This is a genomic window from Metabacillus sp. Hm71 (genome assembly GCF_051842955.2).
Lineage (GTDB): Bacteria > Bacillota > Bacilli > Bacillales > Bacillaceae > Metabacillus.
This window is the reverse complement of the sequence record NZ_CM200278.1, coordinates 457,672-688,357: the sequence shown is the minus strand read 5'-3', so window position 1 is coordinate 688,357 and position 230,686 is coordinate 457,672. Positions and strand designations below refer to the sequence as shown.

Sequence of the window (230,686 nt, the reverse complement as noted above, 5' to 3'; positions counted from 1 at the left end):
CACCGGATACTTTTCATCATTTAGAAAATAAACTGGCTTATTAAGCTTTAAAAAGCTCATCCCCACTTGATTGACTCCCGCTTCAGGCCGTGCATGCGGAATGGCCACTTCAGGACCAATCACAACATATGGACCCAAAGTCTTGATATTTTCAATCATCGCTTCAATATAGGAAGACTTGATGGCTCCTGTTGCCAGCAATGGATTTGCTGCTACTTTAACAGCCTCCTCCCAATCAGAAAGCTGTTCAACAATTTGAACAGTTTCTTCTTTTAAAAGCTCGTTTAACACTGGTTGTTTCCCCCTCTGAACAATTGCTTTTTTATGAAACGTTATTTGGCTTAATGCATTCCTTAAACCTTTTCCATCATAAACATTGGCGAATTTTTCAATCGTTTGGATAAGTTCATTTAATGAAATGTCATGGTATTGAATCCCAAAAAGACGCTGATACACTTGAGTCACTAAGTTATTCTTTTCATTCGGTGTCATGATCGTCTTAACATAAAAGCATGGAAGTGTTGTCTCCAGCTCCACTGTGGTAAAGAGGAGGTCATATGAATCTACACTTTCTTTTTGAAACTCCTGAATCGACAAGGTCTTCTCTACCGTAATCTCTGAAAAAAGCGATTCCAACTGATGTTTAACCATCAGTGAGGAGCTTATTCCACTTGGGCAAACGACAATCGCCCGTTTCTTTTTCGGCATTTCTTTCTTTGGTTTTTCTAACATTGCGCCAAAATGAATCGTGATAAACCCTATTTCCTCCTCAGGAATCGTGATGCTTAATAAGGAGCCAATCGGCAGAAGCAGTTCTTTTACAATCGTAAAAAGCTCTTTATGCTCACTCTTAATTTGCTTAAGCAGCGGATTGTTAATAGGAATGCGGTATTTCATCCGAAAATAAGCCGGCTTTACATGCTGATATAATGTGTGAATCACTTCGTCCTTTTTTTCAAACGCAATACAAGCTTTGGATTCAAAATCAAAGACAAGCTGTTCACATAATTTAAAAAGCAAGTCCCGGCCCATGTCTTGTATAGAACTTCTCCCTAAAGACAAACCAAGCAATTGGATCGTGAAGTAACAAAGCTCTGTTTCTTCTTCCTTAAATTGGAGCATCTGCATTAATGCTTTAGACACCTTCCATATCGGGTCTTTTTTTAATAAATCCATTTCATCAGAATGAAACTGAACCAGCTTTCCTTCTTTTTGACGAAAGAAATAGAATAGAAGAAAATAAGCAAACTGTTTAATCCGTTCCTCCACAAAATGCAGGTCAAACTGTGCTTCGATTTGTAGAAGAATACGGTGGATTTCATTAACACCCATGTACCCAGTTCGATCTTTTAACAAGTAATTCATCAGTTTTTCAAAGTATGGAACTTGCAAAAGCTGTGATAAGTAATACATGATAAGAATTCGTTTATCAAACTCTGTTCCTGCAAGATGATACCCTTTCTGTCTGGAATAACGAATTTCGACCAAGTAGGGCTGATTCATTTCATTCGCCTTTTTAACATCGGATATAACGGTGTTCTTGCTTACTTGTAAAAGCTGCGTCAAATGAACCGATGATATTGGCTCTTGCCGTATAAACAGATAGAGATTGATAAAAATCAATCGTTCCTCTTCCGTTAAAATAAAGCTGCCTTCTTGGCCATTGTTTTCCTTCTTCCGAAAATAATCCTCAACCTCTTTCGGGATCTCAAGATATTGAACACCCCTGTATGGAATAGCAGGTAGAGCTCTTTCTTTCAACCAATGATTGACTTTCTCCAGATCATAAGAAATTTGCCGTTTTGTTAATTGAGTATTTTCCATCACCTGATTCATCGTTGTATGTTTTACTTTTAAAAGGTAGTTCAGCAAAACTGCGGGACGTTTTTCAATCATCATTGCTTTACCTCCTGTCATCATCATATAATAAAACGCTTTCATTAAGATTATCGATTGGGAACAAAAGATGTTAGAGTGATCTGACAAAATTGTACTCATCCCTCTATTGGACTTATCCTTGTTCGATTATGGACAAGAGAGAATCGTTTCACTATAGTTAATAGAAAAAAGGAAAAGGGAGAAATACTATGTATTTAATGGATTTTCATCACCATACCAATCATTCCTTTGACTCCACTGCGATGATGGAAGAAGTATGTATCCAAGCAATCAAGAATCATATAAAAGAGATTTGCTTTACAGAGCATTTTTCTGTCAATCCGTTAGCACCTACCTATGGGCATATGGACTTTACAAAATATAAGAATGATATCCAATACTGCCAGGAAAAATACGGCCAGCACATTTCAATTAAGATGGGCATAGAACTTTGTGAGCCGCATCTTTTAAAGGATCAATATGAGCAAACGCTAAAATCACTAAACTTAGACTTTATTTTAGGATCCGTTCATAATCTAAACAACCAAAAGCTCAGACTGTCCCTCAAGAAGCACAACCTGCATGCCCATACCATATATTTCGAAGAACTTTATCAAATGGTGGCAACAGCGGATATCGACGTCATTGCCCATTTCGATTTAATAAAACGCTATGCCTATAAAGAATACGGGATCTATTCTTTTCATGATTATCAAGAAATCATTGAACAAATCATAAAAAAAGCGATTGATCGAAATATAGGAATGGAAATCAATACATCCGGACTGCGAACACAATTAAACCAAACCATGCCATCTCTAGATATTCTAAAGCTTTACAAAACACTTGGAGGCGAAATTCTAACGATTGGATCAGACTCACACAAAGCGGAATCAGTAGGAGCAAAACTGCGTGATGCCTATTCACTAGCCAAGGAATGCGGATTTGACTATATTTATAGTTTTGACAAGAGGAAGCCAATTCCTATAAAAATAAAATAATGTGAGCCACTATTGATTCGTTTTAATCAGTATGACTGAAAGCAGTACTTATCCTGACAGGTTAGGTATTTTTCATCTTCATATGATTTTTTTGCTCTCGAAGAAAAAGATTTACTCCGATTGAGGGTAAAGAGGATAAGGCATTTGCGATAAAGAAGGCATTACGGAGATTTAGGGAAACAAAAATAGACCCCGATGGATTTAATCGGGGCTTTTCATTTATTTGCTCATTTCAATAATGTCAGATTTCTTCTCCTTACGTGCTGCATCCAGAAGAATGAATACCGCCGATAAAATGTGCATAATCATTCCGACAAAAGGAATCCATCCGATCGCTGACGTGACAATTCCGAGAATATTCCCGTATGCTTTAACGCCAACTTTATTTGAAAGGACCAATACGACGATATGAAAAACAAGCATCACTAATAATGGAGTCCAACCCAAGCCGATAATAATACTTCCACCTATGATGGGTATACCTAGAAACGCTTCAATACCACCGGATATCCACTTTAACATTTTGACTGTTTGTCTGTTCATTCATAACCACCTTTTTTGTTTGGGGATGCTTTAGTTACTTCGTATTTAACATCCTTTTTATTTATGTTTCTTATTAATACGTATAAATATGATATAAGTTTCAAAATTAGATATTAATATTTGCAAAGATGTACCAAAAAAATTCAACTCTAATTAAACTCAGAAAGTAGAATAACTTCAACATAAAAAAGCGTTAATCCTTCTTGGATCAACGCACCTGTTAATGGAAAATAAGAAAGTATCCTATACTTCAGATTGAAAAACTTTCTTGGTGAATTCAATAAAATTGTGATGCACTTAGTACCATGAAATAAGGTACGATTGTTTGTTTCACTTGTTGATTTTGCATCTTATTTCTTCCGAACAGGTATCCAAACTTCACTATAAGCGTAATCTTTTTTATGTTCATTCATTTTAGTAAAAGAAAACGCAGGAGCATTGATTACTTCATAGCCGGAAGAAGGAAGCCATTCTGAATATGTTTTGGCCATCGTTTCTTGCAATGTAGTAGGGAATGGTCCCTCATTCGGAAATATCGCCCAAGTATAGGCATCAACTGGAACTTTGTCTAATTTATCACTTACTTGATTTTTAGTCGTTAAAACGCCTATCAAATGTGTTAACTCACCTTCTTCTTTTAGGAAATTAGCATCAGCCTCATAAGAAGCATTGACAATTTCACATGGCTCTATATTTTGAAGAGAATGCATTTCTTCTTTTTGCTCGTCTGTGATACTTTGTGCAAGCTTTACAATCTCGTTATTAACACCTTCAAATTGCATAGGAACACGTTTACTTACACCAACAATATTAAACGCTGGTTTGTCTTCAATTCTAAATTCCATAGGAATTCCTCCCTTGACGGTTATGGTGAATGAAAGTTTGGGAAATGATTTACTAATGCCTGTTTTTATTACATCTGATGGTAAAAATCCACTCCATTTTTTAAATGCTCTAGTAAAACCATCAATTGACTGATAACCATATTTAAAAGCGACATCCGTTACTGTTTCTCCTTGTAATAAATCCTTATTTGCTTCCGACAATTTTCTATTTTTGATATATTCACTAAGTGTCAATCCTGAAAGATAAAAAAATATCTTTCTAAAGTGATAATCAGAAACCCCAGCATATTCAGAAATTACTTCAAGAGATAGATTATTGGTTAAATGATCTTCAATATAGTCAATTACTTGATTTAATTCGTGCAGCATGATCTCCCTCCTTTCATATCTACATCATACATAAGCTGTTTTAACGATGCTCGACTTTTTTCACACAACATATATCGGATTCCATTATTGACAGCAAATATTCCCTTTTTCTCAAAAATAAAAAAGGCTATCTCCAATAGTAAGTACTTGGGACAGCCTCAAAGTAGCAGTATTAATTTTAAATGCCTTTTTATGAACACATTAATTATTTGGTGAATTTATTGAAAACAATATATCAAACATTCACTGATTTTTCCACATTGGTAATCCCATATTACCTAAACCAATAAATGCTATAATCATACTAATTCCCTGTCTATTAAATTAGTTAGTAAGGCAGCGTTGCATCACAAACCATTTCCCACTCGTGTATTTCAAAATCTCTTGCTTTATGAATGACATAAGGATCTTGTCTTACAATCTCCTCGACTTCTTCAATTGAAGAAACTCGATAAATTACTAGTCCTCCAGAATTGTCACTAAAACGACCATTTGCAAATATTTTCCCTTCCTCGCGCTTCTGTTGTAAGAAATCAAGATGCTGAGCGCGGTATTCTTGACTCTTCTCTAGATTCAACATTGGTAAAAAAACAGCAAAGTACTTCATTTGTCATTCAACCTTTCTGTTTTAAAGTTTAATATAAATAATCTATTGTAAATAAATTAAATACTCGGAGACACTTGACTGCTTCTTCCCTAGTCCATAACATAGGATAAGCTGCAATCAGAACCCTTTTTCTCCTCTAACCTCTTAAATTTAAGAGATTTAGAAAAATGTAAATTTTTTTATATGGTAAATACCATATACATTTAATGTCAACATTTATTTGGTAACGCTTTAATGAAGGAAATATTTAAAATATATTGTATTTATTAATGATGAACTCACTTCGATTTAATAATATATTAGCAAATATTAAACAAACTCTAATAGGGTTAAAAATTGCGTTTAGCCAAAAATAATAGTTTTTACATTTAATGATTGGTCCAGTGTGTAGACAAAGTATCACCACTAACCCTTCAGACTGATTGAAAACGTTTGTCTTTCGAGGCACGAAGCCTTCTTTTTATGGAAAAAGTCGAGGCCTGATCCCCGGCAATGTAACACTTAAATACACAGGGAGTCATAGCTCTGAGATTTTGATGAATGTTAAGCCTTCTCCATATAACCATTCCTTTTTACTCGCAGAATTTACAATGAGATATAAAATATTCCATATGGCGAAAGACGATTTAATAGAAAATAGTAAATGAATATGGTAGGTTTTATGATAAAGAAGGTAAGAAAATAAAAAAATGGAAAGGTTGGATTACGTGAAATATAACTTTGATGAAATTGTCAATCGGAGAGGGACCTTTTCGGTAAAATGGGATGGCGGAGAGTTCCTTAGAGAAATTGGTTTTACTAAAAGATATGATGAAGAGACCTTGCCATTATTTACGGCGGACATGGATTTACCCGTACCCCAAGCCTTGATTGATGCTTTACATAAAACCGTCGATCATAAAATTTTTGGCTATTCAATCTTTCCTAATGAGTACTATGAAGCGATTCAGCATTGGTTTAAAAAGAGACATGATTGGGAGATCAAGAAGGAAGAAATCATCTATAGTCCTGGAACGGTCCATGCATTGAATATTGCCGTAAGAGCTCTTACCAAACCAGGTGATGGAATCATTATCCAACGGCCAGTTTACCCGCCTTTTACTTCTGCGATAGAAGGTAATAGCAGAACAGTAAGGAATAATGCTCTTACATATGATGAGGGTGGGTATTATTCTATCGATTTTGAGGATTTCGAAGCAAAAGCAAAAGAAGAAAAGACGAAAATGTTTATTTTGTGTAACCCTCATAATCCTACAGGAAGAATTTTTAATGTGAATGAGCTCAAGAAATTATCTGATATTTGTGCGGAAAATGGAGTCCTTATCGTAGCGGACGAAATACACGGCGATTTAATTAGACGTGATCAAACCTTTATACCAATCGCAAAAGTTGTGGATAATGCTGATCATATTATCACGTTAACCGCTATTAACAAAACATTTAATGTAGCAGGTCTCCATTGTACAAATGCGGTTATCCCCAATCCAGAGCTAAGAGAAATATTCAGTAAAGAAATGGGCTTTCAATTAGCTTCGCCATTTACAATATCCGCTCTCATAGCAGTATACAATGAAGGGGAAGATTGGTTAGAGCAACTGAAAGAATACATTGACGGCACTATGGAATGGGCTGTCAATTTCTTAGCAGAAAAAATGCCGAAAGTGAAAGTGAGAATTCCAGAAGGAACGTATATCTTGTGGATGGATTTTAGCGAATATGGCATTTCACCAGAAGAAGTCCATGATCGCATCTATAACAAAGCGAATGTACTATTAGAAGATGGCAGTATGTTTGGAGAAGAAGGATTACAACATCAAAGAATTTGTATTCCATCGCCAAGGCCGATAATCAAAGAAGCATTTGAAAGAATCGCTAGAGAATTTGAGGATATCAATTAGTCATGTAGATGAAACCACATTTGGTCTCAATTGTTTTCTTCTTACATGGTAACGGGCTTTTAGACTGTAGACAAATCCAATGAAAAATGGATTTGCCTACAGTTTTTTTAAAGATAAGAAGTATAAAATTTTGTACTTAGTTTTAGTGTCTAGCTCCAGCGCCTAGCCCCTCTAGGGTCTAGCCACTCATGAATTGAAGGCAAAGAACGCCTTCTATTCATGAGCGTCTTATTTGCCCTAGGCTGATCAAGGCGCTTGCGCTTTTCTTATAATTCAGCAAAAGAAACGATCATAATATTTTGTTATATTTTGTTGACTTATAGTAAAATATTAGTATTTGCAATAGGAGGATCATTCTTATGAATATTTTGCTTTTAGGTGCAACTGGACGAGTTGGAAGTCATATCGTTACTTATGCCCTGTATGACAGACATCATGTTACTGTATTAGTTCGTACTCCAGAGAAGATTCAAATAAATCATGAAAATTTAACCATTATTCAAGGGAATGTTTTAAATAAAGATGATATCGTACGTGCCATGCATGGGAGTGATATAGTTATTAGCGCACTAAATACGGATGGCACAACCACTCTATCAGAAAGTATGCCACTTATTATCGAAGCAATGGAAAACGAAGGGATAAAACGAATCATAACGATAGGAACTGCAGGTATCCTGCAAAGTAGAACCACGCCAAATTCTCTGCGTTATCAATCAAGTGAATCAAAGCGAAAGTCAACCCGTGCAGCGAAAGAACATCATAAAGTTTACGATATGCTCAAACAATCAACCCTCGATTGGACGATTGTCTGTCCTACGTATTTGCCTGATGGAGAAAGGGTAGGCAAATATCGAATAGACCGAAATTTTTTGCCGGAGGGCGGAGTTGAAATATCCGTACCGGATACAGCAGAATTTACATTTAGACAGATTAAAACAAGCGATTATATAAAATCACGTGTAGGTATCGCCTACTAATAATAATCTTATACTACTTTCATATTGGATTAAATCGTTTGTTTAAACAGAAAATGAGATGCGGCTGATCGACGATAATAAAGTTGTTTAATTTCAATGCTATAAACTCGTATAACACCGTCCGTAAATGTGGACGGTGTTAAATAAAGTTGTTTAAATTTTATGTAAAACACTTTTTCTATACTAAAAATAAAACAATAAAGTCGTTTAAATCTAAAGGTTATACAACAATCGCGCCCGATTGCGGAATATCGTTATATAAGGTAATAGCACCTACATAAGTTACCCGTTACTTTAATAAGGGTATGGTATTTTTTGATTCATTTTTCTGGTTAGTCTCACATCCCTCTCACGATTGGTTCTGGCTGACCAATGAAATACCGTTCGATACTACATTGCTTGCTACAAGACTTTTATCCTCAAATGTCTTGGAGAGAACAATTAAGGGCGTTGAAAATCCGAATGCGTTACAAGAATCAAGGAATTTGGCTAGCGATTCGGTCGTTTCGGTCAATACCTTCATCAAATAATTATACTCCCCGCTGATTCTGTAAAGATCGACAATCTCAGAGGACGTTTCGCTGAAAGCAAGGAAATCCTTGCAATTATTGGTTTTAAACAAAACGAATGCGGTTGTATGCTTGCCAAGCTTATGTGGAGAAAGCTTGGCCCGATAGCCCGTTATAACCCCTTGCTCCTCCAGCTTCCGAAGTCTCTCAGTTACAGCCGGCTGCGACATCGCGATCATTCGGCTTATCTCGGAAATGGGAATCCGGGCATTATCGTGTAGCACCGACAAGATTTTATAATCAATTTGATCCATAATCATATCACCTCATTTTTTAAAGTTATTAACTTGAAACAAATAAATAATTAAGTTTTTCTCCCCAATACTCCTTAATAATCTTATTTAAATTGTATGTTATCTCTAATAAAATGTCACTAACAAACAGTAAAGGAGAATGAGAAATATGACAAAGACATTAAACGAAACTAGAGCGACTGATGGGTTAAACTTTTTCACGACCGGTGATGGAGTTCGGATTGCTTATCGAATCGATGGATCAGCCAGTAAGCCGGTATTGATGCTTGCGAACTCCATCGCCACCTCGATGAACATGTGGGATGGCCAGCTAGCTGAATTATCAAAGCATTTCCGCGTGCTTCGCTACGACTATCGGGGGCATGGCGACTCGGATACGCCCGCCGGTCCGTATTCGTTCGACAGACTAGGACGGGATGTAATCGAACTGCTTGACGCGCTTCACATCGACCGTGTGCATTTCCTCGGGCTATCACTAGGCGGTGTCATCGGACAGTGGCTCGGCATCTACGCTCCTGAGCGGATCGATCGGCTGATTCTGAGCAATACCTCCTCCTACCTGGGGCCGGCCGAGCAATGGGAGGGCCTAATCGCTTCTGTGCTGCAACCAGAGAACCTGACCGAACTCGCCGATATGTTCATGAAGAACTGGTTCCCTTCGCATATGCTAGAGTCGGAGAACGCGCTCGTCACGTCGTTTCGCAAGATGGTACTTGCTACTCGTGCTCAGGGAATTGCAGGAAGCTGGGCTGCGATCCGTGACATGGATATGCGCCGGACTGTCGCTCTTATCAGCAGTCCGACACTAGTTATTGCTGGCCAGTATGATACAGTGACGCTTCCCAGCCACGGCGAATTGATCGCCGAAACGGTGCCGAACGCGAAGCTCGTCATACTGCCCGCAGTTCACCTGTCGAATGTGGAGTATCAAGCCGAATTCCTGAGCGCCGTGCTCGAATTCCTGCAATCGAAATAAGTAAAAGTGTCCATGTGCGAATGAAATAAGTGGATTCTTCCAAATTGTCCAGTGAAATGAGGATGTCACTTTGACAGATAATTTGCGCATATTTTAAGTGTTATTTTGCACATCCAACTTTTAAAACCCAGCTACCTTCAAACGAGAAGATTAGCTGGGTTTCTTAATTATTTATATCTAGTCATTTATAGAACTATTCCGATCGATTTAGTAAAAAAGTCTGCTCATTATTCAGCAATCGCGCCCGTTTGCTTAAGATATTAATTTAATTGATGATAGCTACCTATTAGCTAGAGTGGAACCCTTATTTTAAATACCAAAAAAATTTTATCACCTTCGTAGCATGTTGTTTGTTAAGGACTATCATTTTGATAAAAGCAATTCTGTTTTATAAAAAGGTTAAAAATCTTTTATTCCAGAGATTCTCATGATGCTCAATGATCGTTTTAGCTCCTAGAAGCTCACTGTTAAGAGTGGTTGTTAAACCCTTTTTCATAAATAATTTATATCCTAATCCATGAGCCATTCTAATAGTTGTATCTACACAATATTCAGTTTGTGCACCACAAATTTCAAGTTTATTTATATTTAATTTGCCAAGTTGTTCATTCAAATCAGTCTTGTAAAATGAGTTTGCATGTGTTTTGTTGATATAGATATCTTTATCTTTAGCATCTAGTTCCGGAAACAGTTTCCATTCCGGAGAATTAAGAACCAAATCACTATCATTATGTTGAACAAAAATTATAGGATTGTTTTTTTCTCTAAATAAACTAATTCTTTGATTAACCCCATTTAATACATTTGTTAAGTTATAAAGTGGAACATTTTCAGGCTGAACACCAATTTGCAAGTCAATAATTACCAATGCGGTATTTTCCATAATTATTATTCTCCTCATACCTTTTGAAATAATTAATTTACTTTACAATATCATAAAAATTTCCCTTATATTCTTTTAGAAAAGATCCTCCACATAATGGCCCTTTTAAATGAATAACATGGCTTACGTTTTTAAACATCTTTATTGTAAATGTAACAATTTTATTTGTATTTAATCAACTTTATTGTCACTTAACAGCGGCAACAATCTCCGCTCTTCAACTAAAGCGTCCCATTCTGTTATATCTAAAATATGAATTAGAGTCTTAAAATCAAAAGGAATGATAAGCAAAGGAGATGTTGTAAAAATTAACATCTCTTTTTTTACTAACCTGTTTCGTTCGTATAAATATGTTTTAGATGGATTTTAAATTTATATAATTACCGATCCATCAGAATTTAAACCAATTTTTATAAGATATTATAGAAAAAAAGGATTAGAATTACCCACAGTACCAGAAACAAAGGTAATTAGTCTAACTAAAAAACAATATTATAAAGTGTAAAATACAATGGGGGTGAAGTCATGTCAGTTGTTAAGGCTACAAGTGCAGATATTAACCTTTTGGCAAGATTACTTAGGGCTGAAGCTGAAGGTGAAGGGATAAAAGGAATGTTACTCGTTGGGAATGTAGGAATTAATCGAGTAAGAGCAAATTGTTCCGACTTTAAAGGGATCCGTACTATCCGGGAAATGATCTTTCAACCACATGCATTTGAAGCCGTTACACATGGTTATTTCTATCAAGGGGCAAGGGAAAAGGAGAAGCGTTTAGCACGTCGAGTGATTAATGGTGAAAGATTTTGGCCTGCAAGATTTAGTTTATGGTATTTTAGACCCCCAGGTGATTGTCCTCCACAGTGGTACAATCAACCTTTTGTGGCTCGTTACAAACTTCACTGTTTTTATGAACCAACAGCTGAAACATGTCAAAATGTTTATAACACGTTTTAACACAATAAGAAGATAGAATTCATCGATCAAGATCGTTTTTTCATTGATTATTGAAACTAAACTTAGTAAACTTACTGATGCTTTCACAGTTGTCTTACATTAAGTCGGCTTTCCTCTGATAAAGGAATTCCGAATAAAAGAAAAATTCCTTTGGAGTATCTACCCACCATATAATTAGCTTGTTTACAGTTTAGTTAATGAAAAATAACAGTCCTTTTCACTATAATAAAACGTAATCGACAGAAGAAAATTAAGTTTAACCCGCCATGGAAAAATTACCTGTCATTGAAGCTTACTTTTTACCAATCCTATTAATGGAGGTGGTAAGCATGACAAATCAAAATCCTATTGAGTATACTAAGAAGGTTCTAGATCAACGAAATGACCTTACTGGGCCAAACGATTCAGGCAAGGCATTATATCCAAAACGACCCAAAGATGTATCGATACAGGAGCCTAAACGAAAATAGATCAGATTCTGCTCCCCAAACGGTGATGCATGTAATCTCCTTAATTGCTTCTAATACTCAATTGTTGGAGAAAAACAATACATAAAAGTTTTATTGTTTTTCTCCCTAATATCTTTTATTTCTACACTACACCTCTGACAAATAAATTTGTTCATGCGGATGGATCATTCAATTGAACCGCTTCTACTTCAATATCAGTTTGGTTAAAATACCCTGCTATTGCCGGAAAACTCTCAAATTCCTTCCTTAGGTCCCGAAACGAAATCACCTCATTTCCCCTTGCAAGTTCGAAATCAAGCAAATATTCGTGGCAATTCAATGGGGCTTGATAAAATGTTTCAGTGTAGAATTGGATGGCCTGTTGCTGGCTTCTAGCAAAAATAAAGACAAAATCATTCTTGTTCATCTTCAGCGAGTAAATGCCAACCTTATGAAAACTTAATACATTCTTTTCAATCAATTCCGCTACTTTCTGATGATCGGCTTGATCAAGGTCTATGCTGAATATACTGTCATCCAATGAAAGTTTCTGCTCTTCTAGTAAATGATAGATGTAATGGGCTAATGTGGATTCTTCTAAACGTATACATTCCAAGTAAAGATCTTTCACAATCACGTGATAACACCTCATTATCAATTTTATCGCCATTCCTCTTTTTTCATAAGTCTATTCAAGGACAAGACTCTATTCCTTTTTCTCTTCAATCTTTCCTGTATACTCGTTATAATTTACTGCGATGGTTCCGACTGGACCATTTCGGTTTTTCGAAACAATGATTTCTAGGGAACGATCCTGAGTTTCCTTGTCATAATAAGCTTCACGATACAAGAACAAAATGACATCGGCGTCCTGTTCCACACTGCCCGATTCCCGAATATCTGACATCATCGGCCGTTTATTGGCTCTTGATTCCACCGATCGATTTAGCTGTGCCAAGCATACGACTGGACAATTAAAATCCTTTGCCATCGTTTTGATCGATTTGGATATTTCCGTCACTTGTAAATGGGCATTCCCTCCGTAAGATTCACTAGAGCGGATAAGTGTTAAGTAATCGATAAAAATGATCGGTTTTTTGTATGGAAATTGATTGATCAATTTTCGCGTTTTTGCTCTCATCTCAGCGATCGTTTGTCCAGCACCATCAAAAATTTGCATATGAGTTTCATTGAGCTCACCAATTACATCTGACCATTTATTCTTTTGATTCTCAGATAGCATTCTTTTCGGATCCCGCATTTTTCTACGGTTGAAGCCCCCCGTTGAGGCAATTAATCGACTTGTTATTAGCTTTTCAGGCATTTCCAAGGAAAAGACAAGCGGCAAATACCCAGCCCACCCCGACATTTTAGCAAAATGAAGCATGACGTCGGTTTTTCCCATTGATGGTCTTGCCGCTACAATCGTCACTTCCCCATCTTGAAAGCCGCCTGTTACTTCGTCGAGCTTTTTAATACCCGTTGTTGCACTTTTCAAGATATTTTGATCTTCCCAAGGGGCCTCAAAGATATTTGTTAACGCTTGTTGTAGGGACGTGTGATCATCCATCTTCGTTTGGTTAATTTTATCCAATTCGGCAATGACCTTTGGAATCTCCCAATCATTATTGGTTGCAACTGTTAAAATGTTTCTCTTTTCCCGATTCTTCCAAAGATCAAGAATGAGCCTCTCGATTCCTTCAAATCTCTCAAGATCAGCAAACGATAACAACTCTGAAAGATAAGACATGCCGCCAAATGAATCAAGGTCGGGTAAAGTTGTCAATGTGATTAAATCAATATTCCTACCCGCACGGTTTAACTCAACCATTCTGCGCATTAATTCTTTATGCCGTGTACTTTCCAGATGTTCAGGTTGAATAACGGTATCCTTGAGCAGGTACTCCGCCTTCATCAAGCTTCCTAAGTACACTTTTTCGGCAATACTCATCACTCTTCACCTGCCGTTAGATCAAGTTCAAATTCACTTGGAATATCTCGTCCACCAGGAAACGATTTGGTTGATTGTTTATGTACACGGTTTTGCTCCTCCTGATAAGCATCAATTTCGTTGGCGGTCAGTAACGATTCATTTTCCCAATTTTTAAGAATGCCAACGACATAGTTCAGCCTTCGCTTGTTATTGGCACATGCAATTGCCATGGCTTTTAAGATCACGTCTTTAGGCTGCAAAAAGCTAGAATCATTCAACCAAGCTAACAGCTGCTCTTTCGCATTCATGTTAGAAAAACCAAATCCATTATTGTCCCAAAACTTAATAATTTCTTGAACGTCTTTCGTTTTTTGATTTTGTGATTGATCCTCGATGTCTGGATTATTCTCTATATTTGGGTTAAAAGCTTTTTCTTTTTGTTGTTGTTTTTGTTTTTCTTTTTCTTCTTCTTTTTCTTTTTGTGCCCGTATCGTATGACGAGACATGAAAGGATTGTCAACTTCATTACATTTCGTATCTGGATATGTATCATCTACAACTTGGTTGCTAACTTCCTTCTCAAGATCTGGTTTGCAAAAAGAATCATATAGGCTGCGAATTTCCTCTTTAAGAATGGTCTCGGACACATATGAAATAAGCGAAGTATCCTCGACTTCTTTTAATTCAGACAGGATACAATCCATGACCGGTTTTCCGCCTTTATGCAGGTTATCCTTCCCCCAGTTTTTAATCGCGAGTTCTCTTGTTTCAGGATTGTAACGAATCAACTTGAGATGCCTGGTGAATCGTTCCATTAACGAATGAACACTCTCAATCGAATAGCCCAAATCAAACGCCATTTGTTTTTTCGTAATTCTATAGATTCCTGTTTGAGTCGTATGTGGATTCGTAAGCAGATAGAGGTAAAAATACTTGTCCTCAGGAGTCATCTCTTCTGAAACAAGCGGATTCTTCCAAAAATCAGTACGCACGATTCGATATTTTGCCATCTTTAACCACTACCTTTCTTCTATGAATATTCTTTTCATAGTATATATAGGGAAAAGTGAAGAGAAGAGTAGCGTCAATTTGATGTTTTTCACAAAATTGTAATATTTTGCGAAAGTTTATTTTTGTGGTACTTAACTCCATTTCCATGCGCTTCAGCATGGATCTGTTGTCATTATAGAAATATGGTTTAATGGATTAAAAGTCGGACGTTATGGGAGGTCAAATATATGAATATAGGTTTTGAGAGGAATTTGATAATTGCAGAGAAAATGAAAAAGGGACTATACCATGCTTCTGATACAGTCCCTATTTTTTATTGGGTAAACCTGGTTTCATACACTGAAGATTTAAGGTTTAAACTGAATAAATAGTTTTTTACTAATAAAGCTTTAATAGAATCATATAATCCTTAACTATTTAACTTCTCACTTTCCGATAACTTATATCCCTTAGGCAACTTGAATCCCCGCTCCTCCATGACCTCACGTAGACGGTCTGGGTAGTCGGTGATGATTCCGTCGACTCCGTCGTCAATTACCTTATTCATTGTGGCCTTATCGTTGATTGTCCACGGAATAACCTTCATGCCGGCCTTATGCGCATCCTCTACCATTTCTCTAGTTACATAAGGGACGTAGTTCTCGTCAGTTATTTTACCGTTTTGCGGAAAGCCATGAACAGGTGAAATTGCGTCGGCGCCAAACGATTTAGCTGCTGCCACAAGATCTCCATCGAAGTCATCAATATCGATTCCACCCAGCCACGGTGAAGCTCCCGGTTGGCCTGGCTGTAAGAATTGCGGACCATTGGTTAGTGCAACGACAGGCAAACGCGGCTCTACCTCTTTCATACGCATGAGTGAGCCCCAGTCGAAGCTTTGAATGGATACGCGGTCAAGCATTCCTGCTTCTCGAACGTGACGAGCGACTATTTGCACGAACTCTTCACGTGGAGCTGTTTCCCACGGTGCTCCTGCCTCTACCTTTGTCTCGATGTTCATCCAAACCTTCTTGGCTTTGTAGCGATTCACAAGGTCGAAAACCTCGCTCAGCAACGGCATTTTAGCACCTGGACTCGATTGCTGTTCTGGGTACTCAGGCTTGGTAGTTGTGCCACAGTCCATCGTACGGATTTGAGCAAGAGTGAGGTCCTTTATGTACTTGCCAACGTAAGGGAACTCTGGATCGCCAGGAAATGCTGGGCTCGTATCCTTACAATTTCTACCTGATATTTTGCGATCATGTGTGACAACTGCCTGGTTGTCCTCTGTAATTTGCACATCAAGCTCAAGCGTGCTCACCCCCATTTCAAGCGCATGTGAGAACGATGCAATGGTAGACTCGACAGTGAGTCCCATTCCCCCGCGATGTGCCTGAAGGTCAAACGTACTCGGACCAAAGCTCCTATCCGACTCCTTATCAGCAGCCAAAGCAGGCTGTACCGAACACATCATAAGTGCAGCAATCGCTGCAGCTAAAATCTTTTTCTTTTTCACCTAATTCACTCCTTTTTGAATCTAGTACTTTATTAGAATAAATAGAAAATGTAAATCCTCATTAACGTAGGTGTTAAGTTAGAATAAAGAAAAAGAAAGGTAAAATTCAACTTTCATAGACAATGTTGGGAAACGAAACTATTTATAGGGAGAAGTTTAATTGTACTATTTAAACCAAATAATTTAATTCTTATTAAGAATAGATAAGTAAAATCATTTATTTGTACAATGAAGTGAAAAAAGGTTTGGATCAACTTGTGCCATAAAATCAAGGTCAATCCCAATTTATTTATTAAAATGATAAATCCTTTAATTGATTTTGAATTTAGGAGTTTCTATCCAATCATTTACCTCAGCAGAAATTTGTATAAGACCGATTTTGAAAAAGCGCAACTCATTGTGAAGAAGTGCTTGTACTAATATTTAATTTTTTAGCAATACCGATAGGTCTTATTTTTTTCAATGAGCACACTCCTATATTTAATAACTGTAACTATATGTAAAGTTTATCAAATTAGGCATTGTAAATTCAGTTGTTTTTACTAAAAACTTTAGAATTGGCTTTAATGTTGTAAGCTTGATTTGTAAGATAAAAAAATATGGAGGGATTCATATGACAACAGTAAATATTCAACCGCAGATGACCATCTATGAGTTAGGAGAAGTACTTTTCACTTATATAAAAGATCACTGGAAGGACGTACTGAACAGGAATATCAAAGAGCTTGAACAGCTATTTCCGGAATATGAAGATGCAACATACGGCATGTATTTAGATAAACTTCTTCCGCCAATTTGGAAACTAATAAAAGAAAATGGATTTCGTTCTACAGAAAAAACGAAAGAGGATGACTTTGTTATTGGAGAGTGTCTACACTTTAGAAATTCAATGGAAAAGGCTAAATGGGGCACACCTCATCATGAAAAGCGCGTGTTTTGGATTGTGATTGAAAATCAATATAAAGAAAAGATAGGAACTCTGCTGTTTGAGCTATCTCATTCACATATTGAGTTTAATTTGCCATCGCCGCCAAGGTTTCTTCCTTTAGAAGAAATGAAACGAGAAGAAATCATTAAAAAAATTATTCAACTAGAAGAGAACTTGTCATGATCAGAGTCTGATTTTCCGAATCCTAAGTTCCTGCCCCTCTTTTATTGTTGCCGGGCCGGAGGATGCCATTTGGTTCGCTGAAGAATGCAATAAGACAGGACTAATTTTATTTTAAAACCTGAAAGGAAGTAGATCTGTATGGAATCAAATAAGCAACATGGGCCAAATCCTAAAGCTAAATATCCGATTGAAGGAAATCATGTTGTGCAATTTATTAAAAATACAACTACTAGACCAAACATTATTGTGGGTGAATACTCATATTACGATGCAAGAAATGGTGAATCCTTTGAAGATCAAGTGTTATATCACTACGAGTTCTTCGGAGACAGACTGATTATAGGGAAATTTTGTGCCATAGCACCCGGTGTAACGTTTATTATGAATGGAGCTAATCATAGAATGGATGGTTTTTCAACCTACCCGTTCAATATTTTCGGACACGGTTGGGAGAAATATACGCCAACGTTAGATCAGTTGCCGTTTAAAGGTGATACCATAATTGGAAATGATGTATGGATTGGGATGGATACTGTCATTATGCCTGGAATAAAAATAGGGAACGGTGCAATTGTAGCAGCCAAATCCGTTATTACGCAAGATGTGGAACCTTACACGATCGTTGGGGGAAATCCTGCAAAGAAACTTAAACATCGTTTCTCAGAAGAAATTATTAACGAATTGCAAGAAATTAAATGGTGGGATTTAGATATTGATATGATTTCTGCTCATATTGATGTGATCGTAAATGGAGATATAGAGAATCTAAGGAATTTAAAAAATAAAATATGACATAGTAACAACTTCCGAGAATACTTTATTACCTGCCGTTATTTTGTTTTTAATGATTACCAAAGGTTTTCAATAAAGGAGGAAATACGAATGGCTCCATTTATCCTATTAATTGGATCATTCTTGATTTTTCGCTTGACCGGTTTTTTCGGACTTTCTTATTTTGATAGTTGGGAAACTTCTTTACGAATCGCTGTTGCTCTAATGTTTTTATTTACGGCATCGGCTCATTGGGGAAAGAGACGTCCAGATCTTATCAAAATGGTGCCTCCAGCTCTGCCAAAACCAGGTCTCATCGTGACCATTACTGGAATATTCGAAATCGCTGGCGCAATAGGTCTGTTGATTCCTATCACTTCAAGTTTTGCTTCAGTCGGTTTGGCATTCTTACTTGTTGTTATGTTCCCAGCTAACATTCGCGCTGCACGAAAAGGGATCACCATTGGCGGAAGACCAAGTACTCCTCTTTTCTCTCGAACGATTTTACAAATCATATTTTTTACAGCTGTTATTTTAGCTCGATAGCAGTTATAGACTATTGTGGACATAAGAGAAATTTGTAAGATGGAAGAATAAATTCCCAACCGCCTGGTTCCCGGCGGTCTTTTTTATGGAGCAGCATCCAATTATAGAATAAAAGGTTTAGATTTATTGAACTATGGTTTCCCGTTAGCAGATTTATTTTTGATGTATATGAAATAGAACATGTTTATTTAAAGGACTATCTTTCTTAACAATCACAAAAGAGCTACATAGTAATAGCTCTTTGTAATTTCCTGACTGATTAATTTTTAGATGTATAGATTACTTGAGTTCCTGCAATGAGATCATGTATAGATCGTTTATCTTTTCTTAATCCAATCATACATGCACTAATAATGAAGGCAATTCCAAGTGTTACAACATAAACAAGCGAAGCTAAAATGTAACGTTTCAATGTTGTATCAATTCCTACTTTTTTGCCATCTGTACGTACAATTTTAATCCCTACCACTCTTTTACCAACTGTAAAACCTGACCATATCACAGGGATAATCAGATAATATAAAAAATTAATGCTATTTACAAATATTTCTGTTGCAATGTCAGATACACCTAGTAACATACAAATAAGATAAAGTGGTATAAGTAATAATCCATCAATAATAATTGATCCTAACCGAATCCAAAATCCTGCTGCTTTGTGTTTCATGTTGTTTATTCAACCTTTCTAATAGTATTGTTCATATTTTAATGTTTTTCCTTAAAATTGCATACAGGAATAATATAACACCCACCTTTTTCATTGGAATTAAATAGGAATCTCTATATGAAATGACTCTATTCTTCTAAAGACCAAGTTCGAAAAGGAGACAACTTACTTAAGGAATACGCCCGATCGTTTAAGAAGTTACAATTACGATCGTGTATTTCCTAATGATATTTATTGTAGTTTATCTTTGAAGTGTGCAATATTATTAATTCCCATTCAAATGATAGATTAGTTGCACAACGCCAGAAGAGAACGTTCTTGTATTAACCATTTTTAAATTTAATCTCTGTTTTATATCGATAAACAACGGTTTTCCTTCTCCCAAAATAACAGGGTGAACAGATAATCTAAATTCATCAACAAGCCCTAATTTGATAAAAGTTGTAATAAGACTTGCTCCACCATATAGCCAGATGTCTTTTCCAGGCTTATTCTTTAATTTATTTACTTCTTCAAGAATATTATCATTTATGAATATTGCTTTATTATCAGTCCCTTTTTGCGTTCTGGAAAACACATATTTTTCTTTACTATGAACTAATTCCCAAATTTCTTTTTCTGTATCAGTATCTTCAATTTCTGGAGTAAATTGTCCCCATAAATCGTAGCTTTTTCTTCCATACAAAATAGTATCAATTTGATTCAAGAAATTAATAAACCCCATCTCAGAGTCCATGATGCACCAATCAACTTCCCCATTTTTCCCTTCAATAAAACCATCTAAAGTAACTGCTAAATCTAAAATTATTCTTCTTGGTCTTGCGTTATTGGACATAATTCTTCCTCCCTTTAATCATTTAGATATTGTTTCTCCCGTCAAGTTTTTTTATATTTTCATTATTTATCTTATTATTCTGTAAAAGAAAAGACCTTCCTTAAAAGCAGCTTGGTGCTAAATCCCCCCCTTATTTCATCATAACCATCTAATTAATACTTCGCACAATCACTAATTCCAGAATAAAAAAGAACGCCTTGTTCTACAAGTGCGCACTTTTCTTAAAGACTGGATATCAAGATAATATGCTTTTTCCTAAATAACCCATTAATAATTATTCCTATTAATTGTAGATAATAACAGAAAAAGAAAAGGATGTTGTAATGTGGAAAAATTAATGGTTAGAGGACTATTTGCATTATGTCTTTTAGGATTCCCCTTTGTAGTAAAAAAGCCAAAATTAAAAGAAATGCTAATTATCTTTTTCTCAAAAGGTATATTGTCTACTCTAATTGATGCATACGTAGTGAATACTAAGAGAATTAGCTATCCAGTTCGTCCATTTCCCAAAATTTTTAGTACAAATATTCTTTACGATATGTTATTTTTTCCTCTTTTAAGTGTTATATGGGTTAAGCAAACTTATAACGATAATATCCCAAAAATTTTATTGAAAAGCCTTACTTGGAGTGTACCAATGAGTATCTTTCAATGGTATTTTGAAAAAAACAGTAAATTATTTAATTGGAAGAAATGGTCAATCTTTCACACATTCGGCAGTATCAATTTTACATTATTTACAATTAGAGCTTTACATTGGTTAGTTAAAAAAATAGAAGAAAATTAAATAAACCAAAATTAAGGTTGATTACATGAAAAAAACAAATAAATTAGAAGCTATACTTTGGAGCATTGCTCTTCCCGGTTTTGGTCAACTTCTTAATGGTCACCTTTTTAAAGGTATTGTTTTTATATTTTTAGAATTACTTATAAACGTAATGAGTTCGTTTAACAAAGCTATCATGTATAGTTTTTTAGGAGAAATAAATGAAGCAACAAAAGTAATTGATTATCAATGGCTGATGTTCTATCCTTGTTTGGCGCTCCTGCCCAAAGAGCCGATAAGTGTCCTGAAACTACAATCGAAAGCCATGTTCCTCTCCGATTTGGTGGCGCAATATCTCCAATGATTACGTATATCATCGGAGTGATTGAAGCAACGGACAAACCAGCTAAAATACGGCTAACAATTAGCCATGAAAATGAAAGAGCAAAAGCAGTTAGTGTGTTAGAAATAGCGAACAATAATAAACCAAACGTAATAATTGTTCTCCGTCCCTTTTTATCTGACAGCCAACCAAAGAATGGCGCCGAAAAGGCATAGGTAACCGCAAAAACAGTTACCATCCATCCAGTCGTCTCTGGACTAACCTTATATGCTTCCGAAATGAACGGTAATAACGGAGACACCACAAATAAGTCAGTACCCATTAGAAATAAAGTGATCCAACCAACACTTAAATTTGCTCTCCCTTGTATCTCCATACATCCCCCATATAACATTATTTTTACATATATATTCACTAGGAGTCATAAAAAAGAAGCGATCTTAATAGAAATCGCCCGTTTCTGATATAAGAAAATTTCATTTATATTAATACCCGTTCTATTAGCTTATGCCCCATATAAAAACATAATTTACTGTTAGGTGTAACCATAGGAATAAAATGAATAAAAATATCTAATTCTAAAAAAAACTGTTCTGTATGGAAGGGTGATAGTGGCTAATGGAAAATCCCAACATCAAGTTATCATCTACAGAGATTGCGAGCTTGTGGAGTACATATATTTACGATAGTGCATCTATTTGTTTTTTTAAGCATTTTTTACAACATCTCAAAGATGAAGAAATCATTCCAATTGTAAATGAGGCTTTAAACTTTTCTCACACGCACATGGAAAAAATGAAAAATATATTTAAAAAAGAAAAGTTTCCGATCCCTCAGGGATTTTCGGACATCGATGTTAACTTTTCAGCACCTGCACTATTTGATGATTTGTATGCGTTAAGTTTTGTATATGGTATGAGCAGAATTGGCTTGTTAAATTACGGAATCCTTACTTCAAACGTTGCACGAGATGATGTACTTGAACTGTTTTCTCAAATTCTTCATTCATCGAATGAACTTTATACGAAGTCAGTACGCTGTATGTTATCAAAAGGTATTTATGACCGCCCCCCCAAAATCCCTTATCCTCAAAAAGTTGAATTTATCGAAAAACAATCTTTCTTGACAGGGTGGTTTGGTGAGCGTAGACCGATAAATTCTATGGAGCTTACCGAGGTTTTTTTTAATATTGAAAGAAATTATTTTGGAATACTCTTATTATATGGCTTAATTCAAGTGGTGGACGATAAAGAAATCAAACAGTACCTAAAAAGAGGAAAGGATTTAGCTAATAAGCAAATTAATTATTTGAACAACCTTTTGAAAGAAGAAGATTTGTTGGGGACGGTTCCTGTTGAAATGGAGGTGACAGACTCAAAGGTATCTCCATTTTCAGAAAAATTAATCATGTTTTTGATTACTACACTAAATGCTACGAGTTTTACGTATTTTGGACATGCTTTGTCTGTTTCAATGAGAAGAGATTTAACTGCTAATTATTCCAAAATCTTGACTGAAGTAATGGCATATGCGGAAGATGGATTTAACATAATGGTTGACAGAGGTTGGATGGAAAAACCCCCTGGAGCATTTCAAAGACCTTGAATTTCATTGACCCTAACTTAACAGCACTATAACAAAAACGCCAAAACCATTGATCAAGGGATTGGCGTTTGTTTATTTATTATCATTTATTCAGAGTATTCATCATCGCTTGTGAATCAGCGTTTTCTCTTTTTTCAGATTCTATTAGCTACATGATAATTGAGGTTTTATCCAATCACTTACTCAACAATATGGCCAGATCGTTGAACAAGATCCTATAATAACTAGTTCACACAAGCGATGAACAGATCGATCCTTTTAACTGTGCAAATTCTTTTATGGTTAGCTCGTTCTTACGTCGTGCCATATTTCTACGCCCCCTTTCGCTTTAAAGTGGACTCTGTACTATGCACACGATTCAGTACATTCTATTTTTTTCGTAATATCTTGTGTAATTAAACGTGAAAAAACGACCAGGCATAATCGCCAGATCGTTGATAAATCAGTATTTGCGCTTTAAATTCAGATACCAGTGGTCGGGGTCGAACCGACACTCCCGAAGGAACACGATTTTGAGTCGTGCTTGAAGGTCTGAACCCTTGAACCATTGGTATTATGCCATTTTTAACGTTTCTTAAAAAATACATCATACGACCTGTCAATTTATGTTCCTATTTTAACTTAGCTAGAAATCAATAGCAAGAAAAACACACGTTAAAATACTGTCAATTAACAACATCTTTTTCATTTTTACAGGGTACTGTTTTGTAACTCTGAATGCAGTAGCGGAAGAGCTATTAGATGATTCTATATATGTATTTTAATCTATGGTGATAAGCACCGCCGATACACTAAAAGACACCATTTTTTACGTGCTACAATGCTTTCTCATATTAGTTAGGACGTAATAACATAGACTAACACACCTTAGTTGGTGGTATTCAATCTCAAAGTCTCATTTCTTCATCATTTTTTATATTCGAACCTGTTTTTGCATTTCCACTAGCGTCTATACTATAAAAGCTAATTATTTTTTGGTATTTCTCACTAACCTTTTTAACTTCTTCATGGAATTTCTTTGAGTTATTATAAGTTGATCTTGAATAACAAATGAGAACAAAAATACCATACTCAATTTCTTGACTTATAAGATAAATTGGCAATTGATAATTAATACCTTCGACTATGTTTCTGTTACTATCTAACTTAAATTCAAGTAATGCTTGATACTCTCTCCCATGGGATAGGTGAAAATCAACTACCCCTCTTCCAGTATCTAACTCACGCTGTATAACTATATTGTAAGGTTTTAGAAATTCATTTGCATACATATGAAAAATCACTTGTACACCTTTTTCGTCCATCTCTCCAAGTTTATTATTTAATGCAGTGTTTAACTTATTATGAACGACATAATGATTAAATCGTTTAATAAGTTTATCAACTATTTCATAGAAGGTTTCTTTATCAATTATGCTTCCTTTAACTTTTTCAATTTCTGTATCTTCTTTTTGCACATCATTCTTAATGTTCTCATACTCCAGTAAAATGTCTTCTGGCATCAAATCTGTAAAATACTCTAAATCAATATGCAAAAAGTCATTTACAAGTTTAGGGTTAGTTTTATATAGTTCAAAAATTTCACCGATATCAAGAAAATCAATATCTTCAAAACATATTCCTTTTAAGTCGTTTGGGGTTCTAATTATGCATAATACTTTTAACTCGGCAAAATCCAGTTGTCCATCACCAATTTGTGAATAAAATAATTTAACTGATTCCTTTAAACAAAATCCATCCTCTGAGCTTTCATATACAAAATGTAATATTTGATACAAAACGTATTCCTCAAAAGGAGAAAGTTCATGAACAAAATTATCATTTATATCTCTATAAATTTTATTTAATACTTTCATCCCAAACTCTTCATTATCTTGTCTATGAGGAGGAAAGACAGAACCCAAAATTTCTTCGTATTCAAGGTTACTTCCAACCTCAAGGAAATGCTGGACAATTATGTCCAAAAGATTATGTATTATTTTAGTAAAACCTTTTGAACTCCCGCTACAAATCTTAAGCATACATATCCTCCCAACTGTCCTTTATTAATTTCTTAAAATATAGGTAATAATATCACTTCAGAGTTTGGGAGCGGTGGAACATTAGCATTTTTGATATCTAGAACGGATTGGATCTTGCCCATTTTACAACTGCTTTTTCAAGCGGATCTAACCTAGATTCTAGGGATTGATACCAATGCTTTCTCTCATCTGTTGGTAGGCAACTACCTCCAGCAATAATTGCTCGCCTTAACCAGGTATTAAAATCAAAAAGGTACCTCTTCTTTGAGCGAAACCAATGCTCTTGATTCGCCCTCCCTAGTGATAAAATAATCTTTCTCCGAGAATATGAGTCTTCAAATTTGTTATAAAGCTCAACAAATCTATCAATATTATTCCACTCAGTATCTTCGATAAATAAAGATAATACCCACTGTCTATGAAATTCTAAATGTGAAACTATTGAATCTGAAGATAATAGGTTTAACAACCTTTCACCTAAATTATGTCTATCGTCTTCTTCTAAATTATTTAATGAAGCTATATATTTAACAACATCCTTAAAAACAGGATAGAATTTGTCTACATTTTCTAAAATCATTTCAACAACATTATACTCAAGTTGTGCTAATCTTCTTAGTATAAACTTTGTTATAGGTATATCTAATTCATCGGATGAAATTTGCTCTTGTAGTATCTCCTCCAGGTTAAGATTGACAATTTCCTCTTGAACAGAAGGTTCCAAATCGTCAAAATCAATAGGATCATAAGGATTGTCAAGACCAATTTTGGAAATTATTTCATAAAATCGATTAGATAATGTATCAAGTTCATGATGTTCAACACCTCGTAAATAATGTTCATTGAATTGCTCTACAGTTATTATTTTTGTTTTACTTTGTTGTAATGTTAAACCATGATTTTCAAATAAGTCATGTGCTAGTAAAGCTAACGTTTCATGAGCGTCCCTGTAGGATGTACAAAAGATTCTAAAATCATCACTATAACGGACATAGGTTTTACCTTCAGAAAGTAGTATCCGATCAACATCATCAATCGCTATCTCTGAAAGTAAATTTGAAGCAGAAGGACCTATAGGTATACCATATGAAAAATGCTCATTCCACTGTGACATAATATTTATTAATGCTTTAGCGTGATTTGTTTTTGTTGTTGCACTCCTCAGAGCATTTTCTAGCCTATGGGAATATAGTTTGGCAAAGAAATCAGAAATATCAGCTATTATTACATAAGAAAATTGTTCTGTTTCTACATGTTCTCTTGCTGTACTCGTAAATGTCCCAAAATTTTTAGTTTCATCGAAAAACTTTCCATTTCTATCGGGGTTAAATCTATATGAATGAACAATGTTTCTTTCAGTAGATACTCGTCTATTTTCAATATCTGTACCAATCTCATAAACTAGAGCCGTATAAATCAGATAATCAATAGGATCTAATTGAGTAGAAATTCTAAAGCCGAATCGATTTTTAGGAGTTAAAGAACGACGGAATGGTCTAGTGGTCCATTCTAGTACATTAACATCCTGTAGCCAACTTATAATATTCTCCCAATCATGTTTAATAGCTTCAAATTCAAAAGGTACAGGAAAGATATCAGTATCTCCATATTCTAACGCATGATTTAATGCCCACTCTAAGCTTCTGGGTTGAAGTTTTAACATTATATACACCACCTATTTATTAAATAAATTTCCATAATGAAACAATTTTACCATAAGAATAGTACTTTTTATATTTTGAAATCATAAAAATAGGTCCTTTTCATTTTCCATAACAAAAACACACGTGAAAAATATGTCTATTGACCTGTTTTTTTGCTCTTTTCACACGTGAAATATATTTAACATGATTGTGTGGGTGTAACACAATTCGTACGCTTAAAACTTGTTTTTATAATAAAAAATCCCTCTATCATAAGACAGAGGGTTTAATCTTGTATTTATTTATGTTTGAAATGCTTGATTAGCGTTATATATGTTTTTTGTGTTTGTATATAAGGTTAATCAAAAATTTCAAAACCCTATAAATTCTTTTTGTTTTTATGTTTTTTAATTCGTTTAGTTAAAAGAGTAACCATAATGTTCTTGAAGCTTTTCATAAGCTTCTACATATAAACCTAGAAACATCAATTTCTTATTTTTAATCCATTCGGAATCATCAAAATTAATGACAACTTGCTTCTCTTTTCCGCCAAACTCATCTAAAAATTTGTTATTTTCCTTTAAAGCATTGTTCTGTCTACCCTTTGCTAATTCAACAACATATTTACCTCTTGCTTCATGAAACTGTTCACGATTTTTCAAATAATATTGCAGTTCATCACTGTTGTATAAGTCAATTGCTCCACGATTTTCCTTTTTCCATAACCAACGTTTAATAGGATTGTCACCTGCTTGTAAAAATAATGTATGTGCTTCAAATGTTCTTAATAATTTTAACTGGCAACTATATTCATCTGTAATTTCATATAGTAACTTATCATGTTCTATCCAATATTCTTTTACATCTGATTTATTGCGGTAACGATTAATTTCCTTTAAAGTTAAATGTTTAAATTCTGGTGACTGCTGTAATTTCCTTCTCATTTTTGCAACTTTATCAACAACATGTGTCGTTAACTCAATATATATAGAAACTCCATTTTCATCTACGAGTTCACCAATAGTATGTTTGTTATGTATTATTAACTTTGCATCTTCTAATTTTTTTATGTATCCCATAAAATGATTTGTTAATCTAGTAATCTCTTTATCAATATAATCATATACAACCGTTTGTGTGGTTATATCTATAACTCCTTTTTCCTTTAAAGTAGCAATTTCAATCTTCAAAAAATCTTGATTATATTTTGCTTTACTTGCAATATATAATTCATCTGGAATGAAACAAAAATCAAATAACAATTTTGTTGTGGTCGTTGGTACACTAACATTTGATTTAATTAAATATTCTAAAATCATAACAGGAAAACCTTGTTCATAATTCACTGGTAATTGCCCCTCCCCATTGAATTTTCTATTATCTTCACGTTCCGCTAATTCTTCACGCTGTCCATCTATTTTAATTTTTCTTTTCGACCCTCTACCTTCAACCTCTACAATTTCAAATTCTTGTTTTGCTGTTTTAATCATACTTTCCAATGTTCTTTTATTTACATTACCATTATTTTTTATAAATGATTGCTTTTGCCTTTCAGTGGCAAACCTATTGACAAATTCTTCAAAATTTAAAACTAGCATTTCTTCATACTCCTTAATTTCATTTTTTACTTAAATTGTGCCAAATCGGTTTATATATATTTAAAGATAAATATATAGGTCGATTTTGCACGATTTTATGCTTTTTAAAATAATTATGTACTTTGTCAATCTCTCTAAAAGTACCAAAACTGCTCATTTAAATCTATACTTCTTTTCACTCCCCTAACATCAATCTCTCTGTACGTTCTGGAAAACAAAAAAACACAAATAACCTCATCAATTAAAGAGGAAAATTTGCGTTTGGTTTGTTTATTTATTTTAATGTTTTTATTTAGTTTTATAATGTTATGTGTTTGTAGTTATAGTCACTCAAATCTGACTACATTAATATTATACCATAAATAATAAAAAAAGTCAAAAAATACGCTATATAACTATTGACATCAATATAAAAAAGTGTTATGTAGATTTCACCCGCTTCAGCCTATTTACTACATCCATTTTATGTGTAATAGCAGGGCGAAGCCCACCGAACGTAGTGAGGTCTATGCGGGGCAACGGAGTTGCAACCGCAAATATTTATAAATTCATTAACGGGCTTGTTCTTGATGCTGTTCGTATATACCAGCTGAAGTTAAGTATTTATCTAGTTAATTGTAGTATTGGTACATAGAAAACCGCTCTATTATTCTTTTTGACCTTCTCAATTGTTAGACCCAATCAAAATTATGTCATTAGAGCGGTTTCTGTTAGCGTTTTGATAAAATCACAATTTTATATACTTTAACCTATGCTATGTGCTTCAATCAACTTTTTTAGTATTTGCTATTAACTTAATGCACTTTTCATTTGTTTATTCAATATAAATACATCTCTATTTGAACAATAATAATGAACTTTCATTTAGGTCAAAGTCAATTCATCAATAAAAAAGGATGAACAAATAAGTTCATCCCCTTGTATTAATGAAATTGTTCGGCAACCCTTAAAATTTCATCTTTATATAAAAGAATATCGTTTACACTTTCTAATTTATGAGTAGTTTTTAATTCATCATTTAATTGAATATACTTATTACTTGTATTAAAACCTAATCTACAAATCCATTTACGTATGCTATCATCTAATAAAACGTTAAAATAACTTTTATTATCTCGATAGTAAATTCTACTTGCATCTATGCTTTCTTTAAGCATTAATTTAATTAAAACATAACCTTCTATTTCTTCTTCGGTTGTTACAATTATTGGTTCATCTACTACTTTTTCAAGTTCATCAATTAACTCGTTTTCTTTTGTTGGAGCTACTTCTTCATTAATTTTTTCAGCTAAATTTATTTCATTTCCATCAGTTGAACTTAAAGCCTTATGAAGCTTATCATTCACTTTTTCATTAACAAATTGATTTAGAGATTTTTTTACTATATCTCTAAAATTATCAATTACTTTCTTTGTCTTTACACCTTGATAAACATCACTTAAGACAAATTTAATAAACTCTTCATTTGGTTCGTCCCATTGTTGAGTTAAGAATTTTTTAATTTCATTAGTGTATTTTAATTCTGAAGCAGTAGTTAATACATTTTCCACATTAAAGAAATTCTTTCTAAATTTCGCTAATTCTAGAAAATGATTTTCTCTTATTTCAAGTAAATTAAATATAAAGAATGGTTTTTCGTCCATTTTATTAGGTTCTTCTAAATCTGTGAAGAACTTGTATTCAATGCCATTTGTCAAAATTGCAAACTTAGCTTTAGTAGTCCCAAAATACCTAAATAATTGTGAATCATGCTTATGTAGTTTCTCATGAACACTTTTTGCTTCAATTAAAATTACAGGGTACCCGTTCTCCATTATTGCATAATCAATTTTTTCACCTTTTTTAATACCAACGTCTGCTACGAACTCAGGTACTAATTCCTCAGGGTTAAAAATATCATATCCCAATGCTTGTATTAATGGCATTATTAAAGAGGTTTTAGTTGCTTCCTCTGTTTGAATGTTATCCTTAATTCTTTCTATTCTACTTGATAGCGTTTTAATTTGTTGAATAAAGGTTTCCATAGTAATACCCCCTATTTATAAAAAAATATTCTATAAAAATTATAACAAACAAAATTATACTAATCTGTAATTTTTTATTTAAAATTGGGTTCTCATTTCAATAACATTTAACAAATTAATGGTATAAGACCTATTAACTAACCAAGTTGTCTTTTCCACCCATTTCTACCTTTTTATCAACTTCAATAATATCCACTATTCCTTCATCTAGTACAAGTTTAGAAAACTGTTTATAATAAGTGTATTCTACTAACGCAGTGTTATAATCCACACCTAAAGGATGTTTAGGTTGATTATTTGCAATCTTCCTAAAACAGTACAGACGAAAATTCGAAAACAACGTTTTGAGTGATTCATCCATGTAACGTTTTTGAATTTTCCCATGTTCACCCCAAGCAACTACTATCTTATCTGCATCTTGTAAGGCATTCTGTAAGAAAATATGATTATGCTTGCCAACCATTTTGTTATAGTCTTTTACTTTCTTGAGATCTGTTGGGTCAGTAGCACGATGCAAACAGATTAACAATTTGGAGAGAACCATATCCCCATCTTTTTGCAAATTCAATACATACCTTAGTAGTTTGGTCATCACCTTCGTCGTCTGCCGTGCTTGGATTTAGTAAGACAAATACAACTCTTTTCGGATTTGATTCATCCCATTCTCTTAATAATGAATAACGATAATCCCCATCCATAACCGCTTCTCTCCTCATACTTTTCACTCCCTCTGTAGAATACTATCCATGTTTTCCCCTATATTATTTTGGGTTTATTTTACCATTAACACACATAGTTCTTTTGTCTTATCCTGTCGAGAGAATCCATTCATATTTATATTATTTCATTAACAAGAGAAAGAGTATTTGCAATTTGCTACATTCTAAAGTTTAAATTAATTAAAGGTGAAAATGTTTTATGCTTGTCCATTACATCATCACTAAACAAATTTACATACACTCTCACCATTTCCATAGAGGTATGCCCCAGAATTTGTTGTAGTTCGAAAATTCCTGCTCCATTCTTCACACTTAACTTTGCAAAAGTATGTCTAAATGTGTGGCAGGAACATCTAACACTATTCATATCTGCTTGCTTCCCATAATATGTTACTCTATTTTGAAATTGTCTTTTTGACATTGGTTCACCATCAAGAGTTACAAATAATGAATCAGTTTCCATTACTCCACGTATTTGAATGTATTTCTGTAATTGATTTTTCATTTTTAACTGTATAGGCACTAATCGTTCTTTATAAGTCTTTGTATTCCTAATATGGAGTTTTGACTCATTCCATAATATATCTTGAACACAAACTCCTTGTAATTCACTTACACGAACGCCCGTTTCAAGGAGTAAAAGCATGAAAGTATAATCCCTTACACCAACAAAAGAACGCAAATTAGGCTGATTAAATAGTTTTTGAAGTTGTTCCTTTGTAAAGGTTTCAACAACCTTTCTACGGTCTTTAAGTAATTTAATATCATTTAGAGGATTGTCTTTGATGTATTTTTCACGATGAAGAAAATTGAAGAATGCTCTAATGGCTCTTAAACGGGTGTTAATGGAAACAGTCTGCAATCCTTTCTCTTTCATGTATAGGATTACATTTCGTTTAATATGATCTTTAGCAATAGTATCCATCGAGAGAATTATGTCCTGTTCTTTAAGAATCTTGTAAAACACAGATAGTTCATTTTTGTAGTATTGAATTGTTTGAGGTCTAAGATTCCTTATTTCACAATCATCCACAAATAAAGAAAGAGCTGTTTTAAAATCAATCTCCTTAACAACTTTTGTTGTGTTGACTACCGATAATTCTTCAATAGTTAATTCATTTGTACGCCTTGCCATTTTAATTCCTCCTTATGTTAATGACAGGTACGCACACGATTTTATGTACACGATATTTTTGTAAGAATCGTATTTTAGACAAATAAAAAACGCTCCTTACAAATCGTAAGAAACGTTGATAAATAAGCATTATTAAGTAAATCAGATACCAGTGGTCGGGGTCGAACCGACACTCCCGAAGGAACACGATTTTGAGTCGTTAAAAGACTCCGTAGTATCCCCGTTAGGCACCCGTCCATTTATTCCGAACGTTTAGTCGATAGTATGGCGCACTATCGCTTTCCTTACGTTAATCATAAGCGAATAGGACGAAGATTTCAACGTTTTTCTATAGATTGCGATTTTTAGCGAATTAAACGGACAATCATACGTCTAACGAAAGTTAATTGCGTCAGAATGCGCCTCAGCGACACGCATCGTATAATATTTACATTTACGAATATACTACCGTCAAGACGGCGCTTATCCACTTAATACTCCTAAGAAATCGACTTCACCGGCGCCGTCCACTCGCTATTTTTTATGCGGTCCCGAATAATGATAACGCCCTTCCTTGATCTTCTCGCTATTTTCCCGTATATACTCCCGTAGACCGTCCGGAATCGGCTCGTTATCCAAGTTCTCGAAGTTAACGTGCCATAAACGAGCTCTTCGAAAATCCATCAGATGGACCATCGTACAAGTGTATCCGTGAATATCCGTTTTCTTTGTCGTAGTCATGATACCGCAATTTTCATTTTCCATAACGATTACCTCCTTACGTTATATTATACGAATATACGTTCGATTATCAAATATAAATTATTTACAAAAATTAAGAAACTTGGTCAATTCTTCCTACGTATGTAGTATTATTAAACTATAAACCTTTTAGGGGGTACATACTATGAGTGATATCCAAGAATTTAAAGGAAGTAATGGAACTGTAGTTGTTACACCTACGAAAGTTATTCTTAAGTACGGTAAGTTTCTCGGCTCTGGTAAAGGCGAAAAGGAAATTCGAATCAAAAGTATTACGAGTATCCAGTTAAAGAAACCAAAGTTAATGGCCGGATATATTCAATTTGCTTTTTCCGGTAGTTCTGATACAAAGGGCCGAAGTACATTTGACGCAGCCAAAGATGAAAATACAATCATGTGTAATAACGCTAAACAATTCGAAGGATTTGAAAAAGCTAAGGCACTTATCGAGGAATATCAAGACGCGCTCGAGTCCGGTAGTTCAACGCCATCAAGTACGGATGCGGACGAATTAAAGAAGTTCGCTGAATTACGAGATCAAGGTGTGATTACCGAAGAAGAGTTTAACGCTAAGAAAAAGCAAATACTCGGAATTTAATCAATAGGCCTCGGCGAAATGTCGAGGTTTTTATAATATATAGCGAGCCGAAGCCCGCCTTAATATTCAAATTTACATTGTTTCAAAGCTTCTGGAGAATGGACAAGAATTGGTTCTTTAATTTTTGTACCATCAATGTTTCTCCACAATAATCTATATTCTTTTTGATATGCATATTTTTTCTCTTTAACCAGTGCAGGGAAGTCCAAATAAAATTTATTACTTTTTTCTGAAAAAAAGCTTTTTCTATCTTTTTTATAAACACAACTTTTAGCTAACACTAACTCTTTACCTAGTTTAAACATTTTTCTATTTAAGTAGTTTAAGAAATTAGGAAAGTCCTCAATAATTAATGTTGCCCCACCAAACTCCTTTTTCACTTTTTCATCGTATTCGCGGCAAACACTATAATTATAAAAATATCTTCGAGTAAATTTTGTTATAAATGTACCTCCAGTAAAAGTTACACCATCTTCTACTATAAACGGAGTTAACTTTTTGAATGAGCTTTCAAAATTTGGATTAATTTTTGAGCCAAAAGTGTACGCCCCTAAATTTAGTTCTGAGTAGACAATTCCCTCATTATTATCCCCTCTTTCACTACCATGAATATCTTCATCGTAATTATTTAAATAATTGATATAAATATTCTGTGATTTCTCTAGTAACTCCAGATATTGGGGCTCCATAAATTTGTACACTTTTTTCGGTAAGTTATTTTCCATAATTACATCCTCTTCCCTTACATTGATAAGCTCATTTACTCAATTAAAAAAGAAATTTGGCGAATTCACAAAATAGTAACCCGCCAAACCATATATTTATATTATAACAGTTTACCATAAATATGAAAATTATCTAATTACTTGTAATTGATTCCTAAGCGTATGAACCTGGGTCCACTGAATTAAAAGTATCATATCCGATCCTATGGTTTGCAAATAATATTGTTACTTCATCTCGTACAGATTGAGCATCATATGCTACTTTTATCGTTGAATAATTACTCCCACTATCGTTTACTCCTGCTTTTAACGTTGCATGGTAATACCGTTGTACACCGTTAATAAGTTGATTTTCAAATCCGGTCCCTTTATTTACCGACAACTCTACATACCCTACAGCCGGGTCAGTCGATAATTTATATCTGAAAACAAAATCAACCCAAGCACCTTTTATAATAGGCATTGTCCATTGCGGAGTAGGATAACTGTCTATGTCGGGGAATAACGCGAAATTGTTTCCGAAAATACGGAGTGAATTAGGAGCTCCTCCGTTAAAAGGTGGTCCGTAAATTTCATGTAACATTACATCATTGTCCGGTCCGTCAATTACTTCAAAATCCTCCGGTATATAAACACCAAAACCAACATAAAATTCATCTCCAACCGCCAGAATAGAATTCGTAGCAAGTTGTACCCTCGGATATAAAACCTCGTTATCTATACTTCTCGTGTGAATTCTTGCTACTTGTCGGCTAGTTCCACGTACTGGATCTGATTGAATAAATACTCTTTCTGGAAGTATTGTATTAGGGTACATGCTTATTCCTCTGTATGCAAAAGAAGATTCAAACTTTATTCCACCGCGAGGCCCTACCGCAGTACCGATCCTTAAAGCTGAAAACTTGGAAATGGACGTTTGAATGTCTAAATTACCGCCGCTTGTTTGCCGGACTCGGATAGTGTAATAATCGCCTACATTTGCGACATCTGTTGCCGAAACTTGCGCCGTAACATTGGAGGATTGGTTAACTGTCATAGTTGTTCTTTCTAATGCAGCTCCATTTTTATATATCAAAACTTCCCTAATCCCTGCGTTTACCCCTGCCCAATTTATCGATGCTTCTAATCTGTAAATGCCTGCTTTTTTTATAGTCATTCTCGCAGAATCAGTTGTTGTGTTAACATGCATTCCATCGCTATCAATATCCTCGGCATTCCACAATACTTCTGTAGTTCCTCCAGCAGTTTGGTCCGGTATTGATTGAACCGATGTCCGTCTAGCTATGCATATAATTGGTGCTTCGTTGGACGATGCTGTAACCGCAAAGCCTCTAGCATCCTCATGAGCGCTAACAATCGCCTGAGCATTATCCGACACTTGTACGTCAATTCCGTTTAGCCGTTCATTTAAAACGGGCGCAGCACCTCTTGCCTGAATAACTTCCGCGTCACTTGTTCCACTCTCGATGACGATGTTGTTTAACTGCGTCTGTACGCTATCTACCTTCGTCTTCGCATCAGCCGATTCAGTTTTCGCCTTATTAGCCGTATCTATTGCGGTAGCCGCGTCTGTTTTCGCCTTCTCTGCTACTGTGTCAATTGTTTTAAAATTCTCGTTTGCGTCGTTCCTAAACTTCCGATCAAACGGAACTCCTAACGGTTTATAATTCGCCATCGTAATTCCCCCAATGTAAAAAGCGATGCCCCGAAGGACACCGCCGTTATTTCGTTTTACTGAACTTTTCTTAACTGTCTCATGCGCTCGATTTGCGCTTTCATCTCGTCGATATCAGTCGTATGTGTTTCGCGATGCTTTGTTCTATCCTCGACTTCTAATCGATCCGTTAGTAGTCCGACCGACTGTAGTACGAGTTTAGCAGCGTTAGCATTTTTATTTTTAATAGATGCTTCCATCATCGCCTCTAAAACTTCTGGAATACGGTCCATTGTATTACGGTTGATCTGACGTTTAATTTCGTCGCTAAACTCTATATCCTGTCTCCAGCGATATAACGTTTGTCTCGTTACTCCTACCGCCTCGGCCACTTCGTCTAACGTAAGGCCGCCGTTTTTGGGCTGAGCAAGGTACTTAATTGCCTCGTATTGTTCCGGCTTTAATTGTTTACTCATCGATACCACTCCTTATTAAAGTTTAATTCCGCTAATACGCGCTTGGCGCTGCAATTCGTTCGCTAATCCTTCGCTTACCGTACGTAAAAAAGTCTGAGCGTCGTTTTGATCGCCTGATCCTCCGTGATATTCGAGGTTAACGGTTACGTTTTGAGTCACGTTTTTAGACGATGCTGACGACGACCTATCCCGACTAACATTAACCGATTGAGGTTTAGGAACAGAAACCGCACCTAGAGCGATGTTTCCTGCTGCCTTTTTAACTCCTTTTAATCCGTTCATTAAACCGACTGCCATACCCTCAGCCGTAAAGCCACCGATTTCCATCATTACGCGTGACGGAGAATGCACCCCAAGTATTTGCTTCGCCCATTCTGGAATTAACGAAGCCATTGATTCGATTTTCCTTTGGATAGCTCCGCCCATTGATCCGATACCGTCGATTAAGCCTTGAAGGATATCTTTACCGATCTGATAAAGGTCGATATTTTCGAAGAAAGATTCGATATTTTGCCAGATATCAGACGCAATCCTTTTAATCGATTCCCAAGCGCCTTTCCAGTCGCCTTCTAACAGTTTCATACCGACTTCGATAAATCCGAGGATTAAATCAATTCCAGTATCAACGATAGTCTTAATTGCTTCCCATGCTACTTTTACCGCATTTTTAATGATTGGCCAAACGATTTGAAAGACACCTTTAATAAAGTCCATACTCGACTTAATATTGTCGCCGATGTAACTCATAAACTTTTTAACGAGCGCCATAACCTCATCGCCATGTTGAGCCCACCAAGCTTTGATCTTCGTTAACTGAATGAATATGAAGCCAACAACTGCGTTAAATACTTTCGTCACGACGTCCTTAATCGCGTTTAAAGCAGTAGTAAATGCTTGCTTAATCCAAGCCCAAGCAGCATCGACTGCATTTCTAAACCAATCGATTTTCTTATAAGCAATAACGAAAGCAGCGACAAACCCAACGATAGCAGCCGCGACTAATATAACGGTTCCCATCATCGCTCCAAGACCGGTAATGAGTGGTCCGATTACCATCCACGTTGCAGCAAACGCAGCCTTTAACCCGCCGAACAGCCCTATACCGATTGCAAGTGGCGCGAGTATTAACGTAAGCGCCGGTAATAGCATTAGAAAGGCTTGTAAGATCTTCGCAATTGTCGGATGCGCCTCGTTAAACTTAATCATCATTTTTCCTATCACCGTTATAAAATCGTAGACTTTCGTCATTACAGCCGCAAAAACTTCGACCATCGGTTGAAAGGCTTTACGCATCGTATCCTTCATTGTTTCGAAGGATTTCGTATAGCCAGGAATAGCCCCCGCTGCTTTGTGAAGTGCACCGTACAATACTATACTTGCGACTCCGGCAGCCATTGCGACCATAGGAAATCGCGTTAAACCTTGATTTATTAGCTTAACGTGATCGTTCAGTTGTTTAAGGCTAGCGTTAGGACCTAGCTGTTTAAGCGCAAGATATGCCGGTTGTCCTTTTTTCGCCGTCTCCTCTAACCCTTGCGTGATCTTTAAAAGCCCGTTATTCACTTTGTAAAGAGGGTTATTCATCCTATCGAAGTTTTGAGCGATCTTTTCCGATTGAGTAGAACGCGCAATAACGGAACCAATTGATTCGAAGAATGACATTTTAAAAGCATCGTTATTCGCGATCATTTGATCATTAATCGACTTCTGCTTCTTACCTAACGCTCCTATTGCGTTAATGAACTCACCCGTTTTACCAACATATTGATCGGAAGATTGCGCCAATTTTAAATAACCGTGTTGTACCTCGATTAAGTCGCCTTTAAACGAATTCATCGACTCTTTCGTGCTTGCAAACGCGTTTTTAAGTTCGTTCGCCATTGTCTGGTGCGTAGAAGAAAGTTGACTGATTCCTTTTACGGCATTGGTGCTCATCGATGTCATATCTTTTTTAAACTTATTCATCGTTTTCGAAAATGAATCTACAGCGCTAATGGTAAAACGAACGCCCTCCATCGTCATTTCGAATCACCTGCTTTTTTGAAGCCTTCGGTATATTCTGTCATCATGCTTTCAGCCTTTCTGATACGAAAGACCCCTTCATCAATACGGCCCTGATCGATAGCCCTGACAGCTTTGATTGCTTGGCGAAAAATCTCCTTCAACTGCTTAGGTCGAAGTAGTTTTCTTTCCCACCAGGCAAATTTTAATTTGTGGATTTTATTAAGCCCGTCTTTTAGACTCGTTTCGATATCTCGAACGTTTCTTAGGTCATCCGATTTCACTTCGCTTAACGGTTGGGTTAAATGCTGTAGTATGATATCTTGCAACCTCTGGCCATTGTCCTCCATTTTTAACATTCCCTTCGTTTCGTAGTTACTAGCTTCCACGAATTAATAGATAAATAAAAAGACGACAAGGACCGTGCCGTCCCTGCCGCCGTGCCGATTAGTTAACCGACAAGAAGAAAGCGTATTTCGTTGATAGGTTGACCAGACCCAGCGCAACGAAGTTAAATGTTATTCCTCTGATTTCTCTTTAGCTTCGAAGTAACTATCCGGATCGTTTACTTGCTCCGATATAGAACGTCCGAACGCCCCGTTTACGCTATCGATTACTGAAAAGTTAAATACTCGCGATCCCATCATATGGTCGACCGACTCGATAACCTCTTTTGCTTCGCGTTGCTCATCCGTTAAGAATCCGTCGCTTAGTTTTTCGTAAGTACCAGATAGAGCGTGCTTGATTTGCGCTGCTTCCGGTCCGCCTACGTTAGAAAGAATCGGAGTGATTACCGAAGCAAATTCGGTACGGAATTCATTAGCGAAATACGGATCGTTAATTCCCTTTACGAAGTCCTCGACTAGACCTTTCGCTGAATCTGGCTTTAACGAAAGCATAACCTTCGTTTTTAATTCTTCGACTTGTTGACGGTATTTAGCGATGGCCTTTTCGTCCGGCTTCTTAGTCGGATTGTCTAGCGCTTTTTCGGCTACAGCCTTCGCTTTAGATAATTCGCCCTGGTATTCTTTCTTAATCTGTTGAGAAAGCTTCATAAGATCCTCTTCGAAGTCCTTTTTAATCTCACGAATAATTACGTCCTTTCCGTGATCGGAGAACTTCTTATCGTCCTTTACTTTTTTGATCTCTTTTTCCATCTTGTCTAATAACTCGCGATAACGACCTGTAGATCCATTTAAAATTTCGTGTGCTTTAGTAATGTTGTTTTTCATTATAATTCCCCCTGTAATTTTTCTGTTATTGTGGTACGTCTTTCAATAGCATCGTTTGCTAATTCGAAACATTCAGCAAGCATATTTTTACGCTCGCAATTTCTAATCCGTATATTTTGAGGATTTAGATGTATTTCACGTCTGTATCCTCCGTTTACACGAATAACTGCAGTCTCATCACTTATTAACTTTGAAACATGTTCAATAGCTAAATTAACTGCATCGTTCCATCTCTCTCTATGCACGGTGTAAATAGATGCAATATAAACTGTCTCATTTCCGTCTGTTTCTATAATCCCAATACCCGTTCCATGTTCTCGTCTAAGGAATCCAACCCTAAACTTACGCCGACCCATCGACTCCACCTTCTTTCATCGCTTTAAATGGACTATCGATTGTTTTAATGTTATAGCCGGCGCCCTCCGCGAATTTAACCGCATCATCGAGCGCTGCTTCGGCTACGTCTACGAAATAGAACGAATGTCTTACAAATACGTCTTGCCCGTATATCTCACCCGTTTCGAGGCTGACAACGGATGTTTTTAATATGTCATTGCTTATATACTGATGAACGACAACTTCCACGTTAGATCGCCTTCTTTCGGCGACGTTTATCGTAAACTCGGTCCATATAGATAATTGGAATCTGATTCATTATCGTTTTCCGCGTTACGTCTGGACCAAACTGAATAAACTCGGTATGTTTATCGTCTTGCACTCGAGCAGTGATTCGTTTATCTCCGTATGGATAATCCTTACCTGGTACGCATAGCATCGTTTTTAATCCGTCTCTCATCGTAATCATCTCCCCCTCATAATAAAAAGCCCTACCTAACGGCAAGGCTCGAATAACGCAGCTATTAATCTTCCATCGTCTTTGTAAACTTCACAAACAACTCGGTAACGGTCGTTTTGCATATACTTATGAATTTCGTACTGTCTGTCGGTGTAGATCATCCCGTTTACCGCCTTTAACAATTATGTCTACTTTCGTGTTGAGTCCTTTTAATAACTCCTCGATCGCTAATAAATCGTCTCTCATAATAATTAATCCCTCCGTCATCTTTAATTAAGCGTTAATGTCGAGCTCTTCGTTAATCTGAGCCATTACGGCCTTAATTTCGTTTGTGCAGATGTGGCCAGCTACTTTTAACTGAGCTAGCACTTTCAAATAATCGATTAATTCCTCAACGCGTGATTTCATTCGTGTCATCCTCCTTCCGTCATAAAAAATAGCCCTCCGGTTATCGGAAAGGCTTTAGTCATTTATTCGGTCTTGATAAGAACATCGCAGCAAGCGAAGTGTCCGGTTTTCCTGATTGTCGATAAAAGATAAACGGATTTAACGTAATGTACTTAACCCGCGCATCCTCTACGAATTTAGTAGTCTCAGCAATGGCGCCAGATTTCTTTAACTCTCGTAATACCTCGATCGCTTTCTTTTCGTGCATCCCAATTACTTCGGCTATTTGCTTCGTTGTAAGGAATCGAATATCTGCCGGAACCTCTTCGAAAGGATTGGCGCAAATCATATTCGTTTCGTAGTGAACATACGGTAGTAACTTATATAGGACGCCAAGCTCAGCCGGTTTAAGTTTCAGTTGTTTTAGCGTTGTGAAAAACGTTTTAATCAGCATCGACTCATCCTCTTTGACTTTCTTCCGGAAATGGTATCGCTCATTCATACGGTAATAACCACTCTTATCGATAGAAAGAACATCATCCGTAATCAAATTCTCCACAACCTTTTTTATAGTTTTTGGCGTTACTTTTAAAGCTATCGCTAACTCTTTTTCGGTCATTGGCGATTCATCGGCGTTCATTAAAATAAGTACGTTCGTTTTAAATTGCAAATACGGTTGAAGCATTAAGATGTATCCGCATTGTTTATTCGTTAGATTGTCGGTCACTTCACGGATATTCATCATATGACTAAACGAAAAGTGACGTAGATCCTTCTTTTTATTGCGCTCCTTCTCGATCGCTTCGAGTTGTTCTTGCGACCTATACTGAAATATCTGGCCGGCTTCGTCTTTTCCGTATCCGTTATTCCCTATCGGAGTTATATTACCGACAGGCCTTCCGGTCATTGCCTTAGCTGCTTGCTTCATGTGATCCTTCATAATCATTGATCCCCCTAGTTTGTCTAAAAATAGGTAACCTTTTTTTCCAAAAAACCGCGAAATAGGTAACCTTTTTTTCCATCCCTTAAAAACGCCGCGATCCCTAGAGCCCCAACGCTTCTAGCCCTTTTTTTGTGTGTTTTTAACTAAATTACTTCTTATCTTCTATAACAAATACTAAACCCTTGCGTCCCATCCTCCGTTCCTTTCAGTCACTACGGATGGTCCGCCATGTATGTTTTTTCTTTATCGCTTCGCTCTTTAAGACCATCGAAAAGGTATAATACATTGCATGAGAACGTTCTTTGTTCGAAATGCCAGGCGAAGCCTGTTAGATACCGTTTATATCTCGCTTTAACTTTTCGTATTCTTCGGCTGCCTTGCGTATCTTATCGATAATATCGGCGTTCAAACCTAACTGATCGATTATTCTTCGTTCTACATTTATCGTTATCGGGCGATGCCCATTTTCGATCATAGCAACGTAAGATTGCGATAAGTTACAGATATCGGCGAGTCTATTAGTCGTTAGATTGTAGAAATCTCGGATAATCGGCAGATCATCGGCTTTTAACATCGTTTAACCTCCTTTGTAGTAGTTGTGATAAGTTATCACATTTAGCGAAAATAAAAACGAATAACCTCAAACCGTTAGGCATTCGGTTCGCGGCTATCCGCTGGCTACGTTTCAATATATAGACCGTAGTAAACGGTAAAAGTTGATGTCTTCATTAATACGGATAACTAACGGAATAAAATGCAAGTCTTCGCTATATAGACCGTACTGAACAGTGAAAGTCCACGTCTTCATAATACATAGATACAAAACAGATCGAAATACAAGTTCTCACCTTATAGACCGCCTGAGAGCGAAAAATATGGGTTCATAATACATAGATACAAAATAACGTGAAATAGAAGCCTTCTCTACTTAGTGCGTGAAAGGCGATAAAATATACGGTTCTCATAAAATAAGATACAAAACTTCGAAAAAGTTCGCTTCCTATACGTATAAACAACTAACGGTATAAAACGGTGTAGTCTCTTCGTATATACGGATAACTACGCCTCTAGATTAGAAGCCTTCACTATATAGACCGTCAGAGACGATAAAATGTAGGGTCTCTCACCTTATAGGTGCGTAAAAGTTATTATCGGTACCTATTACGTATAAACACAAAACGCCGATTATTATACGCTTCTCACTCTATAGACCGCCAAAGGACGTAAAAGTTCGTGTTTCTATAGAACATAGATACGAAACTTCGTTTTTTATACGCTTCTCATTACGTAAAGCCAACTGTCGATATGAAATACAAGTTCTCATTCATAACGTATGTACAACTAAAGGCGTAAAAGTTCACGTCTCCCTCCTATAGGTGCCGAGAGAGCGAAAAATCAGTATATTATTAAAAAATATTTTCATCTCACTATATAGGCCGTATTAACAAACAAAAAGCAAGGTCGCATTGCCGTACGACCTTCGATAATCGGTTGCCGCCGATCGATATTAAGCTTGCCGCCAGGCTTGGGTTACTAGCTAATTAACCGTTCGATTACTTCGACGAAGCTCATTTCCGCCAGCTGAGCTCCCGTAATCCTCTTCGCTATTTCTTCACCGTTACCGTTCAGGATTCCGAAGCATAGATATCGGTAAGGCTTTTCTTCGTAAATATGCGCCTCATCTCCGATTACTTCCGTTACCTCTCGAAAGATTAAATCTTCGCCAGAACGTTGGAATACGATTTTATCCGTTATTAAATGCGCCTCAGACCGTTCTACAAACGGTTTATCGTCTATATTGCCGTGATAGACTAGCGTTATTGGTCGACTCATGTTATACTCTCCTTAGGATATATTTGATCGGGGCGCTAGGAAGCTGCAACTTCTTAAGCGCTTTTTTATTTGCATAAAACAATTACGAACGCACTTTCAACGATAAAGAATAATGTATAAAACGCTAGATTAGTTCTCACGATGATGGCCGTTCGCTTTCGCTATTAATAAGAGCAGTTCAGCCGCCGACATGTGCTGAATTAAATTTAGATCGAGCCACTCTTTTTTGAATAATCCACCGCCACCGATTGCCGCGACAGTCTCCTGAATAACTCCGGTTGAATCAATCGTCTCTAAAACTATGCCTTCATGGTCATCGTATACCGATAAGACCAACGAATCACTAAGTTTCAACGAATGCTGGCGTTCTACGAATTCCGTTGCTGCCGAATCTGTATCCGTGAATACCACCTTCGTTTCGATAATTTCGAATTGTACCTCGTCGTTACTGATAATCTCTAATGCCATACAAATCATCCTCTCATTTTATTACCGATTACGCATATGTAATTCGTAACCTTGTCTTTATATTACACCTATGTAATTCGTAAGTCAACCCTCTATTGACAAAAAAATTACGAATTAGTAATATGTAATTAAGAAATAAGGTCGGAGGAGAAGAAAATGTATAAAGTAACTCCAAAAATTACAGAAATATTATCTGAACGGAACATTAGTCAAAAGCAACTAGCCGAAATGACTGGCTTAACTGAGGCGACGATTAGTCGATTTAAAAAGCAAGACCGATTCGATATCGCTACTCTTGTCGCAGTCAGTCGAGCTCTAAACTTATCAATAGAAGATTTATTTCATATTGAAGAAACGAAATAAGGAGCCCGCGAAGGCTCCCTTTTTATTACAGATTATATAAACGTGATCGCTTTCCTACGCGTTACCCTTCTTATTTCGACTATCTCCAGCATCAACTCTGGAAACGTCATATTCGCTAAAGTATCCAAGTCAATCCGAACATAAGGCGTTACTTTAAAGTCGGCCAGTAGCTGCGCACGATCTCCAATCTCAGGACCATACTCCGATTTATATACCTTATATAAGAAGATTCCGTCACTGCAGCTAAATATTACGTGATCTTCGTCGATTTGAAGCGCTCTATGCACACCTCTTATTACCGATCCGTCCTTATCGTAAGACATAAAATTTAACGTTATAACTTCCGGCTGATAGCCAGGCTCGACAATTATCATGCTAACCCTACCTCTCGATGTAGTGACGTCACCTGACGCCTTTATCTTAGTTGCAACTAAAGTTTTAATCTTAGGAGGCGCTACTAAAGTAATTAAGCCTCTAAACGGTAATAAATACGATAACTAAGGTTTTATTTATAACAAGGCAGGCCCCAACTTGCATATTCAGCTTCATATTCCTCACGTAGATGCTTTTTTATCGAAAATTTAACCATCTTATCCCATATTTGCTCCGACACCTTGCATCGCGAAATGGTTACGCCAGACAATCCGAATAAGGCCTCATAAACGAAATGATCGATTTCCAAGCTACCGTCGATTTGCTCACCGTGCTTATCGTATAGAAAAACAAGACAGTTCTCGTCGGCTCCTCCGTACGATATTAATACGTCTCTCATTTTTCGTCCTCCTTAAGACGTTTCTCTTCGTCTTCTTTTACTATCCGGACTAATCCCGGCTTAATTGCTTCGTAAAAAGCCTTAAGCGCTTCTTCTGACGGTTTTTTATTCATGCGACACCTCCTCGTTAAAAGAGTATCGCCAAAATAACGAATAATCCGATCACTCCGAGTATTTCCTTATCGGTATCGCTTAACCAAACGTCCCTTATTTCGTATTTACCGTAGCTTCCCTTTACTTTAACGACTTTGATCCGTCTTTCCTTATAACGAGAAACTAATTCCTCCTGCGTTTGTAATTCGTATTGGTTCGGTAGAAATCGGCCCTTGCTGTCTCGTCTTCGTTGCATTGACGTCCTTACCTCCTTCTTCCGGTTGATAGCGTTGATCCATCCAGTATCCATGCTGACGGATATTCCAAACAGGCGAGGGAAGAGAGACGCCAGGCTTCTTATAAATCGTTAAAAGATCCGCAAACTCCTTCGAATGAGCTGCCGCAAATAAGGCGCCTCTTATGATTTGGTTACGGTCCAAATGCGTTGCGTGAAATAGGCTATCGACATAATTTCGAAAAGCCTCATCGTAACGTACCGTCGGTCTGTACATCGTTATTCACCTCGTTAAGAATAGCCTCGATCATCTTACGACCTTCCTCCGTTAAGTAGATGACGTCCTTACCTTCGATAAGTGATAACGCTAATTCCTTAGTCATGATGATTCCTCCTTTGGTGTGACGCCTTTCCGACGTCCTTGATAAATGATATTAGGCGCTGCTTGTCCGTTATGTTACTTTTTTTCGTCAGGTTTAAAAAGTAACGAAATAGACGAGACTGTTTCTAAAAACGGAAGGTGATCGCAATGTTTGATTTCTTTAACGTTAAGAAGCCGCGGACAAAATTCGGTAAGTTTTTAGATCGGGAAGGAATAACGCAGATAGAGATCGAGGAGAAATCGAAGCTAAGTCGGAGAACAATATCGAGGTTATGCAACGATAAGGAGTACCGTCCTAAGTATGAAACGGTATTGAAAATAAGAAAGGCGCTAAGTAAATTCGGTAAAGACGTACCGGACGATTATTTCGGAATGTAAAATAGACTTCGATTAAACACCTTTAAAACGGTCAATCATATCGTTTAGAGGTGATTTTTTATGAACGGATATATTTCGATTGCAGGATTCGTCTTTATAACGGTAATACTTCCGCTTATCTTACTTTATCTACAATCTAAACGACCGAAGCCAGGTCAATTTGACTTTATCCTATATCAACGTAATAAATGTGAAAGCCCCATAGAACGTCGGTTATTTAACGCTCTAACCTTCCGAGGCTTTAACGTTAGAACTCAGGAACGCTGCGGACCATACCGGATAGACTTGGCGTTACCAACGTACAAGATAGCGATAGAGTGCGATGGAAAAGCGTATCATTCTTCGTCAGAACAAAAGAAACACGACAATCGTAAAAATAACTATCTTCGTAGGAATGGATGGAGCGTCCTCCGATTTACCGGCAGTGATATTAACGGGAATATAACGAAGGTAATACGTAGAATCGAACGGAAAGTAAATGAACGAAGTAATTTCGTATAGACCCGAAGTTTAAAAATATTGCGCGGATTTTAAAGGCGCCTGGCGAAGGGATCTCGCTGGACATACCCGCCCCCCGTATGAAAACGACGGGAAATACGATTGCATAACGTTGCATAAACACGACATTTCTAGTTTACATAATCGATCCTATAGGAAGTTAACGGTATTCATCGATAACCGCCAATCCCTTGCGGCAGTAGGCGTCATGACTTCGCTTGTGAAGTGCGCAATTTATACGCTTATGCACGCTTTCATACATCGTTGGTATGACGGGCTTATTGGCGCTTCACATACGCTTTAGTACGATGAAATAATGCATAAAGATGGCGCTATTTCCCATCGTCAGACCCCCGAAGTTTTCGACCACACACGCGTCAGGACCATGCGGCTGGTGAAATGAGAACAAATCGGAACCCCTAACATCGGTATATGTAACGTAATGTCAACGATATCTCATCTCCACCTAACGCCATATATCCGCATTCTTACGCTATTCCTCTACGTTTCTTTATCGTAGTAAAGCGTGTTACATCGATCTATTCCCATAGTTACGATTTCGGAATCCTTCGCTATCTTTATCATAACTCCGTAAAAATTCTCGTATCTCATCTTCGCTAATTCCGACTTCCAACGCTTCAATAATCAATGCGACCCACTCTTCGTACATCTTTTCTCCCTCATTCCCGTAAATTATTGCTTGACCTGTTTTTCGCTTTTTGGCTTGCTGAGATGACGATAGGAAACGGCTGGCAACGGATTTCACCCCTATACGCCGAGACTACGGAATGTAATCTAAGCGAATAGAAGCGAAGTCGTTAACGTTTTTACTTGCGTCGAAGTACGCCAGGTATCCGTATGTATAACCCCTCTATGACTTCCGACTTTCGCCGAATCGATCTTTCTACATATCAGACCGCCCCAATATGCGTTATAGTTAAACGAAGTTCTGATCAATTACCCTGGTACCGAAGCACCAACGGTCGTCCACTCCTTACCGTTAATGGCCGTAACCGCCTAGACCATCACGCAGTATAGAAGGCATACTGCTTAACGTGATGCGCTCATTTTATGCGTTGGCTGAGCTAACCGGTCAAGTTTCGATTATAGACGTGTTAGTAGGCTGTTCCACGTCTTAAAAAGCGCTGACACCTCGTACATACTTCGAAAAATGGCGCACTTAAATAAGACTTGCATAGCCGTCTTTTTTTCGATAATATGTAATTAGTGAAATGTAGCTTGGCGTATCGACTGTTCCCGCAGCCGTTGCGCTTTTTTTTATGCAATTTTTAGCGTTGTTTTATAAATTGTTTAATGGCGAAAACTCTTTGTGCCGATCATAAACGTCTGATGCGTAAAGATTGACATAGACCTTTACCATCTCCATCGTTGAATGGCCGAGAATCTTCTGTAATTCGAATACGCCAGCTCCGTTCATAACCGACATTTTCGCAAAAGTATGCCTCAACGTATGTGGCGAACACCTAACGCCTTTTATCTTCGCTTGCTTGCCGTATTTACCGACTAGCTTCTGTAGGGCGCCTCTTTGCATCTTTGTCCCATCGATCGTTACAAATAGATGCTCCGTTTCGCACGTACCTCGGATCTTTATATATCTCCGTAGTTGCTCCTTCATTTTCGCTTGAATCGGAACATATCGATGAAAGTGGTTCTTTGTTTCCCGAATAAATATCGTACCTTCGCTCAACTTAACATCCTCGACTAATATCCCCGTAGCTTCACTTAAACGGATTCCAGTTTCGAGCAATAGCAACATATACGTATAGTCACGTAGTCCAGTAAAAGTTCTTTTATCAGGAGCGTTAAGAAGCTGGCGCAATTGCTGCATCGTAAAAGTTTCGATATTTCCTTTCCGTTCTTTAAGTAGCGAATACTTTCTCATCGGATTTTCTTTTATGTATTTGCTTTCGTATAAGTAACCGAAGAAAGCTCGGATTGCTCTAAGGCGAGTATTGATCGTACCATTTTGCTTACCGTTATCTTTCAAATAATCGACGTAACTATCAATATCAGCGCGCACTACCTTCGAAATTAATTCCAATTTATCGTGCTGCGCTAACCAATTCCGAAAATGATTTATCTCGCGTTGATAATAAGTTATCGTAGCTTCACGTAAACTCTTCCTTCTTGCATCGGCTATAAATAGCGACATCGCTCCGTCAAATGACAGCGTATTGAATTCGACCGGCTCGACTGCGATATCTATTTCTCGAGCATTTAAACGATTATTTCGACGTGATGACATAAAAAAAGTCGCCCTCCTCCGTTGGTTTGAAGGAAAGCGACTAGGCACACGACCATTTATCGTAACGTTTAACGGTTATTAAACGCAAAAAAGCGACGATAAATCAGCGATTAATTACGCTGAAGACCGTCGCTATAACGTTCTTGAACATCGAATAAGTACCAGTGGTCGGGGTCGAACCGACACTCCCGAAGGAACACGATTTTGAGTCGTGCGCGTCTGCCAATTCCGCCACACTGGCATGTCAAAATCAATTATACATATGGTGCCGAGGACCGGAATCGAACCGGTACGGTAGTCACCTACCGCAGGATTTTAAGTCCTGTGCGTCTGCCAGTTCCGCCACCCCGGCAAGGGTGTTGTAAATGGAGGCGGCAACCGGATTTGAACCGGTGATAAAGGTTTTGCAGACCTCTGCCTTACCACTTGGCTATGCCGCCATTTAAAACTGGAGCGGAAGACGGGATTCGAACCCGCGACCCCCACCTTGGCAAGGTGGTGTTCTACCACTGAACTACTTCCGCAACTTAATATGATTAATCCGAATACTCTAGCCTATGCAAGAAGATCGGAAATGTTGATAAGAAAATGGCTGGGCTAGCTGGATTCGAACCAACGCATGACGGAGTCAAAGTCCGTTGCCTTACCGCTTGGCTATAGCCCATTGATTAAGCTGCATGTAATACTTTTCTAATAAAATGGGGCGGCTGATGGGAATCGAACCCACGAATGTCGGAACCACAATCCGATGCGTTAACCACTTCGCCACAACCGCCATTAATGTTTATTTGTTATTTGGCAGGGGCAGTAGGAATCGAACCCACACCAAAGGTTTTGGAGACCTCTATTCTACCGTTAAACTATGCCCCTATAATATAAATGGTGGAGGGGGGCAGATTCGAACTGCCGAACCCTAAGGAGCGGATTTACAGTCCGCCGCGTTTAGCCACTTCGCTACCCCTCCAGGATATTACCCAGTGCCGGCGAGAGGACTTGAACCCCCAACCTACTGATTACAAGTCAGTTGCTCTACCAATTGAGCTACACCGGCATTAATTAATAAGTTTATCTTAAATGGTGGCTCGGGACGGAATCGAACCGCCGACACATGGATTTTCAGTCCATTGCTCTACCAACTGAGCTACCGAGCCTAATAGTTTTCGGCTTCCGCTAAGCTTCAAATCTCTTCGTCAGCTCATTCATTCACATCCTCACGTATTGTCATACGCTCCGGTGTTCATTCAATCGCTTCCTCGACCTTTTCGCTTATCGAAACCCTTTTCCTTGAGAAAAGGAATTGAAAATAATAATTTTAAAAAAATGGCGGTCCGGACGGGACTCGAACCCGCGACCTCCTGCGTGACAGGCAGGCATTCTAACCAACTGAACTACCGGACCATTTTTGGTTGCGGAGGCAGGATTTGAACCTGCGACCTTCGGGTTATGAGCCCGACGAGCTACCAGACTGCTCCACCCCGCGATAATATATATGGTGGAGGATGACGGGATCGAACCGCCGACCCCCTGCTTGTAAGGCAGGTGCTCTCCCAGCTGAGCTAATCCTCCGACTTAAATTGGTGACCCGTACGGGATTCGAACCCGTGTTACCGCCGTGAAAGGGCGGTGTCTTAACCGCTTGACCAACGGGCCAATGTATGATAGTGGCGGAGAGCAAGGGATTTGAACCCTTGAGACAGCTTTCACCGCCTACACGATTTCCAATCGTGCTCCTTCGGCCACTCGGACAGCTCTCCAAAATGGCTCCGCAGGCAGGATTCGAACCTGCGACCGATCGGTTAACAGCCGATAGCTCTACCACTGAGCTACTGCGGAATAATAATTAGCCTGGCAACGTCCTACTCTCACAGGGGGAGTCCCCCAACTACCATCGGCGCTGAAGAGCTTAACTTCCGTGTTCGGCATGGGAACGGGTGTGACCTCTTCGCCATCGTCACCAGACAATTGTGACAAAAACTATTATACTATTTTGAAGGAATTTTTCAAGTGTTTTTGAAAAACTTTTATATTCCTTCAAAACTAGATAACGATTAAACAATTCACATACTGAGCTTACGCTTTGTAATAGGTTAAGTCCTCGATCGATTAGTATCAGTCAGCTCCACACGTCACCGCGCTTCCACCTCTGACCTATCAACCTGATCATCTTTCAGGGATCTTACGTTACAAAGTAACAGGGAAATCTCATCTTGAGGGGGGCTTCATGCTTAGATGCTTTCAGCACTTATCCCTTCCGCACATAGCTACCCAGCTATGCCTTTGGCAAGACAACTGGTACACCAGCGGTGCGTCCATCCCGGTCCTCTCGTACTAAGGACAGCTCCTCTCAAATTTCCTGCGCCCACGACGGATAGGGACCGAACTGTCTCACGACGTTCTGAACCCAGCTCGCGTACCGCTTTAATGGGCGAACAGCCCAACCCTTGGGACCGACTACAGCCCCAGGATGCGATGAGCCGACATCGAGGTGCCAAACCTCCCCGTCGATGTGGACTCTTGGGGGAGATAAGCCTGTTATCCCCGGGGTAGCTTTTATCCGTTGAGCGATGGCCCTTCCATGCGGAACCACCGGATCACTAAGCCCGACTTTCGTCCCTGCTCGACTTGTAGGTCTCGCAGTCAAGCTCCCTTGTGCCTTTACACTCTGCGAATGATTTCCAACCATTCTGAGGGAACCTTTGGGCGCCTCCGTTACATTTTAGGAGGCGACCGCCCCAGTCAAACTGCCCACCTGACACTGTCTCCCGGCCCGATAAGGGCCGCGGGTTAGAATTTCAATACAGCCAGGGTAGTATCCCACCGACGCCTCCACCGAAGCTGGCGCTCCGGCTTCTCAGGCTCCTACCTATCCTGTACAAGCTGTACCAAAATTCAATATCAGGCTACAGTAAAGCTCCACGGGGTCTTTCCGTCCTGTCGCGGGTAACCTGCATCTTCACAGGTACTATAATTTCACCGAGTCTCTCGTTGAGACAGTGCCCAGATCGTTACGCCTTTCGTGCGGGTCGGAACTTACCCGACAAGGAATTTCGCTACCTTAGGACCGTTATAGTTACGGCCGCCGTTTACTGGGGCTTCAGTTCAAAGCTTCGCTTGCGCTAACCTCTCCCCTTAACCTTCCAGCACCGGGCAGGCGTCAGCCCCTATACTTCGCCTTGCGGCTTCGCAGAGACCTGTGTTTTTGCTAAACAGTCGCCTGGGCCTATTCACTGCGGCTTTTCCGGGCTATTCACCCTAAAAAGCACCCCTTCTCCCGAAGTTACGGGGTCATTTTGCCGAGTTCCTTAACGAGAGTTCTCTCGCTCACCTTAGGATTCTCTCCTCGCCTACCTGTGTCGGTTTGCGGTACGGGCACCTCACACCTCGCTAGAGGCTTTTCTTGGCAGTGTGGAATCAGGAACTTCGGTACTATAGTTCCCTCGCCATCACAGCTCAGCTTATGTGACAACGGGATTTGCCTCGTTGTCAGCCTAACTGCTTGGACGCGCTAATCCAACAGCGCGCTTACCCTATCCTTCTGCGTCCCCCCATTGCTCAAACGGTGAGGAGGTGGTACAGGAATTTCAACCTGTTGGCCATCGCCTACGCCTTTCGGCCTCGGCTTAGGTCCCGACTAACCCTGAGCGGACGAGCCTTCCTCAGGAAACCTTAGGCATTCGGTGGAGGGGATTCTCACCCCTCTTTCGCTACTCATACCGGCATTCTCACTTCTAAGCGCTCCACTAGTCCTTACGGTCTAGCTTCACAGCCCTTAGAACGCTCTCCTACCACTGTTCTAAAAGAACAGTCCACAGCTTCGGTGATACGTTTAGCCCCGGTACATTTTCGGCGCAGAGTCACTCGACCAGTGAGCTATTACGCACTCTTTAAATGGTGGCTGCTTCTAAGCCAACATCCTGGTTGTCTAAGCAACTCCACATCCTTTTCCACTTAACGTATACTTTGGGACCTTAGCTGGTGGTCTGGGCTGTTTCCCTCTTGACTACGGATCTTATCACTCGCAGTCTGACTCCTGAACATAAGTCTTTGGCATTCGGAGTTTGACTGAATTCGGTAACCCGATGGGGGCCCCTAGTCCAATCAGTGCTCTACCTCCAAGACTCTTAATTCAAGGCTAGCCCTAAAGCTATTTCGGAGAGAACCAGCTATCTCCAAGTTCGATTGGAATTTCTCCGCTACCCACACCTCATCCCCGCACTTTTCAACGTGCGTGGGTTCGGGCCTCCATTCAGTGTTACCTGAACTTCACCCTGGACATGGGTAGATCACCTGGTTTCGGGTCTACGACCACGTACTCATTCGCCCTATTTAAGACTCGCTTTCGCTGCGGCTCCGTCTCTTCAACTTAACCTTGCACGGGATCGTAACTCGCCGGTTCATTCTACAAAAGGCACGCCATTACCCATTAACGGGCTTTGACTACTTGTAGGCACACGGTTTCAGGATCTCTTTCACTCCCCTTCCGGGGTGCTTTTCACCTTTCCCTCACGGTACTGGTTCACTATCGGTCACTAGGGAGTATTTAGCCTTGGGAGATGGTCCTCCCTGCTTCCGACGGGATTTCACGTGTCCCGCCGTACTCAGGATCCACTCTGGAGGGAACGAAGTTTCAACTACAGGGTTGTTACCTTCTATGACGGGCCTTTCCAGACCGCTTCATTTACCCCGTTCCTTTGTAACTCCTAATAGAGTGTCCTACAACCCCAAGAGGCAAGCCTCTTGGTTTGGGCTTCTTCCGTTTCGCTCGCCGCTACTCAGGAAATCGCGTTTGCTTTCTCTTCCTCCGGGTACTTAGATGTTTCAGTTCCCCGGGTCTGCCTTCATTACCCTATGGATTCAGGTAAAGATACTGTTCCATTACGAACAGTGGGTTTCCCCATTCGGAAATCTCCGGATCAAAGCTTACTTACAGCTCCCCGAAGCATATCGGTGTTAGTACCGTCCTTCATCGGCTCCTAGTGCCAAGGCATCCACCGTGCGCCCTTAACAACTTAACCTTTGACATCGAAGATGTCATTTACTAATTATTAAGAGAATCACTAAAAATAAGCGTTTAAACTCAGTGAATTACTTGAATTGTTATCGTTATCTAGTTTTCAAGGAACATAAAGCACAGGATGCACAAATGCTATAAGCATTTAAACTCCTATGTCTTTTTCTTACATATAATGAAAGATCGTAAATGATCTCTCAAAACTAAACAAAAACCAAGCGAGCCTCATTTTCCTTAGAAAGGAGGTGATCCAGCCGCACCTTCCGATACGGCTACCTTGTTACGACTTCACCCCAATCATCTGTCCCACCTTAGGCGGCTGGCTCCTTGCGGTTACCCCACCGACTTCGGGTGTTACAAACTCTCGTGGTGTGACGGGCGGTGTGTACAAGGCCCGGGAACGTATTCACCGCGGCATGCTGATCCGCGATTACTAGCGATTCCGGCTTCATGCAGGCGAGTTGCAGCCTGCAATCCGAACTGAGAATGGTTTTATGGGATTGGCTTGACCTCGCGGTCTTGCAGCCCTTTGTACCATCCATTGTAGCACGTGTGTAGCCCAGGTCATAAGGGGCATGATGATTTGACGTCATCCCCACCTTCCTCCGGTTTGTCACCGGCAGTCACCTTAGAGTGCCCAACTGAATGCTGGCAACTAAGATCAAGGGTTGCGCTCGTTGCGGGACTTAACCCAACATCTCACGACACGAGCTGACGACAACCATGCACCACCTGTCACTTCGTCCCCCGAAGGGGAACCTTCTATCTCTAGAAGTAGCGAAGGATGTCAAGACCTGGTAAGGTTCTTCGCGTTGCTTCGAATTAAACCACATGCTCCACCGCTTGTGCGGGCCCCCGTCAATTCCTTTGAGTTTCAGTCTTGCGACCGTACTCCCCAGGCGGAGTGCTTAATGCGTTTGCTGCAGCACTAAAGGGCGGAAACCCTCTAACACTTAGCACTCATCGTTTACGGCGTGGACTACCAGGGTATCTAATCCTGTTCGCTCCCCACGCTTTCGCGCCTCAGCGTCAGTTACAGACCAGAGAGTCGCCTTCGCCACTGGTGTTCCTCCACATCTCTACGCATTTCACCGCTACACGTGGAATTCCACTCTCCTCTTCTGCACTCAAGTTCCCCAGTTTCCAATGACCCTCCACGGTTGAGCCGTGGGCTTTCACATCAGACTTAAGAAACCGCCTGCGCGCGCTTTACGCCCAATAATTCCGGACAACGCTTGCCACCTACGTATTACCGCGGCTGCTGGCACGTAGTTAGCCGTGGCTTTCTGGTTAGGTACCGTCAAGGTACCGCCCTATTTGAACGGTACTTGTTCTTCCCTAACAACAGAGCTTTACGACCCGAAGGCCTTCTTCGCTCACGCGGCGTTGCTCCGTCAGACTTTCGTCCATTGCGGAAGATTCCCTACTGCTGCCTCCCGTAGGAGTCTGGGCCGTGTCTCAGTCCCAGTGTGGCCGATCACCCTCTCAGGTCGGCTACGCATCGTTGCCTTGGTGAGCCGTTACCTCACCAACTAGCTAATGCGCCGCGGGTCCATCTGTAAGTGGTAGCAAAAGCCACCTTTCAATTCCGAACCATGCGGTTCGAAATATTATCCGGTATTAGCTCCGGTTTCCCGGAGTTATCCCAATCTTACAGGCAGGTTACCCACGTGTTACTCACCCGTCCGCCGCTAATCATCGGGAGCAAGCTCCCTCAGATTCGCTCGACTTGCATGTATTAGGCACGCCGCCAGCGTTCGTCCTGAGCCAGGATCAAACTCTCCAATAAAGAGTTGATATAGCTCATAAAAAATGTACTATTTTAGTACGTTGTTTGTTAATCGAAATTAACGTTGGCACGCTTGGTTTTGTTTAGTTTTCAAAGATCATTATCATGTCGTTTCGTCTAGAAGCGACTTTCTTAATATATCATTTTCATTTCTTCATGTCAACATTTTTTCTCAAAAACTTTTTTGATGAAAAAGTGAGACAGAAGCCGCTGTTTACGTTTTGTGGTAACAGCGACGTTTAATAATATATCATCTCAAAAAATCTAAGTCAATACTTTTTCTCAACAAAATATGCACGATGAAAAACTTCCTTGCCTTTTGTCTCGATCCGTTTAATGGAAACATAATTTTTTTCTACTAGATACTCTAAAAGAACACTTAGATCAACAGAATAATACTTCAATTCTGGATGATGGTGCAATTCATTATATAACCAATATTCCTTCTCTGCCATAACCCTGAGTATATGAGCAGCACCAACCTCAGTTTTTGAATGAATCAAAAAGTCGCTTGCTAGAAATAAAAGCTCCAACCTTTTTTCTAACGACTCATCACTTTCAACTAATTCCTTATATAGCTTATAAATTTGCGGCTCAATTTTTTTCACCTGGTTCCAGACAGTTACCTCAGGGTGAAAGCCTTGGTCGATGACCTCAAGTCTTGCTAAGTGATGAAGAGCATGAACAATATGGTAATAGGCATCCAATAGCTGTTTTGATTCAAAGAATACCTTCCCTTCCAGATATCTTCGAATCAGCTTGCCGTATTCAATCCCAATTTTTAATTTACGCTCTGAAAATGGAAATGTCCGCAAACGTTCAATAAGTCCGATTATGTATTCATTACGATCAAACAGAATCTTCCCATTTAAAACCCAATCAACAATTCTTCTATTTGTTCCTAATAAAATGGCTTCATTTAATTCATCTTCTGACATAACGGTTAATGATGCTTTTTTATCTTCATATTCATAATGCTTCACAAATAGTGAATGATCTGAGTCTTTTATAATGACTAATAACGCAACATCTAAATTATCTGTTAAGGGTGAAGTTTGATTTCGTTTTTCAATCATGATGATTGCTAATGTATTTGAGTGACTAGCCCTTTCTTGATAGATCGGACGGAGAATATTTTCCATCATTATTCCTCCAATATATGGACTTTATTAATGTTTTCTACATATAAAAGCAAAATCCCTTTTCAAAATTTGAACGATAAGGGTAAGTTTTGCGAACTCAAAAATGAACCTCTGATAGTATAAAGGACGATCAGCCTTTAAAACAAACATTAATTACTGATGAACTATAAAAGTTACTTATGTTAACGATTTATCTGCTGTTCAATTCTGTGCTATATTAAACAAAGGAGGTTTAATATATGGCTCGTAAATATTCAAGTAAAATAAATAAAATCAGAACTTTTGCCCTTAGCTTAATTTTTGTAGGCTTCATTATTATGTATGTTGGCGTTTTCTTCAGAACAAACATGTGGGTCATGACGATTTTTATGATGCTGGGAATGCTTTCGATCATCGCCAGCACCGTTGTTTATTTTTGGATTGGAATGTTGTCCACTAAAGCTGTTCAGGTTATCTGCCCGTCCTGCGAGAAACCGACAAAAATACTTGGCCGCGTGGATATGTGCATGTATTGTAAGGAACCATTAACATTAGATAAGGATTTAGAAGGAAAAGAGTTTAATGAGGACTATAATCGTAAAAAAATGAAGACCGAATAGAGTTAAACATTAGAACGGCTGCGTTTCAGCCGTTCTTTTTCTATAAGCTTTTTGACTGCTTTAAAATTCAACAATAGAATCGTAAAGATAAACGGATATGCAATGGCCGAATACCAAAGCTTCCAGCCTGTGTATTGAAAAAACGCCGTTTCTTTTGCAAGCCATTCAAAACCAACCGAAAAAGCTGTCCAACCTAAGATATAAATCGCTTTGGATACAATGCTCTTGTTTAAAGGATAAAAATTTAAAAACAATAAGTTGATGGGGATAAAATATAAATATTGCCCAAGAAACGCTTTAACCTCCACACCTTCTTTAAAATAACTATAAAGTTTATAGTATTTTTCTAGCAGTAAATCGACATTTGTACCTAAAAACAACGCAAACATTGTCGTCGAATACATTTCTATGCCGCTTAACCGTTTCGGCATAAACACGACAATGACGTTAAGAAAAACAAAGAAAAGAAAGATAAGCATCCACATAAAAGGGGTATCTCCTCATTCTTTTCATACTTAAGATTCATTATTTCTTAAGAAAAAATATCACAAGAGAGAGAAGTTACCTTAGAATTGCATAAAAAAACAAGCCCAGTATTAACACCGAGCTTGGATATTAATGAGTTTCTTTCTTTTCACAATCCTTGCAAACACCATAGATCTCCATACGATGATGGCTTACTTTAAATCCTGTTACATGTGCAGCAAGCGCCTCAACCTCATCAAGTCCCGGGTAATGGAAGTCAACAATTTTCCCACAGCTTTCACATATACAGTGGTAATGATCAGACGTTACAAAATCAAATCGACTTGATGCATCGCCATACGTTAATTCCTTTACAAGTCCAACTTCACGAAATACCCTTAAGTTGTTGTAAACTGTCGCAACACTCATATTAGGGAATTTTCCTTCTAACGCTTTATATATATCATCTGCAGTAGGGTGTGTCATGGAATCGACTAAGAATTCAAGTATAGCATGACGTTGAGGTGTAATTCGAACTCCAGTTTGCTTTAATGTTTCTAACGCATCTTTTAATTGATGTTCTGACATCCGCCATGCACCTCACTTTAATAAATATTCTTACTTTATAATGTTTATAATTAGTGTACATTGTGACTAAGACTTTTGTCAATTGTTCTTTCTATATGCAATATAATCTGAAATTCTCTCCATCATCAAGACTAAACTAACCAATTGCTAAAAGGTAAATATCTCCTTTTAAATCGATCGTCGATGCTATCCCTATTATTTGCCTTTAGAAAGGATTCACGTGATTAATAGCCTTTTTCTAAAGAAATGATATTTTCCATACTTGAAATTTGCCCTTCTATGTAAGCTTTTAAGTTCTTCTCAAATATTTTCATCGCTCTTGGTAAATAATTTTTCGTAATACCAGATAAGTGCGGGGTAACCGTTACATTTTCCATATCCCAAAATGGGTGGTCTTCATTCAATGGTTCCTTTTCAAATACATCCAGCACTGCGTGTTTGATTTGTTTTTCATTTAATGCTTGGATCAGATCTCCTTCAATGACAGCGTCTCCCCTGCCAATATTAATAAACACTGCATCCTCTTTCATCCTTTTAAAAGCCTCATATGTTAAAAGACCCTTTGTTTGCTCAGTGCTTGGCAGAACGGAAATGATAAAGTCAGACTTCCCCATTGGAACAAGCATTTCTTTTAACGAATAGGTTTCATGAAAAAACTCGACCGCTCTCCCATCCCGGTTCATACCAAGAACCTGCATTCCGAACGCATTAGACAGCTTAGCTATTGCTGTACCGATCGCTCCCGCTCCTAAAATATAGACGGTTTTTCCGTAGAGCTCCTCCATTCGCACGCGGCGGTCCCATTTGTGCTGCTTTTGATTTTCCATAAGCGTGCTTGCCTGGCGGGAAACCTGCAGCATCATCGCGATACAATACTCTGCCATTGGGATGGCATGAACCCCTTTTGCATTTGTAACATGAATTTTATGTTTTTCTAGCTGTTCAAATGGCAGTTTTTCTATACCTGCTGAGGCAACCATGATCCATTTTAAGTTTGTTGCAGCCTCTATATGCTCGTCCCTTAAATCCTCGCCATAGGTTAAGATAATTTCTGCTTTTGGCAGAATGTCGTTTGCTTCATTGATTTTTTGATCATGATAAAATGTTACATTTTTAAAGCTGCTCTCTAACTGCTCTTTTAGCTGATTAGGCAGTTTTACAGTTGATAGGACGATCACGTAAAAAATCTCCTCTCTCTATGTATTCCCTTTGCAGAACAAAAGCGCAAGCGCCTTGGTCATCGCCGTACAAACTGGAGGAGCATCGACTGAGATAAAGGAAACACGGTAAGCGAAGCGAACCGATGTTGACTTATCGTAGGGAGATGATCTGAAGTTTGATAGGCGATAGGCGCTGGAGCTGGATGTCGCAGCGCTTATTCACAATTCAATGAATTTTATAATTCTAAACGACAAAAAAGAGTGCGGATCATTTGTCCGCACTTAGTCCGGCGCTAACATTTGAGGAGGTAATGCCTTCTGTATAGAGTACGCATTTCCCTGCAAATTGGCTGGACGTTTGCCTTACCTTTTAAAAAATAGGCATGATGATTTTCGTATTAGGATTGTCGTTCTTTTATGTACTCTAATGCTTCTTGAACATGATCCTTCACTTTTACTTTTCTCCATTCCTTGATCAAGTTTCCTTCTGGATCAATAATAAAAGTGGATCGTTCAATCCCCATATATTCTTTTCCAAAATTCTTTTTCAGCTTCCAAACATTATAAGCTTCCGCTAGTTTATGTTCATCATCGACTAACAGTTTAAATGGAAGGTCATGCTTTTCCTTAAACTTTTGGTGTTTTTCCTGAGGGTCAGGACTAACTCCGATAATGACCGCATTTACATCCGCGAAGCTTTGATGCTGATCTCTGAAATCACAGGCTTCTGTCGTGCAGCCGGGTGTCATATCCTTTGGATAAAAATATAAAACAATGTATTTCCCTCTGTAATCAGCAAGTTTTGTTTTTTCACCATTATCAGCGACTAATTCCATATCCGGGGCAGCGCTGCCAATTTCAACTGTCATGTCTATCCCTCCAATAAATCGTTCTACTTTAAGCGTAACCAACTTTCGCTTTTCGTACAACTATTTACTATTATCCAAACCGATAACCGTACGAGCCAGAAAAACCGCTGGAAGGATATAGCCAATTAACGCTTCCAAAACAGCCAGCAACCTGCCGATGCCGATTGGGACAATATCGCCATAGCCTACAGAAAATAATGTAACGGCACTAAAATAAAGTGATGTGGCGAGCTTATCAAAATAATCTCCCGTTAAAGAATTTCCCGCTTCAGTTAAAACGACAAAGTTGCTTTGCATGCAAATGAGATAAATCATCCCAAAGCCAATCAGCAGCGACAAATATAAATAGGTGATCATAATGATGGTTTCAATAGACAAAAAATTCTTTTGAAAGCAAATAACGATAACATTTTTTAAATTCATGAACATACAGATGGCAATGAACACGCAAAATAAAAGCTCCACATAGACCCCACCCTAATCATCTTGCGCTTTGTATACTATATGACAAGCATAGGGGTGGTTATTCAACTGAGTTTGTTTTTGAGGTTATAAAAAGGAGAGCAAAATTTAGTTTACAGGCGTCTTTGCTTTATGAAGGACTTCCTTTCCCTATTGCTTTCTTATCAAGCTTTGTCACTATAGGACTTTTTTCTTTGTTTCTTTGTCTAAGGTTTGTCCCTTTGAGGGTTTCTACGGGACTTTTCTTTGGCTCTCTGGCTACGTTTTGTCTCTTTGGCTCTTTCTACAGGACTTTTCCTCCTCAAATATATAGATTTTGTCCATTATCCCCCTTAAGATAAGCATTAAGAAGGCGTGAATCCCTCTAAGAATTCACGCCTAACTTTATAAAAATCTGCCCGGTATCAATCGGGCTCCTTTAAGAATATTACAATGTTAAATCTAGTTTCCCGCTCCGCGATATCGTTTCACCCCTGCATTCCAAAGAAACACAGAGATCATAAAAAACGCGACTCCCATAACAGGAGTTAAATACGAGTACATATACCATTCTTCTTTTTCAAGAAAAAATGCGGCAGGATATACACCAACAAATGCAAATGGCAGGATCCATGTCAGTACAAAGCGGATCACGGAATTATAAATATCAACCGGATACCGTCCATAGTTTCCAATATTGTACATCATCGGCATAAGCGATGTTCGTGCATCAGACCAAAAGCCGATGCTCGCCAAAGAAACGAAAATCCCGGCATAGACAAGTGCCCCGCTGATCACAAAGACAATAAAGAAAAGAAGATCGTACCATTGAAAGCTTAAGCCTAGCTGAACGGAGGCATAGCCCATAATCACAATCCCGGTGATCGCGCCAAACAAGGATTCAAGCTCCATTCGTTCCAAAATCACCTGGAAAAGACTATGAATCGGTCTTGTTAAGATCCGGTCCATTTCTCCTTTGACAATATAGCGCTCATTAAAATCCCAAATATTAAAGAATGCGCCAAAAACAGCATATGGAACGAGGAAAAAGCCATAAATAAAAATAATTTCATCACGTGTCCAGCCGCTTAAAAACTGAGTATGTCCGAAGACGACAAGGATAAAAACGAGGTTTGTTGCTTGAAACAGCATATCAGATAAAAGCTCGACGACCATGTCCGCCCGGTATTGCATTCTTGTTTTCATATACTGGCCGATATACTGTGTAAGCATCGATAAATAGAACATGACCTCACCCCCCTTGAATAATCATTCGTTTTTTCGCTAAGGACCAAAGCAGCTGGATCGGAATGAGTAACACTAATGCCCAAAAAGCCTGCAACAGAATGGCTTGAAGCACTTCATTCCCCGTCATTCCCTCTGTAAAGATCATGCTCGGAATATAGCTTATTGCCTGAAACGGAAAATACTTCATAACCTCTTGCGCCCATAAAGGATAAAAGCTGATTGGCAGCAGCAAGCCGGAAAATAAATCGATAATGACACGCTTTGCTCTCATAAGCCCATCATTATTAAATAAGAAAAAGGTCAGCATCCCGGTAACTAGATTAATTTGTGTATTAATAATAAAACTAAATAATAGCGAACTTGCAAAAAGCAGCCATGTTTCTCCATTTGATGAAAAATCCATCGGAAACACCAGGCCGACAATGACCATTCCTGGCGCCGAGAAAAAGACTAAGCGAAAGATTCCTTCTCCAAACGCCTGCATCGTCTTCATCCCTAAATAGTTATAAGGCCTAATTAATTCAACAGCCACTTTTCCCTCTTTTATTTCCAATGCAATTTCACGATCAATATTATTAAAATAAAACGCCCTTGCCATCCACGAAACGGCCACATATGTCGTCATTTGCACCGCAGACAAACCTTCTATCGATTCTTTGCCACCATAAATGGCGGTCCATAAAAAATAGTAGGCTCCTATGTTAATACTGTATATCAGGATTCCGCTATAATAGTTGGTTCGATAGGCAAGCATCATCAAAAAGCGGATCCTGATCATTTCGATATATTTATCCATCATCCACCTCAGCTCGTTAATGCCTCTCCCTTTTCATAGATTTTGCGAATAACCTCTTCTGTCGAAATTTCCATCACACTTAAATCTTTAATTTGATGGGCACCTACTACCCGTCCGATAAGCTCTGACATCTGCGCTTCCTTGTCATTAACAAGCGCTGTCCACACATTTAACTTATCACCCTTTTGCCAAGCGACATCAAGATCAGCCGTTAAAAAGGACAATTGCTGCTCAATCACTTTATCAGCAAATTGGAATTGGATCTGTTTGCCCTCTCCCCAGTGAGACCGTAATTCCTCCAGCTGCCCATCATAAATAACCCTTCCTTCATCAAGCATAACAACCCGTTCACACAGCGCTTCGATATCGGAAAGATCATGTGTCGTTAAAAGAATTGTTGTTTTGTATTTTTCATTCATTTCTTTTAAAAACTCGCGAATCTTTAATTTGACCAGCACATCCAATCCGATCGTCGGCTCATCAAGAAACAAGAGCGGCGGATTATGAATCAGTGCTGCAGCTAGCTCACATCTCATTCGTTGCCCTAAAGACAGCTTGCGAACCGGCTTATCCAGCAATGGTCCAATATCAAGCGTTTTGATCACATGATCCATATGCTCGTTATAATCCGCATCCGAAACCTTATATACCTTTTTTAAAAGGCGAAACGATTCCTGGACGGCAATATCCCACCATAATTGCGACCTTTGGCCAAAAACAACACCGATTGTTCGGACAAATCGCTCCCGCTCTTTATGCGGGTTCATTCCATTGACACGAACTTCCCCTGAGGTTGGTGTTAAAATCCCTGTGAGCATTTTGATCGAAGTAGATTTACCAGCACCATTTTCACCGATATACCCCACCATTTCTCCTTGCTTGACAGTAAATGACACATCATTTACGGCCGGAATGATTTTATATTGACGATTTAACAAATCGCGAAATGCACCCTTTAAGCCCTGTCGGCTTGAATATGACTTAAATTCCTTACGCAGGTTTTTAACCTCGATAATATTCGTCATTTTAGTCCCTCCCTTACTTCACCACAACGAATAGTTTAACGAATCTTTTCGAATACAACAAATGCTATGTTTCTATTTTGGAGAGGATTTTTAATTCATGATAAAATAGAAAAGGATTTTGATACATATTAGGAGGAAATCATGAATTTTACAAGATCAAATAAATTACATGAAGAAGCGTTACAGCATATCGTTGGAGGAGTAAACTCCCCTTCACGTTCGTATAAAGCAGTTGGCGGCGGTTCACCTGTAGTCATGGAAAAAGCAAACGGAGCTTACTTCTGGGATGTTGACGGCAATAAATATATCGACTATTTAGCTGCCTATGGCCCAATCATAACCGGTCATGCACACCCGCATATTACAAAAGCAATTCAAAAGGCTGCAGAAAATGGCGTCCTATACGGAACTCCGACCCCGCATGAAGTGACATTTGCCAAAATGCTGAAAGAAGCCATGCCTGCACTTGATAAGGTTCGTTTCGTCAATTCGGGTACTGAGGCGGTTATGACAACAATCCGTGTGGCAAGAGCTTATACTGGCAGAGATAAAATTATCAAGTTTGCCGGCTGCTACCATGGCCATTCTGACCTTGTTCTTGTTGCAGCTGGCTCAGGCCCGTCTACATTAGGAACTCCGGATTCTGCCGGTGTACCAAAAAGCATTGCTCAAGAGGTTATCACCGTTCCTTTTAATGAAATCGAACCATTGAAGGAAGCATTGGATAAATGGGGAGATCAAGTAGCGGCTGTGCTTGTAGAGCCCATCGTCGGAAACTTTGGCATCGTTGAACCAAAACCAGGTTTCTTAGAAAAGGTTAATGAACTGGTTCATGGAGCAGGCGCTCTTGTCATTTATGATGAAGTCATCACTGCGTTTCGGTTCATGTACGGCGGAGCTCAAGACCTTTTGGGGGTATACCCTGATCTAACCGCCTTAGGAAAAATTATCGGCGGAGGACTTCCGATCGGAGCTTACGGCGGCAAAAAAGAAATCATGGAGCAGGTTGCCCCACTTGGACCGGCCTATCAAGCAGGAACAATGGCAGGCAATCCGGCATCGATCTTATCAGGAATCGCCTGCTTAGAGGTTTTACAGCAGGAAAATGTATACGAAAAGCTTGATCAATTAGGTGCACTTCTAGAGGAAGGTATACTAGAGCATGCTCGTACATATACTATTCCGATCACAATCAACCGTCTAAAAGGAGCCCTAACCATTTACTTCACCGATGAAAAAATAACAAACTATGAACAAGCAGAAAACACAGACGGCGAAATGTTCGCCAAATTCTTTAAGCTCATGCTTCACCAAGGAATCAACCTGGCACCATCGAAATATGAAGCATGGTTCTTAACAACTGCACATACTGAAGAAGATATTAGGGAAACATTAAAAGCGGTCGAATACGCTTTTAGTAAGTTAAAATCATAAAAAAACAACATAAGGGCTGTCTTGAAACTATAGAGTCCAGATTCCCAAATAAAATATATAAGAGCTCCAAAGGCTTAATATATCAGGGAATCTGTCCCTTTCAAGACAGCCCTTCATTTTTCCTTATTTTCAGAATAAATTTACGTTTTAAATTTTTATTAAAAAGGGAAATTGTATCTTGTGTAAAATAGATAAACGCTGTATAGTACGTAAATGGTTTACTAAGTCATAAACCAGATGTCTTTATGAAAGGTGTGTCAATAAACATACATGAAACTAGGTGCACGCATCCTGAAAACGGGGATTGCCATTACACTCGCTTTACTTTTAGCTACAGCTTTTCAGCTTCCTTCGGTTGCCTTTGCTGGAATTTCCGCGATTTTTGCGATCCAGCCGACCATTTATCGCTCCTACTTATCGATTATTGAGCAAGTACAGGCAAATGTCATTGGAGCTGCATTAGCCATTGGAGTCGGCCTGCTGTTTGGTTCACATCCAGTGATGATCGGGATAACGGCTATCTTTGTTATAGCGATCAATTTAAAGCTAAAGGCTGAGAGCACAATTCCTGTTGCGCTTGTCACTGTTATTGCCATATTAGAAAGTCCGGGTGATGACTTTTTCGAAGTCGCACTCATCCGCTTTTTCACCATATTATTAGGGGTATTAGCTGCGTTTATCGTGAATTTAGTATTTCTACCACCTAAATATGAAACAAAGCTTTACAAACGCATTACAGAAAATACCGAGGAAATTATTAAATGGATTCGCGTAGATCTTAGACAGGGCTTGGAGCATCATGTGCTGAAGGACGAGATTGTAAAACTTAAGGAGCAAATGATCAAGCTTGATCAGCTTTATTTGAACTATAAAGAGGAACGGAATTATTTTAAAAAAGAAACCTATGCTAAATCGAGAAAGCTTGTTCTCTTCAGACAAATGATCAACGTGACAAACCGTGCATTTGACACCTTAAAAAAGCTTCACCGCTTAGAAAATGAATTGCATCAAATGCCGGAAAGCATTCAAAAAGTGCTTATAGATGAACTAGATTATTTGCTTTATGTCCATGAGGAATCTCTATTGCGTTTTATCGGCAAAATTAAAGCTTCATCTGCAAATGAGCCAATCAGGGAAAATAAATTTAATAAACGCCAGCTAACAGAAGTGATCATGGACTATTATAAAACCCAGGATCCCGATTGTTTCTATCAAACCATTCCGCTCATATCGGCCATCATTGATTATAGTGAACAGCTTGAGCACTTAGATACATTGATTAGCAGCTTCCAAAGCTACCATAAAAAAGACAATGAAATTAAAATAGCAGAGGAATAATTAAGAAAAGCGCAAGGCGACAAGCATTCGGCGACAAGCATAAGGCGAATAGGAATAGAAGGTGTTCTTTACCTTCAATTTCTGGAGCTAGACACTAAAACTAAGTCCAAAATTTTATACTTTAAACTTTAAAAAAGGTTCAGATCCCTCCAATTAAGGGGTCTGAACCTTTTGTTTTGAGACAGCTTTTTTCGTTTACTCATATCTCTTAATCCAATTGCTGGATCTGAAAGAGCTTATAATACTGTCCCTGTTTCTCCATTAAATCTTGATGTGTTCCTTGTTCAACAATCTTGCCATCCTCTATTAAAACAATTTTATTGGCATGGGTAATCGTTGAAAGACGATGTGCAACAATAAACGTTGTCCGGTCCTTCGCTAGTTTTTCAAGCGCCTCCTGGATTAAATGCTCACTCTCTAAATCCAGGGCTGAGGTCGCTTCATCCAAAATAAGAATCGGCGGATTTTTCAAGAAAACCCTTGCAATCGAAACCCGTTGCTTCTGCCCTCCTGAAAGCTTTACTCCTCGTTCGCCAACTCTAGTATCATAGCCATTTGGTAATTTCAAAATAAAATCATGGGCATTTGCTGCCTTTGCAGCTTGGATGATTTCATCTTCAGTCGCATCCGGCTTACCAATCAGGATATTTTCACGAACAGTATTACTAAATAAAAACGTATCCTGGAGCACCATGCCAATTTGTCCGCGCAAGCTTTGGGCTTGATAATCCCTAATATCGATACCATCTAATAAAATACGTCCGTCTGTTACATCATAAAAACGCGGCAGCAGGCTTACAAGCGTTGACTTACCACCCCCGCTCATCCCAACGAGTGCCACAGTTTCCCCTCTCTTCACTTGAAGAGATAAATCCTCAATAATCAGCGCTTCGTTTTCTTGATAGCGGAACGAAATATGTTCAAATTCAACATCGCCCCTAATATTTTTAGCTTCAATTGCATTCGGCTTATCGACAACCTCATAAGGTACATCAATAAACTCAAAAACCCGATCCATTGAAGCGAAGGCTTGGGTTAATGTTGTAGAGGAATTAATCAATCGGCGCAGCGGGTTATACAACTGTTCAATATAAGCAATAAACGCAACCATCGTTCCAATTGACAAATTGCCATGAATCACATGATACCCGGCATAGCTGATTACAACAAGCGGTGCGATATCAGTTAACGTATTAACGATCGCAAAGGTCCGTGCATTCCAGCTTGTATGATCCAATGCTTTAGTAAGAAAATTCATATTTTCCTTGGCAAACTGCTTTTGTTCAAATTCCTCTGTCGCAAAGCTGCGAATAACCGGCATCCCTTGCACACGCTCATGCAAATGCCCTTGAACTTCGGCAAGCGCCTGGGAACGAACCCTTGTTAACTGACGAAGCTTTCCATAAAAGTACTTTACTGAAAAGCCATAAAAAGGAAAAAGGATGATTGATACTAGTGTCAGCTTTATATCCATTGTCAGCATAATACCGATGGCAATGACAATTGTAATGACATCAAGCCACACATTCATTAACCCGGTAATAACAAAATTCTTCGTTTGCTCCACATCATTGATCACACGGGAAATGATTTCTCCGCCCCGTGTGTTTGCATAATAACGCAGGCTTAGCTTTTGCAAATGGGTAAACAGCTGGTCACGGATATCATAAAGAATCTTACTGCCAACCCATTGCGCAAAATATTGCCGGAAATATTCGATCGGCGGACGAACCACCACAAATAAAACAAACATCCCTCCCATAATCAGAAGCAGGGTTTTTGTTTTCTCATCAGCTGTCCCATCTCCGCCAATGATATCATCTAACACATATTTAATAAGTAAAGGCAAAAGCAGCGGAATCGAAAATTTAATAATCCCAATCAATATCGTCCCCGCTATCTGAAGCCGATAAGGCTTAACAAAACCCATATACCTCTTAACAGACCCCAAGAAAATCCCCCTCTATAAGAAAAGCGTAAGCGCCTTGTTCAGCCTAGGGCAAATAAGACGCTCATGAATAGAAGGCGTTCTTTGCCTTCAATTTATGAGTGACTAGACCCTAGAGGGGCTAGGCGCTGGAGCTAGACACCAAAACTAAGTACAAAAGCTTATACATTCATTATCTATATAAAACGCAACCAAGTATGTTTGTTACCCTATAATTCTTTTCACACGAAAAAGGCTGACTCTTTTTTCGCTTTTAGAAGCACACCTTGAGCCACCCTTATTTTCTTTACGATTATCTTATATATGTCAGGTATCGCTCGTACCATTCATCAATAAACTCAGGCGCAAATGGTCCCTTCTTTTGGCGGATCCATCGCAGCAAGGTTTCTAAATTTCGTTTTAAAATAAGATCAATGACTTCCGGATAATTCATGAGTTTGCTGTGCTGCTCATACTCATCCTCATCTAAGATCGTATACGTCATATCAGGATACACTTTTACATCAAGATCATAGTCGATGTATTTTAATGCTTCATCATCCCAAACAAATGGCGAGCTTATATTACAATAATAAGTTACACCATCATCTCTAAGCATGCCGATAATATTAAACCAATGTCTTGCATGGAAATAGCAAATGGCCGGCTCTCTGGTTATCCATGTTCTTCCGTCCGATTCGGTAACCATTGTACGATCATTCCCGCCAATAATACAATGCTGTGAACCTTTTAATACGGTTGATTCTTCCCATACTCTATGGATATAACCATTATGCTTATAACTATGAATTTGAATTTTGTCTCCTTCCTTGGGAAAGCCCACTTTTCTCCCCTTCTTTCAAATAGCCGCTTCGTGAAAGCTAATGTCTCACAAACATCGTCTCCTAATTTATTTATAGTTATTATAACGTTTGTAAATAAAAAAAGAAAACAAAAGAGTCATTTCAAAAGAAATGACCCCCGCCTACACTTAAGAAACCGTTTCAAATTGCTGATTTTCGTAAGAACGAATTACCTCTTCTGTTTGTTTTTCAAACACCTGCTGTATTCTATTTAATTCCAGCTTCATTTCTTCAATCTCATCTTGGATTGAATCAATTTTCGCTTCATCCTGCAGCGCATTCAGCTGTTTCATGATATCCTGGCACCGTTCGATTTCGGATTGCAAATATAATAATTTATCCATCGTCTTTAACTGCTCACCTACCAGTTGATCAAAATTCATCTTTTCCTCCCCTTTCTTTAAAGAGAAACAATATGTGATAGTGTTTAATTCTCCGCTCGTTTATACTTTCCTTTGACTACTTATGTAGAGGAAACAGAAGTTTTGTCGTTTGTAATTATTTGAAGGAATGGCACTGCCGCTAATAAAAGTATTTCACTTATTATAAGTCTTAAACCTATTTATCCCTAAGAAATGCGCAAGCGCCTTGCTCAGCCTAGGGCAAATAAGACGCAAATGAATAGAAGACGTTCTTTTGTCTTCAATTCATTTGCGGCTAGACCCTAGAGGGCTAGGCGCTGGAGCTAGACACCAAAACTAAGTACAAAATTTCTTATCTCCCAAAAAAAGACACCGCTCCATAAACGGAGGGGTGTCTTTTGCATTAGCTATTAAGAGTTTTGGTTCTTTCTAGCTTCAGCTTGTTGGTTTTGTTGTCTTACTTGTTGTGCGTTCGTTTCACTAGCGAATTCAGTTCCGAATTGAGCTGCACCCGCTGCACCTTGCGCTGATTGAGCGTTTTGTTGTCTTACTTGTTGGATGTTAGTTCCAGCTGCAGTTTTACCAGCTTGTTTATTGTTTTGTGCCATTTTATATCACCTCCACGACAATTAGATTGTCCCAGAGGTTCGGATTATATCCAAAAAAACAAAAAAAATTTTTAAGAAATTAAACGAGAAGTGAACGGCCTCCATCTACAATCAAAGTTTGCCCTCTAACCATCGATGCTTTTTCAGACAATAGAAACTCAATCGCATTGACCATGTCTTCGATCTCAACCATTCTTCCGGCTGGCGTATTCTTTTTGGCGTCCTCAAGCAGCTCTTCACGATTAGGGAAATGCTTAAGGGCATCCGTGTCTACTGCTCCACCTGACACAGCATTAACAATAATATTTTTCGGTGCCAATTCAACCGCTAAATATCTCGTAAGTGCTTCAAGTGCAGCCTTTGACACTCCAACCGTTGTATAATTTTCAAGGTACCTGATCGATCCAAGGGAGCTTGTGCTGACGATATAACCGCCGCCAATTCTCTCCATTAGCTTTGCCGCTTCCTGCGCACAGAATAGCAGTGCTTTGCTGTTGATGTTCATCGTCCAATCCCAATGGCTTTCTTCAAGCTCCATGGCCGGCTTTTGCACACCTGAAGCTGCATTATTCACAAATAGATCCAGTCTTCCAAACTGCTCATCTATTTGTGTAAAAAGCTCTTTTATTTTTTCAACCTTTCCAACATTGGCCTTAATCGCAATTGCCTTTACACCAAGTTGTTCAATTTCCTTTACTACCTCTAATGCCGCCGTTTTACTGCGGGCATAGTTTACCACAATATTATAACCTTTCTCTGCTAAACGAATCGCAACCGCTCTTCCTATTCCGCGGCTGCTTCCTGTTACTAACGCTACTTTATTTTCTTGGCTCATTTTGTCAGCTCCTTATATGTAATCAAAAGAATAGATGAATTTATTGTATCAGATACTATATGAAAAGTTCTATTGATCCTAAAACTTAGAGAGGAGGATATCCATGTACGTTGGTCGTGATATGACTGAATTATCGATGATGTCAAAAAAGGAGTGGAAGGATGAAGAGCTTGCCTATTTCCACCACTCCCTTCAACAGGTTGTCCCATACTTAAATGCTGAAGGACAAACCATTCATCGAGAAATTGTTCAAGAAATTGAATCCCGCGGCGGTCTAAACCGAAAAGAAGCTACTTATACGCAAGGCACGAGAATTCAGTATGATTGAGCTCCATTAATTTGCTTATAAATCTGCAAGATTTTCTGATGGGAAACCGGAAAAGCGTATTTATTCAGTTCTTCTGCTGAAACGGCAACAAGGTTGTCATTCGGAGTGTTTTTGACTTCTCCAATAAAAATAGAGATATTCCAAATGATATGGGAAAATACATGTTCAACCGTTCCGGCTAGTTCCGAGAGCTCAACCATCACATGATATTCATTCATTAGATAATCAGAAAGCTGTTCACGATACGTTTTTCCTAAGGAAACATCAATTTCAGTATTCGGATATTCCCACAAATTTGCAAGCAATCCTGTTGCCGGGCGTTTATGAATATAAAGGTTTCCATTCGAATCATATAAGACAGCCGCAGCCATTTGCTTTGGTTTCGGCTTCTTTTTCTTGCTTTTAACAGGCAGCTCTGCTTGAACTCCCTCTTCAAAAGCAGCGCAATGCTCTTGCACTGGACATAAGAGACACGAAGGCGAGGTAGGTGTGCAAATTAATGCCCCAAGCTCCATAAGGGCCTGATTAAATGATGATGGATCCTCCTTTGAAATAAGCTCATAGGTTGCCTCTTCAAAAACTTTCCGTGTTTTTGGCTTTGCGATATCTTCCCATATTGATAAAATTCGCGAAAGCACCCTCATCACATTTCCATCCACAGCAGGCTCCGGAATATTATAGGCAATACTTAAAATCGCACCCTTCGTATAGGGTCCCACCCCTTTTAACTTCGATATTTCAGTTGGAGAATTCGGCACCACACCACCATAGCTCTCCTTCACCTCTTTTACTGCTGCTTGAAGATTACGTACTCTTGAATAATAGCCTAGCCCTTCCCACGCTTTTAATACCTCTTCTTCATTTGCATCCGCCAGCGCTTCTATGGAAGGAAATTTTTCAATAAATGAAGTAAAATAAGGAATAACCGTATCAACTCTTGTTTGCTGCAGCATGATTTCCGAAACCCAGACTTTATACGGGTCTTGGTCTTTGCGCCACGGCAAATCCCTTTTTTCAGCTAAATACCAGGAAATCAAATCCTGTTGAAACTCAAGTATTGGAAAACTTTGCAGCTTATTTTTCAACTCGTTATCCATGTTGATTTTCCTCCGGATGTTAATTTTCATGCAATTTGGGAAAATAAATAATAAATCACTTTATCTAAGATAGTACAAGAGCAATAATTAATAAAGACTTGATGATTAAAATGAAAGAGAATTGCACACATTGGACAATATGCTTACATATAAAGTCATTGTATTAACTAACTCAAAAGAAATACGCAAGCACCTTTGATCAGCATATGACCTCAAGAGGCTAGGCGCTGGCTGTTAATATTTTCTTTTAAAGAAAACTCGCTCACTTGCGAGCTGAAAGGCGAAGCGTGATGAGTAGTTGCGTTTATACTTTGTACTTAAAATTGGCCGCTGCGTTGAATTTCCTTCTGCGCTGGCAATTTATACTCCCTCTTAAAGTGTAAAAAAACAAGGAGGTTCATTTTATTGGATACTGGAACACATGTCGTGATGGGAATTGCATTAGGTGGATTGGCAACACTTGATCCAATTGTAGGGGTTGATAATCCAACAGCCCATGCCGTGTTGCTGGGCACGCTAATTGGTTCCCAAGCGCCTGACCTAGATACAATTTTAAAACTAAGAAACAATGCTAAATATATACGAAATCACCGGGGAATTACTCATTCTATACCAGCTCTTTTTATCTGGTCGGCTTTAATAACCGGGATGATTACCATCTTTATCCCTGAAAGCAATTTACTTCATCTATGGCTTTGGACACTATTAGCAATTGTCGTTCATGTATTTGTTGACATTTTTAATGCCTATGGCACCCAAGCATTAAGACCCTTTACAAAGAAATGGATCGCTTTAGGCTTAATTAATACATTCGATCCATTTATCTTTGTGTCCCATTTAATGGCCATTGCCATTTGGTTAATTGGTGCCCATCCTGGTTATACGTTTTTAACCTTGTATCTTATCCTGATCGGCTATTACCTGATTCGGTATGTCATGCAAAAGAATATTATACACCGTCTCCATAAGCTTGTCCCAGATATTGAACAAGTCATTATCTCACCAACGATGAGATTCCGTCAGTGGCATATCGCCATTATGACGAAGACAAGATTTTATGTGGCAAGATCAATTGATGGAGAAATTAATTTCCTTGATGAATTTGAAAGGGTGCCCGTCCCGCAAACAGATGTCATCCGTGCTGCAGAAGAAGATGATAATATTTCAGCATTCCTGTCATTTTCACCTGTGTATCGCTGGGAAGTCGAGGAATATTCCGATCATTACGAGGTACGATTTATCGACCTCCGCTACCGCAGCAAAGGATACTATCCATTTGTGGCGATCGTTCAGTTAGATCTGGATCTAAACATTGTCAGCTCCTATACTGGTTGGATCTTCAGTGAGGAAAAACTTCGTAAAAAACTCGAGCTGATACCTGAATAATATGAGGCTGTCTCAAAACTTGAGACAGCCTCATATATGTTAAACAAACGTTTAATTAATGCTTTAAATAGTCGTCATTGTTTAGCAAGTGACGATATTTTGGGTTTGTCGCAATAAATTCATGCAGCTTATCCCCATAATTTGTAATTAATTGCCTAACGACTTGCTCTGTCATCTCTTTCCCTCGATATTTTCTCCCCGCTTTTGCTTGTGTTGATTCAAAATCCTCCCATAACAGTTCAATCCAGGTTCTTGCCTGTGCATAGGAAAGGCTATTATTTTTACTTAATAATTCATTTGTTAATCGTTCAAAGTATATTTCCATTTTTCTCACCTCTAGGAAGGAATCGTTACTAATATTCTTTACCGATGCACCCATACTATAAGTACGCTTCTTTTTAAAGAAGCAAATGAATGATGACTTGGAGGGGATTGTGTTGCGCAACAAAGAAGCAGGCTTTCCTAATTTGAGCAACAACAAGTTTGAAGGAGAACCTAGAGCTAAAGCTGAATATGCTTCGAAAAGAGCAGATGGGACAATTAACACTCATCCACAAGAACGGATGAGAGCTTCAGGCAAACGCGAAAACCCTTACTCTTAATACGCAATCACAAACTTGTGGAGGTGCCTAAAAATGGGTACAAAGAAAAGATTTTATGACAATATCTATTCTAATCCATATCATCAGCCATGGGCCAACCCAAAACATGCCCACTCTCAGGTTAATGGTGAAACTATGCTAACTCAAGACCTCATCATTCTCAAAAGACAAACAAGGAAACAATCTTAACTTTCATTTGGACTGGCAGCTCCTATAGCTTGTCAGTCCTTAATTAGCATAGATATTGGCAATGCCTCCTCAACATTTGGAGTTGATAAACGATAACCCCAAGCAAAAATACCATTCATATAATTAATTTTAAACGATTCTCCAGGCGCTCCCTCAATTTCATAAATCTCGTCAGGCTTATAATCACGAGGATCTAATAAATATGACTTTGCCATCGTAATTTTCCGCTCTAACACAGCAAACTCATTCACAATCCCAAGCTGTTCTGCCTTTCTTGCCTTCTCCTTCAAGCTTGCAATTTCACTTTTTAATTCATATTCAGTCATCTCACTATAACGCTTATTATTCAAAGTCAATGTCGTTTACCCCTTCTTCATCAAGATACCTTTCAATCAATTCAACCGAAAACCCTTTTCGATATAAAAATTGCTTCATTTTCATCTTATATTGATAAGGCTCTTCCTTTTGATATTTTTTCTTGCCCTTCTCCGCATGTTTTAGCAGTGCAGCCCATTCCTCTGATTCATCCTGCTCAAACTGAACATCTTCTAAGGCAATTGAAATGATATCATAAGAAAAGCCTTTTCTCAGTAAATGCTGCTCTAATTTTTGCTTCAACTGCACGGTAGAAAGCTGATTATTTTTCTTCAGAAGCTTTTCAGCATGGTTAACCGCTTCTTCAATCTGTGAGGACTGATCATATTGCGTAAGCGCCTGATCGATGATCCCTTGTTCAACCCCTTTACCTGCAAGCTCACGTTTTACTACACTTGGCCCTTTTCCATTTGTTTGCCACTGTGTTCGAACAAAAGCCGTAGCGAATTCTAAATCATCGACATATTTATTTTCCTTTAACTTTAGGATAACCTCTTGTATAACAGGATCTTGAATGTCTTTTTTCTGCAGATGGTCCTCCACTTCTTTAACAGAACGCATTCGATAGCTCAAAAATTCGAGCGCTTTATTGTAGGCCTTTTTCACCTCATCGCCAAATTGAATATCAAGAATATCGAACTCATCAAGCTCTTTTCCTTTTTGGAGATTAAATCGGATGAGTACATCCTGATCCACGCTGAATGCAAATTTTTCATCTAAAAATATATTGAACCGATCATCGGTTTGCTTTTGGGAAGAAATTTTTGTGATGATTGGCATTTTTTCACCTCTTTGCTAGTCGGATGATACTCTTATTTTATCAGATTGTTACTTAACTTGGTGATTCTGAACATATCAGCGGTATTTTAATTTTATTGGCGTTTTCCAAAATTTATCGGCGGGGTTCTGATTTTATCGGCGTTTTCCAAAATTTATCGGCGGGGTTCTGAGTTTATCGGCGTTTTCCAAAATTTATCGGCGGTATTTTAATTTTATCAGCGTTTTCCAAAATTTATCGGCGGGGTTCTGATTTTATCAGAGTTTTTCAAAATATATCAGCGGTATTTTAATTTTATCGGCGGTTTCCGAAATTTATCGGCGGGGTTCTGATTTTATCAGTGATTTCCGAAATTTATCGGCGGGGTTCTGATTTTATCGGCGGTTTCCAAAATTTATCGGCGGTATTTTAATTTTATCAGCGTTTTCCAAAATTTATCGGCGGGGTTCTGATTTTATCAGAGTTTTTCAAAATATATCAGCGGTATTTTAATTTTATCGGCGGTTTCCGAAATTTATCGGCGGGGTTCTGAGTTTATCAGTGATTTCCGAAATTTATCGGCGGGGTTCTGAGTTTATCGGCGGTTTCCAAAATTTATCGGCGGTATTTTAATTTTATCAGCGTTTTCCAAAATTTATCGGCGGGGTTCTGATTTTATCAGCGGTTTCCAAAATTTATCGGCGGGGTTCTGAGTTTATCGGCGTTTTTCAAAATATATCAGCGGTATTTTAATTTTATCAGCGTTTTCCGAAATTTATCGGCGGGGTTCTGAGTTTATCAGCGTTTTCCGAAATTTATCGGCGGGTTTCTCGATTTTATCGGCAAATTTTACAATTAGTTGGTTATCTTTTTTGGCGTTAACTGATTTAGCAAGCCTCCAATCATTCCTCCAACAAACGACTCAACACCTCAATTTTCAATTTGTACCTCCTCCCTTTGTTTATCCCCACTGTCTCTAAAGCCATAGAGTTCAATATTCTCTTCATCACATCTTGAGAAGAAACATTTAAAAATTCTCTAGCTTCTCGATTGCATATTGTTGAATTTACTAGAAAAAAGTAATCTATCAAGGCATTTACATGAGCGTTATTAGAGGTTTTTTCACATTGTACACATAACCATTTTCCACGAATTCTTTTAATAGGAATAACAAAACAATATGGGCATTGCACCCCTTTATAAAGTTCAGATCGGTCAATTTTATAACGTTTCAATACATCATGATTAATTGGAACATGTTTACAAAGTAATAGTTTTTGAACGGACTCCAGATTATTAATTTTTTGATTATTATATTTCTTTTCTAAGTCATTCACTTTATTAGGAATCATAGAACTGGGGATAACTTGAACTTGCTTAGGGAATTTGTTTTTATTTGAGGTTTTAATAACGGATCGTTCATTTGATATAACAACTAGCGTCTCTATAGGTATCGGAGGAAAATTATAATGTTCAAGCCATTTTATCAGTTGAAGACGATGGCGCATTACTTGATTTATAGGATCAGGAAAAGCTTCTTCCTTCTCTTCCATAGTACGCACCAGCTGATTGTACTCAGAATTAAAAATAAGTGTACCCGCTATGTTTTTCACTTCAATAATAAGAAAAAAATATTTTGAAATGATTAGCGTATCCATTTGAAAAAAATGAGACCCGTCATATAGTCTAACATCGTGTAGGATAAAATATCGCTCTTCCTCCAGAAAACTTAGCGGATAATTTAAGGATAACTCACCTTTAAAGCCACTCACTCTCATATTATAATCCTCAAGTATTTGCTTTCTTTTAGGGTGTTCAACCGATAAACGTCGTAAAAGTGCCTGAAGTTGATCAATTAATATAGGTCTCTGGCGTTCCTTTACAATCATAGCATCACTCCTTTTTATTTTTCGTATTTTTTGTACTACCCGTATCATAATTATCCTTTATTATTTTGTAAATCGGCGAAAATTAAAGTTTATCGGCAGTATTCTTATTTTTATCGGCGCCTTTTCATTTTTTTTCGGCTTATTTCTTATTTTATCAGCGCTTTTTCAGTTTTTTCGGCGTTATCCTTATTTTTTCGGCGCTTTTTCAGTTTTTTCGGCGTTGTCCTAATTTTATCGGCGCTTTTTCAGTTTTTTCGGCGTTATCCTTATTTTTATCGGCGCTTTTTCAGTTTTTTCGGCGTTGTCCTAATTTTATCGGCGCTTTTTCAGTTTTTTCGGCGTTGTCCTAATTTTATCGGCGCTTTTTCAGTTTTTTCGGCGTTATCCTTATTTTTTCGGCGACTTTTCATTTTTTTCGGCGTTATCCTTATTTTATCGGCGCTTTTTCATTTTTTTCGGCGTTATCCTTATTTTATCGCTGCTTTTTCCAAATTTCAGCATGTCAGATAAATTATCAGCAACTAAAAACATAATCCAAAAAAACGAGTATAATATCAATAATGGGGAATTCTCCCCACATAAAAATAAAACGTTTATATTCATGGAATGGAGAAAGCTTTATGAATCCAATACTTTTTAAACAGGCGACGGTTTATCCGGTTACTTCTGTTGTTTTGTATGAGACAGATGTTCTTGTGAGGGATGGGAAGATTGCGGCAATTGGCAGGGATCTCGCAGCTTCCGAGAATACTGAGGTGATAAATTGCAAGGACAAGTTTTTATTTCCTGGCTTTATTGATGTTCATACCCATTTGGGGTTATATGATGAGGGTACGGGCTGGGCAGGGAATGATGCGAATGAAACGATTGAGCCGCTGACTCCGCACATTAGGGCGCTGGATGGTGTTCATCCGCTAGATCCTGCTTTTATGGATGCAATTAAATATGGAATCACGACCGTTCATGTTATGCCAGGAAGTGCGAATGTCATTGGCGGGACGACATCGGTCATTAAAACATATGGGACCAATATTTCGAACATGATTATTCAAGAAATTGCAGGCTTAAAGATTGCATTGGGTGAAAATCCGAAGCGGATTCACAGTAATGGAAATAATGAGTCCATTACAAGAATGGGGATAATGGGCATGCTTCGGGAGGCCTTCTACAAAGCCAAATACGGGGATGAGATTGAAGATTTTCGCCTTATTCCGATTAAAAAGGCGCTGCGCCGGGAAATTCCTGTTCGTATTCATGCCCACCGTGCAGATGATATTATTAGCGGAATCCGCTTTGCTGAAGAATTTGAACTAGATTACCGGATTGAACATTGCACAGAAGGTCATCTAATTGCAGATGAATTTATCGGCAAAAAAGCTAAGGTTTGCGTTGGGCCGACTTTAACGCGAAGATCTAAAGTTGAACTAAAAAATAAAAGCTGGTTAACTTATCAAGCCTTAACGGAAAGAGGTGTGGAAGTTTCAATTACAACTGATCATCCCTACACTCCGATTCAGTATTTAAACGTATGTGCCGCTATTGCGGTAAGAGAAGGCTTTGATGCCCAAAAAGCGTTGGAAGGGATTACGATCGCTGCTGCCCGCAACCTAAGAATTGATGACCGCCTTGGAAGTATCGAGGTTGGAAAAGATGCTGATTTAGTTGTTTGGAATTATCATCCTTTCCATTATCTCGCTAAACCGCAATTAACGATGATAGACGGAAGAATAGTCCATAAAGCCTAGGAAAATACTCCCATAAAGATATATTGCAATTATTTTTACCTCCCCCTTTTCATGCACCGTAAAAAGAAAAAAACGATCATTTTCTATAGCTGTTCAACGCATTAAATCAATCACTTATTTCAGTGTTAAATTCACAAAAATGGTAGGAATAATAGAAAATAAACAATTATACTAGGATAAATAACTTTTTTTTGAAATTCGACAAAAAAGTAGTATCTTTTTCACGAAATTTAACGTATTATACTTCATGAAGAATATAATTAAAATTAAATCTAGTAATGGGAAGGCAAATGGTGCGCCACCAGGTTTACTGGTTCTAGTGGGTTCGATTCCCACCCCGAAATTTTTTGCTGTATTATTATTAAAAAAATTTCGAGGGTGGAGATGGCCATATCACGTGGAGTCTGCCCTCATATTGGAGGGATCCCAATGCTAAAAAAACGTGATATTCATGACAGCCATGCACTTTATGAACACATAGTTCACCCTGATGTCTTCCCATTTGTGCGTCAAAAGGCAAGTTCATTTGAAGAATATCTATTTTTAACAAAACAAACCATTGAAGCTGAAGAACGAGGTGAATTGATTTCACGTACCATTTTAGATGAATGGGGTTCTCCAATCGGCACCATTAGTTTGTTTGATATTCAAGATAAAGCTGGTTTTTTAGGCACCTGGTTAGGCAAGCCTTACCACGGAAAAGGATATAATAAACTTGCTAAAGATGCTTTTTTTCATGAATTATTTTATGAATTAGATATTGAAACGATCTTTTTGCGAATTCGCAAACAAAATGTACGTTCAACAAAAGCGGCACAGAAGCTGCCTTATGTTGTGAACGCAAATGAAACAAGAGCAAGTCTCTTGGAACAAATCAATAATGGCGAAGATTTGTTCAATTTATTCGAAATTACGAAAGATTTATATACATTCTACACATACCATCATTCTTTAGAAGCTGATGAGCATCAGCTTAAGGAAGCTTGATAAAAAACAGGTGAAATTCACCTGTTTTTTTGTTAAAGACGAATGCTTCTTCCCTCCTTTGTCAAAACTTATTCTGAAGACAATAATTTGGAAGGATGATGATAGTGGCAGCTGATAAAAAGAAAAGGGACAAAACAAAACAAACACTTTCCAGCATGCAGGAAGTAACCTATTCAAGAGAGTTTAAAATGGCTGACCGTGCAGGTGGATACATAAGTAAATCGAAACACTAACTTCCAACATGAAATTCATAAAAAAAGCCATCCTAATCTTGAACAACTTGTTCAAAGAAAAAGGAGGGCTTTTTTTATGGGTCGTGGACATAAGCATAAACATCAAGCTCGTGATAAAAATTCATCATCACTTCCACAAACTCCGAAAAATCTTAAAAGAGACGGTGTTGACGAGGAATTCTCTCGCGAATTAGCTGACCAAGCAGATTTGGAAGCACAAGCGAGAGCAAATGCTGCCAATCAACGTCAACAAAAAAAATAGAAAACCCAAAAAGGAGTGGATATCCACTCCTTTTTGTGGATAACCCCCTTACGTGTTGTGGATAAATCGATTGTAAAGTTGTGAATAATGTTAACAACTTGTTAATATCTCTTTATATTGCTATTTAGTTATCCACATAGTTATCCGGTTCACATAGACTATTTATCCACAAATTTGTGGATAATGTGCATAAATATTTTCTATCACAACTTTTCCTCTGTGTTCATATACTGAGTACGTATTGGTTTGTATTCAAATAAAGACAGGGGTGTTTATAGTTGGCGTACGAGATCACACGAGATTATATCCGAACCGGTAATTCCCGCTCTGGACAAAGTATTGGTACTGTACGTTTTATTGTTAGTCATGATACTGGCAATCCAGGCTCTACTGCTTATGGTAACCGCAACTACTTCGATACTCAGCAACCTTCTGCTTCTGCACACACCTTTATTGATGATAAATATATTCTTGAGATCATACCGTTAAACGAAAAGGCTTGGCATGTCCGCTCAAGTGTAACAGGTGACAATAGACGATACGGGGCTAATGCTAACGATGCCGCGATTGGTGTAGAATTATGCCATGGCGGTAAAATTAACTTTCAAGAAGCTTATAATCGCTATGTTTGGTATCATGCTTATTTATGTGACAAATTCAACCTTAATCCAAATTCTCATATTATTGCACACGCAACACTTGATCCTGCAAGGCGTACAGATCCAATTAACATATTAAGAACGTACGGAATTTCATGGTCGATGTTTATTGATGATGTTGAAGAAGCGCTCCGTCATTTTAACGGATCTGCCCCTTCTCCGCCGAAGATATCAAAGCCGCCAGCTTCCGAAGTAGGAAGTGTCAGAGTAAAATTGCCTATTGGCGAAGGAGATTCTGGTCCTTTTGTTCGTGATATTCAACAAGAATTAATCAAAGCAGGCTACAGACTTCCACGCTATGGAGCAGATGGAATATTTGGAGAAGAAACGGAAAATGCGGTTATGAAATTCCAAAGAGATCATCACCTTGCAGTGGATGGCTTAGTTGGACCGATTACATTAAATAAGCTTCAAGAGGTTAACCATCAAAGAGTATCTTCCACAGATTTCCCTCTGCCTACAGGGATTTATCGGCGGGGAGATCAAGGCGATGCTGTTAAGCAAATACAGAGAGCCTTAAAACAAATCAATTTTAATCCTGGAGCTATTGATGGGATTTACGGCCCTAATACTGAAGATGCCGTTAGACGTTTCCAATCGATGTACAGAGCTTTGGCTGATGATGGGATTTATGGTCCAAATACACGTAAGTATATCCGAATGGAATTGGATGATTAGTTCTTTCCGAGATCATGAATAACAATGGAGAAAGCAACATAAAGTATTAGTACAACTTAGATCCGACATCACAGAAAAAAGCACGCTGCTCAGGTTTTAGCGGCGTGCTTTACTATGCCTTACAGTTTACACTTCGTTTAACTCACCTTTATATAATCTATTCTTTTTCAATGTGATGTTTAATTCTTTTGCTATTTTCTTTAATTCTCTTTCTTCCCGTTCCGTTACAAGGGAGACAACTGTACCTGAAGCGCCTTGTCTTCCGGTTCTTCCTGATCGGTGAACATATTGGGACGTACTTATCGGTAGGTCATAATGGATGACATGGGTAAGATTAGCGATGTCCAACCCTCTGGCAGCCACATCTGTCGCAAGGAGCAGCCCTTGGTGATCAGATCTTAAGCTTTTAAGTGCCGCTTCTCTCTCTTCCTTTTTTGTATCACTATGCAATAAATAGAAATCAACCCCTTCGTACTCCAATTTTTCTGCAAGTACATCCAGATTGCCAATATCTTTGACAAATCCTAAAGCTTTCATTTTAACTGTTTTGGCTAGTCTCTCAAGCAGCTTTGCTTTTTCTCTTTGTTCACAGACAAGATACACATGCTGAACATCACCGATTGGTACCTCATTTAAAGCAACCTTGATAAGCTCTGGATTTTGTTTCATTAAATCTCTCGCCCTTGATTCCGTGCTTTCATTTAAAGTTGCCGAAAACAGCACAACCTGGCGTTCATTTAACGTTGATTTAATGATTTCTTTGATCGTATTTTTATGCTCAGGCGTTAAAAGCTGGTCCCCTTCATCCAAAACGATGGATTTTACCTCATGCATTTTTAACTTTTTCATTTTAATCAATTCTTGAACTCTTCCCGGAGTTCCGACAATGACTTGAGGACTCTTTTTTAGCTTTTCAACCTGGCGTTTAATATTTGCTCCGCCGATAAAAGAAGCACTTGTAATTTCGCTCCCCTCTGACCATTTTTTTATTTCATCAAAGATTTGCATCACAAGCTCTCTTGATGGAGCGAGTATTACCACTTGTGCATTTTTCTTTTGTTGATCGATCTTATTTAGCATCGGCAAGACATATGCGAGAGTTTTCCCTGTTCCTGTAGGAGACTCTGCAATCACATCCTTGCCTTCTACTATAGCGGGAATCGCTTTAACCTGGATGGCAGTCGGTTCATGAAAATTTGCCTTTTCCCAGTTCGTTTGAATAAATGGCTTTACATCCTTTAAAAAATTCGTTTGTGTCATAAAGTGCAATCTCCTTTACCTAACAAAATTCAATCATTATTTAAATGGCTTAAACCTATTAGAGTATTATTATGTTTTTATAAAAAAAGGCTGTTTTCGCATACTATGTTGTTTTTTAATGCAGTTAAAGGTGAAAATTAGTTCGTTCCATTACGCTTCAGACACAAGACTCGCCGGGGAGGAAGCTGTGCCTCCTCGGCGAGTCTGCGGGGTCTCAGCCTTTCCTCTACTTCCCGCAGGAGACAAGTGTCTTCCGCCCCATTCCACTATAGAGTTAAAATAGTATTCAAAAACAAAAACCTTTACGAAAACTGCCATAGCAAAAGTCAACCATTATACTACAGCTAAATTAAGATAAAAGCAAAATAATTCTTCTTCCCACATTTCCTCCTTTCAACATATTTCCCCAGAAATAATCACCCTTCTCCAAAAACCGAACTTCAGCGACAAATTATGATTCATTCTTTTTTCTTAATCAAACGTTTGTTTAAAAACACAAAATGAAAAGCCCCTTCCCTAAAGAAAGAGGCTTTATCAAGCTTAAACCCACCACATTTGTGACGGTGATTCATTAATTAATACAGTTTTCAGATTTGTCACAGCTCGATCAAATCCTTCATCAATCGACATGATTGGATCTTCATGCTCAATGCTCACTACGTAATCATAGTTATATGTACGTAATGCACTCATGATATCATTCCACTCTGTTAGGCTGTGACCGCAACCAACAGATCGAAATGTCCACGCTCTTGTTTGTACTTCTCCATATGGCTGCATATCTGTTAAACCATACATGTTCACATTGTCTTGATCGATATACGTATCTTTTGCGTGGAAGTGGTGAATGGCATTTGCCTTACCTAAAATTTTGATAGCTGCTACTGGGTCAATGCCTTGCCACCAAAGATGACTTGGGTCAAGGTTTGCACCAATTGCATCACATGTTGCCTCGCGCAGTTTTAGCAATGTGTAAGGAGTGTGAACCAAAAAGCCGCCATGTAATTCTAAACCAATTTTCACATTATGCTCTTGTGCATATTGGCCAACTTCTTTCCAATATGGAATTAATTTTTCCTCCCATTGCCACTTTAACACATCACCATATTCATTCGGCCAAGGAGTAACAGGCCAGTTCGGATATTTTCCACCCTCATGATCACCAGGTGTACCTGAGAATGTATTGACAACAGGTACATTTAATAGAGATGCAAGTTTAATGGTTTTTAATAATGTTTCATGATGGTCTTGTGCCATTTCTTTATCCGGTGAGATTGGGTTTCCGTGGCAGCTGAATGCACTAATGATTAAATCACGTTCTTTAATTTTAGCGACAAATTCATTACGCTTTTCTTCACTCTCAAGTAAAGTATCTACATCACAATGTGAATTTCCAGGATAACCGCCCGTACCGATTTCAACTGCATGAAGTCCTGAAGCTTTTACTCGATCTAACATTTCTTCAAAAGATTTATCATTAAAAAGAACTGTAAATACGCCTAATTTCATAAGAACTCCTCCTCTTATTTACCAGCTTCAGCTGAATAATAGATTTCATCAATGATTTGTGATACCTGTAATGCTTCCTCCGGTTTAACGACAAGCTCAGCATTTCCCATGCAGGCATCAATAAAGTTTTTCGCTTGTGCAACACCCGGATCGTCCTCACCGGACACCCATGGTGCTTGCGTATTAAGTAGCATTCCATTTTTCGCGGTATAGAGCTCCAACGGAAACACACTGATCCCGCCTTCTGTACCGGAAATGCTGACATGCTCTTTGTCATCTAAAATATTGGCTGCCCATGATGATTCCAGTAAAAGTGATGCACCATTTTCAAACTTAATATAAGCTGTTACATGATCATCCACATCAAATGTTTCATGATCGAATGTCCCCCATTGATTCACACTGATAGGTGTTTTACTTAGCGCGTTATACGCACTGCCGTTTACAGAAATATGCTTTGGACTTCCCATCAACCAAATCGCTAAATCTAGCAAATGGCAGCCATAATCTATTAAACTTCCACCGCCTTGAAGGGATTTATTTGTAAATACACCCCAGCCAGGCACTTTTCTTCTACGTAATGCTTGGACTCTCGTAACAAGCGGTGTACCAACCTCTTGCATGAATTGCTTTGCTGCTTGAGAGGCTTTCATAAAACGATAGTGGTAGGCAATGGCCAGCACCTTATTCGCTCGTTTTGATGCCTCAAGCATTTGCTGGCATTCATCTGAAGATAAAGCCATTGGTTTTTCACATAAAACATGTACACCTGCCTCTAATGCAGCAATCGTAATTTCGGCATGAAATTTATTTGGTGTACAAATACAAACTGCATCCACGTGATCAAACATATCTTGGTAGTTTTCATATGCATTGTCTATTTGATACTTAGCCGCTACTTCCTGTGCTCTTTCGTTATTTACATCACTTACTGCAGTAATCACACAGCTGTCTTTAAGAGATTGAAAGGCAGGGATATGGCGTCCTTGCGCAATCCCTCCAACACCGATCAATCCGATACGCAATTTATTCATGCTTGATCACTCAAATACCTTTGCGATGGTTTTAGTATCATTTGACTTGATGGCTGCGAGAATAACAGCTAATGATTTCATTCCTTCTTCACCACAGATTAACGGCTTTGTATTGTTTGCAATAGACGATACGAAATGGTCAATGACATGTGTAGTATTTTGGCCGCCTTCTTCATTTGATTGAATTTTGCCAAGCTGATAGTTAACAACTTCCCCATTCGTATATTGAGCTACTAAAGAATAAGTCGGGTTATCTTCTAGACGAAGGATTCCTTTTTCACCATAGATGATCGTTGAATTGTCTTCTTTTGCTGTATAAGACCAGCTCGCTGCAAGGGTACCAATGATTCCGCTTTCTGTTTTCAGTGCACAAACAGCTGTATCATCGACATCTGCAAAGTCCTTCGCTGACGTTTCAATAAAGGCACCTACCTCAACAATTTCTTCTCCAAGTAAATAGCGAAGTAAATCTGTTTTATGAACACCTAAGTCACCCATTGCACCGATATATGCTTTTTCCTTTTCAAAGAACCAGCTATCTTTGCCGTCAATGCTCCAGCCTTCAGGACCAGGGTGTCCAAATGCTGTTCTAAAGCTGTAGATCTTACCAATCGCACCACTTTCAATTAATTGACGGGCAATTTGATGTGAGCGTACAAAACGTTGGTTGTGTCCAATCATTAATGTTTTGCCGCTTTTATTTGCCGCTTCGATCATGGCATCTGCTTCTTCTTGTGAAGTAGCCATTGGTTTTTCACATAAAACATGTAAGCCATTATTTAATCCTTCAATGGAGATTGGAGCGTGTAAATAGTTCGGTGTACATACACTAATCGCATCCACTTGACCGCTTTGGATGAGTTCTTTGTAATCCGTGTAAGCTTTCGCATTATATTTTTCAGCAATTTCCTTCACACGATCTTCTACGATATCACATACCGCTACAATCTCAACCTCTTTGTTTGCCGCATATTCTGGTAGATGGCGATACTGTGCAATACTTCCACATCCAATAACACCGATTCGTAATTTAGCCATTGTTAAAACTCCTCCCGTTTTATGTAGCGGCCGTCTCAGGTAAGTTAAGGTAAGACAGCCGCTTTATCATTTATGTTTTTTAAAGATAAGCAGAAAGTATAAATTTTTACTTAGTTTTGGTGTCTAGCTCCAGCGCCTAGCCCCTCTAGGGTCTAGCCACTCATGAATAGAAGTCAAAGAACGGCTTCCATTCATGAGCGTCTTATTTGCCCTAGGCTGAGCAAGGCGCTTGCGCTTTTCTTATTTCACTGCAATTGCTTCAAGCGGCTTCGCATTTCCATATACAGGACGCTTGCGATCCACTGGTTTCACATATTTCACTGCATTTTTGATAACTTGTTGTACTTGCTCATTATGATAAGTTGGGTATGTTTCATGCCCTGGACGGAAGTAGAAAATTTTTCCATTGCCGCGTTTGAACACACAGCCGCTGCGGAAAATTTCTCCGCCTTCAAACCAGCTTGTAAAAATCAGCTCATCTGGAGCTGGGATATCAAAGTGTTCGCCATACATTTCTTCTTTCTCAATCTCAATGTATTCGCCAATACCTTCAGCAATTGGATGGCTTGGATCTACTACCCAAATGCGCTCCTTGTCATCAGCTTCACGCCATTTTAGATCACAGCTTGTCCCCATTAATTTTTTAAAGATTTTTGAGAAATGACCGGAGTGAAGAACAATTAATCCCATTCCATCAAGCACCCGCTGTTGTACTCTTTCAACGATTTCATCTGAAACCTCGTGATGTGCCAAATGGCCCCACCAAACTAACACATCTGTATGATTTAATACCTCTTCAGTCAGGCCATGCTCTGGCTCATCAAGTGTTGCTGTTTTCACTTCATAGTTATCCGCTTGTAAAAATTCGGCAATCGCTCCGTGAATTCCTGCTGGATAAATCTCTCTAACTACTTGATTTTTTTGTTCATGTCTATTTTCATTCCATACCGTTACTTTTGTCATTGTTATCCACCCTAATCTATTAATTTTGTTCATAGTATTCCAGTTAACAACTGTGCGATGTGATTAGATGAACTCACCTCCTTAAATGGTACCTGTAGAGCTTCGTACTACAAGTTCAACAGGAAGCATAATTTGTTCCGGCTCCAGCCCTTTATTTTCAATAACGTTAATGGCCGTTTCTGCTGAAACAGCTCCTTTACGAAAAACATCTTGGCGAATCGTTGTTAAGCTTGGTGATGAATAGCGGCTAATCATTAAATCATCAAAACCTACAATTGAAATATCCTCTGGGACTCTTTTTCCATGATCGTTAAGCGATTTCATAATTCCTAGCGCCGTAATATCTGATGAAGTAAAAAGGCCTGTCATCTGTTGGTCATGTGCAATTTCTTTTCCAATTTGATAGCCTTTTTCAAAGGAATTGGCTCTTCCCTCAATGACCATCTCTGAATGAAAGGGGATATTAGCCTCAGCTAATGCGCGTTTAAAGCCAAGGAACCTTTGCCCATCCACATCACAGTCTACTTTTCCATTAGGAATAAAACATATTTTTTCATGTCCTAATTCGATTAAGTGCTTCGTTCCCAAATATCCTCCATGTTCATCATTAATGCGGATATTATGGTAAAGATTCGCATAATCCTCGAATGAATCAACAAAAACCAATGGTGTAGATAACGTTTTCATTTCTTTGAATACTTTTAGGGGAAACTTCCCTAACACGATAAGTGCATCTAAGTTGCGCTTCATGACCCAGTTTTTGCATTCTTCCGGCTTTGAGATTCCAGAGATGAGAAAATCGTAGCCGTTTTTACGACATACATATTCTACTCCGCTAAGAAGCTCACTAAAGTAATGATTTTCCTTAAAGATTGGTGAAAGAGAGTCGTTTACTAACGGCATGATAATACCGATCATATTCGATTTTCTCTTAGAAAGGCTGATTGCTGTGAAATCAGGCTGATAATTCAGCTCTTCAATCGCTTGCAGCACTCTTTCTTTCGTTTCATCTGATACTTTATTTACTCCATTGAGCACATAAGATACCGTTGCAGATGAGACACCAGCGTGTTTTGCTACCTCTCGAATTGTAATTTTCTGTTTCATATTGCCTCCGGTTAAGCGGTTAACTTGCTATAACCATATTATATAATAGCGAAACTAGAAGTCAATGTGTTTTTTAGTCGGAAGTGGAAAAAAAATCATTCCACTACAATTTCTTCTGCCTTAGCAACTAATCTTTCACTCCGTTACTCATCAAACCAGCAGGGGTGCTATACCCCCACTGTTTTTTATGAATCTTCCAGACGCTGACAGCTGTCGCGAATGACCAGCTCTGTCCCAAGAATAGCTTTCATCGGGATGGTTCTGCCTTTTATCCGATCATACAAAAGCTTTGCTGCTGTTTTGCCCATTTCATCTGCATGTATTTTCACAGTAGTAAGCGGCGGATTTAAAAATTTTGCTGCCTCTATATCATTAAAGGCTATGATCGAAACATCCTGCGGCACCTTTATTCCCGCTTCATAAAGTGCTCTCATCGCTCCTATTGCCATTGGATCACTTGAGATGACAAAAGCGGTCGGCAAATTTCCTTTGTCAATCGCTTGTTTCATCAACAGATAGCCGCCGTTGGCCCCCCAATCGCCAATATAAATATTATCAGGATTGTAAAGCCCTCTTTTTCTCATAAAACTTTCAAAGGCGGCCTTTCTAATATCCTCAGTATCGTAGAGAACCTGCTTATCCTGCAGTCTAGAAAAATAATCTTTTCCGCCCAAAAAGCCGATGTCTGTATGCTTGAGATTCAATAAATATTCCAATGCCTCTTCTGTTGCCCAATCATAACCAGATGCCACGATATCATAATTGCCTTTTATGGCTAAATTGTTAATATAAACAATATGATGATTATGATGATAAAGCTCGCTTAAGGATTCAGGGTCAATTCCACCAATCACAATCACGCCATCCAATTCCTTCAGCACATCGAAGGAAGATTCATTCCCTGGTCTAATAACACTTTTTATCGTTAATGGAAGGTTATCACAGCCCATTTCAACTCCTAAGCGGATCGACATGAAATATGGGTCATGTACCTCCTCCTCCTGAGTAACTGATGAAACAATCCCAATCGTATAATTTTCAATTTCAGTCTTTTTTGTATTTTTCTTTCTTGTCGGCTTGTAATTTAATAATTGTGCAACTTCCAGTACTCTTTTCCTCGTGTCATCTCCGACAGATAATGTTGCATCATTATTTAATATTCTTGATACTGTTGCAGTTGACACCCCTGCTTCATTCGCTATGTCTTTTATTGTCGCCATCCTATCACCATGCTTTTTAGTAAAGTTTACTTATGTCCTACCTTATACTATACCAGAGAGAATACGCTTTCAAAAGCGTTTTTTCATCTTTTATTATTTAATGTAATAAAAGTAACGTTTACTAAATCCTCATAAGAAAAGCGCAAGCGCCTTGCTCAGCCCCGACAAGCATAAGACGATTTAGAATAGAAGGCGCTCTTTGCCTTCAATTCTAAATTGGCTTATGACCTCGAGGGGCTAGGCGCTGGAGCTAGACACAAAAACTATGTTAAAATTTTATACTTACCTTTTAAAAAAGGAAGCAACCGTCCCAAGACAGTATGCTTCCTTCTATTTTTTAAATTGAATTGGAGTTCTTTAGTGTATGTGAATTTTTATCAAGGCTGCTTATTGCTACTCCAACACATCCCCCAACAATTGCCGGTACAATCCATTCTAATCCAGCTGATGAGAATGGAAGGATATCCAGTAAACCTTGAACCACACCTAAATCTAACCCGAATGTTTTTAGCCCTCCGATTACTGCAAATATAGCTGTAAAGAGGACCGCACTTCCATAAACTCTTTTTGTATTTTTAAAGAAGCGATGAAATAAGGTAAGGGTAATTAACACGATTGTTAATGGATAGGCGGTGACAAGAAACGGGACTGAAAATTTCAATATTTGATTTAGTCCTAGATTTGATAGTGTGAAGCCTATCAGCGTAATGATCAAAACAACCATTTTGTAGCTTATTTTTGGCAGCAACTTTGAAAAATATTGTCCGCAAGCTGTCGTAAGACCGACAACGGTTGTAAAACAGGCAAGGGTGAAAATGAAACCTAATAGAATATTCCCGCTTTGGCCAAATAAGAGGGTTGCGACTGCTGAAAGAATATCAGTCCCATTTTCAAATTGTCCATTTCCAGCCATCTTTCCACCAATTAATCCTAGAGTAATATAGACTAATGACAGCAACCCACCTGCAATCAACCCTGCCTTAAGCGTATAGTTTGTTATTTGCTTTCTTTCTGATATTCCTCTTTGCTGAATGGATGTGAGAATGACAATCCCAAATGCTAAAGCAGCAAGGGCATCCATTGTGTTGTACCCCTCGATAAAGCCTTTTGAAAACGCACCTGTCTCGTATTGCTCTGTTGGCATTTGCAATGGCGCATCTAATTTCATAAAACCTACAACACATAATATCACCATCGCGAGCAAGAGGATTGGTGTAATCCAGCGACTCATGTATTTTTCCATTTTGGCTGGGTTTAAGCTAACAACATAGACAAGAAGGAAAAATATCACAGTAAAGAGAAGTAAAATCAGTGATGAACTGATTGATTCATGTAAAAACGGCTTGATCCCCATTTCAAATGCCACATTTGCGTTTCGCGGTATCGCTAAAAAAGGTCCGATACTTAAATAAATCACAACCATAAAAACAACGCTAAAAATAGGATGAACGCGATTTCCAATCGTTTGCACCCCTCCAGGGACTAAAGAAACAGCAAGCAAAACCGCAAACGGCAAACCAACCCCTGTGATAATAAAGCCTATGATGGCAGACCAAAAGGATGTCCCTGACTCAGCTCCCAAAAAGGGAGGAAAGATTAAATTGCCTGCTCCAAAAAACATTGAAAATAACATAAGTCCAATTAATAAAGTATCCAGCTTCTTCACAATATACTCTCTCCTCTTAGTATTTTCACATAAAGAAAACTTGGCTGGCGCCAAGCCTTTAGGCGCAGTGCGACTGCCTAGTTGCACTTATACTTCATTCTTAAAATTTGCCCCTGCGTCGAATTTTCTCCTGCGCTGCAAATTTATATTTTTAACGTATAATAAAAAGCCCGCCCCCATATGAAGGGACGAGCTTGTACTCGCGATACCACCCTAATTCCGCAGCATTGAAAAAAACTGCGGCTCTCAATCTGCGTACGAACATACGCATTCCGTTATAACGGCGGAAAACCCGTCAAAACTTACTCATTTCAGTCTCGCATCTCAGAGATGACTTTCAGAAAGCTCCTAACACCAACTCTCACCAATTGTTGGTTTCTCTTTAGTTCAGGGGTGCTATCTTACTCTTCTCTTCATCGAATTTATTATTATAAAATAATTTATCAGAGTGGATATGTACTGTCAATGCTTTTTGAAATTTAGCAAAAACAGGCTGTCTCAAATGGGTCTGACCTTTGCAACAATCACTATAACTGAGATTTCTTACAATCTTAATCTCAGATATATTGGTGATTGTGGAATCAGACACTTCTGTTTTGAGACAGCCTGCTTTCTATTATCTATTATCGTTAAACGAATAAACGTATAAGTGCGATTTTTACGTTCACTTAGTAAGTAAATGCAATTTTTATTGTTAAAATAATAAATGTAAGGAATCCTACCTCAGATTTTTTCATTTTAACAGCCCCTTTGCTTTTGATACTTTAACAATACAGGATGAAAAATTCTTTGTATGTATTTCAGTAAGATTATCTGACGTTATTTTTTTAAAATTTTTTCTTGCATTTATTACTTATGTAATAAAATCTGACATAATTTATTTTTGGACATTGACTGCAGTAAAAGAATTTTCGCAAAGAGATTTCATCCCTTATCATCACAGACCCGCAAACCTGCCCCATCCAAAAACACTGTTTTGTACACCTCAATGACTGAAATTTGCATTTTCAAAATAGATAGATAACTTATGATAACTATAGAAAGCGTTTTCATTGCAACAAGCTTTCTAAATCAAAGGGGTGATCACATGGGATGAAGAGGAAGACGTTTTTGTTGGGCTTAAATGATTTGGATCTTATTAGGAGATTAAACAAAAAGCACTTACAAGGGGGAATATGATGAAATTTAACAAGGCAATCATCTGGTTATTGGCACTTTCTTTTCTTACTTCATCGTTATTATTGGGGGGAATCCAAGTAACAAAGGCGGCAGTTATTGATTCAATACCCAACACAACAAGAGATTTTAAGGAATACGACAATAGTTTTCTATCTGTAACAGGTTTTGCATCATTAGGAGTTCATGACCGAAGCAAATTTACAGGAACCTCTTATTATCGTAAAGTAAAAACGGAAAGAGAGTTTTTGCAGGCAATTTTGGATGCTAAAAGTGGTAATGTGAAAGTAATTGAAGTAGCAAGAGATATCAATTTAGGATGGAAAGAATTAAATCTTAGTTCAGAGGAAGCTAAGAAGTATAATTTTGTAACAAAATATCGTGATCCAATGAACGGATTCACTAATCCAACGTTAGCATCATCTGGCGTTTCACAATTAAGTATTTCTGATGTAGATGGATTGACGATTTTTTCAAAGCAAGGCCAAACAATTAGACATGTAGAATTGAAATTGCAAAGATCAACGAATGATATTGTCATAAGGAATTTGAATTTTGATGGAATGTGGCAATGGGATGATACCGGAAATCATAAAGAAGTAGGCTGGACTTTTATTAAGGTTAATGGTGCAAATAATGTTTGGATCGATCATTGTAAATTTTCCATTGCTGCGGATGGATTAATCGATCTTGAAAATGGCGCCTCCAACGTAACGATTTCATGGTCCGAATTTGGATTACAGGCCAGTGAAAATCCGGCACTTGATAGTGATATATACAAATCCATTATGTATATGGAAGAAAAATATACTGCAAATGCACTAAGCTCTGATAGTGTATATCATAAGATGCGCAGTGCCGGTGCTACTAAAGAACAGATCATGGCTTATGCAGCTTATCACAGTAAAGTCCATTTAAATGGTTCAGGAGATAAAGACTATGTGAATTATGTGAGTAGTAGTGGAGATGTGATAAAGGATGGCAATCAAAGAATCCGGTTAACCCTTGCCTATAACCGTTATACCAATATTGGGCAGAGAGTACCAATGATCCGTCAAGGTACTGGTCATATGTACAACTGTTACCTTGATAACTCAACTCATGATGATGTATTAGAAAATGTAAGTGCCATCGCTGATTACGGCACTGATACTCTGTCACGGGCACTTAATGCAAGAAATGGAGCTTCTATTGCAGCAGATACTTGTGTATTCCATGACATTAACGAGCCAATTACAGGTGCTGAGATTCAAGGATTAGATACTAAAAACATGGATGAACAATGGGCTGAGTTATTTCAAAGCGCTTATAACAGAAATTTAATTGTTAACTCCCACATAACTAATAAATATGGGACTTATACAGGAAGCAGCTGGGACAATAATGGTGAAAACCTCTTTAATAAAGGTTTTACATGGCATAACAAATCTACCATAGGAAATTGGGCATGGTCTTCACATATTGTGGGAAGTGAAAATATGAGTAAAACAAATCCGCCGACTGAGCCATTTACTTTCGAATATAAATATGATGAGAAGCTGCCTTATACTTATTATGTACTCCCTTTAAACAGTGTTGTATCAACGCTTAAACAATTTGCAGGAGCAGACAAAGTTGAAATGGATCCAGAATATTGGTTAAAAACATATTATAGTTCTGAAACAGATCTAATTGAAGAGTGATGTTCTCCCTTTTCCGCGATTGTCCCTTTAGTGGGCGTTATCAATAATGGTTATGCTTCAAAAGGCAGCAAAATATTATATTTAGGTTAGTGAAACAGTTGAAAATTAAAGGACCATACATATTTTCATATCTAAAATGTGTGGTTGGTAATATGAAATAAAGTTAAAACACCTAATAAACCCGTATTTTTCGGTAAAAAAGAAGAATCCTTTTTGAAAAAAAATCGATCAAAATGGATTCTTCTTTAGTAGTTTTAAAAAAGTTATCATTTTCTACCTTCGCTCTTCAACAATCATGCCCTTTCGGAATAACAAACAAATGATATCATTTTTAAAATTAAATTCTTCTTTCACAAAAGTATCCAGTTAAGTAAATAAGCCAGTATCCGTTTTTCTGTTCATTAGCTTTATTATTTATGATAACATGTCCAATATTGTTTGTTGCAGTATTAATTGCCCAAACTTTAATTTGAGTAGGTTGCACAGTAGGCGCTTACAAAAAGTATGAGTAATTAGCTCCATAACAAGCTAGCTACAATACTGTTACTTAGCCTCTTCCATCATTGCCTTTTTACCAACACCTCGATCATCGTAGGTACGGAAATAATGTTCTAGCTCCTCAAGTGTACGTCCCTTAGTTTCAGGCAAGTATTTCTTCACAAAAGCTAGGGATACAAACCCTACAGCCGCAAAGATGAGGAATGTTCCAGACAACCCGATCTTTTCGAGTAATACTGGAAACGACAAGCCAATAAAGAAATTCGTAATCCAGAGGAAAAAGACGCTAACTCCCATGCCGAGACCTCGCAAACGTAATGGGAATATTTCCGAAAGCATGACCCATAATACAGGTGCAATTGCTCCCTGCATGAAAGCTAGAAATATAACCGTCAAGGCAAGCATAATATACGGAAGTGCCGCAGACCCTTTAAGAATAAATGATAGTATCCCCATAAGCAAAAGTACCGTCGTCGTCCCTGACAGACCAGTTAGCATCATTGGTCGACGACCAACCTTGTCAAGGAGCCAGATTCCAACGAAAGTTGCCAAAACAGAGATCAAACCATTGGCAGTATTGCCGATAAGTGCAGCGGACGTTTCGAAACCAGCATCTCTAAGGATTTCAGTTCCATAGTACATAATAGCGTTGACACCCGTAATTTGGGACACAACAGCAACCCCAATTCCGATAAATACGATACGGCGCATCCATGGTATGTTAAGATCTTTAAAACTTGCTTTTTCCATCCCTGACTCTTTAGCTAAAGCTGCCTCAATTTGCTCGAACTCCGATTTAGCCTTTTTTTCCTCTCGTATCTGTCTCAATATGTTTAATGCATACTCATTTTTCCCCTTTGAAACAAGCCAACGTGGACTCTCCGGCATTCTAATCATACCAAAGAATAGAAAAATCGCTGGAAGCGCTGATATGGCCAACATATATCTCCAAACATGAACGTTATCAGCCATTGTGTTACCTAAGATAGCATTGAAAACGAAAGCCAAAAGTTGACCACCAACAATCATCAGTTCGTTCTGGGTAACCATACGGCCCCTACTCTCTGCAGGTGACATTTCTGCTAAATAGGTCGGAACCGTTACCGACGCACCACCTACAGCAAGCCCTAGCAAGAAACGAAAGATAATCATAACAGTAGCGTTCGGAGCGAGAGTACATCCTAGTGCAGCAACAAAGAACAACACTGCAAGATAAAGAATATTTTGGCGACGCCCACAATAATCGGATATGCGGCCCCCGAACACTGCACCCAACGCAGCCCCAAAAAGAAGTGAGCTCGCAATGAGACCTTCAGTGAAAGAGTTGAGACCAAGCGCTTCAGACATAAATGGTAAGGCACCATTGATGACACCTGTGTCGTATCCGAAAAGAAGCCCACCGAATGTCGAGATAACGATAATGGTACGTAAAAATGAATTTTGATTTCCCTGTTTACTCATGTCAATTTCTCCCCTTTTCATTTAAAAATGAATAAGCTATTTTTTATCAAAGTATTTACAAGTCAAGCATTTTTTGATGGATCAGGCGTTGCTCGATCTTTTCCAACTTCCCCAATTGTAATTTTTCAACACTTTGACATTATAATAATTTGAATTTTCACACTTTTTACTCGAATAGTGTTTGTATAACGCTTACATTGTTGGTTAAAAAATTTTTATGGAGGAGATTCAAGATTAATTGTTTAGTAAGTCAGTTAAATTCACCAACAATTGTTACTGATTAAAATGTTTTCTATAGTTTACAATCATCTATAGAAAACATTTTAAAATTTTACTAAGTAACGATTATTCCTGAAAGGGATTTTCAAAAAAATCATGTTAGACATTTAGCTTGTTTTATTCTATCAAAAAGGTAATTGATTGCTCTTATAACTTTATTTATCACGATGTAAACAAGCTTTCTATCTTTCAAAATGATATTAGAGCTTACTGTAACACATATTGTTTACTGTAAAATGCAGGGCGCTCTGGTATAGAAATTGGAACGATCTGACCCGTATGCTTAGCTTTAACGCAAGCATCCACCGTTACTGCTACAACATAACCATCCCAAGCTGATGGTCCATGCATTTCGCCTTTTATTGTAGAATTAATCCATTCTTGGAGTTCAACATCATAGGAATCAATAAAGCGATCTTTCCAATCTACTAGAATATCAGTTAAAAGCTTTGCTTCACTGCGTATAAGGACACTGGATGGTTCAGGTAAATTGGCTATACCTGTTTCTCCAACAACTTGGCATTGAATATCATATCCATATTGGCAATTCACAAATATTTCCGTATCAATTCGTATTCCTTGTTTAGTTTCCAGTAAGACCATATGAGGATCCTGTAGTCCTTTCTCTGCAAGACGCGTGTTTCTAGGAAGGATTACCTGAGCAGAAACATAATCGTCATTGAGTAACCACCGTAAAACATCAATTTCATGAACAAAAGAATCAGTAAGTGCCATATCAGCAGTATAAGAACTAGGAACCGACGGATTTCGGTGTGCACAATGCACCATTAACGGTTCACCAATCTTTCCATTATCAACCACATTTTTCAATGCACGATATCCCTTATCGTAACGTCGCATGAAGCCCACTTGAACCAATTGCTTACCAGATGCAACCTCAGCATCAACGATTCTCTTACAACCCTCGGCAGTTATAGCAAGTGGCTTCTCACAGAATACCGGTTTACCTGCTGCAATGGAAGCTAACACAAATTCCTCATGTGTAGGACCCCAAGAAGTTACAATCACAGCATCAACCTCAGTTGCATTAATAACATCCAGTCCATTTTCATATACCTTTGCATCCAGATTTTCGTTTTTAACAACAGCATTTGCTTGTTCAGCATTCACGTCTGTCACCGCAACAATCTTTCCGCCTGATAAATTGTTTGTAATTCTGCGAATATGATCTTGACCAATAGCACCTGTACCGATTACACCTATTTTTAAAACCATAAAATATATACCTCCTAATTTTATTTATTGATTAACAAGTGAGTGATCACTTGAGTTTCTTTTCTCAAAATCTCTAGGTAACGCTTCCTTAAGAACATTCATCGATTTTTTAACACCTGTAAGTGGGTCCATTGTTAAATCTTCCATTTCAAGAACGACTGGTCCCTCATAGCCCATCATTTTAACTACCGTAAAGAATTCCTTCCAATAACTAACGTCATGTCCATGTCCCAGTGCTACATAATTCCATGAACGGCTGGAAAAACTCTCCATCGGTTTCACATCGATAAGGCCATGTGCATCATTTACTCCTCTTTCAATCCTCACATCTTTAGCATGAACGTGGTACATCGCACTTCCTAATGTTCTTGCTGCTGCGATCGGATCGCCGCCCATCCAAAATAAATGGCTCGGGTCAAAATTCATGCCAACCATGTCTCCAACTTCATTTCTTAATTTAAAAAGGGTTTCTGGATTATAAACTAAATTAAAACCAAGATTTTCAATAGCAATTTTTTGGACACCGTATTCTTTCGCAACTTTCACAGCTTTTTCCCAGTATGGGAAGGCCACTTCATTCCATTGCCATTCCAGCGTTGCAAAATGAGGAGGCAAAATAGGATGTGTCAGCCAGTTAGGTGTTATATCATTTGGTCCTCCGCTGGGACAACCAGACATCATGACAATCGTTTCTACTCCTAAAAGGCCTGCAAGCTGAAATGTTTTTTTAACAACAGCTTTATGAGCTTCTCCCTCTTCCGTCGGTTCGAGTTGATTTCCTGAACAGTTCAATGCGGCAATTTCAAGTCCTCTACTTTTAATAGCATCTAAAAATTTCTCGCGTTGAATGGTACTCTCAAGCAATCCATCTAAATCAACATGCGGTGCTTTAGACCAATTACCGCAGCCTAACTCTAAAGCTTCAATCCCTAACTCAACACATGTATCAAGCATTTCTTCGAAAGGCATGTATCCCAAAATATCAGTAACTAAACCAGTTTTCATCATATAAATTCCTCCTTGGATAAAATTTCACCTAACCGTAATTTTATTAATACTATCAAAACACTTTGCAATTTTAGACAAAGTACAAAGTTAGCATTATACCTATCAAAATATTCTTTTACATTATAAAGATATATATCTAATTACATTCATGGTTGATCACTTCGAAAGATAGTGTTTACTTTGAGTTGAAAATCAATGATCTTGCCAATGAAATCGTCTCACTCATCGCAAACTCAATCCACAATTAATCAACTTTTCATTATAGAAAACACTTACATTTTTACAGGCTAATTAATGCGATATTAGCGCAGCTCTCAACATATTTGAGTGCTAAGTCCTTTCCTATTCCCTTTTGCAGCCCTGTTATGTTTTTTCTTTCAAACTATGTTCCATGATTATGTCCTCCTATGTATATTCAATTTACGCATACGATTGCATTAATTGCAAAAAATAAAAAATGGGTTAAGTTACTGTTTTCACTCTATTTCCCATGATTATCCTCTTAAGTATCTATATTTTTACGCATACGATTGCGTTAATTGCAAAAAAGAGAAAAAGGGATAGTTAAGCTTTTCCCCCGCAAGATTCTCTTATGACCAATGAAGGACTAATTTCTAGTTTTTGTTTCATGGTCGATGTTGAATTTAGTTTCTCTATTAACCGTTTACATGTTAATGTTGCAATTTCTTTTGTAGGTTGATGAATGGTTGAAAGGTATGGTTTATAGAATGTACATAATTCAATATCATCAAATCCTACCACGGCTATCTCATTAGGTACCTTAATATCGAGTTCCTTTAATGCTAAGATTGCTCCTTGTGCCATCAGATCATTCTGAGCAAAGATAGCGGTCACATCTTTTATAATTTCTATGTTATCCTTTATCACTCGGTAACCCGAATGGAAAGTCGTGTCCCCATAAAATAATTTATCACCATCATACTCGAGATCATGATCCTTGAATGCTGCTTTAAAGCCATCAGTCCGTTGTTGAAACTCGCCACCGATGATATTAGCTGAAATGCACATGATGTTCCTGTGACCTAGTTTAATTAAGTGATCACCCGCAATATACCCACCTTTATACTGGTCTACACAAACAAAATCTACATCCTTAGTTTTATAAAAGGGCGGTAAATACTTACAGAAGATAAAAGGAACTTCATTTTTTTCCAGGGTTGCTATTGCTTTATCATCTAAAGACGGCTCCATAATAATCAGTCCATCTACTTTCTTTGCAGCAATGAATCTTTCGATATTATTTTGTTTTGTAAACCTATTCTCAAAAAATGAGATAATAACATCCATTTGCATCCGTTCTAGACTTTCAATAATTTCATTCTGCCATGAGCTAAAGTACACTTCTAAACCCTGGCCAAATAAACTCTTAGGTAAAATGACACCTATTGTACTGGTTTTATTCGCACTTAAGCTTCTTGCATGTGCATTAAATTGAAAGCCATGCTCTTGTGCAATTTTTAAAACCTTTCTCTTAGTTTTCTCTGAAATCATTGGACTGTCATTTAAACATCTGGAGACGGTAGATTGACTTACATTCGCCATTTTTGCAATATCCTTTGTGGTGATTGCCATAATAGCCTAATCGCCTCTTTATTATTTATTTTTATTTGACTACGCATACGTATGCGTTATGTGTTATTAGTTTATAATATTCAGTTAATTACGTCAATAAAAAGTTCATTTTTTTCCATGTTACAAAAATACAATTGCGGATAAATTATTTTTAGTAAAAGGGCTGAATCATTTTCTATAGATTAGAATATCTATTTAGATTCATAGTCATTAAATCATAAAAAGGGGTTTTTTGAAAAAGGCAAGCAATCTCATTATGAATTCCTTACCTTTTTATATTGTTTATATGGGGTAGTATAAGTTTCATCTGTAAAACAGTATATCGCCTTTTCATGAAGCACCTTTTTAACATTATGAAAGACATGAGAATTAGTCGCTTCATCTTTATAATTCATGCTGCCACTCCTCTTATCTGGACATTTAAAAATATAAATCTCCATTACGTTTAAACTCTAAAAATATGGCAATACTGTTTTTATACTTAAGAGATTGTGAGGTTAATAAAAATGAAAAATGTGTTGCCTGCTACTTTTTTAGTGTTTTTTACATTTGTTGCTTTCGGTTTATATTTTCTTTATCAGTTAGGGATTTTTACGATTAAGGTTATGGTGTTAACGTTATAGAGGATTTGAACGGTTCAAATAAAGCAGCGGTTAGCTGCTTTATTTTATTTATTTCATACTCTCACTTACCTGAACAGGGATGTGTTTGCGCTCTGTTGCAATCCAGGCAAGGCCAAAAATAATGACAATCCCGCCAATAATTTGCGTAATTAAAATTGGTTCATTGAAAAAGAACGAACCAGTAACTGCTGCGGAAGCTGGGACAAAATATCTGTAAAAATTCGCTTTTGCTGCCCCTACTTTATTCATCGATACATTCCAGATCACAAACGCTGCAACCGTACAGAGAAGAACATTGTAGGCGATCGCTCCCCAGACACCGATCGTAAACTCAGTCCATTGAATTTCCTGCCATCCGCCTATTGTTACTGGCGTTAGAAAGATGGAGCCAAATAAGATACACCATGCGGAAACACGCAATGGGGAATATTTCGTCATTAAAGGCATACAGGAAAGATTATACAACGCACCGATAAAGCTGATCGCAAGGGCAAGCATATTCCCCAGCATATATTGTGAGCTAAAATCAAAGCCATCCTCGCCACCTAAAATAATCAGTACAACTCCAACTAATGCAACCAATCCGCCTATTGCCAGCCTTGGTGTCATGACTTCCTTTGTAAAGAACGGAGCAAAGAGTGCAGCAAAAATTGGCCATGGTGCAACATTTAATAGTGAAGCGTTCGCAAGAGTAGTATATTTAATTGAATACATGACTAATATTTCTAAAAGGGTAACGCCAAAAAAACCGATGATTGCGAGCTTAATAAGGTCGCGTTTTTCAACTTTAACGCTTCCTTCGGTCCATTTTAAAATGCCAAATAATATCGGCAAGGCTAACCCAAATCTAAGAAATACAAATATCTCTGGGGAAAAAACCTCCATCGCAAACCGTGATATGCCAAAATTGACACCCCATATGACAGCAACGAGGATCAGTCCTATGTAATACACTTGAGTTGATTTCATCTTTTATTCCATCCTATTCTTCTGCCAGCTGAATTTTTGTTTTGTAATTAATAAAATCAAAGCCAGGCAAGTTACCGCCCGGCCTCATCACCAATCGCTCCCTTGATATCATAGAGGGATAAATCTAGCTCCAATTGTTTCTCCATCGCAAGTTTCGCCAGTTCTGCACCAAGATATGGTCCGCTCGTCAAACCTGATGCGCCTAAACCGTTTGCAAGCAAGACTCCTTTGACACCTGGGAGCTCCCCAATAACAGGTAAAAAACCTGGTGTGAACGGTCTAAACCCTACTCTTGTTTCAAGCATCGTACTTTCGGCTAAACCTGGGGCTACCGTTAATGCCTTTTGAAATATTTCGTTCAAACCTCCTGCTGTTACTCGGTAATCCATGCCGGCCTCATCCTCATGTGTTGCACCCACCACTATTCGCCCAGTTTCAAATGCAAGAATATACTGGTTATTTGGCGGCATCACAACCGGCCAGGTGCTTGTGTCCGTATCAGGCATTTCGAGGTGGACGATTTGCGCCTTTTGTGGGGTTACTAAAAAATCAATCCCGATCGATTGAAGAAGATTTCTAGACCAAACACCACCAGTCACAATCACCTTATCTGCTTCTAAGATTTCGTCCTCAATTGCAACCCCGAGAACCCGGTCCTGTTGATGGATCAGGCTTGCATCCCCTTTTATAACAACGGCACCATGCTTGATTGCACCATTAATGAGAGCATCCCGAAGAGCCCTTCCATTTACCCGTGCACCTCCGCTCACAAAAACAGAACCATATTCCTCAGCAATCGGAGGAAACATCTCTCTTGTTTCAGCGGGTGACAAAATGGTAATTTCACCAATTTCAGGCGCATCTTCCCGTCTCTTTCGCGCACGCTCTGCCATTTTTTCCAGCTTCTCTGCATCTGAATGTAAACTTATGGCTCCTACTCGCTTATAGCCCGTTTCTGTTTCACCATCTGCTTCTAATTGTGTAATCAATTCAGGATAGTATCTTGCTCCACCCTTGACCAGCTTGTACCATGCTTTGTTGCGGCGCTGTGTTAACCACGGGCAAACAATCCCGGCTGCTGCATCTGTCGCTTGTCCCTTGTCAAAACGATCGACTAATGTAACCTCGGCTCCTGATAAAGCAAGGTGATATGCGGTGGATGCGCCAAGAATGCCAGCTCCAACGACCATTATTTTCATCTATAACACCTTTTTCGTTTTATATCTCACCGCTAAATTATATAAAATTTTTAAAGCGCACTCAATTTACTATATCCTTTTTTTAACGATTAGCCTTTCCCAATTGATAAAATGATTTGGAATGCCTACTTCTTATCCCCTGTTGATTGGCAAAATAAAATCCCTGCAACCAAGCAAGGAAAACGAATCTTGTTTATCAAATTCTTAACCTATTTTAATATTTTATTTAAAAACTCCCGTCTTTCCTCTGCATGCTCTTTGATGAGGATATCAACACCACTATCGATGTTTTTTTCAACTTTTTCACCCTTTGTCACGTTCACTGCCGCACCAACGCTTAAATACCCCATATCATAAGGATTTTGTGCCACTGAACCAGGAATTGTACCCTCTACAATTAACTCAAGCATTTCGGTAATTCCATCTGCACCTGTAACCGGCATTTTACGTCCATGCTCCTTTATAACCTTTAATGCATCCAATGCTGTTGTGTCATTTGAAGCAATCACACCTTCAACAGTCGGATGATCCTTTAAAATCTTTTCCATTGCGTTTCGATTTTGCGTTGAGCCATTTAATTCTGTCATTTGTGCAACAATTTGAATCCCTGCCGCTTCTAAACTCTTTTTGGCACCTCTTAATCTGTCACCAGAAACAGGACTGCTCATATCTCCGCCAATCAGAGCTGCATGATCTCCCGGCTGAAGCTGGGATGCTAATAATTCTCCTGCCTTTTTCCCTAAATCAAAGTTATCTGTGCCAATATAGGCTGTTTTTTGCGGCCACGGATCATCGGTATCTAACAGCATGACAGGAATATCAGCATTTACAAACTTCTCCAAAGTAGGGATAATTTCTGCCGGAACAATCGGGGAAACAACTAATACATCCGGCTTTTCATTAAGAACTGTTTCCAATATGGCGACCTGTTCTTTAATTGTTCCCTCCAAAGGCGCCATTATTTTTCCATCTACACCAAAGTCCTTAAACCCCTTTTCCGTACCCGCTTTCAGAATTTCCCAATACTCGGAGTTTAAATCCTTAAAAACAACAACGACTTTTGGCTTTTCATCAGCAAATGATTTTGTTATAAACCCAATAATAATAGCAGAAAAAAGTATCGTAATCAGAAAAAGTAATTTGCGGTTTTTAACCATTACATCCTCCCCTCTCTGTAAAGTCTCACGAAGAAATACCCGACCTATCACCGGATTGATTAAAACGAACAGAGAAAACGGTCCCTTGGTCTCCTGTTTCAATATCAATTTCAGCATCATGACGTTCAGCCACACTGTAGCATATTGCTAACCCCAGCCCTGTTCCTGTTTCCTTTGTTGTAAAGAAAGGCGTTCCAATTTTATCCATGATCTCAGGGCTAATGCCTGTACCTTCGTCCTTAATTTGCAAAATGACAGACTGATTTTCTGTAAACGTTTTTATTGTAAGCTTTCCGCCTGCTGACATCGCATCAAGCCCATTTAAGGCAATATTTAAGATAAGCTGGCGAATTTCTTTTTGATCTAAAAAAATCTCATAACATTCACCTAAATCAAGAAAGATATGCTTACTTGCCCTCAAAGCTTCTGCTTGAATAAGCGGTGATAATGCTTCAATAATCGTATTGAGGTTTTGCTTCTTCTTGACACTGACTTTGTTTTTTGCCAAATTGAGAAATTCTGTTATGATCGAATTTGCTCGATTTAATTCTTCCAGCATCAAATCCACGATCTCTTCAGGTAATTTGCTGCTATCATTCCTTGTTACTTGTAAAAATCCGTGAACCGTTGTCATCGGGTTTCGTATTTCATGGGCAATTCCTGCGGCCATTTCACCAATTAAATTCAAACGATCTAATCGGTACATCTCCTTTTCCAAGTGAACCCTTTCGGTAATATCCGTTAATACAATTAGCGCACAGCGTTCATGGTGGATGTCAATCATTTCAGTAGACAACAGCCCAGCACGAATCTCCCCTCGCTTTGTTTTGTAGTTGATTTTTTTGTTGCGAATGACTTGTTCAAGATCAATCATTTCATCCGTCTCATCCACAAACTTTTCGATATCAATCTTTTTATTGACTAATTCCTCATAACAATAACCAGTGAAATTTACCCAACTGGCATTTACATCAATGAAAACTTCCTGTTTCAGTGAAAAAATCGCCATTAAACAAGGACTTGATTCAAAGATCTTTTTGAATCTTTCTTGTGAATGGTTTCGTTCTTCAATCTCTTTTTGCAGCTTTTCATTTGCCTGCAAAAGCTCTAATGTTCGTTCCTCCACAATATGCTCCATATCATGAAGCCTTTGCTTTTTTACTTCCTCGATTTGCTTTCGTTCTGTCACATCTCGTATTGTGCAAACAAAAATCTGTTGATCTTCCACTGTTGCTTCGCCAATTTGAATATCTGCAGGAAAATAGCTTCCGTCCTTCCGCAATACATAGGACTCAATAATCTTGCCTGCAGCCTGTTTGATGGAAGAAAAGATTGAAAATGTAGATTCATTTTCTTGATCACTTCTGACCTTGAGAAACAGCATGACAACATGTTTTCCAATCAACTCGTCAGCTTCATAGCCAAGCATCCCTTTTACAGCCGGGTTCACCGAGATGATAAATCCTTGTTCATCAAATGTGACAATCGTATCGCTGATGGTTTCGCCAATCACCTTTGCTAACGCCTCAGTACGACGCAAATTTAATGTAGTCCGGTCAAGCTTTTTATTTACTTTGATTAATTCGTCAGTACGCTCTTGATCCGTTTGAATAATCGTTTCTTCGTGCTTTTGATGGATTTTAACGAATTGTTCTATTTTTTGTTTAAGAGTTTCCGGATGAAAAGGTTTAAATATATAATCAATCGCTCCCACTGAATACCCTTGTTGAACATGCTCGATATCTTGACTGATGGCCGTTATAAAAATAATCGGGATATGTCTTGTTTTTTCCCTTGCCTTAATAAGCTTTGCTGTTTCAAAGCCGTTTAATCCGGGCATTTGTACGTCGAGCAAAATAACAGCAAAATCATACTTAAGCATACATTTCAACGCTTCTTTTCCTGAATTTGCACTGACCAGGTTATAGTTTGGAGATATGAGGACGGCTTCCAATGCGAGAAGATTTTCTGGATGGTCATCCACCATTAAAATATTAACCTTTTTTGCAGGTAAACTATTTAATTTTTCGATAGATTTTTTCTGGTGCATCAAATTCTCCGTAACAGTTTTCATAGCTTGTAAACTTTATCCCCTCTCTTTTACCTAGTCCAAGAAAACCAGATAAGCTTAGGCTATCGTACAATAGCTTATGAACTTTATTTTGAAGACTCTTATTAAAATAAATTAAGACATTTCGACATATGATGATGTCAAATTCGTTAAAGGAATGATCTGTTACTAAATTATGCTGGGCAAACACGACGTTTTTTTGCAGAAAAGAATGGAAAAACACCTGGTCGTCCACTGCCTTGTAATACTCTGAAAAGGCTCTTTTCCCTCCTGCTTCAAAATAGTTTTTCGTGTAGCGCTGCATTCCATCTAACGGAAACGTGCCCTTTTTTGCCTTTTCTAGAATGTCAGCATTTATATCTGTAGCAAAGATTCTCGATTTTTCATACAGTCCCTCTTCATGTAAAAGAATCGCCATCGAGTAAACTTCTTCACCGGATGAACAGCCGACATGCCAAATGCGAATCTCAGGAAAATCCTTAACAATCGGAATCACCTTTTTTCGAATCGCCAAAAAGAATTCAGGATCACGGAACATTTCCGTCACATTGATCGAAAAGTCCGATATCAGCCTCTCCATGGCATTATGGTCCCGCAAAACCTTTTCCTGAAGGGCTGATATACTAGAAAGATTCTCTTTACTCACTCGATGACAAATTCTCCTTTGAATGAATGGAGCTGCATAATTTCGAAAATCGTATCCATAATAGCGAAATATCGCTTCTAAAAGTAACTCTATTTCAATTTTTTCGATTTCATCTAAATCGGTTTTTGCAGAGGTGATTGGAAATAGGTTTGTAATGTCCTAGCCCTCCTTCCTATATAGCCAGACCTGCATAAGCGAGAATAACTGATCCAAGTTAATTGGCTTGCTAATATAATCTGTTGCTCCAGCATTTAAGCATTCTTCACGGCTGTGCTTCATGGCCTTTGCAGTAAGAGCAATGATCGGAATCGTGCTAAAATCAGGTTTTTTGCGGATTCTGCGCATGGCTTCAAATCCATCAATCTCCGGCATCATTATATCCATTAAAACCAAATCGGTATCTGGATTTTTTTGCAGCATTTCAATACCTTCACGGCCATTTTCCGCAACAATAATATCCATTTCATATTGTTCCAGTGCAATCGTTAAGGCATACACATTGCGAATATCGTCATCGACAATCAAGATTTTCTTATCCTTAAGCAATGATTTCCCATGCTGCTTCAAATTATCTTCTTTCCTTGTCAGGTTATCCTCGTCTAATTGATACTGATTCACTTCAAGACTAACCGCTGCTTCTTCAAAAGCAGAAGTTTCTTCGCTCTTAGCGTTCTGTTCAAAGTGCGGCAAGAATAATGTAAAGGTGCTTCCTTCGCCTTTCTCACTTCTGACCTCAATAAATCCGCCCAAGAGCTGTGCAATTTCTCTGCTGATGGAAAGACCTAGTCCAGTACCGCCATATTGACGGCTTGTCGTTCCATCCGCTTGTTTAAACGCGTCAAAAATCGTTTCTTGTTTATCCTTGGCGATGCCAATCCCCGTATCAATAACAGAGAAGGCCAGCATGGACATCGTTTGTCTATCACCTGCATGGAGCTTTTTATCCATTGTTTTATTCCTAACCTTATGAACAACTAAGGACACGCTGCCGATTTCGGTAAACTTAAATGCATTTGAAAGAAGATTTTTTAAGATTTGCTGGAGCCTTTGTTCATCTGTATAAAAACGGTCTGGCACATCTTCTCCTAGTTCAATAGAGAACTTAACCTGCTTCTGTTTGGCAATCGGGGAGAATTGACTTAAAATATAGTCGCTGATCTGCTTAAGCTCTACTTCCTTTGGCACAACCTCCAATTTACCTGATTCTACTTTGGCAAGATCTAAAATGTCATTAATCAAATGCAGTAAATCATTTCCTGACGTATAGATGGTCCGAATATACTCTTCTTGCTTAGGTGTAAGATTTCCCTCTCCGTTTTCTGAAAGAATTTGCGCCAGGATTAGTAAGCTATTTAACGGTGTTCGCAGCTCATGAGACATATTCGCCAAAAACTCGGATTTATATTGCGAGCTTAACTCCAGCTGCTGTGCCTTCTCCTCAAGCGCCTCGCGAACCTTTTCAATCTCTTTTTTCTTTTGCTCGGATGCTTCATATTGCTCTTCAAGCTTTTCATTCGTTGTCCTTAATTCCTCTTGCTGTAATTGTAATTCTTCAGATTGAGCCTGCAGTTCTTCGGTTAAAGCTTGTGATTCCTGTAACAGCCTTTCAACCCTCATCCGGTTTGAAATACTATTGAGCGTAATGCCGATATGGCTGTTTACTTCTTCAAGCAGCTTTACCTGTGATGGACTAAATGACTCAAACGAGGCAATTTCGATCACTGCAAGGACATCGCCTTCAAATTGAACTGGCAGGATCATGATGTTTTTCGGTGAGCCTTCTCCAATGCCTGAATGAACTTTTATGTATTGATCTGGTACCTCATTAAGCAGGATCGGCCGTTTTTCAACCGCACATTGCCCAACAAGCCCCTCGCCAAAGCCAAATCGCTCAAATCTTTTATTTTCATGTGACAGTGCATAACCTGCAGTCCTTTTTAAATATGGATGACAGTCTTCAATCTCCTTGACATAGAATGCACCATAGCTGGCACCAACCATTGGCACAAGCTTCGCTAATAACTGCTCAGCCAACATCTGAATCGTTTCAACCTCTGGATACATCGTGGATATTTCGGCTATTTTCGTCTTGAGCCAGCTATGTTCCTCTGCTTCTTCAATTAGCCTTTTCTCAAGCTTGCTATGCTCCTCTAACGCTTTGGCCATTTTATTAAAGGCTAAGGCAATTTCACCAATCTCATCTTTATAAAAAACCTCAATTCGGGGCAGCCTTTCAAAATCACTTGTTGTTACACGCTTCATGACAGTGGTCACATTGTTAAGGTTCTTCGTCATACGTCTAATCATATAGATTGTGTAGCTAATGCCAATGGTTAAGCCAATAGCCAAATAAATATAAATCACTGTGACAGCCCAATTATAGGTCTCTCTTGATCTTAATAGCTCATTTTTCATCTCTTGCTCCTGCAGCCCATGGAGAAGCTCTGCAATTTGCAGCATTCTTTGTCTCGTAAGCTCTGCTTCATTCCACAAGGCAGGCTGAATTTCAACATTTTGATCAATGTTCTTTGCCGTCATGACTTGCTGCGCCAAGTTTTGGTAGGACCTATGCAAGGTTTTAAATTTTGCAATCAACTCTTGAGACTCTTCTTGCGTATCCTTTTTTTCAAGGGATTCTAATGCAAGCTGCATATTGATATGAGATTGCTCCCAAGCATTTGTCGCTGCTTGTCGATTGTCACTTGAGTGTTGAGTTGTGATTTCTCTTAACTCTCTTCCAATATTGGCAGTCTCATACTTAATATCTGATGCCATATTAATTCTTTGATACAATTCATTTACTACAACATGCATATTGACTGTTGATTGTTCAAGCATATTCATTAAAATAACAACGATAATTGAAATTAATAGCAATAAGGATCCTATGCTCAAGTAAAGCTTTGTTCTAAATTTCATTTGGCCTCCGCGAATAATGTTTTTCTTTATCCTTTAATGAATTGTTTGTAAAATTTTAATATTCTGTAAATTGCACTTTTACTAGTAAAACTTTTCCGTTAATCTCTTAAAATGACATATTTTGCTTATAATAATACTTTAAATCGTTGTTTATCGTCTACCCATTATTTCAATCTTCAGAGAGTAAAACGAAACTTTTTTCTGCATAAAAAGACAGTTACCCTACTCTAACAAATTATATTAATATATTAAAATGTGAGGATTTATCAAAAAAGAACTAAGTATGTAATTTGCTTCACCTTAAACCAATCCATTATGAACCTTTTTATATCCTTCTTAATTACGAAGCAAGTATTATTTTTTAATACCTTATACAATTCGATTTGCTGATTATTCATCCTTTAAAGGGTCACTACTTGTAATTAATTTCCAACAATAATATAAACATCCCATCAAAAAGGATTATAAAAACGATTCCCATCAAAGAAGGTAATCATAAGTGTAATGACCGAAATAGCTGCGGTTAGACAGAATGCGACATAGTCGTTTTTGTGAAAGCGGCGTTCACGATACCATGTTCGTTTTTCCTTCTTTCCGAACCCCCTCAGCTCCATAACATTGCTAATCGTTTCAATTCGATCTAAGCTTGAAAAAATGAGTGGCATAATAATGGATACCGCATTTTTCATTCGAGCTGGAAGCTTTTCTTTTTTCGACATGTCAAGTCCGCGTGCTTGCTGTGAGAGAGCAATATTTCTGAATTCCCTTTGAAGATCTGGGATATAGCGCAGAGTTAGTGCTACAGCAAACGCAATTCGATAGTTTATGCCGATTTTATTTAATGAAGCTGCAAATTCACTAGGATTTGTCGTTAAGATGAGGATAAGTGCTGCTGGAATGACTGTAATGTATTTTAACGTTACATTAAATTGATAGAATAATTGCTCAAGGGTGAGATCATAGCTCTTTGGCAGCTCAATTAATAAATGCTTTGATCCATAAATCCCAACACCTTCCTGAGGAGAAAAGATGTAAATGGCTATATTATTTAGTAAAAGGAAGAACAGGATGAAGCCCAAAACAAAGGAAATATCACTAAATTTGATTTTTGATAGATGAAATAGAAGAATACTGCTAAAAAGCAAAAATAAGAGAATTCGAGTATCATATGTAAGCATAGCTGCGGTTGACCAAAAGAGAAAACAAATCAGTTTTGTTGCACCTGTTAGTTGATGAACTGGTGAATCTCGATCAATATAAGACAGCATATTAACGACCAAAGCGTTTTTCCCCCTTTTCGTAAAATATATACTGACGTATAAAATCGTTCATTTCATTGATACCTGCTCTTTTGGCTAATTCGTACAAAGATGTTTCTTTTAAATTGGCCTGTTCCATTATATGCTGGCTGCTCAAAATCTTGGTTGCTTGATCATCTGCTATGACTCTTCCATTTGCGATAACAATTGCCCGAGGTGTGTACTCAAGCATAAGGTGCATATCATGTGTAATGATTAAGATGGTAACTCCAAGTCTATTTAGTTCAACAAGAAATTCCATGATCTCTGTGTAATGGCGGTAATCTTGACCTGCTGTGGGCTCATCCAATATGAGAATATCCGGCTGCATCACAAGAATGGATGCAATCGTGACCCGTTTTTTTTGACCATAGCTTAATGCAGAAACCGGCCAATTTCGAAACGGAAGCAGCCCGCATATGTTGAGCGTATGTGTAACACGATCTTTTATTTCGTTTTCCTGAATTCCCCTGACACAAAGTCCGAGGGCAACCTCATCATAGACCATTGCTTTTGAAATCATTTGGTTCGGATTCTGTAACACCATGCCGATTTTAAGCGATCGTTCCTTCAGCGTGTCATGCGTAATATCTCTTCCATCTACTAAGATTCTTCCGGCACTAGGTTTTTCAAGGCCGCAAATCAGTTTGGAAAGAGTAGACTTTCCCGCACCATTCTTTCCTACTATACTAACCATCTCACCTTTTGAAATTGTCAATGTAACATCATTCAAAATTTTACGATGATCATTATACTGAAAATGAATTTGCTGAAGTTCTAAGACTGGGAATTTTTCCAGATCTGACTTTTGTGGTATTCCCCCTTCAAACCAGGATAAAAGTTTTTCTTTACAGGAATTTGTTAAAAGGCGATCCATATGAGTTGGACATATATCAGGGGTAATTCGACAACCAGCATATTTTAATGCTTTTACATATAAAGGCTGACGTAAATCATTTTCCTCTAATACATTTGAGGCTAATAGCTCATCTGGAGACAGATCACACACAACTCGTCCATGATTAATAATGATGATTCGGTCCATTTCTTGATCGAGAACATCCTCGATTCGATGTTCAACAATAAGAACCGTTGCATTTGTCTCTTCATGGATACGATGGATTAGCTCCATTGCATGCTTCCCTGTTGCAGGATCGAGATTTGCCAAAGGCTCATCAAATAGAAGAATTTTCACCTGATCAACCATGACTCCGCCAAGGGCAGCCCGTTGTCGCTGTCCGCCTGATAATTCGTGCAAAGAATGGTTTAAATGGCCATCAAGCTCCACAATCTTGGCTATTTCTTGAACCCTTTCCTTCATTTCCTCTTGGTTTACACAATCATTTTCCAAAGAAAAGGCCATATCCTCCCCAACTGTTAAACCGATAAATTGCCCGTCAGGATCTTGCAGGACAGTCCCTACTATTTTTGACAGAGCAAATATCCCCTGTTCTTTTGTGTCTTTTCCCTTTACCTTCAGCTCTCCAGTGATCTCTCCTTTAAAAGAAAAAGGAACTAGTCCGTTCATACAATGAGCAAGTGTGCTTTTTCCAGAGCCTGAAGGACCCGCGATTAGTACTTTTTCACCTTCATAGATTGTAAGATTAATATCGATAAGTGTTGGCTCCGCTTGACTTTTATATTTAAAACCAAAGTTTTTAAATTCAATCACTGGCACTTTCATTCCATTTCCCCTATCACTCATTTATTATCAAAAGGGACTGACCTTCCTTTCAAAGTCAGCCCCTTTTATGAAATCAAAACCGTTTGAAATTATAATGTTTCTTCCTTTTTCAAGCTATCGGATTTCGTTCGTGTTTTTGCATAGGCAGTGATTAAAATTGTCCCTAAAACACCGACAGTAACAATATTTGCAGCTGCAGCAACGGCTCCCTGTAAGAAGACCTTGTTAACTGGCTCCGCATATATCAATATATCTAAAATCGGGGCAATCAAGATCCAGCCAATCGCCTGTACAATTGCCTGAATGATGTTAAACAAGACAATTTGCTTCGTTGCAAAAACACCCTCCTGAACCGTTGATTTTCGTGTTGCATAACCGATTAAGAAACCGACCAATGCAGAGACAATCACCCAGCTCCACCATGGTGAGCCATAAAATAATGCATCCTTCAAGGCATGCCCAATAAACCCTATAAGTCCGCCGGCAATCGGCCCAAAAACAACAGCCATTAAAGCAAGAAAAGCATACGACGTTTCGATCGACGTGTTCGGAATTCCAGATGGTATTGAAGCAAAACGACCTAAGATGACAAACACTGCTGTTCCAATTCCAATTGCAACGATTGTTTTTGTTGATAAGTTATTCCCCTTCATGAACATCCTCCTTTTCATTTACGTATTCCTGGCTTTAGACAATTCAACTTAACAATAAATTCTTTTTAACTTTATTTTACATTTCACAGACTTATGCTAGGTATTTGGTTCTAGAATAAAGGAGAAAAACAAAAAGCCTCTCTATTTTAGAAAGGCTTTTTACATCTTATTGTTATAAGTAGCTAGTTTATCTTTCTAGCTGCTTGCTGAATAGGATCCCATACACTATTATATGGCGGAGCATAAGCTAAATCTAAATCCAGTAATTGATCGGTTGTCAACGAATGGAATAATGCTGTAGCTAATACATCAATTCGTTTGTCCACACCATTTCCACCGATGATTTGTCCGCCTAAAAGCTTATATGAATGCTCATGATACACTAATTTCACCGTCATTTTTTGATCATCAGGGTAGTATCCGGCAATATCTGTCGCTTGAATGGTTACTGATTGGCAGGGGATGTTTAATCTTTTTGCTTCAGCTTCAGAAATCCCTGTTCGTCCCAATGTTAAATTAAAAAATTTAATGATCGATGTCCCTACAACACCTTTAAAGGTTTTATGATGGTTAATCATGTTCAAGCCAGCAATTTGTCCTTGCTTATTTGCGTGAGTCCCTAAAGGAATATGATCATCCTTTTCTTTAATACGGTGATACTGAGTGGCGCAATCCCCAGCAGCATAGACATCCTCCAAGCTTGTCTGCATATAGGCATTTACCTGAATCGCACCATTTACACTTGTGATAAGGCCGGAATCTTTTAAAAATGCCGTATTTGGTTTCACGCCAATGGCCAATAGGACAAGATCTGTTTCATACTCGCCTTTGTCGGTTTTCACATATTCCACATGATCCTGACCCTTAAAGGCTTCAACAGACTCCCCAAATTTTAATACAATTTTTTGCTTTATTGCTTCCTCATGGATAAGCTCTGCCATCTCTTTATCAAAAATCTTTGCTAATTGCTCATTCCGTTCGATGATCGTGACCTTCTTGCCTAACTCCACAAAGCTTTCTGCCATTTCAAGCCCTATGTATCCGCCGCCGATCACCGTCACATGCTTGATCTCCTTTTTCAGGTAATCCATCATTTTCTTTGCGTCTGGAATCGTTTTTAACGTAAAGATACCTGGCAGGTTCACACCCTCCCAATCCGGGATTACCGGACTTACACCCGTTGCAATAAGAAGACGGTCATACGGCATAGTAAACGTTTTTCCATTTGCATGGTCAATTCCGCTTACCTGCTTACTCTTTGCGTCAACATTCACCACCTCATGAAAAATTCGAGCATCAATTCCGTATTTATTGCGAAACGTTTCCTGCGTACGGGCAATTAATTTATCTGTAGATGCAATTTTTCCACTAATGACATAAGGGAGGCCACATTGGCCATACGAATAGATTCCACCCTTTTCAAAAACCGTTATGTCATTTCCGGAGCTATTGCGGACAATTTGCATAGCAGCACTCATCCCTGCTGCATCTCCGCCGATAATTACAAACTTCATCATCATCCCTCCTTTCATTATTTTCCTTTTAAATTGTATTTTTAAACATAAAAATGCCTTCACAATCTAATAATCTCTTACCGTGCAACACCGAAAAAGCCCAATTCTCTATTAAAATTGAGAATTTGGGCTTTTTTCGTTACTCCAGAAAAACATCTGATTGTTGAAGATCACTAAGGCTTCTATTAACTGGTTTAGTTAAAGCAGCAGCGCTTTCTTTTTCCCCAAGCTCTTTTGTTTCAAGTTCTTCCCAAAAATCAGCATTTTTAATACCAACTTTACTTGGACGAAAGATAGGATTGAGTCCTGCTTTTTTCTGTTCATCGTAATCTTTGAGCGCTTTAACAGCAATTTTAGATAAGAGGAAAATTGTGATTACGTTAATCCATCCGAGAAGTCCAACACCTAAGTCAGTAATCCCCCAGATTAATGGGGCTGAGTTAATAGCACCGAAAATGACCATTCCGAGAAGACCGAAGCGTGCTAAGTGGTTAACAAATTTGCTTGAATGTTTTAGATTAAGTGTTTCTTTAACAAATGAGATATTTGTATCCATTTTGTAGAAATACGTAATTAAAGTTGTAAAACAAAATAAGAATAATGAAGCAGTCATGAAATATTGACCAAACGTCTGTGAAACTAGAGTTCCCATTGCGAATTGAGTATATAATTCAGGACCAGCATCTTGTAAGTTGTTAACAATAGGCTCCCCTCCTTTAGGATTAACGTTATACATTCCTGTAATTAAAATCATAAAAGCAGTTGAAGTACAAATTAAGAAAGTGTCAATATAAATCGAAAGCGCTTGCACCAAACCTTGTTTTGCAGGATGGGATACACTTGTCGCACCAGACTCAAAAGTCTCAGTACCAAGACCTGCAGCACTTGCAAACACTCCACGCTGTACTCCCATAGCAATTGCAGTACCTAAAAGGCCAGCGAATGTAGCATTTAAATTAAATGCACTAGAAACAATTAATGAAAACATAGCCGGGATTTCAGAAGCATTGATAGCTAATAATACGATACAGATACCGACATATCCAAACGCCATAAACGGAACTAAATATTCTGAAACAGTTGCAATACGCTTAACACCACCGTAAATAATAACAGCGATTGATAAGGCTAATAAAGTTCCTGTAACCAAAGGTGGAATATTAAAAGAATCTTTTACAGTTAATGCGATTGTATTAGCTTGTACAGTAGGCCAGAAAATACCGATAACTACTGTTAAAATAATGGCTGAAATAACAGAGAACCATTTTAAATTTAATCCTTTGTAAATATAGAACGGTGTACCACCACGATACTCCCCCTCTAATTTACTTTTATAAATTTGAGTTAGTGTAATCTCGATAAAAGAAGTTGCACTTCCAAAAAATCCTGTGATCCACATCCAAAAAACTGCCCCTGGCCCTCCTAAACTAATAGCGGTAGCCACACCAACGATATTACCCGTTCCGATACGACTACCTAAAGACATTGCTAATGCTTGGAAGGAAGAAATACCTGCGTTGTCATCATTCTTTTCAAATAGTAAAGTAACCATGTCTTTAAAACGTCTGACTTGTACGAATCTGGTTTGGACGGTAAAAAATAGTCCGACAGCTAAGAATAGGAATACTAGAGCATTACTCCAAATATACCTATTCAAGAAATTAACTATTTCTAACATAAAATATCACTCCCTTTCGTTAATATTATTAGATAATTCTGAATATAAATTTTATTATATAGGGAATAATATTATTTGCTTTAGACAATCTGTAAAAATTCATTTCAACTTATCTTACCTTTTGTCACTAGGAAAGGTTGACGATAAATACTAATAATGATACTTAAGTTGTGTGTGCTAAACTATTAGTGTCTTTATTAGACTTAAGAACTCCTCCGTATGCTGATATTTTGGTTGGCGAACCAAAAATATTTAAGCACCACAAGGGAGTTTTTTTATACCACACTGAAAGCTTTTTGGAACCCTAGGCCTAGCCTAGGGTTTTCTTGTTTATAACAAAAAAGGTGATAGATTCTAAGTTCATCTATCACCTTCAATCCTATTCCTTTGAATATTCCCATTCATGGCCGATAGTATTTAAGAATTTTAAAGCCACAAGAGCTATTTCTAAAGATATCTTTTTCGGAAATTGCTCAAAATCATCTTCTAGTAATTCCTGTCTAATCTATTGAGATGGAATTAATAATAGGTAAAGCTTTTGTTACACTTCATTCCAAAAACGTCGAATGTTCTCCATACCAATTTTGGATGTTGCCCTGCATTCCTTTATCCCTTCAAATTCCAACGTAATATAACCATCATAACCTGAAGCTTTAATCTGCTTGACAATCTCTCTTATTTCGATATCTCCTTGACCGACAATAGCTCCGCGTAAAAAATTCCCATTAGAGGTTTTAAACCATTTTCCCGCACCCGGATCTTTGTAGAAAGGTCGGAAATAATTTTCGTACAGCTGTTTGAATATGCTCTAATTTCACCATCGAGCCCCCTTTATCGAGTTAAGTTGTAAGCGCTTAACAAGACTTTATAAGGAATTTCACTTGTTTTCAATAACAATAATTCTACCTTCTAGGAAAAGTGCAATTATTAATAATCTTAATTTTTTCTATTAGCTATCTATTTTTCACCTATTTTAGCTTGATTTCAATGACTCGATCGAATGGAGTCATAAGGTTTAACGATAAGTGTTTACATCCTGCTGAATGTTCATCTTCACGAAGCGTATCCAACCAATGGTCATAAGAGCCTGGTGAGATTTCAATCGAATGATTTCCTACAGAGTAAGCTGCCTTGCCCTCAGTTAAGAAGTATTGCTCATTCCGAACATGCTTCACTCCTTCTCCACTAAATGTTCCCTCTTGATCAAAAATAAACGTTATTTGTGTAAAAACCTCTTCCAATTGGTCGCTCTTAATGTGAAGCTTCCACACGTCTTTCCCTGGAGTGATCGTCACTGTAATTTCGTGCTTCTGAAGATGGGTAACATCACGATGCTGATGTGGAAGCAAATACCACGGAATACTGTTACCATCAATACTCTGCAGTTCATCTAAAAAAGGCTTCGGAATAGGCGAGTTATATCCTTTCTCCATCACAGCACTTAACACATAGCCATCATTCAGTTCCTTCAATTCATCAAAATAAACAATCCCTGGTGAAAAAGCAGTTGCAATCTTTGTTCCTAACAGTCTCACTTTTCCATGTCGAAGTGAAAAAAATGAAGGAGTATTGGTCATGATCGTCGCGCTCGTATCTTTTTTTCGATAACGGACAATTGGTGACCCAAACGCTGTATGTGGGGCACTGTGCAAAATTTTCAGATGATGGCCTACATCAGCAACCCTGCTTAAATACTCAGAACGCGGAAACTGCTTATTGATGATTTTCACATATTCATTAGGAATAGGCTGCCGTTCCCCCTCATTATTCATTCTGTCCGGATAAAGCAGATGTCCAATCATCGCATTAGAATCAACACTGCCAGGTTCTGTTACACTTTCAGCTGCCAAGTCTGCCATATACGAAAAAAGCGGATTTTTATCATGTGCTGCCATTAAGCGATAAATGAAATAATAGTTTGCTAAATTAGATGTCACTCCAAAATCTTGTCTACCCGAATAATCTGTAACAACTTCTCCTGAAGGATGAACAAGATATTGCATTAATTCTAAATTCCTTCTAACAGGCTCGAGTAGCTCTGGGCGATTTAAATTTTGTGCAGCATGGTAAAGCATATTGTTATTCACGGCATTATAAATTCCATTGCTTCGTTCCGTCCATTCTCCATCTTCTGTAAAATCTAATCCTTCCGCTAACCATTCTTCAGCACGGCTTACTAATTCTTCATTTGGAAAGAGTTGATTTAAAAAGGATAGGGCAGCAGTCAGAACCCAGCGATGATTTGGAGTGTGGCAGCCGCCAGTGAGAAGGGCAGGCACAGTCCGTTCTAAAAAAAGCTTCAGATTGGCGCAAACATCATTGTACATGTCCGATGATTGCTTGTTTAATAACAAATAAACCTGTGTTAAACCTACAACGACAAATCCAGTATCAGGCGGGGAATGATAATTCGTTGATCCCAATGAAATCGTTCCATCCTGATGCTGTTGCCTTAGCATATATTCAGACATTTTTCGTAATCGTTCATTTAACTCCTCACTTTGATAAAACTGAGAATCAGGGTTTGCAATTGAGGCAACCCAGGCGGCCATAACTTTTGGGGTATTCCCGTGGCTTGGCAAGGCAACTCCCATAATCGGATCAATAATGCCGCCAAAATATTTACTGGTCGGATCAAGGTCTTGGTAATCCAGCATTTTCCTTGTAAAAGATTCATTCGTTTGTAGAATTTTTTGATACATTGTTAATCCCCCTGTCATCATAATGAAGATTTCCTGTACTTCCTGAAAAAAAAATATTTCTTTTGTGTTTCCCTAACAATAGTTTGTATTTTCAAAACTCTCAACCAAAAAAATTCGTCTTTCTATCAAAATGTCAACTTTTAAAGCTTTTTATTTTTGGCTTTACTAAAATATACACGCACCTCTGCCAATAAAATATTCGTTTTTTTTGAAAGGGCAATTTTTTTATTGAGAGTTTGGAAAGAGCACTTCTATAATGTAGAAAAGTCATTCTGAAGGTATTTCTTTAAGGGGAAGTGGAGGATTACTTTCCGTTTATTTCTTCATGATAAACGTTCATGGTCTTATTCCATTATAAGGTGATGAATAATAAATCCCAAGAAAACCTCTGCTAATACACAGACGGGCTTACTTGGGAATACTAAAATGGAATTTAGAGATATGGACTACACTATCAATTAACTGCAAAACAAGACGATTATTTCCCAGAAAATACACTCTTCGACTGAAGCTGATAGCGAGGAACTGCATTAATTGTCAGAAAAAGGTTAGATAATCATTAAGAACCAGGAGGGAATATTTCTCTGCTTAATCTTCCTTTGCTTCAGTATACATACTATCACTGAAACACCTGTACCAATAATCGTTATCGGCAAGAACACTATAAATCTGCTAAAGCAATAACTTCACCGTTTGATGCATTCACTCCATATTGACAATCTAATTTCCCGCATAAAATATATTGGTTCTGTTTAAATTCATAAACATAATAAGGCTTTAGCTCAAACAATTCTTTGATTTTTTCATACGCTTCTTCTTTTGTTATCATACCGTTATCAGGTACTTGAAATTCCTCAAACATCTCTAGCATCGACTTGTTATCTATGTAATTTACTGCTTGAAAACTATTTGCATCAATCATGACCTTGATTTTTCTCTGAAACACACGATTTTCCTGGCGTTTTGCCCTTAATGTAGCATGAATATACCCTTTATCTCGATGCAGCGTTTTAAGGATCCATTTTCCTGTGTCATTTGGATATTCCTGTCGTAAAAGGTCCTTGACTGTCATCACACATCGATCTTCTTCTGCCTTTGTGATTGGGAATGTATCAGGACTTGGCTCAGCTGAAAAAGCTTGTTCCGTTGTAACATCTTCTATCCAACCAATCTCTTTTCTTTCAAATGGTACGTTGATTGATTCATTCCAATTCATTATTTTATCTATTTTTAAATACGACCTTACATCTGTTATAAACTCAAATGGAATCGTTAACATCCCATCATTCTCGACATAAATCTCTTCCACCGCATAAACAGGAATCATTTTTTCCTGGTCATAGGAAGGAAATTCGACCAACTGCAATTGTTCCTTTGCTAAGTGCTCTATCATATCAAGGGTCAGTGTGTAAGCTTCTTCTTTAACCATTTCTTTAGAAGGAAATTGTCCACTGACTCTGTACAAGGTGAGATCCCCTTCCTGATTAACATTAACTTCGATATATCCTGAAGGTGAAACGGCAACACCATCGATACATTCTCTAAAGCGAAATGCTCCTTCTTCTTGTTTATCCAATTGAAACTGCTTTCCATATGTCAATCCTGTTTCGTATTCAATCCAATTGATCATGTTATTTAGATTAAGATTTGCAAACGTAATCCCATCTTTAGCATATGTTTTCCCCATGACAAAAATAACGCGTTCAAATTTACGAGTATGTAGATTGATCTCAATAACGGCCGCACCTTCTGGATTTGACTCATCATCCTCTTGTTCAATTATATGATTAGGAAACCATTCCATACAAAGCGTATAAATCGTTTTATTAAAGATGTTGACGTTTCGATAAAAGCTATGTTGTTTTAAATAATAATTATCTAATCCAAATTTTTTCTTCGTCAAATCAACTAATTCTTTTATTCTTCGATCCATCTGCATTTCACCTCGAATCTTTTTATGCCGACTCTACATCTTTTTTCACTACATGTTCAGTTAGAATATCAGTCAACTTTTATTTCATTTCTTTTGAAGTCACAATGCAACTTAGCGAAAAGATTTCCTCATTGTCGGCAAAACAATTTCTCGTTTCATTTTTATCATGAGTTGGATAAACTTATAGCTGTAGTAGCCAATGTATCTTGTTAAGTGTCTCATGAGGAAAAAAATCTTCTTCATATACTCCTTGATCATTGTAATTTTTAACCCAATCATTAAACTCTTCACCTGTTATACGAAAACTATCAGTATATTTAGATTTACCATGTCTAATCAATGAAATTTCCATTCTAAAACTACTGTAACTTTTATAAATAAACTTAAATTTGCATGAAGCACAAATAGACCTCATATGAACTTATTGGAATTACCAGCTTCTCTCGAGCAAAAACGAAGTGCGCGGCTCATCATAGTCGGTACAACTGAAGCATGATTTTCTTCAGGTGCTACATAATAGTCAAGGTGGAGGAGCTTATTTCGTATGTCGGTATCCACATCGAAAAAACGCCAATCATCTTTCTAAAAAAGGATAAAGAAGCTATTGTGACTTATTCCCCAAGTTCTTCACTTCTTCTTTGTTCACTTCCAATCACTCCTTCATTTTTGTAAACTTCTTTCAAATCATCTCTAACACTATCTTTTGAAAGAGCAACATTTGAGCGGTAAGCCGCACGTACAATGACATGGGCTGCAACTGGAGCTGTAAGAAAAACAAAGAAAATACCAAGAAATAACCGGATGCTAAAAATTCCTTCCATGATAAAAAAGAGAAAGGTACCAACAAGAATAAAGAGGACACCCATTGTTGATCCTTTTGAAAGTGCATGTGAGCGTGTATAAAGATCAGGGAGGCGAATGAATCCAATTGCACTTAAAAAACTGAAAATGGTACCAACCAATATTAAACTAACTGCAATCAGTTCAATCTGAATGATTACGCTCAATGACCACACCTCTTTCAATATATCTCGCAAAGGCAATTGTCCCAATAAAGGAGAGAATGCCAATTAATAAAATCACTTCAAAAAATCCTGTACTTCTTAGCAAAACTGAAAATATAGCCACTCCTGATATTAAATGAATCCCTAATGCATCGAGTGCCTGCACCCTATCAGGTGCTGTCGGCCCTTTTACCAACCGAAAAATCGTAGCAAAAATGGCAAAACTCAAGAAAATTAATGAACAAATTAATATTCCCTGTATCATGAACGTGTCACCCTCTTAATAGCCTTTTCAAATTTATTTTTAGAATGAAGAACGGCATCGCTTGATTCCGGGATATCCATCGCATGGATATAAAACTTTTTACTGTTTGAAGAAACCTCCACCACAACCGATCCCGGAGTCAATGTTAGCAGTAAGGCCAATAAGGTAATCTCCAAATCTCCTTCCAACTCCGTTTCCAATGTGAAAATACCTGGAGTAATATTGATTCTAGGCCGTGTCACCTGTCGAATAACCAATATACTGGATGTAAATAGTTCAATGATAAATACAAGAAAAAGCCGAACAATGGCAAGCAATGTCACCAAATAAAATTTTGTTGGTAAATATCTTCTCAGGATAAAAAGGACCAACAAACCAAATAAGTAACCGCTAAAGAATGTTAAAACACTCCAATCATCTTGAAGGAACATCCAGATAACACCGATTAATAGATTTATTAATACTTGCATGGGCATGGCTGCCACCCCTTTCCACCATCAAAAATACGATTAGGTTATTGTCTTTGGCCGCTTCCCAATACAGCTTCAATATAAATGCTTGGATTCATTAAGCCTTCAACAGCATCATCAACGTAAGCATGAATACCTTCCGCACCTAAGCCCAGGGCAATTGTTAACATGGTCAGAATTCCAATAGGTAACATTAACCCTTTGGTTGTCCCTTTCTCATCCTCCTCCGTTAAGTCCGTATAACCCCAAAAGCAATTCATAAAGATTTTCATAATCGAATACAAAACCATAAGGCTGGTAAGTAATCCAATCCCACCCAACCAAAAGTATCCTGCTTCAAAAGTTCCTTCTGAAATAAAAATCTTTCCTAAAAAGCCGCTTAATGGCGGAATTCCTGATAGTGATAAGGCGGCAATAAAAAACATCCAGCCTAATCCCGGGTGCAGCCGGATAAGACCACTTATTTCATTAAGTTTACTCGTTCCTGTAAGATGAATGATTGTTCCACCTAATAGGAAAATGAGAGCTTTAACAATCATATCGTGGATTAAATAGAATAATGATCCCGTCATCCCTTCCGTTGTGAAAGAAGCCGCTCCGGCTAAAATAAATCCCACTCCTACAATGACGTTATAAGTTAATATTTTCTTAATATCTCCATAAGCTACAGCACCTATCGCTCCTAATATCATCGTTACAGCTGCTAATATCCCGATTAATAAATGCGTAACTTGCGGGTCATGATAAAAGACTAACGTAAAAACTCTAATAATCGCATAAATCCCTACCTTAGTTAATAGTGCGGCAAATATGGCAGCAACTACAGTAGGTGGAGCACTATAAGAACCAGGAAGCCAATAAAATAGAAATAAACCGGCTTTTAAACTAAACACAATTAAAAATAGAATCGCTACCGTATTCATAAGTCCCTCTTGGCCAACCTCTGCTACCCGAATCGAAAGATGAGCAAAATTCAACGTACCAGTTATGGCATATAAATAGGCAATGGCAACAAGAAATAGAAAAGATGAGATGATGTTAATTAGAATATACTTAATAGACTCCCTTAGTTGAATTCTCGTTCCTCCATGGGAAATCAACACATAGGAAGAAACCAACATCACTTCAAAGCAGACAAATAAATTAAAAATATCCCCTGTAAGGAATGAGCCATTTACCCCAGTAATGAGACATAAAAACAAAGGGTAAAAGTAGTAAGATTCCCGTTCTCTCCCGATCGAGTGAAAAGCATATAATAAGCAACATAAGGAAACAATACAGGTCACAAGGACAAGTAAAACTGAAAACATATCAGCGACCAAACTTACACCAAAGGGGGCTTCCCAACCTCCTAAATGCAGGTATTGAATCCCCTCTTTTTCAATCTGGACCATTAAATAAATGGCCACGGCACCCACCACTACGGTTGATAAAATACTAAGAACCCTTTGGAAATTACTATTTTTCTTCCAAATAACCATCATCATCCCTGTGATGATCGGGATAATGATGGGCAATATCACTAAATTATTCATTCTCAATACCTCCAAGTTGCTCTGTATCATCCGTGCCCAAAACTTTATAAGCCCGGTAACTCAACACTAAAAACAGAGCAGTTGTGGCGAAATTTATGACAATCGCCGTTAATAAGAGGGCTTGCGGCAATGAATCAGCATAGGTAAGATTCTTTATTCCAAGGAGCGGCGGACCTCCCTTTTTTAACCCTCCCATCGTGATAATGAGTAAATTAACACCATGACCAAGAATCGATGTTCCTAAAATAATTTGCAATAAACGTTTCGTCAAAATCAAATAAATACCTATAGCAAATAATATTCCGACAAGGATAGACATTAACGTTTCCATTATCGATCATCACCTATACTCAATATGATTGTGATGGAGGTGCCAATGACCGCCAACGCTACCCCTACATCAAAAATCACTGCTGTTGCCAATTCCGTCTTTCCAAAAACAGGAAGATTAAAATAACCGAAAGACTGAGATAAAAACGGTACATTAAACATCAAAGAGCCGACCCCTGTCAGAACAGAAATTAAGACCCCCACTGCAGCCAGAACTTTAAAATCTACCGGAATATTTTTAAGAACCGTTTCAATATCAAACGAAAGAAATAAAAGGATTAAGGCAGATGCAAAGGCTAGTCCTCCGATAAACCCGCCGCCGGGATAATGATGACCTGAGATAAATAGATTAATGGCAAATGTTAGAATGATTACGACTGCCACTTTTGTGACACTTCTGATGATGACATCATTTGGTTCCTTCATTTTTATCCCCCCCTGATAATCTTAGCTTTATTAAGGTATAAACCCCTAAACCAGCAATGCATAGCACTAAAATTTCCAGCATGGTATCAAACCCTCGGAAATCAACGAGGATTGCATTTACAATATTTTTAGCACCCGCCAATTCATAGGAGTTTTCATAATAACTCGAAATCGATGCGAATAAACGATTCCCATTAGCAGATAGAGCAACAACGGTAACAACAGCGCCCACACCAATCGAGATCACAGCATTTACTGCTTTAAACCGCACACGACTAACTTCTTTCCGAAGCTGAGGTAAATGATAGAAACATAAGAGAAATAAGGCTGTTGTAACTGTCTCCACTACCAACTGGGTTAAGGCCAAATCCGGGGCTCGAAATAAGACAAAGAAAAAAGATACAAGAAAACCTAGTCCCCCAACAGCAACAATACTGGTCATTCTATTCTTCGAAAAAAGAACTGTTAATGCAGTAATAACCATAGCAATCATTAATCCTGCTTCAAAAAAATTAACAGGTGCATCAGCAGAGGGGTTAAAGGAAAAGCCATCGAACAATAACATCGACCCGCCTAAGAGAAGGATGATAAATGAAAAAATATAGACGAGATAATGACGAATAAATCCTGTCATATAGCGATTAGTAATCAATCGAGAAACATTCTCCATCTTTTCTATACCAAGGTTATAGATGTTATTTAATGTTAGACCCTCTGGATAAACGTGATATATTCGATGCCATTTTTTCAAATAAATATATAATAGCGTTCCAACTCCTATCACCCCAAGAGTCATAAATAGCTCTGTATTCCAACCATGCCAAGCACTAATTTTGACATGTAGTTCTCCTTCTTGAGCTAGTGTTGGCAAAACAGCCATTAAAGCTGGTTTTAATAAATAGTGTGAAAGGACATTTGGAAAAAAGAAAATCACAATGACTAAGGAAGCAAGAACTAGTGGGGGAATTAACATCCCAATTGGTGCTTCATGCACTTCCCTGCCCAGTTTTTCAGGCTTATGTTTCCCTCTAATCGTTTTAAATACTAAAATCATGCTGTACACAAATGTAAACACACTGGCAATCCATGCAATGATAGGAATGATTATCCCAATATAGTCCGCATTAAAAGCCGACAGTTGTGCCGTATTTAAAACGGCTGTAAAGAACATTTCCTTACTTAAAAAACCGTTAAAGGGAGGAAGACCTGCCATAGCGAAACCGCCGATTACAGCAAGGGTAAAGGAAATCGGCATTAAATGGATCAAGCCACCAAGCCTTCGAATATCACGCGTGCCCGTCTCATGGTCAATGATGCCAACAACCATAAACAGGCACCCTTTAAAGGTTGAATGGTTCACTAAGTGGAAGATCGCAGCAAAAATGGCCACTGCATATACGGTGGAATCCTCTCCAATCTTGAAATACAATGATGCAGAACCAAAACCAAGCAGGCTCATGATTAAACCTAATTGACTTATGGTTGAGTATGCCAGTAAAGCCTTAAGGTCTGTTTGTCTTACAGCATTTACCGAGCCATATAATAAAGTAATGATCCCTACACCTGACACGATCCAGAACCATTCAGCAGATCCTCCAAAAACGGGTGTGAGGCGGGCAACAAGGTAGATTCCCGCTTTAACCATGGTAGCAGAATGCAAATAAGCACTTATTGGTGTAGGGGCCTCCATTGCGTCCGGCAACCAAATGCTGAATGGAAACTGTGCTGATTTAGTAAACGCACCAATGAGAATCAGGATCATTGCCGGAAAAAATAATAAGTGTGAAGGAAAAACCGCTGCATGACTCACCATTTCACGGATACTATACGTGTCCGAGATCATGGCAAGCATAATGAAACCCGCCAGCATGGCAAGTCCGCCAAATATCGTGATCAACATAGACTTTTGCGCACCATATCGAGATTTTTCACGTTCATACCAGTAGGCAATTAATAAGAAGGAAGACACGCTTGTCATTTCCCAAAATACATATAAAACAAAAATATTATCAGAAAAAACCAGACCAAGCATCGCTCCCATAAACAACAATAGGTAAACATAGAAATTATGAAGCGCCTCGCGATGTTTCGACATATAGTAAATGGAATAGAGAATAACTAGAGTACCGATCCCTGCAATTAACAATCCGAAAACGAAACTTAATCCGTCCACATGAGTTGTAAAGTTAATATTATATGAAGGAAGCCACTGTACAGTAGCTGTGAATGTATTTCCTTGCGAAATTGTGGGTATAAAGGTTAAAAGGTTACTAAATATCAATAATGGTACGAAAAGGACAAACCATCCCGTATGTATGCGCGGTGTGAATTTCTTATATAGGTACGGGACCGCTATTGCAAAGATAAATGGAATTAAGATCATTAGGTGTAACCAAGACATCATTTCCCCTCCCGATAAAATATTAGTTATAAAATCCACATTTCAACGATTGACTGAATGTGTAGCATACGTTATAGTCATACATAGTTTATTGTAAAATGGTATTTTTTTAGGTTAATTCACAGCCATACTGAGGTGAACGAATAATGAAGAGAATAAAGGGACGCATGGACGAAAGCATCCTCGTCTGTGTATATTATGGTCCTAATGGAGAACGTCTCATACAACGGGGCTGTAAGATTGCCAATATGCTTGATTGTCCTCTTTACATCCTGACCGTTGATCCTAAACCCTTTGATGATTTGGATGCAGAAAAGACAAGTTATATTACACGATGGAAACAGTTAGCAGAGCAACATAGCGCTGATGCCTTCATTATGAAAGATAATGAACAAAGACCCATTACAAAAGTAATTGCAGAGGTTGCACGAGAAAAGAACATTACACAGATTATTCTTGGCCAAACAGCTCAAAGTCGCTGGGAACAAATCGCAAAAGGGTCTATTATCAACTCTTTACTGCGTGAAATCCCCTTTGTTGACCTGCATATTATTTCTGTATCACGTTATCTTAAAAATCCTGATAGACATTTTGAAAAAGGAGTACGTGCTTATTTGATAAAGGAGCACGGCCAATACCGCCTAATCTTTAAACATACAAAGGATATTGAGTATGAAGGAATTTTCTTTAAGGAATACGGAACTGACTTTAACAACGGTATTTTCAAATTTATGAAGGATAAAGAAACCTTACAAGTCCAAGTACATGAAGATATCGTGACAGACTTAACAAATGTTGAAATGAATTCAAATTTAAACTCCGATGACGATTACTTATAAGAAAAGCGCAAGCGCCTTGATCAGCCTAGGGCAAATAAGACGCTCATGAATAGAAGGCGTTCTTTGCCTTCAATTCATGAGTGGCTAGACACTAAAACTAAGTTCAAAATTTTATACTTTCTTACCTTATAAAGAAAACTTGGCTGGCGCCAAGCCTTTAGGCTCAGTGCGACTGCCTAGTTGCACTTATACTTCATTCTTAAAATTTGCCACTACGTCGAATTTTCTCCTGCGCTGCAAATTTATACTTTAACGTATAACTCCCTCCACCATTGGTGGAGGCTTTTTTTATCTCCAACTTGTTTACAAATTAATGTCGACTCTAATCATATCTTGATCTTGTTTATTTATCCCGATATAGCGCAGTGTTTCAGAGGGGGACTGATGATGATAAATGTCCATTATAATTGAAATAGCGATCCCCTTCCGATAGGCATGATATCCAAATGTTTTTCTAAGTGTGTGCATTCCTATTTTCTCTTTTATCCCAACCTCTTCCGCTGCTTTATGGATAATCCGATAAGCCTGCTGACGAGTAATCGGTTGGTTATTCTTTTTCGACTTAAACAAATAATCATTTTCATTAAACTCTCGGCTGCTTAAATATGTTTCTAACTCCATCCGAATGGAATTATTAATATAATGCGCCCGTGTATGGCCACTTTTCTCATCTTTCAAATATAAAAATTCCTTAATGTGCTCCCCATCCCATACATCGATAACCCTTAAAGAAAGTAAATCACTGACCCTAATTCCTGTATTGATCCCAAAGACAAAAAGCAATAAATCCCTTTGCGATTGTTTCCTTAAAATGCTCTTTATAGCATTTATACTCTCTATATCTCTTATAGGATTAACAAACTCCATAGGATTTCCTCCAATAACAGGTTACATAATAATATATTAGCATATATTAAGTAACATTACCAAAAGATATGCATACTATTCTTATTAATGAATGAAATAAATAACAGGTTTATCACAACATTTACAAAGATAAAAACAGATGAACATTTGAGTAAGAATTTTATCTTAATTTTTGAGATTACAATAAGAAGGCGACTTACCAATAGGTGAAGTCGCCTGATATCTCATACTCTTTAAGGACATGTACAGTATTTATTTTGGTGCAACAATCGTTTGATCATCGAGTCTAATATCATCAATTGCCCAGTACCAGTTATTTTTGGCATTATACATTCTCCATTGTAGTTTCATAGAAGAAGCGCCTTCAGGAACGTGAATAGATTTCACTTCATACTTATTTAAAACATGACCGTTTCTATTATCAGAAGTGCTTTTGTTGTCATAAATAAGAACTTGCTGCTTTTCGCCATTATCAAAAATTGCTGTTACTTCAGCGGTTTGAATGCCTTCTTGCTTATAATGGGAAGCAAATCCTAATGATAAAGTTTGGCCACCTTCAACTTTTACAGAAGGAGAAGTTAATGTACTATCAAAATACCCTTTGGAAGCAGGTGATCCATAATCATCCCATTCGTCTGGATCAGCCACAGCGATAACACCTTGTCCAAGACCAAAATCTTCACGATCTTGTGTTTCAGCTTTTGTCCAAAAATCTTTTGTCGTAAAGCTCCAACCCTGCCATTCGGTTGTCCCTGCAGGCATATTAGAGCTATTCGTAATCGTCCAGCCATTTGGCGTTTCTTGTGTCCACCCAAGAATGGAGCTAGGAATATTCTCATTTACTGCAGGTTTTAATGATGTCTGCAAACTTTCAAAATTTTGACCAAGCATCATATTCACCAGGACTTGAACTTTCTTTGATCCGATTGCCTGTTCACCTTCATAAGCTGTAATTGTTAATTCAGAAGCCCCTGAAAGTTCTTCAGAAGGTGTAGCTTGAACAGTATACGTTTCTTCTTCATTTCCTGTAAGCTCGTATTGGATCTCATTATTTTCCAACGTCCAGCCGGCAGGTGCATCAATCTTAATTTTTCCGTTTACAGCTTTATTTCCATAATTCTTCATCTTTACATGAAGCGAAGTCGATTCGCCATTCGTAATTAAAGTTGGAGAAGCTTGTACTGAAACTAGTTCTAACGCTTTCGTTGTTCCTTCAGCTTTTAAATTTGTTTCACTAGGATTCCCAAATGAATCCAATGCTTGTACTTCAATTTCATAAGCAGTACCTGGCTGAAGTCCATTCACTGGGAACTCTAATTTTTCAGGCACAGGATCATAATAGAAGTCAGAAAATACTTTAAAGTCTGCATCTATTTTACCAGTCGCTTTATTTTTAGCCTTTATTTGATAGGAATGAACAAGCAAGTTATCAGTTGCCTGTGGAAACTCGATAGTTAAACTTCTTAATGTTGATTTTTCTTTTATAATCGAAGCGTGGTCTTTAGACATAAACGTTGGATTTTTCTGATCACGGTCCTCTGTATAGTTAAAGTTCTTTGTCTTAGCTGGGAATTTGATCACCCATGGCTCCCCTGCCCAATCATCCTTATGGAAATCACGTTTCTTAATAACAACTTCATTGTTATAGACCTCTACAACCATCCCTTGGCTAATATCCCGATATCCTTGTGGGTGAAACCCTTGAAGCTTACCTGGCTCCAATTCTAAATAACTGACTGATGAAGTTCCAACAGATGTAAAGTCTTTTTGATGAATGGTTCTAGGATCTTCAAGCGGATAATGGGAATGTCCAGAGAACGTAATCACTTGAGGATATTCCTTCAATGTATTATATAAAAGCTCTTTATTTTCCTGTGTTCCCCACAAATCACTTCCATACACTGTGTCTTTAATATGCTGATGAAGGAAAACAAAGATCGGTTCTCCCGGATTGTCTTTTTCTGCAGCTTCCAGCTGTTCAGCCAGCCATTTAATTTGCTCAACTGAATACAAACCGTGTGTATTGCTATTTTCAGGACTTAAAGCGATAAAATGATAGCCATTTACTTCTTTGTGATAATAGATTGACTCCATCCCGGTTTTTTCTAGAAAGCGGGCTTGGGCATCCTTAACCGACAGACCATTCCAATAATCATGATTTCCCATTGTAAACATGGAATTGACGCCAGCTTGTTTCTTTGCATTGTAAATAGAGAAAAACTTATCATACTCTGTTGCATATCCGTAATCTGTCAAATCTCCTACAACAACAAAAGCATCCTGATCAGGGGCAACTTTGTTCAGTTGATCCATTGCTGATGTAAACTTTTCCATATCAGCAGTTGATCCATTATCAATATGTACATCACTAATTACAGGAAAAACAAGTTCTGGTTTACGATTGTTTTCTTCTAGATTTGATGATTCTGAGAAAGCTTGTACACTAGGTAGAGAGGACATAAGCCCTAGCATGATTGCTGCTAATAATAATCCAATTTTTTTAGTTGATTTCATCATAAATCCCTCCTAATAATTTTTCCTTCATAATATGAATCTCTACTAAAAACACTCCTTTTTAATTTGTTTTATGTGGACTATATATGAAATATTATAATTTCTTTATTAATCCAACATAATACCAAGGTAAATTTAATGTAAATAAATCAAAAATTCATTAAAGCATCAAAAACAACATTCTACTAGATAAAAGCTAGAAGCAATTTCGACTTTTAGAAATGCTTCTATTTAAAGCTCCTTGATGCTTGCTGGGTTAGAAAATTTAAATATGAATCGATCATGTAAAGAAATTAATATAGCAGGATTGTTATACTTTTTAGCTGTATTGTTACTTTTACAATGATTAGAAGATTATTACAATATCATATAGAAATGAAGACCAAATATTGGGTAACGAATCTATTATTAGATAATTATTAAAAGGTAAGAACCCTTAGAGCGTTACTCAAGAATGGTAAACTATTATATTATTTGGCTAACGAAAATACAGCAGTTTAATTAGAAAAATGAATGCAAAGGAGCTGGAATGTTGAAAATAGATATCCAACAATCATGGTGGGCGATGATCGGTTTAGGAAACGGCACTAGGGAATGGACAATGGAAGAAAAATTTGAAAAGATAGCGGAAGCAGGCTTTACTGGGATCATGGGTTCTCTGCCTGATGATCATGAGGCCGAAAAGTGGAGGAGACTCCTTGATGAATACCAATTTAGTTTCGGGATTCATTCCTTTCCTTCTAAAAAGGAAGATCTTCAACCATTGATTAAAAAAGCAAAGGAATTTGGCGTTCAGTATATAAACTCACAAGTAATGGACGATTTCACTATTGGTGATGATGCAATTCAGCTGTTAAAGGATCTTGTTGCAGAAGCAAAAAAGGAAAATATCCTGTATTTTGTTGAAACACATCGTGGCCGGATTACCCAGGACTTAATTCGGACCGTACATTATGTAAATGAAATTCCTGACTTACGATTAACCATTGATTTTTCCCATTATGTTTTAGCTGGAGAAGGCTGCTATTCAGAGAAAGCAGAAGAGTGTTTGGATATATTATTAAAGAGGACGTCCTCTATTCATGCCCGTGTTTCTAATGGGCAGCAGATACAGGTTGATATTGGTCCTGAGGGAAAACATCCAATGACGGATCGGTTTGTTGGGTGGTGGGAAAAAGGAATGTCCTATTGGTTGAAAGAGGCAAAACCAGGCGATGTTTTGCCTCTTGTATGTGAACTTGGCCCACCAGACTATTCTATTACCCACTATTCAAATCTTACTCCAAAAGAAATTTCAGATCGTTGGGAACAGGCACTCGTTTTTAAAAGAATTCTAGAAGAAGCGTGGAATAGAGTGTCTCCAAAAAACTCTTTTGTTTCTGGTTGACACATTTAGATATTGATAGTGGAAAAAGAAAACCCAACACCAGGTAATGTGTTGAAGATTTCAGCAAGAAACGGCAAGGAAATTAGGAAAAGCAATTTTAAAAGGCAATGGATACGATGTTGTCAAATTGTGGTCGACCGTTAATCCATTGCCCTGCAATTGACAGTCCAGAGTGCAGATGAGTTTTTTAAACCTATACTGCAAAGCATAAAATAATATTTGATCCAAACACAAAAAGTTTACAGGTTCAATTCAGTATAAAATGACAAACATGCCTGCCTTTCTAATAATTTGTTTGTTATTTAAATAAGGAATAAGCTATCTGTTTATTTGCAATTAAATTTTTTGTTGACATTTTATATGGTTCAATTTATTCTTTTAATGAATGAACCATTCACTCATTAAAAGAGCAATTTTGTAAATGAATATATTGGGGGGCGATCAAGATGATCAAAACAGAGGTAAATGTTACAAAAGGCAATTGGGAAAAAGCAATTGTGATTGGTGGAGGAATGGCCGGACTACTCTCTGCAAGAGTACTTTCTGATTATTATACAGAAGTGCTTATCATCGAAAAAGATGATCTACCTGTAAAATCTGAAATTCGTGCAGGTACTCCTCAAGCGTTTCACCCGCATAGATTTACACCTAGAGGTAAAATGATCATGGAACGGCTCTTCCCTGGATTTAATGATGAATTACTGTCTTGCGGCGCCCCATCCACACAGAATAAAATGATTCACCAGACCAATCAATATGGCTCCCTTGTCATGCCCAATACAGAAAATGATGCAACATTCAGCAGAGCGCTGCTTGAGTGGGTATGCCGTCAGCGCGTGAAAAGGATTTCCAATATTAAGTTTCTTACAAAGGTTGACGTAATTGGCTTGCTTATGTCATCAGATCAAGCAGTTGTAACAGGTGTTTATGTACGAGAACGAGAACAACTAGGTCAACAGAATACACTAAGTGCAGACATCGTCATTGATACCAGCGGCCGTTCCTCTAAATTGACAAAATGGCTGCAGCATCTCGGATTTGATGTACCAAGTCCTGATATCCTCAAAGTCTCGCTAGGTTACAGCACTCGCCATTACAAGATCCCCTCCCATTTGTCAGTAAACTGGGATGTCATTCGAATTGCAGGAGATCCTGCCAATAAGACGTTAACCGGGGTATTTTCCACAATTGAGAATAACATAGCTGAAACAGTCCTTTATCGTCCTGGGGGGCATTATCCAACCACAAATGTCGATGAGTATGAACAAGAGATTGCAAAGCTCGCCGATCCATTAATAGCTGAAGTGTTGCAAGAGCTTGAACCAATTACAGTTCCCAGAGGTTATAGAATGACTGAATTATTCCGGCATCACTTTGAAGAAATGGAGCAATGGCCATCAGGATTGTTGGTATTAGGAGATGCTTTCTGCCATTTTGATCCGATTTTTGGCCAAGGAATTACAATGGCTGCAATAGAAGCAGAAATGTTGGAAGCCTGCTTACGTGAACAACGAAATCATCCCTTACCTTATTTTGAACGAAACATACTAAAAAAAATGAATGAAATTGTTGAACCTGCCTGGTGGTTGAATTGTGCTGCTAATCTACCATGGCAAGGAGTTTCATATGCAGGCAAACCGCTGAAGGGGATTGAATTTGCTCAAAAATACTTTGCATTGTATATTAAACATGCTACTACCAAACGTAATTTTGAACGTTATGGTTTGTATTGGGCGGTGAATACTTTACTTTTGCCGCTAGATCGAATAGTAAATTCGCACATGATCTCTTCCATTCTTGCTTCTGAAAAGGGATCTTCCGAAAGCAAAGAATTGCTCTGTGAACTCTCAAATGTATGCGGTCAGACACTTGAGGAACAATTGTCTCAGATTATTCCAGCCTTTCCCTCAACAGCCTTTGAACATTTGAATGCACAAAAATTATGAAAATGATCAGGAGTGAAACATCATTGCACCTTTAAACGAAGAACAGTTGCAGCAAATTCGTGATGAACGAAAAGAACAAATTATGGAAGCAGCCCTTAAGGTCTTTGCTCGACGAGGAATTATTGGCACAAAAATGAGTATGATTGCTAGTGAAGCTGGAATAAGCGCCGGGCTTCTCTACCGCTATTTTCATTCCAAAGATGAACTTTTTACTACACTCGTTCAGCAAGCAATAGATGAATCTATTGCCGGCATCAAGAGCATCTATCACCTACCTGGATCCCCATTAGATAAAATAAAGGCTTTAACCGCTGAGATTCTTAATGAGGGCTCCCAACTTCATTTCATGCTGATGCATCACGCTCGTACGTCAGATGAAGTACCCAAAGATGCCAAAAAGCTTGTCGAGGAGAATACAATGAAGACTTATATCGACATATTGGAACCCCTGTTCATTGAAGGGCAGAAGAAAGGGGAACTTGCAGATGATCATCCTAGCGAACTGATATCATGCTATTTATCCCTTCTTTCCGGGCTAATGACGTTAAATATTCAGGAAGATGAAAATTATCAGATGCCGAAAGTCGATTTATTATTGAGATTTATCGTAAGAACCTCTTAAAAATAAAAGCCTTTGACAATAGTCCTTTCAAGAAACGGGCACGAAAATTCAGAGAAACCATTTTAAAAGGCAATGGGTAATATGTGGTAAATCACATTCCATTGCCTTAAAAAACTTTGTTGTAAATAAGTAAATTAATTTTAGAGGTGCCTTTTTTAGTCAGATGGCCACAATGTTAAGCGCCTTTTCGTGAGCTCATATGTGAGACTTGTTGTTTCGGAAACAATTGATCGATGACAGGATTCGTTTTGTTCATTGTCTTTTTAACAAAAATTGGATTTAGAACCACAAGTGTTATGACATTTGCGAGTAATCCCCAGAAACCTTCATAAATACCGAAGGATTTTCCAGTTGCGTATACAGTAAAGGTAACAATTAGTCCAACAATTAAGCCTAATATTGTAGCCTCTTTCGATTGTTTTCTCCAAAACAGACTAAAGACAATTGCCGGAAAAATTTGAACCATTCCAGAAACACCAAGCAGCTGAAGCGATACAAGTGCTGTCGGGAAGAGCATGCCAAAAATTAACGCTAGTCCAATAACGACAAATACCATCGAACGGGTAATCATTGTTAATTTTGCTGGTTTTACCTTTGGATTAATAAAATCGCGGTAAATATTGTTCGCAAACAGGTTGGAAGCACCAATTGCCATAATGGAGCAAGGAATAAGCGAAGCTAGTGCAATTGTAGAATATGCTAGTCCTTGAACCACACCGCCGTAAGACATTTGGATTAAATTTAATAATGCGAATCGCGGATCGCTTCCTTCTGGCAGTATATGAAATGCAACAAAACCCAGGAAAATAACAAGAATCAACACAATATTGTAAAATGGCAGATAGATTGCATTTTTTCGAAGCGCGTCAGCACTTTTAGCAGTAAATACGCCAGTTGCAGCATGTGCCCACATAAATAACGCCAATCCAGAAATTAATGATGCTGTGATAAACCATGGAAAACTTTTTGGTCCTGTAGCAGGGATGGTTAGCAGCTGCGGAGATTCTGCCACGAATTTATCCATCATTGAACCCCAACTTCCAAAATGGATGATTGGAAGTGATGCAACCATGAATAACATAATAACCCACACTAAAATATCTTTTATTATAGCTGTATAGGTTGGCCCTTTAATACCGCTAAAAAATGTATAAAGTGCTACTAATAAAAACGATAAAATAACAACGACTTTAACATTAATAAACCCTGTCCCAGCTACTGTTAGCGTATCTTGAATCCCAGCTAGCTGTAAATCAATATAAGGGATTAACATTAAGACACCAACGATTGCGATTAATAAAGATAAAAACTTGCTATCAAATCTTTCCTTAGCATAATCAGCAAGTGTTGTTAACTTACGATTTTTCGAAACTTTCCATAGCTTTGGAAGATAGAAATAAGAAGTAAAGAAAGCAATAATGGTATAAGGAATCGCAAAAAATGCTAGACTCCCGCCTGAATAGGCAGTACTAGTTAACCCTAAAAATGTATAAGCCGTATATAAATCAGCGCCTACTAAGAGCCAAACGAGCAATGGTCCAAATCGTCTGCCGCCAACAGACCACTCTTCCACAGAGCTTCTACTCGCTTTATTTCGTCCAGCAATAAATCCAATTAAAACAACTGATAAAACAATGAAACTTGTGATGATCAAAGCTGTTAAATTTCCTTGCATCATTCAATACTCCCTTCTGACTTTTGTAATCGATAAATGACAAACGTACATATTGGAGTGATAACCATTCCTAAAAACAGCCAAAAATGAAAAAATGGCAGTCCAAGAATAATAGGATCAATTCGATTTACAAATGGTATTGCTCCGAGCATAAGTATAAAAGGCAAAACGACTAGGATTACCCTTATGAATTTTTTGCCCATATTTATTCCCCCTCTTTTTAATTTAAATTATTTCAGAATATTAATAATTTAATAATAATATCAATTAATAGATTGTAAAACAAGGGAATCGTATAAAAAAGATCTTATCGTTTTAACCGATAAGATCTTTCCCTCACTGTTACATTTCTATTTAATTCAATCATACATGTAGTGAACAGCATTTGACTTATCCGGAATGTATGTGGCAACATACGGGATGTTAGTGAGTAATTAAGAAAGACAGCCACTATCATCATCGTTAAATGGTCTTACTTTAACGGTGCCTAACTGTTTCCAAAAAGTTAGATCAATCATAGAGTAACCTCAAGGACTCTCTTCATTTGATTTTTCAAATGCTCTGATATAGTTTCCCAAATAAGTACCATAATCAATTTCCGTTGTCTTATATGTACTATTCACTTTACTGCCTAATTCACCACATAATGGACAAATAACTACGTTTGCAAACTCATCATTATCTCCTAGTAATAAGGAAGGTGCTATAAATTTTCATTAAACGATATGCATGTTACTTCCTTAACGAAGTACTCTTTACCAGCATTCTCAAATGGCTTGGATTTTGATCGCAGATTAATATAGATATAGTAGTATTAAACTTAAACTACGTTTTTTCGTACTTCCATATTTTCGAAGTCAATTATTAATTTATTTGCAAGAAAAAAATCACTACCTATGATCCCATCAAATCCATGCATTTCTCTAACATCGCCGAGCTGTATAGAGAAGTTATTAAGTTGGAATTCATCAATATTCATGCAGCTCACTTTTTGTTCAATACAGATTTCAGTGCCACCAATTCCGTACATCTTTAGTGTAATGGCATTTTCTAAATCAAGCATCAGCCCGATTTCTTCGCATAAGTCCGTATCGAAAATGGTTGAAGCGCAGCCAGTATCAAGCAGCACGTTGCTAAATGTCTTTTTCATTCCATTGTATTCAATATGAACAGAAACTAGAGGCAATTGGTCATCCACTGCAAATTTCATACTCTTTTTCGCACCCCTATATATGGCTGCTCAATTACCTTTATTTCTTCGTTATTCGTGTGAAAGATATATAATTCACGGCTTTTATTTTCCGCATGTAGTTTTTTATACGCTTTCCATGCCGCATTGCCGTTCTCAAAGTCATTAATCACTGACATTTCCTCAATAATTCTATCATTATCCTCAGTTTTAGCTCTAAGAGATTCTATCAGCACACCATCGATTTGGAAATTGTTTACGTACTTCATTCCATTTCATTTACCAGCACCTCCGTTTTATCGTATAATTTTGCTTATATATGCTTTACTTGTTCAGAATTTAAGGGAGCTGTATTGATAAATTTAAAGGATTGGAAAATTCTTGTTGGGCTATACAACTTCTTGATTTACATACTCGTTATTTAATATAAAAACTTTTAAAGTAGTTATATTTCTCCATCAAATTTCCATGTATATAATCTTCAATATATTGCAAAGACCTCTCGAGGACTGCAATTTCCATTACTGCATTGATATTATCTATTGCATTTTCATCCAAGTTAACTTTTTTCTTAATTTCTAACAATCGTTGTAAAAGTTCTCTAAACCCTTCTAAAGATTTTTCTTCTTCATATTTGAACTCTCTGTTGAAATCAATATACTTCAGTTCATTCTTATACTCATCCATTCTTTCATTATGAATTCGTTCTGCGTAATCAGCTTGCAACTGTATAGGACCAAATCTAAATTTATTTCTCCAAGATAGAAACACGGATTTTGGGACATCCAAAATAGTTGCACCCTCATAAGGAACAACATCTCTTTCAACACATAATTCATACATTATTTCTTTAAGTGTTTTCCCAAATTTCTCCTCGACTATAGCTTGATATTCACTATTTGTCACAAAAATCCCTCCCCATTTTATTTCTTCATATTTTTGTGATCAATTAAAATAATTAAGGTACACTTCTTCCGTATCAATATTATGGAATTGTTACTCTTTTTTCTATTAAAGATGCCTTTAACAAAATTGGCACTTAGGGCTTCACTCGCCTTAACAAAAGCATCCTGCGCTCCTGCTACTCACTTTTAAAATCTATAGAACACAAATTAAGTACCGAAAACTGGCCCAAATAGGAAATGTTTTACCACGAAATGTTTACTTTTATTTTACATCTTTAAAAATGAGTTTCGCTACACACTCCACGTGTGTGGACTGCTGACGGTAGGAAAATATTTTAGCCAAATGATGTGGTAGTGTTCACCTAAATACTTTAAACATGAAGCAATGGAGAATTTCGAAAAGGACAATTTATTAGAAAAAAAATAAACAATTAACCATTGATCAAGTCAAAGGATTAAATAGTGCATAATCACTAATCAAGCTCAATCCTTTTCAAATAAAAATTAATTAAGGCAAAGGGAATATTTAAAATTCAAAAAATATTTCATTGTAATTGATAATGGCTATTATCTTTTATAACACTCAATTGTCAAGTGACATTTATTCCCCTTTCATTTAAAATAGAATAAAGGAAGGAGGAATGATTATGCCAAAAGTTGAAGATGTTGCATCATACTTATTGAGTATTAGCAAACCTGGCACTTCTTGGTCCATCACTCCGCTAAAACTTCAGAAGTTGTTGTACTACTGTCAAGGTTGGCACATGGCATATAGCAACGGGAACGAACTATTTGATGAAGAAATAGAAGCTTGGGACCATGGTCCTGTTGTTCCAGAAATTTATCGTAAGTACAGACATCACAAGTATCTAACTATACCTAAAGAGTTTTTTGAAAACAAAAACAAAAAAGGAAAGCCCATTTTATCGAAAAAACAGGTAGACATAATTAATGTGGTTTGGGAAACCTACGGAGAATATGACGGGAAATATCTTGAAGAGCTAACACATCAAGAAGACCCTTGGATTGATACTCCAAAAGATAGAATCATCGAAAAAGATAAAATCCTAGAATATTTTAATCATTTAGCTAGAAATGCATAATAAAGTAGAAAACGGGGCGAGGTTTCTCGTCTCTTTCTTATTCTAAAGGGGAAAAATTCATGACGAGATTTTTCAATTGGGTGCAAAAACTAGGGGAGAGATTAAAAATAACGCCATTATTCACTTTATTAAAAGACAAGCAAAAATTATATAGATTACATATAACACTTAAAAGATATCGAAGAAATGTAATAAAGAAAAAATTTTTTGATACCATTTACTACAATTGGTTTATATTGTATGCAATATTCATTATATTTTATTTTTTTATTCCCTCTTTTACAAGCCCTATTCCCGAACCTTTAAAGCAAAGCATTAATGATTTCTTACTTTACACTGGTTTTCAGCATTTTAATGATGCAACTGTTAAGTATATAATCACCACAACTACAAATTTGTTGGTTACTGTACTATCTATTTTATCTGCGATGTATGTATTTACTCATCGAGAACAGAAGTCCATTTCTCCATCCCTTTACAACGAAACGAAGAAAAATGGGCTGGTTGTCTTAGCTGTTACTATTTTAATTTTCACAATGATAACAGGACATACTCTCTCTTCTAATATAGAGTCCTTTTTATCGGAAGGTAATACTCTATATCATCAATTGCACTATACCAAAATCTTAATCTTTAGAATTATGCTATGGGTATTTTTAATCTTCCTTGCCATAATGTTTGTAATTTTGTTAATCAAATATCTCTTTGATTCTATGAATGCTGATAAAATGCTCAAAACATCAATATCTTTACTGTCTGACAACTTTGATTTATTGACGGCATTTTATAAGAACCAAAGATTTTACAAGCTCCTTGATGATGTATATAAGTCTCAACATCATAATATAGAAAGTACCTTTCAATATCTAAAGTTCTTGGGAGATAACAATATGAATAGGGACTTTGATGAAGATATCGACCGTTTATCTAAAGTAATAGAGAAACTTAAAAACTCCTTTGAAAAACTTGAGGTGGAAAATCCAGCTAGTTACTTGTTGGACAGGGACAGAGAGCTTTTTCTTGAAATTTATAATTCTTTACTAAGGAATACTCTATCCTTGACTTTACATTTATACAAGAATAACCATTTTAATAAAGGAAAAAAATTAACCAACCTGTACTTTTCGATTTTTCTTGGTGGAGAAGGAAGCCTTAAACAATATTTCACTTTAAGTTTGAATGAATTTTTAGATTCATTGGATACTTCTAACGAACGGCAAGTGAAACACTTTCTTAATGGTCTCAAAAAACTTCCCGAAGAAAGTACGCTAATCATATATAAAAACTTGATTCAAAGGTTAATTATTAAAGGCAATATAAGTTTATTAACAACAGTTGTATATGATTTTAAAGAGCATATTACCGATGGAATTGAGCGTTCTAAGTCAAAATCCAGCGCTTCTATGTTTAAAGCCATTGCTGCCCAAAATCAAATTAAAATGAAGCAAAATGCCATTATTATTCTTTTACAATTACTGGTGAAAGCTATTGAGATTTCTCAATATGGTATTGCAGGTTTCTTAGTTAAATACATGATTACTAACTTCGATGGGAAGGACATTAATGAAGCCTATAAGAATCTCAGGCAGAACCCAACTTCTTTTACATCTATACTTGAAACACTGGATGAGAATGTTCAAGCGGAAGACGAACATGAAATTGGATTAATCGGATTAAATGCAGAAACCTTCGATTACTGTTGCAAAAAAATGTTGATTCTTCTGTACGGACAACAGCAGTTTGCAATTACCGAAAAGCTTTGGTTCGTTAAAAAGGCTGAATATGAAGTAATTGATTTAGTGTACGAATTTAAGAACTGTCCTTATATTCATTATGTAATGAAAAAGGTGCTCTCAGCTTCTTCTCAATACGGTATGTTATTTTTCAATGATCCAGAGATTATGAAAGATATACACCGTAAGTTAAATATCGAACATCATTATCCTGATAACGAACATCAAAAACTAGAAAAGAGCCCCCAATATACCAAATAATATTGGGGGCATCCGTCATATTTGTAGTTTTTTAATAAAAGATATTTCATTATCAAAATAGTACATTAAGCGTCACTACAATTAGAAACATTAGTTTCTTCTCTATTATTTTGATAAAATACCCAAAATAATAAAAAAGAGATACTCTAGGAGGTTACTTTACATCTTTAATAAAAATTTTTTTTTTGCGTTCAAAGTTTCGATACCAAAGATTCACGTATAAGTCAAACATGGCATTTTCTTTTTCGAAAATAAGACATTCATACTTTCTTTCTAATACATCTTGTATCTCTTCTCTTGTTAACTTCCCCCAAAAAAGAGAACGGTAACCTTCAAATATTAACCAAAGTGCGTTTTGTGTAATATTTTGTATGGATATAAGAGCATCAGTTGTTGAAACTTCTTCGTCTTCATGAGAAATAGCGTTCACTGAAATGAGGCTTTGTACTAGGTCCCCTAATATTTGTAATTTCATTTGAGATAAATCTACAGAATCAAAAAGATCTCTGTAGTTAGAAGAATCATTCATCTCTTTTTTTCCCGATTTTAAATATGAAGCTTTTCATATTGTGTAAAGTATCTTTCAATTTGCCTAATTGACGACAACGAGTCTATTATTTCTAAAGAAGATTGTCCCTTAATAAGGGCACCCAGTCGGTCAGATTCCTGTAATTCTAAAAGAAAATTTAACTCCTTTGTAATTCTTTCAATGCGTGTTCTCTCTAATTCAGAATTCCTATGACCTCCACCGTAATATCTTACCTCAAATAAAGATTCAAGGTAATGTATGTCAACCTGCTCTGCATTTTCTATATTAAATGATATTTCTTTCAATACTTTCGTTGGTTTTTAATACTCAATAAAGTTCTCCCCGTTTATTAGATCAAACACACACTCTTTACCTATAATCTCCGTATCATCAGTTTCCGATAACACTCCTTGCTGCATTGTGTGCAGCTTTATAATAAGGGTTAAACTTTTTCATTTCTTGTTTCATATTTTTGATTTGTAATTTAATACCTGGTTGAAACTCTAAGAATGCTTCCCATAAATTTCTTACTCGATTTGCCTTTAAATTTATTTCTTGATTTTTTGTTATTGCGCTTGTTCCACTTAACTGCTCTACCAACGTTATATCACTATAGATAATAATCTCTGGAAGTGTATTATCTTTTTCTTTATAAAGTATAGAAATTTGTTCAAGAGCAAATTCAATAGCAGAGAGCTCAGCAAATATTATTTGTTTTTTCATAGATTGATTATACAGTTTTTTGGATTTTACAATTACAGAACCCTGCCCAACGAAACAAAGACCCAACCCAAATATTCCTTGAGATTTTAATTCAGAAGCATCAACAAAAACCCTTAGTACGTCTTCATCTAGGATCATATCTTCAGCTCTCTGCTTAGCTTCTGCTGATGGTTCTCTCAGAGATCTCATTAAGTATTGCTTATAGATTCCTTTATGGTCCTTCCATCCCATATCTATATATCATACTCCTTCTGATTTGAATACCATAATTTAGGTTATTAGTGTGTGAATTATATTCTAGTAGGAAATCATTGAATTTCAGAGAAATTGTAATGAATTTTTGACCTGACATTACCCATAAACATCGTATATTGTCTTAACAAGACTAAGGAGTGGAGTGGGAGCAGCATTTGATTCCGAATATACAGCTGCATATGATTTCATATCTAATATTTATTGCTGTGGAAAGCTCCACAAACAGACTCTAAGATATCAATAAATTCTTCTAAATCTCGAGGAGTTAAAATTAAATCAATAGTGTCTCCAAGCCTAGTTTGAAGATAAACCTTTACATTTCCATCCTTATCTGTATTTGGGTTAATAGTAAAATTATCTACTCCGCATGTCATATCAATGATTAAATCCATAAATAACTATCCCCTTCCCGAAAAATAATCTAGTAATTATAAATCCGCTTAATAAACATCATACAACCTTTTAATCAATTGGTAAATATTGCATAAAAAATGTAATGCGTTACAATTTATTGCGAAATCAAAAGCATTTCAATGAAATTAATAGGGATTCTAACCTACGTATATTATTCAACATAAAAACTTTTTCAGAATAAAATTAATGCGTGTGTACTGAGGCTGATTGGTTTTGAGTCTTTAGAATAATGGAAGATACAATAAGAACATAAATATTTTTCTAAAGTACACCGGTGTATTAAAAGTAATCAATGCTTTCAAGCAATTATGACTTGATAAGAAGTGATTAAATAAGAAGTGATTAATTTGACTAAAAATCTATAAGAAGTGATTAATTTGACTAAAAATCTTAACCTAACACTAGGAGGAAATATGAATTCACAGTATATGAAAGCCTGCATCAGCAACAGAATGGTGGAAATAACACAACATTCTATTCATCCACCCACAATCAAACACTCTCAAGGAGGACGTAAACCTTCCTCAAATCAATGCAATGATAATTACGAATACAATCAGAGGATAAGCATTAACCGTGCACGCAAAAATATTCGAAGATTACTAGAATGCAACTTTACAGACCAGTATGCATTTGTCACACTTACATTTAAGTCAACTGAAGAAGTAGATATCACTGACATCAAAAGTTGTTACAAGCTGTTTACTGACTTTAAAAAACGGCTTGCTTACTATTTAAAAACTAATAATCTTCCAGGCTTTAAATACCTAGGTGTTACAGAGTTCCAGGATAAAAATCGCCAAGGAGCAATTCATTATCACCTTATCTGCAACCTTACAGAAGTTTCATTTGAAGACTTACAAAAACTTTGGGGGTACGGATGGGTGAGCAAAGAAATTACCACATCAAATGCAACTGAAAATAAGAAGATTACATTCTATTTAAATAAAGGGATTACTGACCCTCGACTCAATGGTCATAAAAGATATTTCCATTCACATGGTTTGAAACAACCAATTTCTCTTGAAATTGATAATCCATTAGAATTTTACGACCTCCTTACTAAGTGTCAGCCTACTCTTGAAGACGGTGACACCTACCACTCACCATTTACCGGTGAGTCTAAATATGAACAATACTATGTTGAGAATGCAAAGGAGCTGCTTGATTATGTACAAGAAATTATATGATTATCCAGATATTCTAAATGTCTCTGACGTTCAAGAAATCCTAGGAGTAGGAAGGAAACAAGCCTATGAGTTGGTTCATTCTGGACAATTTCACGTTGTGAATGTAGGTAAAAGAATTAAAGTGTCAAAAAACGTGTTAATTAATTGGATTGAAGGAGAAGATAATAATGACACATCAAACAAAATTAGTTAACTGTGGATCAAAAGTATTCATTTATGATTTCAATTGCCGAAAAAAAATTAAGGAGTTAGGATTTGAACAAGATGTAATCCAAGGGAATATTATTTATTTAGAAAGACTTACTTTAACTAATTTTGTAAATAATACGGATAGTCTGATAGTTAAATTTAGATTAAGAATCACACTAAGTGATTACTGGCAAGCAAAAGATAAGATAGATATTTTTCTAAACCATTTAATGAATTCAAGTGGATATAAACAAGTTCAGTACCTAGCTGTGGCAGAAATCCCTACCACTATGAATGCTTGTGCAGCTCATCTCCATCTTGTTACGAGTATTACTCCTTATGATCTGACTAGGACAACAAACCAGGAGATGACTGAGGATGAGGAAGAAGTTTACTTCGAAGAGCTTTGGGGAGATAGTTTATCTATGGACATTTACTCTCCAGAAGATCTCTTATCAAATTTCATCTCAACCTATGAAAAATCACTTGATAGTAAGGTTTTACAAGAATATCCCAAGATATTTCTAAGTAGTAGATTAAAACAACCTGTCATTCTTTGGAATAAAGATGCTGAAACTTTTATTAGAGAGCATAATGTTCTTGATTTTCCTATACACAGATCATCAGAATTATATGATAGGGAATGTGGATATGTAACTATAAATCAATATTCCCTTGATAGAACCAACTCTTTCTTGGACGTATTTGATTACTTTCTTAATCAGAAATAATGCAGTATTACCTTACCTTAATAACAAGGAGTAAGAAACTGACCTCCTTGTTATTTCACTTTACATTCGATTTGTTCACAAATTACCAGGACATACCATGATATTATTTTATGAACATTATGTGCAAAGGTAGACTTTCCCTATGTTTTTGCTATATATAATGTTTAAGAGATAATCATTTCGCTGAGAGGAGAACATGAAAAGAATCTCTCTAAAAAGTGAAATAATATTCAAAAAAGGAAAGAATGTTGTTCCCAAAAGGAATCTCTCTCTCACTTAAGTCGAGAATACAAAATATTGCGAATAGAGGAGAATCTTCGAAGTGAAAAATCATATAATGATAGAATCTAAAATCACATTCATCACAGAGAAACCATGGACGTGGTCTTACCTTTTACATTTATAAACTACTCTAACAGCAACCTCTCTCAAAAACCCTTATATACATTTGGAGTAACCATTCTTAAGAAATGACAACACTATGAACGTGTTGTACTTCCTTAGATGAACGCAATCTCCTCTTAACTCCTACATGGTTTTACCTAATAACAATTGATAACACTATATTCTAGATTTATGAACTATCATTACAATTGAGTAGGAATGGGTGATTTGCCCCTGACCTCTCACACCACCGCTCGTAAGATTTATCGTATATATACGGTGATTCAATTAAGATAAAAGACACAAGGGTTAATAAAGTGTAGATAGACTTTCAATCCTTGATGCTAGGCGAAACATACAATAAGCAGACCAAAATTGATCTGCTTGTCTCAAATATCTCTTAATTTCCAACACAGTTATAAAATATACTGTACATTCTTTTTAAACACATCACATCATGTTACAAAAATCAACTAAAATCTAACGACTTGAACACTACGTGTAGTGGAAACAGGTTAACTCCATTACAAGCAAGCCGGTCGGTAAGGTTTGTGTTCTAGGGTAGAAGGGATCAATACTATCATTGCTCCTGCATCTCTACCACCTGAAGGGTTTTAACAAATTTGAGATTATTATCCGACCGTAATTTTTACAATTACAACCATATTTTCTAAATCCTCAAACATATTCAAGAAATACATTTTATAATTCCTGTGGTAATAAGAGATTCTAAGTGCATGCCTAGCCTTGATGGAACACTGCCACCTTTTATGAGAACCCCCAATTCCATGTTCCGTTCCATAGCTGCTCTAGTTAAATTAGCGCTGGTTATAAAAGCTTGATGCCCATCAGATACAACACATTTTGGATGTACTGCTCCTAATGAACTATTATTAGATTTATCCCAAACATAAATGTCTGCAGAAGGGATAACATCCTTCATTATCTTTATAGAATCACTATTAACTCTACCACCCTGTTCATTAGATATTTCTAACAGCATGTCAATTTTTACATTCCTGCTAATTGCATTTTGTAATGATCTAACTAATGATGGTAATTCATAAGCAACAAAACTGACAATAAAGATTCTGTGTTCTGCTAAATCAATGACTTCTTTTAAAACCTGTTCTGTGTGCCTTACCGGGACTAAACCGGTGTCTGGTCCTGTCCACACTATCTCTACCGAACCTTGCCGTACAAACGAATTTGATGCAGTAACTGATGCTGATTTCAATGCTGCGGAAATCTCTCTTGATGAAATATCAACTTCTTTTTCCCAAGCATTTTTTAACTGGATTAACGTTTGCTGATTAACATTTAGACCTTGTTTAAATGTTGTATTCAATAATTCCGAGGGTAAAGAAATCTTTGATATTTTCTTAGCCATGTATTCTATTCTATCAGGGTGTAAATCAAAGCCAAGTTGAGAAATAACGCTCCAAAGATCATTCATTAATCACGAATCTCCCTTTAAAAAAAGCTGCTCCCTGAAAATCTATCGTATTTACCAAAAGCGCTCTATCCAAATAACGATTCCCACGTTCGCATGATGTTTCTGCCACAAATGAGCATGCGTGGCAAGAAGCTGAATGAAGTGATCGATCTTCACTAGGGTCATGTTCTGAACACATCGGATCTGATGAACAGATTGTTGCCCTATTTAACGCCTGCTCAATCAACCTGCCTAAATTCTCCGGCTTGCCAAGTTCCACTAATCCACCCAAAGTACCATCAGAATCAGCCGCAGCAGTATAAATTAAAATTCCTGCCATTGATGTTTCTTTATCAGCATATATTCTTTCTCTTATGCTTGCCTCATTGTAACCACACTCTAAAGCTAATTCACGAATCAACAAATGGGCAAAGGTATGTAACATCGTAAATCTAATACCTGGAAAACCCTCATTAGGATCTAATTTACGAGCATTACGCCAACCTTTATGCCCATTCAAAAGCATGATGCTACGTTTTTTTACAGCTTCTCGTGCTTCCCATTCTTTCACTATTTCTTCTTTAAATTGAATAAAAATACCTTCCCCATGAACTTCACTTGCAGGAACCCATTTTGGATTGCCTTTAGTAAGTTTGGCTATATAAGGTCTTTCTTCCTCATCCATGGATTCTTCAATTGCCTCAACTCTTGTATAGCCAATTAATGCATTGACCTCTCTAAGACGCTCTAAAAGCAGTACATTTTTAATTTTATCATTGTAATTTGATGGGCAATCTACCTTCCTACTTAGAAAGTGTGGCCAATCTGTAAGCGCTCTTGAAGATGTTAAGACCTTCCATTCAGGTCCTTTAATATCCGTTTCTGTTATAAACTCTTCTTTTGCATTTCCATCTTTCTTTGACTTTATTGCGTCCCATACATCCGCAGGGCTGTATTCACCTATACCTGGTAGAGCACCGCTTTTCGATAAAGTTTTAATCGTGATTTTAGCTTCAAGTTCTGATTCAATTTCTTCAAAATATTCCCATCCGTCTACGATTAATTGATTTAAAGGATTCTTTTCCATAGGAATAGCTAGAGCTGATAATGTTATTGGGAACCAACTGTTTGTTGCCCCAAGTAATACTGCCCTTGCCTCCTCATCACAATTTTGCTCAAAGATATCGAGATGGGGATGCCGCCCCCGACATGCGGGTAAATTTTGTTGTCCTTCCTCTCCAAAGGCATGAACAAGTGATTTACTATCTCCACACAAATCGCATTTAACCCATAGATTTTGTGTTTGTAAAGATGCCCCACTTTCAAAAAAGCGTAGTGTACCTTTACATGAAGATTCCCCACCATGTACAAACCAATGCCATGGGAAATCATCCAGATGACCATTTTTACATGCTAATAAAAAACGAGCAGGTACAGCATCCGATCGGTTACCTTTTTCGCAGTTTGTATGGACAAAATGAGTTTTTTCAGGACGGAATGGATTTGATTTAATATTAAATAACCCTGAATCATACTCTGCTAACAAACCACATTTGACACATCTTAGCCATCGTGGAAAAGGTCTTACTGGAACCCCTATTTTACCCTCTGACGATAATGGACTTGCATTTTCATCTCTAATAAAAGGTGGAACACGCAACCTTTCTACCTGTTGCCCAAGCACTCTCTTAACAGCAGCAAGTAATCTAGCTTCTTCAACTGGAGAGCATTGTTCTTCATCCCAACGTTGTAATCCCATAGTAATTACAGATAAATTTGGCAAATCAATCAAAGCCCCTGGTCCATATGTCCATAAGAGTTGAGTTGGTCTTACATCTCCTACTTTATGCGTACTCATTATCTCTCCCTCCTATCATCACTATCATTTCCTTGACTACGTCTTTTCCAATTTGGTCCTTCAGGAAGAGTTTCGATATCCATTATTAACTGTACACCTGGTTCTACTTCACGCATTGACATAGGAACAGTGAACTTATCCCACGAAACAATTCCTGGTTTTTTTAATAACGAAGCAATATCCCCCTTTTTCCTTTCAGCTTCATATCCCAGTCTTCGTCCAGGTCTATTTGATTCTTTTTGCCATAAATCAATTCGATCCTTTACCATTCCCTCAATCTGTTCTGCTATTGACCTATCATTTTTAATATTCCACCCCCTATTAGAGATGATTTTTCTAACGCTCACAGCTTCAGGTTGAGAGGAACTATTTAAATTTTGTGCCCCAATATTTGGATTTAACTCATCATTTAATAGTCTAATTAAACTTACCATTGTTCCCGTAAGACCACGATCTAATGCTCTAGGCGCAAATGGAGTGACAGACTGTGCTTCAACATGCTTATAAAAGGTTGCATGATAATGTTCAAAAGTTTCATAATGAGAAAGGTCTCTAGGACGGGACCATGTAAGTACTGTAAAAACTATTCCCGGAAAGGATCTGCCAACACGGCTGGTTGACTGAATATATTCAGCTGTACCTTTAGGTTGTCCATTTACCACCATTAATCCAAGCCTGTTTACATCTACCCCTACAGAGAGCATATTTGTAGCAAGGGCAATATCCAGGGCTTGTGTCTCACCCTTTTTCCACTCTTTTTTAAAGGCAATTTCTAGTTGATCAAGTTTTTGGGGAATATCCTTACTAGAAACACGTGATGTTAATTCATCGATATTTTTGACTGATCTTTGACTTAACCCCGGTCTCTCAACTTCACTCATCTGTACTCTATATGATCGTGTCTGGACATCGTCCTCGGCAAGTCTTCGCATACCTCCTAATTCACGTAATGAGTTAAAATAACCAACTAGTGTCATATAAGGATCTGCGGCTTTGCCAAAGTGCTTAAATAAAGTTTGGGCAGCTGTTAATATAGCAACATATACCCTAATTAAAACTGCTGGACGAGAGCTTCCTGGTGAACAAATGCCTACATATCTACGTCCTGGATTATTATTTATTGGTCTTTGAACAGAAAAAAAGTTGTCTTCGACATCCAATCCTTGTGGGGGAAATACTGATACTTGGCGTAAAAAAACACTCTCAACTTGTTCTTCTGCTTTTTTTACTGTCGCAGTTGAAGCAACTACCTTTGGTCTTATCTTCTTCCCTTTATGTTCCCAAGTAGATAGGGAATCTATTGCAGTTTCATATAGACCTACCATTGTTCCTAAAGGACCACTAATTAAATGAAACTCATCCTGTATAATTAAATCAGGTGGGCGTAATCGAGAAACCCTTTTTACTCTTGTTGCTTCAAGCTTTCCTTTTTTTTGATGATTCCCTGTACAAACATCGGAGTCTGGCAAAACAAATCCATGACGTGTGCATTCTTGATTAACATATCCAAAAAGGTTTCTGATTTCTCCTCGCCAAGCCATCATCGCAAATTTATCAACAGTACCAATTAACATTGTAGGTGGATTTCTATAGATTTCTTCATCAACTACAAGTACTGGTAATCCATTTTCCTTAGATTTTGCATGACTGAAGTCACACCTACCATATTTATCACCACAAAATATAAGGGTCCTTCCGACTTCTTTGTCTACACGAATATCGCGTCCCGGTGAAATTTCACTACCACACCAAGGACAACTTGTCAGTTGTGCTGGAGTTGAACCATTACCATGTTTTCCTTCCCTTTCTTTTTCTATTGCCTCATGGCTCTGTTCAGTTGTATTAGGTGTAACTTTTACTCCTACCCATAAACCAATAGTAAAAGGTACTTCACCCCATATTTCAGAATTCTTTTTCCTCAATACTTCCATCGCACAAATAAGCGTTGTTGCTCTTTGAAACTGTTGTAATGTCAAAAGTCTTAAGGTATAGCGCATTATTACCGATAATCCACGACTGGCATCAAGCCCCCCTAGATTACCCTGTTTCCTACGAATAGCCATGGTAAATGCTGCCACTCCTAAATAAGCCTCTGTTTTTCCACCACCCGTCGGAAACCACAATAAATCAGCAAATGCCTCAACCGATTCAGTGCGATCCTTATGTGTAGGATCAGAAAGTGCTGGAATTGATAATAGTAAAAAAGCTAACTGAAATGGTCGCCATGATCTATTCTTAGAGATGTTCAGAGTTTCAAGATTGACCTTCTCTCCTCGTCTTCTTTTAAGTGAATAAATACTCCGAATACGTTGGGAGGCCATTGCTTTATTTGCAAAACGAAATGCTTCCAATGCATCTTTATCCCGAGAGAGTACCATTATACCGTCGCGAAGCCTTTTCAAAATTTCCTCACATTTATTCATAGCTGCCAATGCAACATCATCAAAACCTTTTAACTCTCTTCCTATTCTACTCTTTTGCTCTTCAATCCAATCTTGATAATCATCTGTTAAAATTGATAACACGTCACAAAGTTGTAATTGTTCCAATGTTGCTAAATTTTCCATATCTAAATAACCTTCATTAACCATTTTCCGCATTGCTACTCGGTCTTCAATGTTTAATCCAGGTGTTTCAGTAACCGGAATTTCATAACTTGGAATAACAGAAGTTCGTATTTCTACTGCGTGATTTTTCTCATCATTTGCAACCTTTGCATGAACTGAAATACCATGACCAACTGCAAATTCAACCTGTTTACGGTAAATCATTTCAAGTGTTTCTCTCTCTACATCAATATCATCATCTTTTAAGACAGGTCTTTTCCTAAAAACTGCTTTTCCTTTAGGATCTGAAATTATTATTTCCGGTTGAAATATCCAAGCAACGTCTTGATTGCTTTCGGGTTTTTCTTGTGAATTTACTAGAAAAAGCGTTACTAATCTGTCGCCGTTTTCTAAAGGTGGATAAACTGTTCCTTGAATCAACACTTCAGGGCAATCTTCGTCAACAATTAATGGTTTAAGCATTCCTTCTTTTAATGCAAGCGTCTCAATACCGCCTGAAGGGATTCTCTTCCAAGCTCTAAAGGGTTTCCCATTGTGATCTTCTTTTTCGCTTTTCTCTCGTACGTACCTTCCCCAACTAACACTAATTTCTAACTCTTTAACTGAACCTTCAACACAAAAGGTTAATCCAACCGAAGACGGGACAAGTGATTTATTTGATGAAACATCACTATTTCCATTTGATTCTTCATCATCATTTCTCCCACTTGGCCCCATAGGGTTAACAGAGGCTTTTGCAACTCCTGGATCATCGTACTCATCCTGGAAAGTTTCTTTTGGGGCAAGTCTACCGACTAAATATCGATCCCTAACACTCATTCCTATAATCTCTTCATGCGGACCATTTGCTGGGCCAAGCAAATCATCCCTAACGGCATTTTCCAATAGTTTTCGAATATAAGCCTGTTCCTGTGTAGATTCCCCGGATAAAGTTGGAATAGTTGGAATGTCTGCTCCTGTAATCTCTCTGAAAATACTTTCAAATTCATTCCAGTCAAGACGCTTAATTGTTACGTTTTCATTATTAAACTGAGTATTTATTCTTAATCTCTTATCATTAATTACAGGAAGAATTCCATCAAAATAAAATGTAGTTTTATCTAAATTGGATCGTTTTTGGTATAATCGTGCAAAAGCAGTTACAAAACATCCTTCAATATTTTCTTGTAATATTACGAAGTAATCATCTTTTTTAATACCTTGACACTCTAAACTTGTAAGCCTACAAGTTAATGAAAAGAATTCACCCTTTTGCTCTAAAGATTTCCTTACCAACCATGCATTTGGTGAAACCAAATTATCCTTATTAGTTTCTAAATTAATTACTTTCATACTTTCTTCACTCATTTTTTATCCCCCCTTTTAAATAATAATGGAAAATAATAAGTTCTCCATTATTTGCCATCAAATAAGTCTAGCTGTTCTTCAATAACCTTTAAGGCTCGTTTTTTTTGACTTTTTGTTTTTGAATTGCTTTTCTTTTGCTTTTTCTTTAATTCATGTTGGGTCTCAGCATTAAGGCATTCATTATTGACTTTAAGAAGAAGCCTTAAAATTTCACTTTGAATATCATCCGATATCGTAAAGCGCAACCCCTGTTTAGTTTCTCGGAAATCATGGTCCAAGTTTAAATAATTCCAACCATATGCATTGGCTACAGCTATATCCATTTCTACATGTAATTTTCTAAGTTTTTTAATCTCATCAGAAGTATCATTAGGATTATGGAATCGATTATATATTTGGGTTAATCCTTCATTATTCTCGACCATTATTTTCTTTCTAAAATCATGATAATAATGACCCATATCCTCAAGGTTATTATCTTTTATGTGTATAAATGGGTATGTATCAAAATAATCCGAAGGGGTGTATCTGAGTGTCTCCCCTAAAGTAGTACTCCCACGTCGAACCCATATATCATGAAAGGTACATTGAAGTAAAGAAAAGCTAGTCCAAGAGTGTAAGTCAAATACAACAACCATTTCATTGAAAATTTGTCTAGCTGGAACCCTAGCTATAGCTACATACTTTGTAACTCTAGCTATAACAAAAACTTCTTCATGGTTTTTTATTTGATTATATAGTGCGGGGCGTTTATCACCATGATGCCACCAATACACTTTATGTGCCTTCCTTCTACTCTTATCCCGTTGTGGTTTTACTAATTGTTTAACCCTTTCAAGCAGTTCTGGCCATCTCTTTTCACATTTTTCCAAGGGATAATCACGAAAATCTATAGCAAAACGTTTAGTCTGTTGCTCTGGATCAGTATTAATCTCATTTCCACCCAAGTATGGAAAAATAACACTTGCATTATCCGGATTTCTATCAATGAAATCCTTTGCTTCTTCTTTATCTAAAACGAATCCAATACCCGCTAAAACAGAACCTTGGAAACTTTTCCCCTTGTTTATTAAAAGTGGCTTAGCTTCCCCCCAGCCCTTTTGATCATCTAATGTTGGAGAAATGAAATTAACAATTTCTCCATCAAGTATTTTATTACCTTTCCAATTTCCTTTATGCCCAATTACTTTTGAAGCTAATACTGCGGCTTTTCCAGGCCAGGTAAAGGATGACAATGCATACCTAATAGTGATTTTTTGATTTTCAATCATATATGACAGACCTGTACGAGCAGTATCACCTTGCCCAATTGTTTTAGTAGCCAACAAACCAAATTCACCAGAAGTCCTTAATAATGAAGCAGCTCTTAAATAGAAAAACGAAACTAGGTCTGCATTCAAACTAGCATGCGGCCAAGATGTAGATAACCATGTTACATAGTTATCTCCGAGAGAGCCCCTCATTCTTCGTCCCCCCATGAAAGGTGGATTGCCTATGATTGCATCAAACCCAACACTATTAGACGTAAAAACCTCTGGAAATTCTAACGGCCAGTGGAAAGGTCTATGTATTAGTTTGTTATTTTTTGAAACATGTAATAATGTTTCAAGTGTTCTTTTTTCTAATTTTTCTCTAACCTTATAGTCTCCTTTAAATACTTCCCACACTTCTGATGATAGACTATCTAAAGCAGCGTTTAGTAAACGACTATTCTCACCAAATCTCAAAGCTTCTCCAATCATTGCATCTGCGATTAATTCAATATCTTGCAATTTATTTCTAGCTTCTTGATCAAGTTTAACCATTGCCTTAACATCGTTAATATCAATAATATTTATTCCACGTATACTCTTACGAAGTTTTATTACTTCGTTAACTGTTTCTTCTATTTGATTTCCAAAAATTCTTAACTGTTGTTTATCCTTACTTGGGGAAAAATCCAATTTTTTCAGTTGTTCAATGTCATAAATACCCAAAAGACTGTCTCCATATCGAAAATTATGGTCCAAAAATCCGAATGGACGACCTTTTGATAAAGTAATTAACCATATTGAAAGTTTAGCAAGTTCCACAGCCATCGGGTTTAAATCTACTCCATATAAACACTTTTCAGCCACAATTCTTCTAGCGATTAGAAGTCGATCATCAGTTTGTGACGGCATTAATTCTCCCACAATAGCTCTTTTTATCTTTCCGTCTATAGTTATAACTTTACCCTCTTCTTCTTCTATTGCCCATGCTTCAATTAAACGTTGAGCAAGCCATCGGCAAGCTTGGACTAGAAAAGCACCAGACCCCATAGCTAAATCACAAATCTTAAGATCTAGTATTTCTGAAGATGATTTAATTCGCCATTTTTCACGGTTTATTCCTTCGGATGGTCCGTGATAAACGAGAGGCTCTAACGTTGTTGATATAATAGACTCTGTTAACGATTTAGGGGTATAATGAGTACCCGTTTCTCTACGGTCTAAACCTATTGTGACAATAAACGAATTTTCCCTATAAACAATATGAGAACCCCATGCATCAGTTCTAAGTAACTTCATAAATGGGCGAATACGTTCTGCCAAGTCTATATCTCCACCACATGCCTTAATTAAACTTGATAATTCAGCTTCATTTAAACTTGAGTTTATTGCATTACGAATAGCTGATTCAGATCTATCTGTTTTTTCTTTTATTAACTTAATCAATAGTGCATCGCTCTTATTATTTGTCTTTTCAAGTAAGGATAGAGGAACATTTGGATTCTGAGCTTTTAGGGATCCAATTAATCCTAAAGTAACCTCAGGAACACGTACAACAGTATATTCAAGAAGCCCCTCATACACATGGCCAATTTGTTCAACATCTAGACCCTTATATGAGAGAAAAATAGCTCCTCCAGGTTGTTCCAAAACCTGCAGAGAATTTAATAATAGTAATACAGTCCTATTGTCAATAGGTATCGGATTTGCTAAATCTCTTGTCCAGTCACTACCTTTTTGTCTACCTTCTAGGAAAGGATATCTATCTGGGTCAAACAATGTACCACCAAGTGGAGCAAGACGAAGTGATTCATGGTCTACCCCTCCGTAAACAACACGAAATAGAGTAAGTAATCTCGCCCACGCATCATGACGTCTTTCCAAAACTTCTGGACCAAATCTATCCGAATCCTCAGATAATTGACTTCTGAGATTGGATAAAGCATAAAATTGATCGTATACTTGGTCTCCTAGCAATAACAAGCCTCGGTCTTCGGCACAAAGTATAAATACTAATCGCATCATTACAGCCAATCCAGCCTCGTATAGCTCTTCAGGTGTAACATTTTTTAATAACTCACGATTCCTATCTTCATCTGCCTTATCTAATGCCTGTACAAGCACCTCTACCGCCCTACGAACCTGTTCACCTAAGGTTTCTGTAACATCTTCTTGAAATTCTAATGATTCTAGTAGTAAAGCATCTAATTTTTCATTATCGGGTCCAAAAAATCTACGAACATTCAACAATGATTGGAATGCTTTAAGTGTTGCTGGTTCTTGGAACCATAAACGGGAATACCATGAAACATGTCCTGATACATCTTCAGATGGAGTATATACAAACATCCACTGTTCTCCATTTGTTACTAATCCAAGTGGTACTCCCTGACTTTTACACAACATGGTCATTCGTTCCATTATTGAAATATACCAACCATCACTATTTCCTACAGATAATAAATCCTTTTTTGGTTCTTGAATTGATATAAATAAAAGTGGTTTTTCATTTTCATCATCTCTTACTAAATAATCGGGATAGAATTTTTTGTTACCGTCAGTCTGTATTAAGTAATAGGGTTCTTTTATCTCTTGATTAATAAACAAAACCTCTTCATCATATTCAAGAACCCGTGTTAAAACAAGTTTTACCCATTCCAAATGCAAATCAGAAAGTTCCGGGTCATTGTTTTCTACTGATTCCCACCATTCTTCATAGGCTGAACGTACATGTTTACGTGTATTGGTTTCAACAATATTCAACCCTTGAGGAAAAACTTTATCTAGAACAGGAACAGATAAGAATGGTCCTGATATCTCAATCAAAGAGAGCCATTCATGGTGCCGAGAAAAACTTTTCATTTTTTATCATCTCCCTTTAATAGAGATTCTGGCACTAGTAAAACAACAGCTACAGGAAATGTTCGATCAATTAAATTCGAATAACGCTCTTGCACTGTTGCTATTTCTAATTTCTTTTCGTCAGGAATTCTTGACAATCTTGCTCGTAAAGCATCTACATCACGACGAAGTTGGTTTCTTTGGTCATCGGGCCAAAAATCAAATTGTAGTTGTTCAGTCTTTTGCTCTTTAATCTCTCTTTCAATAAGCTTCTCTAAGTCATCCAATATTGCTGTTATATCCTCTATTTCACCTTTTTTTCGGCGTTTAATACTATTTTCTAAATATTTTAATCGTTCTCGCGAACGCGCTTCTACAGTCGAAATTATAGCTTCTTCATTACTTTCAAATCTTTGTTTTAGAACATTAAATAAACGAAAACTAGGTTCTATTGGTGTCGATGAATTCAAAAGTAATTCAACTTTACTTACCTGTGATATTCGTGTGAATCCTTTTTCTTTTAATAGACCACCTGAAAGTGTTAACTCCTCATGGATTCTATGATGATCCCCACCCGTTATAACTAGTCGTGATTGAATAATAGCTACTGGATAATCTAACTCTTTACTTGGTACAGCTCTAACAGAGACACGGTTTAATTTTTTTATATCATCGAGCTTCCATACCTCTTCACGTAATAAGCGCAGACACATTTGAACGAGTTTATGGTTTAAGTGCGCAAGAACAATATCATCTCTACCTTTTGCTATATCATGATCAAATGTGATTGGTCTTCTTTCACCAGTATGAGGGTGCTCAAGCCCTGCTGTTGCCCTACCCCAAGAACCAGGTAAAATTGGTACCTCAAATACTTTATCCTTCGGTAAACCTTGAATATTAACTGGAATTAAATTTGGTTTTTCTGCTAATTCTAAAGCTATTTTCACAGTTCTATAAATATTTTCTGGGGTAAGATGAAAGTCTTCCTTGGCCTCCAGGAGCTTATCGTGTAACCTAGTAATTCTTTCATTCAATTGCCGTTCAGCTCGGATGAATTTCCGACTTTTTGCTGCCTTAATCTCAGCTGCATTTGTATCTAATAATTTTCTATTACCTAACATCGCTTCTTCAATTTGAAGTGCTATAACAGCCCCAACACTTCCAAGATCCTCGCGAATTCTATCTACCTTTAAAGCTGCACGCATCAAAAATTCATGATCACTTACAATCTTAGATTTATTAGTATGTTTAGTATCGCTTTGACTAAAACCTTTACCTACCGGGTGCCAAATATAAACAAATTTTTCCTTTTGCCCATGTCTATCAATTCTACCATTTCTTTGTTCCATAACATTTGGATTCCATGGAATTTCCACATGTATGAGGTAATTACAATAGTTTTGAAGATCAATTCCCTCTGAAGCTGCATCAGTTGCAAGTAAAATACGTACAGGGGAAATATTCGGATCTGTTTGAAAAGCTGCTTTAACACGTTCTCGTTCTTCAGGAAGCATACTTCCATGGAGAAACATAAGTCGGTCCCCACCATACCCTTGGCTTGCTAATATTTGATGAAGCCATGTATGTGTTGCTCTATACTCTGTGAACAAAACCACCCTTTTGTTGTTCCACTGATTACCATCTCTTAGATGTACTCTTAACCAATCTAAAATAGCATCAGCCTTTGAATCCGTTCTATACTTCGCTGTTTCTGCCCAATTTGAGAGCTTATCTAATATCTCCTTTTCATTATTATTTACGGGAGCTAAATCTTCACTAACAAATTCAATAATCTCATGTAACGCATCTTCTAACTGATGATCATCTGAAAAATCATCTTTAGTACGAAGTATCGCATTATGAAGAATTCGGTTTCTCATTGAACTGTTTTCTCTTTTTGTAACTCTTCCGTTTTCTAAAGAATTCCTGTATTTTGAAAGTGTAGTTGCAAAAGCCATTGGCGATGAAAAAAGCCTTTTCTTTAACAAAGTATGTATAAAATCTACTCCATATTTTGTTTGATTGACATGCCTATTTCTAAGTTCAACAAATTCCTGGAGCAAATTATGAATTTCTATTTCTTCAGTAGAATAATCTATTTCTAATCCCTCAAGTTGGCGAACAGGAAAAACAGGCAACCCTTTTTCGTCAACTATATCATTTTTCAAACGCCGAACCATTACCTGTTTTAGCTTGTTTTCTTCAGGCATTACAGTTCTAGCAAAGCGTTGGTCATCAAGTAGTTCAAGTAATGATGTAAAAGATTCTTGGTAACCATTGTGCGGAGTAGCACTTAAGAATAATCGGTGATTAAAGTGTGGAGAAATCATACGAATTAATTTGGTTCGCTGACTCTCCAACGCATAATTTGAAGCTCCTGATGGTGCTACATTATGAGCTTCATCAATAACCAAAATATCAAACTTTCGTGGATAAGTTGTCTGTGGTGGTAGAATTTCTTTTATTAGTCGTAAACCTTCTCCATTTTTCATCCAATCCATTGAAGTAATTAATCTAGGAAAAGATGTCCATGGATTGGTATGTATACCTCTTTCTCTTCTCAAATGTTTGACATAATCAGTATCTACTATACGAAACTCAAGTCCAAATTTTTCTTGCATTTCTGATTTCCACTTTAACTGTAGAGAGGAAGGACATATTATCAGGACTGACCTTGCTCTATGACGAAGTAGAAGTTCTTGGATAACCAAACCTGCTTCAATTGTTTTACCCAAACCTACATCATCTGCTATCAGAAGATTTACTCTGGCCATATCTACAGCTCTTACTAATGGGTCAAGTTGATAATCCTCAATTGTAATTCCACTACGAAATGGAGCTTGTAGAAAAGATCTATCTGCATTAGTAGAGGCCCCCCAACGTATCGCGTCAAGAAATGCGGCCATCTGATCGGATGAATCCCAGCCTGTAATTCTTGGTAATCCAGCCTTTTCAATTATTTTGGCACCTGGTTCCAATTGCCAAATCACTTGTAATTCCTCAAGATTTGAGTCTTCATCAATTGATGCTAAAGTAACAAGATGTTGGGTTTTAGTAGGTTCTAGTAATGAGCCCTGTACTTCGCTTACAACCCACTGTCTCCTTCTTACTTCAACCAGTTGCCCTGGAGATGGAACAGAACGACTATAAATGTTTGAGTTATCCTTTACTTTTGATTTAACCATTTACCATTTGCTCCCTAAAATATTTTTGTACTGTTTTTATATTCTTACCTACATGGGAATGGATACTTAATCCAATAACTTCTCCAAGTTTAACAGGAACAGCATTACCGATTAATCTTCCAATATGTTTCTTAATAATAGGCTCTCCAGGTGGAACAAATTTATAGTCTTTTGGGAAACTCTGAAAAATTGCTCCTTCTCTTAATGAAATAGCTCTATCTTGCTCAGGGTGTCCAAATCTTCCATTCCCATATCCAAAGAATTGAGTAGTCATAGTTGGAGCTGGAGCATCCCATCTCATTCTCCCATAAACACTTGGGTAAGTTTTTCCTGTATCTTTTTTATGGCAAGCAGCCTGAAGGTCTACATCCCAGTCCCGCCAAGTTCCTCCAGGACGTGATGCTTTTATACGCCTTAAATTAAGAGGACTAAGCACAGGGGTTTGATGTAATGGGTCATTTTCATATACATCTCCTGCTTCAATTGGGGGCAAATCTCCAATTGCATCACGAACAGTCTTTCGCCCTTCTCCAAATAATTCAGGTGACAACAAATTAATTGGGCCAAATTTAGATGCTATTAGTACCAATCTGTTTCGCTGCTGTGGAAGACCATAATCAGAGCAATCTACAATTCCATAATTCACAAAATAATCCAATGATTCTAACTCATTAACAAAATCTTTAAAAACATTTTGTTCTTCAAGATTTGGTACATTTTCCATTGTTATCAATTCTGGATTAACTTCCTTAATAAGTCTTGAGAATTCCATTAATAGCCACCAACGTTTATCATCCTGACTGGCCTTTTGGTTGTAAGTTGAAAATGTTTGACATGGTGCACACCCAGCAAGTAACCGAATTCCATTTTTCCGAAAAGATGGTGTAATATCTTTAGCTGTAACTTCCTCAACAGACTTTAGAAGAAATTTTGCCTGATTATTTTCTGTGTATGGAAATTCACAAGCTGGATCAATATCTATTCCTAAACGAACATCTACACCAGCCTTTTCCAAACCATGGGTTAACCCACCTGCACCACAGAATAAATCAACTGCATATACTTTTCTTTTGGGTGTAATTCCTCTTATTATTTTTTTTAAATCTATTTCTTTTACTGCCATTTGAGCTCCTTCCCCCTAAAAAATACATCAGCTCTAATAATAAAACTAATATTATTTGTCAAGAAAAACTAACTGATTTATCTTTTTCCATTTCCCTCTTCTAATATTGAGATAATCCTTGGATCTTTTTATGATAATATTATTTTACTAAATGATAGTGTCATTGTCGTTATCAAATAATAGCCAACGACATTTTAAGTCATTCAAAACAATACAAGGCATTATTCAGATAACTTCAAAGACCCCGATACCCGATAGTCGTTCTTATTTTTATGTAGTCCCATTTTCCCCTTAAATATTTTTCTATCAAATCTATCCCCATACATTTGATAGAAAATAGGGGGTGGGGCACCGAACTCCACTAGCCGAAGGTTCCATTAAACCAACTACCCCTCTAAAATTTTTTATATTTTTTTCCCTTATTGGGCATTTTCTACGAAATTAGTCGAAATTGAGAGATATTGAAAGAAAATATTGATTATGAGGTTAAATTTAGTACCTTTAATTTCATCTATCACTGGCAATCATGCTTAAAGGTGCCAGACCATTTTAGGAGATCTTAGTATTATACGAATATAATTATCACAAGAAATCAGCTGAGGATACTATAAATAACACCGGGTCTAGACCCCATATTATACGAGGGAATTTCAATGAAAATTGAACGAATTTTTAATGAAGAATCTAACATTACACTTCAGGATACATTAAAGTCAGTAATTGACGAGTTTATTGACAGATTAGTAGACACCTATTATTCTCAAGACAAGGTGAACACTACTACATCTCATGCAGAAGGGAAAGAAGTATCATGAGGTGTGCAGTATATGTTAGGGTTTCGACTGATAAGGAAGAACAAAAAGCTTCACTCGGAAATCAACGGGATTTATTCGCTCGATATATTTCTGATAGGGGTTGGGATATCCATAACTTTTATATTGATATTGAAAGTGGGACCACAGAAAAACGTCAGCAGTTGCAACAACTAATTATCGATGCAAAAGCTAAAAAATTTGATGTGATTTTAGCGAAAGAACTATCACGTTTAGCTCGTAATGGCCGTTTGTCCTATGAGATTCGTGATATTGCTGAACAACACAAGGTTCATATCATCACCTTAGATAATGCTATAAATACATTAGAAGGTAATGGTCAGATGTTCGGCATCTATGCTTGGATGTATGAACAAGAGTCACAGAGAACAAGCGAGCGTGTCAAAGCAGCCTTGAAGAGTCGTGCACAAAAAGGCTTATTTAAAGGTTCCAATGCCCCATATGGTTACACCGTAAAAGAAGGGAAACTTTATTTAAGTACAGATGGAACCCCAGACATTGTAAGACGAATTTTTAGAGATTACTTATCGGGTAAAGGCTTTGATCGTATTGCAAGAGAATTGTATGAAGAAGGAGTCTCTACACCTGCCCAAATTGTTGGAAAGAAGAACGCTAACGATAAGTGGCATGGTTCAACGGTAAGATTAATACTTGAAAATCCACATTATATTGGAGATTTAGTTCAAGGACGTTCTACGACAAGAAGTGTAACAAATAAGATGAGGGATCAAGTCAAGCCGAATAACTTTATCTTTGTCCACAATACCCATGAAGCAATTATTTCTAAACAAGACTTTGAAGCAGTACAGCAACTAATGATGAGTAGGAAACGGACTCGTCCTCAAGCAGAACTACATCTATTTACAAATACTGCTTACTGTGCAGATTGTGGTCGTGGGATGCACTTTAAAAAGAACTGTCGAGGATATATGTGTGGAAATTACAATAAACATGGTGCCAAAGCCTGTAGTGATCATTTAATTAGAGAAGCCGATTTAAAGTTAGCGATTCTAAACGATATAAAAAAACTTGCTTCCATTTTTGATAACCAATATATTTTGGAATCACTTGAATCAAAACTGAAGCAGCAAAAAAAGAATGCTGAGAAGCAAATTGATTCCCTATCTAGGGATTTGGAACGTCTTAAACTTAAGAAAAAGAAATCCCTCAATTTATTTATTGAAGAAAAAATATCAAAAGAAGACTATGATGAATTCGTTAATGATACCAATGAACATATTAATAGCATTTTAGCTAAGATTGAAAACTTAAAGGCAACTCTTCAAACAAAATATGATGAATTGGCATTAATTGAACTAAAACAACAGCTTGACGGATTTATTGATTTTCAAGAACTAACACCTGATATTTTACACCGTTTAATTGAAAGAATTGAAATAAAGGCAGATGGAAGCCCGAGAATCTTTTATCGATTCTCGAGCTCATCTGCTTCTTATTTAATTAATTTTATCAACGCACAGCACTCGACATGCGCCGTATGCGGAAACATATCCACCGGCTGAATATACTCCACCTTATACTCCTTCGACAAATAATCAATATCCTTCGCAAGGGTAGAAGGATTACAAGAAACATAAACAAACTTCTGCGGCTTCACCTTTTTAATCGCGTCTAATAGCTTTCGGTCACACCCTGTTCTAGGCGGATCAACAACAATGACGTCTGGGCGCCAGCCTTCATCCACCCATTTTGGCAGCCAGTGCTCGGCTGTTCCTGTGACATAGGTGGCATTTTCGATGCCATGTCTTTTTGCATTTTCCTGGGCATCCACTATCGCTGCTTCAATGGTGTCCATTCCGCGAACCTCGCTTGCCCCATCTGCAAGCCATAATCCGATTGTTCCTACACCGCAATAGGCATCGGCAATTTTTTCTTTTCCAGTAAGACCTGCTGCTTTTTTCACCTCGTCATATAACTTAACTGTTTGAGCGGGGTTAAGCTGGAAGAAAGCTCGTGCTGAAAGTTCAAAACTTAAGTCACCGAGCGTTTCCTGGATCACCTCTTCACCGCCTAAATGAAGTGTTTTTTCGCCAAAGATTAACGAGGTCTTGTTCCCATTAATGTTTTGGACAATCGATTTGACCTCTGGCAAGCGTTTCTGAATTTCCGCGATAATTAACTTTTTACGCGGCACTTCTTTTTGGGTTGTGATTAACACGACTTGAACTTCACCAGAATGGAAGCCTGCACGGGTCACAATCGTTCGGACGATTCCTTTTCGTTTTCGTTCATCATAAATAGGTACTTGAAAGTCTTCAAGAATCTGCTTTACCTCTTCAGACACTTTATTTGTTAATGGATGCTGGACCATACAGTTTTGGATCGGGATCAGTCGGTGTGAATCCATGCCATATAAACCAGCAATGACCTTGCCGTTTTTTAGCTGTCCAACCTGAAATTGGCTTTTATTCCGGTAGTTCCACGGCTCATCCATGCCAATTGTTGGACGAATATCAAGCTTGTCTAGTTTAAGCTTTGTATGACGTTCGAGTGATTGTATCACTATATCTCGTTTTTCCTTCAGCTGCTGGTCATAAGTCAAATGCTGAAGCTGGCATCCTCCGCACTCTTCATAAATGGGACATGGCGGTTTGACTCGGAAAGGTGACGCTTTACGGATCTTTTTCACCTTTCCTTCTGCAAATTTAGGTTGTATTTTTGTTGCTTCAACTAAAACTTCCTCACCAGGAAGCGCGCCAGGAACAAAGACAACCTGCCTTTTGAAGTACCCGACTCCTTCCCCGTTAATGCCCAAGCGTTTGATCGTTAACGGAAAGGTTTGTCCTTTTGAAATCTTAATTGAATTTCCTTGCTTTTTATCGTTCATTAAAAACGCTCCGTTTCTACTCAATGCTTCTCCATAAATATAAGGTTGCGTAGCTTAAATAGGGCTCCCATTGCTTACTGTATTGGTCCATCTCCTCAGCTGTCGGCTTTTTATTAAGCTTGAAATGCTTTTTAATTGCATTTTGAACGCCAATATCAGCCTTTGGGAAAAGATTTGGACGGCCAAGTCCGGATAAAAGCAGGTTTTGCACTGTCCATGGACCAATGCCCCGTATTTTTATCAGCCTTTTCATAATCTCATCATCTGACAGCATGTCCAGTTCTGCAAAATTTAATTTGCCCTCCGCTATTAATCGTGATGTATCAATAACATATTCCGCTTTTCTTCCGCTGAATTGCAGGGCTTTTAAATCGTCATACTGTAAAGCAGCCACAGTTTCCGGTCTTGGATAAAACCACACATCATCAACCTGATAGCCAAAGGTTTTAACAAAACGTTCAGTTAGCTTATGAGCAAAAGCTAAATTTAACTGCTGATGAATGATGCATTTCATCAAACAGCGATAAGGATCAAATTCTAACACAAGCGGTGTACCTGCATGTTGCTGAAAGATTTCGGCTATGTTTGTTTTTTGAAAATGCAAGCCAAGTGTATGTAATGGAAAATCAAATTGAAAGATTTTTATTATTTTCTTTAATACTTGGTCTTTTACCTTTTCATCACTGCCACTAATATCGAAACATGGATTTGCGATCGTTCCGACTGATTGGACGGTGATGACATACGGCTTATCTTCAATGACTAAAGGGACTTTAACGAATTTCCCTTCTATATTAAGTGTATGAACAGGATCTAAAGACAAACGACTTAAAACTCGCTCAAAATTATATGGTCCTTCAGTTGTGATCGTTTCCCTCCACATATCTCCGCATCCTTTTCCTTTTTAAGCCTATTATAGCATTTTACATAACCAATCTATTCAAGAGCAATTGAAAAACCCTTATCAAAGGGAAATAAGATAAGGGTGATCGATCGCTTTATTGATCATTAAATCGTCCAAGCTTTTAAAAATATAGCCTTGTTTTTCTAAATCCGTTATGGCTTGATCAAGTGCTTCCGCATTATCTTTAGATACCGTATGAAGCAAAAGGATCGCACCAGGATGAATTTGCCTCATAATATTATCGTAAGCGTATTTCCAGCCCCTTTGCGCATCAACCTTCCAATCGATAAATGCCAACGACCAGAATACAGTGGTATATCCAAGTTCCTTTGATTCAGCAAGAACACGGTCACTGAAAATCCCTCTTGGCGGCCGCAGGTAGCTCATCCCTTTTTGTCCAGTAAGCTCTTCTACTTTAAGACGTACTGACTCAAGCTCTTCTTTTAGCTCCTCATCACTCTGTGTCGTTAAATCAGGATGATACCAAGAGTGGTTGCCGACAATATGCCCTTCCTTAACCATTCTTTTCACTAACCCAGGCTCTGTATTTAAATAATGGCCGGTAATAAAAAATGTTGCTGGGACCTTATGCTTTTTTAATACATCAAGAACCTTGGCCGTATAGCCATTTTCATAGCCATTATCAAAGGTTAAGTAGATTTCCTTTTTGGTCGGATCTCCCAAATAAAAGGCACCATGCTTTTCAAGAAGCTTATCTAATTCTTCCCCGGCTGAGGCAGGCTCATGATTTTGACTTCTCTTAAATCCCCAATGAATTGGGTTATTCGGATATGCAGAAACAGTATTCATCGAAAAAAACATAACACAAAATAAAATTACAGCAAAAGACCATTTTTTCATCTTGCTTCTCTCCTCAATTCTTTTCTCGTTATCTATAGTGTTTATTGAGGTCGTTTTTCCATACAGAGTAAAAAATTCCAAGTGAGCATTTTTTTAGTAATAAAAAAAGAAGACCCAAGTTCCCCCAAGTCTTCCTTCCATTTAAATTTTATTTAAACACCGGTTCTTTAAATTGTGCAAGCTTCTCTAATGAAGATTTATCAACATCTGCATGTAAGCTGTTACCATGAGAGTCCATCGTTACAACGGCTGTGAAGCCTTCTACTTTTAGGTGCCACATTGCTTCTGGAATACCAAATTGCATGAAATCGACACCCTCTACGGATTTGATGCAATCTGCATAGTATTGAGCAGCTCCGCCAATTGCATTTAAGTAAACGCCGCCGTGCTCTTTTAATGCTTGCAGTGTTTTTGGACCCATGCCGCCTTTTCCGATAACGGCGCGGATTCCGAAGCGTTTCATAATATCTCCTTGATATGGCTCCTCACGAATGCTTGTTGTAGGTCCAGCCGCTTTCACATGGTAGTTGCCGTCGTCATCCTTCATCATGACAGGTCCGCAGTGATAAATAATTTGTCCATTTAAATCAACAGGTGAATCATTCTCAGATAAATATTTATGAATCGCGTCGCGGCCTGTGTACATCATGCCGTTGATTCGAACTACGTCGCCGACCTTAAGTTCTCTAATTTGTTCTTCTGTAATTGGCGCTTCAAGCACAACTTCTCGAGGTGCCTCCACTTGTTCATTAGCAGCTGCTACTTCATTTTCAGCAAATTCTACCTCTTCACCATCTTGATAAAGCCACTCATTGATTGAACCAGTTTCTGGGTCAATATAAACACCAAGGCGGCGATATGCCCAGCAGTTGTAAGCAACAGAAACGAAGAAGCTTGCTGGAATACGATTGATAACACCGATTTTACAGCCAAGCAAAGTTGTTTCCCCGCCAAAGCCCATTGTGCCGATTCCCAGCTCATTGGCATGTTTCATCACATATTCTTCTAACTGGCGTAAATCTTCACGCTCATTCACATCATCGACTCTTCTAAAGAGCTGTTCTTTTGCAAGTTCATAACCGCTTGTCCGGTCTCCGCCAATTCCAACGCCAATAAAGCCGGCGCTGCAGCCTTGACCTTGTGCTTGGTAAACAGAGTGCATAATACATTTACGAATGCCATCAAGATCTCTTCCAGCTTTACCTAATCCTTCAAGCTCGCATGGCAGGCTATATTGAATATTTTTATTTTCACAGCCGCCGCCTTTTAAAATAAGACGTGCATCAATATAATCCTTTTCCCATTGCTCAAATTTAATAACAGGTGTTCCTTCTCCAAGGTTGTCCCCGCTGTTCGTACCTGAAATCGAATCAACAGAGTTTGGACGTAATTTTCCATCCTTCGTTGCTTGCTCAATAGCACGTTTGATTTCCTTTTTCATTTCAATTTGATTGGCGCCAACAGGAACCTTCAATTTAAACGTTGGCAGACCTGTGTCCTGACAGATTGGTGAAATATTGTCATCCGCCATTTTAATATTATTGGTAATCGTTGCAAGCGACATCGCCGAGCGTGTACCGGCACTTTCTTTTAGTTTTGCAGCAGCAATTGCTCTTCTTACGTCTTTTGGCAGATTGGTCGATGTTTCAACTACCAATTGATACATGCTTTCATAAAAATTCTTCATCTCGGTTCTCCCCTTTAAGCACAAGCGTACATTCAACCCTTAAAATGCAAGCTTTAGCCCCTCTAATTTTTTATCTTTCGGTCAATTCTCTCAATTTTTATTATACTCCTTCCGATATTTATTGAAAAGATCTATTCAAAGCGCTTTCACTAGAAAGGTGGAAGCGCCTGCCCAGCGACGTAGAAAAAAGAGCACTCCGTATGAGCTAAAGCGAGACTACCATCAGTAGGTGTTTTTCCTACTGATGGTTAGCGAGACTTATCGGACCTTTACGGGCAGTTTCAATCAATATTTTTCTAAGGCATACACTCTTACTGCCCGTTAAGGTGCGGCAAAGGAAACACGAAGAGCGATAGCGATTCGATGTTGACTTCCGCATACGAGGAGGATGAAGTTCATTAGTCGCTAGGCGCTGGCAGTCAAATACGCGACGTCCTGTCGCACTGCCTGCACTTGCACGTCCTGTGCTTCGGAGCTAGACACAAAAACTAAGTAAAGAGGTTCAAATAAAAAAGAGCCGACACCCCATCAGTGTCCGCCCTCCTTCTCTTTATCCCAATCCTTCTTAAATTGCTCATACTTAAATTCAAGGTCGTCAAGCATTTGCAATAAACGGTCTATATCATTTACATCTGTAGATTCCGGGTCCATTGAATCAAGTACTTCCATAAACATATTCAATCGGTTTTTTAAATAAGATAGTTGTGAATCCTTATCTTGAACAGCGTTTCCCATTCTACCTCTCCTTTCAACTTTACTATCGTAGCTTATAAGCCTTTTTCTGACAACTATATCCTTATATTTTGAATGTCCTCAAATAGTGATAACATTAAATGTTCATGATAAAATGGTTGGTATGCTATTAAGAAAAGCGCAAGGCGACAAGCATAAAACGCTCCTGAATCGAAGGCGTTCTTTGCCTTCAATTCCAATTTGGCTTGACCTTAGAGTAAGCTAGGCGCTGTAGCTGGATGCCGAAGCGCTATCCACAATATATGAATTTTATAGTTAAGCAAAACAAAGGAGTATCCTCATGAATGCAATAAAGTTATTAAAACCAATTACAACCTCATATGATCCATGGGAAGCTTATTTGGATGTTGAGCAATATGGAAATATGTCGTTAACAAATATCGAATTTACGACTACTACGTTATGCAATATGCGTTGTGAGCACTGTGCGGTTGGTTATACATTACAACCGAAGGATCCCAATGCTCTGCCGCTTGATTTGCTTTTAAAACGATTAGATGAAGTGCCTACTCTTCGCTCGCTTAGCATTACTGGCGGTGAACCAATGCTTTCGTTAAAATCGGTTGACGGGTATGTTGTCCCTCTTTTAAAGTATGCCCATGAACGCGGCATTCGTACCCAAATAAATTCGAACCTGACGCTTGATTTAAAACGCTATGAAAAGATCATCCCTTATTTAGATGTTTTACATATTTCACATAATTGGGGAACAATTGATGAATTTGTCGAGGTTGGTTTTGCGGTTATGGATCGGAAACCAACTTATCAACAAAGGGCTGCGTTATTCGAAAGAATGATCGAAAATAGCCGGGCACTTGTTCAAGCCGGTGTGATTGTTTCCGCTGAAACGATGCTAAATAAGCGCACACTTCCTTATATTGAAAAAATCCATAAACAAATTGTTGAAGAAATGCTTTGTCAGCGCCATGAAATTCATCCAATGTATTCTAGTGATTTTGCAAGCAGCTTAGAAACCCTATCCTTAGAGGAATTGCGAAAAGGGATTCACCATTTATTAGACATTCGCGATGAAAATGTCTGGATGCTTTTTGGTACATTGCCTTTTTATGCATGTAGTGATGATCAGGAAGATTTAGCACTGATTAAACGGCTAAGTGAAAGTAAAAATGTTACAGTCCGAAATGATCCGGATGGCCGCTCCCGGTTAAATGTTAATATTTTTGATGGAAATATTATTGTCACTGATTTTGGCGATGCTCCTCCTTTAGGCAATATCCAGGACAATTCCCTGCAGTCAGCTTATGATAAATGGATGGATTCAGCATTAGCAAAGTCACTTAATTGCCACTGCCCTTCAGTAAAATGTCTAGGACCTAATATCCTTGTAAAGAATAGTTATTATAAGGATGTTGATTTTACAGAACGAAAATCAAAACTATAAGGTGACAAATACGACATGGAACAGTTTAATAAATTCAAGGAATTAGCTATATTTGATGTTGTCGTGGTTGCAGTTGGCCTATGGATCAGCGTCATTCTAATAAATATTGTCATTCGGAAGTTCTTTCAAAAAACAAGCTTTATTGAAGAACGGAAGGAAAAAACGATTGAGAGCATGATGCAGTCTCTTACAAGGTATACAGCGACGATTTGTTTTATCCTGTATATTGTTTCGCAATTTGTGGATAATTTCGGTTCCATTTTGGCTGGTGCTGGAGTAGCTGGGATCATTCTTGGCTTTGGCGCCCAAAGTTTAATAAAGGATATTCTAGCAGGATTGTTTTTAATTTATGAAAAGCAAATTCATCAAGGGGACTTCATTACGATTAATAATACATTTAATGGTACTGTAGAAGAAATTGGCCTTCGTTCCTTAAAAGTACGTGAATGGAGCGGCAAGCTGTTAACGATTAGCAACGGCGAAATTAAACAAATTCAAAATTATAATATTGACCGAATGCGAGTAATTGAACGCGTTGTTGTGAGATTTCGCGAAAATCCTGAAAGAGTCTGGGCTGTGCTGGAAAAAGCATGTGAAACGATCAATGAACAATATGAACATTGTTTAAAACGTGATCTAGAAGGAAATATTATTGAGTCCTTCCAAGTATTTGGAATGACCTCACTAAATGCAGGATTTCACGGATATGAATATACAGTGATCGGGCTTGTTGATGATCAGTATTACTGGAGTACGGCAAAAGAGGCAAGAAAAATCATTGCTCAAGCTTTATATGATGCAAAGATTGGTCTTGCAGAAGGACAAATTTTGCTGCAGCAAAAAGAAGCTGAAATGGTAAAAGAACTGAATCAAGGTTGATTCAGTTCTTTTCATAGATTTCGATCATCTCAACATTTTCCAACCATTTTTTCGCATCTTCCCCATTTGGTTCTGAAATCCAAACATCCCTGTTTTGATCTGTAAGAGAACGGCCTCTTAACCAAATGAGCTTTTTGGCTGAGAGGATACTTTGAGGATGATAATCTCCAAATCCTTTTGGCGGCGAGGTTACTCTGGTTTGTTTATTGGTTTCAATATCAATTAGATAAAGGGACGGCAAAGGATGTTTACTAAAGTTATTTGACCATTCCGTTTCTTTCACCCGGGATGTGAGGATTTTCTGATCATTGATCCAAGTAAAATCAAGCTCTGTATAATGTTCCGGAGTGAGTGAACCATTTACAGACATTTCCTTCATCCTCAACTTTTTATCCTTAAAGCCATAAACGATCCGCCCGCCTCCGGCAATGTAAGCAATGATATCCTTTGTTGGCGCCCACTTCGGCTCACCCACTTCAAAAATAATTTCATCTAACACCTCAAAATCCTTCCCATCCTGTGAAATGACACATAGCATATTGCTGTCCATTGACCAGGAAGCTGTTGGTGAAACAATAAATGAAATCCATTTATTACTTGGTGAGTAGGTAAAATCAGCGGCATAAACGGCGATGATTTTATTATTGTTGTGTCCAATTTCTCTTGGTAGCGTGAAAAAATGATCAACTCCTCCAAATAAGATGATGTCCTTATAAGGAGGTTTTACTTTTTTTGTAAAAAGGATCGCACTTGTCCATCCATCCGGGCGAAGAACCCCTGAGGATGAAAGCAGAAATCCGCTTCCATCAGGTAACCATGTATAACTGTTCACACCGGTTGCGATGTTATAAAACTGCTTAAAATCAGAAATATTTAAAATTCCCCTGTCATTAAACGCAATAATGTTTTTTTGCGGTGCCCATGTTGCGGAATACCCATTATAAAAGATCTTTTTCTTTTCGCCCGTATCAACTCGGTACGCCCAAATGGAGACTTGTTGATCCGATGCATCCTCTTGTTGATAAAGCAGCCACTTTCCATCATAGGACCATTTAGGGGACGAAACTCTGCGGTTATTTGTCACTTGATTTTCTTCACCGTTTATCAATGTCCAAAGCTCTCCATCACGAATAAATGCAGCTTTGAGTTTTTCAGCTGGAATTCCCTCAGCAAACATCATGCTTGGAAATAAGATAGTGATGATGATCGCAAATAGAAAAATTCTATACATATGAATACCTCCTATTCTATAGGATTCTCTTTCTGCTTTTTTCATTAAAAAAGACCAACACGCACACGCGCATTGATCCCTATGCTTCCATTATCTCGGCCGATCTGAGGTAACAAAACCAAATGATGCATGGTCTTGGAGCGGTATCCAAGCACCGATCCCTTGGGAGGTTACATTTTTGACCACAATGCTTTTCTTATTGCCCTTTAAAACTAAGTAGACTTCTCCGTAAGTCACCTTTCCTTTTTCATTCACAGCAGGTGCATAAGCATATAAATACCCTAATTTTTTCGGAGGGATATTATATACTTGGTCTTTCTTTGTTCCGGCACCAATAATCGTCTCAAATGCAAGCGGCAGATTTGTTTTTTTCATCGCCGTTAGCAGCATCATTTTTTTCACATGCTCTGCCTCTGGCACCTTTGCCGTTAACCCGCCTTTGACAGATTTTTGTGCTTCCTGCCTATAATGAACCTGAACCGGTCCTTTCCCGCCTCGGTTATCTTGGTAATTCGTATTGATCTTTTGATATTCCCAATTTGTCGCTGTTTCAGTTGATTCATAATTTAGCGCCCATTCTCCTAAAAAAATTGTTGCCCGGTAACCGAATGCTAACGGAGCATCGGCAATCGTTGATTCATTTAGGATTTTGATTAAATCCGGGTTTTCAATTGGAACCTCTGAAGTCTCAATCAAGCTTCTAGTAAGCTCGCTTGGTTGAAGATATGGCAAATCCTGTGTAGGGTTTGGATAGGTATTTTCCTTCGATATCTCCATAACCGAGCCTGGCATTTTAGGCTTTTGTTGTTTTCCTTCTGCAAGCACAGCACTTGAAAAACTAAATGATAAAAGCAATACTACAGAAATGAGCAACCATCTTTTCATACTTTCTACTCCTTTCATCATGCTTATCCTTAGTGTTTTCAAGTGTTTATTAGTTTATCCAAAATTTTTATCTTTTGATTAACATTTCATATCTTCTTGCGATAGGGACGTTAATTAATTGTATAAAAGGACCAATCAAAAAGGTGATTAAAATCGTTCCTGCTCCAATTGGGCCTTGCATAAAAAAAGCAAGGATCAGTGCACATACCTCTCCAATCGTCTTCCCAACCATAAAGTTTAAGTGAAATCGTTCGTGCAATGAAATCATTAATTGATCGATAGGGTTTGCCGGAAAATCTGTTTGCAAATACATTGAAACTCCAATTGCTATAAAAACGATCCCTCCCAAAAGGGATAGCAGCTGATGATGAAGCAGCTCAAATTCAATATTTCTCATTACGACCACTAACCAAAAGTCAACCGAAAATCCAATAAGAAGGATGGTGATAAGTGCAAGAAGTTTTGGTTTCCCCTTTACAATAAAAGCATTTAAAAACATCAAGAGAATCCCTATAATAATGACCCAGCTGCCAACCGTTAATCCAATCGCATTTGAAAGCCCTACATTTAAAGCGTCCCATGCACCAGCCCCTAATTCTGCTTTAATCGTGAGGGTAACACCAAGTCCCATTAAAAAGAGTCCAATCACATAAAATAAGATTTTAATTTTCATTGTTACGTTCCTTTCTGCAAATGCTATACAATATGCGGACAATCATTACTTTAAAACATGAAATAAAAATAAATAGAATATTTACAAATTTATCATGATAATGTATCATTAAGACATACGATAGAGTGTCCCTAGAATTTTGTTAATGTTTTTTGCAAGCGTTACCAATTTCTCTAGTTATCTGTTTCGTCCTACACAAATTGATGGCTCTGTGCATTTGCACAGAGTTCTTTTTTTGTCTAAAAACTGAAAATAGCCCCGCATAGCGGAGCCAGACTGTTTTCATTCATTATAGTAAATAGAATCCTATCCCCATAATAATATAGGCAGCTAACAAGGTCGCCCCTTCAAACCAGTTTGTATCTCCATCATTTGTAATAGAGATCGTTAGCAAAACTGCAGTTGCCATTGAGATTAACTCCGGCAATGTAAAGACCAGCGGCATTTTTTGAGTGAAAAATAGGGATATGATCACAAGTAATGGTGCAACAAACATCGCGATTTGCAATGTTGAACCGACGGCGATTTCAACAGCAATATTCATCTTATTTTTATAGGCCATAATGATCGCAGAAGCATGCTCAGCAGCATTCCCCACAATCGCAACGATAATAACCCCTATGAACAGCTCTGACCAGCCGAAACTTTCACCAACAGATTCGAAGGTATGTACGAGATTTTCTGAGACATAGGCTACAGCAACTGTTGAAAGCAATAGGATGATTAAAGCCTTCCCCTTTGTCCATTCCGGCTCCTCATGCTCTTCTACGACATCTGTTTTATGTTGGTATACCCCGCGGTGAGTGACAAGCTTAAACAGCAATGCCGCTAAATATAAAATAATTAAGATAACCGATATCCCGATACTTAATGATAGGGTTTGCGTTTCAGTCATTTCCATTGAAAAGACTTCAGGAATGACAAATGCCACAATAACCGCAAACATTAAAAGCCCGGAATTATGACGCGCATCATAAATACTAAATTCCTGTCGCTTAAACTTTAAACCCCCAACAAAAAAGCTTAGTCCTGCAACTAACAGGAGGTTGCCCAGTACAGATCCCGTCAAAGAGGCTAAAACAACTCCTACAAGACCTTCTTTTAATGCAAAAATTGAGATAATCAGCTCGACCGCATTCCCAAATGTGGCATTCAATAATCCCCCAATACGGGGACCGGCTACGATGGCCAAGCTCTCAGTTGCTCTGCCCATAAAACCTGCTAATGCAATAATCGTTATACAATAGACGCCAAACATAATCACCGATGGCCAGTGGAAAATACTCCCGATGACCGAAAGTGGTAAACCAATTAATACGATAAGAGTAAAAATTCGATTTGCCATTAGCCTTCACCTTTCCTTATATAGAATGACTTCCCTCTCTACCCTATAAAATACCTCATTACCACAAATTAAAAACCTACACTCTAAATCGTATTACAATCATTCCTTTATAGATTCCATAATGTGGATAAAAATTTGCATATCGGTATTTTATGTAATTAAAGGTGAGTTTATCCATTCATTTATTTTAGAAAGGTGTTGATTTATTTAATCCTCTAATTCAAACGTTTCTTCAATCTCAATGCTTCCCTGTACCGATTGTGCCATAGGGCAATTTTTACTTGCTACCTCAACTGATTTTTGAATTTTCTCAGGATCTAAGTTCTCTCCCTTAATTCGGTAATGAAGCTGGATTTTTTCAATTCGGTTTGCCATTGCTTCATTTCGTTCAACTTTTGTAGAAATGGTTAAATCTTTAATCTCCATTCTTTTTTTCATTAAAATTTTTCGTAATACACTGCCGCTGCATACTGCGATAGAAGCTGCCATTAGCTGATACGGTCGATGTCCATAAGTCTCGTCCCCTGCTACATGCAGTTCACCATATCCTGTTGTCGTATAAAAGCCAGTTTCCTTCATTTTAAATTCCATCTTTGATTCCTCCATTTTTTACTTAAATTGTATAGGAAAAACAACTTTTAAAAAAGATAGTGAGGTTTTTCGATTCTTGAATTATTCCTTATTTCATAATAATATTCATAGGTAACTACATTAAAAATAAGAGGTATAATATATGACTAAACAGTCTTTGCGTTTTTGGATTCTTGTTTCAATTGTTGGTATATCAGGATTTAGCCAGGGAATGCTTCTTCCGTTAATTGCTGTTATATTTGAAAATAACGGAGTTTCATCAGCTTTAAATGGCTTAAATGCAACGGCATTATATATTGGTATACTTTTAGTATCACCTTTCATGGAATATCCGCTTCGAAAATTCGGCTTTAAGCCAATCATTATTCTTGGTGGCGCGATTGTTGTTGTGTCTCTTGGGTTATTTCCACTTTGGGAATCATTTTGGTTTTGGTTTGTTTTACGGCTATTGATCGGAATTGGCGACCATGCCTTACATTTTGGGACACAGACATGGATTACCTCTTTTTCACCAGAAAGTAAACGGGGCAGAAACATTTCCCTATATGGGTTATTCTTTGGTATTGGCTTTTCGGTGGGGCCCTTAATGACACCGTTAATCGCCATTCATGAAGCATTGCCGTTTATCATCTCTTCTGTGCTTTGCTTTATTGGCTGGGTCTTTCTTTTTCTGTTAAAGAATGATTTTCCAGAACAAACCATCGAGGTAAACACGATGAAGGAATCATTAAAACGGTTTCGACATGCTTTTACATTTGGCTGGGTCGCATTTCTGCCTCCACTAGGGTACGGGTTTTTGGAATCATCCTTGAACGGCAGCTTCCCTGTATACGGCTTACGAATCGGACTTGAAGTCTCAAGCATATCTGTTTTATTATTTTCCTTTGCGATCGGCGCGATTGTGTTCCAGCTGCCGCTTGGTATGCTAAGCGATAAATTTGGCAGAAAAACGATTTTAATGACGATATTATTTGTTGGGGCCATCAGCTTTTCAGCAGCAAGCTTTTTAGAGGAGTCTGTTAGCGCTTTATCCGTTTGCCTCTTTATTGCAGGAATGGCGGTAGGCTCAACCTTTTCATTAGGAATCAGTTATATGACAGACCTAATGCCTAAAGATTTGCTGCCTGCCGGCAATCTGCTATGCGGGGTTGCCTTTAGTGTCGGAAGCTTAGTTGGCCCATATTTAGGCGGGATGTTTATTGAGTACACCGAGGACATCAGCTATTTTCTTATTATCAGCGGTATGCTGTTTGTCATCTTTTTCACCATTACCGCTTATCGACCTAAGAGTCTGCAATCCGAATATAAGCAGGAAAAAGCAACTTCTTTTCAATAAGATTATTGGGGCTGGCATTTGTCAGCTCTTTTTTTAGTATGTGCAGATATTGATTTTTGCTATATATATTGGGGTTTGGCTGATATATTTCGGATTTCCGCCGATATATCCCGGATTTCGCCGATATATCCCGGATTCCGCTGATATATCCCAGATTCCGCCGATATATCCCAGATTCCGCCAATATATTTAGAATTCCGCCGATATATTTCGGATTCCGCCAATATATTTAGAATTCCGCCGATATATTTCGGATTTCGCTGATATATTTCGAATTTCGCCGATATATCCCGGATTTCGCCGATATATCCCGGATTTCGCCGATATATTTCAGATTTCCGCCGATATATCCCGGATTCCGCTGATATATTTCGAATTCCGCCGATATATTTCGGATTTCGCTGATATATTTCAGATTTCCGCCGATATATCCCGGATTTCGCTGATATATCCTGGATTTCGCCGATATATCCCAGACTCCGCCGATATATCCCAGATTCCACCGATATATTTCAGATTTCGCCGATATATCCCGGATCCCGCCGGTATCACTACCTACCAAATACCCTATCCCATCAACTCCCTTCCCTCTATCCACACTTCAATTTCCCTCCACAAAAAAAATTTCCAATAATTCAAAAAAATGATTAACATCTCAAACATTCTGTTATATAATACAATTACAAATAATAAACTGTATCATAACAATAAAGGGAGATGGTTGAAATGATGAACAGGCAAGAACGTAAGAATATGATTGAATTTATCAAAACAATGAAGGAGATTGACAAGGAGACACTTCTTTATATGACTGATGAGGATATTGAGCATATTTATAGTACGGTATATAACAGTTTTATGGAGTTTTCTGAGTAAAAAACGGGATGGCTATTGGATCAATCCAAGAGCCATCCCGTTTTTATTTTAATGGTAGCCGTTTTGACCGTTTGCACTACCGCTTGTTTTATTCTTTGATTTTTGTTTAGAATTTTGCTTTGTATGGCTTCCGCCTTTTTTTGTATGTTTTGTCATCTGATGATCCCCCGCTTTTCATTGGAAGTAAAGACTTGATGTCTTCACTCATTACTATTCCTCAAGGGGGAATGCTGTATAAGTATAAATAACTGGAATTCAATTAAGCTGCATGCTTCCTTTTATATAACAGCGCATTCAGCTCACCGCCTAATATTATGATCATTCCAGATAAATAAAACCAAATCATCAGCACAATAACACCGCCAATGCTGCCATAAGTGGCACTATAATTTGCAAAGTTTGCCACATAATATGAGAACGCTAAGGAGACAGCAATCCAGCCAATTGTTGCCGCAAAAGATCCTGGCAAGCCGTCTTTAATATGTAAATGCTTATTCGGTGCTGCATAGTAAAGAACGGAAAAAACAATAAACAAAATGATTCCGCTGACCAACCATCGCAAGGTATTCCAAATTGTTAAAAATTCATCAGAAAACCCAAAGTTCGAAAAGATAATTAATCCAATTTCCCGGCCAAACACTGGTAATAATAAGGCTACAACGATGACAAACACCATTGCCACTGTAAGTAGGATAGCCATACCGCGCGCTGCAAGAAATGACCTTGTTTCTTCTACATCATAGGCTTTATTAAAAGCCCTAACAATAGCATTGAGTCCATTAGAAGCTGACCAAAGCGTAGCGAGAATCCCGAAAGACAGAAGGCCGCCATTTCTTTGATTGATGATTTGATCTAATGTTTGCTCAATAATCAGCATTGACTGCCCTGGCGCAAAATGCTCAATCGTTCCTAACACTTCATCTTGCGAAATCGGTAAGTAACCGATTAATGTAATCAGGAAAATAAGGAATGGAAACAAGGATAGAAGAAAAAAGTAAGATAGCTGTGCAGCAAGCCCTGCTACCTCATCACTGGTGAATCGCAGGATTAATTCTTTTAGAAATGAGTTTTCCTTTTGCAATTTGCATCACCTCACGATTGTTCTCGTTTTGTCATGAATCGATCCCTTGTCTCTTGTATCATATTGACCACTTGCGGAGTTGTTTCCTTTAGCTCCTTCACCTTTTCATTTACAAAAGAAAGATCATCCGATACTTCCTGAACAATATCTTTTGCTTCATCTATTTTCTTCTTTACATCTGTTGTAAGCGTTGTTGGCTGATCGATATATCCTTTCATTTTAGAAGAGACCTTTTTGCAAGATTGAATGACATCCTCGCGAGTACGTTTGTCCAAAAGTGATACAGCTGCACCAATTACAGCGCCTACAAGCATCCCTGTTAACAGTTTATTCTCGTTTGCCATCTGTTTGTCCCTCCAATTTTAAAAATTGTATATTTTTTTGATTTCTTTTAACAAATTTTCACAGCCTTTTTGCACCATTTCATACACTTCATCAAAATTATCCGTGTAGTAAGGGTCTGGAACATCGGCAATCGGATGGTCTTCGACATAGTCCATAAGACGTGCAATTTTGCCTGTTTGTTTAAAACCTGCTAACCGCCTAATATTCCCTATATTTTCACTATCCATGCCAATAATATAATCGAAGCTTGTTAAGTCCTCTTCCATAAGTTTTCTAGCCTTTTGCCCTTCATAGGAAATATTATTTCTGTCTAAGATCGAACGAGTTCCTTCATGGGGCGGTTTGCCAATATGCCAATTACCGGTTCCTGCTGAATCAACCGCTATTTTTCCTTCCAATCCCTCTTTTTGGATTAAATGTCTCATAATTGCTTCTGCCATTGGGGAACGGCAGATGTTCCCTAAGCAAACAAATAAAATTTTTACCATCTTATCCTCCTATCAAACTTTACCCAAAAATTTATTATTAAAACCGAGATGCTCTTTATTATCATAATCTTTTTTAACACAGTTTTCCTTAAATCAATCTGAAAAGGTGACATGACCAGTCCATTTATAGAATATCCTTGATTAAGCGTATTCAAAGGACAGACTTTTCAAGATCACAATACAATCATGAGGTGGTGGTTTCGGAAGCGTTTAATCAGTGATGTCAATATCTTTCTTTGGAGTTTGCTGTATGTAACAGTTCGAATCAAACGTAAAGCAGGGGTTCCTCATAATTAACAAGTTTTTGTATGCTTATCCGTCATTCATGTTACAATAAACATAATTGTTGAGAAATGGATGAAGAAAGGAGCGAAACATGTGAATCTTACAGAAAAATCGGTTGAAAACGTTGAATACATGATTGAGCAAATTAAAGAAAAGCTACGAGTTCTGAACCTTGGTGCGATCAAGCCTTCACATTTTGACGAAGAAATGTATGAAGAGCTTAAGGATATTTACGAGCATGTGATGAAAAGAAATTCTTTCAGCCCAAATGAAATGCAAGCCATTGCGGAAGAACTTGGGAATCTTCGCAAAAGCTAACATTAACTATTCTGACCTCCCTTAACCCGTCATATGTATGTAAAAAGGGGGAGGTTATGATGTTAGATTGGTGGTTAGCTACTATTAGTTTAGTCGGATTGCTCATCATTTCAATTGGACTTTTTCTTCATACCTTGAAAACAGCAGTCAACGCTGAAGACGCCTACCGAATTGACCCTTTACCTGATGAAAATCGGGAAAATAAAGATTGAAGAAAGAGGCTGCCGAAACAGCCTCTTTCATCTGTTTCTGCAATCTATAAAGTAAGATTAGCATGATCCCGATTGCATACTTCCTCAATATCCTTAATAAATTCAATCACTTTGTTTTCATAGCCTCTCGGATCTGTATTATAGGCTTCCGCATGACCAGCACGAGGCACTAAGTATAATTTCTTGTTCCCTATTTTCCGCTTAAACATATCTATTGTCATTTGCAAGGGTATAAACGAATCTTCCTTACCATGTATGAAAAGAATCGGTGTTTTCGTTTTTTCCAGTCCTTTTATTGGGGAGATATCTGGGAAGCTCCAGCCATGACGAAGTTTTATAAGAAAGCTAACAATATTAATGAGCGGGTATAGCTTAAGCTTTGTATTCATTTTTAGCTTTAGCCTTAAAAGTGATTGAAAATCGCTGAAGGAACAATCGGCAATACAAAAACTTACGCGATGATCACGCTTGCTAATTTCTAATGCAGATGCCGCTCCAAGCGATTCTCCCAGTAAACCAATAAAAGCATTGTCTCCTATTCGCTCTGCTAAATAGTCAATCCATGCTTGTAAGTCATCCTTTTCAAAATAACCGTATGATGTATAGTTCCCGCCGCTCAACCCATGGTACCTATGGTCACATAATAGGACATGGAAGCCTCTTTTCTGAAACATCTTTACATATTTAAAGCTCCCAAACAATGACCATGTAATCCCATGAGCAATGATGATTACTTTTTTGCCTTTTGTCACTGGGAAAAACATTCCATGCAGCTTATACCCATGGTAAGAATCGATAAACAACTCCTCTTTCGGTGTGGCGTGAAAGAGTTGATCATCAAACTCACCCTTCTCTATGCCGAGCTTATAGGTTGTTTCATATGAAAACCGTTTTGGTGAAAGAAGAAGGCGGCAAAGCAAGCCAATAGCCAACAAACTGACGATTGTTACAATCAGAAGCGATAGAAAAAGCCATTGCAGCATCAACTTCTCCTCCCTTCTAGGCTTTTTTATATCTTATTAAAAAGGCCTAAAGGGTGTGAAACTTTTTCTTCTCTAAGTGATAAGAAAAAAATTTGTACTTAGTTTTGGTGTCTAGCTCCAGGCGCCATCAGTGAAGCACAGGACGTGCAAGTGCAGTTAAGAGATAATTTTTAACTGCATCTAGGGTCTAGTCGACGAATGCTAAGCGCCTTTCGCTTTTCTTATTAGATCGTCCATTGATCATGGGCGATGGCAACAAGCTTCCATTCTCCTTTTTCATCCTGTTCAAATACTAAGTTTAATGCCTTCCAATCCATATTCCCATACTCTTCTGTGCCTGCTATATAATATTCAACAGTATGTGAATCGGGAAAAACCTCAGTCAGGTTTCTCTTCAAATTACCTCTTGGTTCCTTTGGATCAAATACAATTTCATCCGCCTGATCAAAGTGATCGTTATAAATATATTTTTGATAATAATCGCTTGGTGTTAACTCTATCGGATCCCCGCTGCCATCCTGGCTCCCCCATGTATAGGTTTGCGAATCTTGGAAAAACCCTTTCATTTTTTCGCTGTCAAACGTAATCGCTTTACCCTCCACATAAATATAAGGGGAAAATAATACACCTTTTTCTGGATGTACATAGCTTGCAAGCTTTTCCCCATTTTTCTCCTTTAAAGCTTGCAATACGTTCTTTGACTTTTCCATAATGATTTCCTTCGGATCAGCTTCAGGTTGATCGTCTTGATTGCCTTCTTCTGGCTCAGTTTCTGAACCTTCCTTCTCACCTTTATTTTCCTCGACTTGCTTATTGTCTTCATCTATTGGTTCATTTACTTGTTCAGCTGCATCCACACATGCAGTAATGGTCATAAACACAGCCAAAAGCATCCATAAAAAAAATGATTTTTTCATTATACCTCTCCTCCTTGTTTTATTTAAAGATAATCCTCATACCAGCACTTTAACCTTTGTACAAGATGTATGTAGAAAAGCATTCCTTCATCACAATTAATTTACCCTAGCCTTTGCAGAGAGAATCTTGAAAAATGCGTAATGATGGGATTGTAAACTCTTTTCTATGCCAATTTTCCTTATCTATTATTAAGTGAAATGTCCTTTATCCCCTGTAAAATGTTCCTTTATAAAGCAACTAAAATAAAAAAAGCAGAAGGTCATATTATGATGCATCTCCTGCTTTTTTCATTGAATAGCTAACTTTATCTATTCCTTTTTGTACACCGTATAAAATAATGGACTTGCCTAAGAAAATAAGCATTAATTGATACCGCTTAAGTCGAACCAATGCACCGATCCCTAAATTCTTAAAAAAATCGAGAACAAAATAACTAAAAAAATAATGCACCATTGCATTAACAAGGAGATATAGCGTAAAGCTTCTGTGAGTCAGCTTCAATATCCAGATCGTGCCGATAAAAAACGGTCCGATAATGAGAGGAAGCTCACCGATTCCAACCGGAAAGATTTTCTCAAAAACCCACCACCATTTTCTTTTTCTAGCTAGGTAGCTTTCTGCTGCTACAAAACAAGACATAAATAAGGATGAAGCCCAATATTTCCTAAATGATCTCCGACCGATCAAAGGAAAGCTTAACCATGGCAAGACCATCAAACCAACTATATACCATTTTGCGTTTTTCAATCCTATCGCACCTTTTTTTTAGTTAGAATGTGCAAAGAATCAAAAAATATCACTCATTTTCCCATTTAATTTTTCTTATCTAAGTATCCTCGGGTCATCCTTTACTTTTTAAAACGATCTAATAGCCTCTCTTTATAAAATGCTGACGCTGGTGAATCAAGGGCTTTCCTTTTGTTTAAGATTGCTTCTAACCTCAGTTGCTTTTCATGCTTTTTCTTAAAAAGTGTCTCCTTTTCATCACTGCTATCACAGGCAGCAAGCAAATCGTCAATTGTCATTAATTCTTCCTTCAAGCGCTCAACATCCTGTAACATATTTGAATTTTTCAATACCTTATAGGCAACGCGAAGATCTTCCGGGATATGTGATAAATCTTCCAGCTTCAGAGGTTTTCCCTGACCTGGCAAATGATTAAACTCTCCCTCTTCAATTGCTTTGCGGATTTTATCTTCAGCAATGATAGAGAAAACATCCATATGATCACGCTCCTTTTTATAAGTATAGCAAAGCAGGAAGGCCTTAAAAATGGCCTTCCTGCTTAATTTTCCTGTTCAATCTCTTCAACAAGCAGGGATAATTCCTCCCAGCGTTCCATTGCTTCTTCTAATTTTTCTTCGATTCGTTCTTGTTCCTTATACAAATCCTGCACTTTGCCAAGATCACTTCCAGCAGCAGCAATTTCCTGCTCAAGCTGCTCTTTTCTTTCCTCCAGGCCGGCGATTTTATCTTCAATTTGCTCCCATTCCTGCTGTTCCTTATAAGAAAGACGTTTTTTCTTCTCCTTTTTATAAGCAGGTTTTTCAGTTGTAACTTCATTTTCCTGTTGCATTTCCTGCAGCTTGCTTGCTTCTAAATAGTCTGTATAGCTCCCTTGAAAGCGGCTTATTTGCCCATCTTTTTCAAATACAAGCAAGTGATCAATGACACGGTCAAGGAAATAGCGATCATGTGATACTGTAAGAACAACGCCTGGAAATTGATCCAGATAATCCTCTAATACACTAAGAGTTTGTGTATCCAGGTCATTTGTAGGCTCATCGAGGAAAAGAACATTTGGCTCTTCCATTAAAACCTTTAATAAATAAAGACGCCGCTTTTCTCCACCGGAAAGCTTGCGGATATATGTCCACTGTGCTGAGCGCGAGAATAAAAAGCGCTCAAGCATCTGTTCAGCTGTGATAACCTGGCCATCAATGGTATGGACAATCTCTGCCGTTTCTTTAATGTACTCTACAACACGAAGATCGCCATCCATTTCTTCATGCTCCTGTGTATAAAAGCCAATTTTCACAGTCGTTCCTACATCAATTGTGCCTTCATCAGCTCGTATTCGACCTGCCATAATATTGAGAAGCGTTGATTTCCCGCTGCCATTTGGCCCAATAATCCCCAGCCTTTCTCCTGGTGTCACCAAATAGCTAAAATCATCGATTAGCTTTTTGCCATCATAGGCTTTCGAAATATGCTCCAGCTCTAATACCTTTTTCCCTAAGCGTACCGAACCAATCGCAAAATCAAGATCCTTGCTTGCAGCCGAACCCTTTTGCTCCTTCAGCTCCTCCACCCGGCCAATTCGCGCCTTTTGCTTTGTCGACCTTGCTTTAGCGCCGCGACGCAGCCATGCAAGTTCACGTCTCAATAAATTTTGTCGTTTTACTTCAGCTTGTTCATCATTGCTTTCTCTTTCCGCCTTCTTTTCAAGAAATACTTCATAATTTCCGGAATATGTGTATAGCTTTCCTTGATCAAGCTCAAAAATTTGATTGGTTACTCGATTTAAAAAATAACGATCATGGGTGATCAGCATGATCGATCCTCTATACTGAGCTAAAAATCCTTCAAGCCATTCAATTGTTTCATTATCAAGATGGTTTGTAGGCTCATCCAATATTAACAAATCTGCTGGCTGAATAAGCGCTTTGGCAATCGCCACACGTTTCTTTTGACCACCAGAAAGATAAGTGGTTTGCTTCGTAAAATCTGTAACACCAAGCTTTGTTAAGACAGTTTTGGCAACCGTATTCGCTTCCCAAGCATCATGCTGGTCCATTTTTTGCTGCATGGCCATGAGTCGCTTTAACTTCATTTCATTTTCAGGATCCTCCTCAAGCTCACTTAATGCTAGCTCATACTCTCTCATGACTTGCATGATCGGAGCATCCCCGTAATAGATTTGTTCTAATACGGTCAATCCTTCCGTCAGCTCTGGATCCTGTGGTAAATATTCAATCCGAATTGAATTTGAATGTGTCAATTCACCGGAATCTGCTGATTCTATTCCGGCAATCACCTTTAATAGAGTAGATTTTCCTGTTCCATTTACACCAATTAAGCCAATTCTCTGCTTGGGCGCGATCGCAAAGGAAATATGATCAAATAAAACTTTATCGCCATATGTTTTATATAAATTTTCAACTTGTAATATACTCATTATTTATCCTATCCTTCTAAAAAGTATGATTCTATTGTATAGCAAAACATTCATTCCATGCTAAAAAAAATGCCCTTGGAATGTTTTTCTTCTATGAAAATGTGGTATTAAGAACTATACACTTTAAGGCGGTGATAGATATGAAAGAAGCAAATAAGCCACAAAGAAAAGAAACAGATCATCCTGAGCAATATAAAACGAAGGAAAAAACATTATTTGAACGCTATGAAAGTGAACAAACGGTAGACCCTATTCCCATGGAGGACCTAAAAAAGGAAAGACGCGAGGAAAAGCAAAAACATAAAACGAAACAAGACTCTGCAAGTGAAGAAAACGATAAATAAAGGGACTGACATCCCAAGTGAGTCCCTTTATCCATCTCTTACGCAATCTCCTTATCCATTTCCTCATAATATGGTTTCAAGGAATGGAAAACCACAGTTTCTACAATAGTAGTATCCATACCCTTTAAAAGAGCTCTGGCATACCGCCAAGCATTTTCTTCAATTCTAAGAGAAATTTTATTTCTTTCAGCCTTGGTCGTACATTCATCGAGCTGATCACATAATTCGACCAGCTCTTGATCCTCGGCATGACCTAATTCATGTGCTGTAACAATCATAAGATAGTCTAAATAATATTGATCTGTCGCAAACAGCTGCACACACTGCTGTTTTATTGTATTAAGATATAAGGTAATCGTATGAGTACCTAGATGATACTTCCCCCCTACAAGGCGTCCATCAGGAAACGTTGATTCTACAACCACGTCGGCTGAAGAACCAGATCGTAGCAAAAGCTGATTGATGACTGATTCAATAACGCTATGCTGCAATGTATTCGTCCCTTCCTTTCAGCTTGATTATCTCTATCTCTTCTTTCCATCATCTCATATTTATGTCTAACATTATATCGTTATTTATCTTTTCATGATATTGATTTTTCCTTTTTTATCCTGTAAAATCAAACTGTATTAATCATATTAATACAGTTAATACGAAGGGGGTTACTTATGTTTCAGTTAGATGTAAGAAGCAGGAAGCCCATTTACGAACAATTAGTCGATAAAATTAAAGAACTCATTATTAATCGCATTTTAAAGCCTGATGAACAGCTGCCATCTGTTAGAATGCTATCAAGTCAATTAACCGTTAATCCTAATACGATTCAGAGAGCTTATCGCGAGCTTGAAAATCAAGGCTTTCTTTATTCGATTAAAGGCAAAGGCAATTTTGTTTCAGCAATTGAACAAATGCCAAATGAAGAAAGGCTGAAAGAATTAAAGACAGATATTAAAAGGTTAATCGCTGAAGCCATCTACCTTGGATTAACAAAGGAAGATTTATATGTACTGTTTCACGAAGCCAATCACCAAACAAAGGGGGTAAACAATAATGATCGAGGTACATTCCGTTAGTAAAAAATACAACAAAAATGATGCTGTCAAGAACCTTTCGCTGACTGTTCATAAAGGTTCGATCTATGGCCTGCTCGGCTCAAACGGTGCAGGGAAAACCTCTCTCTTAAAAATAATTGCAGGAATTAACCGGCAGGATAAAGGAACCATTAAAATTGATGGTGTTTCCGCGTACGAAAACACAGCAATAAAGGAACGTGTTGTCTTTATACCAGATATGTTATATTTTTTCCCACAAATAACCGTTGCCCAAATGGCTGCCCAATATAAAGAATATTATCCGAATTGGAATCAGCAACGGTTTGAACAGCTAAAACCTGCTTTTAATATTGAATTGGGGAGAAAAGTCCACCGCTTATCTAAAGGGATGAAGCGTCAGGTTGCTTTTTGGCTTGCCTTATCTGCAATGCCAGATGTATTAATTTTAGATGAACCGATCGATGGACTTGATCCTGTCATGAGACAAAAAATAAAAAACCTGCTCTTTCAGGATGTTGCAGAGCGTGAAATGACTGTGTTAATTTCCTCACATAATCTTCGTGAAATTGAAGACCTTTGCGATCACGTTGGCATTATGCATAAAGGTCAGATCATTATTGAGAAGGAAATCGATGATCTGAAATCAGATACCCATAAAGTTCAGCTGGCCCTATCTGATCCTACACATGAGGAACATCTCCTGAGCAAGCTGAACATCCTTCATCAAGAAAAAAGAGGCAGCGTACTGCTCCTTATTGTAAAAGGAAAGAAAGAAGAAATTAATAAAGTGATTCATTCAACAGAGATCCTTTTATATGATTTATTGCCTTTAACATTAGAAGAGATATTTATTTATGAAATGGAGGATGTGGGCTATGAAATCGAAAAAATCCTTCTTTAAGATCGGCATTATAAAACAGGATATGAGACAGCACGGCTGGATCAGCTTGATCTATTTTCTATTACTGTTATTCGTCGTCCCACTTGAGCTCATGCAGTTACCATCCAGAGAAAATGTCATATTCGAAGACTATAAAAATTATTTTTTTATTAATACAGAGCTGCAAGTGCTCATCTTGCATTCTATCCCTGTTGCAGCAGGTTTAATTCTATTTCGATACCTTCAAAATGAGGCATCTGTTGACATGGTTCACAGCTTGCCAATTCGCAGAGAGACAATATATTTAAGCCATATTCTAAGCGGATTGCTGTTACTGTTAATCCCAATTATACTCACATCCATTGTCTTATTTTTTGCAACGAATTCAATGAAAGAATTCCACTCGATATTAACAATTCAAGAGCTTCTATCATGGACAGGACTTATGATCTTATTTACGAGCATGTTGTTTATTTTTACCGTTGCCGTTGGAATGATAACGGGAATGTCAAGTGCACAGGCTGTATTGACGTATATTTTTCTATTTTTACCTCTTGGACTGGTAACACTAGTAAACTATAATTTATCTCTTTTACTATTTGGCTATTCAGCTTTTTATATTGAGCAAAAATTAACTTACTTGTCTCCCTTTATGCGTTTTATTGAATTATGGACTACTTCGGAGCCTTTCACTATCTTAGAGGTTGTTATTTATGTCATTTTAACGATTGGTTTCTTCTTAATTGGTATTGGTCTTTACAAAGCAAGACATTTGGAAAAAGCAACAGAAGTAATTGCCTTTCCCATATTAAAGCCTGCGTTTAAATACGGGGTAACATTTTGCAGCATGATCTTTGGCGGCTCTTATTTCTCCGCTGCCGGGTCCCTTCATTGGAATTGGATCATCTTTGGTTATTGCATTGGAGCATTACTAGGTTATGTAATTGCTGAAATGATACTTCAAAAATCATGGAGAATCTTCCATTTCCGACTGTTTACAGGTTTTATTTGCTACAGCATCATTTTTATTTTGCTATTCGTTGGAATAAAAACAGATATTATAAACTATGAAAAGAAGCTGCCGCAAATGGACCAAATTAGTGAAGTATCTTTTGGAAATAAATACGAACTGCAGGATCAGTTGCTGAAAGGCGCAGATATTTACTCAGATTCTAAGCTTTATATTCAGGATGTTCGAAATTTGCATAAGTACATGATCAGTCAGCAGGAATTGATTGAGGGCTTAACGAATGAAATCGGTATCCAGGAAATCATGATATCCTACAGATTAAATAATGGAAAGCTATTTACACGAGAATACAAACTACCGGCAAATCTCATGGTGGATCAGTTAAAACCAGTAATGGAGGCGGAGGATTATAAAATAAACCTCCCTGAATATACACAATTACATGAGGACATTACAGCCATTCGCGTAATCCCAAATGGACCGGCTGGATCATTCGTAACGATTACAGATTCAAAGGAAATTACCGAGCTTACAAGCATCCTCAAAAAGGAACTTCTCTCACAAACCTTTGAGGAACTCACAAGTCCGGTAAGTCCATGGGGATATTTTGAGCTTTCAACAAAATCAATCAAAGACAGACACCAATATGAAGGATATTCAATTAGCTGGAAGAAATCATATGATGACACTTCAGCTTGGCTTGATCAACACGGCTATTTAGATGATGCTCGAATAACTAGCAATGAAATCGCAAAGGCTGAAATCACGAAAATAAACAAGAATGAAACACAGGAATACTACAGTCCAGATGAACTTTTTAGGTTAGGTGAACAACCTATTAGAATTGACGATCAGAAAATCATTTCAACACTTCTAGAGAATTTCACCGACATTTCAGAAAATCAAATGTATTTTATTAAATTTACGTTAAAAGACGGAAATGAATGGTTTGGAGCTATTCCTGAAAATAGTGTTCCAGATGAGGTGAAAAATAAATTGAATTGATTTTACAAGGCTGACCCTTATTTGTGGTCAGCCTTTTTACCTATTTTTTATTTACTTGTTTTCCGCTCTTCTTTTGACTTTGATGACTGCTATTCCCAATTTGCATATCACTGCCTAATTCAATATCATTTCTTCCACTTTGTTTTGCTAATTGCTGACTTGTTTGATTTTCATTTTGTTTTCCTTGCTTAGACATGATATTACCTCCTTTTTATTTCTTTTTTAATATGTACATTTAAAGGAAGTTTATTTCAATCCTTCACAGCAATTAAAAGGGGCTGTCCGTAAAGTAACTTTTCAACCCAATCTTGAAAAAAGGAAAACCCAAGAATGCTGTATATATCAACATTCTTGGGTTTTAATTTTGAGTTATACTACACTATAATGGACTTTTCAGCCCCTTTTGATTAAGACGCTTGATCTTGATCTGATTCCTTCTTATATTCCTTTTCCCAAAAGTCTGCATTTTTGATTCCTAATGCTTTAGGGTTAAATACAGGATCTAATCCTTGCTTTCTTTGTTGTTCGTAATCCTTTAATGCCACTAAGGCCGGTTTTGCCAAGAATACAATCGCGATAATATTGAGCCAAACCATTAGCCCTAATCCGGCATCCCCTAATGCCCAAGCTAATGCAGCCGTTTTTACAGCCCCATAGAAGGATGCTGCGATAATGACCAGTTTTAGGAAAAATGCTGCCACTTTCATATTTTTGCCACGCGCGAGATAGGCAATATTTGTTTCTGCAATATAGTAATAAGCCATAATCGTTGTAAAGGCAAAGAAGAATAATGCTACCGCAACAAATCCTGCTCCGAATCCCGGAAATACAGAATCGATAGCAGCTTGTGTAAAGCCCGGGCCCTCTACCTCTTCCCCTAAATTATTGACAATGAACGAGCCATCTTCCGCTTGCGTATTATACATTCCCGTAATTAAGATCATAAATGCTGTTGCGGAACAGACAAGCAATGTATCAATATAGATTGAGGCTGCTTGTACTAATCCTTGCTTTGCAGGGTGAGAAACCTCAGCAGCTGCAGCGGAATGCGGCCCAGTACCTTGACCTGCTTCATTAGAGTATAAACCGCGCTTTACTCCCCATGAAATGGCCATCCCGATAATCCCGCCAAAGGCAGAATCTAAAGCAAATGCACTTCTAAAAATAAGTGAAATAACTGCAGGTAATTCTGAAATATTCATAAGTACAATCGCAATAGATAATAAAATATAGCCTAAAGCCATAAATGGCACTATAATTTGCGCAGCATTTGCAATCCGCTTAACACCGCCAAAAATAATGAAAGCTAATAAAAGAACAATAACTAAACCGGTTATAGCGGGAGAGATGCCAAACGCATTTTCCACACTTATGGCAATTGAATTGGCTTGAACACCAGGCATTAATATAGCCATTGCAACAATTGCAGCAAAGGCAAAAAGCACCGCAAACCATTTGATTCCTAGCCCTTTTTCAATATAATAGGCAGGCCCCCCGCGATACTGCCCATCTTGCTTTTCTTTGTAAATTTGCCCCAATGTCGACTCAATATAAGAGGTAGACGCACCTAGAAAGGCAATTGCCCACATCCAAAATACCGCACCAGGCCCACCAAAGGCGATGGCAGTCGCAACACCAGCTATATTACCTGTTCCAACACGTCCAGATAACGCCATTGAAAGTGCTTGGAAGGAGGATACACCGGCTTCTGAGCTTTTGCCCTGAAACATGAGCCTCACCATTTCTTTCACATGCCTTACTTGTAAAAATCGCGTTAAAAAAGAAAAAGCTAATCCCACGATAATTAATATGTAAATTACCGGTGTACTCCAAAGAATTTCATTTAAGCTAGTAACAAATTGTTCCAAATGCTTTACCCCCTTGTCATAAATATTAGAATTTTCTATCTTTTAAAATTATAATCAATATGTTTCTATAACACAATAGCGATGTTAGGAAATCTCACATTTCATTTTTTTATAAAAAAAATATTTGAGAAATTAGGTAATCTACCTTTTAAAACAATACATATACCGGATAGTATGAAATTATATAAATATAATAATTTTATTTATCCCCTCCTATATTAGTATAATCAATTAAAGGATTACTATATTAAAGGATCAGTTAGGATTGCTGTTGATTTCTAATCCATATTCGTTTTCCAAGGGATTCTCTACTGTTGCTCTATTTTGCACAAATATGTTCCTGCTAACTTATAAAACTTTAAAATTTATCTTTAGGTTTACAACAGAACCTAAAAAAAATAGCGTGTGACAATTCACACGCCATTTAATAGGTCCTTTTATTTTTTTGCCCACAAAAAAGGAATCCCCAACCTTTATGATAAACACCTTTTATAACCGATGATGAAGCTCATAATAATAGCCCTTCTGCTCTAATAATTCATCATGTGTACCGCTCTCGATAATTCTGCCGTCTTTCAACACAAGGATTTTATCCGCTTTTTGAATCGTATTAAGACGGTGTGCAATTACAAAGGTTGTTCGCCCCTTCATTAGACGGGTTAATGCTTCTTGAATCCGCAATTCAGTCACTGTATCGATGCTGCTTGTCGCCTCATCTAAAATAAGAATTTTCGGATCAGCAAGCATAGCTCTTGCAATTGCGAGAAGCTGTTTTTGACCATGGCTAATTCCGCTGCCATCATGTGTAATCATTGTTTCATATTGATCTGGTAGTTTACGAATAAACGAATCTGCATTTGCTGACTTTGCAGCTTCTATAACCTCCTCATCTGTGGCATCTAATCTTCCATAGCGGATATTCTCTAAAATCGTTCCCTGAAAAAGGAAGGTGTCCTGCAAGACAAAAGCCATTTGCTTTCGCAGCTGATCACGACTAATCTGATTTATATTGATTCCATCAATGGTGATTCGTCCTTCACTTACATCATAGAAGCGGGAGATCAGATTAATCACCGTTGTTTTTCCAGCACCAGTTGGTCCGACTAAGGCAATTGTTTCGCCAGGGGAAGCACGGAAGCTTAACTGCTCCACTGTTTGTCGCTCCTCTTTTTCTTCATATGAAAAGGATACATTTGCAAAGACGACCTCCCCTTTTATCGAAGGAAGCTGAACCATGTTTGTTCCCGCATCTTTTTCTTCTGATTCATCAAGAATATCAAACACTCTTTCCGCCCCGGCAATGGCTGATAAAAGGGTATTAAATTGGTTGGCTAAATCATTAAGCGGCCGGGTAAATTGTCTGGCATACTCAGCAAAGATGACCATCACACCGATCGTTACCATGCCATTTAACGCCAAGATTCCCCCAATCCCTGCAATAATAGCAAAGCTGAGATTATTTAACATATTCATAACCTTAGGAATAAAGCCTGAAATCGTTTGTGCCCAAAAGCCTGATAGCTTTAAGTTATTGCTTTTTTCAACAAAACCTGCGATTACTTTTTCCTCTTGAGAATAGGCTTTAATCATTTTCTGTCCTGAGATGACCTCTTCAATAAACCCATTCAATTCTCCGAGGTTTTGCTGCTGCTTTTTAAAGAGCTTGCCTGTACGTCTTGTAATCCACTTCATTCCAAGTACCATCAATGGAATAATTAACATCGTGATGACTGTAAGAAGCGGACTCAGCATGATCATAACAGCCACTGTACCAATCAGTGTTAAGACACTTGAGAAAATTTGAATAACCGAACTGTTTAACGTTGAGCTCACATTTTCAATATCATTTGTTACCCGGCTCATCAGTTCACCATGCTGCCTTTTATCAAAAAAGGAGATTGGCAGTTTATGAAGATGATGAAAAAGGTCTGTTCTCATTTGATTGACAGTATATTGTGAAATGCCGATCATCCAAAAATTTTGTAAAAACAAGGATAGAGAATGGAAGGCAAACACAGCAACAAGGCTAATTAATAAAAGAAGCAGCCCCTGATGACCTGGAGTAATATTATACTCATCGATCGTCTTTCCAATTAAGTACGGTCCTAACAGCCCTAGACCTGAGCTTGCAATAACCATGAATATTACCAAAATAAACTGAGCACGTTTTTCCGCTAAATAGGCCCATAATCTCTTGATTGTTTTCATACCGTTTTTTAAGCCGGTCTTCGGCTTGTTGGTTGACTTGACATCATGTTCTTCGACTATGATTCTTTCATATTTAAATGGACTAGTTAGTTGCTTTAACATCGGAAAGTTCCCCCATCATCTGAGAATGATAGATTTTTTGATAAAGAGAAGAGGTTTTTCTTAACTCATCATGACTGCCCTCTGCGATCAACACCCCATCATCTAAAAGCAAGATGCGATCCGCTTCTTTTGCAGAACTCACCTTCTGTGTGATTAAAAACGTTGTGCATGTGTATTTACGTAAAGCGGTTAACAGCTTTCTTTCCGTTTTTGCATCCAATGCGCTCGTACTATCATCTAATAAAAGCAGTTTTGGCTTGCGAACTAATGCCCTCGCAACCGTCAGTCTCTGCTTTTGACCACCTGAAAGATTGACACCCTTTTGACCAATCCTTGTTTCATATTGGTTAGGTAATTTTTCAATCGTATCATGAATTTGCGCAGCTTTTGCTGCTTCAATAATCTCTTCTTTCGATGCATCCTCCTTCCCCCACTCAATGTTTTCCTTAACTGAACCGGTAAAAAGGACTGCTTCCTGTGGAACTAAACCAATCTGATCACGGAGATTTTTCATGCTTAAAGAATTAATTGGGGTATGATCAATGTAAATGGTACCTGAATCCACTTCATATAGCCGTGGCAACAGCTGAAAAAGCGAGGACTTCCCTGATCCTGTTCCACCCATTATCGCGATTGTTTCTCCCGGAAAAGCTGTAAAAGAGATATCCTTCAGAACAACCTGATCCGTTCCAGGGTACGTAAAGGAAACATGATCAAAGGTTACTCTTCCTTGTTTAAACGTAAAGGTTTCTTTATCCAGTTCTGACTTGATGTCTGTTTCTAAAACCTCAGAAATCCGGGAAGCGGATGCTTGTGAGCGTGATAGAAACATTACAATGAATGAAAACATGGATAACGCTGAAGTGATTCGGAAGCCGTAGTTTATCATAGCAACCACTTCCCCTACCTGAACGTTTCCGCTTATGACCTGTGACCTGCCATTCCATAAGATAAAAAGGATGGCCATATTCATAATGAATAATAAAATAGGCATGGAGGTTTCAATCATCCGTAAAGCTGTAATCGTTGAATCCCGCAAAGAATCTGTTGCATGTGAAAAACGGTTGATTTCGTGGTTTCTCCTTACATACGCCTTGACCAATCTCATGCCAATTAAATTTTCTCTTAACACATCATTTACATTGTCCAGCTTTGACTGAACTTTTTTAAATAAATGGCTGCCCTTTTTCATGATCCAAATGAGCATCACAATAAGAACCGGAATAACAACGGCAAAAATACTAGCTAGGAAAGGGCTGACGAAAAATGACATAACGACAGAACCGATGACAAGAAGGGGTGCTCGCAACATAATTCTTAGTCCCATAAACAATGTATTTTGCAGCTGTGTTATGTCATTTGTCATTCTTGTAATCAGGGATGCTGCAGGAAAATGACTTAAATGTTCAAAGGAAAATTCCTGCACCTTAACAAAAAGCTGTTTTCGAACATCAAAACCGAAGCTTTGGCTGACATGTGCGGCATAAAACGAGTTAATCATCCCTGAAGCAAAAGCAACAAGTGAAATCCCTGTCATCACTCCGCCCCACACCATAACTGTAGAAAAATCTTCTTTTAAGATCCCTTCATCAATTATTTTTGCCATCAAAAGCGGATGAAGGAGTTCAACTGCTAATTCAATGAGCATCAATGATAGCGCAATTGCCACAGAAAAACGATAAGGCTTTAGAAATGAGCTAAACTTAAACATTTGACATCCTCCAAGCAAATAGTCACAACCAACAAGCATATGTTAGTAAATAATTAATTAAGTTAATTAATTACCTAAGAAAGGGTTTACATTTTAATATTTTAAATGATTACCGACTTTTTTATTAGTTTACCAGTAAATGCTTGATATGCCGAGCAGAATGCCTGAATCATGCAGCTTTTTTATTCCACAAAAAAGCTGCAGCCATCAACCGGTATAAGATGGTGCAGCAAGGTCCCTTATATAGCGATACTCACTTTTGTATGGAGGGCTTTTCCAGATTCAATCATCGTTAATTCGTCCACTCTGTTCAATTCATCTGTTTTCGCCATCCACGGTTCCACACAGACAAATCCCTGACCTGCTTCAGACCAGAGAACAATATAAGGAAATTCCTTCCCAAAGTTCATTGTTACATATTTTCCAATTTCGTCGAGATAAAAACGAACAGAGTCTGTGCTTGTTTTAAATACATACGACTCCTTTTGATTAATGGTCACAGTCTTTTCTAACACCTTTGTTTTCATGTCATTATAATCAAGATATTCCGTTGCATCTGTTTCAAGCTTTAACTGTTTTGACTTTGTTTTAAAATACGGATGGAAGCCGGCATAGATCGGCATGCTTTTTGACGATTTATTTTGATAAGTTTGCTCAATGATCAGCTCATTCTCTCGCAAAATATAAGTAAACAGTAATTCAAAATCAAATGGATATGAGCTTAATGTTTCTTTATTGCTTTCAAGCTTCAGGCTTATCGAGGACTCATCTTTCTCTGTTCTTATTTCACCTACAGTCCATGGCAGGTCACGGGCAAAGCCGTGGTTTTTCATTTTATATGTTTTTCCTTCCCACTTATATTCACTATTTGTTAACTGGCCGGAAATCGGAAATAGAATCGGAATCCCGCCGCGAATATTTTTTTCTTTATTTTGTAATGTTTCCTCATTCATAAATAGCAATTCTTCGCCATTTATCCCTAAGCTTGTAATAATTCCGCCTCGTTCCGGGACAACCTTTAGCCAGGAAGTATTCTTTTCATTTCGCAGTTCAATAACAGTTAGGTTTCCTTCATTGTATTCGTTATGTATATACATTTTCATATGCTCCTTTTTCTTTTTATGTCTACTATACAGATATTGCCTTATGATCGCCAGTATCCGATGTCGGAAGTCTTGGTTTTTTTATGTTGAAATGCATTGTCAACCTGCTATACTAACACTTGAAAAAATCCGTAAATATTTCGCCACAATGGAGGCGCAAAAGCCTACAAATTTTTCAAGGAAAAAGGAGGGTACCATGAACAAAAATACACTAAGTTTTAAAATGCTATTAGAAATCCTCATCGTTTCCACCAGGCTTGGTTTTACGTCATTTGGAGGTCCTATTGCACACTTAGGCTACTTTCATGAGGAATACATCCGCAGAAGGAAATGGATGGATGAAAAAAGTTATGCAGATTTAGTTGCCCTGTGTCAATTTCTTCCCGGTCCTGCCAGCAGCCAGGTTGGAATTGGAATTGGTGTAATGCGTGCAGGAGTGTTAGGAGGAATTACGTCATTTATCGGGTTTACCCTCCCTTCTGTTGTTGCACTTATACTGTTTGCCCTCATTCTTCAAGGATTAAAGATCGGAGATGCCGGTTGGATCCATGGGTTAAAAATCGTTGCTGTTGCTGTCGTTGCCCATGCCATTTTAGGGATGGCCCAAAAATTAACCCCGGACCTTAAGCGAAAAGCAATTGCGTTATTTGCACTGGTAGTTACCCTGCTATGGCAAACAGCTTACACACAAGTTGCGGTTATTTTAATAGCAGGCTTCATAGGATTTCTTCTTTATAAGCAACAAAAAGATGATGATTCGACTCCGATGAACTTTCCTGTTTCTCGTCGGTTTGCGATCATTTGTTTAGGATTATTTTTCGGATTACTATTTCTTTTGCCAATTTTGAGTGAGATAACGTCACTAAGCTGGATTGCGATGTTTGATAGCTTTTATCGTTCCGGTTCATTGGTTTTTGGCGGAGGACATGTTGTTCTTCCTTTACTTGAAAGGGAATTTGTTCCTACCGGCTGGTTAAGCGAAGAGGCCTTCCTTGCCGGGTATGGTGCAGCACAGGCCGTTCCTGGTCCATTATTTACGTTTGCTGCTTATATCGGCGCGGTGATTAACGGCTGGCAAGGAGGATTATTAGCTACATTTGCGATTTTCTTACCAGCATTTCTGCTGATTTTAGGATCCCTCCCTTTCTGGAACGACTTGCGAAGCAACCCTGCGATAAAAGGGGCATTAATGGGTGTAAATGCAGCTGTTGTTGGGATCTTAATCGCTGCCTTTTATCAACCGATTTGGACGAGCACAATTATGACGCCTATTGATTTTGCTTTTGCGGCAATTTTATTCAGTATGCTTGTTTTTTGGAAGCTTGCACCTTGGATCATCGTTGTTGCAGGTGCAGTTGGCGGCTGGCTTCTATCGTATCTATAGGTTTTTTATTCAGACTGTCTATTATAGGACAGTCTATTTTGTTAGATTTCTTTCATCCTCTTAATACTTTCATTTACATAGATTTAACAAAATCACTACTTTTCATTAAACCTAACTTAATAAATAATCAATAGACTAGTACCTAACAGATTATTATGAATTTTTTCTATCATCTCTTTTTTATACTTAGGAGGAACGTATTATGCAATCGATCCGAAAAACATTGAGCTTTCTGCTGATGCTCATGCTTTTAGCAGCTTGCGGCAATCAATCCGAAACAACAGGTTCATCATCTGAAGCAAATGAAAAAACCGAGCAAACAGCCATTGAAGGAGATCTTTCCTTCTACACGTCACAACCTGATGAAGATGCGCAAAAGCTTGTAGATGCTTTTAAAGAAAAATACCCGGACGTCAATGTCGAGATTTTCCGTTCAGGAACTGAAGAGGTTGTAAGCAAAATTCAAGCCGAAAACCAAGCTGGTGATGTACAAGCTGATGTTTTATTAGTAGCCGATGCGGTAACATTTGAGAGTTTAAAGAGCCAGGATCTGCTATTATCCTATCAATCGAAAGAAGCTAGTGAAATCCCCGAAAGCTTTATTGATAAGGATGGCATGTATACAGGTACAAAGGTAATGGCAACCATCTTAGCTGTTAACACAGAAAAGGTTAAGGAGTTACCAGACTCATGGAGTGTTTTAACTTCTAAAGAGGCAAGCGGTCAGAGCATTATGCCAAGTCCGTTATATTCCGGTGCTGCAGCCTATAATTTAGGTGTATTTACAAGAAATGATGAATTCAATTGGGCGTTTTATGAGCAGCTAAAGGATAATGATGTCATGATCACAGAAGGAAACGGTGCTGTCCAACAAGCCGTTGCAGCTGGAGAAAAATCTTATGGAATGGTGGTTGATTTCATCATTGCCCGTGCAAAAGCGGAAGGGTCGCCAATCGATCTTGTTTATCCAAAAGAAGGTGTACCGGTCATTACTGAACCAATTGCCATCATGAAAAATACGGATAATGAAGCTGCCGCTAAAGCGTTTGTAGACTTCGTGCTTTCTGAGGAAGGGCAGCAGCTTGCAGCAGAAATTGGCTACACACCAATTCGTAAAGGAATCGAAGCACCAGAAGGTCTTAAAACAATTGAAGAGATGAAGGTGTTAGAGGCAGAATTAAATGAGCTATATCAAGCGCGTGAGAAAGACAAAGAAGAATTCAGCAGCTTGTTTGGCGATCAATAAGCAGAAACGAGGCGTCAATAAATGGTTTCATCCGCAATAAATACAGGGAACTCGCTTCTTAAGCATCGTTCCCTTTCTTTCTTTTCCTTACTTGGGTTTATCTTCGTTATCCTATTCTTTTTCATCCCGGTTGTTAAGTTATTATATTTAAGCTTTTCCTCTGAAAATGGCTTAAGCCTTAACCACTATACCGAGGTTTTACAAAACCCTGTCACCTGGAAAACAATCTATCATACCTTTCTTATTGTAATCGGCTCTACCATCATTGCCGTTATTCTTGGTGTGGTAACAGCATGGCTGGTTGCTTATACCAATATTCGCCATAAGCAGCTGCTCCAGGTTTTGATCTTTTTACCCTTTGTCATTCCATCCTATATTACAACATTGGCTTGGACGCAATTTTTAGGTGTAAATGGCCCAATCGCTTACATATTAAGCAAACTGCCAGGCGGTCTCGAACCAATCAATCTATATAGTTTAACGGGAATTATCATCGTTATGGGATTTTCCCATTATCCATTAGTTTATTTGTTAACAGTAAGTGTTCTTAGAAAAATCCCCAGAGAGCTGGAAATGGCTGCTAAAGTCTCTGGTGGTACTTCATTTACCGCCTTTTTAAAGGTTACTATGCCGTTAGCACTGCCGGGGATCGCAAGCGGCGGATTGCTAGCCTTTCTTGCCAGCCTTGATAATTTTGGGATCCCTGCATTTTTAGGCATTCCAGCAAATATTCGTGTCTTAAGCACCTATATTTATGAACAAATTATCGGGTTTGGGCCTTCTGCTTTTGCAAAAGGAGCCACACTTTCGGTTATTTTGGGACTAATCGCGATGATCGGAACGCTGATTCAATGGCTGCTGCTAAAGCGTTCAAGACAATTTGAAACAGCAAGAGAGGACAAGGATCCCCGAATCCTTTTAGCTAAAAAAACGAGAATTATAGTTGAAGCCTTTTTGTGGGTGTTCTTAATTGTAACAAGCATAATTCCACTTCTCTCTATGGCTTCGACCTCTCTCATTAAAGCCTATGGTTTAGATTTCTCTTTACAAAATATGAGTTTGAAACATTATGAATTTGTTTTATTCTCAAGTTCAAAAACTCAAGAAGCGATTCTAAACAGCCTTAAGCTTGCATTCATTACAACAGTCATCGGCTTAGGTATTGGCACATGCATTGCCTACTTACGGGTGAGAAAACCGTCCTTTTTTAATAAAACAATGGAGGTCATCGTTGGCATCCCCTATGCTCTTCCCGGAACGGTGATGGCACTGGCTATGATCTTTACATGGTTAGAGCCCATCCCAGGCTGGAATCCCGGGATTTATGGATCAATCTGGATCTTATATATCGCCTATATTACCCGATTTCTTATTTTGCAAATCAGGGGCAGCGCAACCTCCCTCATGCAAGTAGATGTTTCAATGGAGGATGCTGCAAGGACAAGCGGAGCCAATGCCTATAGAAAGTGGCGGAAGATTTTAATACCGCTTATCTTGCCGGGACTAATAAGCGGCGCCTTTTTAGTGTTTCTTACTGCGTTAACTGAATTGACGGTGTCGTCCCTTTTATGGTCGAGCGGTACGGAAACGATCGGCCTTGTTATTTTTAATTTCGAACAGGCAGGCTACACAACTCACTCAACTGCTTTTTCAACAATTATTGTTTTATTAATAGTTATCGGATTTTTGATCATTTTTCTCATGCAAAAGTTTTGGGAAAGAAGGGTGTATCTAAATGGCAACAGAAATTAAACATGTTAGCAAGACCTTCGGGCAAACAGAAGCGTTAAAATCCATTGATTTATCCATTAAAGATGGTGAATTTATTGCCATTCTCGGACCTTCAGGCTGTGGAAAAACAACATTGCTTAAGCTATTAGCAGGCTTTGATTCTCCATCAGCTGGAGAGATTTACATTGGCGGCGAATGTGTAGGTGAGAAACATTATTCCGTCCCCCCGGAAAAACGCAATATTGGAATGGTGTTTCAATCCTTTGCCTTGTGGCCGCACATGAATGTTGCAGAGCATATCAGGTTCCCGCTCCTCCATCATCGTTTTTTAGCTGATGATTTAAAAGCGAATATTGACAAAAGAATGGAAGAGGTTTTACATATTGTTGAGCTTCATGCCTTTGCAAAAAGAATGCCCCATGAATTATCTGGCGGTCAAAAACAGCGGGTAGCATTAGCAAGAGCAATAGCCGCCAAACCTGCGCTTCTGTTAATGGATGAACCGTTAAGCAGTTTAGATGCGGAATTGAGAATGGAGATGCGCAGAGAAATACAAAGCCTCCATCGAATGACAGGTGCCACAATTGTTTATGTCACCCATGATCAAGATGAAGCCCTTGCAATGGCTGACAGAATTGTTGTCATGGAGAATGGGGAAATCCAGCAAACAGGCACTCCAAGAGAGATTTATTATAAGCCTGAAACCGAATTTGTCGCCAAATTCGTCGGGAAGGCAAATCTTATTCCTGGCGAATGGCTCGATGAACAAACATTTAAACCACATGCAAATTCCATCCAATCGTTTTGGACAGGTGTTGAGGTCTCACCTGGTTTAAGAGCAAGAAATCTTTGCCCAATTAGACCGGAGCAATTCTGCTTGTCGCAACATGAAGATGGACTCAAAGGAACGATTACCAATGCCCAATTTCAAGGGAAGGAAATTCATTATATAGTTGATACAGGCTCGAACCTCATAACTATTCACGAGGATTCCCAAAAGGGGCCTTTTCATATTGGTGATCATGTCTATATTCAATTGAAACAATCTACTCTTTCAAAGCCATTACTTCCAATTTAATGGAAAGCTTGTAAGCCTGACCAAGGTTTACAAGCTTTTTTATAATATCAGAATTTATATATTTTCTTAACATAGCTTGCGTTTCTGAATCTAGCTCCAGGCGCCATCGGAGAAGCACAGGACGTGCAAGTGCAGTTAAGAGATAAGGCCGTCGCGTTTTTAACTTAACTGTCTCTAGGGTCTAGTCAAACAGGAATTGAAGGTAAAGAACACCTTCTATTCCTGTTCGCCTTATGCTTGTCGCCGAATGCTTAGCGCCTTGCGCTTTTTTTATAACTCAGAAAATTCTTCTTGAATTTTTCCCAGTTCATGACAATAATATGACTATTAGAGTATTTCGATTTTCGAAACATTTACTATTATAAAGAGGGAGAAAAATAACGATGTCCACTGCTTCACTTCCAAAACAACCTGCATCACTTCCTAATGATACAGGAACTGTTTACAACATTTTATTTATCATTGGTCTTTGTCATTTGTTAAATGACAGTATTCAATCTGTCATTCCGGCTATGTTCCCGATTTTAGAAAACTCAATGGGACTAACATTTACACAGCTTGGCTTCATTGGATTTGCCTTAAATATGGTTTCATCCGTGTTGCAGCCGGTCGTTGGCCTATTTACGGATAAGCGCCCGATGCCTTATGTTCTTCCGATTGGTTTAACTTGCAGTATGCTGGGTGTATTGGGCTTAGCATTCGCTCCATCATTTTTGACAATCCTTCTTTCCGTCATTTTGATCGGTTTAGGCTCAGCTGCTTTTCATCCTGAAGGCTCGCGAGTTGCCTATTTGGCAGCAGGAGAACGCCGCGGGCTGGCACAATCCATCTATCAGGTTGGCGGCAATAGCGGTCAGGCACTTGCCCCGATTATTACGGCCTTAATTCTTGTACCACTCGGGCAATTTGGAGCAATCTGGTTTACGGTTGTTGCTGCTCTCGCCGTCGTCTTTTTAATTTATATTGCAAAGTGGTATTCTAACAGATTAGCAGATCTAAAGCCTGTTAAGGTCACATCTAAAGTCAATCAAACGAATTCTTCCCTATCAAAAGCCGTACGAAACGCCCTTTTGATTATTATTTTCCTGATCTTTGCCCGTTCTTGGTATGTAAGTGCCATTTCAAATTTTTATACGTTTTATGCGATTGAAAAATACGATTTATCAATCGCAGGGTCACAAGTCTATATTTTTTTATTTTTAGTAATGGGGGCAATTGGGACATTTATTGGCGGGCCGTTAGCTGATAAATTCGGCAAACGAAATGTCATTATCGTTTCTTTATTAGCTACCGCACCACTTACTTTAGCATTGCCATTTGTCGGACCTACTCTTTCGTTAGTTGTGCTGGCACTAATCGGCCTCATTCTAATGTCCAGCTTTTCCGTAACGGTTGTTTATGCACAAGAACTGGTTCCTGGAAAAATTGGCACCATGTCTGGTTTAACTGTTGGTCTTGCGTTCGGTATGGGGGCAATTGGCTCGATTGCATTAGGTACGATGATTGACCATGTTGGCTTAACTCCAACGATGATTAGTGTCGCAACCCTGCCATTACTTGGAATTCTAGCATTCCTTCTACCTACGGATCAGATGTTAAGAGAATGGCAAAAGGGAAAATGATAGAATAATAGGAAGAAATTACCTGAATTTTTAATCTAATTGTAACCTACGAGACCCCCTTTCTATGTTATAACTATAAAGACGAGAAAGGGGTTGCATTATGCGAGCTTTAAAGCGAACACTTGCCACACTTGGTATCCTTCTATTATCATTACCTATTTCCTATGTGGCAAACGCAGAATCTACTAAAGACACTTTACATAGTGCTGAAGAACAGCTGAAGCAGAGTCAACAAACCATTCTTCAAAAGGAAAAAGAACAGCAAGCGGTTCAAGAAGAAATCAGCAGCCTTCAAGAGAATGTACAAGCTTTAGAGAGTGAAATCTCTCAGAATCAACAAGGCTTAGCAGAGGTTGAAGGCAAAATTGAAGAAATCCAACAGATCATTCAGCAAAAAAAGGAAGAGATTGTTCTTTTACAGGACAAGGTATACGCGCGTGAAGGAATTATGGAAAAACGGTTAGTTGCCCTTCAACATAGCGATCATACAACAATTGTAATTGAAACACTCGTAAACTCTGAAAGTCTTGGAAATTTCTTTGAACGGATTGGCGCTGTTGCGACACTATTAAATGCAGATCAAAAAATACTAGATCAGCAAGAAGCTGACTTAAAGCAAATTGAGGAAGATAAAAAGGAAATCGATAAACAAGAACAGCTGCTCATTAGTCAGCAGGCTGAATTAGAAGCAAAAAGAGCAACGCTTGAAGAAAATCGTCAAAAACGAAATCAAGCTTTAGTTGCCATGCAAAGTAAATTTACAAAGCTGGCATCTGAAATTAACGTTGCCGAACAAGAGAAAAACACGATCCAATCACAAATAAATTCAATCCAAGCTAAAATTAAAGAGGAAGAGGCTGCGGCAAAAGCGAGAGCCGTTGAGCTTGCTAAAGCGAAAGCAAAAGAAAAGGAAAAAGCTGTAGCTCAACCTGCCGTTGCACCACCTCCTCCTTCAAAACCAGCTTCAAATACAGTTACTAAAAAAGAAGAACAGTCTAAACCGTCTAATTCTAGAAAAGAAATGTATGTAACAGCAACGGCATATAGTCATGAGGATACCGCAAGCGATCTTACCTATTTGGGATATAATATTAAAAAGAACCCTAATATGAAGCTTATCGCTGTTGATCCTGGTGTTATTCCACTCGGTTCGAAAGTATGGGTTGAAGGCTATGGCGTTGCGGTTGCCGGAGATACCGGCGGTGCCATTATCGGCCATAAAATTGATGTGTTGATGCCTTCAAGTGCACATGCGAGGCAATGGGGAAGAAAAACGGTTAAAATTATCATTTTAGATTAAGTTATAGGATAGATTAAAGCAGATTGTACCTGTTTTGATCTATCCTTTTATTTTTTATCCGCTCAGATTTATTTATGTGTTCCTTTGGGGTGATTCTTCATGTAGAGGAACAGATTTGTGATACATATCGAAATGGCAGTAATGACAATATATCCGATAAATAAATGGACATAATTTGCACCCTGGTGTAATCGAAAAAGATTGTGCGCAACAGACAAAGGTCTAAAGATAAACGATATAAAGATGATTAACACAAGAGTATATAAATAAAATTGTTTTTTCTTCTCTACCGTCCATTGATAAACTAGAATAAACAGAACTGGTACAAGCGATGTATCAATACCAAAATTAATTGGCAAATAAGGGATTGCCTTATAAGGATATCCTAAATAATTAAACCTTGATGCGAATGCATCTAAATAGATACTCCAAACATGTATATTAAAGCCGTAAAAACCCAGTTGAAAGATTCTTCTTCGATCAATGGTGAAATAAAGAATAACTAAAGGGAGAATAATCATGAGCACATTCACCCAAAATTGCCATGTATCAAATGAGGAATATTCTTTCCAATAATCAACCCATTGATTAGCAAGATTTTCCTGTGATTGCTTTAATTCTTCAAATTGTTTGGTTTGATCTGGTGGAATTGCAGACTTCATTTCCTCACCCTGCCCGTACGATTTTTCTTACTTTTTCCTTTTATAAAAATTTCTATACAATCATGTTCGTTTCCATCATTTCTTATTTAAAGAATTAGAATAGTTACACACAAAATCAGTTATCTTAAAAATAAAATGATTGTTTAACACATGAAATGGAGCTGATAACGTGGATAGAAGAGACCAGCATTCCCAAGTAACTCCACATCCTGACGGAGAAAAAGAGTCAATCATAAACGATCCCTTAGCTTCTGCTGGATCAAAAATTGGAATTGAAATGAATGCAGATCCGGAATTCACCCAAGAAAAGAATCCGTTTCACTATCAATTCAAACCAGATCCTTCTATGGCACAATTTGAGAGATTAATGAGAGGGAAAAAGATTAAAGAAGAAGGAAGTGACCTAAATGGCTGATTGGAATGAACAAGCCGCACCTAATAACAACCTGCCTGCTAAAAGTATCCGGGCTTCCAAAATGCGCTTAAACAGGGAGAATAAGTTTAAAAAGAAAATCAACAATCGTTCGAATGATGTTTTTTAGTATTGGTAATCGGCAATCGCCGATATAACAACTTTTCCGCTGAAAAATTCAAAAAATCGTTGATAACCTTCTACTCTCTCACCTAAAAGGAAAATTAAAATATAAAAGACTGGCATCTCGTTCGAATACTGTGCCAGTCCTTCTTATTTGTGTATTAAAGCGGTATATTAATTTCAATTTCAGTCCCTTTTCCTTTTTCACTTGTAATATTCATTTTTCCTTTATGATTTTCAATAATATTAAAGCTAATCATTAGACCTAAACCTGTTCCATTTTCCTTTGTCGAGTAAAAACGTTTACCTAATTGTTCAAGCTCCTCTTTAAAATCCCCTTCCCTTCGTCAATAAATATAAGCTGGACATGCTCGTTTACTTTTTTTATTCTAATCACCAGCTTCCCTTCCTTTTCCATCGCTTCAATCCCATTTTTTAGAATATTGATAAACACCTGCTTAAGTTTATTTTCTTCACAATTGACGGTTAACTCATTCACTTCATGATCTGCTTCTATCATAATTTCAATATTGTATAAAATTGCTTGAGTATTTACGATTGTGACAACTGTTTTGATTAAGGATAAGACGTGAATAGGGCGGAAAACCATTTCCTTTGGCTTTGATAAAAGCAGCAGCTCCCCTACGATTAAATTAATTCGATTGATTTCAGAAAGCATGATCGAATTATATACTTCTCGATTTTGTTCACTGTTAGAAGATAATTGTAAAAAGCCTTTCAAGCTTGTTAATGGATTTCTAATTTCATGGGCGATGCCCGCAGCTAGTTCACCTATTACAGAAAGCTGCTCAGAATGCTGCAGTTTTTTTTCATTTTCTATCAGTGCACTTATATCTTTAATCACATAACATTTTTTATGATCCTTGCGAATAGAGCTTATGCTGCTGCAGAGAAGCTCTACATCTAGTTTATGCCCGTTTTTCCGTGTTAATTTCCCTTTCAAATTGAATGGAACTTGTTGCTCATTTGAACTTTTCCCATGTGATATGATAAACTCAAAGACCGATTTTCCAATCAGCTCATGCTTATTTGCTGCTCCTACTAATTGAACAGCCGCCATATTCAACTCCCGAATCCTCTCTTTATCTGTGATTATGACAGGAAGAGGAATTTCCTCAATTGATAGATCTTGATTCCTCTTGGCATGATCAGCCTTTTTACTGGTTTTCAGCAACAGCGATATCTGCAAAATCATGATGATAATGATAAATAGAATGAAGAAGTCATGTAACTCAACGAGAATACCAAGTATTCCGATCAGTCCAAGTATGAAACTAGCCATAATGATGAGCATGTCTTTACGCTGGAGTAAATTTCTTAACTTCATTAAATACCTCCTAATATCAGTCCTTGTACTCCTGAAGCTTTTTTGATCAATATAAAAATGGCCTAACCTCTCGTGTAAGAGAAGTTAGGCCATACGTGACTTTCATCATCTAAAATGATTTTTCACTGCATTTACCTAGCATCTACTATGAATGCCATTAAAGAACGATCTTCTTTTAAATTCCAATCAATAAATATTTCCTTTATTTTTATGTTAAATTTACCTTCATTATAAAAATACCTTTTCTCCAGCTCGTCCTTTGTCACTCTGATCATTCATTTCAAGCTTTTTTAGTATGGCTTGTAAGGGATTTTTTATTATCATCAAAAAAGGAGGCTTTGTAAGGTTGGGCAAATAGAATAAAAGTCCAAGTTTTTATATTGGACTTGGACTATAGCTATTTTATTTAAGATAAAAAACAAGGGTACATTTATCATGTTCAAAATTAAAAATGACAAAGGTATCTTTAATAGCGTTTTGTATACAGCTTTCAAACAAACGTTTATTTAATCCAAAGGTATTCTTTACTTCCATCGCCCACTCAAACAAAAGATCTTCGTAGCCTTTCTTATATAAAATTTGCTCAATTTGGGACATGAACCCTGTGTATTCAATGTAAACAATTGGTGATGACATTTTAGGAGCACTTATTTTTTCAGGAATCTTATGTTTTTCAGAGCATATTTTTTGAATCGCATTTGAAATGCTGTCTTTATTGAATGTTCCTCTTGTAATGTTATGAGAGTCAGACGCTTCAAGCATAATTAAGCCGGTATTATCTTGAAAATTCCAATCGTGATGTATGTGATGATAGCTAATGCCCAATACATCATGTATTTCCGCTCTTATTTCAGCAAAAATCGTTTCAAAGATAACTGACCTTGTCTTGTTTACTAAATACGCTTTATCATTTTTTATTAATACCTCTTCTGCTGGAGTAATAAATTGATTGAGATAAATAAACATTTTATCTTCAATAACCGTTGTAAAGCATGTTGCTGGTCCTTTGCCGAAATTTCTCTTTAAAACCTTACTAATATAACTATTTATATACGTTAAATCCTCTTGACTTTCTTTTGTTTTGATCATATATTGTACTTCCCCCCAATCCAATCACGACAAAAACATTAAAAAGCTTACGGAGCTTTTAATAAAAGACAAAAATGGCCTAACCTCAAGATGAAGTTAGGCCACGGACAGACTTATTTTTAGTAATTCTTCCATTTACCAAAGTATTAATCATTATCATAAGTAAGATGTATTGAAATAAGTTCTAAATAGTTACATATAAAAGAATAATTAATGACAGCTAGACATTAATCGACATTATTCTATCATATCCTGCTATTTAAAACAATTATCATTTATTTAAATCATAAGCGGTTAATGAATGGTTTTAAAGAACCTAACGTATTTTCATTAATCCTTTCCCTTTTTCCTATCAAAATAAACATCTATTTATTTATCGCTTGCTCCAAAATCAACTTATGAATGCTATCCTTGGTCGGTAATGCCGAAATGGCGCCTTTCCCTGTTGTTGTTAAAGCGCCGCTTGCATTTGCATAGGATAAAATATCTTGATGATCGTCCTTCAAGATTTTTATTAATTGAGGTACTGTAGCATGTTTTTCTAAAAGCTTATATAAGAAGCCCCCGATAAATGCATCCCCAGCCCCTGTCGTATCTTGAACAGATACTTGATAGCCTGATGACCGGTAGCACTCCCCATCAACATACAGATCAGCACCCTCTGAACCTTTTGTAAAGATTACCGCTTTTACATCCCCGATAAATAAAGAGTTAATTGCTTCCTTCTCATCTGAAAGACCTGTAATAAATTCTAATTCCTCATCAGAAATCTTCACAAGATGTGCTTCAGGTAAAAATTGAAGAATCGTTTGTCGGCATTCTTGAGGATCTGGCCATAATGGCAGGCGTACATTTGGATCAAAGCTAATGATTGCCCCTTTTTCCTTAGCGGAGTGAATTGCTTTCACATGTGCCTGCTTCATTGGACTGTCCACAAGATCAACCGAACAAAAATGGAGAATATCCCCTTCGCCAAACCAGTTTTCATCAATCTCATCCTCGTTTAACAGCAGGTCTGCAGAAGGATTTCGATAAAAAGAAAAATCTCGTTCTCCATCTTCTTTTAACGATACAAAGGCTAATGCTGTATTTGCTTCAGTTGTTCTTAAAACCCGATCTGTATTCACACCAACCTCGTTTAATGTTGCAACGAGAAAATCACCAAAAGCATCAGCACCGAGCTTCGTGATCATAGAAGCCTTCGCTCCTGCCTTTGCAACCGCAGCTGCAACGTTAGCAGGTGCTCCTCCTGGTGCTTTTTCAAATGAAACAACATCCTTTAACGCTTTGCCTTTTTGCTCTGGAATAAAGTCTATTAATACTTCGCCAATCGAAAATAGTTCTGCCATATCCATTCTCCTCTTCTTTTAAATCTCCCATTTTTCAGCCATCAAGCTCACACTTCCGCCATTCGCAAAAAAACGAATTTCATCACTGGCCTGTTTAGGGAAAATTCTGCTTGTGAATACCTCCTCACCATCATTTATAAAAATTTCAACTGAGGAAGTATCAACAAATAAATGAAATTTGATGTTTCCATCTTTTACTGAGCATTGCCGTTTCGATCCGTATATTTCACCGACAGGTTGTCCAGACATACTTCTGTCTAACACTACTTTTTGCTGCCTTTTATCATACTTAACAATCGTTTTTTCATCGCCTTTTGCACGGAACTCGATCCCGATTTCGTCTGAGTCATTTTCAGTAAACTCACAAATCAGCTCATATGAAACTCCATTAAATAGATGCAGAGTATCATTTGAAATGGTTCCTTTCCATATACTCTTATTCTTCCGAAGCTTTGTAAGTTCCTGCACAGGCTGCTGGATCAGCTTGCCATTTTCAATCTTTAACTCCCTTGGCAAGGTTAAACAATGTGCCCAATCATGTTGATCTGTAGGGTATTCAAGCTCAGGAAGACCCATCCAGCCTACTAAAAGCCGACGTCCGTCTTTCGCTAAGGTTGTTTGTGGTGCATAAAAATCAAAGCCGCGATCAAGCTCATTGAAGCGACCGTGAGTGAAAGACAGGGTCTTCAAATCTAGCTTTTGACCAATTAAGTAACCAGATTGATAGATATTTTGATAGTGATCCCCTTCAGGCTCAAGTCCTTGCGGTGAAAAAACAAACACACCATGACCATTTAATTCAAAGTAATCAGGACATTCCCACATATATCCGAATTGCGGCAAATCTGTTTTCATTTCACCAAGAAATGTCCAGTCTATTAGATTCAAAGACTTATATAATACGGCACAACCTGTTTTATTCTCTCTTTGCGCACCGATTACAGCATAAAAAACATCTCCTGATTTCCATAGCTTCGGGTCTCTGAAATGGTCTGTATAGCCATTTGGAATATCCGCTATTACAGGATCGTTAGGCTTGATGATTTCACCATGCTTGTTCATCTTAGCAATAACCTGGTAGGAATGGCGCTCCCACTGTTCATTTCGGGTATTACCTGTATACATTAAATATAACTGATCCTGATGGACAATGGCACTGCCAGAATAGGCTCCATGGCTGTCATAATCATGATCAGGCTTAATCGCAACCCCGACATTCTCCCAATGAACCAAGTCCTTTGATTTTGTATGATACCAATATTTTAAACCATGAACAGGTCCAAGGGGAAACCATTGATAAAATAAATGGTATTCACCGTTAAAATAAGAAAATCCATTTGGATCATTTAATAGGCCTGTTGGCGGTTGGATATGATAGCTTTGCCTCCACTGACAGCTATTTACATTGCTTTTGATTGCTTCCAGCATATCTTTGCTTACATCTTCGAGTCGGCGATACCTCATCTCTTTTGTCCATTCCATGAAAAATCGTTCTCCTTAAGATTTATATAGTTATAAAGTAAGACAGGAGAATCACAAAGATTCCCCTATTCCATCCTATTAGGCTTGTTTTTTAGCTGCCCTCTTCCCTAAGATGAATGTCACGATAAATGCAACCGCACAAGAAATGAGCATGCCAATCACATAAAACGTAATTGATCCTGGTTTTATTGAAATAATTCCTGGTAGACCCGCTGCACCTAGTGCAATTGCCTTAACATGAAACAGCGCTAAAAAGCCTGACGCTGCACCTGCCCCGATAATGGCCCCGATAAATGGATAACGAAGCTTTAAATTCACACCAAACATTGCCGGCTCCGTAATCCCTAATAAAGCAGAAATGCCTGCTGCTGATGCTACCCCTTTTACTTTTGCATCACGGGCAATTAATAGGACAGCAAGAGTAGCCGCCCCTTGGGCAACGTTTGACATAGCAGCAACAGGGAAAATAAACGAGCCTCCTGTTTTGGCAATATCGGCTAGCAACTGTGTTTCAACAGCTATGAAGCTATGGTGCATTCCCGTTATGACGATCGGTGCATAAGCAAGTCCAAATATTGCTGCACCAATAAAGCCTGTTGTATCATACAACCATATAAGTCCATCTGATAACAAATTTCCTGCTGTTCTCGTGACAGGACCTACAAACGTAAAGGTTAATAATCCAGTAATAAAAATAGATAAAAGCGGTGTTAATAGGTTATCCAATGAAGACGGTGTGATCTTTCTTAAATTCGTTTCTATTTTTGCCAAAATGAATGATGCAACGAGTACAGGTAAGACGGTGCCTTGATAACCAATTTTTGCGATCTCAAATCCAAAGATATTCCAATAAGGTATTTCGCCGTTTGTTAAAGCTTCACCATAGCCCCATCCATTTAATAAATCCGGATGTACCATCAGCATTCCTAATGTTGCCCCTAAATAAGGATTGCCGCCAAAGCGTTGAGTAGCAGAAAATCCAATTAGAATCGGTAAAAAGACAAAGGCTGCATTTGCAAATGTATTAATAAGGGCTGCTAAATCAGCCATTCCTGGATTTGCCTCAACTAGTGACATCCCATCTATAAATAAGTCTTGTGCCGTTAAAAGATTATTAATCCCCATTAATAAACCGCCAGCAACAATCGCCGGAATGATTGGGACAAAAATATCAGAAAGCATTTTCACAAATTGCTGAAGCGGATTCATTTTCTTTGAACCAGCACTGCTAACCTCTTTTGTTGACATTTCCCCCAAACCTGTCAGCTTAGAAAGCTCTTTATAAACATTGTTTACGATTCCTGATCCTAAAATAATTTGGTATTGTCCCCCTGTTGAAAATGTACCTTTTACAATATCCATTTCATCTAATTTCGTTTGATCGACCTTTTCTTCATTGTGTAAAACGAGTCGAAGTCTTGTTGCACAGTGTGCGGCAGCAGAAATATTATCCTTTCCGCCGATTGCTTCTAAAATCTCCTTTGAAATTTGCGGATAATTCATTTGTTATCACCCTTTACAAGTATTTTCATCGGAACCGGTTCCAATATTCAACAAAAAAATAATTATTGGTACCGGTTCCGTTTGGTGTTAAAATAAAAACCGATGCGGAACCGGTTTCAACTACATTGTATTTAGATTATTAAAGTTTGTCAACACTATTGCGCAGAATGATGTCGAAATTTGAAACGGTAACTTTTTCTATCTCATCGCCATTCACTAATTTAATTAATTTTTTTGCTGCAAGAACCCCTGCTTCCTGATAGTAGAATTTAGCTGTTGTAATGCCAGGATGGATAATCTCTGTGATCTCATAGCCGCCAAACCCTGTAATCGAAAGATCTTCAGGAATATGCAATCCTTCCATCTGTGCTGCTTTTAATACACCTAATGCAATATTATCGGTCGCACAAACAAAGATCGAAGGTTGATAGGTCGCTAAGATTTCTGGAAACATCGTAATGGCTGCTTTTAAATTGAAGCTCGTTTCAAAATAGTTGACCTGACAATCTTTTACTTCCTGAACCGCTTTTTGAAAGCCGAGCTTTCGTTTGACTCCAACCGCGATATCCTTTTCAGTTACGCCGAGATAAGCAATTTTCCGATGTCCTTGATTAAGGACATACCGGCCAATTTCAAAACCTGCTTCCTCATCGTTATGAATTAAGCTGTAACACTGCTCATGCTGCTGCCCAACTAATAATACGGGGACATCTATTTTTTGGAATGCCTCTAAATGATCATCGGTTATCTGGGTAGCCAGCAAGATGATGCCTGCAATTTTTTGATTGGCTAAACTGTAGATACTTTCAATCTCACGTTCTAAACTTTGACTTGTATTTGATATTAATAGCTGATAGTTTTGGTATCGCAGCTCTTCATCAATTCCAATTAATGTTTGAGATGTCGCATACGAATTAAGCCTTGGAACAATCGTGCCAATTATATTCGTCTTCTTCGCTTTTAAGCTGCGTGCAAAAGTATTGGGGATATATCCTGTTTCCTTAATAACACGCTCTATTTTCAATTTTGTTGTTTCCCCGACCGAACCACCGTTCAAATACCTTGATACGGTACTTTTGGCAACGCCTGCAAGTTTTGCTATTTCCGCTATTGTCATTTTCTTCACAACTCCGTTATTTTGCTCATTACCAAGAAGTATACACGAAAACATTTGGTAGAATAACTTATTTTGAAAAATTGCCAATATAATTTACTTAATGCAACTAATAAAAGCGCAAGCGCCTTGATCAGCCTAGGGCAAATAAGCCACTCATGAATAGAAGGCGTTCTTTGCCTTCAATTCATGAGTGGCTAGACCCTAGAGGCAGTCAAAAATGCGACGTCCTTATCTCTTGACTGCACTTGCACGTCCTATGCTTCGGGGCTAGACGCTGGAGCTAGACACAAAAACTAGGTTAAAATTTTATACTTAAAGTGTAAAAAAGGGGTCAGTCCCCCAAACATGATATATTGAACCTAAACAGATTCATTATATCGTTGTTTGTTGAATCAAACCCCTATCATATAAATAACCTCACAAAGCTTAAACAGGTACTGCAACAAAGAATTCATTATATAGAGCTTGTACAGCGCGGTTTTCTTGCGGTTCTTTTACGCCAAACATCATGCTTACTTCTGAAGAGCCTTGGTTAATCATTTCAATATTTACCCCGGCATTTGCAAGGGCTTTGGAAGCACGTGCTGTTGTACCTACATTATGGCGCATTCCTTCACCTACGACCATGATCAACGCCAGATTGTGTTCAATAATGACTTCATCTGCTTGTAATTCAGTCATAATTCGGTCGGTTATTTTTTCTTCAATTTCTTTATCCATTTGGTTTTGTCGCAGAATAACTGTGACATCATCGATCCCAGATGGAACATGCTCATAAGTTAACCCGTAATCCTCAAGGATTTGCAGAAGCTTACGACCAAAACCGATTTCCCTATTCATCAAATATTTGCTGACATAAATGCTGCAGAAGCCTTTGTCACTAGCAATTCCAATAACCGGCCCATTTGTGTTTGCACGCTCATTGACAATTCTTGTTCCAGGTGCTGTTGGATTGTTTGTATTCTTTACATTTACAGGGATGCCGGCACGGAATGCAGGAATTAGTGCCTCATCATGGAATACAGAAAAGCCTGCATAAGATAGCTCACGCATTTCACGATATGTTAGTTCCTTGATTTCCTTTGGATTTTTGACAATAGTCGGATTCACTGAATAGACAGCATCAACATCTGTAAAGTTTTCATATAGATCAGCTTTCATTCCGTTTGCAAGGATGGAGCCTGTAATATCTGAGCCGCTTCTTGAGAACGTCAAAACCTCACCGCTTTTGCTATAGCCAAAAAATCCCGGAAAAACAATAATCCCTGAACGTTCACGGAGTTTATACAAATTCTCATATGATTCCGGTAAAACTTGTGCATTTCCAGGCTCGTCAGAAACTAATAAGCCTGCTTCCTTAGGGCTAACATATTGTGCATCAACACCGCTATGCTGAAAATAAGCGGCAATCAGCTTTGCGTTATTATCCTCGCCGCTTGCCTTAACCGCATCTAAAAAGCTCTCCGGTTTGCTTTTATCTCCTTCTAGGAGGTTTTTCAAATCCTTTGAAATCGTTTCAACAATATCTGAAGAAATCTCTAATTCCCTGGCAATGCTCGCATAACGTTCAATGATTGCATCAAACACATCGTCAGCAGGTTCACTTGCTAAATGCTTTTCCGCACATTCGATGAGCAAGTCCGTTACTTTAATATCATCAGAATAACGTTTCCCTGGAGCAGAGACAACGACAGCCTTTCTTTCTGGGTCTGAAACAACGATTTCCAATACTTTTTTGAGCTGTTCTCCTGAGGCTAAGGAGGAACCGCCGAACTTTACGACCTTCATGTCCACATCTCCTACTATTTATAATTTTCAGTCAAATTTTAGTTTTTATTATCGCTTGTTTTTACTAAATAATCAAGAGTTTTCTTTCGTATGGAAACAATTGTTTTTATAGAGAGGACATTCTATGCAGATTTTTGCCATATTAGAAGGAGACTAACCCCGCAGTCTCCCTTTTTCTATTACCTATACGCAATTCACTAAAACATCTTTTTATAATACCTTGCTCAAGAACGCTTTCGTTCTTTCATGCTGAGGTTGGTCAAATAACTGTTTCGGTTCATTTTCTTCTATAATATATCCACCATCCATAAAAATTACGCGATCACCGACTTCTTTTGCAAAACCCATTTCATGTGTGACGACAACCATTGTCATTCCTTCCCTGGCCAGCTGCTTCATGACCTCTAAAACTTCACCGACCATTTCAGGGTCTAAAGCTGATGTAGGTTCATCAAATAACATAATTTTTGGCTCCATCGCTAACGCCCTTGCTATCGCGACCCGCTGTTTTTGTCCTCCGGATAATGAACTTGGATAGGCATGTGCCTTTTCTTCCAAACCAACCTTTTTTAACAGCATCATTCCCTTTTCTTTCGCTTGCTCTGCACTTATCTTTTTTACTTTTAGCGGAGCTAGTGTAATATTTTCAAGGACTGTTTTATGTGGAAACAAATTAAATTGCTGAAACACCATCCCGACCTCTTCACGGATCTTATTAATATCTGTTTTTTTATCTGTTAGATCGCTGCCATTAACTATAACCTGACCGCCCGTAATCGATTCAAGCAAATTCAAGCAGCGTAAAAATGTTGATTTACCCGAACCAGATGGTCCAATAACCACCACAACCTCCTGCGGCTTGATTTGAACATTGATATCCTTTAATACTTCGTTTGCTCCAAATGATTTTTTTAATCGTTGAACGGTTATCATTCTGTATTCAGCCTTCTTTCAAGTAGATTCAGGAGGAAGCTAAGCGATAGTGTAAGGATTAAATAGATCAAGGCAACCGTTAAGTATGGTTCCCATACACGATAGTATTGACTTGACATCGCCCGGCCCCAATACATAATCTCCGGAGCGGCAACAACAGAAACTAATGAAGAATCCTTTATTAACACAATGAACTCATTGCCAAACGGAGGAATCATTCGTTTTATTGCTTGAGGCAAAATAACATCTCTCATTGCTTGAAAATGATTCATACCAAGGGAACGGGCTGCTTCCATTTGTCCGCGATCAATCGATTGAATGCCGCCGCGAAAAATTTCCGCAATATAAGCGGCAGCATTTAAGGAAAGCGCAATAATTCCGGCAGCTATCCCATTTGTTTCTCCGGTAAATAGCGGTACTACACCAAAATGAACAATCAATATTTGCACAAATAACGGCGTCCCGCGAAAGAACGTAATATACCAATTAAAGGGAAGTGCCAGCGATTTGTTCTTCATCATTTTCCCAAGCCCGATTCCTAGTCCGAGAATCATGCCGAGGATAATCCCCGCAAGTGATAGGCCAATTGTTAGCAAGGTCCCTTTTATTAAAAACGGAGCATATTCAATAATAATATCAAAGCGAAAATCCATCATCCTATCCCCCATATAAGGAAAAATTGCGCAGCACCTTTCTCAAAGATGATACGCAATAATCTTTCCTTTATTATTGAGCTTGTTGTGCCTTTAAGTTTTCAATATCCGGGTCTGATCCGAACCATTCATTATAAATTTCAGTATATTTTCCATTGTCTAATATTTTGTTAATGGCCTCATCGAACTCTGCCTTTAATTCACTGCCTTTGGGAAACATTAATCCGTAGTATTCAGCAGCAAAATTATCAGCATCTTCAACTACCTTTAATTTTTTGTCTGGATTATTTTCCACATATTCTTCGACGACCGTGTTATCTGCAACAACAGCATCTGCACCGCCGCTATTTAGCTCCATAATGGCTAAGTTATTATTCTCAAACTTTTTAACATTAGGATTATTTTTTCCTACAATACTATCAACCGCTTCTTGACCTGTTGTACCTGTTTGTACAGCAATGACTTTTCCCTTTAAATCTTCGGCAGATTTTATGTCACTATCTTCAGGGACTAAAATTTTATTTGTTGAGAGGAAATACGGCACTGAAAAGTCATATGTTTGCTTGCGGTCATCGTTTATCGTTATGGCTGATAAGCCAATGTCTGCAATCTTATCTTTAATTTCAACGAATAATGGGTCCCAGCCCACGTTCACTACTTCTACTTCATAACCTGCTTCTTCTGCAACAGCCTTGATAAAATCAATATCAAATCCAACTACTTCACCCTTGTCCTGATACTCAAAAGGTGCATAGTTGGCTTCTGTTACAACTCTAAGTTTTTCTTTCTTTTCTCCCCCATCACTTGATTCCCCGCCAGAAGTCTCCTGGCTTGTTCCACAAGCAGATAAAACCATCATAATGGCAAGTGCCATTATAAAAGACAACATCCCTTTTTTCATCTTTAAATCCCCCTTATTTTTGTATAATAAGATAATTCAGAAAACTTAAGCTATTATGTACTTTTTTTCCTCATAGATATAAGATATGCCTGTATGAAGTATATCAGTATATGTATTTAAATACAATACTATGTATAAAAAACTTTTATTAGAATAGAATTTATTTTCAATTTATTTATTGATGGAGGCTATTTTTCCTTATATTTTATGATTTTGCAAAAAACTGTCAATTGATTTGTAAGGTTCTATAACAAGAAATACCTTTTTAAATCTCTTATCCTAACTTATAAAATTCGTTATTTTTATGCACTTCTGTTTTGTATATTACCTCTTATAGAACAAAATGCGGTACATCCAGTGCTTCGAAGCTCATATCTTCTTTTCCCTAATTAAACCATTCCTAAACAAATGAATGAGGCTTTCTCAAAAGGCACAGTAGCCCTTTTGAGAAAGCCTCATTCTTATTTTTGTTTATAGTAAGTAAGCGCAAGTGCAAATGCTAGGACCGTACCTTTTACAATATCCATTGCATAGTAAGGGACGGACATCATCACAAGCCCATTTTGAAGGATTCCAATTAATACAGCACCTATAAATGTACCAAAAGCATTTGGCTTACCTGCTCCAAGCACTGAAAATCCAATGAATGCCGCGGCAACAGCGTCCATTAAATATGGCGCACCAGCATTAATTTCTGCTGTCATTACCCGGGAAGCTAATACGATGCCTCCGATTGATGCAAACAATGCAGATAATAAATAAGCCGTTACTTTATATTTATTAACAGGAATCCCTGAAAGCCTCGCAGCTTCAATATTCCCGCCAATGACATACATATATCGTCCATGCTTCGTAAAGGTTAGAAAAATGTGAACAACAACCACCACAATGACCATAATGATGATAATCCATGGCACCTGACCGATTTTTTCAAAAGAAGGGCTGATCAGTCCTGTTGAAAATGTTCCATCAGGCATGACCATATTTTGTGAAATGGCAGCCCCTCTTGTGTAGGTGAGAGCAATTCCTTGTACGATAAACATCGTTGCTAACGTGAGCAGCATATCCGGAACTTTTAATTTTACAATAATAAAAGAGTTTAAAACACCTACAAGCAAGGAGGCCACGATTGCCGAAAGGATCGCTACAAATGTGTTTTGAGAGAACCAGACAAACATTGAGATCACAATGGCATTTGACAACGATGCTACAGATCCAACTGAAAGGTCAAATCCATTGACTGATAACGAAATCGTAATGCCAATCGCGATAATCGTTACAATTGAAATCGAGCGTAAAATATTAATCAAATTATTGCCTTGGATAAACGTTGGATTTGATAAAGCAAAGACAATGATAAGAATAAAAATCGTTAAGATCGTTCCATACCTATATAAAAATTGAAAGAGATCAAAAGTCCCTTTTGACGGAATAGTTGCTTGTACAGGATTTGATTGCTTCATCCCTAGTTGCCTCCTGTTGAATAAATTAATAATTCTTCTTCGTTCGTTACATCCGTTTCCACTTCCTTAACAACCTGACCATCATATAAAACATAAACTCGATTTGTAATTCCGATAATTTCTGCAAGCTCGGAGGATGCATAAATGATTGCCTTTCCTCTTCGTGCCAAACCACAGATTAATTCAAAGATATCTTTTTTCGCGCCAACGTCAACTCCCTTTGTCGGCTCGTCAAAGATATAAACATCAGCATCAGCAATTAGCCATTTGCCGATGGCAATTTTTTGTTGATTTCCCCCCGAAAGATTTTGAACAATCGCTTCCTCTGAAGGTGTTTTTACCCCAAGATGATTAATCAGCTCTAACGCCTTCTGTTTCTCTGCTTTTCGGTTTAAAAAACTAAGCGCCTTAGTAAACGCACCTAAACTAGCTGACGTTAAGTTCGTGGTGACAGATTCCTTTACAAGAATCCCTTCTTTTCTTCTTTCCTCAGGCACTAATGCAATCCCTTGCTTTACAGCTTGATAAGGATTTGTTAGCGATAGCACCTTTCCATCAAGCTTTACGACACCTGACTTTATTTTTGCATCTCCAAATAACGCCTTACATAGTTCTGTTTTTCCAGCACCAACTAATCCAGCAATCCCGACAATCTCACCCTTGCGGACAGATAAGGAGATATCCCTTAACTTACCGGTATCACTAAGTGCATTGACCTCAAATAGCACATCTCCAACCTGAGCAGATTTTTTTGGAAATTGCTCTTGAAGCTCTCTGCCTAACATCAGCTCTACTACTTTATTTGGGGTAAGATGGGCAACAAGCTCACGTGAAACAAGCTTCCCGTTCCTCATAATCGTCATTTCATCACAGATTTCAAAAATTTCCGGGAGACGATGGGAAATAAAAATAATCCCGACATTTTTATCTTTTAGCTCCCGAACAATGCGAAATAGTTCTTTTGTTTCTGAATGGCTAAGTGGTGCTGTTGGTTCATCTAATATAAGAAACTTGCAATCTGTTGAAACCGTCCTGGAAATTAGCACCATTTGTTTCTCAGCCAATGTGAGTTCACTCACTAATTTTTTCGTAGATACACGAATGTTTAAGCTGTTTAAAATCGTTTCTGCTTGTTTATGCATGTCTGCCCATTTTATCAATTGCTTTTTCCCCATATCATTAACCGTTTTTGTCAGCATAATGTTTTCCCCTACTGTCAAGTAAGGGATAAGGGCAGTATCAACCTCTTGGTGGACAATTTGAATCCCATTCTCCTGAGCATCCTTTGGCGTTCTAATGGACGTCTTTTCACCATCAATGAAGATGTTCCCGGTGTAATGGTCATATGCGCCTGATAAAACCTTCATCAACGTTGATTTCCCGGCTCCATTTGCTCCGATTAAGGCATGGGTTGTACCAGTTTTCATGATGAAGTCTACAGAATCCAAAGCCTTCACACCTGGAAATTCAATAGAGATATCCTTCATTTCTAAGATTGATTGCTTCAAGTTGCTTTCCTCCTTCCTTTCATAACTAAAAAAGAGGCAGACCCCCAAACATATAGTGAGAACCTAATCTGTTTGTTTTGGGGGCAGACCCTTTGATATACGTTTTATTTTTTATAATATTCCTTTAATGTTTTCATCCACTCTTCTTCAAATGCTGTTGATTGTCCCCAGCCTTCTATTGTCTTTGCAAGATTCACCATATTTACTGGTTCACTTGCTTTTAATAATGCTTCTTGTGAAATGAGTGAAGCCTCAAGATTATAGGTTTGCGGCGTTTCCTCTCCAGCTAGCTTTTTGGCTAGTAATCTCATGTCTACTGCCCCGATTAGCTTTGGATCAACGGCTGCCGTGTATTTCCAAGTGCTGCTTTTATCTTGGATTTCTTGAAGGTCTGCATTAGAAACATCAATTCCATAGATTTTGATTTCATCTCTGCCAGCTTCTTTAATTGCACGGGCTGCACCAATCGCAAATGCGTCCCATGTAGCAAAAATCGCATCGATTTCACCCTTTGGATGCTTATTTAGCATTGCCGCTACAGCATTTTGTGTTTGCACCGAAGTATCAGCTGCAGCTACGCCAAAGCGTTCAATTTCTTTAATACCAGGATTGTTCTTTAATGTTTCTTGATAAACTTGATTACGTCTTACCATTGGCGGGAAGCCATCAACCCAAAGGTATACAATATTCGCTTCTCCATTTGTATCTTTTATTAGCTGCTCCAGTGCTAATGTAGCAAGTGCTTCGTCATCTTGTGAAGTTAAGGTTACACCTTCGATTTGTGATAATTCTTCGTTAGAGTCGAAAGTAACAACGCTTTTTCCAGCATCAACAAGCTTTTGCACAGCTTTAACTGTTGCCGCATCATCTCCGTGGGAAATAATAAATCCATCATAATCCTCTTCAAGCCCTTGTGCGATTGCATCGTGGAATTTTGCTGTATCGCCATTTGCTGTAAATACATCAACTTGGAAGCCTAATGCTTCTCCTTCCTCCTTTGCACCAGCTAAAAATTGAGCTGTATGATCATCCCCGCCGATTTTACGGATGACCTTAATTTTCGCTCCTTCACCGTTCGCAAAGCGCTCTGGGACATTTTCCAGCGATACATCCGGATTCCCTTTTGCAGGTTCAGCTGTTTCAGCACCATTTGAAGAACAGCCTGTTACAAATAATGCAATGACAAGAATGAAAATAAATGCAGAGTTAAATCGTCTGTTTTTCATGTTTGTAAACTCTCCTTTTCCTTTGTGTGATCATTTTTTCCCTTTTTTACTCTAGAACTCAAGCGGATTGAGTCCTTTAAAACGCAAAAAACCTCTCAAAGATAGAGAGGTTTCGCCACACGTATATATAGGAGTCTCCTCTCTTATCTTTCAAAACCCATTTAGGTTTTGCAGGAATTAGCACCAATTCTATAAAAGAACGGTTGCCGGGCATCATCGGGCCAGTCCCTCTGCCACTCTTGATAAGAGATTTACTATGCAATTAAGTAAAATTAAGAATATAATTACTTTAATCGGCTATAGAGGTCTTGTCAACTATTTTTTGACTATTTGTACAAATCAATAAAATAATTGCGCTCACACATTTTCCTTTATCCGGTTTTTTCATCGGCTTTTCCATAACAGACAGGAGCAATAAAATAACTCCTATGATCAAGCAAATATTTTCTTTTTATTTTTATCATCTTGTATACAGATGAACGAATCATGTAAATATATATACTATTATTATAAAATTGATTTCGTAAATTAACCTTTTGCGTATGAATTGGTATAATGGAAGGCAGAACTTATTTTTACATATAAAAGAAAGGTTTGATCTGATTTGGAACACAATTCCTCAAACTTTATTAAAAGCATCATTAAAGAGGATCTAGAAACAGGAAAACGTGATTCTGTCTATACTCGTTTCCCTCCAGAGCCTAACGGATACTTACACATTGGCCATGCAAAGTCAATCGTCATTAATTTTGGTTTAGCGGATGAATTTAATGGAAAAACCAACTTGCGCTTTGATGATACAAACCCGTTAAAGGAAGATACCGAATACGTTGAAGCGATCAAGAAAGATGTCGAATGGCTCGGCTACCAATGGGATGGTTTGTTTTTTGCCTCTGATTACTTTGAAGAAATGTACAACCGTGCTGTTCTCCTAATAAAAAAGGGAAAAGCATATGTTGATGATTTAACAGCTGATGAAATTAGACAATATCGCGGTACACTTACCGAGCCCGGAAAAGAAAGCCCCTATCGGAATCGTTCAGTCGATGAAAACTTAGCTTTATTTGAAAAAATGCGCAAAGGTGAATTCGCCAATGGTGAGAAAGTGCTTCGTGCAAAAATTGATATGTCATCACCTAATATAAATTTACGTGATCCTGTTATTTACCGGATCTCCCATGCAACACATCATAACACAGGCGATGCTTGGTGTATTTACCCGATGTATGCCTTTGCCCATCCTCTAGAGGATGCCATTGAAGGAATTACCCACTCCTTATGTACAACAGAATTTGAGGATCAACGCCCCCTTTATAACTGGGTTATTGAAGAATGTGAAATGGAAAATAAACCGCAGCAAATCGAATTTGGCCGTTTAGGCATTAAAAATACTGTTATGAGTAAACGTAAGCTGAAGCAGCTTGTTGATGAAAACTTCGTTGATGGCTGGGATGATCCTCGAATGCCAACCATTTCAGGTTTAAGAAGAAAAGGGTACACACCTGAAGCCATCCGTGAATTTGTCAAGGAAACAGGTGTATCTAAAGGCTCTGCACTCGTTGATGAGGCAATGCTTGAACACTTCGTCAGAGAAGATTTAAAGCTAAAAGCCCCGCGTACAATGGGAATCTTAAAGCCTTTGAAAGTTGTCATTACGAATTATCCTGAAGGTCAAGTTGAGATGCTTGACGCAGAAATTAACCCTGAGGTTCCTGAAATGGGGATGAGACAAATTCCGTTTTCTCGTGAAATTTACATTGAGCAGGAAGACTTTATGGAGGATCCTCCAAAAAAATATTTCCGTCTCTTCCCTGGAAATGAAGTGCGTTTAAAACATGCCTACTTCATCAAATGTGAGGATGTTATTAAAGATGAGGCTGGAAATGTCATTGAAATCCATTGTACTTATGATCCAGAAACGAAGAGCGGAACGGGTTTTACTGGACGTAAAGTAAAGGGCACATTGCATTGGGTTGATGCAAAGCATGCACTTCCAGCAGAATTCCGCTTATATGAACCACTTATTCTTGATAATAGTGAAAACGAAGAAGACGAAACAGACGTTGATCACAATGAGGAAAAAACCTTCCTCGATTACGTGAACAAAAACTCATTAGAAGTTTTACAAGGCTTCATTGAGCCTAATATGAAAGATTGTAAAGAACATGATAAATTCCAATTTTTCCGTCACGGATACTTCAATGTTGACCCTAAGCATTCTACTGAAGAGAAAAAGGTTTTTAACAGAATTGTATCTTTAAAAAGTTCGTTTAAGTTAAAATAAGTTAAGAAAAGCGCAAGGCGCCCGCCTATCGGCGACAAGCATAAGGCGAATAGGAATAGAAGGTGTTCTTTACCTTCAATTCCTATTTGACTTATGACCTCGAGCCGATGGCGCCTGGAGCTAGACACTAAAACTAAGTACAAAATTTTATACTTTCTTAAACTTGCACAAAGGACGTGTGAATTGTCACACGTCCTTTTATTGTTTATCAAGGCAAATAGTAGACTTTTTATTTTTTGGGCATTATACTGTCACGGAATTTCCTCTTTTTAGCTTTATGAAGGACTTTTCTACTGCTTTCATATTGAGTTTCGTCCTTCATCAGCTTTGTGAAGGACAATTCAACTGTTTTCCTATGGAGTTTTGTCCTTCAGACTTGCTCTCTACCCCAAAAGGATTCTGCTTTTTTTACTTTTTTGTTATTAATGGCAAACTAATCAGAAAGGTAGTGCCGTCATCTGATGAATCATACAATGTAATACACCCATCATGATTTTCCACAATGCGCTTGACGATCATAAGCCCTAATCCAGTACCATTTTCCTTTGAACTAGAGAAAGGCTCGAATAGAGAATCTATTATGGAAGAAGGAATGCCTGAGCCTGAATCCTTTATAAAGACTTGATAGTCCTTTTCCGTTACATGTGATGAAATCGAGATAACACCCTTCCCGCCCATCGCTTCAATGCTGTTGCGGATCATATTATGGAAAACCTGTTTGATTTGCTTGGCATCTACTTGCAATGGTATATGATCCAATTCAATGTTAAATTGAATTTCCTCAGATGATTGAATAATCAGCGGCAGGAATTCACCTAAAATATCTTCTAGATAAGTTTCCCTTTTAATTGGTGCCCCCGGCTTCGATAGTAGCAGCATTTCCTCAATAATAACGTTAATGCGCTCAATTTCCTTCATAATGAGCGACAAATGATACTTGCTTTTTTCCTGTTCTGAAAAGGATTGATTCATTAATGTTAAAAAGCCATGGACAACAGCAAGCGGATTACGAATTTCATGTGCGGCACCTGCTGCCATTTCTCCTACAGCTGCCAACTTTTCAGATTGGTGAATTCGTTTTTCCAGCTTGTCTGTTTCTGTAATGTCAACAAAATTAATGATCCGGCCAATCACCATATGGTTTTGATTTAATAATTCTGTTTGCGACACTAATAAAAAACAATCACCTTCAGATGTAGTAAAAGGTACTTTGGTATGCTTATAATTTTTCTTTGATGACAATATGCTCCAAAACAGCTCATTTTCTTGATCTCGATGATCAGAAGCAAGCTGTTTTACCTGTTGTTCATTTGTATGTAACAGACTGACTGCTGCTGTGTTCAACGATATTTCCGAAGTTTGGTCGTTGATTGTAATGATCCCTACAGGCAAAGAGTTTAAAATTTGCTCACGATACATTTTGTCATTCAATATCGTATTAAATGAATCTTGCAGCCTGGTTGACATTTGGTTAATCGAATGGGTTAAATGCTGCAATTCAAGCTGATGAGGGGAATCGAGTGTTAATCCATATTTCCCGTTAGCAATCAGGTCTACTTTATCGATCATTGTTTCGATTGGTTTCGTTAAACTGGCACTAATTCGATATGAGGCAATAATAGATAAAGCAATCGCCCCAGTGGTTACTAATATTAGCAGCCATAATGAACCCTTTATAATATCGGTAAAGGAATTAGAATGGCCATTTAATTGCGAAAAGGACTCTTCCTGTGCTGCTTTTACATCCTGCTTTAACTGATTAAGCTGCGGGAGATAATGTGTAGTGATATACTCCTCGGCAGCCTTTTTATCATTATAATTGAGAAGACCTTGAACATTGTTGATCATCATGAAATCCAATAGATCTATACTTTTCTTTAAAGGAGCAAGGGATTTAGGAATTGAATCCTCATTGTCTTCAGAATGGTCAAATGAAGCATATGCCTGATATTCCTCGATCATTTCACAGCACATATCGTTTTTAATCGCACTCTCTACAATGTATTCTTTTACATCCAGCTCCTTCTCCAGTTGAGAAAGCCACATAAGCTCAGGGATGTTTCGTTCCTTGATTTTATTGCTAATCTGTGTAATGTCTTCTAT

The 230,686-nt window shown here is 37.8% G+C and carries 205 protein-coding genes, 16 tRNA genes, 3 rRNA genes, 5 pseudogenes, 1 riboswitch and 1 other annotated feature (2 of these 231 running past the window's edge); of the genes and pseudogenes, 60 read left to right on the top strand and 169 right to left on the bottom strand.

Annotated elements, in window-relative coordinates:
- A protein-coding gene (locus ACSVDH_RS03530; protein ID WP_439253374.1) for a BglG family transcription antiterminator crosses the window boundary here: on the bottom strand, positions 1 to 1,899 show its 5' portion. The gene continues 165 nt to the left of window position 1, outside the view; only the first 1,899 of its 2,064 coding nucleotides appear in the window; the start codon lies at positions 1,897 to 1,899; the stop codon falls past the left edge of the window.
- Positions 1,900 to 2,087: 188 nt separating this feature from the next.
- Between ACSVDH_RS03530 and ACSVDH_RS03525 the strand changes: the two genes are divergently transcribed.
- Positions 2,088 to 2,879: a histidinol-phosphatase HisJ family protein gene (locus ACSVDH_RS03525; RefSeq protein ID WP_439253375.1), complete on the top strand. Its 792-nt coding sequence runs from the start codon at positions 2,088 to 2,090 to the stop codon at positions 2,877 to 2,879.
- A 219-nt stretch (positions 2,880 to 3,098) separates the two neighbouring features.
- Here ACSVDH_RS03525 and ACSVDH_RS03520 read toward each other — a convergent pair whose 3' ends face one another.
- The 3 genes from ACSVDH_RS03520 to ACSVDH_RS03510 all read right to left on the bottom strand — a co-directional run bounded on the left by ACSVDH_RS03520 (position 3,099) and on the right by ACSVDH_RS03510 (position 5,243).
- Positions 3,099 to 3,422 carry a hypothetical protein gene (locus tag ACSVDH_RS03520; protein ID WP_439253376.1) on the bottom strand — a complete coding sequence of 108 codons (324 nt, stop codon included), beginning with the start codon at positions 3,420 to 3,422 and terminating at the stop codon, positions 3,099 to 3,101.
- Positions 3,423 to 3,772: 350 nt separating this feature from the next.
- The gene (locus ACSVDH_RS03515; protein WP_439253377.1) at positions 3,773 to 4,636 is read right to left on the bottom strand and encodes an AraC family transcriptional regulator; all 864 of its coding nucleotides are present in this window, start codon (positions 4,634 to 4,636) and stop codon (positions 3,773 to 3,775) included.
- 328 nt (positions 4,637 to 4,964) lie between these two features.
- Positions 4,965 to 5,243, bottom strand: coding sequence for a YciI family protein (locus ACSVDH_RS03510; protein WP_439253378.1), 279 nt, complete (start codon positions 5,241 to 5,243; stop codon positions 4,965 to 4,967).
- A 707-nt stretch (positions 5,244 to 5,950) separates the two neighbouring features.
- On the opposite strand from ACSVDH_RS03510, the gene ACSVDH_RS03505 reads away from it, so the two are divergent.
- Both ACSVDH_RS03505 and ACSVDH_RS03500 read left to right on the top strand, forming a co-directional pair.
- A complete protein-coding gene (locus ACSVDH_RS03505) occupies positions 5,951 to 7,141 on the top strand; it encodes a MalY/PatB family protein (protein WP_439253379.1) in 1,191 nt (396 codons plus the stop codon).
- A gap of 359 nt (positions 7,142 to 7,500) precedes the next feature.
- Positions 7,501 to 8,121, top strand: coding sequence for an NAD(P)-dependent oxidoreductase (locus ACSVDH_RS03500; RefSeq protein ID WP_439253380.1), 621 nt, complete (start codon positions 7,501 to 7,503; stop codon positions 8,119 to 8,121).
- Positions 8,122 to 8,470: 349 nt separating this feature from the next.
- Here the strand turns inward: ACSVDH_RS03500 and ACSVDH_RS03495 are convergent, their stop codons facing one another.
- On the bottom strand, positions 8,471 to 8,944 hold the full coding sequence (locus ACSVDH_RS03495) for an Lrp/AsnC family transcriptional regulator (protein WP_439253381.1): 474 nt from the start codon (positions 8,942 to 8,944) through the stop codon (positions 8,471 to 8,473).
- Positions 8,945 to 9,092: 148 nt separating this feature from the next.
- Here ACSVDH_RS03495 and ACSVDH_RS03490 point away from each other — a divergent pair, with 148 nt between their 5' ends.
- Positions 9,093 to 9,920, top strand: coding sequence for an alpha/beta fold hydrolase (locus ACSVDH_RS03490; protein WP_439253382.1), 828 nt, complete (start codon positions 9,093 to 9,095; stop codon positions 9,918 to 9,920).
- A 388-nt stretch (positions 9,921 to 10,308) separates the two neighbouring features.
- On the opposite strand, the gene ACSVDH_RS03485 is transcribed toward ACSVDH_RS03490, so the two are convergent.
- Positions 10,309 to 10,803, bottom strand: coding sequence for a cysteine hydrolase family protein (locus tag ACSVDH_RS03485; RefSeq protein ID WP_439253384.1), 495 nt, complete (start codon positions 10,801 to 10,803; stop codon positions 10,309 to 10,311).
- Positions 10,804 to 11,328: 525 nt separating this feature from the next.
- Here ACSVDH_RS03485 and ACSVDH_RS03480 point away from each other — a divergent pair.
- Positions 11,329 to 11,757: a cell wall hydrolase gene (locus tag ACSVDH_RS03480; protein WP_439253386.1), complete on the top strand. Its 429-nt coding sequence runs from the start codon at positions 11,329 to 11,331 to the stop codon at positions 11,755 to 11,757.
- Between the two features lie 329 nt (positions 11,758 to 12,086).
- Positions 12,087 to 12,227, top strand: coding sequence for a hypothetical protein (locus ACSVDH_RS03475; protein ID WP_439253387.1), 141 nt, complete (start codon positions 12,087 to 12,089; stop codon positions 12,225 to 12,227).
- 151 nt (positions 12,228 to 12,378) lie between these two features.
- On the opposite strand, the gene ACSVDH_RS03470 is transcribed toward ACSVDH_RS03475, so the two are convergent.
- From ACSVDH_RS03470 to ACSVDH_RS03455, 4 genes are all read right to left on the bottom strand, one after another.
- Positions 12,379 to 12,843, bottom strand: a complete 465-nt coding sequence (locus ACSVDH_RS03470) for a hypothetical protein (RefSeq protein ID WP_439253388.1) — start codon at positions 12,841 to 12,843, stop codon at positions 12,379 to 12,381.
- A gap of 69 nt (positions 12,844 to 12,912) precedes the next feature.
- A complete protein-coding gene (locus tag ACSVDH_RS03465) occupies positions 12,913 to 14,157 on the bottom strand; it encodes a replicative DNA helicase (RefSeq protein WP_439253389.1) in 1,245 nt (414 codons plus the stop codon).
- Positions 14,157 to 15,149, bottom strand: a complete 993-nt coding sequence (locus ACSVDH_RS03460) for a DnaD domain-containing protein (protein WP_439253390.1) — start codon at positions 15,147 to 15,149, stop codon at positions 14,157 to 14,159. Before ACSVDH_RS03460 ends, ACSVDH_RS03465 begins: the two co-directional genes overlap by 1 nt.
- Before the next feature lie 410 nt (positions 15,150 to 15,559).
- Entirely contained in the window at positions 15,560 to 16,645 is a 1,086-nt protein-coding gene (locus ACSVDH_RS03455) for a glycerophosphodiester phosphodiesterase (RefSeq protein WP_439253392.1), read from the bottom strand.
- A gap of 613 nt (positions 16,646 to 17,258) precedes the next feature.
- On the opposite strand from ACSVDH_RS03455, the gene ACSVDH_RS03450 reads away from it, so the two are divergent.
- The 3 genes from ACSVDH_RS03450 to ACSVDH_RS03440 all read left to right on the top strand — a co-directional run bounded on the left by ACSVDH_RS03450 (position 17,259) and on the right by ACSVDH_RS03440 (position 19,073).
- Entirely contained in the window at positions 17,259 to 17,756 is a 498-nt protein-coding gene (locus tag ACSVDH_RS03450) for a DUF6022 family protein (protein WP_439253393.1), read from the top strand.
- Between the two features lie 138 nt (positions 17,757 to 17,894).
- Positions 17,895 to 18,548, top strand: a complete 654-nt coding sequence (locus ACSVDH_RS03445) for a Vat family streptogramin A O-acetyltransferase (protein ID WP_439253394.1) — start codon at positions 17,895 to 17,897, stop codon at positions 18,546 to 18,548.
- Between the two features lie 90 nt (positions 18,549 to 18,638).
- Complete coding sequence (locus tag ACSVDH_RS03440; RefSeq protein WP_439253395.1) at positions 18,639 to 19,073, top strand: DoxX family protein; 435 nt, start codon at positions 18,639 to 18,641, stop codon at positions 19,071 to 19,073.
- 259 nt (positions 19,074 to 19,332) lie between these two features.
- On the opposite strand, the gene ACSVDH_RS03435 is transcribed toward ACSVDH_RS03440, so the two are convergent.
- Complete coding sequence (locus tag ACSVDH_RS03435; RefSeq protein ID WP_439253396.1) at positions 19,333 to 19,740, bottom strand: RDD family protein; 408 nt, start codon at positions 19,738 to 19,740, stop codon at positions 19,333 to 19,335.
- 265 nt (positions 19,741 to 20,005) lie between these two features.
- Positions 20,006 to 20,575 carry a dihydrofolate reductase family protein gene (locus ACSVDH_RS03430; protein WP_439253398.1) on the bottom strand — a complete coding sequence of 190 codons (570 nt, stop codon included), beginning with the start codon at positions 20,573 to 20,575 and terminating at the stop codon, positions 20,006 to 20,008.
- 325 nt (positions 20,576 to 20,900) lie between these two features.
- Between ACSVDH_RS03430 and ACSVDH_RS03425 the strand changes: the two genes are divergently transcribed.
- Positions 20,901 to 21,362 (top strand): CBO0543 family protein, encoded by a 462-nt coding sequence (locus ACSVDH_RS03425; protein ID WP_439253399.1) that lies wholly within the window; start codon positions 20,901 to 20,903, stop codon positions 21,360 to 21,362.
- Positions 21,363 to 21,387: 25 nt separating this feature from the next.
- Positions 21,388 to 21,615 (top strand): annotated as a pseudogene (locus tag ACSVDH_RS03420) (hypothetical protein); the annotation flags it as partial.
- On the opposite strand, the gene ACSVDH_RS03415 reads toward ACSVDH_RS03420, so the two are convergent.
- Complete coding sequence (locus ACSVDH_RS03415) at positions 21,536 to 22,006, bottom strand: MFS transporter (RefSeq protein WP_518618270.1); 471 nt, start codon at positions 22,004 to 22,006, stop codon at positions 21,536 to 21,538. The pseudogene ACSVDH_RS03420 and the gene ACSVDH_RS03415 overlap by 80 nt on opposite strands.
- 296 nt (positions 22,007 to 22,302) lie before the next feature.
- On the opposite strand from ACSVDH_RS03415, the gene ACSVDH_RS03410 reads away from it, so the two are divergent.
- The gene (locus ACSVDH_RS03410; protein ID WP_439253402.1) at positions 22,303 to 23,289 is read left to right on the top strand and encodes a DUF3231 family protein; all 987 of its coding nucleotides are present in this window, start codon (positions 22,303 to 22,305) and stop codon (positions 23,287 to 23,289) included.
- Positions 23,290 to 24,176: 887 nt separating this feature from the next.
- Here ACSVDH_RS03410 and ACSVDH_RS03405 read toward each other — a convergent pair.
- The 7 genes and pseudogenes from ACSVDH_RS03405 to ACSVDH_RS03375 all read right to left on the bottom strand — a co-directional run bounded on the left by ACSVDH_RS03405 (position 24,177) and on the right by ACSVDH_RS03375 (position 33,173).
- The gene (locus ACSVDH_RS03405) at positions 24,177 to 25,310 is read right to left on the bottom strand and encodes a DUF8371 domain-containing protein (protein WP_439253403.1); all 1,134 of its coding nucleotides are present in this window, start codon (positions 25,308 to 25,310) and stop codon (positions 24,177 to 24,179) included.
- A 97-nt stretch (positions 25,311 to 25,407) separates the two neighbouring features.
- Positions 25,408 to 26,973: an RNA-directed DNA polymerase gene (locus tag ACSVDH_RS03400; RefSeq protein ID WP_439253405.1), complete on the bottom strand. Its 1,566-nt coding sequence runs from the start codon at positions 26,971 to 26,973 to the stop codon at positions 25,408 to 25,410.
- A 396-nt stretch (positions 26,974 to 27,369) separates the two neighbouring features.
- Positions 27,370 to 28,551, bottom strand: a complete 1,182-nt coding sequence (locus ACSVDH_RS03395) for a hypothetical protein (RefSeq protein ID WP_439253406.1) — start codon at positions 28,549 to 28,551, stop codon at positions 27,370 to 27,372.
- 923 nt (positions 28,552 to 29,474) lie between these two features.
- Positions 29,475 to 30,575: a type I restriction endonuclease gene (locus ACSVDH_RS03390; RefSeq protein ID WP_439253407.1), complete on the bottom strand. Its 1,101-nt coding sequence runs from the start codon at positions 30,573 to 30,575 to the stop codon at positions 29,475 to 29,477.
- 133 nt (positions 30,576 to 30,708) lie between these two features.
- A pseudogene (locus ACSVDH_RS03385) lies at positions 30,709 to 31,273 on the bottom strand (DUF1643 domain-containing protein).
- Positions 31,274 to 31,451: 178 nt separating this feature from the next.
- Complete coding sequence (locus tag ACSVDH_RS03380) at positions 31,452 to 32,429, bottom strand: tyrosine-type recombinase/integrase (RefSeq protein WP_439253409.1); 978 nt, start codon at positions 32,427 to 32,429, stop codon at positions 31,452 to 31,454.
- A 513-nt stretch (positions 32,430 to 32,942) separates the two neighbouring features.
- Positions 32,943 to 33,173 (bottom strand): hypothetical protein, encoded by a 231-nt coding sequence (locus ACSVDH_RS03375; protein WP_439253410.1) that lies wholly within the window; start codon positions 33,171 to 33,173, stop codon positions 32,943 to 32,945.
- A 142-nt stretch (positions 33,174 to 33,315) separates the two neighbouring features.
- Here ACSVDH_RS03375 and ACSVDH_RS03370 point away from each other — a divergent pair, with 142 nt between their 5' ends.
- Complete coding sequence (locus tag ACSVDH_RS03370; RefSeq protein ID WP_439253411.1) at positions 33,316 to 33,768, top strand: SHOCT domain-containing protein; 453 nt, start codon at positions 33,316 to 33,318, stop codon at positions 33,766 to 33,768.
- 59 nt (positions 33,769 to 33,827) lie between these two features.
- On the opposite strand, the gene ACSVDH_RS03365 is transcribed toward ACSVDH_RS03370, so the two are convergent.
- The 14 genes from ACSVDH_RS03365 to ACSVDH_RS03300 form a co-directional block, all read right to left on the bottom strand.
- Complete coding sequence (locus ACSVDH_RS03365; RefSeq protein ID WP_439253412.1) at positions 33,828 to 34,493, bottom strand: hypothetical protein; 666 nt, start codon at positions 34,491 to 34,493, stop codon at positions 33,828 to 33,830.
- A gap of 154 nt (positions 34,494 to 34,647) precedes the next feature.
- Positions 34,648 to 36,168 carry a heparin lyase I family protein gene (locus ACSVDH_RS03360; protein ID WP_439253413.1) on the bottom strand — a complete coding sequence of 507 codons (1,521 nt, stop codon included), beginning with the start codon at positions 36,166 to 36,168 and terminating at the stop codon, positions 34,648 to 34,650.
- A 56-nt stretch (positions 36,169 to 36,224) separates the two neighbouring features.
- On the bottom strand, positions 36,225 to 36,623 hold the full coding sequence (locus ACSVDH_RS03355; protein ID WP_439253414.1) for a phBC6A51 family helix-turn-helix protein: 399 nt from the start codon (positions 36,621 to 36,623) through the stop codon (positions 36,225 to 36,227).
- Positions 36,624 to 36,638: 15 nt separating this feature from the next.
- On the bottom strand, positions 36,639 to 38,645 hold the full coding sequence (locus ACSVDH_RS03350; RefSeq protein ID WP_439253415.1) for a phage tail protein: 2,007 nt from the start codon (positions 38,643 to 38,645) through the stop codon (positions 36,639 to 36,641).
- A complete protein-coding gene (locus ACSVDH_RS03345; RefSeq protein WP_439253417.1) occupies positions 38,642 to 38,974 on the bottom strand; it encodes a hypothetical protein in 333 nt (110 codons plus the stop codon). Before ACSVDH_RS03345 ends, ACSVDH_RS03350 begins: the two co-directional genes overlap by 4 nt.
- 168 nt (positions 38,975 to 39,142) lie before the next feature.
- Positions 39,143 to 39,856, bottom strand: coding sequence for a hypothetical protein (locus tag ACSVDH_RS03340; protein ID WP_439253418.1), 714 nt, complete (start codon positions 39,854 to 39,856; stop codon positions 39,143 to 39,145).
- Positions 39,856 to 40,212 (bottom strand): hypothetical protein, encoded by a 357-nt coding sequence (locus ACSVDH_RS03335; RefSeq protein WP_439253420.1) that lies wholly within the window; start codon positions 40,210 to 40,212, stop codon positions 39,856 to 39,858. The genes ACSVDH_RS03340 and ACSVDH_RS03335 overlap by 1 nt, the downstream gene beginning before the upstream one ends.
- Complete coding sequence (locus ACSVDH_RS03330; RefSeq protein ID WP_439253421.1) at positions 40,199 to 40,441, bottom strand: hypothetical protein; 243 nt, start codon at positions 40,439 to 40,441, stop codon at positions 40,199 to 40,201. The genes ACSVDH_RS03335 and ACSVDH_RS03330 overlap by 14 nt, the downstream gene beginning before the upstream one ends.
- A gap of 1 nt (position 40,442) precedes the next feature.
- Complete coding sequence (locus tag ACSVDH_RS03325; RefSeq protein ID WP_439253422.1) at positions 40,443 to 40,652, bottom strand: hypothetical protein; 210 nt, start codon at positions 40,650 to 40,652, stop codon at positions 40,443 to 40,445.
- Between the two features lie 273 nt (positions 40,653 to 40,925).
- A complete protein-coding gene (locus ACSVDH_RS03320; protein WP_439253424.1) occupies positions 40,926 to 41,060 on the bottom strand; it encodes a hypothetical protein in 135 nt (44 codons plus the stop codon).
- A 58-nt stretch (positions 41,061 to 41,118) separates the two neighbouring features.
- Positions 41,119 to 41,979: a hypothetical protein gene (locus ACSVDH_RS03315; protein WP_439253425.1), complete on the bottom strand. Its 861-nt coding sequence runs from the start codon at positions 41,977 to 41,979 to the stop codon at positions 41,119 to 41,121.
- A gap of 331 nt (positions 41,980 to 42,310) precedes the next feature.
- Positions 42,311 to 42,556 (bottom strand): helix-turn-helix domain-containing protein, encoded by a 246-nt coding sequence (locus ACSVDH_RS03310; RefSeq protein WP_439253426.1) that lies wholly within the window; start codon positions 42,554 to 42,556, stop codon positions 42,311 to 42,313.
- 959 nt (positions 42,557 to 43,515) lie between these two features.
- Complete coding sequence (locus ACSVDH_RS03305; protein ID WP_439253428.1) at positions 43,516 to 43,815, bottom strand: hypothetical protein; 300 nt, start codon at positions 43,813 to 43,815, stop codon at positions 43,516 to 43,518.
- 129 nt (positions 43,816 to 43,944) lie between these two features.
- Positions 43,945 to 44,283 (bottom strand): hypothetical protein, encoded by a 339-nt coding sequence (locus ACSVDH_RS03300; RefSeq protein ID WP_439253429.1) that lies wholly within the window; start codon positions 44,281 to 44,283, stop codon positions 43,945 to 43,947.
- A gap of 156 nt (positions 44,284 to 44,439) precedes the next feature.
- Between ACSVDH_RS03300 and ACSVDH_RS03295 the strand changes: the two genes are divergently transcribed.
- Entirely contained in the window at positions 44,440 to 44,646 is a 207-nt protein-coding gene (locus ACSVDH_RS03295; protein ID WP_439253431.1) for a helix-turn-helix domain-containing protein, read from the top strand.
- 32 nt (positions 44,647 to 44,678) lie between these two features.
- On the opposite strand, the gene ACSVDH_RS03290 is transcribed toward ACSVDH_RS03295, so the two are convergent.
- The 4 genes from ACSVDH_RS03290 to ACSVDH_RS03275 all read right to left on the bottom strand — a co-directional run bounded on the left by ACSVDH_RS03290 (position 44,679) and on the right by ACSVDH_RS03275 (position 46,129).
- A complete protein-coding gene (locus ACSVDH_RS03290) occupies positions 44,679 to 45,020 on the bottom strand; it encodes a hypothetical protein (RefSeq protein WP_439253432.1) in 342 nt (113 codons plus the stop codon).
- Positions 45,021 to 45,151: 131 nt separating this feature from the next.
- Positions 45,152 to 45,418 carry a hypothetical protein gene (locus ACSVDH_RS03285; RefSeq protein WP_439253434.1) on the bottom strand — a complete coding sequence of 89 codons (267 nt, stop codon included), beginning with the start codon at positions 45,416 to 45,418 and terminating at the stop codon, positions 45,152 to 45,154.
- Between the two features lie 263 nt (positions 45,419 to 45,681).
- Entirely contained in the window at positions 45,682 to 46,023 is a 342-nt protein-coding gene (locus ACSVDH_RS03280; protein ID WP_439253435.1) for a hypothetical protein, read from the bottom strand.
- Positions 45,995 to 46,129, bottom strand: coding sequence for a hypothetical protein (locus ACSVDH_RS03275; RefSeq protein WP_439253437.1), 135 nt, complete (start codon positions 46,127 to 46,129; stop codon positions 45,995 to 45,997). The genes ACSVDH_RS03280 and ACSVDH_RS03275 overlap by 29 nt, the downstream gene beginning before the upstream one ends.
- A gap of 146 nt (positions 46,130 to 46,275) precedes the next feature.
- Between ACSVDH_RS03275 and ACSVDH_RS03270 the strand changes: the two genes are divergently transcribed.
- Both ACSVDH_RS03270 and ACSVDH_RS03265 read left to right on the top strand, forming a co-directional pair.
- Positions 46,276 to 46,506 (top strand): helix-turn-helix domain-containing protein, encoded by a 231-nt coding sequence (locus tag ACSVDH_RS03270; RefSeq protein WP_439253439.1) that lies wholly within the window; start codon positions 46,276 to 46,278, stop codon positions 46,504 to 46,506.
- 60 nt (positions 46,507 to 46,566) lie between these two features.
- Positions 46,567 to 47,007, top strand: coding sequence for an endonuclease domain-containing protein (locus tag ACSVDH_RS03265; protein ID WP_439253441.1), 441 nt, complete (start codon positions 46,567 to 46,569; stop codon positions 47,005 to 47,007).
- Positions 47,008 to 47,533: 526 nt separating this feature from the next.
- Here the strand turns inward: ACSVDH_RS03265 and ACSVDH_RS03260 are convergent.
- From ACSVDH_RS03260 to ACSVDH_RS03155, 22 genes are all read right to left on the bottom strand, one after another.
- Positions 47,534 to 47,674 (bottom strand): anti-repressor SinI family protein, encoded by a 141-nt coding sequence (locus ACSVDH_RS03260; protein ID WP_439253443.1) that lies wholly within the window; start codon positions 47,672 to 47,674, stop codon positions 47,534 to 47,536.
- Between the two features lie 630 nt (positions 47,675 to 48,304).
- Positions 48,305 to 49,270, bottom strand: coding sequence for a tyrosine-type recombinase/integrase (locus ACSVDH_RS03255; protein ID WP_439253444.1), 966 nt, complete (start codon positions 49,268 to 49,270; stop codon positions 48,305 to 48,307).
- Positions 49,271 to 49,429: 159 nt separating this feature from the next.
- Positions 49,430 to 49,511 (bottom strand) — tRNA-Leu (locus ACSVDH_RS03250).
- A gap of 22 nt (positions 49,512 to 49,533) precedes the next feature.
- Positions 49,534 to 49,622 (bottom strand) — tRNA-Leu (locus ACSVDH_RS03245).
- Positions 49,623 to 49,636: 14 nt separating this feature from the next.
- A tRNA-Cys gene (locus ACSVDH_RS03240) sits at positions 49,637 to 49,710 on the bottom strand.
- 9 nt (positions 49,711 to 49,719) lie between these two features.
- Positions 49,720 to 49,794: transfer RNA gene (locus ACSVDH_RS03235), tRNA-Gly, on the bottom strand.
- Between the two features lie 65 nt (positions 49,795 to 49,859).
- Positions 49,860 to 49,934: transfer RNA gene (locus tag ACSVDH_RS03230), tRNA-Gln, on the bottom strand.
- Positions 49,935 to 49,969: 35 nt separating this feature from the next.
- Positions 49,970 to 50,045 (bottom strand) — tRNA-His (locus ACSVDH_RS03225).
- Positions 50,046 to 50,066: 21 nt separating this feature from the next.
- Positions 50,067 to 50,140, bottom strand: a tRNA-Trp gene (locus ACSVDH_RS03220).
- 10 nt (positions 50,141 to 50,150) lie between these two features.
- A tRNA-Tyr gene (locus tag ACSVDH_RS03215) sits at positions 50,151 to 50,234 on the bottom strand.
- A gap of 14 nt (positions 50,235 to 50,248) precedes the next feature.
- A tRNA-Thr gene (locus ACSVDH_RS03210) sits at positions 50,249 to 50,321 on the bottom strand.
- Positions 50,322 to 50,345: 24 nt separating this feature from the next.
- A tRNA-Phe gene (locus ACSVDH_RS03205) sits at positions 50,346 to 50,421 on the bottom strand.
- Positions 50,422 to 50,591: 170 nt separating this feature from the next.
- Positions 50,592 to 50,668 (bottom strand) — tRNA-Asp (locus tag ACSVDH_RS03200).
- A gap of 5 nt (positions 50,669 to 50,673) precedes the next feature.
- Positions 50,674 to 50,750, bottom strand: a tRNA-Met gene (locus ACSVDH_RS03195).
- A gap of 10 nt (positions 50,751 to 50,760) precedes the next feature.
- Positions 50,761 to 50,836, bottom strand: a tRNA-Val gene (locus ACSVDH_RS03190).
- A 9-nt stretch (positions 50,837 to 50,845) separates the two neighbouring features.
- Positions 50,846 to 50,920: transfer RNA gene (locus tag ACSVDH_RS03185), tRNA-Glu, on the bottom strand.
- 12 nt (positions 50,921 to 50,932) lie between these two features.
- A tRNA-Ser gene (locus tag ACSVDH_RS03180) sits at positions 50,933 to 51,024 on the bottom strand.
- A gap of 4 nt (positions 51,025 to 51,028) precedes the next feature.
- A tRNA-Asn gene (locus ACSVDH_RS03175) sits at positions 51,029 to 51,103 on the bottom strand.
- Between the two features lie 10 nt (positions 51,104 to 51,113).
- Positions 51,114 to 51,229 (bottom strand): 5S ribosomal RNA (gene rrf, locus ACSVDH_RS03170).
- A 124-nt stretch (positions 51,230 to 51,353) separates the two neighbouring features.
- Positions 51,354 to 54,285: ribosomal RNA gene (locus ACSVDH_RS03165) — 23S ribosomal RNA — on the bottom strand.
- A 234-nt stretch (positions 54,286 to 54,519) separates the two neighbouring features.
- Positions 54,520 to 56,070: ribosomal RNA gene (locus tag ACSVDH_RS03160) — 16S ribosomal RNA — on the bottom strand.
- Together the 16S, 23S and 5S rRNA genes with 16 tRNA genes alongside form the textbook arrangement of a ribosomal RNA operon.
- 269 nt (positions 56,071 to 56,339) lie before the next feature.
- Positions 56,340 to 57,212 carry a nucleotidyltransferase-like protein gene (locus ACSVDH_RS03155; protein WP_299094654.1) on the bottom strand — a complete coding sequence of 291 codons (873 nt, stop codon included), beginning with the start codon at positions 57,210 to 57,212 and terminating at the stop codon, positions 56,340 to 56,342.
- A 239-nt stretch (positions 57,213 to 57,451) separates the two neighbouring features.
- Between ACSVDH_RS03155 and ACSVDH_RS03150 the strand changes: the two genes are divergently transcribed.
- Positions 57,452 to 57,811 (top strand): YgzB family protein, encoded by a 360-nt coding sequence (locus tag ACSVDH_RS03150; protein ID WP_046589378.1) that lies wholly within the window; start codon positions 57,452 to 57,454, stop codon positions 57,809 to 57,811.
- Between the two features lie 2 nt (positions 57,812 to 57,813).
- On the opposite strand, the gene ACSVDH_RS03145 is transcribed toward ACSVDH_RS03150, so the two are convergent.
- From ACSVDH_RS03145 to ACSVDH_RS03110, 8 genes are all read right to left on the bottom strand, one after another.
- The gene (locus tag ACSVDH_RS03145) at positions 57,814 to 58,296 is read right to left on the bottom strand and encodes a CBO0543 family protein (protein ID WP_439253186.1); all 483 of its coding nucleotides are present in this window, start codon (positions 58,294 to 58,296) and stop codon (positions 57,814 to 57,816) included.
- Positions 58,297 to 58,426: 130 nt separating this feature from the next.
- Positions 58,427 to 58,864 carry a peroxide-responsive transcriptional repressor PerR gene (gene perR / locus ACSVDH_RS03140; RefSeq protein ID WP_299094659.1) on the bottom strand — a complete coding sequence of 146 codons (438 nt, stop codon included), beginning with the start codon at positions 58,862 to 58,864 and terminating at the stop codon, positions 58,427 to 58,429.
- 224 nt (positions 58,865 to 59,088) lie between these two features.
- A complete protein-coding gene (locus ACSVDH_RS03135; protein WP_439253184.1) occupies positions 59,089 to 60,042 on the bottom strand; it encodes a D-2-hydroxyacid dehydrogenase in 954 nt (317 codons plus the stop codon).
- Positions 60,043 to 60,422: 380 nt separating this feature from the next.
- Entirely contained in the window at positions 60,423 to 60,893 is a 471-nt protein-coding gene (gene bcp / locus ACSVDH_RS03130; protein WP_439253183.1) for a thioredoxin-dependent thiol peroxidase, read from the bottom strand.
- 60 nt (positions 60,894 to 60,953) lie between these two features.
- Entirely contained in the window at positions 60,954 to 61,358 is a 405-nt protein-coding gene (locus tag ACSVDH_RS03125) for an ion channel (RefSeq protein WP_439253181.1), read from the bottom strand.
- Positions 61,359 to 61,796: 438 nt separating this feature from the next.
- Complete coding sequence (locus ACSVDH_RS03120) at positions 61,797 to 62,582, bottom strand: ABC transporter permease (RefSeq protein ID WP_439253180.1); 786 nt, start codon at positions 62,580 to 62,582, stop codon at positions 61,797 to 61,799.
- A 4-nt stretch (positions 62,583 to 62,586) separates the two neighbouring features.
- Positions 62,587 to 63,378, bottom strand: a complete 792-nt coding sequence (locus tag ACSVDH_RS03115; protein WP_439253198.1) for an ABC transporter permease — start codon at positions 63,376 to 63,378, stop codon at positions 62,587 to 62,589.
- Between the two features lie 8 nt (positions 63,379 to 63,386).
- Positions 63,387 to 64,403, bottom strand: a complete 1,017-nt coding sequence (locus ACSVDH_RS03110; RefSeq protein ID WP_439253178.1) for an ABC transporter ATP-binding protein — start codon at positions 64,401 to 64,403, stop codon at positions 63,387 to 63,389.
- A 141-nt stretch (positions 64,404 to 64,544) separates the two neighbouring features.
- Here ACSVDH_RS03110 and ACSVDH_RS03105 point away from each other — a divergent pair, with 141 nt between their 5' ends.
- Together ACSVDH_RS03105 and ACSVDH_RS03100 are read left to right on the top strand one after the other, a co-directional pair.
- Positions 64,545 to 65,837, top strand: a complete 1,293-nt coding sequence (locus ACSVDH_RS03105) for a glutamate-1-semialdehyde 2,1-aminomutase (RefSeq protein ID WP_439253177.1) — start codon at positions 64,545 to 64,547, stop codon at positions 65,835 to 65,837.
- Positions 65,838 to 66,107: 270 nt separating this feature from the next.
- Positions 66,108 to 67,175, top strand: coding sequence for an FUSC family protein (locus ACSVDH_RS03100; RefSeq protein ID WP_439253176.1), 1,068 nt, complete (start codon positions 66,108 to 66,110; stop codon positions 67,173 to 67,175).
- A 208-nt stretch (positions 67,176 to 67,383) separates the two neighbouring features.
- Here ACSVDH_RS03100 and ACSVDH_RS03095 read toward each other — a convergent pair whose 3' ends face one another.
- The 5 genes from ACSVDH_RS03095 to fabL form a co-directional block, all read right to left on the bottom strand.
- Complete coding sequence (locus tag ACSVDH_RS03095) at positions 67,384 to 69,126, bottom strand: ABC transporter ATP-binding protein (RefSeq protein ID WP_439253174.1); 1,743 nt, start codon at positions 69,124 to 69,126, stop codon at positions 67,384 to 67,386.
- Positions 69,127 to 69,415: 289 nt separating this feature from the next.
- Complete coding sequence (ntdP, locus tag ACSVDH_RS03090; RefSeq protein WP_299094685.1) at positions 69,416 to 69,946, bottom strand: nucleoside tri-diphosphate phosphatase; 531 nt, start codon at positions 69,944 to 69,946, stop codon at positions 69,416 to 69,418.
- 147 nt (positions 69,947 to 70,093) lie between these two features.
- Positions 70,094 to 70,348, bottom strand: coding sequence for a YgaB family protein (locus ACSVDH_RS03085; RefSeq protein ID WP_439253171.1), 255 nt, complete (start codon positions 70,346 to 70,348; stop codon positions 70,094 to 70,096).
- Positions 70,349 to 70,737: 389 nt separating this feature from the next.
- A complete protein-coding gene (locus tag ACSVDH_RS03080) occupies positions 70,738 to 70,935 on the bottom strand; it encodes a gamma-type small acid-soluble spore protein (protein WP_439253169.1) in 198 nt (65 codons plus the stop codon).
- Positions 70,936 to 71,014: 79 nt separating this feature from the next.
- Positions 71,015 to 71,770, bottom strand: a complete 756-nt coding sequence (gene fabL, locus ACSVDH_RS03075) for an enoyl-[acyl-carrier-protein] reductase FabL (RefSeq protein WP_439253167.1) — start codon at positions 71,768 to 71,770, stop codon at positions 71,015 to 71,017.
- A 103-nt stretch (positions 71,771 to 71,873) separates the two neighbouring features.
- Here fabL and yfhS point away from each other — a divergent pair, with 103 nt between their 5' ends.
- Positions 71,874 to 72,098, top strand: coding sequence for a mother cell protein YfhS (gene yfhS / locus ACSVDH_RS03070; protein ID WP_299093834.1), 225 nt, complete (start codon positions 71,874 to 71,876; stop codon positions 72,096 to 72,098).
- Here yfhS and mutY read toward each other — a convergent pair.
- A complete protein-coding gene (gene mutY, locus ACSVDH_RS03065; protein ID WP_439253165.1) occupies positions 72,086 to 73,195 on the bottom strand; it encodes an A/G-specific adenine glycosylase in 1,110 nt (369 codons plus the stop codon). The two genes, yfhS and mutY, sit on opposite strands and share 13 nt — an antisense overlap.
- 405 nt (positions 73,196 to 73,600) lie before the next feature.
- Between mutY and ACSVDH_RS03060 the strand changes: the two genes are divergently transcribed.
- Positions 73,601 to 74,581, top strand: a complete 981-nt coding sequence (locus ACSVDH_RS03060; RefSeq protein WP_439253163.1) for a metal-dependent hydrolase — start codon at positions 73,601 to 73,603, stop codon at positions 74,579 to 74,581.
- 55 nt (positions 74,582 to 74,636) lie between these two features.
- Here the strand turns inward: ACSVDH_RS03060 and ACSVDH_RS03055 are convergent, their stop codons facing one another.
- On the bottom strand, positions 74,637 to 74,906 hold the full coding sequence (locus ACSVDH_RS03055; protein WP_299093837.1) for a YfhJ family protein: 270 nt from the start codon (positions 74,904 to 74,906) through the stop codon (positions 74,637 to 74,639).
- A gap of 112 nt (positions 74,907 to 75,018) precedes the next feature.
- Between ACSVDH_RS03055 and ACSVDH_RS03050 the strand changes: the two genes are divergently transcribed.
- Positions 75,019 to 75,183 carry a small, acid-soluble spore protein K gene (locus ACSVDH_RS03050; RefSeq protein ID WP_299093838.1) on the top strand — a complete coding sequence of 55 codons (165 nt, stop codon included), beginning with the start codon at positions 75,019 to 75,021 and terminating at the stop codon, positions 75,181 to 75,183.
- Between the two features lie 33 nt (positions 75,184 to 75,216).
- Positions 75,217 to 75,372: a YpzG family protein gene (locus ACSVDH_RS03045; protein WP_299093839.1), complete on the top strand. Its 156-nt coding sequence runs from the start codon at positions 75,217 to 75,219 to the stop codon at positions 75,370 to 75,372.
- A gap of 32 nt (positions 75,373 to 75,404) precedes the next feature.
- Here ACSVDH_RS03045 and ACSVDH_RS03040 read toward each other — a convergent pair whose 3' ends face one another.
- The 3 genes from ACSVDH_RS03040 to ACSVDH_RS03030 form a co-directional block, all read right to left on the bottom strand.
- On the bottom strand, positions 75,405 to 75,722 hold the full coding sequence (locus tag ACSVDH_RS03040) for a YfhH family protein (protein ID WP_439253197.1): 318 nt from the start codon (positions 75,720 to 75,722) through the stop codon (positions 75,405 to 75,407).
- Complete coding sequence (gene recX, locus ACSVDH_RS03035) at positions 75,715 to 76,527, bottom strand: recombination regulator RecX (RefSeq protein WP_439253160.1); 813 nt, start codon at positions 76,525 to 76,527, stop codon at positions 75,715 to 75,717. The genes ACSVDH_RS03040 and recX overlap by 8 nt, the downstream gene beginning before the upstream one ends.
- Before the next feature lie 879 nt (positions 76,528 to 77,406).
- Positions 77,407 to 78,393, bottom strand: a complete 987-nt coding sequence (locus ACSVDH_RS03030; protein WP_439253158.1) for a nuclease-related domain-containing protein — start codon at positions 78,391 to 78,393, stop codon at positions 77,407 to 77,409.
- A 620-nt stretch (positions 78,394 to 79,013) separates the two neighbouring features.
- Here ACSVDH_RS03030 and ACSVDH_RS03025 point away from each other — a divergent pair.
- The 6 genes and pseudogenes from ACSVDH_RS03025 to ACSVDH_RS03000 all read left to right on the top strand — a co-directional run bounded on the left by ACSVDH_RS03025 (position 79,014) and on the right by ACSVDH_RS03000 (position 82,957).
- The gene (locus ACSVDH_RS03025) at positions 79,014 to 80,138 is read left to right on the top strand and encodes an amidohydrolase (protein WP_439253156.1); all 1,125 of its coding nucleotides are present in this window, start codon (positions 79,014 to 79,016) and stop codon (positions 80,136 to 80,138) included.
- Positions 80,139 to 80,567: 429 nt separating this feature from the next.
- The gene (locus ACSVDH_RS03020; protein WP_299093842.1) at positions 80,568 to 81,125 is read left to right on the top strand and encodes a GNAT family N-acetyltransferase; all 558 of its coding nucleotides are present in this window, start codon (positions 80,568 to 80,570) and stop codon (positions 81,123 to 81,125) included.
- 98 nt (positions 81,126 to 81,223) lie between these two features.
- Positions 81,224 to 81,358: a YfhE family protein gene (locus ACSVDH_RS03015; protein WP_439253154.1), complete on the top strand. Its 135-nt coding sequence runs from the start codon at positions 81,224 to 81,226 to the stop codon at positions 81,356 to 81,358.
- Positions 81,359 to 81,434: 76 nt separating this feature from the next.
- Entirely contained in the window at positions 81,435 to 81,620 is a 186-nt protein-coding gene (locus ACSVDH_RS03010) for a YfhD family protein (RefSeq protein ID WP_046589421.1), read from the top strand.
- Positions 81,621 to 81,898: 278 nt separating this feature from the next.
- Positions 81,899 to 82,399: pseudogene (locus ACSVDH_RS03005) on the top strand (peptidoglycan recognition protein family protein); the annotation flags it as partial.
- The gene (locus ACSVDH_RS03000; protein WP_439253196.1) at positions 82,382 to 82,957 is read left to right on the top strand and encodes a peptidoglycan-binding domain-containing protein; all 576 of its coding nucleotides are present in this window, start codon (positions 82,382 to 82,384) and stop codon (positions 82,955 to 82,957) included. The pseudogene ACSVDH_RS03005 and the gene ACSVDH_RS03000, both read left to right, overlap by 18 nt.
- Positions 82,958 to 83,083: 126 nt before the next feature.
- Here ACSVDH_RS03000 and ACSVDH_RS02995 read toward each other — a convergent pair whose 3' ends face one another.
- The 8 genes from ACSVDH_RS02995 to brnQ form a co-directional block, all read right to left on the bottom strand.
- The gene (locus tag ACSVDH_RS02995; RefSeq protein WP_439253151.1) at positions 83,084 to 84,217 is read right to left on the bottom strand and encodes a DEAD/DEAH box helicase; all 1,134 of its coding nucleotides are present in this window, start codon (positions 84,215 to 84,217) and stop codon (positions 83,084 to 83,086) included.
- A 540-nt stretch (positions 84,218 to 84,757) separates the two neighbouring features.
- Positions 84,758 to 85,726, bottom strand: a complete 969-nt coding sequence (locus ACSVDH_RS02990) for a sugar phosphate isomerase/epimerase family protein (RefSeq protein ID WP_439253149.1) — start codon at positions 85,724 to 85,726, stop codon at positions 84,758 to 84,760.
- Between the two features lie 14 nt (positions 85,727 to 85,740).
- A complete protein-coding gene (locus tag ACSVDH_RS02985; protein ID WP_439253148.1) occupies positions 85,741 to 86,760 on the bottom strand; it encodes a Gfo/Idh/MocA family protein in 1,020 nt (339 codons plus the stop codon).
- Positions 86,761 to 86,766: 6 nt separating this feature from the next.
- The gene (locus tag ACSVDH_RS02980; protein ID WP_299093849.1) at positions 86,767 to 87,798 is read right to left on the bottom strand and encodes a Gfo/Idh/MocA family protein; all 1,032 of its coding nucleotides are present in this window, start codon (positions 87,796 to 87,798) and stop codon (positions 86,767 to 86,769) included.
- 240 nt (positions 87,799 to 88,038) lie between these two features.
- Positions 88,039 to 88,761, bottom strand: coding sequence for a ThuA domain-containing protein (locus tag ACSVDH_RS02975; protein WP_439253146.1), 723 nt, complete (start codon positions 88,759 to 88,761; stop codon positions 88,039 to 88,041).
- Positions 88,762 to 88,842: 81 nt separating this feature from the next.
- Positions 88,843 to 89,868 (bottom strand): LacI family DNA-binding transcriptional regulator, encoded by a 1,026-nt coding sequence (locus ACSVDH_RS02970; RefSeq protein WP_439253144.1) that lies wholly within the window; start codon positions 89,866 to 89,868, stop codon positions 88,843 to 88,845.
- Between the two features lie 185 nt (positions 89,869 to 90,053).
- On the bottom strand, positions 90,054 to 91,088 hold the full coding sequence (locus ACSVDH_RS02965) for a LacI family DNA-binding transcriptional regulator (protein WP_439253143.1): 1,035 nt from the start codon (positions 91,086 to 91,088) through the stop codon (positions 90,054 to 90,056).
- A 337-nt stretch (positions 91,089 to 91,425) separates the two neighbouring features.
- Complete coding sequence (gene brnQ / locus ACSVDH_RS02960) at positions 91,426 to 92,754, bottom strand: branched-chain amino acid transport system II carrier protein (RefSeq protein ID WP_439253142.1); 1,329 nt, start codon at positions 92,752 to 92,754, stop codon at positions 91,426 to 91,428.
- A 181-nt stretch (positions 92,755 to 92,935) separates the two neighbouring features.
- Positions 92,936 to 93,180: a binding site (T-box leader), on the bottom strand.
- Positions 93,181 to 93,932: 752 nt separating this feature from the next.
- On the opposite strand from brnQ, the gene ACSVDH_RS02955 reads away from it, so the two are divergent.
- Entirely contained in the window at positions 93,933 to 95,612 is a 1,680-nt protein-coding gene (locus ACSVDH_RS02955) for a pectate lyase family protein (protein WP_439253141.1), read from the top strand.
- Between the two features lie 543 nt (positions 95,613 to 96,155).
- Here ACSVDH_RS02955 and ACSVDH_RS02950 read toward each other — a convergent pair.
- The 26 genes and pseudogenes from ACSVDH_RS02950 to ACSVDH_RS02825 all read right to left on the bottom strand — a co-directional run bounded on the left by ACSVDH_RS02950 (position 96,156) and on the right by ACSVDH_RS02825 (position 129,164).
- Complete coding sequence (locus tag ACSVDH_RS02950; RefSeq protein ID WP_439253140.1) at positions 96,156 to 97,571, bottom strand: sugar porter family MFS transporter; 1,416 nt, start codon at positions 97,569 to 97,571, stop codon at positions 96,156 to 96,158.
- 486 nt (positions 97,572 to 98,057) lie between these two features.
- On the bottom strand, positions 98,058 to 99,086 hold the full coding sequence (iolG, locus tag ACSVDH_RS02945) for a bifunctional inositol 2-dehydrogenase/D-chiro-inositol 1-dehydrogenase (protein ID WP_439253139.1): 1,029 nt from the start codon (positions 99,084 to 99,086) through the stop codon (positions 98,058 to 98,060).
- A 24-nt stretch (positions 99,087 to 99,110) separates the two neighbouring features.
- On the bottom strand, positions 99,111 to 100,091 hold the full coding sequence (locus ACSVDH_RS02940; protein WP_439253195.1) for a sugar phosphate isomerase/epimerase family protein: 981 nt from the start codon (positions 100,089 to 100,091) through the stop codon (positions 99,111 to 99,113).
- Positions 100,092 to 100,658: 567 nt separating this feature from the next.
- On the bottom strand, positions 100,659 to 101,687 hold the full coding sequence (locus ACSVDH_RS02935; protein ID WP_439253138.1) for a LacI family DNA-binding transcriptional regulator: 1,029 nt from the start codon (positions 101,685 to 101,687) through the stop codon (positions 100,659 to 100,661).
- Between the two features lie 254 nt (positions 101,688 to 101,941).
- Positions 101,942 to 102,082: a hypothetical protein gene (locus tag ACSVDH_RS02930; protein WP_439253137.1), complete on the bottom strand. Its 141-nt coding sequence runs from the start codon at positions 102,080 to 102,082 to the stop codon at positions 101,942 to 101,944.
- A gap of 276 nt (positions 102,083 to 102,358) precedes the next feature.
- A complete protein-coding gene (locus tag ACSVDH_RS02925) occupies positions 102,359 to 103,279 on the bottom strand; it encodes a DMT family transporter (RefSeq protein ID WP_439253136.1) in 921 nt (306 codons plus the stop codon).
- A 71-nt stretch (positions 103,280 to 103,350) separates the two neighbouring features.
- A complete protein-coding gene (locus tag ACSVDH_RS02920) occupies positions 103,351 to 104,478 on the bottom strand; it encodes an NAD(P)/FAD-dependent oxidoreductase (protein ID WP_439253135.1) in 1,128 nt (375 codons plus the stop codon).
- A gap of 209 nt (positions 104,479 to 104,687) precedes the next feature.
- Positions 104,688 to 105,635: a sugar ABC transporter substrate-binding protein gene (locus ACSVDH_RS02915; RefSeq protein WP_439253134.1), complete on the bottom strand. Its 948-nt coding sequence runs from the start codon at positions 105,633 to 105,635 to the stop codon at positions 104,688 to 104,690.
- A 25-nt stretch (positions 105,636 to 105,660) separates the two neighbouring features.
- Positions 105,661 to 107,685, bottom strand: coding sequence for a PAS domain S-box protein (locus ACSVDH_RS02910; protein WP_439253133.1), 2,025 nt, complete (start codon positions 107,683 to 107,685; stop codon positions 105,661 to 105,663).
- A complete protein-coding gene (locus tag ACSVDH_RS02905; RefSeq protein ID WP_439253194.1) occupies positions 107,651 to 108,508 on the bottom strand; it encodes a CheR family methyltransferase in 858 nt (285 codons plus the stop codon). The genes ACSVDH_RS02910 and ACSVDH_RS02905 overlap by 35 nt, the downstream gene beginning before the upstream one ends.
- Before the next feature lie 3 nt (positions 108,509 to 108,511).
- Positions 108,512 to 111,271 carry a response regulator gene (locus ACSVDH_RS02900; protein WP_439253132.1) on the bottom strand — a complete coding sequence of 920 codons (2,760 nt, stop codon included), beginning with the start codon at positions 111,269 to 111,271 and terminating at the stop codon, positions 108,512 to 108,514.
- A 452-nt stretch (positions 111,272 to 111,723) separates the two neighbouring features.
- Positions 111,724 to 112,551 carry an energy-coupling factor transporter transmembrane component T family protein gene (locus ACSVDH_RS02895; protein ID WP_439253131.1) on the bottom strand — a complete coding sequence of 276 codons (828 nt, stop codon included), beginning with the start codon at positions 112,549 to 112,551 and terminating at the stop codon, positions 111,724 to 111,726.
- Positions 112,541 to 114,253: an ABC transporter ATP-binding protein gene (locus ACSVDH_RS02890; RefSeq protein WP_439253129.1), complete on the bottom strand. Its 1,713-nt coding sequence runs from the start codon at positions 114,251 to 114,253 to the stop codon at positions 112,541 to 112,543. Before ACSVDH_RS02890 ends, ACSVDH_RS02895 begins: the two co-directional genes overlap by 11 nt.
- An 89-nt stretch (positions 114,254 to 114,342) precedes the next feature.
- Entirely contained in the window at positions 114,343 to 114,906 is a 564-nt protein-coding gene (locus ACSVDH_RS02885; protein WP_439253127.1) for an ECF-type riboflavin transporter substrate-binding protein, read from the bottom strand.
- A 182-nt stretch (positions 114,907 to 115,088) separates the two neighbouring features.
- Complete coding sequence (locus ACSVDH_RS02880; protein ID WP_439253126.1) at positions 115,089 to 116,420, bottom strand: CoA-disulfide reductase; 1,332 nt, start codon at positions 116,418 to 116,420, stop codon at positions 115,089 to 115,091.
- Between the two features lie 139 nt (positions 116,421 to 116,559).
- Positions 116,560 to 118,098, bottom strand: coding sequence for an alanine/glycine:cation symporter family protein (locus ACSVDH_RS02875; protein ID WP_439253125.1), 1,539 nt, complete (start codon positions 118,096 to 118,098; stop codon positions 116,560 to 116,562).
- 541 nt (positions 118,099 to 118,639) lie between these two features.
- Positions 118,640 to 118,879, bottom strand: a pseudogene (locus ACSVDH_RS02870) (sugar phosphate isomerase/epimerase family protein); the annotation flags it as partial.
- A gap of 187 nt (positions 118,880 to 119,066) precedes the next feature.
- On the bottom strand, positions 119,067 to 120,800 hold the full coding sequence (locus ACSVDH_RS02865) for a hypothetical protein (RefSeq protein ID WP_439253123.1): 1,734 nt from the start codon (positions 120,798 to 120,800) through the stop codon (positions 119,067 to 119,069).
- A gap of 661 nt (positions 120,801 to 121,461) precedes the next feature.
- Complete coding sequence (locus tag ACSVDH_RS02860) at positions 121,462 to 122,733, bottom strand: hypothetical protein (RefSeq protein ID WP_439253122.1); 1,272 nt, start codon at positions 122,731 to 122,733, stop codon at positions 121,462 to 121,464.
- Positions 122,734 to 123,344: 611 nt separating this feature from the next.
- A complete protein-coding gene (gene mnhG, locus ACSVDH_RS02855; RefSeq protein WP_439253120.1) occupies positions 123,345 to 123,740 on the bottom strand; it encodes a monovalent cation/H(+) antiporter subunit G in 396 nt (131 codons plus the stop codon).
- Positions 123,718 to 124,002 (bottom strand): Na(+)/H(+) antiporter subunit F1, encoded by a 285-nt coding sequence (locus ACSVDH_RS02850; protein ID WP_299088957.1) that lies wholly within the window; start codon positions 124,000 to 124,002, stop codon positions 123,718 to 123,720. The genes mnhG and ACSVDH_RS02850 overlap by 23 nt, the downstream gene beginning before the upstream one ends.
- On the bottom strand, positions 123,999 to 124,478 hold the full coding sequence (locus ACSVDH_RS02845) for a Na+/H+ antiporter subunit E (RefSeq protein WP_439253119.1): 480 nt from the start codon (positions 124,476 to 124,478) through the stop codon (positions 123,999 to 124,001). The genes ACSVDH_RS02850 and ACSVDH_RS02845 overlap by 4 nt, the downstream gene beginning before the upstream one ends.
- Positions 124,479 to 124,516: 38 nt before the next feature.
- Complete coding sequence (locus ACSVDH_RS02840) at positions 124,517 to 126,007, bottom strand: Na+/H+ antiporter subunit D (protein ID WP_439253118.1); 1,491 nt, start codon at positions 126,005 to 126,007, stop codon at positions 124,517 to 124,519.
- Entirely contained in the window at positions 126,000 to 126,338 is a 339-nt protein-coding gene (locus ACSVDH_RS02835; protein ID WP_299088953.1) for a Na(+)/H(+) antiporter subunit C, read from the bottom strand. The genes ACSVDH_RS02840 and ACSVDH_RS02835 overlap by 8 nt, the downstream gene beginning before the upstream one ends.
- Complete coding sequence (locus tag ACSVDH_RS02830) at positions 126,338 to 126,763, bottom strand: Na(+)/H(+) antiporter subunit B (protein WP_439253116.1); 426 nt, start codon at positions 126,761 to 126,763, stop codon at positions 126,338 to 126,340. The genes ACSVDH_RS02835 and ACSVDH_RS02830 overlap by 1 nt, the downstream gene beginning before the upstream one ends.
- On the bottom strand, positions 126,747 to 129,164 hold the full coding sequence (locus tag ACSVDH_RS02825; RefSeq protein ID WP_439253114.1) for a Na+/H+ antiporter subunit A: 2,418 nt from the start codon (positions 129,162 to 129,164) through the stop codon (positions 126,747 to 126,749). The genes ACSVDH_RS02830 and ACSVDH_RS02825 overlap by 17 nt, the downstream gene beginning before the upstream one ends.
- A gap of 146 nt (positions 129,165 to 129,310) precedes the next feature.
- On the opposite strand from ACSVDH_RS02825, the gene ACSVDH_RS02820 reads away from it, so the two are divergent.
- Positions 129,311 to 130,003: a universal stress protein gene (locus ACSVDH_RS02820; RefSeq protein WP_439253112.1), complete on the top strand. Its 693-nt coding sequence runs from the start codon at positions 129,311 to 129,313 to the stop codon at positions 130,001 to 130,003.
- A gap of 303 nt (positions 130,004 to 130,306) precedes the next feature.
- Here the strand turns inward: ACSVDH_RS02820 and ACSVDH_RS02815 are convergent, their stop codons facing one another.
- Positions 130,307 to 130,870: a tyrosine-type recombinase/integrase gene (locus ACSVDH_RS02815; protein ID WP_439253110.1), complete on the bottom strand. Its 564-nt coding sequence runs from the start codon at positions 130,868 to 130,870 to the stop codon at positions 130,307 to 130,309.
- Positions 130,871 to 131,122: 252 nt separating this feature from the next.
- Positions 131,123 to 133,384 carry a metallophosphoesterase gene (locus tag ACSVDH_RS02810; RefSeq protein ID WP_439253109.1) on the bottom strand — a complete coding sequence of 754 codons (2,262 nt, stop codon included), beginning with the start codon at positions 133,382 to 133,384 and terminating at the stop codon, positions 131,123 to 131,125.
- A gap of 529 nt (positions 133,385 to 133,913) precedes the next feature.
- Between ACSVDH_RS02810 and ACSVDH_RS02805 the strand changes: the two genes are divergently transcribed.
- The 3 genes from ACSVDH_RS02805 (at position 133,914) to ACSVDH_RS02795 (ending at position 137,339) form a co-directional block, all read left to right on the top strand.
- On the top strand, positions 133,914 to 134,771 hold the full coding sequence (locus ACSVDH_RS02805; protein ID WP_439253107.1) for a sugar phosphate isomerase/epimerase family protein: 858 nt from the start codon (positions 133,914 to 133,916) through the stop codon (positions 134,769 to 134,771).
- Between the two features lie 446 nt (positions 134,772 to 135,217).
- Positions 135,218 to 136,717 (top strand): FAD-dependent oxidoreductase, encoded by a 1,500-nt coding sequence (locus ACSVDH_RS02800; protein WP_439253105.1) that lies wholly within the window; start codon positions 135,218 to 135,220, stop codon positions 136,715 to 136,717.
- Positions 136,718 to 136,739: 22 nt separating this feature from the next.
- Positions 136,740 to 137,339, top strand: coding sequence for a TetR/AcrR family transcriptional regulator (locus ACSVDH_RS02795; protein ID WP_299088989.1), 600 nt, complete (start codon positions 136,740 to 136,742; stop codon positions 137,337 to 137,339).
- 175 nt (positions 137,340 to 137,514) lie between these two features.
- On the opposite strand, the gene ACSVDH_RS02790 is transcribed toward ACSVDH_RS02795, so the two are convergent.
- The 5 genes from ACSVDH_RS02790 to ACSVDH_RS02770 all read right to left on the bottom strand — a co-directional run bounded on the left by ACSVDH_RS02790 (position 137,515) and on the right by ACSVDH_RS02770 (position 141,109).
- Entirely contained in the window at positions 137,515 to 139,014 is a 1,500-nt protein-coding gene (locus ACSVDH_RS02790) for a sodium:solute symporter family protein (protein ID WP_439253192.1), read from the bottom strand.
- Positions 139,014 to 139,217: a DUF3311 domain-containing protein gene (locus tag ACSVDH_RS02785; RefSeq protein ID WP_439253104.1), complete on the bottom strand. Its 204-nt coding sequence runs from the start codon at positions 139,215 to 139,217 to the stop codon at positions 139,014 to 139,016. The genes ACSVDH_RS02790 and ACSVDH_RS02785 overlap by 1 nt, the downstream gene beginning before the upstream one ends.
- 617 nt (positions 139,218 to 139,834) lie before the next feature.
- Positions 139,835 to 140,224, bottom strand: a complete 390-nt coding sequence (locus ACSVDH_RS02780) for an aspartyl protease family protein (protein WP_439253103.1) — start codon at positions 140,222 to 140,224, stop codon at positions 139,835 to 139,837.
- On the bottom strand, positions 140,221 to 140,472 hold the full coding sequence (locus ACSVDH_RS02775) for a hypothetical protein (protein ID WP_439253102.1): 252 nt from the start codon (positions 140,470 to 140,472) through the stop codon (positions 140,221 to 140,223). Before ACSVDH_RS02775 ends, ACSVDH_RS02780 begins: the two co-directional genes overlap by 4 nt.
- 148 nt (positions 140,473 to 140,620) lie before the next feature.
- Complete coding sequence (locus ACSVDH_RS02770) at positions 140,621 to 141,109, bottom strand: hypothetical protein (RefSeq protein WP_439253100.1); 489 nt, start codon at positions 141,107 to 141,109, stop codon at positions 140,621 to 140,623.
- A 646-nt stretch (positions 141,110 to 141,755) separates the two neighbouring features.
- On the opposite strand from ACSVDH_RS02770, the gene ACSVDH_RS02765 reads away from it, so the two are divergent.
- Both ACSVDH_RS02765 and ACSVDH_RS02760 read left to right on the top strand, forming a co-directional pair.
- Complete coding sequence (locus ACSVDH_RS02765; protein WP_439253099.1) at positions 141,756 to 142,211, top strand: Panacea domain-containing protein; 456 nt, start codon at positions 141,756 to 141,758, stop codon at positions 142,209 to 142,211.
- A 59-nt stretch (positions 142,212 to 142,270) separates the two neighbouring features.
- On the top strand, positions 142,271 to 144,205 hold the full coding sequence (locus ACSVDH_RS02760; protein ID WP_439253098.1) for a hypothetical protein: 1,935 nt from the start codon (positions 142,271 to 142,273) through the stop codon (positions 144,203 to 144,205).
- Between the two features lie 154 nt (positions 144,206 to 144,359).
- On the opposite strand, the gene ACSVDH_RS02755 is transcribed toward ACSVDH_RS02760, so the two are convergent.
- The 3 genes from ACSVDH_RS02755 to ACSVDH_RS02745 all read right to left on the bottom strand — a co-directional run bounded on the left by ACSVDH_RS02755 (position 144,360) and on the right by ACSVDH_RS02745 (position 146,104).
- The gene (locus tag ACSVDH_RS02755) at positions 144,360 to 144,734 is read right to left on the bottom strand and encodes a hypothetical protein (RefSeq protein WP_439253097.1); all 375 of its coding nucleotides are present in this window, start codon (positions 144,732 to 144,734) and stop codon (positions 144,360 to 144,362) included.
- A gap of 390 nt (positions 144,735 to 145,124) precedes the next feature.
- On the bottom strand, positions 145,125 to 145,688 hold the full coding sequence (locus ACSVDH_RS02750; RefSeq protein WP_439253095.1) for a hypothetical protein: 564 nt from the start codon (positions 145,686 to 145,688) through the stop codon (positions 145,125 to 145,127).
- A gap of 215 nt (positions 145,689 to 145,903) precedes the next feature.
- A complete protein-coding gene (locus ACSVDH_RS02745; protein WP_439253094.1) occupies positions 145,904 to 146,104 on the bottom strand; it encodes a hypothetical protein in 201 nt (66 codons plus the stop codon).
- 435 nt (positions 146,105 to 146,539) lie between these two features.
- On the opposite strand from ACSVDH_RS02745, the gene ACSVDH_RS02740 reads away from it, so the two are divergent.
- Genes ACSVDH_RS02740 through ACSVDH_RS02730 form a run of 3 tightly spaced genes read left to right on the top strand, consistent with a single transcriptional unit; the run spans position 146,540 to position 148,236 of the window.
- Positions 146,540 to 147,316, top strand: coding sequence for a rolling circle replication-associated protein (locus ACSVDH_RS02740; RefSeq protein WP_439253093.1), 777 nt, complete (start codon positions 146,540 to 146,542; stop codon positions 147,314 to 147,316).
- Positions 147,297 to 147,509 (top strand): helix-turn-helix domain-containing protein, encoded by a 213-nt coding sequence (locus tag ACSVDH_RS02735; RefSeq protein ID WP_439253091.1) that lies wholly within the window; start codon positions 147,297 to 147,299, stop codon positions 147,507 to 147,509. The genes ACSVDH_RS02740 and ACSVDH_RS02735 overlap by 20 nt, the downstream gene beginning before the upstream one ends.
- Complete coding sequence (locus tag ACSVDH_RS02730) at positions 147,484 to 148,236, top strand: hypothetical protein (RefSeq protein ID WP_439253090.1); 753 nt, start codon at positions 147,484 to 147,486, stop codon at positions 148,234 to 148,236. Before ACSVDH_RS02735 ends, ACSVDH_RS02730 begins: the two co-directional genes overlap by 26 nt.
- A gap of 1,072 nt (positions 148,237 to 149,308) precedes the next feature.
- Here ACSVDH_RS02730 and drmC read toward each other — a convergent pair.
- From drmC to ACSVDH_RS02700, 6 genes are read right to left on the bottom strand one after another with little or no spacing between them, the layout of a single operon-like run.
- Positions 149,309 to 150,076, bottom strand: coding sequence for a DISARM system phospholipase D-like protein DrmC (gene drmC, locus ACSVDH_RS02725; RefSeq protein WP_439253089.1), 768 nt, complete (start codon positions 150,074 to 150,076; stop codon positions 149,309 to 149,311).
- On the bottom strand, positions 150,069 to 151,913 hold the full coding sequence (gene drmB, locus ACSVDH_RS02720) for a DrmB family protein (RefSeq protein WP_439253088.1): 1,845 nt from the start codon (positions 151,911 to 151,913) through the stop codon (positions 150,069 to 150,071). Before drmB ends, drmC begins: the two co-directional genes overlap by 8 nt.
- A complete protein-coding gene (gene drmA / locus ACSVDH_RS02715) occupies positions 151,913 to 155,827 on the bottom strand; it encodes a DISARM system helicase DrmA (RefSeq protein WP_439253087.1) in 3,915 nt (1,304 codons plus the stop codon). Before drmA ends, drmB begins: the two co-directional genes overlap by 1 nt.
- A 47-nt stretch (positions 155,828 to 155,874) precedes the next feature.
- The gene (locus ACSVDH_RS02710) at positions 155,875 to 159,939 is read right to left on the bottom strand and encodes an Eco57I restriction-modification methylase domain-containing protein (RefSeq protein WP_439253085.1); all 4,065 of its coding nucleotides are present in this window, start codon (positions 159,937 to 159,939) and stop codon (positions 155,875 to 155,877) included.
- The gene (drmD, locus tag ACSVDH_RS02705) at positions 159,936 to 163,103 is read right to left on the bottom strand and encodes a DISARM system SNF2-like helicase DrmD (RefSeq protein WP_439253084.1); all 3,168 of its coding nucleotides are present in this window, start codon (positions 163,101 to 163,103) and stop codon (positions 159,936 to 159,938) included. Before drmD ends, ACSVDH_RS02710 begins: the two co-directional genes overlap by 4 nt.
- Entirely contained in the window at positions 163,096 to 164,226 is a 1,131-nt protein-coding gene (locus ACSVDH_RS02700; RefSeq protein WP_439253082.1) for a DNA cytosine methyltransferase, read from the bottom strand. The genes drmD and ACSVDH_RS02700 overlap by 8 nt, the downstream gene beginning before the upstream one ends.
- 653 nt (positions 164,227 to 164,879) lie before the next feature.
- Here ACSVDH_RS02700 and ACSVDH_RS02695 point away from each other — a divergent pair.
- Positions 164,880 to 165,041: a hypothetical protein gene (locus tag ACSVDH_RS02695; RefSeq protein ID WP_439253081.1), complete on the top strand. Its 162-nt coding sequence runs from the start codon at positions 164,880 to 164,882 to the stop codon at positions 165,039 to 165,041.
- Positions 165,038 to 166,582: a recombinase family protein gene (locus tag ACSVDH_RS02690; protein WP_439253080.1), complete on the top strand. Its 1,545-nt coding sequence runs from the start codon at positions 165,038 to 165,040 to the stop codon at positions 166,580 to 166,582. The genes ACSVDH_RS02695 and ACSVDH_RS02690 overlap by 4 nt, the downstream gene beginning before the upstream one ends.
- On the opposite strand, the gene rlmD is transcribed toward ACSVDH_RS02690, so the two are convergent.
- The 5 genes from rlmD to ACSVDH_RS02665 form a co-directional block, all read right to left on the bottom strand.
- The gene (gene rlmD / locus ACSVDH_RS02685; RefSeq protein WP_439253079.1) at positions 166,513 to 167,907 is read right to left on the bottom strand and encodes a 23S rRNA (uracil(1939)-C(5))-methyltransferase RlmD; all 1,395 of its coding nucleotides are present in this window, start codon (positions 167,905 to 167,907) and stop codon (positions 166,513 to 166,515) included. The genes ACSVDH_RS02690 and rlmD overlap by 70 nt on opposite strands.
- A gap of 16 nt (positions 167,908 to 167,923) precedes the next feature.
- The gene (locus ACSVDH_RS02680; protein WP_439253077.1) at positions 167,924 to 168,790 is read right to left on the bottom strand and encodes a DNA-3-methyladenine glycosylase family protein; all 867 of its coding nucleotides are present in this window, start codon (positions 168,788 to 168,790) and stop codon (positions 167,924 to 167,926) included.
- Positions 168,791 to 168,871: 81 nt separating this feature from the next.
- Positions 168,872 to 169,633: a delta-lactam-biosynthetic de-N-acetylase gene (gene pdaA, locus ACSVDH_RS02675; protein ID WP_439253190.1), complete on the bottom strand. Its 762-nt coding sequence runs from the start codon at positions 169,631 to 169,633 to the stop codon at positions 168,872 to 168,874.
- A gap of 187 nt (positions 169,634 to 169,820) precedes the next feature.
- Entirely contained in the window at positions 169,821 to 171,359 is a 1,539-nt protein-coding gene (locus ACSVDH_RS02670) for a fumarate hydratase (RefSeq protein ID WP_439253076.1), read from the bottom strand.
- 528 nt (positions 171,360 to 171,887) lie between these two features.
- Positions 171,888 to 172,094 carry an SE1561 family protein gene (locus tag ACSVDH_RS02665; protein ID WP_439253075.1) on the bottom strand — a complete coding sequence of 69 codons (207 nt, stop codon included), beginning with the start codon at positions 172,092 to 172,094 and terminating at the stop codon, positions 171,888 to 171,890.
- Positions 172,095 to 172,392: 298 nt separating this feature from the next.
- Between ACSVDH_RS02665 and yfkAB the strand changes: the two genes are divergently transcribed.
- Positions 172,393 to 173,514 carry a radical SAM/CxCxxxxC motif protein YfkAB gene (gene yfkAB, locus ACSVDH_RS02660; RefSeq protein WP_439253073.1) on the top strand — a complete coding sequence of 374 codons (1,122 nt, stop codon included), beginning with the start codon at positions 172,393 to 172,395 and terminating at the stop codon, positions 173,512 to 173,514.
- A gap of 15 nt (positions 173,515 to 173,529) precedes the next feature.
- Positions 173,530 to 174,393 (top strand): mechanosensitive ion channel family protein, encoded by an 864-nt coding sequence (locus tag ACSVDH_RS02655; protein WP_439253072.1) that lies wholly within the window; start codon positions 173,530 to 173,532, stop codon positions 174,391 to 174,393.
- Position 174,394: 1 nt separating this feature from the next.
- Here ACSVDH_RS02655 and ACSVDH_RS02650 read toward each other — a convergent pair whose 3' ends face one another.
- The 5 genes from ACSVDH_RS02650 to ACSVDH_RS02630 form a co-directional block, all read right to left on the bottom strand.
- The gene (locus ACSVDH_RS02650) at positions 174,395 to 175,624 is read right to left on the bottom strand and encodes a TolB family protein (RefSeq protein ID WP_439253071.1); all 1,230 of its coding nucleotides are present in this window, start codon (positions 175,622 to 175,624) and stop codon (positions 174,395 to 174,397) included.
- Positions 175,625 to 175,714: 90 nt separating this feature from the next.
- Positions 175,715 to 176,509 carry a YfkD famly protein gene (locus ACSVDH_RS02645; RefSeq protein ID WP_299088926.1) on the bottom strand — a complete coding sequence of 265 codons (795 nt, stop codon included), beginning with the start codon at positions 176,507 to 176,509 and terminating at the stop codon, positions 175,715 to 175,717.
- Between the two features lie 67 nt (positions 176,510 to 176,576).
- Complete coding sequence (locus tag ACSVDH_RS02640) at positions 176,577 to 177,182, bottom strand: YczE/YyaS/YitT family protein (RefSeq protein WP_439253069.1); 606 nt, start codon at positions 177,180 to 177,182, stop codon at positions 176,577 to 176,579.
- 289 nt (positions 177,183 to 177,471) lie between these two features.
- Entirely contained in the window at positions 177,472 to 178,527 is a 1,056-nt protein-coding gene (gene cax / locus ACSVDH_RS02635) for a calcium/proton exchanger (RefSeq protein WP_439253067.1), read from the bottom strand.
- Between the two features lie 207 nt (positions 178,528 to 178,734).
- A complete protein-coding gene (locus tag ACSVDH_RS02630; protein ID WP_439253065.1) occupies positions 178,735 to 179,118 on the bottom strand; it encodes an OsmC family protein in 384 nt (127 codons plus the stop codon).
- A gap of 142 nt (positions 179,119 to 179,260) precedes the next feature.
- Between ACSVDH_RS02630 and ACSVDH_RS02625 the strand changes: the two genes are divergently transcribed.
- Complete coding sequence (locus tag ACSVDH_RS02625; protein WP_439253064.1) at positions 179,261 to 180,454, top strand: MFS transporter; 1,194 nt, start codon at positions 179,261 to 179,263, stop codon at positions 180,452 to 180,454.
- Between the two features lie 229 nt (positions 180,455 to 180,683).
- Here ACSVDH_RS02625 and ACSVDH_RS02620 read toward each other — a convergent pair whose 3' ends face one another.
- The gene (locus ACSVDH_RS02620) at positions 180,684 to 181,052 is read right to left on the bottom strand and encodes a hypothetical protein (RefSeq protein ID WP_518617457.1); all 369 of its coding nucleotides are present in this window, start codon (positions 181,050 to 181,052) and stop codon (positions 180,684 to 180,686) included.
- 131 nt (positions 181,053 to 181,183) lie between these two features.
- On the opposite strand from ACSVDH_RS02620, the gene ACSVDH_RS02615 reads away from it, so the two are divergent.
- The gene (locus ACSVDH_RS02615; RefSeq protein ID WP_439253189.1) at positions 181,184 to 181,330 is read left to right on the top strand and encodes a BH0509 family protein; all 147 of its coding nucleotides are present in this window, start codon (positions 181,184 to 181,186) and stop codon (positions 181,328 to 181,330) included.
- A gap of 259 nt (positions 181,331 to 181,589) precedes the next feature.
- Here the strand turns inward: ACSVDH_RS02615 and ACSVDH_RS02610 are convergent, their stop codons facing one another.
- Genes ACSVDH_RS02610 through ACSVDH_RS02600 form a run of 3 tightly spaced genes read right to left on the bottom strand, consistent with a single transcriptional unit; the run spans position 181,590 to position 183,244 of the window.
- The gene (locus ACSVDH_RS02610) at positions 181,590 to 182,411 is read right to left on the bottom strand and encodes a YihY/virulence factor BrkB family protein (RefSeq protein ID WP_299088919.1); all 822 of its coding nucleotides are present in this window, start codon (positions 182,409 to 182,411) and stop codon (positions 181,590 to 181,592) included.
- A gap of 11 nt (positions 182,412 to 182,422) precedes the next feature.
- Positions 182,423 to 182,755, bottom strand: a complete 333-nt coding sequence (locus ACSVDH_RS02605) for a YtxH domain-containing protein (protein WP_299088918.1) — start codon at positions 182,753 to 182,755, stop codon at positions 182,423 to 182,425.
- 18 nt (positions 182,756 to 182,773) lie between these two features.
- Positions 182,774 to 183,244 (bottom strand): low molecular weight protein-tyrosine-phosphatase, encoded by a 471-nt coding sequence (locus ACSVDH_RS02600; RefSeq protein WP_439253062.1) that lies wholly within the window; start codon positions 183,242 to 183,244, stop codon positions 182,774 to 182,776.
- Positions 183,245 to 183,622: 378 nt separating this feature from the next.
- Here ACSVDH_RS02600 and ACSVDH_RS02595 point away from each other — a divergent pair, with 378 nt between their 5' ends.
- Positions 183,623 to 183,847 carry a DUF1128 domain-containing protein gene (locus ACSVDH_RS02595; protein ID WP_046589599.1) on the top strand — a complete coding sequence of 75 codons (225 nt, stop codon included), beginning with the start codon at positions 183,623 to 183,625 and terminating at the stop codon, positions 183,845 to 183,847.
- A 59-nt stretch (positions 183,848 to 183,906) separates the two neighbouring features.
- Complete coding sequence (locus ACSVDH_RS02590; RefSeq protein WP_299088915.1) at positions 183,907 to 184,059, top strand: hypothetical protein; 153 nt, start codon at positions 183,907 to 183,909, stop codon at positions 184,057 to 184,059.
- Between the two features lie 44 nt (positions 184,060 to 184,103).
- Here ACSVDH_RS02590 and ACSVDH_RS02585 read toward each other — a convergent pair whose 3' ends face one another.
- The 5 genes from ACSVDH_RS02585 to ACSVDH_RS02565 form a co-directional block, all read right to left on the bottom strand.
- Entirely contained in the window at positions 184,104 to 185,042 is a 939-nt protein-coding gene (locus ACSVDH_RS02585) for an alpha/beta hydrolase (protein ID WP_439253061.1), read from the bottom strand.
- Positions 185,043 to 185,266: 224 nt separating this feature from the next.
- On the bottom strand, positions 185,267 to 185,959 hold the full coding sequence (locus ACSVDH_RS02580; RefSeq protein ID WP_439253060.1) for a hypothetical protein: 693 nt from the start codon (positions 185,957 to 185,959) through the stop codon (positions 185,267 to 185,269).
- Between the two features lie 265 nt (positions 185,960 to 186,224).
- Positions 186,225 to 186,707 (bottom strand): hypothetical protein, encoded by a 483-nt coding sequence (locus ACSVDH_RS02575; protein WP_439253058.1) that lies wholly within the window; start codon positions 186,705 to 186,707, stop codon positions 186,225 to 186,227.
- Between the two features lie 101 nt (positions 186,708 to 186,808).
- Entirely contained in the window at positions 186,809 to 187,183 is a 375-nt protein-coding gene (locus ACSVDH_RS02570) for a DnaJ family domain-containing protein (protein WP_439253057.1), read from the bottom strand.
- Between the two features lie 62 nt (positions 187,184 to 187,245).
- Positions 187,246 to 189,138: an ABC-F family ATP-binding cassette domain-containing protein gene (locus ACSVDH_RS02565; RefSeq protein WP_439253056.1), complete on the bottom strand. Its 1,893-nt coding sequence runs from the start codon at positions 189,136 to 189,138 to the stop codon at positions 187,246 to 187,248.
- Positions 189,139 to 189,278: 140 nt separating this feature from the next.
- On the opposite strand from ACSVDH_RS02565, the gene ACSVDH_RS02560 reads away from it, so the two are divergent.
- Positions 189,279 to 189,482, top strand: a complete 204-nt coding sequence (locus ACSVDH_RS02560) for a YczO family protein (RefSeq protein ID WP_299088907.1) — start codon at positions 189,279 to 189,281, stop codon at positions 189,480 to 189,482.
- A gap of 38 nt (positions 189,483 to 189,520) precedes the next feature.
- Here the strand turns inward: ACSVDH_RS02560 and ACSVDH_RS02555 are convergent, their stop codons facing one another.
- Positions 189,521 to 189,973, bottom strand: coding sequence for a hypothetical protein (locus ACSVDH_RS02555; protein WP_439253055.1), 453 nt, complete (start codon positions 189,971 to 189,973; stop codon positions 189,521 to 189,523).
- 177 nt (positions 189,974 to 190,150) lie between these two features.
- On the opposite strand from ACSVDH_RS02555, the gene ACSVDH_RS02550 reads away from it, so the two are divergent.
- Genes ACSVDH_RS02550 through ACSVDH_RS02540 form a run of 3 tightly spaced genes read left to right on the top strand, consistent with a single transcriptional unit; the run spans position 190,151 to position 193,389 of the window.
- Positions 190,151 to 190,555 (top strand): GntR family transcriptional regulator, encoded by a 405-nt coding sequence (locus tag ACSVDH_RS02550; RefSeq protein WP_299088904.1) that lies wholly within the window; start codon positions 190,151 to 190,153, stop codon positions 190,553 to 190,555.
- Positions 190,533 to 191,435 (top strand): ABC transporter ATP-binding protein, encoded by a 903-nt coding sequence (locus ACSVDH_RS02545; RefSeq protein ID WP_299088902.1) that lies wholly within the window; start codon positions 190,533 to 190,535, stop codon positions 191,433 to 191,435. The genes ACSVDH_RS02550 and ACSVDH_RS02545 overlap by 23 nt, the downstream gene beginning before the upstream one ends.
- On the top strand, positions 191,410 to 193,389 hold the full coding sequence (locus tag ACSVDH_RS02540) for a hypothetical protein (RefSeq protein ID WP_439253054.1): 1,980 nt from the start codon (positions 191,410 to 191,412) through the stop codon (positions 193,387 to 193,389). Before ACSVDH_RS02545 ends, ACSVDH_RS02540 begins: the two co-directional genes overlap by 26 nt.
- Positions 193,390 to 193,429: 40 nt before the next feature.
- On the opposite strand, the gene ACSVDH_RS02535 is transcribed toward ACSVDH_RS02540, so the two are convergent.
- The 5 genes from ACSVDH_RS02535 to ACSVDH_RS02515 all read right to left on the bottom strand — a co-directional run bounded on the left by ACSVDH_RS02535 (position 193,430) and on the right by ACSVDH_RS02515 (position 200,375).
- Complete coding sequence (locus tag ACSVDH_RS02535; RefSeq protein WP_299088900.1) at positions 193,430 to 193,585, bottom strand: hypothetical protein; 156 nt, start codon at positions 193,583 to 193,585, stop codon at positions 193,430 to 193,432.
- Between the two features lie 211 nt (positions 193,586 to 193,796).
- Complete coding sequence (locus ACSVDH_RS02530; RefSeq protein WP_439253053.1) at positions 193,797 to 195,257, bottom strand: alanine/glycine:cation symporter family protein; 1,461 nt, start codon at positions 195,255 to 195,257, stop codon at positions 193,797 to 193,799.
- Positions 195,258 to 195,746: 489 nt separating this feature from the next.
- A complete protein-coding gene (locus tag ACSVDH_RS02525) occupies positions 195,747 to 197,567 on the bottom strand; it encodes an ABC transporter ATP-binding protein (RefSeq protein ID WP_439253052.1) in 1,821 nt (606 codons plus the stop codon).
- Positions 197,548 to 199,278 carry an ABC transporter ATP-binding protein gene (locus ACSVDH_RS02520; protein ID WP_439253050.1) on the bottom strand — a complete coding sequence of 577 codons (1,731 nt, stop codon included), beginning with the start codon at positions 199,276 to 199,278 and terminating at the stop codon, positions 197,548 to 197,550. Before ACSVDH_RS02520 ends, ACSVDH_RS02525 begins: the two co-directional genes overlap by 20 nt.
- Before the next feature lie 239 nt (positions 199,279 to 199,517).
- Positions 199,518 to 200,375, bottom strand: a complete 858-nt coding sequence (locus tag ACSVDH_RS02515) for an aldose epimerase family protein (protein ID WP_439253048.1) — start codon at positions 200,373 to 200,375, stop codon at positions 199,518 to 199,520.
- Positions 200,376 to 200,577: 202 nt separating this feature from the next.
- Between ACSVDH_RS02515 and ACSVDH_RS02510 the strand changes: the two genes are divergently transcribed.
- From ACSVDH_RS02510 to ACSVDH_RS02485, 6 genes are all read left to right on the top strand, one after another.
- Positions 200,578 to 201,765 (top strand): chromate transporter, encoded by a 1,188-nt coding sequence (locus tag ACSVDH_RS02510; protein WP_439253047.1) that lies wholly within the window; start codon positions 200,578 to 200,580, stop codon positions 201,763 to 201,765.
- 202 nt (positions 201,766 to 201,967) lie between these two features.
- The gene (locus ACSVDH_RS02505; RefSeq protein WP_439253046.1) at positions 201,968 to 203,011 is read left to right on the top strand and encodes an ABC transporter substrate-binding protein; all 1,044 of its coding nucleotides are present in this window, start codon (positions 201,968 to 201,970) and stop codon (positions 203,009 to 203,011) included.
- A gap of 21 nt (positions 203,012 to 203,032) precedes the next feature.
- Positions 203,033 to 204,763: an ABC transporter permease gene (locus tag ACSVDH_RS02500; RefSeq protein ID WP_439253045.1), complete on the top strand. Its 1,731-nt coding sequence runs from the start codon at positions 203,033 to 203,035 to the stop codon at positions 204,761 to 204,763.
- Positions 204,747 to 205,820 (top strand): ABC transporter ATP-binding protein, encoded by a 1,074-nt coding sequence (locus tag ACSVDH_RS02495; protein ID WP_439253044.1) that lies wholly within the window; start codon positions 204,747 to 204,749, stop codon positions 205,818 to 205,820. Before ACSVDH_RS02500 ends, ACSVDH_RS02495 begins: the two co-directional genes overlap by 17 nt.
- 383 nt (positions 205,821 to 206,203) lie before the next feature.
- Positions 206,204 to 207,442: an MFS transporter gene (locus ACSVDH_RS02490; protein WP_439253043.1), complete on the top strand. Its 1,239-nt coding sequence runs from the start codon at positions 206,204 to 206,206 to the stop codon at positions 207,440 to 207,442.
- A 100-nt stretch (positions 207,443 to 207,542) separates the two neighbouring features.
- Positions 207,543 to 208,742: a 3D domain-containing protein gene (locus ACSVDH_RS02485; RefSeq protein ID WP_439253042.1), complete on the top strand. Its 1,200-nt coding sequence runs from the start codon at positions 207,543 to 207,545 to the stop codon at positions 208,740 to 208,742.
- A 68-nt stretch (positions 208,743 to 208,810) separates the two neighbouring features.
- On the opposite strand, the gene ACSVDH_RS02480 is transcribed toward ACSVDH_RS02485, so the two are convergent.
- Positions 208,811 to 209,404 (bottom strand): CBO0543 family protein, encoded by a 594-nt coding sequence (locus tag ACSVDH_RS02480; RefSeq protein WP_439253041.1) that lies wholly within the window; start codon positions 209,402 to 209,404, stop codon positions 208,811 to 208,813.
- A gap of 169 nt (positions 209,405 to 209,573) precedes the next feature.
- Between ACSVDH_RS02480 and ACSVDH_RS02475 the strand changes: the two genes are divergently transcribed.
- Positions 209,574 to 209,819: a hypothetical protein gene (locus tag ACSVDH_RS02475; protein WP_439253039.1), complete on the top strand. Its 246-nt coding sequence runs from the start codon at positions 209,574 to 209,576 to the stop codon at positions 209,817 to 209,819.
- Positions 209,812 to 209,946 (top strand): hypothetical protein, encoded by a 135-nt coding sequence (locus ACSVDH_RS02470; RefSeq protein WP_439253038.1) that lies wholly within the window; start codon positions 209,812 to 209,814, stop codon positions 209,944 to 209,946. Before ACSVDH_RS02475 ends, ACSVDH_RS02470 begins: the two co-directional genes overlap by 8 nt.
- Positions 209,947 to 210,100: 154 nt before the next feature.
- On the opposite strand, the pseudogene ACSVDH_RS02465 reads toward ACSVDH_RS02470, so the two are convergent.
- From ACSVDH_RS02465 to ACSVDH_RS02400, 14 genes and pseudogenes are all read right to left on the bottom strand, one after another.
- A pseudogene (locus tag ACSVDH_RS02465) lies at positions 210,101 to 210,208 on the bottom strand (hypothetical protein); the annotation flags it as partial.
- A 38-nt stretch (positions 210,209 to 210,246) separates the two neighbouring features.
- Entirely contained in the window at positions 210,247 to 211,287 is a 1,041-nt protein-coding gene (locus tag ACSVDH_RS02460) for a histidine kinase dimerization/phospho-acceptor domain-containing protein (RefSeq protein ID WP_439253036.1), read from the bottom strand.
- Positions 211,288 to 211,689: 402 nt separating this feature from the next.
- Positions 211,690 to 212,376, bottom strand: a complete 687-nt coding sequence (locus ACSVDH_RS02455) for a Na-translocating system protein MpsC family protein (RefSeq protein ID WP_439253035.1) — start codon at positions 212,374 to 212,376, stop codon at positions 211,690 to 211,692.
- 365 nt (positions 212,377 to 212,741) lie between these two features.
- Entirely contained in the window at positions 212,742 to 213,725 is a 984-nt protein-coding gene (locus ACSVDH_RS02450) for a carbohydrate kinase family protein (RefSeq protein ID WP_439253034.1), read from the bottom strand.
- Positions 213,726 to 213,743: 18 nt separating this feature from the next.
- The gene (locus ACSVDH_RS02445; protein WP_439253033.1) at positions 213,744 to 215,207 is read right to left on the bottom strand and encodes a glycoside hydrolase family 32 protein; all 1,464 of its coding nucleotides are present in this window, start codon (positions 215,205 to 215,207) and stop codon (positions 213,744 to 213,746) included.
- Positions 215,208 to 215,285: 78 nt separating this feature from the next.
- Positions 215,286 to 216,710: a sucrose-specific PTS transporter subunit IIBC gene (locus tag ACSVDH_RS02440; protein WP_299088876.1), complete on the bottom strand. Its 1,425-nt coding sequence runs from the start codon at positions 216,708 to 216,710 to the stop codon at positions 215,286 to 215,288.
- Positions 216,711 to 216,849: 139 nt separating this feature from the next.
- On the bottom strand, positions 216,850 to 217,827 hold the full coding sequence (locus ACSVDH_RS02435; protein ID WP_439253031.1) for a LacI family DNA-binding transcriptional regulator: 978 nt from the start codon (positions 217,825 to 217,827) through the stop codon (positions 216,850 to 216,852).
- A 426-nt stretch (positions 217,828 to 218,253) separates the two neighbouring features.
- Positions 218,254 to 219,615 carry an aspartate kinase gene (locus ACSVDH_RS02430; RefSeq protein WP_439253030.1) on the bottom strand — a complete coding sequence of 454 codons (1,362 nt, stop codon included), beginning with the start codon at positions 219,613 to 219,615 and terminating at the stop codon, positions 218,254 to 218,256.
- A 210-nt stretch (positions 219,616 to 219,825) separates the two neighbouring features.
- On the bottom strand, positions 219,826 to 220,548 hold the full coding sequence (locus ACSVDH_RS02425) for an amino acid ABC transporter ATP-binding protein (protein ID WP_439253028.1): 723 nt from the start codon (positions 220,546 to 220,548) through the stop codon (positions 219,826 to 219,828).
- Positions 220,545 to 221,201 carry an amino acid ABC transporter permease gene (locus ACSVDH_RS02420; RefSeq protein ID WP_439253027.1) on the bottom strand — a complete coding sequence of 219 codons (657 nt, stop codon included), beginning with the start codon at positions 221,199 to 221,201 and terminating at the stop codon, positions 220,545 to 220,547. Before ACSVDH_RS02420 ends, ACSVDH_RS02425 begins: the two co-directional genes overlap by 4 nt.
- A gap of 73 nt (positions 221,202 to 221,274) precedes the next feature.
- Complete coding sequence (locus tag ACSVDH_RS02415; RefSeq protein ID WP_439253026.1) at positions 221,275 to 222,102, bottom strand: basic amino acid ABC transporter substrate-binding protein; 828 nt, start codon at positions 222,100 to 222,102, stop codon at positions 221,275 to 221,277.
- 461 nt (positions 222,103 to 222,563) lie between these two features.
- Positions 222,564 to 223,565 carry an ABC transporter permease gene (locus tag ACSVDH_RS02410; protein WP_439253025.1) on the bottom strand — a complete coding sequence of 334 codons (1,002 nt, stop codon included), beginning with the start codon at positions 223,563 to 223,565 and terminating at the stop codon, positions 222,564 to 222,566.
- A 2-nt stretch (positions 223,566 to 223,567) separates the two neighbouring features.
- The gene (locus ACSVDH_RS02405; protein ID WP_439253024.1) at positions 223,568 to 225,073 is read right to left on the bottom strand and encodes a sugar ABC transporter ATP-binding protein; all 1,506 of its coding nucleotides are present in this window, start codon (positions 225,071 to 225,073) and stop codon (positions 223,568 to 223,570) included.
- A gap of 104 nt (positions 225,074 to 225,177) precedes the next feature.
- Positions 225,178 to 226,299, bottom strand: coding sequence for a sugar ABC transporter substrate-binding protein (locus ACSVDH_RS02400; protein WP_439253023.1), 1,122 nt, complete (start codon positions 226,297 to 226,299; stop codon positions 225,178 to 225,180).
- Between the two features lie 140 nt (positions 226,300 to 226,439).
- Positions 226,440 to 226,548: riboswitch (SAM riboswitch) on the bottom strand.
- 355 nt (positions 226,549 to 226,903) lie between these two features.
- Here ACSVDH_RS02400 and ACSVDH_RS02395 point away from each other — a divergent pair.
- A complete protein-coding gene (locus ACSVDH_RS02395) occupies positions 226,904 to 228,583 on the top strand; it encodes a glutamine--tRNA ligase/YqeY domain fusion protein (RefSeq protein ID WP_439253022.1) in 1,680 nt (559 codons plus the stop codon).
- Positions 228,584 to 228,991: 408 nt separating this feature from the next.
- On the opposite strand, the gene ACSVDH_RS02390 is transcribed toward ACSVDH_RS02395, so the two are convergent.
- A protein-coding gene (locus ACSVDH_RS02390) for a sensor histidine kinase (RefSeq protein WP_439253188.1) crosses the window boundary here: on the bottom strand, positions 228,992 to 230,686 show its 3' portion. 105 nt of this gene lie beyond the right edge of the window; 1,695 of the gene's 1,800 nt are visible here — the last part of the coding sequence; its start codon lies off the right edge, out of view; the stop codon is at positions 228,992 to 228,994.

Excerpts from the sequence above, each read along its gene's own strand:
- ACSVDH_RS02550 (WP_299088904.1), top strand. The coding sequence starts at position 190,151 with ATGTTTCAGTTAGATGTAAGAAGCAGGAAGCCCATTTACGAACAATTA.
- ACSVDH_RS02525 (WP_439253052.1), bottom strand. The coding sequence starts at position 197,567 with ATGTTAAAGCAACTAACTAGTCCATTTAAATATGAAAGAATCATAGTC.
- ACSVDH_RS02735 (WP_439253091.1), top strand. The coding sequence starts at position 147,297 with ATGTACAAGAAATTATATGATTATCCAGATATTCTAAATGTCTCTGAC.
- ACSVDH_RS02580 (WP_439253060.1), bottom strand. The coding sequence starts at position 185,959 with ATGAAAAAATCATTTTTTTTATGGATGCTTTTGGCTGTGTTTATGACC.
- ACSVDH_RS02505 (WP_439253046.1), top strand. The coding sequence starts at position 201,968 with ATGCAATCGATCCGAAAAACATTGAGCTTTCTGCTGATGCTCATGCTT.
- ACSVDH_RS02470 (WP_439253038.1), top strand. The coding sequence starts at position 209,812 with ATGGCTGATTGGAATGAACAAGCCGCACCTAATAACAACCTGCCTGCT.
- ACSVDH_RS03120 (WP_439253180.1), bottom strand. The coding sequence starts at position 62,582 with ATGTTCTATTTATCGATGCTTACACAGTATATCGGCCAGTATATGAAA.
- ACSVDH_RS03370 (WP_439253411.1), top strand. The coding sequence starts at position 33,316 with ATGAGTGATATCCAAGAATTTAAAGGAAGTAATGGAACTGTAGTTGTT.
- ACSVDH_RS02455 (WP_439253035.1), bottom strand. The coding sequence starts at position 212,376 with ATGATCAAAACAAAAGAAAGTCAAGAGGATTTAACGTATATAAATAGT.
- ACSVDH_RS02750 (WP_439253095.1), bottom strand. The coding sequence starts at position 145,688 with ATGGGATGGAAGGACCATAAAGGAATCTATAAGCAATACTTAATGAGA.
- ACSVDH_RS02400 (WP_439253023.1), bottom strand. The coding sequence starts at position 226,299 with ATGAAAAACAGACGATTTAACTCTGCATTTATTTTCATTCTTGTCATT.
- ACSVDH_RS03450 (WP_439253393.1), top strand. The coding sequence starts at position 17,259 with ATGACAACAGTAAATATTCAACCGCAGATGACCATCTATGAGTTAGGA.
- ACSVDH_RS02570 (WP_439253057.1), bottom strand. The coding sequence starts at position 187,183 with ATGGATGTTTTCTCTATCATTGCTGAAGATAAAATCCGCAAAGCAATT.
- ACSVDH_RS02790 (WP_439253192.1), bottom strand. The coding sequence starts at position 139,014 with ATGCAAGGAAATTTAACAGCTTTGATCATCACAAGTTTCATTGTTTTA.
- ACSVDH_RS02450 (WP_439253034.1), bottom strand. The coding sequence starts at position 213,725 with ATGGCAGAACTATTTTCGATTGGCGAAGTATTAATAGACTTTATTCCA.
- ACSVDH_RS03400 (WP_439253405.1), bottom strand. The coding sequence starts at position 26,973 with ATGTTAAAACTTCAACCCAGAAGCTTAGAGTGGGCATTAAATCATGCG.
- ACSVDH_RS02930 (WP_439253137.1), bottom strand. The coding sequence starts at position 102,082 with ATGAATTATAAAGATGAAGCGACTAATTCTCATGTCTTTCATAATGTT.
- ACSVDH_RS03480 (WP_439253386.1), top strand. The coding sequence starts at position 11,329 with ATGTCAGTTGTTAAGGCTACAAGTGCAGATATTAACCTTTTGGCAAGA.
- pdaA (WP_439253190.1), bottom strand. The coding sequence starts at position 169,633 with ATGTTTTTTTCGATGAATACTGTTTCTGCATATCCGAATAACCCAATT.
- ACSVDH_RS02630 (WP_439253065.1), bottom strand. The coding sequence starts at position 179,118 with ATGGAATTTAAAATGAAGGAAACTGGCTTTTATACGACAACAGGATAT.
- ACSVDH_RS02460 (WP_439253036.1), bottom strand. The coding sequence starts at position 211,287 with ATGAAGTTAAGAAATTTACTCCAGCGTAAAGACATGCTCATCATTATG.
- ACSVDH_RS02800 (WP_439253105.1), top strand. The coding sequence starts at position 135,218 with ATGATCAAAACAGAGGTAAATGTTACAAAAGGCAATTGGGAAAAAGCA.
- ACSVDH_RS02420 (WP_439253027.1), bottom strand. The coding sequence starts at position 221,201 with ATGGATTTTCGCTTTGATATTATTATTGAATATGCTCCGTTTTTAATA.
- ACSVDH_RS02615 (WP_439253189.1), top strand. The coding sequence starts at position 181,184 with ATGAACAGGCAAGAACGTAAGAATATGATTGAATTTATCAAAACAATG.
- ACSVDH_RS03395 (WP_439253406.1), bottom strand. The coding sequence starts at position 28,551 with ATGCTAGTTTTAAATTTTGAAGAATTTGTCAATAGGTTTGCCACTGAA.
- ACSVDH_RS02625 (WP_439253064.1), top strand. The coding sequence starts at position 179,261 with ATGACTAAACAGTCTTTGCGTTTTTGGATTCTTGTTTCAATTGTTGGT.
- ACSVDH_RS02785 (WP_439253104.1), bottom strand. The coding sequence starts at position 139,217 with ATGGGCAAAAAATTCATAAGGGTAATCCTAGTCGTTTTGCCTTTTATA.
- ACSVDH_RS03100 (WP_439253176.1), top strand. The coding sequence starts at position 66,108 with ATGAAACTAGGTGCACGCATCCTGAAAACGGGGATTGCCATTACACTC.
- ACSVDH_RS02965 (WP_439253143.1), bottom strand. The coding sequence starts at position 91,088 with ATGGCGACAATAAAAGACATAGCGAATGAAGCAGGGGTGTCAACTGCA.
- perR (WP_299094659.1), bottom strand. The coding sequence starts at position 58,864 with ATGTCAGAACATCAATTAAAAGATGCGTTAGAAACATTAAAGCAAACT.
- ACSVDH_RS02850 (WP_299088957.1), bottom strand. The coding sequence starts at position 124,002 with ATGATACAGGGAATATTAATTTGTTCATTAATTTTCTTGAGTTTTGCC.
- ACSVDH_RS03390 (WP_439253407.1), bottom strand. The coding sequence starts at position 30,575 with ATGGAAACCTTTATTCAACAAATTAAAACGCTATCAAGTAGAATAGAA.
- ACSVDH_RS02970 (WP_439253144.1), bottom strand. The coding sequence starts at position 89,868 with ATGAAACAGAAAATTACAATTCGAGAGGTAGCAAAACACGCTGGTGTC.
- ACSVDH_RS03355 (WP_439253414.1), bottom strand. The coding sequence starts at position 36,623 with ATGAGTAAACAATTAAAGCCGGAACAATACGAGGCAATTAAGTACCTT.
- ACSVDH_RS03515 (WP_439253377.1), bottom strand. The coding sequence starts at position 4,636 with ATGCTGCACGAATTAAATCAAGTAATTGACTATATTGAAGATCATTTA.
- ACSVDH_RS02860 (WP_439253122.1), bottom strand. The coding sequence starts at position 122,733 with ATGGATCGAAGAATAAAAGAATTAGTTGATTTGACGAAGAAAAAATTT.
- iolG (WP_439253139.1), bottom strand. The coding sequence starts at position 99,086 with ATGGTTTTAAAAATAGGTGTAATCGGTACAGGTGCTATTGGTCAAGAT.
- ACSVDH_RS02780 (WP_439253103.1), bottom strand. The coding sequence starts at position 140,224 with ATGAAATTTGCAGTGGATGACCAATTGCCTCTAGTTTCTGTTCATATT.
- ACSVDH_RS02755 (WP_439253097.1), bottom strand. The coding sequence starts at position 144,734 with ATGAATGATTCTTCTAACTACAGAGATCTTTTTGATTCTGTAGATTTA.
- ACSVDH_RS02760 (WP_439253098.1), top strand. The coding sequence starts at position 142,271 with ATGACGAGATTTTTCAATTGGGTGCAAAAACTAGGGGAGAGATTAAAA.
- ACSVDH_RS03030 (WP_439253158.1), bottom strand. The coding sequence starts at position 78,393 with ATGATTGTAAAGGAACGCCAGAGACCTATATTAATTGATCAACTTCAG.
- ACSVDH_RS03150 (WP_046589378.1), top strand. The coding sequence starts at position 57,452 with ATGGCTCGTAAATATTCAAGTAAAATAAATAAAATCAGAACTTTTGCC.
- ACSVDH_RS02920 (WP_439253135.1), bottom strand. The coding sequence starts at position 104,478 with ATGAAAATAATGGTCGTTGGAGCTGGCATTCTTGGCGCATCCACCGCA.
- ACSVDH_RS03260 (WP_439253443.1), bottom strand. The coding sequence starts at position 47,674 with ATGTACGAAGAGTGGGTCGCATTGATTATTGAAGCGTTGGAAGTCGGA.
- ACSVDH_RS02415 (WP_439253026.1), bottom strand. The coding sequence starts at position 222,102 with ATGAAAAAAGGGATGTTGTCTTTTATAATGGCACTTGCCATTATGATG.
- ACSVDH_RS02980 (WP_299093849.1), bottom strand. The coding sequence starts at position 87,798 with ATGGCTAAATTACGAATCGGTGTTATTGGATGTGGAAGTATTGCACAG.
- ACSVDH_RS03265 (WP_439253441.1), top strand. The coding sequence starts at position 46,567 with ATGAACGGATATATTTCGATTGCAGGATTCGTCTTTATAACGGTAATA.
- ACSVDH_RS02890 (WP_439253129.1), bottom strand. The coding sequence starts at position 114,253 with ATGAAAGTGCCAGTGATTGAATTTAAAAACTTTGGTTTTAAATATAAA.
- ACSVDH_RS03055 (WP_299093837.1), bottom strand. The coding sequence starts at position 74,906 with ATGGAAATATACTTTGAACGATTAACAAATGAATTATTAAGTAAAAAT.
- drmD (WP_439253084.1), bottom strand. The coding sequence starts at position 163,103 with ATGGTTAAATCAAAAGTAAAGGATAACTCAAACATTTATAGTCGTTCT.
- ACSVDH_RS02880 (WP_439253126.1), bottom strand. The coding sequence starts at position 116,420 with ATGAAGTTTGTAATTATCGGCGGAGATGCAGCAGGGATGAGTGCTGCT.
- fabL (WP_439253167.1), bottom strand. The coding sequence starts at position 71,770 with ATGAGCCAAGAAAATAAAGTAGCGTTAGTAACAGGAAGCAGCCGCGGA.
- ACSVDH_RS02830 (WP_439253116.1), bottom strand. The coding sequence starts at position 126,763 with ATGAAGGAACCAAATGATGTCATCATCAGAAGTGTCACAAAAGTGGCA.
- ACSVDH_RS03335 (WP_439253420.1), bottom strand. The coding sequence starts at position 40,212 with ATGGGTCGGCGTAAGTTTAGGGTTGGATTCCTTAGACGAGAACATGGA.
- ACSVDH_RS03145 (WP_439253186.1), bottom strand. The coding sequence starts at position 58,296 with ATGTGGATGCTTATCTTTCTTTTCTTTGTTTTTCTTAACGTCATTGTC.
- ACSVDH_RS03285 (WP_439253434.1), bottom strand. The coding sequence starts at position 45,418 with ATGAGAGACGTATTAATATCGTACGGAGGAGCCGACGAGAACTGTCTT.
- ACSVDH_RS02600 (WP_439253062.1), bottom strand. The coding sequence starts at position 183,244 with ATGGTAAAAATTTTATTTGTTTGCTTAGGGAACATCTGCCGTTCCCCA.
- ACSVDH_RS02650 (WP_439253071.1), bottom strand. The coding sequence starts at position 175,624 with ATGTATAGAATTTTTCTATTTGCGATCATCATCACTATCTTATTTCCA.
- ACSVDH_RS03025 (WP_439253156.1), top strand. The coding sequence starts at position 79,014 with ATGAATCCAATACTTTTTAAACAGGCGACGGTTTATCCGGTTACTTCT.
- ACSVDH_RS03520 (WP_439253376.1), bottom strand. The coding sequence starts at position 3,422 with ATGAACAGACAAACAGTCAAAATGTTAAAGTGGATATCCGGTGGTATT.
- ACSVDH_RS02545 (WP_299088902.1), top strand. The coding sequence starts at position 190,533 with ATGATCGAGGTACATTCCGTTAGTAAAAAATACAACAAAAATGATGCT.
- ACSVDH_RS02495 (WP_439253044.1), top strand. The coding sequence starts at position 204,747 with ATGGCAACAGAAATTAAACATGTTAGCAAGACCTTCGGGCAAACAGAA.
- ACSVDH_RS03110 (WP_439253178.1), bottom strand. The coding sequence starts at position 64,403 with ATGACGAATATTATCGAGGTTAAAAACCTGCGTAAGGAATTTAAGTCA.
- ACSVDH_RS03010 (WP_046589421.1), top strand. The coding sequence starts at position 81,435 with ATGGGTCGTGGACATAAGCATAAACATCAAGCTCGTGATAAAAATTCA.
- ACSVDH_RS02730 (WP_439253090.1), top strand. The coding sequence starts at position 147,484 with ATGACACATCAAACAAAATTAGTTAACTGTGGATCAAAAGTATTCATT.
- ACSVDH_RS02885 (WP_439253127.1), bottom strand. The coding sequence starts at position 114,906 with ATGAAGGGGAATAACTTATCAACAAAAACAATCGTTGCAATTGGAATT.
- ACSVDH_RS02745 (WP_439253094.1), bottom strand. The coding sequence starts at position 146,104 with ATGGATTTAATCATTGATATGACATGCGGAGTAGATAATTTTACTATT.
- mutY (WP_439253165.1), bottom strand. The coding sequence starts at position 73,195 with ATGGATAACGAGTTGAAAAATAAGCTGCAAAGTTTTCCAATACTTGAG.
- ACSVDH_RS02975 (WP_439253146.1), bottom strand. The coding sequence starts at position 88,761 with ATGACAAAAGTAACGGTATGGAATGAAAATAGACATGAACAAAAAAAT.
- ACSVDH_RS02955 (WP_439253141.1), top strand. The coding sequence starts at position 93,933 with ATGAAATTTAACAAGGCAATCATCTGGTTATTGGCACTTTCTTTTCTT.
- ACSVDH_RS03315 (WP_439253425.1), bottom strand. The coding sequence starts at position 41,979 with ATGAAGGATCACATGAAGCAAGCAGCTAAGGCAATGACCGGAAGGCCT.
- ACSVDH_RS03435 (WP_439253396.1), bottom strand. The coding sequence starts at position 19,740 with ATGAAACACAAAGCAGCAGGATTTTGGATTCGGTTAGGATCAATTATT.
- ACSVDH_RS03495 (WP_439253381.1), bottom strand. The coding sequence starts at position 8,944 with ATGGATCAAATTGATTATAAAATCTTGTCGGTGCTACACGATAATGCC.
- ACSVDH_RS02410 (WP_439253025.1), bottom strand. The coding sequence starts at position 223,565 with ATGAAGCAATCAAATCCTGTACAAGCAACTATTCCGTCAAAAGGGACT.
- ACSVDH_RS02565 (WP_439253056.1), bottom strand. The coding sequence starts at position 189,138 with ATGAGTATATTACAAGTTGAAAATTTATATAAAACATATGGCGATAAA.
- ACSVDH_RS03105 (WP_439253177.1), top strand. The coding sequence starts at position 64,545 with ATGAATTTTACAAGATCAAATAAATTACATGAAGAAGCGTTACAGCAT.
- rlmD (WP_439253079.1), bottom strand. The coding sequence starts at position 167,907 with ATGAACGATAAAAAGCAAGGAAATTCAATTAAGATTTCAAAAGGACAA.
- ACSVDH_RS02695 (WP_439253081.1), top strand. The coding sequence starts at position 164,880 with ATGAAAATTGAACGAATTTTTAATGAAGAATCTAACATTACACTTCAG.
- ACSVDH_RS02875 (WP_439253125.1), bottom strand. The coding sequence starts at position 118,098 with ATGTTAGAAATAGTTAATTTCTTGAATAGGTATATTTGGAGTAATGCT.
- ACSVDH_RS03465 (WP_439253389.1), bottom strand. The coding sequence starts at position 14,157 with ATGAGTATTGCCGAAAAAGTGTACTTAGGAAGCTTGATGAAGGCGGAG.
- ACSVDH_RS02445 (WP_439253033.1), bottom strand. The coding sequence starts at position 215,207 with ATGGAATGGACAAAAGAGATGAGGTATCGCCGACTCGAAGATGTAAGC.
- ACSVDH_RS02840 (WP_439253118.1), bottom strand. The coding sequence starts at position 126,007 with ATGAATAATTTAGTGATATTGCCCATCATTATCCCGATCATCACAGGG.
- ACSVDH_RS03115 (WP_439253198.1), bottom strand. The coding sequence starts at position 63,378 with ATGGATAAATATATCGAAATGATCAGGATCCGCTTTTTGATGATGCTT.
- ACSVDH_RS02640 (WP_439253069.1), bottom strand. The coding sequence starts at position 177,182 with ATGAAAATTAAAATCTTATTTTATGTGATTGGACTCTTTTTAATGGGA.
- ACSVDH_RS02740 (WP_439253093.1), top strand. The coding sequence starts at position 146,540 with ATGAATTCACAGTATATGAAAGCCTGCATCAGCAACAGAATGGTGGAA.
- ACSVDH_RS02910 (WP_439253133.1), bottom strand. The coding sequence starts at position 107,685 with ATGCACCAGAAAAAATCTATCGAAAAATTAAATAGTTTACCTGCAAAA.
- ACSVDH_RS02670 (WP_439253076.1), bottom strand. The coding sequence starts at position 171,359 with ATGAAGAATTTTTATGAAAGCATGTATCAATTGGTAGTTGAAACATCG.
- ACSVDH_RS02700 (WP_439253082.1), bottom strand. The coding sequence starts at position 164,226 with ATGGCAGTAAAAGAAATAGATTTAAAAAAAATAATAAGAGGAATTACA.
- ACSVDH_RS02515 (WP_439253048.1), bottom strand. The coding sequence starts at position 200,375 with ATGTATATACATAACGAATACAATGAAGGAAACCTAACTGTTATTGAA.
- ACSVDH_RS03290 (WP_439253432.1), bottom strand. The coding sequence starts at position 45,020 with ATGATAATTGTCGAGCCTGGCTATCAGCCGGAAGTTATAACGTTAAAT.
- ACSVDH_RS03350 (WP_439253415.1), bottom strand. The coding sequence starts at position 38,645 with ATGACGATGGAGGGCGTTCGTTTTACCATTAGCGCTGTAGATTCATTT.
- ACSVDH_RS02560 (WP_299088907.1), top strand. The coding sequence starts at position 189,279 with ATGAAAGAAGCAAATAAGCCACAAAGAAAAGAAACAGATCATCCTGAG.
- ACSVDH_RS03305 (WP_439253428.1), bottom strand. The coding sequence starts at position 43,815 with ATGAGTCGACCAATAACGCTAGTCTATCACGGCAATATAGACGATAAA.
- recX (WP_439253160.1), bottom strand. The coding sequence starts at position 76,527 with ATGCCAATCATCACAAAAATTTCTTCCCAAAAGCAAACCGATGATCGG.
- ACSVDH_RS03155 (WP_299094654.1), bottom strand. The coding sequence starts at position 57,212 with ATGGAAAATATTCTCCGTCCGATCTATCAAGAAAGGGCTAGTCACTCA.
- ACSVDH_RS02950 (WP_439253140.1), bottom strand. The coding sequence starts at position 97,571 with ATGAGTAAACAGGGAAATCAAAATTCATTTTTACGTACCATTATCGTT.
- ACSVDH_RS03280 (WP_439253435.1), bottom strand. The coding sequence starts at position 46,023 with ATGTACAGACCGACGGTACGTTACGATGAGGCTTTTCGAAATTATGTC.
- ACSVDH_RS03255 (WP_439253444.1), bottom strand. The coding sequence starts at position 49,270 with ATGTCATCACGTCGAAATAATCGTTTAAATGCTCGAGAAATAGATATC.
- ACSVDH_RS02765 (WP_439253099.1), top strand. The coding sequence starts at position 141,756 with ATGCCAAAAGTTGAAGATGTTGCATCATACTTATTGAGTATTAGCAAA.
- ACSVDH_RS02995 (WP_439253151.1), bottom strand. The coding sequence starts at position 84,217 with ATGACACAAACGAATTTTTTAAAGGATGTAAAGCCATTTATTCAAACG.
- ACSVDH_RS03445 (WP_439253394.1), top strand. The coding sequence starts at position 17,895 with ATGGAATCAAATAAGCAACATGGGCCAAATCCTAAAGCTAAATATCCG.
- ACSVDH_RS03045 (WP_299093839.1), top strand. The coding sequence starts at position 75,217 with ATGGGTACAAAGAAAAGATTTTATGACAATATCTATTCTAATCCATAT.
- ACSVDH_RS02845 (WP_439253119.1), bottom strand. The coding sequence starts at position 124,478 with ATGCCCATGCAAGTATTAATAAATCTATTAATCGGTGTTATCTGGATG.
- bcp (WP_439253183.1), bottom strand. The coding sequence starts at position 60,893 with ATGACAGTTGAAATTGGCAGCGCTGCCCCGGATATGGAATTAGTCGCT.
- ACSVDH_RS02510 (WP_439253047.1), top strand. The coding sequence starts at position 200,578 with ATGAACAAAAATACACTAAGTTTTAAAATGCTATTAGAAATCCTCATC.
- ACSVDH_RS03460 (WP_439253390.1), bottom strand. The coding sequence starts at position 15,149 with ATGGCAAAATATCGAATCGTGCGTACTGATTTTTGGAAGAATCCGCTT.
- ACSVDH_RS02805 (WP_439253107.1), top strand. The coding sequence starts at position 133,914 with ATGTTGAAAATAGATATCCAACAATCATGGTGGGCGATGATCGGTTTA.
- ACSVDH_RS03380 (WP_439253409.1), bottom strand. The coding sequence starts at position 32,429 with ATGGCAAGGCGTACAAATGAATTAACTATTGAAGAATTATCGGTAGTC.
- ACSVDH_RS02665 (WP_439253075.1), bottom strand. The coding sequence starts at position 172,094 with ATGGGAAACGCTGTTCAAGATAAGGATTCACAACTATCTTATTTAAAA.
- ACSVDH_RS02590 (WP_299088915.1), top strand. The coding sequence starts at position 183,907 with ATGTTAGATTGGTGGTTAGCTACTATTAGTTTAGTCGGATTGCTCATC.
- ACSVDH_RS02825 (WP_439253114.1), bottom strand. The coding sequence starts at position 129,164 with ATGTCTTGGTTACACCTAATGATCTTAATTCCATTTATCTTTGCAATA.
- ACSVDH_RS02710 (WP_439253085.1), bottom strand. The coding sequence starts at position 159,939 with ATGAAAAGTTTTTCTCGGCACCATGAATGGCTCTCTTTGATTGAGATA.
- ACSVDH_RS03085 (WP_439253171.1), bottom strand. The coding sequence starts at position 70,348 with ATGAATTTTGATCAACTGGTAGGTGAGCAGTTAAAGACGATGGATAAA.
- ACSVDH_RS02520 (WP_439253050.1), bottom strand. The coding sequence starts at position 199,278 with ATGTTTAAGTTTAGCTCATTTCTAAAGCCTTATCGTTTTTCTGTGGCA.
- ACSVDH_RS02865 (WP_439253123.1), bottom strand. The coding sequence starts at position 120,800 with ATGTATCAAAAAATTCTACAAACGAATGAATCTTTTACAAGGAAAATG.
- ACSVDH_RS03020 (WP_299093842.1), top strand. The coding sequence starts at position 80,568 with ATGCTAAAAAAACGTGATATTCATGACAGCCATGCACTTTATGAACAC.
- drmC (WP_439253089.1), bottom strand. The coding sequence starts at position 150,076 with ATGAATGATCTTTGGAGCGTTATTTCTCAACTTGGCTTTGATTTACAC.
- yfkAB (WP_439253073.1), top strand. The coding sequence starts at position 172,393 with ATGAATGCAATAAAGTTATTAAAACCAATTACAACCTCATATGATCCA.
- ACSVDH_RS02925 (WP_439253136.1), bottom strand. The coding sequence starts at position 103,279 with ATGAAATCAACTCAAGTGTATTACATAGGACTGATCCTCGTTGCTGTC.
- ACSVDH_RS02690 (WP_439253080.1), top strand. The coding sequence starts at position 165,038 with ATGAGGTGTGCAGTATATGTTAGGGTTTCGACTGATAAGGAAGAACAA.
- ACSVDH_RS02440 (WP_299088876.1), bottom strand. The coding sequence starts at position 216,710 with ATGAATTATCCGCAAATTTCAAAGGAGATTTTAGAAGCAATCGGCGGA.
- ACSVDH_RS03320 (WP_439253424.1), bottom strand. The coding sequence starts at position 41,060 with ATGAAATCACGCGTTGAGGAATTAATCGATTATTTGAAAGTGCTAGCT.
- ACSVDH_RS03405 (WP_439253403.1), bottom strand. The coding sequence starts at position 25,310 with ATGCTTAAGATTTGTAGCGGGAGTTCAAAAGGTTTTACTAAAATAATA.
- ACSVDH_RS03375 (WP_439253410.1), bottom strand. The coding sequence starts at position 33,173 with ATGGAAAATGAAAATTGCGGTATCATGACTACGACAAAGAAAACGGAT.
- ACSVDH_RS03500 (WP_439253380.1), top strand. The coding sequence starts at position 7,501 with ATGAATATTTTGCTTTTAGGTGCAACTGGACGAGTTGGAAGTCATATC.
- drmB (WP_439253088.1), bottom strand. The coding sequence starts at position 151,913 with ATGAGTACGCATAAAGTAGGAGATGTAAGACCAACTCAACTCTTATGG.
- ACSVDH_RS02815 (WP_439253110.1), bottom strand. The coding sequence starts at position 130,870 with ATGGAGTTTGTTAATCCTATAAGAGATATAGAGAGTATAAATGCTATA.
- ACSVDH_RS03415 (WP_518618270.1), bottom strand. The coding sequence starts at position 22,006 with ATGGGTACTGACTTATTTGTGGTGTCTCCGTTATTACCGTTCATTTCG.
- ACSVDH_RS03325 (WP_439253422.1), bottom strand. The coding sequence starts at position 40,652 with ATGAGAGACGGATTAAAAACGATGCTATGCGTACCAGGTAAGGATTAT.
- ACSVDH_RS03000 (WP_439253196.1), top strand. The coding sequence starts at position 82,382 with ATGTTTATTGATGATGTTGAAGAAGCGCTCCGTCATTTTAACGGATCT.
- ACSVDH_RS02940 (WP_439253195.1), bottom strand. The coding sequence starts at position 100,091 with ATGAAAACTGGTTTAGTTACTGATATTTTGGGATACATGCCTTTCGAA.
- ACSVDH_RS03080 (WP_439253169.1), bottom strand. The coding sequence starts at position 70,935 with ATGGCACAAAACAATAAACAAGCTGGTAAAACTGCAGCTGGAACTAAC.
- ACSVDH_RS02535 (WP_299088900.1), bottom strand. The coding sequence starts at position 193,585 with ATGTCTAAGCAAGGAAAACAAAATGAAAATCAAACAAGTCAGCAATTA.
- ACSVDH_RS03345 (WP_439253417.1), bottom strand. The coding sequence starts at position 38,974 with ATGGAGGACAATGGCCAGAGGTTGCAAGATATCATACTACAGCATTTA.
- ACSVDH_RS03360 (WP_439253413.1), bottom strand. The coding sequence starts at position 36,168 with ATGGCGAATTATAAACCGTTAGGAGTTCCGTTTGATCGGAAGTTTAGG.
- ACSVDH_RS03300 (WP_439253429.1), bottom strand. The coding sequence starts at position 44,283 with ATGGCATTAGAGATTATCAGTAACGACGAGGTACAATTCGAAATTATC.
- ACSVDH_RS02425 (WP_439253028.1), bottom strand. The coding sequence starts at position 220,548 with ATGATAACCGTTCAACGATTAAAAAAATCATTTGGAGCAAACGAAGTA.
- ACSVDH_RS03410 (WP_439253402.1), top strand. The coding sequence starts at position 22,303 with ATGGAAAATCCCAACATCAAGTTATCATCTACAGAGATTGCGAGCTTG.
- ACSVDH_RS02835 (WP_299088953.1), bottom strand. The coding sequence starts at position 126,338 with ATGGAAACGTTAATGTCTATCCTTGTCGGAATATTATTTGCTATAGGT.
- ACSVDH_RS03340 (WP_439253418.1), bottom strand. The coding sequence starts at position 39,856 with ATGAAAAACAACATTACTAAAGCACACGAAATTTTAAATGGATCTACA.
- ACSVDH_RS03510 (WP_439253378.1), bottom strand. The coding sequence starts at position 5,243 with ATGAAGTACTTTGCTGTTTTTTTACCAATGTTGAATCTAGAGAAGAGT.
- ACSVDH_RS02500 (WP_439253045.1), top strand. The coding sequence starts at position 203,033 with ATGGTTTCATCCGCAATAAATACAGGGAACTCGCTTCTTAAGCATCGT.
- ACSVDH_RS02645 (WP_299088926.1), bottom strand. The coding sequence starts at position 176,509 with ATGAAAAGATGGTTGCTCATTTCTGTAGTATTGCTTTTATCATTTAGT.
- ACSVDH_RS03310 (WP_439253426.1), bottom strand. The coding sequence starts at position 42,556 with ATGTTAAAAGCCGATGATCTGCCGATTATCCGAGATTTCTACAATCTA.
- ACSVDH_RS03440 (WP_439253395.1), top strand. The coding sequence starts at position 18,639 with ATGGCTCCATTTATCCTATTAATTGGATCATTCTTGATTTTTCGCTTG.
- ACSVDH_RS02680 (WP_439253077.1), bottom strand. The coding sequence starts at position 168,790 with ATGTGGAGGGAAACGATCACAACTGAAGGACCATATAATTTTGAGCGA.
- ACSVDH_RS03270 (WP_439253439.1), top strand. The coding sequence starts at position 46,276 with ATGTTTGATTTCTTTAACGTTAAGAAGCCGCGGACAAAATTCGGTAAG.
- ACSVDH_RS03295 (WP_439253431.1), top strand. The coding sequence starts at position 44,440 with ATGTATAAAGTAACTCCAAAAATTACAGAAATATTATCTGAACGGAAC.
- ACSVDH_RS03275 (WP_439253437.1), bottom strand. The coding sequence starts at position 46,129 with ATGACTAAGGAATTAGCGTTATCACTTATCGAAGGTAAGGACGTCATC.
- yfhS (WP_299093834.1), top strand. The coding sequence starts at position 71,874 with ATGTACGTTGGTCGTGATATGACTGAATTATCGATGATGTCAAAAAAG.
- ACSVDH_RS02820 (WP_439253112.1), top strand. The coding sequence starts at position 129,311 with ATGAAGAGAATAAAGGGACGCATGGACGAAAGCATCCTCGTCTGTGTA.
- ACSVDH_RS03475 (WP_439253387.1), top strand. The coding sequence starts at position 12,087 with ATGACAAATCAAAATCCTATTGAGTATACTAAGAAGGTTCTAGATCAA.
- ACSVDH_RS02490 (WP_439253043.1), top strand. The coding sequence starts at position 206,204 with ATGTCCACTGCTTCACTTCCAAAACAACCTGCATCACTTCCTAATGAT.
- ACSVDH_RS03365 (WP_439253412.1), bottom strand. The coding sequence starts at position 34,493 with ATGGAAAATAACTTACCGAAAAAAGTGTACAAATTTATGGAGCCCCAA.
- ACSVDH_RS02935 (WP_439253138.1), bottom strand. The coding sequence starts at position 101,687 with ATGGCAATCACCACAAAGGATATTGCAAAAATGGCGAATGTAAGTCAA.
- ACSVDH_RS02915 (WP_439253134.1), bottom strand. The coding sequence starts at position 105,635 with ATGGTTAAAAACCGCAAATTACTTTTTCTGATTACGATACTTTTTTCT.
- ACSVDH_RS03525 (WP_439253375.1), top strand. The coding sequence starts at position 2,088 with ATGTATTTAATGGATTTTCATCACCATACCAATCATTCCTTTGACTCC.
- ACSVDH_RS02775 (WP_439253102.1), bottom strand. The coding sequence starts at position 140,472 with ATGAAGTACGTAAACAATTTCCAAATCGATGGTGTGCTGATAGAATCT.
- ACSVDH_RS02990 (WP_439253149.1), bottom strand. The coding sequence starts at position 85,726 with ATGAAATTAGGCGTATTTACAGTTCTTTTTAATGATAAATCTTTTGAA.
- cax (WP_439253067.1), bottom strand. The coding sequence starts at position 178,527 with ATGGCAAATCGAATTTTTACTCTTATCGTATTAATTGGTTTACCACTT.
- ACSVDH_RS02655 (WP_439253072.1), top strand. The coding sequence starts at position 173,530 with ATGGAACAGTTTAATAAATTCAAGGAATTAGCTATATTTGATGTTGTC.
- ACSVDH_RS03430 (WP_439253398.1), bottom strand. The coding sequence starts at position 20,575 with ATGTCCAATAACGCAAGACCAAGAAGAATAATTTTAGATTTAGCAGTT.
- ACSVDH_RS03485 (WP_439253384.1), bottom strand. The coding sequence starts at position 10,803 with ATGGAAAATACCGCATTGGTAATTATTGACTTGCAAATTGGTGTTCAG.
- ACSVDH_RS03015 (WP_439253154.1), top strand. The coding sequence starts at position 81,224 with ATGATAGTGGCAGCTGATAAAAAGAAAAGGGACAAAACAAAACAAACA.
- ACSVDH_RS02810 (WP_439253109.1), bottom strand. The coding sequence starts at position 133,384 with ATGAAATCAACTAAAAAAATTGGATTATTATTAGCAGCAATCATGCTA.
- ACSVDH_RS02540 (WP_439253054.1), top strand. The coding sequence starts at position 191,410 with ATGAAATCGAAAAAATCCTTCTTTAAGATCGGCATTATAAAACAGGAT.
- ACSVDH_RS02985 (WP_439253148.1), bottom strand. The coding sequence starts at position 86,760 with ATGAATAAATTGCGTATCGGATTGATCGGTGTTGGAGGGATTGCGCAA.
- drmA (WP_439253087.1), bottom strand. The coding sequence starts at position 155,827 with ATGAGTGAAGAAAGTATGAAAGTAATTAATTTAGAAACTAATAAGGAT.
- ACSVDH_RS02585 (WP_439253061.1), bottom strand. The coding sequence starts at position 185,042 with ATGCTGCAATGGCTTTTTCTATCGCTTCTGATTGTAACAATCGTCAGT.
- ACSVDH_RS02435 (WP_439253031.1), bottom strand. The coding sequence starts at position 217,827 with ATGACAATAGCGGAAATAGCAAAACTTGCAGGCGTTGCCAAAAGTACC.
- ACSVDH_RS02485 (WP_439253042.1), top strand. The coding sequence starts at position 207,543 with ATGCGAGCTTTAAAGCGAACACTTGCCACACTTGGTATCCTTCTATTA.
- ACSVDH_RS03490 (WP_439253382.1), top strand. The coding sequence starts at position 9,093 with ATGACAAAGACATTAAACGAAACTAGAGCGACTGATGGGTTAAACTTT.
- ACSVDH_RS02480 (WP_439253041.1), bottom strand. The coding sequence starts at position 209,404 with ATGAAGTCTGCAATTCCACCAGATCAAACCAAACAATTTGAAGAATTA.
- ACSVDH_RS02900 (WP_439253132.1), bottom strand. The coding sequence starts at position 111,271 with ATGAAATTTAGAACAAAGCTTTACTTGAGCATAGGATCCTTATTGCTA.
- ACSVDH_RS02430 (WP_439253030.1), bottom strand. The coding sequence starts at position 219,615 with ATGAAGGTCGTAAAGTTCGGCGGTTCCTCCTTAGCCTCAGGAGAACAG.
- ACSVDH_RS02605 (WP_299088918.1), bottom strand. The coding sequence starts at position 182,755 with ATGGCAAACGAGAATAAACTGTTAACAGGGATGCTTGTAGGCGCTGTA.